The organism is Leucobacter chromiisoli (assembly GCF_016522505.1).
Lineage (GTDB): Bacteria > Actinomycetota > Actinomycetes > Actinomycetales > Microbacteriaceae > Leucobacter > Leucobacter chromiisoli.
This window is the reverse complement of sequence record NZ_JAEHOH010000011.1, coordinates 1-170,833: the sequence shown is the minus strand read 5'-3', so window position 1 is coordinate 170,833 and position 170,833 is coordinate 1. Positions and strand designations below refer to the sequence as shown.

Annotated in this window: 153 protein-coding genes, 3 tRNA genes, 2 rRNA genes, 1 other RNA gene and 1 pseudogene; 130 read left to right on the top strand and 30 right to left on the bottom strand. The window is 70.8% G+C overall.

Going from position 1 to position 170,833, the window contains the following annotated elements:
- The 8 genes from JD276_RS09360 to mnhG all read left to right on the top strand — a co-directional run.
- Positions 1–93 (top strand): 23S ribosomal RNA (locus tag JD276_RS09360); the annotation flags it as partial.
- A 151-nt stretch (positions 94–244) separates the two neighbouring features.
- A 5S ribosomal RNA gene (rrf, locus tag JD276_RS09355) occupies positions 245–361 on the top strand.
- A gap of 247 nt (positions 362–608) precedes the next feature.
- Entirely contained in the window at positions 609–3,503 is a 2,895-nt protein-coding gene (locus JD276_RS09350; protein ID WP_307866517.1) for a Na+/H+ antiporter subunit A, read from the top strand.
- Positions 3,500–3,997 carry a Na(+)/H(+) antiporter subunit C gene (locus JD276_RS09345; protein WP_200115369.1) on the top strand — a complete coding sequence of 166 codons (498 nt, stop codon included), beginning with the start codon at positions 3,500–3,502 and terminating at the stop codon, positions 3,995–3,997. The genes JD276_RS09350 and JD276_RS09345 overlap by 4 nt, the downstream gene beginning before the upstream one ends.
- Positions 3,994–5,682: a Na+/H+ antiporter subunit D gene (locus JD276_RS09340; protein ID WP_200115368.1), complete on the top strand. Its 1,689-nt coding sequence runs from the start codon at positions 3,994–3,996 to the stop codon at positions 5,680–5,682. The genes JD276_RS09345 and JD276_RS09340 overlap by 4 nt, the downstream gene beginning before the upstream one ends.
- Entirely contained in the window at positions 5,679–6,263 is a 585-nt protein-coding gene (locus JD276_RS09335; RefSeq protein WP_200115367.1) for a Na+/H+ antiporter subunit E, read from the top strand. The genes JD276_RS09340 and JD276_RS09335 overlap by 4 nt, the downstream gene beginning before the upstream one ends.
- On the top strand, positions 6,260–6,583 hold the full coding sequence (locus JD276_RS09330; RefSeq protein ID WP_200115366.1) for an MrpF/PhaF family protein: 324 nt from the start codon (positions 6,260–6,262) through the stop codon (positions 6,581–6,583). The genes JD276_RS09335 and JD276_RS09330 overlap by 4 nt, the downstream gene beginning before the upstream one ends.
- Positions 6,576–6,974: a monovalent cation/H(+) antiporter subunit G gene (mnhG, locus tag JD276_RS09325; protein WP_200115365.1), complete on the top strand. Its 399-nt coding sequence runs from the start codon at positions 6,576–6,578 to the stop codon at positions 6,972–6,974. The genes JD276_RS09330 and mnhG overlap by 8 nt, the downstream gene beginning before the upstream one ends.
- Before the next feature lie 13 nt (positions 6,975–6,987).
- Here the strand turns inward: mnhG and aceB are convergent, their stop codons facing one another.
- Positions 6,988–8,619, bottom strand: a complete 1,632-nt coding sequence (aceB, locus tag JD276_RS09320) for a malate synthase A (protein ID WP_200115364.1) — start codon at positions 8,617–8,619, stop codon at positions 6,988–6,990.
- Positions 8,619–9,917 (bottom strand): isocitrate lyase, encoded by a 1,299-nt coding sequence (gene aceA / locus JD276_RS09315; protein WP_200115363.1) that lies wholly within the window; start codon positions 9,915–9,917, stop codon positions 8,619–8,621. Before aceA ends, aceB begins: the two co-directional genes overlap by 1 nt.
- 150 nt (positions 9,918–10,067) lie before the next feature.
- Here aceA and JD276_RS09310 point away from each other — a divergent pair, with 150 nt between their 5' ends.
- The 4 genes from JD276_RS09310 (at position 10,068) to JD276_RS09295 (ending at position 13,585) form a co-directional block, all read left to right on the top strand.
- Positions 10,068–11,564, top strand: coding sequence for an XRE family transcriptional regulator (locus JD276_RS09310; RefSeq protein WP_200115362.1), 1,497 nt, complete (start codon positions 10,068–10,070; stop codon positions 11,562–11,564).
- Positions 11,565–11,660: 96 nt separating this feature from the next.
- Positions 11,661–12,125, top strand: a complete 465-nt coding sequence (locus JD276_RS09305; RefSeq protein WP_307866516.1) for an FHA domain-containing protein — start codon at positions 11,661–11,663, stop codon at positions 12,123–12,125.
- 1 nt (position 12,126) lies between these two features.
- Positions 12,127–12,804, top strand: a complete 678-nt coding sequence (gene ftsR / locus JD276_RS09300; RefSeq protein ID WP_200115360.1) for a transcriptional regulator FtsR — start codon at positions 12,127–12,129, stop codon at positions 12,802–12,804.
- A 181-nt stretch (positions 12,805–12,985) separates the two neighbouring features.
- Positions 12,986–13,585: a MerR family transcriptional regulator gene (locus JD276_RS09295; RefSeq protein WP_200115359.1), complete on the top strand. Its 600-nt coding sequence runs from the start codon at positions 12,986–12,988 to the stop codon at positions 13,583–13,585.
- Between the two features lie 131 nt (positions 13,586–13,716).
- On the opposite strand, the gene JD276_RS09290 is transcribed toward JD276_RS09295, so the two are convergent.
- Complete coding sequence (locus JD276_RS09290) at positions 13,717–14,619, bottom strand: ParA family protein (RefSeq protein WP_200115358.1); 903 nt, start codon at positions 14,617–14,619, stop codon at positions 13,717–13,719.
- 193 nt (positions 14,620–14,812) lie between these two features.
- Between JD276_RS09290 and JD276_RS09285 the strand changes: the two genes are divergently transcribed.
- Both JD276_RS09285 and def read left to right on the top strand, forming a co-directional pair.
- Positions 14,813–18,211, top strand: coding sequence for a pyruvate carboxylase (locus JD276_RS09285; protein ID WP_200115357.1), 3,399 nt, complete (start codon positions 14,813–14,815; stop codon positions 18,209–18,211).
- Positions 18,212–18,221: 10 nt separating this feature from the next.
- On the top strand, positions 18,222–18,713 hold the full coding sequence (gene def / locus JD276_RS09280) for a peptide deformylase (RefSeq protein WP_200115356.1): 492 nt from the start codon (positions 18,222–18,224) through the stop codon (positions 18,711–18,713).
- Between the two features lie 66 nt (positions 18,714–18,779).
- On the opposite strand, the gene JD276_RS09275 is transcribed toward def, so the two are convergent.
- Positions 18,780–20,609, bottom strand: coding sequence for an AMP-dependent synthetase/ligase (locus JD276_RS09275; protein WP_200115355.1), 1,830 nt, complete (start codon positions 20,607–20,609; stop codon positions 18,780–18,782).
- Between the two features lie 142 nt (positions 20,610–20,751).
- On the opposite strand from JD276_RS09275, the gene JD276_RS09270 reads away from it, so the two are divergent.
- Together JD276_RS09270 and JD276_RS09265 are read left to right on the top strand one after the other, a co-directional pair.
- Entirely contained in the window at positions 20,752–21,423 is a 672-nt protein-coding gene (locus JD276_RS09270) for a lysophospholipid acyltransferase family protein (protein WP_200115354.1), read from the top strand.
- Positions 21,424–21,603: 180 nt separating this feature from the next.
- The gene (locus JD276_RS09265; RefSeq protein WP_200115353.1) at positions 21,604–22,974 is read left to right on the top strand and encodes a class II 3-deoxy-7-phosphoheptulonate synthase; all 1,371 of its coding nucleotides are present in this window, start codon (positions 21,604–21,606) and stop codon (positions 22,972–22,974) included.
- A gap of 67 nt (positions 22,975–23,041) precedes the next feature.
- Here the strand turns inward: JD276_RS09265 and pknB are convergent, their stop codons facing one another.
- Positions 23,042–24,949 carry a Stk1 family PASTA domain-containing Ser/Thr kinase gene (gene pknB, locus JD276_RS09260; protein WP_200115387.1) on the bottom strand — a complete coding sequence of 636 codons (1,908 nt, stop codon included), beginning with the start codon at positions 24,947–24,949 and terminating at the stop codon, positions 23,042–23,044.
- A 114-nt stretch (positions 24,950–25,063) separates the two neighbouring features.
- Here pknB and JD276_RS09255 point away from each other — a divergent pair, with 114 nt between their 5' ends.
- The gene (locus JD276_RS09255; protein ID WP_307866514.1) at positions 25,064–25,411 is read left to right on the top strand and encodes an Rv2175c family DNA-binding protein; all 348 of its coding nucleotides are present in this window, start codon (positions 25,064–25,066) and stop codon (positions 25,409–25,411) included.
- A 24-nt stretch (positions 25,412–25,435) separates the two neighbouring features.
- On the opposite strand, the gene JD276_RS09250 is transcribed toward JD276_RS09255, so the two are convergent.
- Positions 25,436–26,539 (bottom strand): polyprenyl synthetase family protein, encoded by a 1,104-nt coding sequence (locus JD276_RS09250; RefSeq protein ID WP_200115352.1) that lies wholly within the window; start codon positions 26,537–26,539, stop codon positions 25,436–25,438.
- A 72-nt stretch (positions 26,540–26,611) separates the two neighbouring features.
- On the opposite strand from JD276_RS09250, the gene JD276_RS09245 reads away from it, so the two are divergent.
- The 25 genes from JD276_RS09245 to msrA all read left to right on the top strand — a co-directional run bounded on the left by JD276_RS09245 (position 26,612) and on the right by msrA (position 55,114).
- Positions 26,612–27,001 carry an SCO2097 family morphological protein gene (locus tag JD276_RS09245; protein ID WP_200115351.1) on the top strand — a complete coding sequence of 130 codons (390 nt, stop codon included), beginning with the start codon at positions 26,612–26,614 and terminating at the stop codon, positions 26,999–27,001.
- A 707-nt stretch (positions 27,002–27,708) separates the two neighbouring features.
- Positions 27,709–28,140, top strand: coding sequence for a division/cell wall cluster transcriptional repressor MraZ (gene mraZ, locus JD276_RS09240; protein ID WP_200115350.1), 432 nt, complete (start codon positions 27,709–27,711; stop codon positions 28,138–28,140).
- Between the two features lie 16 nt (positions 28,141–28,156).
- Positions 28,157–29,125 (top strand): 16S rRNA (cytosine(1402)-N(4))-methyltransferase RsmH, encoded by a 969-nt coding sequence (rsmH, locus tag JD276_RS09235; RefSeq protein WP_200115349.1) that lies wholly within the window; start codon positions 28,157–28,159, stop codon positions 29,123–29,125.
- Complete coding sequence (gene ftsL / locus JD276_RS09230) at positions 29,122–29,730, top strand: cell division protein FtsL (RefSeq protein WP_200115348.1); 609 nt, start codon at positions 29,122–29,124, stop codon at positions 29,728–29,730. Before rsmH ends, ftsL begins: the two co-directional genes overlap by 4 nt.
- 48 nt (positions 29,731–29,778) lie before the next feature.
- The gene (locus JD276_RS09225) at positions 29,779–31,572 is read left to right on the top strand and encodes a peptidoglycan D,D-transpeptidase FtsI family protein (RefSeq protein ID WP_200115347.1); all 1,794 of its coding nucleotides are present in this window, start codon (positions 29,779–29,781) and stop codon (positions 31,570–31,572) included.
- 37 nt (positions 31,573–31,609) lie between these two features.
- Positions 31,610–33,187 (top strand): Mur ligase family protein, encoded by a 1,578-nt coding sequence (locus tag JD276_RS09220; protein WP_307866513.1) that lies wholly within the window; start codon positions 31,610–31,612, stop codon positions 33,185–33,187.
- On the top strand, positions 33,184–34,650 hold the full coding sequence (locus JD276_RS09215; protein ID WP_200115345.1) for a UDP-N-acetylmuramoyl-tripeptide--D-alanyl-D-alanine ligase: 1,467 nt from the start codon (positions 33,184–33,186) through the stop codon (positions 34,648–34,650). Before JD276_RS09220 ends, JD276_RS09215 begins: the two co-directional genes overlap by 4 nt.
- Positions 34,647–35,729 (top strand): phospho-N-acetylmuramoyl-pentapeptide-transferase, encoded by a 1,083-nt coding sequence (gene mraY / locus JD276_RS09210; protein ID WP_200115344.1) that lies wholly within the window; start codon positions 34,647–34,649, stop codon positions 35,727–35,729. Before JD276_RS09215 ends, mraY begins: the two co-directional genes overlap by 4 nt.
- The gene (gene murD / locus JD276_RS09205; RefSeq protein ID WP_200115343.1) at positions 35,726–37,288 is read left to right on the top strand and encodes a UDP-N-acetylmuramoyl-L-alanine--D-glutamate ligase; all 1,563 of its coding nucleotides are present in this window, start codon (positions 35,726–35,728) and stop codon (positions 37,286–37,288) included. The genes mraY and murD overlap by 4 nt, the downstream gene beginning before the upstream one ends.
- Positions 37,257–38,480 carry an FtsW/RodA/SpoVE family cell cycle protein gene (locus tag JD276_RS09200; RefSeq protein WP_200115342.1) on the top strand — a complete coding sequence of 408 codons (1,224 nt, stop codon included), beginning with the start codon at positions 37,257–37,259 and terminating at the stop codon, positions 38,478–38,480. Before murD ends, JD276_RS09200 begins: the two co-directional genes overlap by 32 nt.
- Positions 38,477–39,550, top strand: coding sequence for a UDP-N-acetylglucosamine--N-acetylmuramyl-(pentapeptide) pyrophosphoryl-undecaprenol N-acetylglucosamine transferase (locus JD276_RS09195; RefSeq protein WP_200115341.1), 1,074 nt, complete (start codon positions 38,477–38,479; stop codon positions 39,548–39,550). Before JD276_RS09200 ends, JD276_RS09195 begins: the two co-directional genes overlap by 4 nt.
- A 217-nt stretch (positions 39,551–39,767) precedes the next feature.
- Positions 39,768–41,204 carry a UDP-N-acetylmuramate--L-alanine ligase gene (murC, locus tag JD276_RS09190; RefSeq protein WP_200115340.1) on the top strand — a complete coding sequence of 479 codons (1,437 nt, stop codon included), beginning with the start codon at positions 39,768–39,770 and terminating at the stop codon, positions 41,202–41,204.
- Positions 41,201–42,460: a cell division protein FtsQ/DivIB gene (locus JD276_RS16325; RefSeq protein ID WP_200115339.1), complete on the top strand. Its 1,260-nt coding sequence runs from the start codon at positions 41,201–41,203 to the stop codon at positions 42,458–42,460. Before murC ends, JD276_RS16325 begins: the two co-directional genes overlap by 4 nt.
- A gap of 167 nt (positions 42,461–42,627) precedes the next feature.
- A complete protein-coding gene (ftsZ, locus tag JD276_RS09180; protein ID WP_200115338.1) occupies positions 42,628–43,833 on the top strand; it encodes a cell division protein FtsZ in 1,206 nt (401 codons plus the stop codon).
- Positions 43,834–43,838: 5 nt separating this feature from the next.
- Positions 43,839–44,552, top strand: coding sequence for a YggS family pyridoxal phosphate-dependent enzyme (locus tag JD276_RS09175; protein ID WP_307866512.1), 714 nt, complete (start codon positions 43,839–43,841; stop codon positions 44,550–44,552).
- Positions 44,553–44,584: 32 nt separating this feature from the next.
- A complete protein-coding gene (locus JD276_RS09170; RefSeq protein ID WP_200115337.1) occupies positions 44,585–45,085 on the top strand; it encodes a cell division protein SepF in 501 nt (166 codons plus the stop codon).
- Between the two features lie 3 nt (positions 45,086–45,088).
- Positions 45,089–45,388 (top strand): YggT family protein, encoded by a 300-nt coding sequence (locus tag JD276_RS09165; protein WP_200115336.1) that lies wholly within the window; start codon positions 45,089–45,091, stop codon positions 45,386–45,388.
- Positions 45,389–45,486: 98 nt separating this feature from the next.
- Positions 45,487–46,128 carry a DivIVA domain-containing protein gene (locus JD276_RS09160; protein WP_200115335.1) on the top strand — a complete coding sequence of 214 codons (642 nt, stop codon included), beginning with the start codon at positions 45,487–45,489 and terminating at the stop codon, positions 46,126–46,128.
- A 9-nt stretch (positions 46,129–46,137) separates the two neighbouring features.
- Positions 46,138–46,869 carry a signal peptidase II gene (gene lspA / locus JD276_RS09155; RefSeq protein WP_307866511.1) on the top strand — a complete coding sequence of 244 codons (732 nt, stop codon included), beginning with the start codon at positions 46,138–46,140 and terminating at the stop codon, positions 46,867–46,869.
- On the top strand, positions 46,869–47,786 hold the full coding sequence (locus JD276_RS09150; protein ID WP_200115334.1) for an RluA family pseudouridine synthase: 918 nt from the start codon (positions 46,869–46,871) through the stop codon (positions 47,784–47,786). The genes lspA and JD276_RS09150 overlap by 1 nt, the downstream gene beginning before the upstream one ends.
- 100 nt (positions 47,787–47,886) lie before the next feature.
- On the top strand, positions 47,887–48,243 hold the full coding sequence (locus JD276_RS09145; RefSeq protein WP_200115333.1) for a TraR/DksA family transcriptional regulator: 357 nt from the start codon (positions 47,887–47,889) through the stop codon (positions 48,241–48,243).
- A 132-nt stretch (positions 48,244–48,375) separates the two neighbouring features.
- The gene (gene dnaE, locus JD276_RS09140) at positions 48,376–51,912 is read left to right on the top strand and encodes a DNA polymerase III subunit alpha (RefSeq protein ID WP_200115332.1); all 3,537 of its coding nucleotides are present in this window, start codon (positions 48,376–48,378) and stop codon (positions 51,910–51,912) included.
- Between the two features lie 48 nt (positions 51,913–51,960).
- Complete coding sequence (gene pgi, locus JD276_RS09135; RefSeq protein WP_200115331.1) at positions 51,961–53,643, top strand: glucose-6-phosphate isomerase; 1,683 nt, start codon at positions 51,961–51,963, stop codon at positions 53,641–53,643.
- Positions 53,644–53,696: 53 nt separating this feature from the next.
- The gene (gene nadE, locus JD276_RS09130; RefSeq protein WP_200115330.1) at positions 53,697–54,572 is read left to right on the top strand and encodes an NAD(+) synthase; all 876 of its coding nucleotides are present in this window, start codon (positions 53,697–53,699) and stop codon (positions 54,570–54,572) included.
- Between the two features lie 2 nt (positions 54,573–54,574).
- Positions 54,575–55,114, top strand: a complete 540-nt coding sequence (gene msrA / locus JD276_RS09125) for a peptide-methionine (S)-S-oxide reductase MsrA (protein WP_200115329.1) — start codon at positions 54,575–54,577, stop codon at positions 55,112–55,114.
- A 70-nt stretch (positions 55,115–55,184) separates the two neighbouring features.
- Here the strand turns inward: msrA and JD276_RS09120 are convergent, their stop codons facing one another.
- On the bottom strand, positions 55,185–55,838 hold the full coding sequence (locus tag JD276_RS09120; protein ID WP_200115328.1) for a single-stranded DNA-binding protein: 654 nt from the start codon (positions 55,836–55,838) through the stop codon (positions 55,185–55,187).
- A gap of 373 nt (positions 55,839–56,211) precedes the next feature.
- Here JD276_RS09120 and JD276_RS09115 point away from each other — a divergent pair, with 373 nt between their 5' ends.
- The 3 genes from JD276_RS09115 to JD276_RS09105 all read left to right on the top strand — a co-directional run bounded on the left by JD276_RS09115 (position 56,212) and on the right by JD276_RS09105 (position 59,226).
- On the top strand, positions 56,212–56,736 hold the full coding sequence (locus JD276_RS09115; RefSeq protein WP_200115327.1) for a DUF6993 domain-containing protein: 525 nt from the start codon (positions 56,212–56,214) through the stop codon (positions 56,734–56,736).
- 197 nt (positions 56,737–56,933) lie between these two features.
- Positions 56,934–58,616, top strand: coding sequence for an energy-dependent translational throttle protein EttA (ettA, locus tag JD276_RS09110; protein ID WP_200115326.1), 1,683 nt, complete (start codon positions 56,934–56,936; stop codon positions 58,614–58,616).
- A 142-nt stretch (positions 58,617–58,758) separates the two neighbouring features.
- Positions 58,759–59,226 (top strand): acyl-CoA thioesterase, encoded by a 468-nt coding sequence (locus JD276_RS09105; RefSeq protein ID WP_200115325.1) that lies wholly within the window; start codon positions 58,759–58,761, stop codon positions 59,224–59,226.
- A gap of 68 nt (positions 59,227–59,294) precedes the next feature.
- On the opposite strand, the gene JD276_RS09100 is transcribed toward JD276_RS09105, so the two are convergent.
- Complete coding sequence (locus tag JD276_RS09100) at positions 59,295–60,164, bottom strand: acyl-CoA thioesterase (protein ID WP_200115324.1); 870 nt, start codon at positions 60,162–60,164, stop codon at positions 59,295–59,297.
- A 65-nt stretch (positions 60,165–60,229) separates the two neighbouring features.
- On the opposite strand from JD276_RS09100, the gene JD276_RS09095 reads away from it, so the two are divergent.
- From JD276_RS09095 to JD276_RS09065, 7 genes are all read left to right on the top strand, one after another.
- Positions 60,230–60,874, top strand: coding sequence for a DUF8185 domain-containing protein (locus JD276_RS09095; protein WP_200115323.1), 645 nt, complete (start codon positions 60,230–60,232; stop codon positions 60,872–60,874).
- 78 nt (positions 60,875–60,952) lie between these two features.
- Positions 60,953–61,207 (top strand): DNA-directed RNA polymerase subunit omega, encoded by a 255-nt coding sequence (gene rpoZ, locus JD276_RS09090; RefSeq protein ID WP_200115322.1) that lies wholly within the window; start codon positions 60,953–60,955, stop codon positions 61,205–61,207.
- 197 nt (positions 61,208–61,404) lie between these two features.
- The gene (gene metK / locus JD276_RS09085) at positions 61,405–62,595 is read left to right on the top strand and encodes a methionine adenosyltransferase (RefSeq protein WP_200115321.1); all 1,191 of its coding nucleotides are present in this window, start codon (positions 61,405–61,407) and stop codon (positions 62,593–62,595) included.
- 23 nt (positions 62,596–62,618) lie between these two features.
- Positions 62,619–64,616 (top strand): primosomal protein N' family DNA-binding protein, encoded by a 1,998-nt coding sequence (locus tag JD276_RS09080; RefSeq protein WP_200115320.1) that lies wholly within the window; start codon positions 62,619–62,621, stop codon positions 64,614–64,616.
- Positions 64,617–64,700: 84 nt separating this feature from the next.
- Positions 64,701–65,645: a methionyl-tRNA formyltransferase gene (locus tag JD276_RS09075; RefSeq protein WP_200115319.1), complete on the top strand. Its 945-nt coding sequence runs from the start codon at positions 64,701–64,703 to the stop codon at positions 65,643–65,645.
- A complete protein-coding gene (locus JD276_RS09070) occupies positions 65,642–67,087 on the top strand; it encodes an RsmB/NOP family class I SAM-dependent RNA methyltransferase (RefSeq protein WP_200115318.1) in 1,446 nt (481 codons plus the stop codon). Before JD276_RS09075 ends, JD276_RS09070 begins: the two co-directional genes overlap by 4 nt.
- A gap of 54 nt (positions 67,088–67,141) precedes the next feature.
- Positions 67,142–68,536: an MFS transporter gene (locus JD276_RS09065; RefSeq protein WP_200115317.1), complete on the top strand. Its 1,395-nt coding sequence runs from the start codon at positions 67,142–67,144 to the stop codon at positions 68,534–68,536.
- Here JD276_RS09065 and JD276_RS09060 read toward each other — a convergent pair.
- Complete coding sequence (locus tag JD276_RS09060) at positions 68,502–69,986, bottom strand: hypothetical protein (RefSeq protein ID WP_200115316.1); 1,485 nt, start codon at positions 69,984–69,986, stop codon at positions 68,502–68,504. The two genes, JD276_RS09065 and JD276_RS09060, sit on opposite strands and share 35 nt — an antisense overlap.
- A 50-nt stretch (positions 69,987–70,036) precedes the next feature.
- Here JD276_RS09060 and rpe point away from each other — a divergent pair, with 50 nt between their 5' ends.
- From rpe to JD276_RS08985, 15 genes are all read left to right on the top strand, one after another.
- The gene (gene rpe, locus JD276_RS09055) at positions 70,037–70,699 is read left to right on the top strand and encodes a ribulose-phosphate 3-epimerase (protein WP_200115315.1); all 663 of its coding nucleotides are present in this window, start codon (positions 70,037–70,039) and stop codon (positions 70,697–70,699) included.
- A 76-nt stretch (positions 70,700–70,775) separates the two neighbouring features.
- Positions 70,776–71,039 (top strand): phosphoribosyl-ATP diphosphatase, encoded by a 264-nt coding sequence (locus JD276_RS09050; RefSeq protein WP_200115314.1) that lies wholly within the window; start codon positions 70,776–70,778, stop codon positions 71,037–71,039.
- Positions 71,040–71,172: 133 nt separating this feature from the next.
- Positions 71,173–72,012, top strand: coding sequence for an ATP phosphoribosyltransferase (hisG, locus tag JD276_RS09045; protein ID WP_200115313.1), 840 nt, complete (start codon positions 71,173–71,175; stop codon positions 72,010–72,012).
- Between the two features lie 11 nt (positions 72,013–72,023).
- A complete protein-coding gene (hisF, locus tag JD276_RS09040; RefSeq protein ID WP_200115312.1) occupies positions 72,024–72,809 on the top strand; it encodes an imidazole glycerol phosphate synthase subunit HisF in 786 nt (261 codons plus the stop codon).
- A complete protein-coding gene (gene hisI / locus JD276_RS09035; protein WP_200115311.1) occupies positions 72,806–73,189 on the top strand; it encodes a phosphoribosyl-AMP cyclohydrolase in 384 nt (127 codons plus the stop codon). The genes hisF and hisI overlap by 4 nt, the downstream gene beginning before the upstream one ends.
- A gap of 38 nt (positions 73,190–73,227) precedes the next feature.
- A complete protein-coding gene (locus tag JD276_RS09030) occupies positions 73,228–74,856 on the top strand; it encodes an anthranilate synthase component I (protein WP_200115310.1) in 1,629 nt (542 codons plus the stop codon).
- Entirely contained in the window at positions 74,846–75,556 is a 711-nt protein-coding gene (locus tag JD276_RS09025; protein WP_200115309.1) for a Trp biosynthesis-associated membrane protein, read from the top strand. The genes JD276_RS09030 and JD276_RS09025 overlap by 11 nt, the downstream gene beginning before the upstream one ends.
- A gap of 77 nt (positions 75,557–75,633) precedes the next feature.
- Complete coding sequence (locus JD276_RS09020) at positions 75,634–75,867, top strand: HGxxPAAW family protein (protein WP_200115308.1); 234 nt, start codon at positions 75,634–75,636, stop codon at positions 75,865–75,867.
- 1 nt (position 75,868) lies between these two features.
- On the top strand, positions 75,869–76,639 hold the full coding sequence (gene trpC, locus JD276_RS09015) for an indole-3-glycerol phosphate synthase TrpC (protein ID WP_200115307.1): 771 nt from the start codon (positions 75,869–75,871) through the stop codon (positions 76,637–76,639).
- Between the two features lie 117 nt (positions 76,640–76,756).
- Complete coding sequence (gene trpB, locus JD276_RS09010) at positions 76,757–77,998, top strand: tryptophan synthase subunit beta (protein WP_200115306.1); 1,242 nt, start codon at positions 76,757–76,759, stop codon at positions 77,996–77,998.
- Positions 77,995–78,789, top strand: a complete 795-nt coding sequence (gene trpA, locus JD276_RS09005) for a tryptophan synthase subunit alpha (RefSeq protein WP_200115305.1) — start codon at positions 77,995–77,997, stop codon at positions 78,787–78,789. The genes trpB and trpA overlap by 4 nt, the downstream gene beginning before the upstream one ends.
- A 176-nt stretch (positions 78,790–78,965) precedes the next feature.
- Entirely contained in the window at positions 78,966–79,979 is a 1,014-nt protein-coding gene (gene lgt, locus JD276_RS09000) for a prolipoprotein diacylglyceryl transferase (protein WP_200115383.1), read from the top strand.
- 99 nt (positions 79,980–80,078) lie between these two features.
- Positions 80,079–81,539, top strand: a complete 1,461-nt coding sequence (pyk, locus tag JD276_RS08995) for a pyruvate kinase (RefSeq protein WP_200115304.1) — start codon at positions 80,079–80,081, stop codon at positions 81,537–81,539.
- 714 nt (positions 81,540–82,253) lie between these two features.
- Positions 82,254–84,431 (top strand): heavy metal translocating P-type ATPase, encoded by a 2,178-nt coding sequence (locus JD276_RS08990; RefSeq protein WP_200115303.1) that lies wholly within the window; start codon positions 82,254–82,256, stop codon positions 84,429–84,431.
- A gap of 142 nt (positions 84,432–84,573) precedes the next feature.
- Positions 84,574–84,747 (top strand): hypothetical protein, encoded by a 174-nt coding sequence (locus JD276_RS08985; RefSeq protein ID WP_200115302.1) that lies wholly within the window; start codon positions 84,574–84,576, stop codon positions 84,745–84,747.
- A 128-nt stretch (positions 84,748–84,875) separates the two neighbouring features.
- Here the strand turns inward: JD276_RS08985 and JD276_RS08980 are convergent, their stop codons facing one another.
- A complete protein-coding gene (locus tag JD276_RS08980) occupies positions 84,876–85,253 on the bottom strand; it encodes a hypothetical protein (protein WP_233615507.1) in 378 nt (125 codons plus the stop codon).
- A 199-nt stretch (positions 85,254–85,452) separates the two neighbouring features.
- Between JD276_RS08980 and JD276_RS08975 the strand changes: the two genes are divergently transcribed.
- Complete coding sequence (locus tag JD276_RS08975) at positions 85,453–85,653, top strand: hypothetical protein (protein ID WP_200115301.1); 201 nt, start codon at positions 85,453–85,455, stop codon at positions 85,651–85,653.
- A 71-nt stretch (positions 85,654–85,724) separates the two neighbouring features.
- Here JD276_RS08975 and JD276_RS08970 read toward each other — a convergent pair whose 3' ends face one another.
- Positions 85,725–85,910, bottom strand: a complete 186-nt coding sequence (locus tag JD276_RS08970) for a CsbD family protein (RefSeq protein WP_200115300.1) — start codon at positions 85,908–85,910, stop codon at positions 85,725–85,727.
- A 338-nt stretch (positions 85,911–86,248) separates the two neighbouring features.
- On the opposite strand from JD276_RS08970, the gene JD276_RS08965 reads away from it, so the two are divergent.
- Together JD276_RS08965 and JD276_RS08960 are read left to right on the top strand one after the other, a co-directional pair.
- Complete coding sequence (locus tag JD276_RS08965) at positions 86,249–86,449, top strand: glycine zipper domain-containing protein (RefSeq protein ID WP_200115299.1); 201 nt, start codon at positions 86,249–86,251, stop codon at positions 86,447–86,449.
- 100 nt (positions 86,450–86,549) lie between these two features.
- Positions 86,550–86,807: a hypothetical protein gene (locus tag JD276_RS08960; RefSeq protein WP_200115389.1), complete on the top strand. Its 258-nt coding sequence runs from the start codon at positions 86,550–86,552 to the stop codon at positions 86,805–86,807.
- Positions 86,808–87,049: 242 nt separating this feature from the next.
- Here JD276_RS08960 and JD276_RS08950 read toward each other — a convergent pair.
- A tRNA-Leu gene (locus JD276_RS08950) sits at positions 87,050–87,131 on the bottom strand.
- Positions 87,132–87,177: 46 nt separating this feature from the next.
- On the opposite strand from JD276_RS08950, the gene JD276_RS08945 reads away from it, so the two are divergent.
- On the top strand, positions 87,178–87,786 hold the full coding sequence (locus JD276_RS08945) for an ANTAR domain-containing response regulator (RefSeq protein WP_200115297.1): 609 nt from the start codon (positions 87,178–87,180) through the stop codon (positions 87,784–87,786).
- A 118-nt stretch (positions 87,787–87,904) separates the two neighbouring features.
- Here the strand turns inward: JD276_RS08945 and JD276_RS08940 are convergent, their stop codons facing one another.
- Positions 87,905–88,255 (bottom strand): hotdog fold thioesterase, encoded by a 351-nt coding sequence (locus tag JD276_RS08940; RefSeq protein ID WP_200115381.1) that lies wholly within the window; start codon positions 88,253–88,255, stop codon positions 87,905–87,907.
- A gap of 213 nt (positions 88,256–88,468) precedes the next feature.
- On the opposite strand from JD276_RS08940, the gene polA reads away from it, so the two are divergent.
- Both polA and rpsA read left to right on the top strand, forming a co-directional pair.
- On the top strand, positions 88,469–91,087 hold the full coding sequence (gene polA / locus JD276_RS08935; RefSeq protein WP_200115380.1) for a DNA polymerase I: 2,619 nt from the start codon (positions 88,469–88,471) through the stop codon (positions 91,085–91,087).
- 232 nt (positions 91,088–91,319) lie between these two features.
- Entirely contained in the window at positions 91,320–92,774 is a 1,455-nt protein-coding gene (rpsA, locus tag JD276_RS08930; protein WP_200115296.1) for a 30S ribosomal protein S1, read from the top strand.
- Between the two features lie 105 nt (positions 92,775–92,879).
- Here the strand turns inward: rpsA and JD276_RS08925 are convergent, their stop codons facing one another.
- Positions 92,880–93,494, bottom strand: coding sequence for a DUF4126 domain-containing protein (locus tag JD276_RS08925; protein WP_200115295.1), 615 nt, complete (start codon positions 93,492–93,494; stop codon positions 92,880–92,882).
- A gap of 97 nt (positions 93,495–93,591) precedes the next feature.
- On the opposite strand from JD276_RS08925, the gene coaE reads away from it, so the two are divergent.
- Positions 93,592–94,191 (top strand): dephospho-CoA kinase, encoded by a 600-nt coding sequence (gene coaE / locus JD276_RS08920; protein WP_200115294.1) that lies wholly within the window; start codon positions 93,592–93,594, stop codon positions 94,189–94,191.
- 60 nt (positions 94,192–94,251) lie between these two features.
- On the opposite strand, the gene JD276_RS08915 is transcribed toward coaE, so the two are convergent.
- Complete coding sequence (locus JD276_RS08915) at positions 94,252–94,863, bottom strand: vitamin K epoxide reductase family protein (RefSeq protein ID WP_200115293.1); 612 nt, start codon at positions 94,861–94,863, stop codon at positions 94,252–94,254.
- A gap of 249 nt (positions 94,864–95,112) precedes the next feature.
- On the opposite strand from JD276_RS08915, the gene JD276_RS08910 reads away from it, so the two are divergent.
- The 12 genes from JD276_RS08910 to JD276_RS08855 all read left to right on the top strand — a co-directional run bounded on the left by JD276_RS08910 (position 95,113) and on the right by JD276_RS08855 (position 106,173).
- Complete coding sequence (locus tag JD276_RS08910) at positions 95,113–97,476, top strand: Rne/Rng family ribonuclease (RefSeq protein ID WP_200115292.1); 2,364 nt, start codon at positions 95,113–95,115, stop codon at positions 97,474–97,476.
- Between the two features lie 176 nt (positions 97,477–97,652).
- Positions 97,653–97,961, top strand: coding sequence for a 50S ribosomal protein L21 (gene rplU, locus JD276_RS08905; RefSeq protein ID WP_200115291.1), 309 nt, complete (start codon positions 97,653–97,655; stop codon positions 97,959–97,961).
- 30 nt (positions 97,962–97,991) lie between these two features.
- A complete protein-coding gene (gene rpmA, locus JD276_RS08900) occupies positions 97,992–98,246 on the top strand; it encodes a 50S ribosomal protein L27 (protein WP_166323445.1) in 255 nt (84 codons plus the stop codon).
- Between the two features lie 127 nt (positions 98,247–98,373).
- Complete coding sequence (obgE, locus tag JD276_RS08895) at positions 98,374–99,882, top strand: GTPase ObgE (protein WP_200115290.1); 1,509 nt, start codon at positions 98,374–98,376, stop codon at positions 99,880–99,882.
- Complete coding sequence (proB, locus tag JD276_RS08890) at positions 99,879–100,652, top strand: glutamate 5-kinase (protein WP_200115289.1); 774 nt, start codon at positions 99,879–99,881, stop codon at positions 100,650–100,652. Before obgE ends, proB begins: the two co-directional genes overlap by 4 nt.
- Before the next feature lie 51 nt (positions 100,653–100,703).
- Positions 100,704–101,957 (top strand): glutamate-5-semialdehyde dehydrogenase, encoded by a 1,254-nt coding sequence (locus JD276_RS08885; RefSeq protein WP_200115288.1) that lies wholly within the window; start codon positions 100,704–100,706, stop codon positions 101,955–101,957.
- 57 nt (positions 101,958–102,014) lie between these two features.
- The gene (locus JD276_RS08880) at positions 102,015–102,227 is read left to right on the top strand and encodes a hypothetical protein (protein ID WP_200115287.1); all 213 of its coding nucleotides are present in this window, start codon (positions 102,015–102,017) and stop codon (positions 102,225–102,227) included.
- A gap of 5 nt (positions 102,228–102,232) precedes the next feature.
- Positions 102,233–102,838 (top strand): nicotinate-nucleotide adenylyltransferase, encoded by a 606-nt coding sequence (nadD, locus tag JD276_RS08875; protein WP_372432836.1) that lies wholly within the window; start codon positions 102,233–102,235, stop codon positions 102,836–102,838.
- Positions 102,839–102,887: 49 nt separating this feature from the next.
- Positions 102,888–104,330 (top strand): hypothetical protein, encoded by a 1,443-nt coding sequence (locus JD276_RS08870; protein WP_200115286.1) that lies wholly within the window; start codon positions 102,888–102,890, stop codon positions 104,328–104,330.
- 38 nt (positions 104,331–104,368) lie between these two features.
- Complete coding sequence (gene rsfS, locus JD276_RS08865) at positions 104,369–104,761, top strand: ribosome silencing factor (protein ID WP_307866509.1); 393 nt, start codon at positions 104,369–104,371, stop codon at positions 104,759–104,761.
- Between the two features lie 59 nt (positions 104,762–104,820).
- A tRNA-Ala gene (locus JD276_RS08860) sits at positions 104,821–104,896 on the top strand.
- Positions 104,897–105,189: 293 nt separating this feature from the next.
- Positions 105,190–106,173: a hypothetical protein gene (locus JD276_RS08855; protein WP_200115285.1), complete on the top strand. Its 984-nt coding sequence runs from the start codon at positions 105,190–105,192 to the stop codon at positions 106,171–106,173.
- 44 nt (positions 106,174–106,217) lie between these two features.
- Here the strand turns inward: JD276_RS08855 and JD276_RS08850 are convergent, their stop codons facing one another.
- Both JD276_RS08850 and JD276_RS08845 read right to left on the bottom strand, forming a co-directional pair.
- Positions 106,218–106,535 (bottom strand): hypothetical protein, encoded by a 318-nt coding sequence (locus JD276_RS08850; RefSeq protein WP_200115284.1) that lies wholly within the window; start codon positions 106,533–106,535, stop codon positions 106,218–106,220.
- 179 nt (positions 106,536–106,714) lie between these two features.
- Entirely contained in the window at positions 106,715–107,122 is a 408-nt protein-coding gene (locus JD276_RS08845) for a hypothetical protein (protein WP_200115283.1), read from the bottom strand.
- 175 nt (positions 107,123–107,297) lie between these two features.
- Here JD276_RS08845 and JD276_RS08840 point away from each other — a divergent pair, with 175 nt between their 5' ends.
- Positions 107,298–108,107 carry a GIY-YIG nuclease family protein gene (locus JD276_RS08840; RefSeq protein ID WP_200115282.1) on the top strand — a complete coding sequence of 270 codons (810 nt, stop codon included), beginning with the start codon at positions 107,298–107,300 and terminating at the stop codon, positions 108,105–108,107.
- A 74-nt stretch (positions 108,108–108,181) separates the two neighbouring features.
- Complete coding sequence (locus JD276_RS08835) at positions 108,182–109,195, top strand: hypothetical protein (RefSeq protein WP_200115281.1); 1,014 nt, start codon at positions 108,182–108,184, stop codon at positions 109,193–109,195.
- Between the two features lie 62 nt (positions 109,196–109,257).
- Here the strand turns inward: JD276_RS08835 and JD276_RS08830 are convergent, their stop codons facing one another.
- Positions 109,258–109,506 carry a helix-turn-helix domain-containing protein gene (locus tag JD276_RS08830; protein ID WP_200115388.1) on the bottom strand — a complete coding sequence of 83 codons (249 nt, stop codon included), beginning with the start codon at positions 109,504–109,506 and terminating at the stop codon, positions 109,258–109,260.
- Positions 109,507–109,974: 468 nt separating this feature from the next.
- Complete coding sequence (locus tag JD276_RS08825; RefSeq protein WP_200115280.1) at positions 109,975–110,547, bottom strand: hypothetical protein; 573 nt, start codon at positions 110,545–110,547, stop codon at positions 109,975–109,977.
- Positions 110,548–110,557: 10 nt separating this feature from the next.
- On the opposite strand from JD276_RS08825, the gene JD276_RS08820 reads away from it, so the two are divergent.
- The 3 genes from JD276_RS08820 to JD276_RS08810 all read left to right on the top strand — a co-directional run bounded on the left by JD276_RS08820 (position 110,558) and on the right by JD276_RS08810 (position 113,675).
- On the top strand, positions 110,558–111,145 hold the full coding sequence (locus JD276_RS08820) for a hypothetical protein (RefSeq protein ID WP_200115279.1): 588 nt from the start codon (positions 110,558–110,560) through the stop codon (positions 111,143–111,145).
- 47 nt (positions 111,146–111,192) lie between these two features.
- Positions 111,193–113,046 (top strand): helicase HerA-like domain-containing protein, encoded by a 1,854-nt coding sequence (locus JD276_RS08815; protein WP_200115278.1) that lies wholly within the window; start codon positions 111,193–111,195, stop codon positions 113,044–113,046.
- A gap of 140 nt (positions 113,047–113,186) precedes the next feature.
- Complete coding sequence (locus JD276_RS08810) at positions 113,187–113,675, top strand: Dps family protein (RefSeq protein WP_200115277.1); 489 nt, start codon at positions 113,187–113,189, stop codon at positions 113,673–113,675.
- A gap of 51 nt (positions 113,676–113,726) precedes the next feature.
- Here JD276_RS08810 and JD276_RS08805 read toward each other — a convergent pair whose 3' ends face one another.
- Complete coding sequence (locus tag JD276_RS08805; RefSeq protein WP_200115276.1) at positions 113,727–114,596, bottom strand: siderophore-interacting protein; 870 nt, start codon at positions 114,594–114,596, stop codon at positions 113,727–113,729.
- A 140-nt stretch (positions 114,597–114,736) separates the two neighbouring features.
- Here JD276_RS08805 and JD276_RS08800 point away from each other — a divergent pair, with 140 nt between their 5' ends.
- The 3 genes from JD276_RS08800 to JD276_RS08790 all read left to right on the top strand — a co-directional run bounded on the left by JD276_RS08800 (position 114,737) and on the right by JD276_RS08790 (position 117,035).
- Positions 114,737–115,753, top strand: coding sequence for a DNA topoisomerase IB (locus tag JD276_RS08800; RefSeq protein WP_200115275.1), 1,017 nt, complete (start codon positions 114,737–114,739; stop codon positions 115,751–115,753).
- Positions 115,754–115,831: 78 nt separating this feature from the next.
- A complete protein-coding gene (locus tag JD276_RS08795) occupies positions 115,832–116,515 on the top strand; it encodes a flavodoxin family protein (protein WP_200115274.1) in 684 nt (227 codons plus the stop codon).
- Between the two features lie 7 nt (positions 116,516–116,522).
- On the top strand, positions 116,523–117,035 hold the full coding sequence (locus tag JD276_RS08790) for a CinA family protein (protein ID WP_200115273.1): 513 nt from the start codon (positions 116,523–116,525) through the stop codon (positions 117,033–117,035).
- A 16-nt stretch (positions 117,036–117,051) separates the two neighbouring features.
- Here JD276_RS08790 and pdxY read toward each other — a convergent pair whose 3' ends face one another.
- Positions 117,052–117,903, bottom strand: coding sequence for a pyridoxal kinase PdxY (pdxY, locus tag JD276_RS08785; protein ID WP_200115272.1), 852 nt, complete (start codon positions 117,901–117,903; stop codon positions 117,052–117,054).
- Positions 117,904–118,016: 113 nt separating this feature from the next.
- On the opposite strand from pdxY, the gene gluQRS reads away from it, so the two are divergent.
- Positions 118,017–118,991 carry a tRNA glutamyl-Q(34) synthetase GluQRS gene (gluQRS, locus tag JD276_RS08780; RefSeq protein ID WP_200115271.1) on the top strand — a complete coding sequence of 325 codons (975 nt, stop codon included), beginning with the start codon at positions 118,017–118,019 and terminating at the stop codon, positions 118,989–118,991.
- On the opposite strand, the gene JD276_RS08775 is transcribed toward gluQRS, so the two are convergent.
- The 3 genes from JD276_RS08775 to JD276_RS08765 are packed head-to-tail and all read right to left on the bottom strand — an operon-like array spanning position 118,992 to position 121,426.
- A complete protein-coding gene (locus JD276_RS08775; RefSeq protein ID WP_200115270.1) occupies positions 118,992–119,333 on the bottom strand; it encodes a spore germination protein GerW family protein in 342 nt (113 codons plus the stop codon).
- A gap of 36 nt (positions 119,334–119,369) precedes the next feature.
- Positions 119,370–120,593 carry an MFS transporter gene (locus JD276_RS08770; RefSeq protein WP_307866508.1) on the bottom strand — a complete coding sequence of 408 codons (1,224 nt, stop codon included), beginning with the start codon at positions 120,591–120,593 and terminating at the stop codon, positions 119,370–119,372.
- Positions 120,590–121,426, bottom strand: a complete 837-nt coding sequence (locus JD276_RS08765; RefSeq protein ID WP_200115269.1) for an SGNH/GDSL hydrolase family protein — start codon at positions 121,424–121,426, stop codon at positions 120,590–120,592. The genes JD276_RS08770 and JD276_RS08765 overlap by 4 nt, the downstream gene beginning before the upstream one ends.
- A gap of 69 nt (positions 121,427–121,495) precedes the next feature.
- On the opposite strand from JD276_RS08765, the gene JD276_RS08760 reads away from it, so the two are divergent.
- Together JD276_RS08760 and JD276_RS08755 are read left to right on the top strand one after the other, a co-directional pair.
- Complete coding sequence (locus JD276_RS08760; protein ID WP_200115268.1) at positions 121,496–123,316, top strand: DEAD/DEAH box helicase; 1,821 nt, start codon at positions 121,496–121,498, stop codon at positions 123,314–123,316.
- Between the two features lie 162 nt (positions 123,317–123,478).
- Positions 123,479–123,564: transfer RNA gene (locus JD276_RS08755), tRNA-Leu, on the top strand.
- Between the two features lie 68 nt (positions 123,565–123,632).
- On the opposite strand, the gene JD276_RS08750 is transcribed toward JD276_RS08755, so the two are convergent.
- Positions 123,633–124,931: an MFS transporter gene (locus JD276_RS08750; protein WP_200115267.1), complete on the bottom strand. Its 1,299-nt coding sequence runs from the start codon at positions 124,929–124,931 to the stop codon at positions 123,633–123,635.
- Positions 124,928–125,410 (bottom strand): SDR family NAD(P)-dependent oxidoreductase, encoded by a 483-nt coding sequence (locus JD276_RS08745; RefSeq protein WP_200115266.1) that lies wholly within the window; start codon positions 125,408–125,410, stop codon positions 124,928–124,930. The genes JD276_RS08750 and JD276_RS08745 overlap by 4 nt, the downstream gene beginning before the upstream one ends.
- 490 nt (positions 125,411–125,900) lie before the next feature.
- On the opposite strand from JD276_RS08745, the gene JD276_RS08740 reads away from it, so the two are divergent.
- From JD276_RS08740 to JD276_RS08705, 8 genes are all read left to right on the top strand, one after another.
- Positions 125,901–128,567, top strand: coding sequence for a choice-of-anchor M domain-containing protein (locus JD276_RS08740; RefSeq protein WP_200115265.1), 2,667 nt, complete (start codon positions 125,901–125,903; stop codon positions 128,565–128,567).
- Positions 128,568–128,740: 173 nt separating this feature from the next.
- Positions 128,741–130,372: an anchored repeat ABC transporter, substrate-binding protein gene (locus JD276_RS08735; protein ID WP_200115264.1), complete on the top strand. Its 1,632-nt coding sequence runs from the start codon at positions 128,741–128,743 to the stop codon at positions 130,370–130,372.
- Positions 130,369–131,364, top strand: coding sequence for a choice-of-anchor M domain-containing protein (locus JD276_RS08730; RefSeq protein ID WP_200115263.1), 996 nt, complete (start codon positions 130,369–130,371; stop codon positions 131,362–131,364). Before JD276_RS08735 ends, JD276_RS08730 begins: the two co-directional genes overlap by 4 nt.
- Positions 131,361–132,182: an anchored repeat-type ABC transporter ATP-binding subunit gene (locus JD276_RS08725; RefSeq protein WP_200115262.1), complete on the top strand. Its 822-nt coding sequence runs from the start codon at positions 131,361–131,363 to the stop codon at positions 132,180–132,182. Before JD276_RS08730 ends, JD276_RS08725 begins: the two co-directional genes overlap by 4 nt.
- Positions 132,182–133,153 carry an anchored repeat-type ABC transporter permease subunit gene (locus tag JD276_RS08720; RefSeq protein WP_233615506.1) on the top strand — a complete coding sequence of 324 codons (972 nt, stop codon included), beginning with the start codon at positions 132,182–132,184 and terminating at the stop codon, positions 133,151–133,153. The genes JD276_RS08725 and JD276_RS08720 overlap by 1 nt, the downstream gene beginning before the upstream one ends.
- The gene (locus tag JD276_RS08715) at positions 133,150–135,648 is read left to right on the top strand and encodes a choice-of-anchor M domain-containing protein (protein ID WP_200115261.1); all 2,499 of its coding nucleotides are present in this window, start codon (positions 133,150–133,152) and stop codon (positions 135,646–135,648) included. Before JD276_RS08720 ends, JD276_RS08715 begins: the two co-directional genes overlap by 4 nt.
- Positions 135,645–136,523 (top strand): lytic transglycosylase domain-containing protein, encoded by an 879-nt coding sequence (locus JD276_RS15935; protein WP_233615505.1) that lies wholly within the window; start codon positions 135,645–135,647, stop codon positions 136,521–136,523. The genes JD276_RS08715 and JD276_RS15935 overlap by 4 nt, the downstream gene beginning before the upstream one ends.
- Positions 136,524–136,717: 194 nt before the next feature.
- Positions 136,718–137,587: a PPK2 family polyphosphate kinase gene (locus JD276_RS08705; RefSeq protein ID WP_200115260.1), complete on the top strand. Its 870-nt coding sequence runs from the start codon at positions 136,718–136,720 to the stop codon at positions 137,585–137,587.
- On the opposite strand, the gene ffs is transcribed toward JD276_RS08705, so the two are convergent.
- Positions 137,585–137,681: signal recognition particle sRNA small type (ffs, locus tag JD276_RS08700), an RNA gene on the bottom strand. The two genes, JD276_RS08705 and ffs, sit on opposite strands and share 3 nt — an antisense overlap.
- A 108-nt stretch (positions 137,682–137,789) precedes the next feature.
- On the opposite strand from ffs, the gene JD276_RS08695 reads away from it, so the two are divergent.
- The 3 genes from JD276_RS08695 to mshC are packed head-to-tail and all read left to right on the top strand — an operon-like array spanning position 137,790 to position 141,346.
- A complete protein-coding gene (locus tag JD276_RS08695; RefSeq protein ID WP_200115259.1) occupies positions 137,790–139,160 on the top strand; it encodes a M20/M25/M40 family metallo-hydrolase in 1,371 nt (456 codons plus the stop codon).
- 57 nt (positions 139,161–139,217) lie between these two features.
- Positions 139,218–140,081: an undecaprenyl-diphosphate phosphatase gene (locus JD276_RS08690; protein ID WP_200115258.1), complete on the top strand. Its 864-nt coding sequence runs from the start codon at positions 139,218–139,220 to the stop codon at positions 140,079–140,081.
- Positions 140,078–141,346, top strand: a complete 1,269-nt coding sequence (gene mshC / locus JD276_RS08685) for a cysteine--1-D-myo-inosityl 2-amino-2-deoxy-alpha-D-glucopyranoside ligase (protein ID WP_200115257.1) — start codon at positions 140,078–140,080, stop codon at positions 141,344–141,346. The genes JD276_RS08690 and mshC overlap by 4 nt, the downstream gene beginning before the upstream one ends.
- A gap of 17 nt (positions 141,347–141,363) precedes the next feature.
- Here the strand turns inward: mshC and JD276_RS08680 are convergent, their stop codons facing one another.
- Positions 141,364–142,320 (bottom strand): proteasome assembly chaperone family protein, encoded by a 957-nt coding sequence (locus tag JD276_RS08680; protein ID WP_307866507.1) that lies wholly within the window; start codon positions 142,318–142,320, stop codon positions 141,364–141,366.
- A 93-nt stretch (positions 142,321–142,413) separates the two neighbouring features.
- Here JD276_RS08680 and JD276_RS15930 point away from each other — a divergent pair.
- From JD276_RS15930 to lnt, 8 genes and pseudogenes are all read left to right on the top strand, one after another.
- Positions 142,414–142,962 (top strand): annotated as a pseudogene (locus JD276_RS15930) (HAD family hydrolase); the annotation flags it as partial.
- A gap of 126 nt (positions 142,963–143,088) precedes the next feature.
- Positions 143,089–144,177, top strand: coding sequence for a tRNA (adenine-N1)-methyltransferase (locus tag JD276_RS15925; protein ID WP_233615518.1), 1,089 nt, complete (start codon positions 143,089–143,091; stop codon positions 144,175–144,177).
- 87 nt (positions 144,178–144,264) lie between these two features.
- Positions 144,265–145,212 (top strand): peptidylprolyl isomerase, encoded by a 948-nt coding sequence (locus JD276_RS08670; protein ID WP_200115255.1) that lies wholly within the window; start codon positions 144,265–144,267, stop codon positions 145,210–145,212.
- A 40-nt stretch (positions 145,213–145,252) separates the two neighbouring features.
- Positions 145,253–146,323 (top strand): helix-turn-helix transcriptional regulator, encoded by a 1,071-nt coding sequence (locus tag JD276_RS08665; protein WP_200115254.1) that lies wholly within the window; start codon positions 145,253–145,255, stop codon positions 146,321–146,323.
- Positions 146,316–147,284: a helix-turn-helix transcriptional regulator gene (locus tag JD276_RS08660; RefSeq protein ID WP_200115253.1), complete on the top strand. Its 969-nt coding sequence runs from the start codon at positions 146,316–146,318 to the stop codon at positions 147,282–147,284. The genes JD276_RS08665 and JD276_RS08660 overlap by 8 nt, the downstream gene beginning before the upstream one ends.
- 77 nt (positions 147,285–147,361) lie before the next feature.
- On the top strand, positions 147,362–148,156 hold the full coding sequence (gene tatC / locus JD276_RS08655; protein ID WP_200115374.1) for a twin-arginine translocase subunit TatC: 795 nt from the start codon (positions 147,362–147,364) through the stop codon (positions 148,154–148,156).
- Positions 148,153–150,447 (top strand): DEAD/DEAH box helicase, encoded by a 2,295-nt coding sequence (locus tag JD276_RS08650; RefSeq protein ID WP_200115252.1) that lies wholly within the window; start codon positions 148,153–148,155, stop codon positions 150,445–150,447. Before tatC ends, JD276_RS08650 begins: the two co-directional genes overlap by 4 nt.
- Positions 150,444–152,138, top strand: coding sequence for an apolipoprotein N-acyltransferase (lnt, locus tag JD276_RS08645; protein ID WP_307866506.1), 1,695 nt, complete (start codon positions 150,444–150,446; stop codon positions 152,136–152,138). Before JD276_RS08650 ends, lnt begins: the two co-directional genes overlap by 4 nt.
- Before the next feature lie 12 nt (positions 152,139–152,150).
- On the opposite strand, the gene JD276_RS08640 is transcribed toward lnt, so the two are convergent.
- Positions 152,151–152,510, bottom strand: coding sequence for an RNA polymerase-binding protein RbpA (locus JD276_RS08640; protein ID WP_200115251.1), 360 nt, complete (start codon positions 152,508–152,510; stop codon positions 152,151–152,153).
- Positions 152,511–152,712: 202 nt separating this feature from the next.
- On the opposite strand from JD276_RS08640, the gene JD276_RS08635 reads away from it, so the two are divergent.
- The 8 genes from JD276_RS08635 (at position 152,713) to JD276_RS08600 (ending at position 165,126) form a co-directional block, all read left to right on the top strand.
- Positions 152,713–153,474, top strand: coding sequence for an SDR family oxidoreductase (locus tag JD276_RS08635; protein WP_200115250.1), 762 nt, complete (start codon positions 152,713–152,715; stop codon positions 153,472–153,474).
- A 401-nt stretch (positions 153,475–153,875) separates the two neighbouring features.
- Positions 153,876–158,480: a glutamate synthase large subunit gene (gltB, locus tag JD276_RS08630; RefSeq protein WP_200115249.1), complete on the top strand. Its 4,605-nt coding sequence runs from the start codon at positions 153,876–153,878 to the stop codon at positions 158,478–158,480.
- On the top strand, positions 158,473–159,921 hold the full coding sequence (locus tag JD276_RS08625; RefSeq protein ID WP_200115248.1) for a glutamate synthase subunit beta: 1,449 nt from the start codon (positions 158,473–158,475) through the stop codon (positions 159,919–159,921). The genes gltB and JD276_RS08625 overlap by 8 nt, the downstream gene beginning before the upstream one ends.
- Before the next feature lie 83 nt (positions 159,922–160,004).
- A complete protein-coding gene (locus JD276_RS08620; protein ID WP_200115247.1) occupies positions 160,005–160,649 on the top strand; it encodes an NAD(P)-dependent oxidoreductase in 645 nt (214 codons plus the stop codon).
- Between the two features lie 9 nt (positions 160,650–160,658).
- Positions 160,659–162,224 carry a DUF7059 domain-containing protein gene (locus JD276_RS08615; RefSeq protein ID WP_200115246.1) on the top strand — a complete coding sequence of 522 codons (1,566 nt, stop codon included), beginning with the start codon at positions 160,659–160,661 and terminating at the stop codon, positions 162,222–162,224.
- Positions 162,225–162,236: 12 nt separating this feature from the next.
- On the top strand, positions 162,237–163,565 hold the full coding sequence (hisD, locus tag JD276_RS08610; protein WP_200115372.1) for a histidinol dehydrogenase: 1,329 nt from the start codon (positions 162,237–162,239) through the stop codon (positions 163,563–163,565).
- A gap of 2 nt (positions 163,566–163,567) precedes the next feature.
- The gene (gene nrdR, locus JD276_RS08605; protein ID WP_200115245.1) at positions 163,568–164,071 is read left to right on the top strand and encodes a transcriptional regulator NrdR; all 504 of its coding nucleotides are present in this window, start codon (positions 163,568–163,570) and stop codon (positions 164,069–164,071) included.
- Between the two features lie 8 nt (positions 164,072–164,079).
- Entirely contained in the window at positions 164,080–165,126 is a 1,047-nt protein-coding gene (locus JD276_RS08600) for a quinone-dependent dihydroorotate dehydrogenase (RefSeq protein WP_200115244.1), read from the top strand.
- Positions 165,127–165,236: 110 nt separating this feature from the next.
- Here the strand turns inward: JD276_RS08600 and JD276_RS08595 are convergent, their stop codons facing one another.
- Positions 165,237–165,818: a DUF3043 domain-containing protein gene (locus JD276_RS08595; RefSeq protein ID WP_307866505.1), complete on the bottom strand. Its 582-nt coding sequence runs from the start codon at positions 165,816–165,818 to the stop codon at positions 165,237–165,239.
- Positions 165,819–165,991: 173 nt separating this feature from the next.
- Between JD276_RS08595 and erpA the strand changes: the two genes are divergently transcribed.
- The 6 genes from erpA to JD276_RS08565 all read left to right on the top strand — a co-directional run bounded on the left by erpA (position 165,992) and on the right by JD276_RS08565 (position 170,367).
- Complete coding sequence (gene erpA, locus JD276_RS08590) at positions 165,992–166,375, top strand: iron-sulfur cluster insertion protein ErpA (protein ID WP_200115243.1); 384 nt, start codon at positions 165,992–165,994, stop codon at positions 166,373–166,375.
- A 155-nt stretch (positions 166,376–166,530) separates the two neighbouring features.
- The gene (gene ctaC, locus JD276_RS08585) at positions 166,531–167,388 is read left to right on the top strand and encodes an aa3-type cytochrome oxidase subunit II (RefSeq protein WP_200115242.1); all 858 of its coding nucleotides are present in this window, start codon (positions 166,531–166,533) and stop codon (positions 167,386–167,388) included.
- A gap of 18 nt (positions 167,389–167,406) precedes the next feature.
- Positions 167,407–169,053, top strand: a complete 1,647-nt coding sequence (gene ctaD / locus JD276_RS08580; protein WP_200115241.1) for an aa3-type cytochrome oxidase subunit I — start codon at positions 167,407–167,409, stop codon at positions 169,051–169,053.
- 18 nt (positions 169,054–169,071) lie between these two features.
- Entirely contained in the window at positions 169,072–169,494 is a 423-nt protein-coding gene (ctaF, locus tag JD276_RS08575; RefSeq protein ID WP_200115240.1) for an aa3-type cytochrome oxidase subunit IV, read from the top strand.
- A 12-nt stretch (positions 169,495–169,506) separates the two neighbouring features.
- The gene (locus tag JD276_RS08570; RefSeq protein ID WP_200115239.1) at positions 169,507–169,950 is read left to right on the top strand and encodes a GNAT family N-acetyltransferase; all 444 of its coding nucleotides are present in this window, start codon (positions 169,507–169,509) and stop codon (positions 169,948–169,950) included.
- A 3-nt stretch (positions 169,951–169,953) separates the two neighbouring features.
- Positions 169,954–170,367, top strand: coding sequence for a TetR/AcrR family transcriptional regulator (locus tag JD276_RS08565; protein WP_200115238.1), 414 nt, complete (start codon positions 169,954–169,956; stop codon positions 170,365–170,367).
- Positions 170,368–170,833 lie beyond the last annotated feature (466 nt).

Genomic DNA, 170,833 nt, shown 5'->3' with positions numbered 1-170,833 from the left:
GGCTCCCAGGAGATGACTGGGTTGATAGGCCAGATGTGGAAGCGCTGTAAGGTGTGGAGCTGACTGGTACTAATAAGCCGATGACTTGACTTCATCCCGCATATTGGTGTGGGGCATGGGTGTCAGTGTGTGTGTGTTCGCGTCCGCTTTGTGGTTCTTGACGTATGGTCCAAGAACCCTACCCATAACCCCCCCTTTTTGTGTTGGGGTGGGGGTGGTGGGGTGTTTGGTAGGTCAATAGTGTTACGGTGGTTATAGCGTCAGGGAAACGCCCGGTGACATTCCGAACCCGGAAGCTAAGGCTGACAGCGCCGATGGTACTGCACTCGGGAGGGTGTGGGAGAGTAGGACACCGCCGGACTCCTCTGTGATGAGTAGGGTCGTTCAGGGACGGTACGCCAGAGTTGGCGTGCTGTTCCCGGACGGCCCTATTCGTGTTATATCGACGGTTTTCGTATCGCGTGTGGCAGCCTGGGAGGCGGCAGCATGCCCCGCGGCCCGTCGAGAGACGAAGGTTCCACGCCCTCGCGCACAGGGTTTCGAAACCTGGCGTCCGCTAGACTCGAAGTGGCGAGAGATCGAGGAAGCGGGGGCTGCGGATGGCGTTGATGACGAGTGGTCTGCTCGCCATCTCCATCCTTTCGATCCTCGCGTATCCGCTGATCCGGCGTCTCGGGCGCAAGGCCTTCTACCTGCTGGCTCTCGCGCTGGCCGCGGCGTGCGTGCTCTTCGCCGTCCAGGCGCCCGCGATCCTCTCGGGCGCCGTCCTCGTCGAGCGGTTCGAGTGGGTGCCGCAGCTCGATCTCGCCCTGACCTTCAGGCTCGACATCGTCTCGCTGATGTTCGCGCTGCTCGTCACCGGCGCCGGGGCGCTCGTGCTGCTCTACTGCACCCGATACTTCGACAGCGGCGAGGCCGGCCTGCCCCGCTTCGGCTCGGTGTTCCTCGGCTTCGCCGCCTCCATGCTCGGGCTCGTGCTCGCCGATGACGTCTACCTGCTCTTCATCTTCTGGGAGGGCACCACGGTGTTCTCCTTCCTGCTGATCGGCCACTCCTCGAAGCTGCGCACCAGCCGCGCGGCCGCGCTGCAAGCGCTCATGGTGACCACCTTCGGCGGGCTCGCCATGCTGGTCGGGCTCGTGCTGCTCGCCTCGGCGGCGGGCACTTCGGAACTCTCGGGCATCGTCGCCGACCCGCCCGGGGGAGCGCTCGGCGCGACGGCGGCGTTCCTCCTGCTCGCCGGGGCCCTGTCGAAGTCGGCGATCTTCCCCTTCCACTTCTGGCTCCCCGGCGCGATGGCCGCCCCGACGCCCGTGAGCGCCTATCTGCACGCCGCGGCGATGGTGAAGGCCGGCATCTATCTGATCGCCCGCATGGGTCCGGCCTTCGGCGACGTCCCGGGCTACCGCGAGACGCTCGTCGTGCTCGGCGCGATCACCATGATCAACGGCGGCATCCGGGCCCTCCGCCAGTTCGACATCAAGCTGATCGTCGCCCATGGAACGGTGAGCCAGCTGGGCCTGCTGGTGATGGTCTTCGGCGCGGCCGACCCGCGCAGCGACTTCGCCGGCCTCGCGCTGCTCTTCGCGCACGCCGTCGCCAAGGCGCCGCTGTTCCTGACGGTCGGCATCATCGACCACGGCACGGGCACCCGCGACCTCCGGAAGCTGAGCGGGCTCGGCAGACGCGTGCCCGCCCTCGCCGTCATCGCCGCGCTCGCGTCGTTGTCGATGGCGGGAGTGCCCCCGTTCTTCGGCTTCGTCGCGAAGGAGTCCGCCCTCACCGAGCTGCTCGCGATCGGCCAGGAACGCCCCATCGCCTACCTCGCCTTCGCCTTCACCGCGATCGGCAGCGTGCTCACCGTCGCCTACATGGGGCGCTTCCTCTGGGGCGCCTTCGGCTCGAAGCCGGGTGTCGAGCCGACGCCCCTCGCGCACCGGCAGGAGGCGGGAATCCTCGTGGCTCCGGCGGTGTTCGCGGCGTTCACCGTGCTCGGCGGCCTCGGAGCCACGCTGCTCGACCCCTGGCTGCAGGCCGCCGTCGCCGGGTCGTCTGACGAGACGCTGGCGCCCGAGCACTTCGCGCTCTGGCACGGCTTCACACCGGTGCTCGCCGTCTCCGCGTCGATCCTGATCCTCGGCGGGCTGCTGCTGCTCGTGGTGCGTCGCACGAGCCCGCTGCTGCCGCCGTCGCCCGAGCGCTTCTCGGCCTCCCACGCCTACTGGGTGCTCACGCACTGGATCGATGAACTCGCCGTGCGACTGACCGCGATCACTCAGCGCGGCTCGCTGCCCTTCTACCTCGCGGTGATCCTCGGCGTCTTCGTGCTCGCCATCGGCGGCACCCTCATCACGACGGGCGTGCTGCCCGAGAGGCTCGAGTTCGCGAGCTCTCCCGTGCAGATCCCGATCGCCATCATCATGATCCTCGCCGCCGTCTTCTCGCTCCGCGCGCGCACCAGGTTCCAGGCCGTGGTGCTGGTCGGAGTAACCGGCTACGGCATGGCGGCGATCTTCGCGCTGCACGGGGCGCCCGACCTCGCGCTCACGCAGGCGCTCGTGGAGACGGTGACCCTCATCGCGTTCATCCTCGTCATCCGCCGGCTGCCGCAGCGCATCGGCTCGGTCCCGGCGCCGAGGGTGCGGTGGATGCGCGCGGTCATCGGTGCCGCCGTGGGCCTCGTGCTCGGCGGCGTCGCCCTCGTGTCGCTCGGAGCGCGGGTGGCCGAGCCGATCTCCCTGCAGCTCCCCGAGCTCGCCTACACGGGCGGGCACGGCAAGAACGTCGTGAACGTGATGCTCGTCGACATCCGCGGCTGGGACACGATGGGGGAGCTCTCCGTGATCCTCGCCGCCGCGACGGGCGTCGCCTCCCTCGTGTTCCTGAGGACGCGCGTCGACAACCGCCCGAAGCTGAGCCGCAAGGCCGCGCGCAGCCAGGTGCGGGAGCACCTGCTCAAGGTGGCCGACCCCAACGACGCGACCCAGCGGGTCAGCTGGCTGCTCGCCGGCCGCCACCTCGACCCCGCGCGGCGCTCGATCCTGCTCGAGGTCGTCGTGCGGCTGATCTTCCACGCCCTCATGCTGCTCTCGCTGTACCTGCTGCTGACCGGTCACAACACGCCGGGAGGCGGGTTCGCCGGCGGCCTCGTGGCGGGCCTCGCGCTCGTCGCGAGGTACCTGGCGGGCGGGCGCTACGAGCTCGGGGCGACCGTCCCGCTCGACGCCGGCCGGATCCTCGGCACCGGCCTCGCCGTGGCGGTGACGATGGCGTTCCTCCCGCTCCTGTTCGGCCAGTCGGCGCTGGCGTCGGCCTGGTTCGATCTCGACCTCGGCCCCTTCGGCGAGCTCTCCTTCGTCACCTCCACGCTCTTCGACATCGGCGTCTACCTGGTGGTCTTCGGCCTGATCCTCGACGTGCTGCGCAGCCTGGGAGCGGAGATCGACGAGCACGAGGAGGAGGACGCCGAGACGGCGCTCGAGGAGGAGGTGTCCCCGCGATGACCATGCCTCTCGTGCTCGTCGCCGTCATGGTGGTGCTCTACGCCTGCGGGGTGTACCTGCTGCTCGATCGAGCGCTGACGCGGCTGCTGCTCGGCTTCCTGCTCGTCGGGAACGCGACGAACCTGCTGATCTTCCTCATGTCCGGTTCGTTCGGCGCCGCCCCCATCTCGGGCGAGGCCGCTCCCGAGGAGATGAGCGACCCGCTGCCGCAGGCCTTCATCCTCACCGCTATCGTGATCACCTTCGGCGTGAGCGCCTTCCTGCTCGCACTGATCTACCGCAGCTGGCGCCTCGCGCACCACGACGAGGACCGCGTGCAGGACGACGAGGACGATCTGGAGCTCGCGACCACGGAGGCCCTCACCACGGTGGAGGTCACCGACGTGGATCTCGCCGAGACGCGGGAGTTCTCCGACAACGCGGCCGACGACGCTGCGGAGAGCGCCTTCGACGGCGCCGTGGACGGCGCGGGCGCGGGGGAGGATCCGCGATGACCCCTCTCGTCCCTCTCGTCGTGCTCGTGCCGCTCGTCGGCGCGGCCCTGGCGCTGGTCTTCCCCGGGCAGCGGCGCGTGCAGCAGACCATCACCGTGACCGCGCTCACCGTCGTGGTCGCGCTCGGCGGCGTGCTCATGTGGGCCGTCGACGCCGGCGGCACGCTCGTCATGGAGGTCGGCGGCTGGGCCGCGCCGTTCGGGATCGCGCTCGTCGTCGACCGGCTCTCGGCCCTCATGCTCACGGTCTCGGCCGTCGTGCTGCTCGGGGTCTTCCTGTTCTCGCTGGGCCAGGGCCTCGCCGACGGCGACGACGAGACGCCCGTGTCGATCTACTACCCGACCTACCTCGTGCTGGGCGCGGGCGTGTGCAACGCGTTCATCGCGGGCGACCTCTTCAACCTCTACGTCGGCTTCGAGATCCTGCTGGTCGCGAGCTACGTGCTCATCACCCTCGGCGGCACGGTGCAGCGCATCAGGGCCGGAGTCACCTACGTCGTCGTCTCGCTGGTCTCCTCCGTGCTCTTCCTCGCCGCGATCGGCCTCATCTACGGCGCGACCGGCACGGTCAACATGGCGCAGCTCACCCTGCGCATCGCGGAGCTGCCGAGCGAGATCCAGCTGCTGCTCAACCTGGCGCTGCTGATCGCGTTCGGGATCAAGGCCGCCGTGTTCCCGCTCGCGTTCTGGCTGCCCGACTCCTACCCGACGGCTCCCGCGCCCGTCACCGCGGTCTTCGCGGGCCTGCTCACCAAGGTGGGCGTGTACGCCATCATCCGCAGCCAGACCCTCCTGTTCCCGGACTCGAGCGTCGACGATCTGCTGCTCGTGGTGGCGGGGCTCACGCTCGTGGTCGGGATCCTGGGCGCGGTCTCCCAGCTCGACATCAAGCGCCTGCTCTCCTTCACCCTGATCAGCCACATCGGCTACATGATCTTCGGCATCGGCATGGCGAACTCGGCCGGATTCGCCGCGACCATCTACTACATCGCGCACCACATCATCGTGCAGACGACGCTCTTCCTCGCGGTGGGCCTGATCGAGCGGCACGGCGGGACGACCTCGCTCGCCGGTCTCGGCGGCATGCTCCGCAGCGCCCCCGTGATCGCGGTGCTGTTCTTCGTCCCCATGCTGAACCTCGGCGGGATCCCCCCGTTCTCGGGCTTCATCGGCAAGCTGGGCCTCTTCACCGCCGCCGCGGAACTCGCGACCCCCGGCGCCTACTGGCTGATGGGGGTGGGCGCCCTCGTGTCGCTGCTCACCCTCTACGCGCTGGCCCGCGCCTGGACCCTCGCCTTCTGGCGCCCCCGCGTCACGGCGGACGGCAAGGCGCCGAAGCCGACGAGCACCGAGGCGCTGCTGCTGCGCAAGCGGGAGGCGCAGATGCTCGAGGCGCTGCACGACGCCCCCGACGCCCAGCCCCTGCAGGAGCAGAAGGAGACGCCGCGCCTGATGATCGGAGCGACGGCCGGCATGGTCGCGGTGAGCATCGCGCTCACCGTGTTCGCCGGGCCGCTCTACGCCTACTCGACGAGGGCGGGCGAAACGGTCGCCGAGCCCGGGCAGCTCGTCGAGCGCGTGCTCGGGGAGCACCGCGGCGAACTGGGCGGCGGCAGCGGGGACACGCGACTCGAGCGGGACCACCACGGGCACCCCCTGGACACCGGTGAGGAGGACGGCGAATGAGCGGAGGCGGCGAGGCCGGCGCCCGGCGGACCCCGCGTCCGCGGCGGGCGAGCCGCATCGAGCGCGTGCTGCGGCTGCACGAGCTGCCGCTGCTCATCGGGCTCGTCCTCACCTGGATGGCGCTCTGGCACGAGGTGTCGTGGATGTCGTTCGTCAGCGGCATCGTGGTCGCCGTCGTCGTGACCCGCCTCTTCTACCTGCCGCCCGTGAAGCTCGCCGGCCGCTTCAACCCGTGGTACGCCCTGCGCTACCTGGTCTACTTCTTCTGGCACCTCTCGCGAGCCTCCTGGCAGGTGGCGTGGCTCGCCGTGCGGCCCGGCCCCCCGCCGCCCACCTCGATCATCGCGGTGGAGCTGCGCACCCGCTCCGACTTCATCCTCACGATGGTGGGCCTCACGAACTCGCTCATCCCCGGCTCGCTCGTCGCCGAGGTGGACCGGTTCTCGTCGACGCTGTACCTGCACGTGCTGAACACGCCCGCGCAGCAGGACATCGACCGCATGCGCCGCGACGTGTACCACATCGAGAACCTGCTCATCCGGGCCGTCGGGTCCCGGGAGGAACTGGAGGCGATCCGATGACGCTCTTCACGATCTGCATGGTGGTCGGCGCGGCGCTCGGCATCGCGGCGACGGCGCTGTGCGCGCTCGTCCGCATCATCCAGGGGCCGACGATCCTCGACCGGATGATCGCCTCGGACGTGCTGCTCACCACGCTGATGCTCGCCGTGGGCGCCGAGATGGTGGTGCGGGGGCACACGGAGACGATCCCGCTGATGATCGCCATCGCCGCCACGTCCGTCTTCGCGACGATCACCGTGGCGCGATACGTGAAGCGGCGGGGAGCCTCGCCCTCGGGTTCGTCGCCCGAGCGGGGCGGGGAGGGTACGAGCCATGTCTGATCTGGTGTTCGACGTGCTCGCCCTCGTGTGCCTCCTGCTCGCCGCGGTGCTCTCGGTGGCCGCCGGCGTCGGCCTGCTGCGCTTCCCCGACGCCCTCAGCCGCCTGCACGCGGCGACGAAGCCGCAGATCTTCGGCCTGCTGCTGATCATCCTCGCCATCGCGCTGGAGGAGCGCTCCTTCTCGACGCTGCTGGCGCTGATCCCCGTGTTCGTGTTCCAGTCGCTCACCGCCCCGATCTCGGCCCACATGGTCGGTCGAGCCGCCTACCGCACCGGGCAGCTGAACACGGACAGCCTCTTCGTCGACGAGCTCGGACCCGCGATCGAGCGGAGCGAGGCGCAGCGGGCCGGAGAGACGAAGGGGCGGGATCCCGAGGAATCCCGCCCCTGAGCCGCCCGCCGGGCTACGCGTCGACGAGGTACCGGCTGTACGCCGGCACCGTGAGGAAGGCGGGGAAGTCGCTGCCGAGCGCGACGTCTCTGAACAGCTCGGCCGCGTCCTCGTAGCGGTCGCCCTCGAACCGCTCGAACCCCGCGACGGTCTCGTCGACGAGCCCCTCGACCCAGTCGCGCGTGATGGCCGTGCCCTCCGCGGTGGTCTGATCCTGGTGGATCCACTGCCAGATCTGGGAGCGGCTGATCTCCGCGGTCGCGGCGTCCTCCATGAGGTTGTCGATGGCCGCCGCCCCGATGCCGCGCAGCCACGACTCGATGTAGCGGATGCCGATGGAGACGTTCTCGCGCACGCCCGCCTCCGTGATGTCGCGCCCGATGTGCACGTCGAGCAGCTGCGCCGCCGTGACCTCGACGTCGTCGCGCTGTCGGTCGACCTGGTGGGGCCGGTCGCCGAGCACGGCGTCGAACTCCTGCTGCGCGACCGGGATGAGGTCGGGGTGGGCCACCCAGGTGCCGTCGAAGCCGTCGTTCGCCTCGCGGTGCTTGTCGGCGCTGACCTTCTCCTCCGCGCGGCGCGTGACCTCGGGGTCGCGGCGATTCGGGATGAAGGCGCTCATGCCGCCGATCGCGTGCGCACCGCGTCGGTGGCAGGTCTTCACCAGCAGCTCGGTGTACGCGCGCATGAACGGCACCGTCATCGTCACCTCGCTGCGGTCGGGGAGCACGAAGCGGGCGCCCCGACCGCGGTAGTTCTTGATGATCGAGAAGATGTAGTCCCACCGGCCGGCGTTGAGGCCCGCGCAGTGGTCGCGCAGCACGTAGAGGATCTCCTCCATCTCGAACGCGGCGGGCAGCGTCTCGATGAGCACGGTCGCCCGGATGGTGCCGTGGGGGAGGCCGAGGGCCCGCTCGGTGAAGGTGAAGACGTCGTCCCAGAGCTTCGCCTCCTCGCTCGACTCGAGCTTGGCGATGTAGAAGTAGGGGCCCCGTCCCCGCTCGACCAGCTCCCGCGCGTTGTGGAAGGCGTAGAGCCCGAAGTCGACGAGGCTGCCGGAGGCCGCCCCCGCCCGCCCCTTCGCGTCGACGAAGCGGATGTGCTTCTCGACGAGGTGCCAGCCGCGCGGGCGCATCACGATCGTGGGCGTGCGCTCCGCGGTGACCCGGTACTCCTTGCCCTGCGGGCTCGTGTACTCGAGGCGCTCCCGGATCGCGTCGTACAGCGACAGCTGGCCTCCGATCACGTTCCGCCAGGTCGGGCTGGTCGCGTCCTCCTGGTCGGCGAGCCACACGCGGGCGCCGGAGTTCATCGCGTTGATCGTCATCTTCGGGTCGGTCGGGCCGGTGATCTCGACCCGCCGATCCTCGAGACCGGGTCCCGCCCCCGCGACGCGCCACTCGGCGTCCTCGCGGATGTGCCTGGTGTCGTCGCGGAAGCGCGGGTCGCGTCCGTTGCCGATCTCGTAGCGGCGGCGCTGGCGGTCGGCGAGCCGGTCGTGTCGGGCGCCCGCGAAACGGTGGTGCAGCTCGGCGAGGAACTGCAGCGCCTCGGGCGTGAGGATCTCGTCGCTGCGCTCGAAGGCGCGGCCGGTCACCTCGATCCGCGGCCCGGTGGCGGTGGTCGGAAGCGTGGCGGTGCTCATCAGAACTGTCCTTCCTCGGTCGAGCCCACGAGCGCCAGCGTCGAGGCGGTGGGGTTGAGAGCGGTCGAGATCGCGTCGAAGTAGCCGGTGCCGACCTCGCGCTGGTGCTTGGTCGCCGTGTAGCCGCGCGCCTCGTCGGCGAACTCGCGCTCCTGCAGCTCGACATAGGCCGACATGCCGCTCCTGGCGTAGCCGTGCGCGAGGTCGAACATCGAGGAGTTGAGCGAGTGGAACCCGGCGAGGGTGATGAACTGGAAGGTGAAGCCCATCGCTCCGAGCTCGCGCTGGAACTTGGCGATGGTCGCGTCGTCGAGGTGCTTCTTCCAGTTGAACGACGGCGAGCAGTTGTAGGCGAGCATCTGGTCGGGGAACTCCGACCGGACCCCCTCGGCGAACCTCCGGGCGAGGTCGAGATCGGGGGTGCCGGTCTCCATCCAGATGAGGTCGGAGTAGGGGGCGTACGCCTTGGCGCGGGCGATGCAGGGCTCGAGGCCGTTCCGCACCTTGTAGAAACCCTCGGGGGTGCGCTCGCCGGTGATGAAGCGCTGATCGCGCTCGTCGACGTCGGAGGTGATGAGCGTGGCGGCCTCGGCGTCGGTGCGGGCGACGATGACGCTGGGCACTCCGGCGACGTCGGCGGCGAGGCGCGCGGCGTTCAGCGTGCGGATGTGCTGCTGGGTCGGGATGAGCACCTTGCCGCCGAGGTGGCCGCACTTCTTCTCGCTGGCGAGCTGATCCTCCCAGTGCACGCCCGAGGCGCCCGCCGCGATCATCGACTTCATGAGCTCGTAGGCGTTGAGCGGGCCGCCGAAGCCGGCCTCTGCGTCGGCGACGATCGGCACCAGCCAGTCCTCGACGCTCTGGATGCCCTCGGCGTGCTCGATCTGGTCGGCGCGGAGCAGGGCGTTGTTGATGCGGCGGACCACCTGCGGCACCGAGTTCGCCGGGTAGAGCGACTGGTCGGGGTAGGTCTGGCCCGAGAGGTTGGCGTCGGCGGCGACCTGCCAGCCCGAGAGGTAGACGGCGCGGAGACCGGCCTTCACCTGCTGCACGGCCTGGTTGCCGGTGAGCGCCCCCAGCGCGTGGGTGTAGCGGCCCTCGGCGGCCTCCTCGGTGAGCTGGGCCCAGAGCTTCTCCGCGCCGCGGCGCGCGAGGGTGTGCTCCTCCTGAACCCTGCCCCGCAGCCGGACGACGTCCTCCGCGCTGTAGTCGCGCTCGATGCCCTCCCAGCGCGGGTCGTTCTCCCAGTCCCAGGCCAGCTGCTCGGCGGTCGGGTGCGGTGATGCTTCGTTGGTCACGGTGACTCCTGTCGACGGGCCCGTCCTCGGGCGTTGGTCTGCGTGTTTCCATCTTGCGGGCGGTTTCGCGGCCCGATCCGAGGTACGCGGGGGTGAAGAACATCGATATTTCTGCTTGTCGGAAGAATCCGGATCTGAGAGGATGCCCCTATGACTCCCTACGACGCCCCAGCGCAGTCCTCGTCGGGCCGGGTGCTCTCCGCCGTGGCCCCCGACCCGGAGGGTGCTGCGGACGCTCTCACCCTCGGCCGGCGCATCCGCGAGCGCCGCGCGCAGCTCGGGCTGACGCTCGAGCAGCTCGCCGCGGCGATCGACCGCGCGCCCTCCCAGCTCTCGGCGATCGAGAACGGCAAGCGCGAGCCCCGGCTTCCGGTGCTCCGCGCGCTCGCGGCCGCGCTCGGATCCACGGTGGACGAGCTCCTCTCCGAGGAGGCGCCGAGCGAGCGCGCGGCCCTTGAGATCGCGGTGGAGCGCGCGCAGCGCGGAGCGGTCTTCCGATCGCTCGGCATCCAGCCGATCCGCGTGTCGAAGGCGACGAGCGATGAGACGCTTCGGGCGATCCTCGGGCTCCACCAGGAGGTCGAGCGGCTGAACCGCGAGCGGGCGGCGACTCCCGAGGAGGCGCGCAGGGCCAACACGGAGCTGCGCTCCGAGATGCGCGTGCGGGGCAACTACTTCGCGGAGCTCGAGCGGCAGGCGGGCGAGCTGCTCGGTTCGGTGGGCTACGGCGGAGGCCCGGTCTCGCAGCGCACGATCGCCGACATCGCGAGGAAGCTCGGCTTCACCCTGCACTACGTCTCCGACCTCCCGCACTCCACGCGCTCCGTGATCGATCGGCGGAACGGTCGCATCTACCTCGGCAGCAACCTCCCCTCCCGCGACGCCCGCGCGCCCGTCCTGCGGGCCCTCGCGAGCCTCGTCTGCGGGCACGAGGAGCCCCGGAGCTACGGCGACTTCCTGCGCCAGCGCGTCGAGGCGAACTACCTCGCGGGCGCGGTGCTGCTGCCCGAGGAGGCCGCGGTCGGCATGCTGGCGGAGGCGAAGCGGCAGCGGCAGATCTCCATGGAGGATCTGCGCGACGCCTTCGCCGTGTCGTACGAGATGGCCGCTCACCGCTTCACGAACCTCGCGACGGAGCGGCTGGGCCTCGAGGTGCACTTCATGAAGGCGCACGAGTCGGGCACCCTGATCAAGGCGTACGAGAACGACGGGGTGCGCTTCCCGTCCGACGGCCTCGGCAACCTCGAGGGGGCGTCGGTGTGCCGCAACTGGACGGCGCGCACGGTCTTCGCCCAGCCCGATCGCTTCAACCCCTGGTACCAGTACACCGACATGGCGTCGGGGGGAACGTACTGGTGCACCTCTCGGGTGGAGAAGGCCAAGGAGGGCCTCTACTCGGTGAGCGTGGGGGTGCAGTTCGACGCGGTCAAGTGGTTCCGCGGTCGCGAGACTCCGCACCGCAATCGGTCGCGCTGCCCGGACGAGAGCTGCTGCCGACTCGCCTCCGACGACCTCACCCGAAAGTGGGAGGCGGCCGCGTGGCCGGAGGCGGCGACGCCGACGAGCCTGCTCGCCGCGCTGCCGACGGGAACGTTCCCCGGCGTCGACTCGCACGAGGTGTACGCATTCCTCGAATCGCATGAGTAGCCGCTCCGACGGGATGCGAGCGGGGCAGGGCTTGCGGTAGCGTAGAAGGGCCGGAACCCCGGCAGCGAAAGCCCCCGATCAGGGATGGGTGAAGACGTGAACGCCGAGAATCAGGCTCGTCGCGCCGACGATACCGAAGTCCGCTCCACGCAGCAGTTCCGCGAGGACCTGGGTGCGATGATCCGCGCCCGCGTGATCGACCTGACGATCGACGAGCAGGAGGCCGTGGGCGCGCTGCCCACGGGCGCCGCCCTGCTCGTCGTGCGCCGCGGGCCCGACCAGGGCGCCCGCTTCCTGCTGGACCAGGACGTCACGGTGGCCGGCCGCCGACCCGGCGTCGGCATCTTCCTCGACGACGTCACGGTTTCGCGCAAGCACGCCGAGTTCCGCCGCTCGGGCACCCGATTCTCGGTGGTCGACCTCGGGTCGCTCAACGGCACCTTCTGCGACGGGTCGCGCATCGACTCCGAGACGGTGCTCGAAGACGGCGTGGAAGTGCAGGTCGGCAAGTTCAAGTTCACCTTCTTCGCCTCGCGATTCGATCTCGCGGACGAGAGCTGACGTGGCGGCCCAGAACGCCCAGCTCGCGACGGCCGGACTGCTCAGCATCGGGCAGGTGCTCGCGCGCCTGCAGGACGACTTCGCGGATCTCTCCCCGTCGAAGCTGCGCTTCCTCGAGGAGCAGGGGCTCATCACCCCCGAGCGCACGAAATCGGGCTACCGGAAGTTCTCGCAGGCGCACATCGAGCGGCTGCGCCTCATCCTGACGCTCCAGCGCGATCACTACCTGCCGCTCAAGGTCATCGCCGAGGTGCTGGAGGAGGTCGACCAGGGTCGGGATCCCGTGATCCCGGGCGCGGCGCCCCGGAGCGCGTCGAGCATCCTCTCCCCGCGGAAGCTGCTCGGCAGCGATGAGCTGAAGCGCCTCACCGGGGCGAGCTCCCGGCTGCTCGGCGAGGCCATCGCGGCGGGTCTGCTGCCGGCAGCGGAGGTCTTCCCCCACGAGGCGGTGGCGCAGCTCACCGCCCTCGTGAAGCTGTCGGAGCGGGGGATCACCCCCCGCCACCTCCGGTCCCTGCGGGTGGCGGCGGAGCGCGACGCCGAGCTCATCTCGCAGGCCGTCGCGACCCGCGGCGTCAAGACGGGGAGCCCGCACTCCGACGAGGACTCGCTCGAGCTCGCGGGGTACCTCGACACGCTGCGCTCGGGCGTGCTCCGCAACCGCCTGCTCGCGGGCTGACGGGCTCGGTTCGAGACGAGAACCCGGCCCTTCCGGGCGTTCTCGGCGACCGCCGAAAACCTTAAACCTCTACCTGAACGCGACACGCGGAATCCAAAGTGCTCCGGTCGTTGCATGCGGGCACCCCCGGCGGTAGCGTTGATGAGGCTCGGTGCGATGGGCGCCGCTGGAAAGGACCACCATGGAGAACACTCAGCTGCCGTCGGGTGACGCGGACGCCTCTGTGACCGGTCCGGAAGGGCCCCAGCGGCGCGACACCCTGGGGGCTGAGCTGCTCTTCGACGACGGGCTCCCGAAGCCCGACGAGAGCGGGGGGTTCAAAGGGGCGGTGGCCGCTCGCGCCGCGGGCATCAGCTATCGTCAGCTCGACTACTGGGCCCGGACGGGGCTCGTCGAGCCGACCGTGCGGAGCGCCAAGGGCTCCGGTTCGCAGCGCCTCTACGGCTTCCGCGACATCCTCGTGCTGAAGCTCGTCAAGCGCCTGCTCGACACGGGCATCTCCCTCCAGCAGATCCGCACCGCGGTCGCCCAGCTGCACGAGGCCGGCGTGCACGACCTCTCCCAGACCACGCTCATGAGCGACGGCGCCAGCGTGTACCTCTGCACCTCGAGCGACGAGGTCATCGACCTCGTGAGCCGCGGCCAGGGCGTCTTCGGCATCGCCGTCGGCAAGGTCCTCCGCGAGGTCGAGACCTCGCTCGTCGACATGGACGATCACCGGGCGGCGGCCGAGGTCGACGAGCTCGCCCGCCGTCGCGAGACCCGCAAGAAGATCTCCTAGCGAACCCCGCCCGGTTCGGCCCGAGGCGGAGCCCCCTCCGCCTCGGGGAACCGCCGCGGGGGAGCCGGCCCCTGGGACGACGGAGGGGCGGGCCGCCGCAGCCGCCCACCCCTCCGTATCGCCGCCGCGCCCTACTCGGGGGCGCGGTCGGTGACGACGGAGGCCGTGTCAGACACCTCGTCGGGAAGCGGATCCTCCGTCACGGAGGTGGTGCTGCGGCCCGGCGATACGGCAGCCGGGGGAGCGTTGATGCCGGCCGATCGCAGCACGCGATCGAGCACCTGGTCGAAGTACCCGGCCATCTCCTGCGCCGCCTCGCCGGGCCACATGTGGACGGGCTTCGCCGCGCCCTGCGCCTGCTGCAGCGAGGTGCGCTCGGGCAATTGGGGATTGAGCACGAGCGGGCCGAACATCTCGCGGAGCTCGCGCGTGCGGAACTGGTGCTCCATCGACTGCGGCCGAGCCCGGTTGATCAGGATGCCGAGCGGCTGGAGACGCGGGCTGACGCCGCGGCGGATCTCCTCGATGGCGCGCAGGGCGCGATCGGCGGCCGCGACGGCGAAGAGCCCCGGCTCGGTGACGACGAGGACGCGATCGCTCGCCGCCCAGGCCGTGCGCGTGAGGGCGTTCAGCGAGGGCGCGCAGTCGATGAGCACGAGGTCGTAGTCGGCCTCGACCACGGCCAGCGCCTCCTCCAGCTTCCAGATCTCGCGCACGGAGGGGTGCGGCCCGTCGAAGTTGATCGCGGAGGGGCTGCCCACGAGCAGGTCGATGGTGCCCGTCTCGTGGTGCCTGGCCCAGCCGCTGTGAGCGATGGCGCCGCGCACCACGCTCTCCTTCGGGCTCTCGAGCACGTCGGCGATGTTGCCGTGGCCGTCGGGGTTCACGTCCATCCCCGTCGACACGTCCGACTGCGGGTCGAGGTCGACCACCAGTGTTCGCAGGCCGCGGGAGAAGGCCGCCGAGGCCAGGCCGAGGGTGACGGTCGTCTTGCCGACTCCGCCCTTGAGGGAGCTCACGCTGAGAACATGCACACGTCGAGTTTAGTGGATTCCGACTGAGGGCTCACCTGGAAGTCCGAGGGGACGATGCTCGCGGGCGGGGCCGCCTGCGATAGATTTAAGGGCGGTCCTCCTCATGTTGTCAGACAATGTGGAGCGACCTTGCCAGTAGGCTATGTACGTTCACAAGACAGCCTGGGCAGAGACACAAGGGAGAGCCTCTGTAATGTTCAAGAAGATCCTGGTCGCGAACCGCGGCGAGATCGCCATCCGTGCTTTTCGCGCCGCCCATGAGCTCGGCGCCAGGACGGTTGCGGTGTTCCCGTACGAGGACCGCAACTCCCTGCACCGCCTGAAGGCCGACGAGGCGTACCTCATCGGCGACGAGGGGCACCCGGTCCGCGCCTATCTGGACGTCGCCGAGATCGTTCGCGTCGCCAGCGAGTCGGGCGCCGACGCGATCTACCCGGGCTATGGCTTCCTGTCCGAGAACCCCGATCTCGCGGCCGCCGCGGAGGCTGCGGGCATCCGCTTCATCGGCCCGGGCCGGAAGGCGCTCGAGATGGCGGGCAACAAGGTCGCCGCGAAGGAGCACGCGATCGCGGCCGGCGTGCCCGTGCTGCAGTCGACCCCGCCCTCCACCGATATCGAGGCGCTCATCGCGGGCGCGAAGGAGATCGGCTTCCCGGTCTTCGCGAAGGCCGTGGCGGGCGGCGGCGGGCGCGGCATGCGCCGCGTGGAGCGCGAGGAGGATCTCCGCGACGCTCTCGAATCGGCGATGCGCGAGGCCGAATCGGCCTTCGGCGATCCGACGATGTTCATCGAGCAGGCCGTGCTGCGGCCGCGCCACATCGAGGTCCAGGTGCTCGCCGACAAGACCGGCCACGCCGTCCACCTCTTCGAGCGCGATTGCTCGGTGCAGCGCCGCCATCAGAAGGTCGTCGAGATCGCGCCGGCCCCGAACCTCGACCAGGAGACCCGCGATGCGCTGACCCGCGACGCGATCGCGTTCGCGAAGTCGATCGGCTACGAGAACGCCGGCACCGTCGAGTTCCTCCTCGACACCGAGGGGGAGCGCGCCGGCCAGCACGTCTTCATCGAGATGAACCCCCGCATCCAGGTCGAGCACACCGTGACGGAGGAGGTCACCGACGTCGACCTCGTCCGGGCCCAGATGCGCATCGCCGCGGGCGAGACGCTGGAGGAGCTCGAGCTGCGCCAGGAGGACATCCAGCTGCGCGGCGCCGCGCTGCAGTGCCGGATTACGACGGAGGATCCCGCGAACGGGTTCCGCCCCGATCTGGGTCGCATCACGGCCTACCGCTCGCCGGGCGGCGGCGGCGTCCGCCTCGACGGCGGCACGATCAACGCCGGTGCGCAGATCAGCCCGCACTTCGACTCGATGCTCGCGAAGCTCACCTGCCGGGGCCGCTCGTTCAGGGACGCCGTGACCCGTGCGCAGCGCGCGCTGGCGGAGTTCAGGATCCGCGGCGTCTCCACGAACATCCCGTTCCTGCAGGCGGTGCTCGCGGATCCCGCCTTCCAGGAAGGCGACATCGCGACCTCGTTCATCGAGGAGCGGCCCGAGCTGCTCGACATGAACAAGCCGAAGGACCGCGCGACGCGTCTGCTGCAGCACGTGGCGAACGTGACGGTGAACCAGCCCAACGGGGCGCGCGTCTCCCACGCCGATCTCGGGTCGAAGCTGCCCGCCGCCGATCTGACGCGTCCCGCGCCGGCCGGGCACCGGGAGCAGCTCCTCGAGCTCGGTCCCGAGGGCTTCGCGCGGGCGCTGCGCGAGCAGACGGCGCTCGCGGTCACCGAGACCACCTTCCGCGACGCTCATCAGTCGCTGCTGGCGACCCGCGTGCGCACGAAGGATCTGCTGCGCGTCGCCCCGTACGTGGCGCGCCTGACCCCCCAGCTGCTCTCGGTCGAGGCCTGGGGCGGGGCAACCTACGACGTCGCGCTGCGCTTCCTCGGCGAGGATCCGTGGGAGCGCCTCGCCGCGCTCCGCGAGGCGCTGCCGAACGTGCCGATCCAGATGCTGCTCCGCGGCCAGAACACGGTGGGATACACGCCGTACCCGGCGAAGGTCGCGCAGTCGTTCGTGCGCGAGGCGGCGGAGACCGGGATCGACATCTTCCGCATCTTCGACGCCCTCAACGACGTCAACCAGATGCGGGTCGCGGTCGAGGCCGTCCGCGAGACGGGGACCGCGGTCGCCGAGGTCGCGATGGCGTACACCGGCAACCTGCTCGACCCGGCCGAGGACAAGTACACCCTCGACTACTACCTGCAGCTCGCGGATCAGATCGTCGAGGCCGGTGCGCACGTGCTCGCGATCAAGGACATGGCGGGCCTGCTGCGGCCCGCGGCGGCGGCGAAGCTCGTCACCGCACTGCGCGAGCGCTTCGACCTTCCGGTGCACCTGCACACGCACGACACCCCGGGCGGCCAGCTCGCGACTCTGCTCGCGGCGTCGCAGGCGGGCGTCGACGCCGTCGACGTCGCCTCGGCGCCGATGTCGGGCACCACGAGCCAGCCCTCGCTCTCCGCCCTCGTCGCGGCGCTCGCGGACACCGACCGCGACACCGGGCTCTCGCAGGAGGCCGTCTACTCCCTCGAGCCGTACTGGGACGCGGTGCGCGCCCTCTACAAGCCGTTCGAGTCGGGTCTGCCCTCTCCCACGGGTCGGGTGTACACGCACGAGATCCCGGGCGGTCAGCTGTCGAACCTGCGCCAGCAGGCGATCGCGCTGGGCCTTGCGGACAACTTCGAGAAGATCGAGGACATGTACGCGGCCTCAGACCGCATCCTGGGGCGGATCCCGAAGGTGACGCCCTCCTCGAAGGTGGTCGGCGATCTCGCCCTGCACCTCGCGGCGGTCGACGCCGATCCCGCCGACTTCGAGGCGAACCCCGGCAAGTACGACATCCCCGACTCGGTCGTCGGCTTCCTTGCGGGCGAGCTCGGCGAGATCCCGGGCGGCTGGCCCGAGCCGTTCCGCTCGAAGGTGCTCGCGGGTCGCACCGTCGACATCGAGGTCGCCCCCATCGGCGATGAGGACGCGGCGCTGCTCGACGGCACCAGCCTGGAGCGGCGCGGGGCGCTGAACCGGCTGCTGTTCCCGCAGCCGACCCGCCAGTTCGAGGCGATGCGCGAGCAGTTCGGCGACCTCTCCGTGCTCGAGACCGCCGACTACCTCTACGGTCTCGAACCGGGGCAGGAGCACGTGCTCGACCTCGCGAAGGGCGTGCGCCTGTACATTGGGCTCGAGGCGATCGGCGAGGCCGACGACAAGGGCGTGCGCACCGTGATGCTCAAGGTCAACGGGCAGCTGCGCCAGGTGTTCGTGAAGGACGAGCGCGTCGCGGTGTCCGCTCCCGTGGCGGAGAAGGCCGACCGCACGGTGCCGGGCCAGGTCGCGGCGCCGTTCTCGGGAACCGTCACGCTGAAGGCGGCCGTGGGCGACGCGGTCGAGGCCGGGCAGCCCATCGCCACGATCGAGGCCATGAAGATGGAGGCGGCGATCACCGCCACCGTCACTGGTACGATCGAGCGTCTGGTGTTCAGCGGGACCCGGTCCGTCGAGGCCGGCGACCTGCTGGTCGTGATCGCGTAAGGAGCAGCAGGTGGCGGTTCGCGAGATTCGTCTCTTCGGGGATCCCGTGCTGCGGACGGTGTGCGACCCCGTCGTCGAGATCGACGACGGGGTCCGCTCCCTGGTGCAGGATCTCTGCGACACCGTGGCCTTCGACGGCCGGGCCGGCCTCGCTTCGACGCAGATCGGGCACACGCTGCGGGCCTTCAGCCTCCACATCGACGGCGAGGTGAGCTACGTGCTCAACCCGGAGATCGTCGCGCTCGAGGGGGAGCCCGTGCCGACCGGCGAGGGGTGCCTGTCGGTGCCGGAGCTCTGGTTCGAGGTCCTGCGCTACCCGCGCGCCACCGTGCGCGGCACCGACCTCGAGGGCCGCGAGGTCGTGATCTCGGGGGAGGGACTGCTGGCGCAGGCGCTGCAGCACGAGTGCGATCACCTCGACGGCAAGCTCTACATCAGCCGGCTCGACCGCGAGTCGCGCGGCGAGGCGATGCGGCAGATCCGCACCTCCAGCTGGTTCTAGGGCAGCGAACGACGCGCGAGGCGCCGGGCGGCCGAGCCGCCGCCCGGCGCCTCGCGCGCCTCCGCTCTACCGCATCGTCGAGACGACCTGGGTCTGCGGATTGTCCCCGTAGATCCCGGCGATCTCGCTCGCGTAGTCGCGCAGGATGTTGTCGCGCTTGATGCTCATCTTCGGGGTGAGGTGACCGCTCGCCTCGGTGAACTCGGTCGGGAGGATCACGAACTTCCGCACGGACTCGGCCCGCGAGACGAACTCGTTGCCGTGGTCGATGGCGCGCTGCACCTCGGCGCGGACCTTCGGGTGCACGGCCGCCTCCGCGAGCGAGAGCTCGGGGCTCTCCCCGTTGTTCTTGAGCCAGGCCGGCAGCATCTCGGGGTCGAGCGTGACGAGGGCCGCGATGAAGGGCTTCTGGTCTCCGACGACGACGACCTGGCCGACGATCGTGTTCGAGCGGATGGGATCCTCGAGCTGCGCGGGGGCGACGTTCTTGCCGCCGGCCGTGACGATGATCTCCTTCTTGCGCCCCGTGATCGAGAGGTAGCCGTCCTCGTCGAGCGAGCCCAGGTCGCCCGTCTTGAAGAACCCGTCCTCGGTGAACGCGCTCTCGGTCGCCTCGGGGTTGTTCCAGTACTCCTTAAAGACGTCGATGCCCTTGATCTGGATCTCGCCGTCCTCGGCGATCCGGATGGTGTGGCCCGGGAGCGCCGGGCCGACCGTGCCGATCTTGAACTTGTCGGGGAGATTCACCGTTGCGGGGGCCGTGGTCTCGGTCAGACCGTAGCCCTCGAGGATCTTCACGCCGAGGCTGCGGTAGAAGTGGCCGAGGTAGTGGCTGAGCGGCGCCGAGCCCGAGACGGCGTACCGCACCTTGCCGCCGAGGCGGTCGCGGAGCTTCGCGTACACGAGCTTGTCGAAGAGCTTGAACTTGAGGCCGAGCACGAACGGCACCCTGCCGGCGTCCAGGGCTTCGGAGTGCTCCACGGCGACCTTCGCGGCGGCGCGGAAGATCTTGCCCTTGCCCTCGGCCTCGGTCTTCTGCTCGGCCGAGTTGTAGACCTTCTCGAAGACGCGGGGCACCGCGAGCAGGAAGGTCGGCTGGAAGGAGCCGAGGGCGGGCAGCAGCTGCGTGGTGTCGGCCTGATGGCCGACGCGCACCCCGGCGTGGATGGCGAGCACCGAGATGAACCGGGCGAAGACGTGCGCGAGCGTGACGAACAGCAGCGTCGCCGCCCCGGGCTGCTGCACGACCTCCGAGAGCGCCGCGGCGGCGTTCCTCGAGAGGTCGACGAAGTTGGCGTGCGTGAGCACGCAGCCCTTCGGGCGTCCCGTCGAACCCGAGGTGTAGATGAGCGTGGCGATGTCGTCGCCCTCGGCCAGCGCGCGCCTCCGCTCGACCTCCTCGTCGGGGATCTCCGCGCCCTCCGCCCGCAGCGTCGCCAGCGCGTCCTCGTCGAGCCGCCACGCGAGGGTGAGGCCCGGCAGTTCGCTGCGGATCTCGGCGAGCCGATCCGCGTGGTCCGCGGACTCCGTGACGATTCCGCGGGCGCCGGAGTCCTCGGCGATCCAGTGGATCTGCAGCGGCGATGAGGTCTCGTAGATCGGCACCATGACGGCGCCGGCATAGAACAGCGCGAAGTCCACGAGCGACCACTCGTACTTCGTCTTGCACATGAAGGCGATCTTGTCGCCCGGCTGCACCCCCGCGGCGATGAAGCCCTTCGCCACGGCGACGACCTCCGCACGGAACTCCGCCGCCGAAATGTCGCGCCACCCGTCGCCCGCGGGGACGGCGAAGATCGCGCGATCCGGAGTCGCGGCGACGCGCTGCTCGAGCAGGTCGGTGACGTTGTCCTGCGGCGCGCTGGGGACAATGATCGGTGTCTCGGACAGGTTCACGGCAGCTCCTTCGATACCTGGTCTCTTGTCTCCCGGAGCCGGATCCGAGGAACCGCCCCGCTCTGCCACCAACCCTATTGCATGCTCCCGGCCGGTCGCGGGCTCGGCTATCCTGTTTCGAGTCGAAGGGACGCGAGCCACTGTGTTGTATTGGATTTTCAAGCATCTGCTGATCGGACCGTTCCTGAAGACCGTCTACCGGCCCTGGGTCGAGGGAGCCGAGAACATCCCGAGCTCGGGCCCCGTGATCATCGTGGGCAATCACGTCTCGGTGATCGACTCGTTTTTCATGCCGCTCATGATCGACCGGCCGGTGTACTTCCTCGCGAAGAGCGAGTACTTCACGGGCAAGGGGCTCAAGGGCTGGCTGGTGAAGAACTTCATGCTCGCCGTCGGCCAGATGCCGATCGACCGCTCGGGCGGCAAAGCCTCCGAGGCGTCGCTGAACACCGGGCTCTCGGTGCTGCAGCGCGGCGACGTGCTCGGCATCTACCCCGAGGGCACCCGGAGCCCCGACGCGCGGCTCTACCGCGGGCGCACGGGGGTGGCGCGCCTGATCGTCGAGTCCGGCGCCCTGGTGGTGCCCGCCATCATGATCGACACCGAGAAGGCGATGCCCATCGGTGCGAAGTTCCCCAAGATCCGCCGCATCGGCACGGTGATCGGCAAGCCCCTCGACTTCAGCCGCTTCGCCGGCATGAGCGCCGATCGCTTCGTGCTGCGCAGCATCACCGACGAGATCATGCTCGAGATCCAGCGCATCAGCGGTCAGGAGTACGTCGACGTCTACGCGTCGAGCGTGCGGAACCGCTGACGGCGCCAGCGCCGGCGCCCTGGGGGCGCTCCGGACGCCGCCGAGAACCCGCACCGGCGGCGGCCGAGCGCTCGCGCGGCCTGCGCCGCCGGTCCCCGCGAGTCGAGTAGTCTAGAAAGGATGCGGCAGCAACGCGGCATCAGGGCAGACAATCCAGATACGAAGGGCCACGGTTAATCGATGGTGAGCCAGACAGACGGAACCGAAGCGACGCAGGTGCTTGCGGATCTCGACGCGTACCGCACTCGGGAAGCGAAGCAGCAGCCCACGTGGCCGGATCCCGATGCCGTGCGCGTGGCCTCCGCGGAGCTCGCCGCGCAGCCCCCCCTCGTCTTCGCGGGCGAGGCCGACCTGCTGCGCGAGCGCCTCGCCGCCGCCGCGAGGGGCGAGGCGTTCCTGCTCCAGGGCGGCGACTGCGCCGAGACCTTCGCGGCGGCGACCGCCGACAAGATCCGCGACCGCGTCAAGACCCTGCTGCAGATGGCCGTGGTGCTGACCTACGGCGCCTCGATGCCCGTGATCAAGGTGGGCCGCATGGCGGGCCAGTTCGCGAAGCCGCGCTCGAGCGACACCGAGACCCGCGACGGCGTGACGCTGCCGGCCTTCCGGGGCGACCTCGTCAACGGCTACGACTTCACCCCCGAGTCGCGCGCCGCCGATCCCTCCCGCCTCGTGCAGGGGTACCACGTCTCCGCGTCGACGTTGAATCTCATCCGCGCCTTCACGCAGGGGGGCTTCGCCGATCTGCGCCAGGTGCACGAGTGGAACAAGGGCTTCGTCTCGAACCCCGCCAACCAGCGCTACGAGTCGCTCGCGGCGGAGATCGACCGCGCCCTGCGCTTCATGGACGCCTGCGGCGTCGACCACTCGGCGCTGACCCGCACCGAGTTCTTCGTGAGCCACGAGGCGCTGCTGCTCGACTACGAGCGCCCGCTGACCCGCATCGACTCGCGCACCGGGAAGGCCTACGACACCTCCGGACACTTCCTGTGGATCGGCGAGCGCACCCGCGATCTCGACGGCGCGCACGTCGAGTTCCTCTCGAAGGTCGAGAACCCGATCGGCGTGAAGCTCGGTCCCACGGCCTCCGTGGACGACGCGCTGCGGCTCATCGACAGGCTCGATCCCGAGCGCACGCCCGGTCGCCTGACCTTCATCACCCGCATGGGGGCCGGGAGGATCCGCGACGTGCTGCCCGGCCTGCTCGAGGGCGTCCGCGACGCCGGCGCGCAGCCGCTGTGGGTCACCGATCCGATGCACGGCAACGGGATCACCACGGCGACCGGGTACAAGACGCGGCGCTTCGACGACGTCATGGACGAGTTGCTCGGCTTCTTCGAGGCGCATCGCGCGGTCGGCACCTTCCCCGGCGGCATCCACGTGGAGCTCACGGGCGACGACGTCACCGAGTGCCTCGGCGGGTCGGAGAACATCGACGAGGCGACGCTCGCGACGCGGTACGAGTCGCTGTGCGATCCGCGCCTGAACCACATGCAGTCCCTCGAGCTCGCCTTCCAGGTGGCCGAGGAGCTGAAGCGGACAGTGCGCTAGCCGGAACGGTCGCGGCTCGCGTCCGCCGAACGGGCGGTCTCCCTCGGGGAGGCCGCCCGTTCGCGTCTCAGAGCTCGAAGTTGAGGTCGACGTTCGCGCCGCGGGGCAGCCGCTCGCCGGCGGCGGGGGAGGTGCCCTCCACCCGCACGGCGTTCCACAGCAGCTCGGGCACCCCCGTCACGGGGGTGAAGCCCGCGTCGCGCAGGATCTGGACCGCCTCGCGCATCTTCTTGCCCGAGACGTCCGGCACCTCGAAGAGCTCGGGGCCGAGCGAGATCTGCAGACCGACCGAGTCGCCGGGGGTCACCGGGTCCGTCGCGAAGACCGCGCCGATCACCTGGCCCTCGGGGACGGTGTCGCTGTGGGCCTCGGTGTTGAGCGCTGGATCGACGGTGAGACGGCTCTCGGAGAGCGCGGCCGTCGCCGCCTCGACCGTGCTCCCCGAGACGTCCGGGATCGAACCGGCCGAGAGGATGAGATCGACGACCGCGCGCTCGGGATAGAGCTCGGCGAGGGCCTCTCCGTCCTGCCCGAGGGCCGCGATGACGGTGCCGGCGGCGCCGCCGTCGAACCGCTCCTCGGCGATCTCGCCCATCGTGAAGCCGGCGTCCTCGATCGCGCGCTGCGCGTCCTGCTCCGGCAGTCCGACGAGCAGCGGGACGGGCAGCATCTCGGGCCCGGTCGACTGGCACAGCCGCACGACGGTGCCGCGATCCACCCGGGTGCCCGCGTCGGGCTCCGTGCGCACGGCCGAGCCGGCTGGCACGTCGACGCTCGAGCACTCGAACACCTCGGGGACGAGCGAGAGCTCGGTGAGGGTGTCCTGGGCGGAGGCCATCTCGGCGCCCGCGACGCTAGGAACGAGCACGCGGGAGCCGGGGCCCTGGCCGAACCACCAGCCCGCCCCGCCCGCCAGCGCGGTCAGCAGCAGCACGCACAGCGCCGCGATCCTGCCGCGTCTCCGGCGCCTGCGGGCGACGGACGACGCGCGATCGATCGGGGTCGGGGGCGTCTCGGGAGGCTCGGGGTCGCTCTTCGCGGGGGCCGGCGCTGCCGGGCCGCCCGCGAGCGCCGCCTGCTGCGCACCGTCGAGGACGGCCGTCGACGGCGTCGCGAGCACCGATGTCGCCGGGAGCACCTGCGTGGCGCCGGGTGCGGACCCGCCCCGGCGGATCGCGCGGAGGTGATCCAGGACGATGCCGGCGTCGCGCGGGCGGGCGTCGGGCTCGCGCTGGGTGGTCCAGCGCACGAGCTCGTCGAGCTCGGGCGTCGACTCCGCGCTCAGCGACGACGGAGGGGGCACCTCGGAGTGCGCGTGCTGGTAGGCGATCTGCATGGGCTGCTCGCCCGTGAACGGCTGGGAGCCGGTCAGCATCTCGAACATCATGATGCCGAAGGCGTAGATGTCGCTGCGCGCGTCGGCGACGCCGCGGGTGACGAGCTCGGGGGAGAGATAGGCGATGGTGCCGAGCAGCGCCTGCCCCGTCGTGGTGTTCGCGCTCACCGCGCGCGCGAGGCCGAAGTCGCCGATCTTGATGCGACCGTCGTCGGCGAGCAGCACGTTCTCGGGCTTGAGATCCCGATGGACGATCTTCGCGTGGTGGGCCGCGGCGAGGCCCGCGAGGACGGCCTCGCCGACCTCGAGCGCCTGCTCCTCGGTCAGTCGCGTCTGCTGCTTCAGCAGCTCGCGCAGCGTGATGCCCGGCAGGTACTCCATCACCAGGTAGGGGCGGCCAGCGTCGTGCCCCTGGTCGAAGACGTTGACCACGTTCGGGTGCCCGAGTCTCGCGGCGCTCCGCGCCTCCTGGTCGAAGCGCCGGGTGAAGTTCTCGTCGTCGGCGAGGTGCTCGTGCATGACCTTCACCGCGACGCGCCGCTCGAGGCGCAGATCGTTCGCGAGATAGACCATCGCCATGCCGCCCCGGGCGATGCGCGAACGGATCACGTATCGACCGTCGAGCGTCTGCCCGATCATCGGGTCTGCTGGGGCGGAGGTCACATCGAGATTCTACGGAAGAGGTGCTGGGGAAACCGGGATGGTGGGCGGCGCGTGCAGAACTCCCGGGCGATTTCGTGGCAGAGTGGAGACGTGGCTGAGTTCTCCGCAACCGAAACAGATTTCCTGACGATCCCAGAGCTGGTCGAGCGCTTCGGCATGACCCCGAGCAAGGTGCGCCGCCTCATCGAGGACCACCAGCTCGCGGCGGTGCGGATCGACGGCGTGCTCCGCGTGCCCGCCGGGTTCGTGCAGGGCGACCGTCCGCTGCCGTCGCTGCGCGGCACGCTGCTCGTGCTGCTCGACGCGGGTCTCGACGAGGAGGGCGCCGTCGCCTGGCTCCTCTCCGAGAACGACGAGCTCGGCGAGCGCCCTATCGACGCGCTGAACGCCGGCCGGAAGAGCGCCGTCCGGCGTGCGACGCAGGCGCTCGCCTTCTAGCTCGCTTCCGGGCGGCGCCCGCCGCTAGTGACTGCGCTGAGTGGTGCGCTCGGCGAGCAGGGTCAGTCTCGCCGCGGCGTCCTCGGCGATCGGGGCCTCGCGGAGCGAGCGCGTGGCGCGCTCCACGTTCCGCGCGATCATCTCCTCGACGCGCTCGACCGCTCCGCTGTCCCGGATCGTGCGCTGCAGCATCACGATCTGCTCGTCGTCGAGGTCGCCCGTGCCGAGCAGGTCGTCGAAGATCAGCCGCTGGGTCGTGGGCAGGTCGCGGCGCGCGAGCGTGACCAGCACGGTCCGCTTGCCCTCGGTGAGGTCGCCGCCGCTGGGCTTGCCGGTGACCTCCTCGTCCCCGAAGACGCCGAGCAGGTCGTCGCGCAGCTGGAAGGCCACGCCGACCGGGAGACCGAACGCCGCGAGCGCCCGCTCCTGCTCCTCGGTGGCGCCGGCCAGCGCCCCGCCGATGAGCAGCGGCGCCTCGACGCTGTACTTCGCCGACTTGTAGACGAGCACGCGGGTCGAGCGCTCGAGCTGCTCGCGGTCGTCGGCGAAGGCCGGCTGCTGCTCTTCGAGCACATCGAGGTACTGGCCGACGGCGACCTCGCTGCGCATGCGGTTGAAGTGCTCGCGCGCGGCTCGGGAGCCCCGCCGGTCGTCGCCCGCCTCGGTCGCGCTCTGCATGAGCTCGTCCGCCCACGACTGCAGCAGATCGCCGAGCAGGATCGCGCCGGCCAGGCCGAAGTGGTCGGCCGCGCCGCGCCAGCCGCTCTGCCCGTGCAGGGAGGCGAAGGCACGGTGCACGGCCGGCCGGCCGCGCCGGGTGTCGGAGCGGTCGATGACGTCGTCGTGGATGAGTGCGGCGGCGTGGAAGAACTCGAGCGCGCAGGCCGCGTCGAGCACTCGTCCGAGCTCGGCGTCGATCTCCCCGTCGAGGTCGAGCGGCCGTACCGCGCGGTAGCCGAGGACGGCGAACTGGGCGCGGAACCGCTTGCCGCCGGAGAGGAAGTCGAATGCCTCGTCGAGCAGGGGGGCGGCATCCGGGCCGAGCGGTTCCAGCAGCTGACGATGCTCGGCGAGCCGATCGGTGATCCGCTCCTGAATAAGCCCTGCGAGTCGGGTGGTTTCGTGCACGCAGCTAGCCTAGCGCCGCCGCCGAGTCGTAGACTGGAGTGACAAGGATTTCACCGACTTCGGGAGGCCGTCATGGCGCTGTCAGAGCATGAGCAGCAGATGCTCGATGAGATGGAGCGCCGGCTGTACCAGAGCGAGGCCGATGTCATGCACACGGCGTCCGGCTCGCGCCGGCGGGTGAGCTACCGGGCTCTGGTGCTCGGGATCGTCGTGGCCCTCGTCGGCGTCGGCGTGCTGATCGGAGGCGTGGCCGCGCAGCAGCTGTGGCTCGGCCTGATCGGCTTCGCCGTGATGCTCGGCGGCGCGGTGTTGGTGTTCTCGCCGAGGGGCGAGGAGCCCGTCGGCGACGCCCGCGTCGAGCAGGGGCCGGGCGGCGCCGGCGACGGTGGTGCGGCCGCGCGGGAGACGCTGAGCGAGCGCATGGAGCGCCGCTGGAACGAGCGCATGGAGGGCGAGCGCTAGCTCCCGATGCGAAGCGTTGGGAGTCGGCGCTCGGTGCCGCCCACGGAGGCAGCCCACGGAGCGAAGCGAGGGGTGGAGCGCTAGCTCCCGATGCGAAGCGTTGGGAGTCGGCGCTCGGTGCCGCCCGCGGCGCGGCTTCTGCCGCGGGGTGAGCGGATAGCGGCTGTAAGAACTGAAGAACGTCGAGGGATCGTGGCTGAGCCACGGTCCCTTTTTTGTGCCCCCGGATGCTGGTCGGCTCGCCGGGTGGCCCGGCCCGGTCCGCTCTCTCCTCCACTCCGCTCCCCGAAGCCCTCCACCTGGCGCTCCACTTCGCTCCACCTGATCTCCGCCCCGCGCGGAGCCGGCGGAGGGGAGAGCTGGGCTCGAGAGGCGAGTTTTCGCCGTAGAACGCGCGCATCGCAGTGAAATAGCCGCCGTTCGCCGGGTCCTGGGGGGAAGCCTCCGCGTGCGCGAGGAGCGGACGCGAAGGCCGTGGACCTCACGACCCGAGTGCAGGAAGCCTCCGCGTGCGCGAGCAGCGGACGGGCGCACCGGTGAGCTGAACGCGATCGCGAGCCTGCCTCCGCAGAGGGGATCTCGCACTCCCGCGGAATCTCGCGCCTCCCCGGTGCTCGCACCGAAAAGTTGGAGTCGAAGGTGAGGAAAGTGGAGGAAAGTGGAGTAAGGTGGCGGTACTGGGTCGAGACGTCGAGAGGGGGTGGCCGGTGTTTCTCGGAACGTTCACGCCGAAGCTCGACGAGAAAGGCCGCCTCATCCTCCCCGCGAAGTTCCGCACGGAGCTCTCCGACGGCCTCGTGATGACCCGAGGCCAGGAGCGCTGCCTCTACGTGTTCAGCGAGCAGGAGTTCGCCAGCATGCACGAGCGGATCCGTCAGGCGCCCATCACCTCGAAGCAGGGGCGGGACTACCTGCGCGTCTTCCTCTCCGGAGCCCACGCCGAGACCCCGGACAAGCAGAGCCGGGTCACGATCCCCGCGGCGCTGCGCGAGTACGCCGGGCTCGACCGCGATCTCGCGGTGATCGGAGCGGGCACCCGCGCCGAGATCTGGGACGCCGAGGCCTGGCAGCGCTACCTCACCGAACAGGAATCCGCATTCGCCGAGATCGAGGAGGAGGTGATCCCGGGCATGTTCTAGCCCCGGGCTACCTCACATGAACGAAGAAACACGTGACCCGAGCGCGCTGCACACCCCCGTGCTGCTGCAGCGCTGCCTCGAGCTGCTCGCGCCCGCGGCCTCCCGGCCGGGGGCGGTCGTCGTCGACGCGACCCTCGGCATGGGCGGGCACAGCGAGGCCCTGCTCGCCGCCCACCCCGGCCTCACCGTGATCGGGCTCGACCGCGACCCCGAGGCGCTCGCCCTCGCGGGTCGCCGCCTCGCGCGCTTCGGCGACCGGGCGGTGCCGACCCACGCCGTCTACGACGAGATCGCCGACGCCGTGCGAGGCGCCGGCCACCGCAGGATCGACGGCGTGCTCTTCGACCTCGGCGTCTCCTCCCTGCAGCTCGACGACGCCGAGCGCGGCTTCGCGTACGCGCAGGACGCGCCCCTCGACATGCGCATGGATCAGGAGCGCGGCGAGACCGCGGCGCAGGTGCTCGCCGAGGCACCGGAGGGCCGTCTCCGCGCGATCTTCGAGCGCTACGGCGAGGAACCGCTCGCGGCCCGCTACGCGAGGGCCATCGTCGCAGCGCGGGCCGAGGCGCCGATCGAGCGCAGCGGGCAGCTCGTCGAGATCCTGCAGCGGGCCACTCCGGCGGCGGTGCGGGATCAGCGCCACCCGGCGAAGCGGGTCTTCCAGGCGCTCCGCGTCGAGGTGAACGGCGAGCTCGCGGCCCTCGAGCGCGCGATCCCCGCGGCCCTCGACCTGCTCGGCCTCGGCGGGCGCATCGTGGTGATGGCCTACCAGTCGCTCGAGGATCGCCTCGTGAAGCGGGAGCTCGCGAGGCGCAGCCGCTCGACGGCACCCGCCGGGCTTCCCGTCGAGCTGCCCGAGCACCGACCCGAGTTCAGACTGCTGACCCGCGGCGCCGAGCTCGCCGGCGAGGACGAACGAGCGATCAACCCCAGAGCGATCCCGGTGCGACTGCGCGCCGCCGAGCGGACGAGGGAGGCGTCATGAGCAACACCGTGCCCATCGCCCGCGACCTGCTGAGCGCGCGGCGCGACGGCCGGCAGGCGACCGGGCTCCCCGAGTCGCACCCCGACGCGCAGGAGCGCCACCTCCGCCTCGCCCGGCCCTCGGTCCGGCAGGCACGCAAGCGCGGACCGCTGCTCGGAGCCCTGGTCTCCGTCGGCCTCGTGCTCGTGATCCTCGCCACCCAGCTCGGGTTGAGCATCGCCATCTCCGAGGGCGCCTACGAGACCCGCGCCCTGGAACTCGAGCAGCGCGACCTGCTGCGGGTCGAGCGGGTGCTGCAGCAGAACGTGGACAAGCTCGCCTCGCCGCAGAACCTCGCGGAGAACGCCGCGCAGCTCGGCATGGTGCAGAACTCGCATCCCGCGGCGCTGCGGCTGAGCGACGGCGCCGTGCTCGGAGATCTCACCTCGCCGACGGAGGCGGTGAAGGGCAACCTCGTGCCGAACGCGACCCTCGAGTCGATGCCGGTCGTGGACGCCGAGGGCCTGCTCGTCACCCGCGACAGCGCCCGCACCGCCTCTGCGGAAACTCAGAACCAGCCGCCGGTACGGTGGGAGGGCAAACTGCCGGCGCCCAAGACGCACTAGCGTGTCCGCGGCCCGTGGACACCGGCTCAGCAGAGGGGAAGTGGAGAGATGCGGACTCAGCGTCGCCTGCGGGGTCGCCGCGCCCTCGCGCTGCTGCTGGTGGCCGTCGGCGCGCTCGTGTTCGCCGTGCGTCTCGTCGACCTCCAGGTGGTCTCGGCGAGCGCGCTGAACGAGGACGCGCGCGACAAGCGCGCCGTGCCCGTCACGATCCCGAGCCTGCGGGGCGACATCGTCGACCGCAACGGCGAGGTGCTCGCCACCACCGACGAGCGCTACGACGTGCAGCTCTCGCCGAAGAACACGCAGATCAACGACGGCATCTTCCACCGGCCGGCCGCGGACGGCGGCATCGGCACGGAGGAGGTGACCGCCGAGCAGGCCTTCGCCGAGATCGGCGAGGTCACGGGGCAGAGCGCCGAGGAGATCCAGCAGATCGTCGACGACGCGCTCGAGATCGACGAGAAGTCGGACTTCGCCTACGTGAAGCGCCAGGTCGACCTGTCGACGCTGAACCGCCTGAAAGAGCTCGGGATCCCGTGGCTCACCTTCGAGAGCCATCACACGCGCACCTATCCGAACGGCGGCGTGGCGGGCAACATCGTGGGCTTCTCGGGGTTCGAGGACGTGCCGCAGTCGGGGGTCGAGGTGTCGCAGGACGCGTGCCTCACGGGGCAGGACGGCTCCGAGGTCTACGAGCGCGGCGCCGACGGCGTGGCGCTCCCCGGCAGCGTCGTGGTCACGGAGGAGACCGTCGACGGCGGCACCGTGCAGCTGACGATCGACCGGGATCTCCAGTGGGAGGCCCAGCAGACGATCAACGAGCAGGTGCAGGACGTCGCGGCCGAGTGGGGCTACCTCGTGGTGATGGACATCAAGACGGGCGAACTGCTCGCGGTCGCCGAGGACGGGTCCGTGGATCCGAACGACGTCGACGCCTCCGATCCGGCGAAGCGGGAGGCCCGCTCCTTCGTCAGCCCCTACGAGCCGGGCTCGACGTTCAAGGCCATCACCGCGGCCGCGCTCATCGATCAGGGGGCGGCGACGCCGTTCACCCCCCAGCTCACCCCGGCGAACTGGTCGCCCGAGCCGGGGGTGCAGTTCAGGGACTCCTTCTCGCACGGCGAGGAGCCGTGGACCCTGACGGGCATCATGGTGAACTCCTCCAATGTGGGCATCTCGATGCTCGGCAGCCGGCTCAGCGAGGAGACCCGCTACGACTACCTGCAGCGGTTCGGGGTGGGCGAGGCGACGCAGGCCGGCATGCCGGTCGAGGACTCAGGCCTGCTCTACCCCGTGGACGAGTGGGATCGGCAGACCTCGTACAACACGATGTTCGGGCAGGGGCTCTCCTCGACCATCGTGCAGACCGCCGGGGTCTACCAGACGATCGCCAACGACGGCGTGCGCATGCCCCCGAGCGTGGTGCGCGGCTGCGTCGACGCGGAGGGGGAGCTCGCCGAGTCCGACCACGGCGAGCCCGTCGAGGTGCTGAAACCCGAGACGGCCGAGACCATGATGCACATCCTGGAGGCCGACGTGCAGGAGGGCTGGATCAAGGACAACGTGAGCGTGCCCGGCTACCGCGTCGCGGGGAAGACCGGAACCGCCGAGCAGCCCGACGGCCAGGGCGGCTACCGCCCCGACTTCGTGAGCAGCTTCGCCGGGGTCTTCCCGGCCGACGACCCCCAGTATGTCGCGGTAGCATCTATTGCGTTCCCGAAGGCGGGCAACGGCGGCGTCGCGGCCCAGCGGGCCTTCCGCAGCGCGGCCGAGGCGACCATCCGAACCTTCCATGTCCCACCGTCGACCGGGGCGTACGAGCCCCTGCCGGTCACCTACTAGAACTACGAGCCGGCAGCGGCTCAGGAGGCAGAATCCCGTGAGTACCGATGAGGCGCTGAGCATCAGGCCGCAGCACCCCGAACGCGTGCACCTTCCGGATCTGGCGGCGCGCTTCGACCTCGCGAGCGACGGCGACCTCTCCGGACGCTTCGCGACGGGTGTGTCGCTGAACTCGCGCGACGTCCGCCCGGGCGACCTCTACATCGGCATGCCCGGGGCCCGGCGGCACGGCGCCGAGTTCGCCGCTCAGGCCGCCGAGCGGGGGGCGGTCGCGATGCTGACCGACGGGCCCGGCGCCCGGCTCGCAGTCGGCGCGGGCTTGCCGGCGCTCGTCTCGCCGGTGCATCCTCGCGAGGTCATGGGCGACGTCTCCGCGGCGGTCTACGGCACGGAGGATCTGGACGCGAAGGTCTTCGGCGTCACCGGCACGAACGGGAAGACGAGCGTCGTCTACATTCTCGCCGCGCTGCTCGGCGCCGCCGGCATCACCCCGGGGCTCAGCTCGACCGCCGAGCGCCGGGTGGGGGACACCGTGATCCCGAGCGATCTCACCAGCCCGGAGGCCTCTGAGCTGCACGGGCTGCTCGCGCGCATGCGCGAGGAGCGCGTGGGCGGCATCGCGATCGAGGTGTCGGCCCAGGCCGTGGTGCGGCACCGGCTCGACGGCGTCCGCTTCGACGTCGTCGCCTTCAACAACTTCTCCCAGGATCACCTCGACGAGTTCGGCGATCTGGAGACCTACTTCGCGGCGAAGTCGCGGCTCTTCGGCCCCGAGCACGCCGAGCGGGGCGTCGTCGTCGTCGACACGCCCTACGGGCAGCGGATCGCACGCGAGTCGCGGATCCCGGTGACCCGTCTCGCGACCGAGTACGGGGCCGACGCCGACTGGCACCTCGCCGTGACGCGGCAGAGCCTGGACGGCGTCTCGTTCGTGCTGCAGGGGCCGCACGGCGCCCACTTCCGCGGCAGCGTGCCGCTGTTCGGCCGGTTCATGGCCGAGAACGCGGCCCTCGCGCTCATCATGCTGCACGAGGCGGGGATCCCGCTCGAGCGCGTGGCCGCGGGCCTCACCCGCGGCCGGATCCCGGTGTACATCCCCGGGCGGCTCGAGGAGATCACGGCGGCTGGCGAGAGCGCCGAGGCCGGCGAGGGCGGCTCCGGTCGGATCCGCTTCTACGTCGACTACGGGCATACGCCGGGGAGCTTCCGGGCCTGCCTCGACGCCCTGGGGGAGGTCGCGCCCGGCCGGGTCATCTTCATGTTCGGCGCCGACGGCGACCGCGACACCACCAAGCGTGAGGAGATGGGCAGGATCGCGGCCGAGGGATCCGACGTGCTCATCATCTGCGACTACCACCCCCGCAGCGAGGACCCCGCGGCGATCCGCGCGCAGCTGCTCGCGGGCGCGCGCGCCGCGGGGCGCGCGGAGGTGATCGAGGAGGCGGATCCGCGCGTCGCCGTGCGCCGCGCCGTTTCGCTCGCGCAACCCGGAGACGTTATCCTGTATGCCGGTCCCGGGCACGAGGACTATCAAGAGGTCGCGGGCCGGCACATCCCCTACTCGGCCCGTGACGAGGTACGCGGAGCGCTCCGCGAGGCAGGACTGCTCCCGTGATCGAACTCACACTCGACGACATCGCCCGCGCGACGAGCGGCAGGCTCGTCCCGGGCCGCGACGGCTCCACCGCCTCGACCGTGGTGGAGGGGGAGTCCCAGACCGACTCGCGCGAGGTGCGGCCCGGCCAGATCTTCTTCGCGAGGCGGGGCGAGGAGACCGACGGCCACCGCTTCGCCGGCCAGGCGGTCGACAGCGGAGCCGCGCTGCTCGTCGTCGAGCGCGAGGTCGACGACCGCGTCGCGCAGATCGTGGTCGAGGACGCGACGGACGCGCTCGGCGCGCTGGCGACGGAGGTCGTCCGGCGCGCTCTCGCGGCCGCGGCGGACGCCCACGCCGCGGATCCGGATCGCCCCGAGCTCACGATCGTCGGCATCACCGGCTCCAACGGCAAGACGACCACCAAGAACCTCGTGCAGGCGATGGCGGAGCGCCTCGGCCCCACCGTCGCCTCCGCCAAGTCGTTCAACAACGAGGTGGGCGGCCCGCTCACGATGCTGCGCGTGAGCGCCGAGACCCGCACGCTCGTGGCCGAGATGGGCGCGAGCGCGGAGGGCGAGATCGCCCGGCTCACGGCGATGGCCCCGCCCCGCATCGGCGTGGTCCTGTCGGTCGGGCTCGCGCACGCGGGCGAGTTCGGCGGCATCGAGAGCACCTTCCGCGCCAAGAGCGAGATGGTGAGGGATCTGCCCGGCACCGCTGTCGCCGTGCTGAACCGCGACGACCCCAGGGTCGCGCGGATGGCGGAGCTGACCCGCGCCCGGGTGGTCTGGTTCGGCCTCGGGTCCGACGCCGACGTGCGCGCGGAGAACGTGGTCTCGGACGCCGCCGGCACCCGCTTCACCCTGCACGCCGGGGGGGAGGCGGCTCCCGTGAACTTCCGCGTGCTCGGCGAGCACCACGTCATGAACGCCCTCGCCGCGGCGGCCGTGGGCCTCGAACTGGGCCTGCCGCTCGCCGAGGTCGTCGCCTCGCTCGAGGCCGCGACGGTCGCGGCTCGCTGGCGCATGGAGGTCATGGGCGGCCGCGACGGCGTCACGATCGTCAACGACGCCTACAACGCGAGCCCCGACTCGATGAGCGCCGCGCTCCGCACCCTCGCGCAGATCACCGCGCCCGGGGCGCGTTCGATCGCCGTGCTCGGCGAGATGAGCGAGCTCGGCGAGTTCTCCATCGAGGAGCACCGGCGCATCGGCCTGCAGGCGGTCCGCCTCGGCATCACCGAGCTCGTCGTGGTCGGCCCGGAGGCCAGGCACCTGCACATCAGCGCGGTCAACGAGGGATCGTGGGACGGCGAGAGCGTCTTCTTCGAGGATCAGGACGCGGCGTTCGAGCATCTCCGCCGGACCCTCGAGCCCGGCGACACGGTGCTCGTGAAGTCGTCGAACGCCGCCGGGCTGAGGCGGCTCGGCGACCGCCTCGGCGAGACCTACGCCGTCGACGCCGAGGGGGCCGAATCGTGATCGCGCTGCTCATCGCCGGCGGCGTCTCGCTGCTCTACTCGCTGCTCCTCACACCGCTCTTCGTGCGGGTGTTCAACCGCCTGCGCTGGGGCCAGCCGATCCGGGTCGACGGCCCGAAGGAGCACGAGGTGAAGCGCGGCACGCCCACCATGGGCGGCCTGATCTTCCTCTCCGGCTCCGTCATCGCCTACTTCGTCGGCAAGCTGATCATGGGCGAGACGCCCACTCCCTCAGCGCTCCTCGTCATCCTGATGGCCGTGGGCGCGGGGGCCGTCGGCTTCATCGACGACTTCATGAAGGCCCGCATGCAGCACTCGGCCGGTCTCGGGGGCTGGGCGAAGATCGTCGGCCAGGTCGCGGTCGCGGTCGCCTTCGCGCTGCTCGGCCTGCAGTTCGCGAACGAGGCCGGCGTCACCCCGGTCTCGACGAGCGTCTCGCTGTTCCGCGACCTCCCGTTCGACTTCATGGCCCTCGGCGCCGTCGTCGGCATCGGCCTCGTCGTGCTCTGGGTGGTGCTCATCGTCACCTCGACCACGAACGCGGTGAACGTCACGGACGGGCTCGACGGCCTCGCGGCCGGCGCGGCGATCTTCGCCTTCGGCGCGTACCTGATCATCGGATTCTGGCAGTCGGCGCAGAGCTGCTCCGTGGCCCTCGAACCGGGCTGCTACGAGGTGCGCGACCCCATGGACCTCGCGGTGATCTCCGCGGCGTTCCTCGGCGGTCTCGCGGGCTTCCTGTGGTGGAACACGAATCCCGCGCAGGTCTTCATGGGCGACACCGGCTCGATGGGTATCGGCGGCGCGATCGCGGCGCTCGCGATCCTCAGCCGCACCGAGCTGCTGCTCGTCCTCATCGGCGGGCTCTTCATCATCGAGACCGGGTCGGTCATCGTGCAGCGCCTCTACTTCAAGGTCACGAAGGGGCGGCGCATCTTCCTCATGAGCCCGATCCACCATCACTTCGAGCTCAAGGGCTGGGCCGAGGTGACCGTCGTGGTCAGGTTCTGGATCGTCGCCGGGCTCTTCGTGGTCGTGGGCGTCGGAGCGTTCTATGCGGAGTGGGTGCTGAGCCAGTGAACGAGGAGATCGAACCAGGAGCCGTCGCGGAGCGGGTGCGGGCGCTCTCGAGCTGGCACGACGACTGGTCCGGGCTGCGCGTCGCGGTGCTGGGCCTCGGGGTGACCGGCTTCTCGGTCGCCGACACCCTCGTCGAGCTCGGATCCCGCGTGCGCGTGATCCACGGCGCCCCGGACCCCGACCGGGAGCGGCTGCTCGACGTCATCGGCTCGGAGCGCTTCGCCGCCCCCGGCGACGAGGAGCAGCTCGCAGACCTCGCGGCCTTCGATCCCGACCTGGTGATCGTCTCTCCCGGGTACCGGCCCGACCACCCGCTCACGACATGGGCCGAGGACCGCGGGGTCGCGGTCTGGGGCGACATCGAGCTCGGCTGGCGGCTGCGGGACAAGACCGGCCGCGTCGCCGACTGGATCTGCGTGACGGGCACGAACGGCAAGACGACCACGTCGCAGCTGACCGCGCACATGCTCGTCGCCGGGGGGGTGCGTGCCGTCCCGGCGGGAAACATCGGCACGCCCATCCTCGACGCGCTGCGCGACCCCGAGGGGTACGACGCGATCGTGGTGGAGCTGTCGAGCTTCCAGCTCCACCGCCTCGGGGAGATCTCTCCGTACGCGAGCACCTGCCTGAACTACGCGGCCGATCACCTCGACTGGCACGGCGGCGCCGAGGCGTACCGGGCTGCGAAGGCGAGGGTGTACGAGAACACCCAGGTCGCCTGCGTCTACAACCGCGCGGATGCGGCGACCGAGCGCATGGTCGAGGAGGCCGACGTGGTGGAGGGGGCGCGGGCGATCAGCTTCGGCCTCGACGTGCCGCCGCCGAGCGGCTTCGGCGTGGTCGAGGGGATCCTCGTGGACCGCGGCTTCCACGCCGAGCGGCGGGACTCCGCGTTCGAGCTGGTCTCCGTCGCCGAGCTCGCCGAGCGCGGGCTCGCTGCCCCGCACATGGTCCAGAACGTGCTCGCCGCGGCGGCGCTCGCACGGTCCCGCGGCGTCGAGCCCGCGGAGATCGCGCAGGCCGTGCTGACCTTCACCCCCGATCCGCACCGCGCGCAGCGGCTCGGCGAGCGGGACGGCGTCGTCTGGATCGACGACTCGAAGGCCACGAACGCGCACGCCGCCGACGCCTCGCTGCGGGCCCTCGACGGTGTGGTCTGGATCGTCGGGGGCCTGCTCAAGGGCGTCGACATCGGCGAGCTCGTCGCGGCGCACGCGCACCGGCTGCGCGGCGCGGTCGTAATCGGGGCCGAGCGCGCGGAGGTGCTCGCCGCGCTCGCCGAGCACGCGCCCGCCGTGCCGCTCGTCGAGATTGTCCCCGGCGAGACCGGCGTCGATCCGGAGGGAGCCGAAGCCGGTCTCGCCGGGGAGATCATGACGGCTGCGGTGCGCGCGGCGGCCTCGCTCGCGACGGCGGGGGACACCGTGCTGCTCGCGCCGGCGGCGGCGTCGATGGACCAGTTCAAGGACTACCCGGACCGGGGCCGCAAGTTCCAGGCGGCCGTGAGCTCGCTCGGAGGTGAGGCGGATGGCGACCCCGCCGGAGCCGACGCGAGCTGACGGGCCGGGCCGGGCGCGGATCCGCCTCGGCGGAGCGATGCACTTCGGCTCCGACCCGACCGTCGTGCTCCTGTACGCGATCACGTTCCTGCTCGTCGGGATCGGTCTGATCATGGTGCTGTCCTCCTCGTCGATCACCTCGTACGTCGCCGAGCAGGGCTTCTTCGGGGGGTTCTGGCGCCAGGCGACCTACGCGATCATCGGCCTGCCGCTCATGCTGATCGCCGCGGCGATGCCCGTGACGTTCTGGAAGAAGTGGGCCTGGGCCTTCCTCGGCCTCGGCATCGCGCTGCAGCTGCTCGTGTTCACGCCGCTCGGCGTCGAGGTCTACGGCAACCGCAACTGGATCCAGATCGGCAGCTTCGGCGGGCAGCCCTCCGAGGCGCTGAAACTCGCCCTCGTCGTCTGGATCGGCGCGGTCCTGCTCGCGAAGGAGCCCCTGCTCGGCCAGATGCGGCACGAGCTGATCCCGGTGATCCTGCCGGGCGCCGTGATCGTGCTGGGGCTCGTGCTGCTCGGCCGCGACCTGGGCACGACGCTGATCATGGGCGCCACCGTGTTCGGGGCCATGTACTTCGCGGGCATCAGCTGGCGCTCGCTCGGCGTGATCGCGGGCGGCGCGATCCTCGCCACCTTCTTCTTCGTCGTCACGAGCCAGAACCGCCTGGATCGGCTCTTCGGCCACGCGAGCGGCAACGAGGACTACAGCGGACTCGGCTGGCAGCCGCTGCACGGTCTCTGGGCGCTCGCGGGCGGCGGCGTCTTCGGCGTCGGCCTCGGCGGGTCGAAGGCGAAGTGGTCGTGGCTGCCCGCGGCCGACAACGACTACATCTTCGCGATCATCGGCGAGGAGCTCGGCCTCATCGGCGCCATGCTCGTGATCGTCATCTTCGTGGTGCTCGCGGCGGTCATGCTGCGGGTCATCGCGGGCGCCCGCGACCGTTTCGGCAAGGCGGTGGTCGGCGGCATCCTCGTCTGGATCGTCGGCCAGGCCTTCGTCAACATCGGCGTGGTGATCGGCGTGCTGCCGGTGCTCGGGGTGCCGCTGCCGCTCATCAGCGCCGGCGGCACCGCGCTGATCGCCTGCCTGCTGGCGATGGGCGTGGTGATCTCCATCGCGCGCGACGGCGCCGCCCACCGCGCGGAACTCGCCGCGGCCCACGACAGGGCCGGGGCTGAAAGGACACGATGACCACCTACCTGCTCGCCGGCGGAGGCACCGCCGGTCACGTGAACCCCCTGCTCGCGCTCGCCGACCTCATCCGCTCGGAGGAGCCCGGCGCCGACATCGTGGTGCTCGGCACGAAGGAGGGGCTGGAGGCGAGGCTCGTGCCCGAGCGGGGCTACGAGCTGCAGACCATCGAGCGCCTGCCGTTCCCGCGTCGCCCGAATCTCGCCGCGCTGCGCTTCCCCGCGCGGTTCCCCCGCGCGGTGCGGCGGGTGCGCGCGCTGATCCGCGATCGCGGAGTCGATGTCGTCGTCGGTTTCGGCGGCTACGCCTCCGCTCCCGCCTACCGGGCGGGGGCGAAGGAGGGCGTGCCCGTGGTGATCCACGAGGCGAACGCGAAGCCGGGGCTCGCGAACAGGCTCGGGGCGAGGTCGACCCCCTACGTCGGCGTCACGTTCCCCGGCACCCCGATCCCGAACGCGCGCGTCACCGGCATGCCGCTGCGGCCGGAGATCGCCTCGCTCGACCGGCGGGGGCTCCGGGCCGAGGCGCGCGAGCACTTCGGGCTCGATCCCGAGAGGCGCACGCTGCTCGTCACGGGAGGCTCGCTCGGCGCGCGCGCCATCAACCGCGGGGTGTCGGGATGCGCCGCGGAGATCGTGGCCTCGGGAGCGCAGGTGCTCCACGTCTGGGGCGGCCTCACCGAGCTCGAGGACCCCGGCGTGGCGGGCTACACCGTGATCCCGTACTGCGATCGCATGGATCTCGCGTTCGCCGCCTGCGATCTCGCGGTCTCGCGGGCCGGATCCACGACCGTCAGCGAACTCGCGGGGCTCGGGGTCCCCGCGGTCCTCGTGCCCTACGGGCACGGCAACGGCGAGCAGCGCTTCAACGCGGCGGGCGTCGTCGAGGCGGGCGGGGCCCTGCTGGTCGAGGACGCGCAGCTGACGGGGGAGTGGGTGCGCGGTACGCTGATCCCGCTGCTCGGCGACGAGGAGCGGCTCGCCGCCATGTCGGAACGGGCCCGCGGCGCGGGCGCCCTCGACGGCACGGAGCGGCTGCTCGGCCTGGTGCGGGAGGCCCTCGCGGGCTGACCGATCCGGAAGAACCGGAGTGAGCGCCGAGGTGCTGCCGGTCGAGTGCGCGCTGATGCGCCGCCTCGTGCTGCCTGCCGTCGGTCTGCACGACGAGCCTGTCGCCGATGAGGGATTTCTCCGACGGAAGCGGAGCGCCGGGAGCAGAGGCCGTGCCGGACGCCGCTCAGCTGCGCGCGGTACGCTGGGGTGTCTGTTTGCGCGGCTAGGAGGCCAGATGATCTACCCCGATCTCGAGATGGAGATTCCCGAACGACTCGGCCGGGTGCACTTCGTCGGCATCGGCGGTTCCGGGATGAGCGGCATCGCCCGCATGATGCACCAGGCGGGCGTGCCGGTCACGGGGTCGGATCGCAGCGCCAACTACAGCACCGCCGCGCTCCAAGAGATCGGGATCCCCGTCGCCATCGGCCACGACGCCGCCAACGTGGGCGATGCCGACACCCTCGTGGTCACCGGCGCACTGTGGCAGGACAACCCCGAATACCGCTCGGCGCTCGCCAAGGGCCTGCCGGTGCTGCACCGCTCCCAGGCGCTCGCCTGGCTCGCCCGCGGCAAGCAGGTCGTCTCGGTGGCGGGCGCCCACGGCAAGACCACCTCGACGGGCATGGTCGTCACGGGCCTGCTCGGCCTCGGCGCCGACCCCTCCTTCGTGAACGGCGGCATCATCGAGTCGCTCGGCGTGAGCTCGGGCGCGGGTGCCGACGACCTCTTCGTCATCGAGGCCGACGAGAGCGACAAGTCGTTCCTGCTCTACGACACGGCGGTCGCGCTCATCACCAACGTCGACCCCGAGCACCTCGACTTCTACGGCTCCCGCGAGGCCTTCATGTCGGCCTTCGTCGACTTCGCCCGCGCGGCGCGCGAGCTCGTCGTGATCTCCGCCGACGACCCGGGCGCCGTCGAGGTGCTCGAGGCGCTCCGCGACGCCAGAGGGCGGGCGCCGATCCGCACCTTCGGCGAGCACCCCGACGCCGACGTGCGCATCGTGGCCATCGACGACTCCGGCCCGGTGCGCTTCGCGGTCGAGCTCGCGGGGGCCGATGGCGAACCGCAGCGGCACGAGACGCGGCTCGCCGTCTACGGGCGCCACAACGCCGTCAACGCCGCGGGGGCGCTCGCCGTGCTCACCGGCCTCGGGTTCGACGCCGGTGCCGCCCTCGCTGCGATCGCCGCGTTCGGGGGCACCAAGCGGCGGTTCGAGTTCCACGCCGAGGTGAACGGCGTGCGCGTCTACGACGACTACGCGCACCACCCGACCGAGGTCGCGGCCCTGCTCGACTCGGCGCGCGCCGTCGTGGGGGACGGGCGCCTCATCGCGATCCACCAGCCCCACCTCTTCAGCCGCACGAGTCTCTTCCACCGGGAGTTCGCCGAGGTGCTGGAGGCGGGCGCCGACCACACGGTCGTGCTCTCGGTCGACGGCGCACGCGAGGATCCCGTACCGGGCGTCACGGGGGCCCTGGTCTCGGACGACTTCGCCGATCGGTCGCGCGTCGCCTACATCGACGACTGGCAGCGCGCTGCGGACTACCTCGCGGAGTACGCGAGGCCGGGCGACGTCATGGTCACCATGAGCTGCGGCACCGTGTACCAGATCATCCCGCAGGTCGTGGCCGCCCTGCGCGAGCGCTTCGAGCCAGCTCAGCTGTGAAGCGGCCGGGCGGATTCGACGGCGCGCCGGAGCCCCGGCGCGGCGCGGACTCGCAGGGCTCGGGATCGGCGCGCGGCGGGCGCGAGCCCGGCCGCGGCGGTTCGGGATCGGAGTCCGACGCGCTCGACCGGAGCCGCGGCGACGGGCGGGGAGCCGGGGCTGCGCAGGCCGGACTCGACCGTCTGCTCCGCCGCTTCGGAGGCTCGGAGCCTCGCGCGCCGCGGGAGGAGGCGGAGGCCGAGGTCGCCCCGACGATCGACCTGAGCGAGGTGCGACGCGCCCGCGAGTGGGGGTCGGACGACGACGTACCGGAGGCCGGCTCCGGTGAGGACGGCCCTGGCGGGGGCGGCTCCGAGGAGGGACCTGGCGCGGACGCCGACGTGCCGGGCGTCCCGCCGGCCGGCGGCGCGACCTCCGGGGCGCTCGAGGCGCGCCCGCGCGGCCTCGGGGCACTCGCCCCGCGCCGTCGCGCGAGTGCGGAGGATCCGGTGCGGGCCGCGGAGCGGGAGGTCCGCGACGCGACGCGACGGCGCCGCGCACGGGAGCGGCGCGAGCAGCGCCGCTTCTCCGCGCAGGCGCGGCGGAGGCGCCGCAACTGGCTCATCGCGGCGGGGGTCGTCGGGGGGCTCGTGGTCTTCGTCGCCGTGGGCGTCCTGACCCCCCTGATGGCGGTGCGCGAGGTGCGCGTCGAGGGCGCCGCCCTGGTGAACGCCGAGGAGGTGGCCGGCACGCTGCAGCGGTTCGACGGCGTGCCGCTCGCGCTGGTCGACGATCGCGAGGTGCACGAGGCGCTCGAGCCGTTCCCGCTGATCCAGCGCTACGCGATCGAGCGCATCCCGCCGCACACCCTCCTGGTGAGGATCGAGGAGCGCGTTCCCGTGGTCTCGCTCGAGCGCGGCGGGGCGTTCGAGCTCTACGATCCCGCAGGAGTCCTGCTCGGCCGCTCGGACGCGCCTCCCGAGGGCGTGCCCCAGGGCGGCGACGGCCTCGCCGATGTGTCCTCGGAGTCGTTCCGGGCCGCGGCGGAGGTGCTGCGCGACATGCCGGCCGAGCTGCGGGCGCAGGTGTCGACGGCGTCCGCGACGAGCCCGCAGAACGTCCGGTTCGTGCTGACGAGCGGCGTCGAAGTGCTCTGGGGGGATGCGGCGAAGTCGCAGGAGAAGGCGGTGGTGCTCGCCACCATGCTCCGGGCCCTCGCGGATCGGCCGGTGACCGTCATCGACGTCTCCTCCTCGGAGGCGCCGGTCTTCCGGTGAGCCCCGAGGCCTCGCGACGCACCCGGATCGAAGAAATTCCTGGGGCGCCTCGGTGTGTCTGAACGCGTCGTCCAGCCGGGGCGCATAGCTTTGAACACGAGAAATGTATACCCGAATACTAACTTTCACCTTCACGTAGAGGTTGAAGGATGAGGGGGAGGACCCACGTGTCAACGAACCAGAACTACCTCGCGGTCATCAAGGTCGTCGGTGTCGGAGGCGGCGGGGTCAATGCCGTCAACCGCATGATCGAGCTCGGCCTCCGCGGCGTCGAGTTCATCGCGGTGAACACCGACGCGCAGGCGCTGCTGCTGAGCGACGCCGACGTGAAGCTCGACGTCGGCCGCGAGCTCACCCGCGGGCTCGGCGCCGGCGCCGACCCCGAGGTCGGCCGCCGCGCCGCCGAGGATCACGCCGAGGAGATCGAGGAGGCGCTCACCGGTGCCGACATGGTCTTCGTGACCGCCGGCGAGGGCGGCGGCACGGGCACGGGCGCGGCCCCCGTGGTGGCGCGCATCGCGAAGTCGATCGGCGCGCTCACCATCGGCGTCGTGACGCGCCCCTTCAGCTTCGAGGGCAAGCGCCGCGCCGCGCAGGCCGACGTCGGCGTGCACACGCTGCGGGAGGCGGTCGACACCCTCATCGTGGTGCCCAACGACCGGCTCCTCGAGATCAGCGAGCCCGGCATCAGCATGATCGAGGCCTTCGCCGCCGCCGACCAGGTGCTGCTCGCCGGCGTGCAGGGCATCACCGACCTCATCACCACGCCCGGCCTCATCAACCTGGACTTCGCCGACGTCAAGTCGGTCATGCAGGGCGCGGGGGCGGCGCTCATGGGCATCGGATCCGCACGGGGCGCCGATCGCGCGATCAAGGCCGCCGAGCTGGCCGTCGCCTCCCCGCTGCTCGAGGCCTCCGTGGAGGGCGCCCACGGCGTGCTGCTCTCGATCCAGGGCTCCTCGAACCTCGCGCTCAGCGAGATCTACGAGGCCTCCTCGCTGGTGCAGGACGTCGTGCATCCCGAGGCGAACATCATCTTCGGAACCGTCATCGACGACACGCTCGGCGACGAGGTGCGCGTCACCGTCATCGCCGCCGGCTTCGACGCCGAGCCGGGGGCGGCGGCAGCCTCGACCCCGTCGAACGAGCGCGGGCGCCGCGGCAGCCACGTCGAGACTCTCGAGGAGGCCGCGACCACCAGCCAGGGCCGTACAGCGGCAGCGGCGGGCGCCGGCGCCGGCGCCGCCGCATCGGGCGAGGGCGCCGGCGAGTTCGGCGAGGCCATCTCCAACCCCCCGGTGGAGGCGCAGCTCCCGGATCCCGCGTTCGACGGCGACGACCTCGATCTCGACATCCCCGAGTTCCTGAGGTAGACGCCGTGGGTGCTCCGGAGACGCCGCAGTTCCCGGGGCTGGCCGATCGGCTGGCCGAGGTGCGCGGCGGAATCGGCGACGCCTGCCGGGTCGCGGGCCGGGATCCCGAGGATCTCACGCTCATCGTCGTCACGAAGTTCCACCCGGCGAGCCTCGTCGCGGCGCTCGCGGAACTCGGCGTGCGGGACGTGGGCGAGAACCGGCATCAGGAGGCGCAGGCGAAGGCCCGCGAGCTCGCGTCGCTCGACCTGAGGTGGCACTTCGTCGGTCAGCTGCAGAGCAAGAAGGCCAGGCAGGTCGCCGGCTACGCGCACGCGATCCACTCCATCGACCGCGACGCCGTGATCGCTCCGCTCGACCGGCTCGCCGCGGAGGAGGGCTCCCGGCCGCCGATCGACGCCTTCATGCAGATCAACCTCACGGACGATCCCGCGCGCGGAGGCGTCGCGCCCGACGGCATCGAGCCGCTCGCCGAGCGGATGCTCGCGTCCCCCGCGCTGCGTCTCAGAGGCGTCATGGCGGTCGCGCCGCTCGAGGAGGAGCCGGCGAGCGCGTTCGCGCGGCTCGCCGGCTACTCGGAGCGCGTCCGGGCGATCGCCCCCGACGCGGACGCGATCTCGGCGGGGATGACCCACGACTACGCGGAGGCGATCGCCGCCGGCGCGACACACCTGCGCATCGGCAGTGCAATCACGGGCAAACGTCCGGACCCCCGTTAGTCTCGAAGAGCACGCAATCGTTGGGAGAGAACATGAGCAACCCGCTGAAGAAGACGATGGTGTTTCTCGGCCTCGCCGAGGAGGATCTCGAGAACCAGAGTTCCGCGAACGCCGCTCCCGCGACGTCCGCCTCCGAGCCGGCCGCAGCGCCCGTGAGGCCGGCCGAGAGCAGCCGCCCCGCCCAGCAGAAGGCCCCCGTGACCCCGCTGCGCAAGGTGACCCCCACCCGACACACCCCGGCCCAGGCTATGAACGAGATCCTCACAGTGCACCCCCGCGAGTACCGCGACGCCACCCTCATCGCGGAGAGCTTCCGCGACGGCGTCCCGGTCATCCTGAACCTCTCCCAGATGAACGAGGCCGACGCCAAGCGGCTGATCGACTTCGCGAGCGGCCTCTCCATGGGCCTGCGCGGCCGCATCGAGCGCGTCACCAGCAAGGTCTTCCTGCTCTCGCCCGAGAACATCGCGGTGAGCGGCGAGGAGCAGCAGAAGAACGAGAGCGGCTCCTTCTTCGTGAGTCCCTCCGCGTAGCCGGTGGGGTTCCTCGCACTCGTCGCGATCATCCTGCGACTCCTCCTCCAGATCTACATCTTCATCCTGTGGGGGCGGTTCGTCCTCGACTGGATCCGTGTCCTGAACCGCAGGTTCAGACCGACCGGTCCGCTGCTCGTGCTGGTCGAGGCTGTGTACACCGTCACCGACCCGCCCATCCGCATGTTCCGGAGGATCCTGCCTCCGATCCGGATCGGCCAGATCGCCCTCGACCTGGGGTGGCCGCTCACCCTGATCAGCTGCATCATCGTCTCCGGGCTGCTCGGCGTCCTGATCCGCTAGCGGCGGACAGCTGGACATCCGGGAGGCGCGTTCCCCGCAATGTTTGCTAGCGTTGACCATGACCACGTCAGTGGTCCCGAAGCGAAAGAGACTCACGAATGGCCCTGACACCTGAAGACGTCGTGAATCAGAAGTTCACGATCACCAAATTCCGCGACGGCTACGACCTGGATCAGGTCGACGACTTCCTGGACACGATCGTCGAGGAGTTGCGCCAGCACGAGCAGGAGAAGGAAGAGCTGCGCTCGCAGATCGAGGAGCTCACCGCCAAGCTCGAGGCGGCCGAGGCGAAGGCGGCTTCGGGTGCGGGCGCCGCGGTCCCCGCCGAGTCGGAGAGCGCCGCCGAGCGCACCATCGTCGTGGACGCGCCGAAGCCGGCCGCCCCCGTCGCCGAGACCACGATGTCGCAGAATCAGGGCGACGCGATCAAGTCCAGCGCCATGCTGCAGCTCGCCCTCGAACTGCACGACAAGCACGTGCAGGAGGGCGAGGCGAAGCGCGATCGGCTCATCCAGGATGCCGAGGGCACCGCGAAGCAGCTGGTCGAGGAGGCGCAGAAGCAGCGCGCGGAGGAGCTCCGGATCCTCGGCGAGGAGCGCATCGACCTGCGCAGCAAGATCCGCGAGCTGCGCGAGTTCGAGGGCGAGTACCGTTCGACCCTGCGCTCCTACATCGAGTCCCAGCTGCGAGGCCTGGACGGATCGCCCGAGCCCAACGGTGCGCCCGAGGGCCTGCAGTAACCCGGGAGCGTGAACGACGCACCCGTCGTGGCGCGGGGCGCCACACCCTCGACGTCGCGACGCCTCCTGGTGCCTGTGCTCCTGGTCGGCGTCGCGATCGTCGTGTACGCAGCCGACCAGCTGTCGAAGAACTGGGTCGTCGAGAACCTCCCCGAGGGACGCTCGGTGCCGGTGCTCGGCGAGGTCCTGCAGTGGCACTTCGTCAGGAACCCCGGCGCCGCCTTCTCCATGGCGAGCGGCTCGACCTGGATCTTCACGATCCTCGCCACCGTCGTCGTCGGGGTGATCCTGTGGCAGATCCGCAGGCTGCGCTCGGTGCCGTGGGCCGTCTTCCTCGGGCTGCTGCTCGGCGGTGTGCTCGGCAACCTCACCGATCGGCTGACGCGCGCGCCGGGCTTCCCCGAGGGGCACGTCATCGACTTCATCCTGACGCCGTGGATGTGGCTCGGATTCACCCCCGCCATCTACAACATCGCCGACATCGGCATCGTCGGCGGCATGTGCCTCTTCGTGCTGATCACGCTGCTCGGCGTGCCGTCCGACGGGTCGCCGCGCCTCACCCGGGCCGAGCGGCGCGCGATGGAGGAGGCGATAGAGGAGGAGACCGGCGAGGAACCGGGCGCCGATCCCGAACCGCGCGCCGATCGTGAGGGCCGTGCGGGCGATGACGGGCTCGGTTCCGGATCCGATCCCGAACCGGACGCCGATCCCGAACCGCGCGCATCGACGGGGGATCGCTGATGGAGCACCGCAGCCTGCCCGTGCCCGACGGCCTGGTCGGTGAGCGGGTGGACGCCGCGCTCGCGAAGATGCTCGGCTTCTCGCGCAGTTTCGCGGCCGAGATCGCGCAGGGGGGCGGCGTGTCGCTCGACGGGCGCGCGCTCGGCAAGTCGGACCGGCTGAGCGCCGGCGGCTGGCTCGAGGTGAGCTGGGAGGAGAAGACGGGGCCCGAGGTGGTTCCGGTCGATCTGCCCGAGCTCGGGATCGTCCACGACGACGACGACCTCGTCGTGGTCGACAAGCCCGCCGGCGTCGCCGCGCACCCGTCGCTCGGCTGGCAGGGGCCGACCGTGCTCGGCGCTCTCGCGGGGGCCGGGTACCGGATCGCGACCTCCGGTCCCGCCGAGCGGCAGGGCGTGGTGCACCGCCTCGACGCGGGCACGAGCGGCCTCATGGTGGTCGCGAAGAGCGAGCACGCGTACCGCGAGCTGAAGCGGGCCTTCAAGGAGCGCGAGGTCGACAAGATCTACCACACGGTGGTGCAGGGGCATCCGGATCCCTTCTCGGGAACCATCGAGGGGCCGATCGGTCGGCACCCCGGCCACGAGTGGAAGTTCGCGGTCACGCGCGACGGCAAGCCCTCGGTGACCCACTACGACACGCTCGAGGCGTTCCCCTACGCGACGCTGCTCGAGGTGCGGCTCGAGACCGGCCGCACCCACCAGATCCGCGTGCACATGGCCGCCCAGCGCCACCCGTGCGTGGGCGACGGGATGTACGGCGCCGACCCGACGCTGTCGGAGCGTCTCGGGCTGACGCGCCAGTGGCTGCACGCGATGCGGCTCGGCTTCCGGCATCCCGCGACGGGGGAGCCGGTCGAGTTCGAGAGCGTCTACCCGGCCGACCTGCAGCACGCCCTCGACGTGCTCGAGGGGTAGCCGGCGCTCCGTTCGGCGATGCCGCTCCCTCCTCGCGGCGCCCCCGTCGGTGGCCGGGCGAGCGCCCCCGTCCGGAGCGCCGCCTCGGTAGGGTGAGGGCATGCCCTCGGACGAACCCCTGCGCACGCTGCTGCTGGAGCTGCGCGAGCGCGCCGCGGAGCGGCTCGAGACCGTTGCCGAAGCCCTCGATGCGCTGACCAGGGCTCGCCGGAGCGAGAACGACGACGACGAGCACGACCCCGAGGGCGTGACCCTCTCGTCCGAGTGGTCGCGGCTCGCCGGCCTGGTCGGCCGCGCTCGCGCGGAACTGCAGCGAGCGGAGGGCGCGCTGCACCGATGGGAGGCGGGGGAGTACGGCCGCTGCGCCGCCTGCGGACGGCCGATCCCGGAGGCCCGCCTCGAGGCGCGGCCCTTCGCCGAGCACTGCGTGCCCTGCGCGGAGCGGCTGGGTCGGTAGACGGGCCGGGAACGGTGGGCGGATCGGTGGACGCGCCCGGGAAGCGGGATCCCGGTCCCCGATCCCGACCCGATGTCAGCGGGGCGCGGTACCCTGGTCGGGGCCTCGGATCACCGCGAGCAGGGAGCATGCATGGGCGGCACGGACAGCTTCGTACATCTGCACACGCACAGCGAGTACTCGATGCTCGACGGCGCGGCCCGCGTGGGCGGGCTGATGGACGCGGTGGTCGAGCAGGGCATGCCAGCGATCGCCGTCACCGACCACGGCAACACGTTCGGCGCGTTCGACTTCTGGAAGCAGGCTCGGGATCGCGGGTTGAACCCGATCATCGGGATCGAGGCGTACCTGACCCCGGGCACGCATCGCTCGGACCGCACCCGCGTGAAGTGGGGCGACGGTGCCGGCGACGACGTCTCGGGCGCCGGCGCGTACACCCACATGACGATGCTCTCCGAGACGACGGAGGGCATGCACAACCTCTTCCGGCTGTCGAGCTACTCGTCCATGGAGGGGTACTACTTCAAGCCGCGCATGGACCGCGAGCTCCTGCAGACCTACGGCAAGGGCATCATCGCGACGACGGGCTGCCCGTCGGGCGAGATCCAGACGCGTCTGCGCCTCGGCCAGTACGACGAGGCGGTCAAGGCCGCGGCCGAGTTCCAGGACATCTTCGGCAAGGAGAACTTCTTCTGCGAGCTCATGGATCACGGCCTCGACATCGAGCGCCGGGTGCAGGGCGACCTCCTGAGGATCGCGAAGGAGCTCTCGATCCCGCTCGTCGCGACGAACGACCTGCACTACGTCCACGAGGCCGACGCCGAGGCGCACTCGGCGCTGCTCTGCGTGCAGTCGGGATCCCGGCTCGACGATCCGAACCGCTTCCAGTTCAACGGATCCGGCTACTACCTGAAGACCGCCGCCGAGATGCGGCACCTCTTCCGCGACCACCCCGACGCCTGCGACAACACCCTGCTCATCGCGGAGCGCTGCAGCGTCGAGTTCAACACCTCCGCCAACTATATGCCCCGCTACCCGGTCCCCGAGGGCGAGACCGAGGACAGCTGGTTCGTGAAGGAGGTCGAGCGGGGCCTGCACTACCGCTACCCGAACGGCATTCCCGACGACGTGCGCAAGCAGGCCGAGTACGAGATCGGCGTCATCACCCAGATGGGGTTCCCGGGCTACTTCCTCGTCGTCGCCGATTTCATCAACTGGTCGAAGGACAACGGGATCCGCGTGGGCCCCGGCCGGGGCTCGGGCGCGGGCTCGATGGTCGCCTACGCGATGAGGATCACCGACCTGGACCCGCTGCAGCACGGGCTCATCTTCGAGCGCTTCCTGAACCCCGACCGCGTCTCGATGCCCGACTTCGACGTCGACTTCGATGATCGCCGCCGCGGCGAGGTCATCAAGTACGTGACCGAGAAGTACGGGGACGAGCGCGTGGCGCAGATCGTCACCTACGGCACGATCAAGTCGAAGCAGGCGCTCAAGGACGCCTCGCGCGTGCTGGGCTTCCCGTTCGGCATGGGCGAGAAGCTGACGAAGGCGATGCCGCCGGCGGTCATGGCGAAGGACATCCCGCTGTCCGGGATCACCGACCCGCAGCACCCGCGGTACAAGGAGGCGGCCGAGTTCCGCGCCGTGCTGCAGGAGGATCCCGACGCGAAGCGCGTCTACGACACGGCGCTGGGCCTCGAGGGGCTGAAACGCCAGTGGGGCGTGCACGCGGCGGGCGTGATCATGTCGAGCGATCCCCTCATCGACATCATCCCGCTGCAGAAGCGCGAGCAGGACGGCCAGATCGTCACGCAGTTCGACTACCCGACCTGCGAGGGCCTGGGGCTGATCAAGATGGACTTCCTCGGCCTCCGCAACCTCACGATCATCTCCGACGCGCTGGAGAACATCAAGCTGAACCGCGGCGAGGAGCTGGATCTCGAGACGCTCGCCCTCGACGACGCCGCATCGTACGAGCTGCTGGCGAGAGGAGACACGCTCGGCGTGTTCCAGCTCGACGGCGGCCCCATGCGCGGCCTGCTGCGCCTCATGAAGCCCGACAACTTCGAGGACATCTCGGCCGTGCTGGCGCTCTACCGGCCGGGGCCCATGGGCGCCGACTCGCACACCAACTACGCGCTGCGCAAGAACGGCCTGCAGCAGATCACCCCGATCCATCCCGAGCTCGAGGAACCGCTGCGCGACATCCTCGACACGACCTACGGCCTCATCATCTACCAGGAGCAGGTGATGTCGATCGCGCAGAAGGTGGCCGGGTTCTCGCTCGGACAGGCCGACATCCTGCGCCGGGCCATGGGCAAGAAGAAGAAGTCGGAGCTCGACAAGCAGTACGAGGGCTTCTCCGGAGGCATGAAGGAGCGCGGCTACTCGGAGGCCGCGATCAAGGCCCTGTGGGACATCCTGCTGCCGTTCTCCGACTACGCGTTCAACAAGGCGCACTCCGCGGCCTACGGCGTCGTCAGCTTCTGGACGGCCTACCTCAAGGCCCACTATCCCGCCGAGTACATGGCCGCGCTGCTCACGAGCGTCGGCGACTCGAAGGACAAGCTCGCGCTCTACCTCAACGAGTGCCGCCGCATGGGCATCAGGGTACTGCCGCCCGACGTCAACGAGTCGTTCGTCAACTTCGCCGCGACCGGCGAGGACATCCGCTTCGGCCTCGGCGCCGTGCGCAACGTCGGCGCGCACGTCGTCGAGGGGATCCGCCAGGCGCGCGAGCGCGAGGGCGACTTCGAGACCTTCCACGAGTTCCTGAAGCACGTGCCCATGCAGGTGCTCAACAAGCGCACCATCGAGTCGCTCATCAAGGCCGGCGCGTTCGACACGATGGGATCGACCCGCCGGGCGCTCGTCGAGATCCACGAGTCGGCGGTCGAGAGCGCGGTGAAGGACAAGCGCGACGCCGAGAACGGCAACGTCGGATTCGACTTCGACTCGCTCTTCGCCGCCGCGGCCGAGGACACGGGGGCATCCTCCGACGCGGTCTCGCGCGTGCCCGAGCGCCCCGAGTGGACGAAGAAGGACAAGCTCGCCTTCGAGCGCGAGATGCTGGGCCTCTACGTCTCCGACCACCCGCTGCGCGGACTGGAGACGGCGCTCGCGAAGGAGGCCTCGGTCACGGTCGAGCAGGTGACGAACCCCGATGCGAACTACGACGGCGAGATCGTCACCATCGCGGGGCTGCTCACGAGCGTGCAGCACCGCACCGCGAAGTCGGGCAACCTCTACGGCATGGTCTCGATCGAGGACTTCACGGGCGAGATCCAGGCGCTCTTCATGGGCAAGACGTACCAGGAGTTCGGCAGCATGCTCCAGCCCGACACGATCGTGGCGCTGCGGGGCAAGATGAACGCCCGAGACGACGGCATGTCGATGCACGCCTACGGGGTGAAGCCGATCGACGCCGCGGTGCAGGACGACGCGGCGACGCTGACGATCTCGCTCGCGGACCACCGGGCGACGGAACCCCTGATGGAGGACCTCAAGGAGACTCTGCGACGCCACCGCGGCGAGAGCGAGGTGCGACTGCACCTGATCACCCAGCTGGGGGTTCGCGTGTTCGAGCTGCCCTTCCCGGTGCGCGTGACCGCCGACCTCTACGGTGAGCTCAAGGGACTGCTCGGCCCCCGCTGCCTCACCGGCTGAGGCGCGGCGCCGGTGTGCGGACGACGCGCTCGGTCTACTCTGGGAGGCATGACCGCTTCGATCGATCCCACAGCTACCTCGGCCTGGGCCGAGCTCTCCGCGCTCCGAGAGACGTTCGCGCCAGATCTGCGCTCCTGGTTCGCCGAGGATCCGGATCGGGCCGAGCGATTCGCGCTCCCGCTCGCCGATCTGCACGTCGACCTGTCGAAGAACCTGGTCACCGACGAGATCGCGTCGGCTCTCGTGCGTCTGGCCGAGCAGACGGGGGTCGCCGAGCGCTACGCGGCGATGCTCGCGGGCGAGCACATCAACACGACCGAGGATCGCGCCGTGCTGCACACGGCGCTGCGGCGACCCGCCGGGGCTTCGCCGGCCCTGGTCGTCGACGGCCAGCAGGTCGACGCCGACGTGCAGTCGGTGCTCGAGTCGCTCTCCGCCTTCGCGGAGCGCGTCCGCTCCGGCGAGTGGCTCGGCGTCACCGGCAAGCGCGTCACGCACGTCGTGAACATCGGCATCGGCGGCTCCGACCTCGGCCCGGTCATGGTCTCCGAGGCGCTCGCACCCTACGCGGACGCCGGCATCGAAGCCCGCTTCGTCTCGAACATCGATCCGACCGATCTCGCCCAGAAGACCGCGGACCTCGATCCCGCGACCACGCTGTTCATCGTGGCCTCCAAGACCTTCACCACTCTCGAGACGCTCACCAACGCCCGCCTCGCCCGGGCCTGGCTCTGGGAGGGGCTCGCAGCGGCCGGTGCGATCGGCCAGGACGACGCGAGCCGCACGGGTGCCGTCGCCCACCACTTCGTCGCCGTCTCGACGGCCCTCGACCGGGTCGCGGAGTTCGGGATCGACCCCGACAACGCCTTCGGGTTCTGGGATTGGGTGGGCGGACGCTACTCGGTCGACTCGGCCATCGGGCTGCCGCTCGCGATCACCCTCGGCCCCGAGCGGTTCCGCGAGATGCTCGCCGGCTTCCACGCCGTCGACGAGCACGTGCGCACCGAGCCGCTCGAGCGCAACGTGCCGGTGATGATGGGTCTCCTCAACGTCTGGTACGTGAACTTCCTCGGTGCGCAGTCGCACGCCGTGCTGCCGTACGCGCAGCAGCTGCACCGTTTCCCGGCCTATCTGCAGCAGCTGACCATGGAGTCCAACGGGAAATCGGTGCGGTGGGACGGGGCGCCGGTCAGCACGGACACCGGCGAGGTCTTCTGGGGCGAGCCCGGCACGAACGGCCAGCACGCGTTCTACCAGCTGATCCACCAGGGCACCCGGCTGATCCCCGCCGACTTCATCGCATTCGCGAACCCCGCCTACCCCCTGCGGGACGGCGATCGCGACGTGCACGGGCTGTTCCTCGCGAATTTCCTCGCCCAGACCAAGGCGCTGGCCTTCGGCAAGACCGCCGCCGAGGTGGAGGCGGAGGGCACCACCGGACCGCTCGTCGCCGCGCGCACCTTCGCGGGGAACCGGCCGACCACCTCGATCTTCGCGCCGTCGTTGACGCCCGCGGTGCTCGGACAGCTGATCGCCCTCTACGAGCACATCACCTTCACGCAGGGCGCCGTGTGGGGCGTCAACTCCTTCGACCAGTGGGGCGTCGAGCTCGGGAAGCAGCTGGCGCTGCAGATCGCCCCCGCCGTCGAGGGCGACGAGGCGGCAGCCGAGGCCCAGGACCCCTCCACCCGGGCGCTGCTCGCCTATTACCACGCCCACCGCGCGGTGTGAACCCCGCCCCTCGAAGTAGTCTCCCCGTAACACGAGCGGAGTAGGCTGGGCCCATGAGCGACATGCAACGACGGATCATTCGCGACCTGGGAGCCAGACCCGAGGTCGACGCGGCCGCGGAGGTCGAGCGTCGAGTCGGGTTCCTCGTCGACTACGTGCGCGCCTCGCCCGGCGTCCGCGGCTTCGTTCTCGGCATCTCGGGCGGCCAGGACTCCACGCTGGCCGGCAGACTCGCCCAGCTGGCCGCAGAGCGGCTGCGCGCCGAGGGGCGGGAGGCCGAGTTCGTGGCGGTGCGACTGCCCTACGCCGTGCAGCACGACGAGGACGACGCTCAACTCGCCCTGTCCTTCATCCGCCCCGACGCCCAGGTCTCCGTGAACATCGCCTCGGGCGTGGACGCGATCACCGCGGAGGTGGGCGAGGCCCTGGGTACGCCCGTCACCGATTTCACCAAGGGCAACGTGAAGGCCCGCATGCGGATGATCGCCCAGTACACGATCGCGGGGGATCGCGGCCTGCTCGTCATCGGAACGGATCACGCCGCCGAGGCCATCACCGGCTTCTTCACGAAGTTCGGGGACGGCGCTGCCGACGTGCTGCCGCTCGCCGGCCTCACGAAGGGGCAGGGGGCCGCGATGCTGCGCCACCTCGGCGCCGAGGAGCGCCTCTGGAAGAAGGTGCCGACCGCCGACCTGCTCGACAGCGACCCCGGGCAGACCGACGAAGCGAGTCTGGGGGTGAGCTACGCCGAGATCGACGCGTATCTGCGCGGCGAGGAGGTCGCTGCGGCGGCCGCGGCGAACCTCGAGCGACGCTACCTCACCTCGGCGCACAAGCGTCATCTGCCCGCGACGCCCGAGGACACGTGGTGGACGGGCGCGGAACGGAGCGAGGACGATCCCGGGGACCGCCGGAAGGAAGAGGGATAACGATGTCGACGACCTTCGTGCTCGCGGGCGGCTGCTTCTGGTGCCTCGACGCCGCGTACCGGGCCCTGCGGGGGGTGGAGAGCGTCGTGTCGTGCTACACGGGGGGTGCGACGCCGAACCCCAGCTACGAGCAGGTCTGCACCGGGGCGACCGGCCACGCGGAGGCGGTGGCGGTCACCTTCGACGAGACCGTGCTGCCGCCGGAGATCGTGCTCGACGCCTTCTTCACGATGCACGACCCGACGCAGCTCAACCGCCAGGGCGCCGACGTCGGCACGCAGTACCGCTCGGCGATGTTCTACGTCGATGAGGATCAGCGCCAGCTCTTCGAGGCCGCCAAGCTCCGCGCCGCCGCCTGGTGGACGAGCGAGGACCGCCCCGAGGAGATCGTCACGCAGATCGAGCCGCTCGGTGAGGTCTTCCCGGCGGAGGAGTACCACCAGGACTTCTTTGCCAAGAACCCGACCCAGGGCTACTGCCTCGCCGTCGCGGTGCCGAAGGTGAACAAGGTGCGCGCCTCCTTCGCCGAGTACCTGTCGTAGCCGCGAAGTCGCGGAGACGCGAAGCCTCGGAGTCGTAGAGCTGCGGAGTCGTAGAGCCGCGGAACCCTGCTCAGACCGCCGCCGGGAGGAAGCCGTCGCTGCGCTGCTCCGGGCCGGCACCGCGCCGCGCTGGCCCCTCGTCGCGCGGTTCGGTGCTGCCGCCGTGCAGCTCGGCCCCGCGCAGCTCGGCCCCGCGCAGCTCGGCCCCGCGCAGCTCAGCGCCGTGCACCTCGCCGCCGCCCGTGCCGTCGCTCATCTGGGCGCCGCTCGGTCGATCATCCGCCCCCGTGTCGGCACCTCCGCCGCGATGCTCCGTGCCGGAGCCTCCTTCGGGGCCGCCACGACCGGGACCGTCGTCCTCAACGGAGCCGTGCCGCTTGGTGAATCGCGAGACGCCCCAGCGGAGGTCGTGGCCGAGCGCATCGGCGTCGATCTCCACGGAGATCCCCGACTTCTCGTTCGCCTCCCAGCGGCGCACGCGCAGCCTGCCGCTGACGATCACCCGGTCGCCCTTGGCGAAGGACTGGTGGGCGTGGGCGGCGAGCGTGCGGAAGGCGCTCACGGTGAACCAGTTGGTCTCCCCGGGCACCCACTCCTGACGCTCGCGGTCGTAGCGCCGGTCGCTGCTCGCCACCCGGAAGGAGCACAGCGGGATGCTGCTCCCGGTCTGCACGAGCCGTGGATCCGTGGCGACGATGCCGACGATGCTCACTGGGGTATTCATGACTTCCTCCGTCTCTCGGGGCGACCGGGCGGCCGCCGCTGGCGAGGGCGCCCGACGCGCCGTGCCTCGATGCGCCGGGCCCCTCGGCATCCAGCATGGGCGGATCGGCGCGAGCGGGCAGGCGGAAGCGGACAACTGTGGAGAGAAGGCCCCCGAACGGGCGGCGACGCCGTCTGTGGGCGACTCGGCGGCTGGGCGAGGCGACGCACGGCGCGGGACGTGGCGGCTGGGCGACGTGACGACGTGACGACGTGCCGGCTGGAGGGACGTGACGGCTGGAAGACGCGGCGGCTGAGCAACGAACGGCTGGGCGACCGAATGGCAGGGAGAAGCCTTGAGCGCGACCACAGGTGGAGGCCCGTAAGCTGGGCTCGTGAAGTCTCCCAGCCCCTCCGCCCCGACGCTCCGCCGCGCGCCGGCACGGACTCGGGGAGGCCGTGCGGCGCTCGCCGCCGCTGCGCTCCTCGCCGCCGCGCCGCTGCTCGCCGGGTGCTTCCTGCTCGAGGGGCCCACTCCCGAGACGCCGCCGCGCGAGACGCCGGCCGAACCCGAGGTCGCACCCGAGCTCGTGCCGGGAGGGTCGGCCGAGGAGAACCTGCCCTTCTTCACGGAGACGCTCCGCGCGTACGCCGCCGGCGAGGGGGCCATCCAGGGACAGCCCGTCGTCGACGCCGTCGCCGCCGCCGGATTCGACCGGACGACGATGCAGGTCAGCTTCGATCAGTCGAGGACGGGGCTGCCGGCCGACAGCATCTTCGTGGCGGTGAGGATCGAGAGCGACTGCCTCATCGGTCAGCTGGTTCCCGAGGACCGGAGCTTCACCGCGGAGGCGATGCCCGCCGTGGGCCCGGAGCAGAACGTCTGCCTGATCGGCGAGACCAGGCCCATCGACTGGTGAGGGGCCGCGGCCCGGTGAGGGGCCCGTGATGCTCGTTCGGGGCGCGGCCCGGATTCGGCGCCGAGCTCGCACTGGATCGCCGATCCTGAGCGGACCCTCGCCCGGAGCCGGCGCCCCGCGGGTAGGGTAGAGGGCGGTTACCGTTCATCCTCTGACAGCAGGGAGTTCCCGGCGCCGGGCGCCGAAGTGAAGAGATTATGGCTGAGTACATTTATCAGATGGTTCGCGCGCGCAAGGCGCACGGCGACAAGGTGATCCTCGACGACGTGACGATGGCGTTCCTGCCCGGCGCGAAGATCGGCGTCGTCGGCCCCAACGGCGCCGGCAAGTCCACGATCCTGAAGATCATGGCCGGCCTCGACACCCCGTCGAACGGCGAGGCGATCCTCACGCCCGGCTACTCGGTGGGCATCCTCATGCAGGAGCCCGAGCTCGACGAAGACGCCACCGTGCTCGAGAACGTGCAGCAGGGTGTCGCCGAGATCAAGGGCAAGCTCGACCGCTTCAACGAGATCTCCGCCGAGATGGCCGACCCCGACGCCGACTACGACAAGCTGCTGCCCGAGATGGGGGAGCTGCAGGAGGCCATCGACGCGGTCGACGGCTGGGATCTCGACAACCAGCTCGAGCAGGCCATGGACGCACTGCGCTGCCCGCCGGCCGACGCGGTCGTGAAGAACCTCTCGGGCGGCGAGAAGCGCCGCGTCGCACTCTGCAAGCTGCTGCTCGAGAAGCCCGACCTGCTGCTGCTCGACGAGCCCACCAACCACCTCGACGCCGAGAGCGTGCTGTGGCTCGAGCAGCACCTCGCGAAGTACCCGGGCGCCGTCATGGCCGTCACCCACGACCGCTACTTCCTCGACCACGTCGCCACCTGGATCTGCGAGGTCGACCGCGGCCGCCTCTACCCCTACGAGGGCAACTACTCCACCTACCTGGAGCAGAAGGCCGCGCGCCTCGAGGTGCAGGGCAAGAAGGACGCGAAGCTGCAGAAGCGCCTCAAGGAGGAGCTCGAGTGGGTGCGCTCCAACTCGAAGGGGCGCCAGGCGAAGTCCAAGGCCCGCCTCGCGCGCTACGAGGAGATGGCCGCGGAGGCCGAGCGCACGCGGAAGCTCGACTTCGAGGAGATCCAGATCCCGGCCGGCCCCCGTCTCGGCAACCTCGTGCTGGAGGCCAAGGACCTGCAGAAGGGCTTCGACGGCCGCACCCTCATCGACGGCCTGTCGTTCTCGCTGCCCCGCAACGGCATCGTCGGCATCATCGGCCCGAACGGCGTCGGCAAGACGACGCTGTTCAAGACCATCGTCGGCATCGAGCCCCTCGACGGCGGCGAGCTGAAGATCGGCGAGACCGTCGAGTTGAGCTACGTCGATCAGACCCGCGGTGGCATCGACCCGAAGAAGACCGTCTGGGAGGTCGTCTCCGACGGGCTCGACTACATCCAGGTCGGCAAGACCGAGATCCCTTCGCGCGCCTACGTGTCGACCTTCGGCTTCAAGGGCCCGGATCAGCAGAAGCCCGCCGGCGTGCTCTCCGGAGGCGAGCGCAACCGCCTGAACCTCGCGCTCACGCTCAAGCAGGGCGGCAACCTGCTGCTGCTCGACGAGCCGACCAACGACCTCGACGTCGAGACCCTGACGAGCCTCGAGAACGCGCTGCTCGAGTTCCCCGGCTGCGCCGTGGTCATCACGCACGACCGGTGGTTCCTCGACCGCATCGCCACGCACATCCTCGCCTACGAGGGCACCGAGGAGAACCCGGCGAGCTGGTACTGGTTCGAGGGCAACTTCGAGGCGTACGAGCAGAACAAGATCGAGCGTCTCGGCCCCGACGCCGCGAAGCCCTCTCGCGTCACCTATCGCAAGCTGACCCGCGGGTGACGGTACGCCGAGAGGCGGGTTCTCGCTCCGGATCACGGGATCCAGGGCGAGAACCCGCCTCTCGGCGGTGGTGAGGATGCGGGACGGGGCGGGGTGACGCTGCCGCGGCGAACCCGCTCAGGATCGACCGGGAGGGAAGCGAATGGCACGAGCGCGCGTCGACATGGAACTGCGCTGGGGCGACCAGGACGCGTATGGCCACATCAACAACGTGGCCTACGCGCGGTATCTGGAGGAGACGCGCGTGCGAGTCTTCCAGACGGGCGCCGCCAGAGAGCGCACCGGCATGGAGGGGTACTTCCGCGGAGAGGGCCCGGAGGGGCTCAAGATGCTGGTCGCGAGCCAGCGGATCGAGTTCCTCGGGGTGCTCGAGTACAGTGAGCGGCCGATCACGATCGAGATGTGGGTCGGCAAGCTCGGCGGCTCGAGCCTCGAGCTGCACTACGAGGTGGTCGACGGGGCGGCGGGTGACCGTCGCGTCGTCGCCCGAGCGATCACGACCATCGTGACGGTGGACGGGCTCACCCTGCGCCCCACGAAGCTCACCCCCGGCGCGCGTGCCTCGATCGAGCCCTGGACCGACGAGCCGGTGCCGATGCGCCGCGGCTGATCCCCGTGGCATCTCGCGACCGCGTCTCCCGCTCGCGTCTCGCGACCGCGGGCGGCCGCGACCGCCAGCTACTCGCGGCCGGGGATCCGGATCATGCTCTCCTGGGCGACGCTCGCGACGAGCGCCCCGCCGCGGTCGTAGAAGCGCCCGGTGGCGAGCCCGCGGCCGCCCTGAGCCGTTGGCGACTCGAGCTCGTAGAGCAGCCACTCGTCGACGCGGAACGGGCGGTGGAACCACATCGCGTGGTCGAGGCTCGCGCCGCGCATGCCGGGCGTGGCCCACGGGATGCCGTGCCGGCGCAGCACCGGTTCGAGCAGCAGGTAGTCGCTCGCGAACGCGAGCGCGGCGCAGTGCAGCGTGCGCCCGTCGGGCATGGAGTCGCGGGTGCGCATCCACACCCGCTGCCGGTCGCTGCGCTCGGCCACGTCGAGGATGATGTCCGACTCGACGTGCCGGAAGTCGAACGGGCGGTTGAGCACCCAGGAGGCCCGTCCGCTCCCCGCCAGGTGCCCGTACGTCTCCCAGACGCTCGGCAGGTTCTCGGGCGACGGCACCGCCGAGAGGTCGATGTCGACCTGGTGGTCGAGGCCCTCGTCAGGGTCCTGGAACGAGGCGATCATCGACATCAGCACCTCACCGCCCTGATAGGCCTGGGTGCGGCGGGTCGAGAAGGAGCGGCCGTCGTGCAGCCGCGCCACCTCGAAGGTCATGCGCTTCTCGCCGTCGCCGGGGCGGAGGAAGTAGCCGTGCATGGAGTGGATCTCGCGGCCCGGCGGAAGCGTGGTGCCGGCGGCCGCGATCGACTGGCCGAGCACCTGCCCGCCGAACGCGCGCCCCGTGGGGGAGGCGAGGCCGCGGCCGGTGAGGATGTCGTCGCTCGTGCGGGCGCCGGCGTCGACGACGGAGAGCATGTCGACGAGATCCGGTGTGGCGGTCATGTGTCCTCCCTCATGCGGGCCCGGCTGCGGAGCGGGCTGGTCCCAGCCTAGCTAGGCTGGAGGGGATGAACGAAACGCTGTCTCTCGCCGATCCGGCGTCCCGCGACGATCTGCGCACGTTCCTCGAACGGCTCCAGCGGGTCGGTCAGCCCGAGGTGCGCATGGTCACGCGGGGCCGCACGCTCGCGGTGTACGGGTGCACGCAGGCCCCGAGGGGCATCACGGACGCCGTGCCGGTGGTGCTGGCGATGCGGGCCTACTCTCTGTCCGAGGAGCCCTCCGCCCCGGCCGACGCGACCGTGACGGGACGGGCGCTGCTCGACCGCATCGCGCGGCTCGGGATCGCGGGAACCGAGCTCGACGTGCCCGACATGCCGGCGATGGCGGCGTGGGCCGGGGTGCTGCCGCCGGTCTCGGGGTGGCGGGCCGAGGGATCCCTCGACGCGGCTTCGCTGAGACGGGTGGCCGAGGAGGGGATCGCCCGGGTCTCGGACCTGCTGCCTGCCGATCCCGGCGAGGCCGTGGTGCACCGGGTCCGCTCCTCGGTCTGGGGGAGCGAGATCGCGCCCGGCGTGCCGGCCGCGGCGGCCTTCGCCGCCGAGGCGCTCGGCTTCCTCGACTCGGCCCCGGTGCGGCTCGCCCGATCGCTCACCTGGACCCGGCTCTCGAGCGACCGCGGCCACGTCGTCGTGCGCGCCCTGCTCGGGTAGCGGCGCGCGGTCCGGCCCCTCTCAGCGAGGATCCTGAACCTGGGCTAGGATGGGACGGTCAACCGGAGGAGTGTTTTCATGGCCAATGTCAACGGCATCATCGACCCGCCCATCGACGACCTGCTCGAGAAGGTGGATTCGAAGTACGCTCTCGTGACCTTCGCCGCGCAGCGGGCTCGTCAGATCAACGACTACTACACGGATCTGCACGACGGCAACCTGTTCGACAACGTCGGCCCGCTGGTCGACTCGTCGGTCGACGACAAGCCGCTGTCGATCGCGCTGCACGAGATCGTCGAGGGCAAGCTCACGATGAAGCGGCGCGCCGAGTAGCGCGCCGCCCGGAGGCGCGCCGCACGCGGCGCGCGCTTCACGTCATCTTCCGCAGCCCTCGCGGCTGTGTCGGCGGCGTCGGATAGCCTGCGCGCATGTCCGGCGCCGTCTTCGTCTGCAGCCGGCGGCCACGGCCCCGACGGACGCCCCGCGCCCCCATCACCGACCCCATCCGAGCAATCCCGAGGAGCAGCACCGTGTCTCTGCGTCAGTTCACCTCCGAGTCCGTGACCGAGGGGCACCCCGACAAGATCTGCGATCGCATCTCCGACTCGATCCTCGACGCGATGCTCGAGCAGGATCCGGGCGCGCGCGTTGCGGTCGAGACGCTCGTGACGACGGGCCTCGTCCACGTCGCCGGAGAGGTCTCGACGTCGGGCTACGTCGAGATCCCGCAGCTCGTGCGCCAGACGATCCGCGAGATCGGCTACACGAGCTCGGAGATGGGATTCGATGCCTCCTCGTGCGGCGTGTCGGTGTCGATCGGGCAGCAGTCGCCCGACATCGCGAGCGGCGTCGACGTCTCGCTCGAGCAGCGCAGCGGCGATCTCGACGACAGCCTCAGCCGCCAGGGCGCGGGCGATCAGGGCATCATGTTCGGCTTCGCCACCGACGAGACCCCCGAGCTGCACCCGCTGCCGAGCTGGATCGCGCATCGGCTCGCCGAGCGCCTCACCGAGGTGCGCAAGTCGGGCCTGCTGCCCGAGCTGCGCCCCGACGGCAAGACGCAGGTGACCATCGGCTACGACGGCGAGCGGGCCGCCACGATCGAGGCGGTCGTCGTCTCGACGCAGCACAGCGCCGACATCTCGCAGCCGGCGCTGCGCGAGGCCGTGGAGCGCGAGGTGGTGCGCCCCGTCCTCGACCGGGTGGCGCTGTCGAGCGAGGGCGCCGAGCTCTTCATCAACCCGGCCGGACCGTTCGTCATCGGGGGGCCGATGGGCGACGCGGGGCTGACCGGCCGCAAGATCATCATCGACACCTACGGGGGCGCATCGCGGCACGGAGGCGGCGCGTTCAGCGGCAAGGACCCCTCGAAGGTGGACCGCTCGGCCGCCTACGCCATGCGCTGGGTCGCCAAGCACGTCGTGCGCGCGGGCCTCGCGACGCGCGCCGAGCTCCAGGTGGCCTACGCGATCGGTCGCGCCCACCCGGTGGGCCTCTACGTCGAGACCTTCGGCACCGAGACGGTGCCGCGCGAGCGCATCGAGGCCGCGGTGCGCGAGGTCTTCGACCTGCGGCCGCTCGCGATCATCCGCGACCTGCAGCTCCTCCGCCCGATCTACGGGAAGACGAGCGCCTACGGTCACTTCGGCCGCGAGCTCCCGGAGTTCACCTGGGAGGCGACGCCGCGCGTCGCCGAGCTGCGCGCCGCCGCGGGCGCCTAGCGCCCCGGCTTTCGGGAACGACGATGGGCGAGGCGGAGGCGGCGAACGGGCGCCCGGTCGCCCGGGTGCTGCTCGACTCCGCGCTGCCGCAGCTCGACCACCTCTTCGACTACGCCGTGCCCGGCGAGCTCGCCGGCGAGCTGCGCGTCGGGCAGCGCGTGCGCGTACCGTTCCGCTCGCGCGACCGGAAGAGCTTCGGCTACGTCATCGGGTTCGCCGAGCACAGCGATTTCGGGGGAGAGCTCGCCCCCGTCGCCGACATCGTGACACCGGTGCCCCAGCTCACGCCGGAGGTCTGGCGGCTCGCGCGGGCCGTCGCCGACCGTGCGGGGGGCTCCGCGGGCGACATCCTCCGACTCGCGATCCCCACCCGGCAGGTCAGAATCGAGAAGCAGCACGCGGCGGGCACCGCCGACGACCCCGGGGCCCACGACCGTCCCTACGCGCCTGCGCAGGAGGAGGCCCGGCTCGCCGAGCTGCTGGCCGAGGGGGAGCGTCTCGCCCTCACCGCCTCCCACGGCCCGATCCGCCTCGAGACGGGGGAGTGGGTCGGCTCCTGGGCCGAGCAGCTCGCGCGGGCCGCACTCGCCGTGCACGCGGGCGGGCGCAGCGCCATCGTCGTGGTTCCCGACTACCGCGACCTCGATCAGGTGCGCGACGCCCTCGCCGCCCGCGGCCACGCGGGCATCGTCCGTGTCGACTCGCGCCAGTCGAACGCCGAGCGCTACGCGGGCTTCCTCCGCGCGCTCGACCCGGTGCCGCGCATCGTGCTCGGCAACCGCTCGGCCGTCTACGCGCCGGCGCACCGGCTCGGCGCGATCCTGATGTGGGACGACGGTGACCCCGTGCTGGCCGAACCGCTCACGCCCTACGTCCACGCGCGGGATGCGGCGCTCGTGCGCGCCGAGCAGTCGGGCGCCGGGCTCCTCTTCTCCGCGCACTCCCGGAGCGCCGAGGTCGAGCGCCTCGTGATGCTCGGCTACGTCAAGGCGCAGGTCAATCCGCCCCGGCGCACGCGAGTGCTGCACGCCGACGCGTCGGTCGTGCCCGACGCATTCGCGGGTCGAGTGCCCGAGTTCGCCGCCCGCGCGATCCGCGAGGGCCTGCGGCACGGACCGGTGCTGGTGCAGGTCGCGACGCCCGGCTACGCCCCCGTGGCCGTCTGCGGCGAGTGCGGCGACCTCGCGCGGTGCGGCGCCTGCGCGGGCCCGATCGGGTTCCGCACCGCTGCGCGCGGGGCCTGCCGGTGGTGCGGCGAGTTCGCGACCGATTGGCGGTGCCCCACCTGCGGCGGCCGTCATCTGGAGCAGCGGGGCACGGGATCGGAGCGCACGGCCGAGCAGTTCGAGCGCCAGTTCGCCGGGACGCGGGTGCTGCTCAGCGACGGCGAGCACCCTCGTGAGCGCGTCGACGCCCGCCCCGCCCTCGTGGTCGCGACCCGGGGCGCCGAGCCGCTCGCGGCCGGCGGGTACCGGACGGTCGTGCTGCTCGACGTCGAGCGGCTGCTCGGGATCGAGACGCTGCGCGCCGGCGAGGACTGCCTGCGCTGGTGGGAGAACGCCGCGGCCCTCGCGGCTCCCGACGGCGTCTGCGTGATCGCCTCCGGGGGCGGGCCGGTGGTGCGGGCGTTCGCGACGGGCCGCGCCGACGAGTGGCTGCGGAGCGAGCTGCGGGATCGCCACGCGCTGCGGTATCCGCCGTCCGTGCGCGTGGCGAGCGTCACCGGCGGGCCCGTCGAGGTGGAGCGGGCGCTCGCGACCCTCGACGGCCTCCCCGGCGTCGATCACCTCGGTCCGGCGCCGCTGCCGCCCGGCGGACGCGCGGGCACGCCCCCCGGTCTCGTGCGGGCCATCGTGCGCTTCGATTACGGCCACGGAGCCGAGGTCGCACGACGCCTCCGAGGCGCCCTCGTCGCCGACGCCGCGGGATCCTCGTCGCGCACCCGCGGCAAGCAGCCCGGCCGCGCGAGGCCGGAGGCGCTGCGGCTGCGCTTCGACGACCGCGGGGTGTTCGACTCGTAGTCGACGGCGCCGACCGCGCGCCGATCTCCGTCGCGCCGTCCCGGTCCGGCGCCGGCCGCGGCCCGGAGCTGAGAGAATGGGGGGATGCGGATAGTTTTTGCCGGCACCCCCGAGTTCGCCGTGCCCAGCCTGCGGTCCCTCGTCGACGCGGGTCACGACGTGGCCGGCGTGATCACGCGGGAGGACGCCCCGCTCGGGCGCAAGCGCGTGCTCACGCCGTCTCCCGTGGCCCGGCTCGCGGCGGATCTCGGGATCCCGACGCTCAAGGCCAACCGGTTGGGCGACGACGCCGCTGCATGGGCGTCGGAGCTCGGGGCGGAGCTCGGCGTGATCGTCGCCTACGGCGGTCTCGTGCGGGAGCCGCTGCTGAGCCTGCCCGAGCACGGCTGGATCAACCTGCACTTCTCCGAGCTGCCCCGCTGGCGGGGTGCCGCGCCCGTGCAGCGGGCGCTCATGGCGGGGGAGCGGCGCCTCGGCGTGACCGTGTTCCGCCTGGTCGAGGCGCTCGACGCCGGCGATGTGCTCACCCGCGACGAGCGCGAGTTCGGCCCCGGCACCAGCGCCGGTGAGGCCCTCGCCGAGCTCGCGGACTTCGGCACCGGCGCGCTGCTCGCGGCGGTCGCTGCGATCGCCGCAGATCCCGATTCGGGCGACCCGCAGGCGGGGGAGGCGAGTTACGCGCACAAGCTGACGCGCGAGGACGGCCGCATCGACCTGTCCGCTCCGGCGGACCGGGTGCTCGCGCACTGGGCCGGCGTCACGCCCGAGCCGGGGGCGTTCGCGATGCACGAGGGCGCCCCCCTCAAGCTGCACGAGCTGCGGGTGACGACCGTCGGCGCCGGAGCCGGCGTCGACCAGCCGGCTGCCGCGGAGCCGGAGCGGGGAACTGTGACCCTCGAGGGCGGCAGCGCGATCCTGCACCTCGCCGACGGCGCCCTCGAACTGGCGCGTGTGCAGCCGGCCGGCAAGCCCGCGATGGACGGCGCAGCCTGGCTGCGCGGCCGCGGCGGCGCGGCGGTGCTCTCGTGAGCGCGAACGGGGGCGGCCGGCGGCGGCCCCGCGTCTCGCCCGCGAGGGTCGTCGCCTACGATGTGCTGCGCGACGTCGCCGATCGCGACGCCTACGCCAACCTCGCGCTGCCCGCGCGGATCCGCGAGGCGGGTCTCGACGGTCGCGACGCCGCCCTGGCGACGGAGCTCGTCTCGGGGTCGCTGCGCGGTCGGGGTCGCTACGACCGCATCATCGCGCTCGCGGCGAAGCGCCCCGCCTCCGCCATCGACGCCCGCACGCTCAACGTGCTCCGCCTCGGCGCCCACCAACTGCTCGCGATGCGGACGGCCTCCCACGCGGCGGTCAACGAGAGCGTCGAGCTGCAGCGCCTCGTGGCGAACCCTGCGGGCGCCGGCTTCGTGAACGGCGTGCTGCGCACCGTCGGCCGGACGACGGACGAGCAGTGGGACGAGCGGATCGACGCCGCGGCGCCCACGGCGGACGCGTCGCTTGCGGAGCGCACGTCGCATCCGACCTGGGTGCTCCGCGCCCTGCGCGATGCTCTGCGCGCGGAGGGGCGCGCCGACGAGCTCGAGCGCCTGCTCGCCGCGGACAACGAGCCGCCCCGGGTCAGCCTCGCGCTCCTTCCCGGCAGCGGCATCGACCTCGACACCGCGGAGGCCCTCGGCGGTGAGGCCGGCCTCGTCGCGACGGGCCCGTCGCCGATCGGCCTGGAGCTCGATGGCGGCGATCCCGCCCGCGCCGTGCGGTCGCTCGACGTCCCCGACGGGTACGCGCGGGTGCAGGATCAGGGGTCCCAGCTCGCGGCGCTCGCGCTGGCGCGCCTCCGCCCCGTGCGCGCGGGAGAGCGCTGGCTCGATCTCTGCGCGGGCCCCGGCGGCAAGACCGCGGTGCTGGGGGCCGAGGCGCGCCTCGGGGGCGCGAGCGTCCGCGCCAACGAGGTCTCGGAGCACCGAGCGGAACTGGTGCGGCGTTCGACCGCGGCGGTGGCGGACGCCGTCGAGGTCGTCTCGCACGACGGGCGGGATCCCGAGGCCTACGGCGACGGGCGAGGGCCGGAGCTCTTCGACCGGATCCTGGTGGATGCGCCGTGCTCGGGGCTCGGCGCGCTGCGCCGTCGGCCCGAGGCCAGGTGGCGGAAGGCCCCGGCGGACCTGCCCGGACTGACGGCGCTGCAGGGGCAGCTGCTGGACGCCGCGATGGATCACCTGGCCCCGGGCGGCGTGCTCGCCTACGTGACGTGCTCGCCCCACCTCGCCGAGACGCGCGTGGTGCTCGAGGGTGCGCTGCGGCGGCATCCGCATCTCCGCGAGCTGGACGCGCGCGCGGTCGTGGGCGGGATCGCGCGGGGCGTCGCCGGCGGACTCGACCTCGCGGGCGACGCGCCGAGCGCCCAGCTGTGGCCCCACCGGCACGGCACCGACGCGATGTTCATCGCGCTGGTCGAGCGGCCCGCCTGAGATGCGGCGTCGCGGGGCTGCCGCGATGCCGGTGCCCGGGTCTACCCTGAACCCATGCGCACCTTCCTGCACCTGCTCGCGAACACGGCGATCGCGAACCTGACCACGAACTTCCTGTGGTTCGCGCTGGTGTTCTGGGTCTACCTCGAGACCAGGAGCATCCTCGCCACCGGCATCCTGGGCGGCGCCTACATGCTCATCATCGCGCTGTGCTCGATGTACTTCGGCAGTCTGGTCGACCGATTCCGCAAGCTGAGCGTCATGCGGCTGTCGGCCTGGATCTCGCTCATCGCCTTCGCGATCGCGTGCGCCATGTACTTCCTGCTGACGCCCGACACGCTGCTGCAGATCTCGGGTCCGTGGTTCTGGGCGTTCGCCGTGATACTGCTCGTGGGCTGCGTCGTCGAGCTGCTGCGCAACCTGGCGCTCTCCACGACGGTCACGCTGCTCGTCGAGCCCGAGCGGCACGCCAACGCCAACGGCCTCGTCGGAACCGTGCAGGGCCTCGCGTTCATCGCGACGAGCGTGTTCAGCGGGCTCTCGGTCGGTCAGCTCGGCATGGGGCCGACGATCGTGATCGCCACGGTGTGCACGGCGCTGCCGCTGGTCCACCTCCACGCGATCCGCGTCTCCGAGCCCGAGGCGGTGAGCGATCCCGAACGACGGGCGGTCGACTTCCGCGGCGGCTTCCTCGCGGTCCTCGCGGTGCCCGGGCTGCTCGCGCTCATCGTCTTCACGACGTTCAACAATCTCACGGGCGGGGTGTTCATGGCGCTGCTCGACCCCTACGGCCTGACCCTGTTCCCCGTCGAGATCTGGGGCATCGTGTTCGGCGTGGCCTCGACGGGCTTCGTCATCGGCGGCGCGGTCGTCGCCAAGTGGGGCCTCGGCCGCAATCCCATCCGGACCATGCTCTTCCTCGTCGCGGCGACCGGGGTCATCGGAGCGCTGTTCACCGTGCGCGAGTGGGGCTGGATCTTCGTGGTCGGCATCTGGCTGTTCATGATCCTGATGCCCGCGATCGAGGCCGCGGAGCAGACGGTGATCCAGCGCGTCGTCCCCTTCGAGAAGCAGGGGCGGGTCTTCGGATTCGCGATGACCTTCGAGGCGGCGACGGCGCCCATCACCTCGTTCCTCATCGCGCCGGTCGCGGAGTTCTGGGTGGTGCCCTACATGGACTCGTCCGCCGGCGAGCAGCGCTGGGGCTGGCTGCTCGGGCAGGGCGAGGCGCGCGGCATCGCGCTGATCTTCCTGTGGGCCGGCGTCGTGTCGATCCTGCTCGCGGTGGGCGCCTCCCTGACCCGCTCCTACCGGGTGATGTCGCGCAGCTACGCGACGAGCGCCCCCTCGAGACCGGCGCGGGAGAGCGAGGACGGCGGCGCCGGCGAGGGCGGTGGAGGCGCCGCCGGGTCCGCTACTCCCAGGTCACCCGGGGATCGCTCGCCGTGAAGTCCACGACGGGAGTCAGCACGCCCTCCGGAGCCATGAGGGTGCCGGTGCGTCGCTCGCCGTCGCGTTCGACCTCCAGCCGGATCTCGATGTCGAGGTAGTCGTAGGCGGTGACGGAGCCCGGCTCCCCGGAGTCCGCGACGGGCGCCAGGGCGTCGAGCGCCGCTTCGCCGGTCTCGGTGAGGCTGCGCTGCACCGCTCCGTCGATCACGCGATATCCGTCGTCCACGGTCTCGTCGACGTTCATGCCGCACTCCGTCGTGATGGAGGTCTCGGCGAGGCACGACTCGAGCGACTCGCGCACCATCTCCCGGAAGCGCTCCTCCCCTTCGGGAGTGAGGACGGGGGAGATCCACTGCGCGTCCGGCACCTCGAGGATGTCGCCCGCGACGATGAGGCCCTCGCCCTCGGGAACGGCGAATTCCTCGACGCCCAGGGCGAGCTCGTACCCGCCCGGGAAGAGGAGCGCGGTGTCGCCGCCCACCGGGATCCCGTTGAGGGAGGGCGCGTACGGGGCGAGCGCGTCGAGGGGCACCTCGACGAGGCCGTCCACCACGCGCCAGCCCTCCTCGTGCTCCCGCACCGTGAAGTCGCGGAACACCCGCCGGTCGCCGAGGGCGAAGCTCGCGGAGACGGTGCGCGTGGGGCCGTCGCCGTCCGCGCCCTCCCGAACCTCGACGGATTCGAGGGGCGCCAGTCTCGCGGACTCCGCCAGCGCCTCGTCGGTGAGCAGCGGACCGCGGGCCTCCGCCTCGATGCCCGCGAGCGCGGCGCCCGCGTCGCCCTCGGAGAGCGCCGTCAGATACGCCTCGACGGTCTCCTCGGGGCCGGCGGCCCCGCCGCCACCGCCGCCGAACAGCGAGCCGACCGCTCCTGACAGGGCCAGGATCCCGAGGACGACGAACCCGCCCGCCACCGCCAGCCCCCTGATCAGGGACCGTCGCCCCGCCTCGCCGGCCGCCCGACCGACCCCGGCACCGACGCCGGCACGGCGGACCCGTGCCGGCGTCGGTGCTGCGGTCGGTGCTGCGCTGACGGCCCCGCTCGGGGATCCCGCCGCGGCAGGCGCCGGGGTCTCGGGCAGCGGGAGCGCCTCGGGCAGTGCCGGCGTCTCGGGCAGTGCGGGCATCTCCGGCAGCGCCGGTGCCGCGGGAGGCTTCGGTGCGGCCCCGGCCTCCCGGCCGAACCCGCCTGCGGGGAAGCCGAGGTCCGCCGGCTTCGGGAGCCCCGGCGAGGGCTGCAGCCCCGGCGAGGGGCTCAGCCCCCGCGGAGGTGCGCTGCTCGGAAGCCCGAGGGAGAACCCGTCCCGATCCGGCGACGCGGGTACCGCCGGCGACGCCGGACCCGCCGCTACCGCACCGGCCGCATCGGCTGCACCGTCCGTGCCAGGCGCGCCGTCGGCATCGTCCGCACCGTCTGCCGGATCGACGGTGCCGGGCATGCTCTCCATGTGCAACAGACTAGCGCCGCTCACCGCTGACGCCCCGCTATGCTGATGCCGTGACCGAGCAGCGCATCAATCCGAGCATCCTGTCCGCCGACTTCGTCAATCTGCAGGCCGAACTGGAACGCATCGCCACCGCCGATCTCGTGCACGTCGACGTCATGGACAACCACTTCGTGCCGAACCTCACCATGGGTCCGCCGGTCGTCGAGCGCATCCAGGCGGTGTCACCGATCCCGCTCGACGTGCACCTCATGATCTCCGACGCGGACCGCTGGGCTCCCGGCTACGCCGAGCTCGGGGCCTCCTCCGTCACCTTCCACGCGGAGGCGACCGAGGACCCGGTGGCGCTCGCCCGCCGTCTGCGCGAGATCGGCGCCCGTGCGGGCATCGCGCTCAAGCCCGGCACGGAACCGGAGCCCTACCTCGAGCTGCTGCCGGAGTTCGATCAGGTGCTCGTCATGACGGTCGAGCCGGGGTTCGGCGGCCAGTCGTTCATGCACGACATGATGCCGAAGCTGCGCCGCTTCGCCGAGGCGAAGGCTGCGGACGGCCTCGACGTGTGGCTGCAGGTGGACGGCGGCATCTCGGTCGACACGATCGGGATCGCGGCGGAGGCGGGGGCCGACACGTTCGTCGCCGGGTCGGCGGTGTACGGCGGCGTGCCCGAGGACCGGATCGCCGAGCTGCGAGCGGCGGCCGCCCGGCACCGGCACTGACCCGAACCCGGGAACCGGTCCGCCGTGCGGCGACGACCGTGCACGCCCCTCGGACGAGACAGGATACGCTAGACGGGTGAAATCGTTCGAAGCGCTGTTCGCCGAGCTCAGCGAGAAGGCCGCATCCCGCCCCGAGGGCAGCGACACCGTCGCGCGCCTGGACGCCGGCGTCCACTCGATCGGCAAGAAGGTCGTCGAGGAGGCCGCCGAGGTGTGGATGGCCGCCGAGTACGAGTCGGACGCGGCCTGCGCCGAGGAGATCAGCCAGCTGCTCTACCACCTGCAGGTGCTGATGCTCGCCAAGGGCCTGACACTGGAGGACGTCTACTCCCATCTGTAGCGCCGGGCCGGCCGACGCCCCGTCGCCGCGCCGCCCGGTGCGACCGCTGCACACGGCGACGTGCCTCACGGCGCCGGATCCCCTCATCTCGGCCGACATCGCGTCGGCGCCACACGGAAGGACTCCACCCACCATGCTTCGCATCGCGGTGCCCAACAAGGGCTCGCTCTCAGAGGTCGCGGCGCAGATGCTCGCCGAGGCCGGCTACTCCGGTCGGCGCGACGGTCGCCAGCTCGTGCACACGGACGCCCGCAACGGCGTCGAGTTCTTCTACCTCCGCCCGCGCGACATCGCGACCTATGTCGGCTCGGGCGCCCTCGACGTCGGCATCACGGGCCGCGACCTGCTGCTCGACTCCGGCTCGCGCGCACGCGAGATCGCGGAGCTCGACTTCGGCGACTCCACGTTCCGCTTCGCCGCTCCGGCCGACACGATCACGGACATCTCGCAGCTCGCCGGCAAGCGCGTCGCGACGAGCTACCCGAAGCTCGTCGACGACTTCCTGCGCGCGCGCGGCGTCGAGGCCGAGCTCGTGAAGCTCGACGGCGCGGTCGAGTCGGCGGTGCGCCTGGGGGTCGCCGACGCCGTGGCCGACGTCGTCTCGACGGGCGCCACCCTGAGAGCCGCCGGCCTCGACATCTTCGGGCCGGTCATCCTCGAGTCGACGGCCGTGCTCATCGGGGGCCCGAGCGAGCACGCCGACATCGAGCGGCTGCTGCGCCGCCTGCGCGGGGTGCTCGTCGCCCGCAAGTACGTGATCATGGACTACGATCTGCCGGTCGCGCAGCTGGAGGCCGCGACGGCGGTCGCGGGCGGGATCGAGTCCCCGACGGTGTCTCCCCTGAAGGACGAGACCTGGGTGGCCGTGCGGGTCATGGTGCCCGCGAACGAGGCGAACGACATCATGGACCGGCTGTACGAGCTGGGCGCCCGGGCGATCCTCGTCACGGCGATCCACGCCGCGCGGCTGTAGGGAGGGGCGCCGTGTCCATCAGCGTGCGGGTGATCCCGTGCCTCGACGTCGCCGCCGGCCGCGTCGTGAAGGGCGTCAACTTCCTGAACCTGCGAGACGCGGGGGATCCCGTCGAGCTCGCCGCCCGCTACGCCGAGCAGGGGGCCGACGAGTTGACCTTCCTCGACGTCACGGCGACGGTCGACGACCGCTCGACGACCTACGACGTCGTGCAGCGGACGGCGGAGCAGGTCTTCATCCCCCTGACCGTCGGCGGGGGAGTCCGGGGCGCCGAGGACGTGGCGAGGCTTCTCGGCGTCGGCGCCGACAAGGTGGGCATCAACAGCGGCGCCATCGCGCGGCCCGGGGTGATCGGCGAGATCGCCGACCGCTTCGGCTCCCAGGTGCTCGTGCTGTCGCTCGACGTGAAGCGCAGCGACCGCATGCCGAGCGGCTTCGTCGTGACCACGCACGGGGGCAAGCGCGAGACCGATCTCGACGCGCTCGAGTGGTGCCGCGAAGCCGTGGACCGGGGCGCCGGCGAGCTGCTCGTCAACTCCATGGACGCGGACGGCACGCTCGCGGGCTTCGACCTCGAGCTCACCCGCGAGGTGCGGGCGCTCTCGCAGGTCCCGGTGATCGCCTCGGGCGGGGCGGGGGCGCTGGAGCACTTCGCGCCGGCCGTCGAGGCCGGAGCCGACGCGGTGCTCGCGGCGTCGGTGTTCCACGACGGCACCTTCACGGTCGGCCAGGTCAAGCGGGCGCTCGCGGACGCGGGTCATCCGGTCCGGTTCGCCGGCGGGGCGGGAGCGGAATGAACGACGCCACGGGCGCGAGCGGCTCCGACGCCGTTCTCGACGCACTCGTCTTCGCCCACGAGGGCCTGCTGCCGGCGATCGTCCAGGACGACGAGTCGGGCGAGGTGCTGATGCTCGCCTGGATGGACCGCGAGGCGGTGCGGCGCACCCTGACCACCGGGCGGGTCACCTTCTGGTCGCGGTCCCGGCAGGAGTACTGGCGCAAGGGCGACACCTCGGGACACCGCCAGTACGTGCGCGGGGTCGCGATGGACTGCGACGGCGACACGCTGCTCGTCCGCGTCGTCCAGATCGGCGCCGCCTGCCACACGGGCACGCGCACCTGCTTCACGGGTCGCGAGCTGCCGGCCGCCGTCGGGGATCCCGAGCAGGACGCCTGACGGGATCCGCCTCCCACCCGGCGCTGTAGGCTGAGACGGTGACACTGACGACGACCCGCGCCGCGTTCGACGCCGCGCGCGCCTCCCACGCCGTGATCCCCGTCTGCAGGGAGGTGTTCGCCGATGCGGATACGCCGGTGAGCATCTACCGCAAGGTGGCGGCCTCGCGCCCCGGGACCTTCCTGCTGGAGTCGGCGGAGCAGGGCGGCGTCTGGACGAGGTTCAGCTTCGTCGGCGCCGGCAGCTTCGGCGTGCTCGGAGAACGCGACGGCCGCGCGCTGTGGACTCCCGCGGGAGGCGCGTCGGGCACGGGCCCCGGGACGGAGGCAGCAGCGGGTCCCGGCGTCTCCGAGGAGCGGCTGCTGCCCGGAGGCGTCTCCGGCCTCGCTCCGGTGGAGGCGCTGCGCGCGGTCTACGAGCGCTGGAAGTCGGCGCAGGCGCCGGGCCTGCCGCCGCTCGCGAGCGGCTTCGTCGGCTATCTCGGTTGGGAGACGGTGCGCCAGTTCGAGCGGCTGGAGCACGGCCCGGTCGACGGGCCGGGCCTGCCCTCCCAGGGGCTGAGCTTCGTCTCCGAGCTCGTGGTGATCGATCACCGGGAGGGCAGCGTCGTGCTGCTCGCCAACGTCCTGAACGACGGCGCCCTCGAGGATCCCGGGTCGGACGGCGCGGCCGGCGCCGAGCAGGCCGCCGCCGCGCAGTGGGCCGACGCGCAGCGCAGGCTCGACGCGCTGCAGGCGGCGCTCGCGGCCCCGATCGCGTCGCCGCTCGGCGAGCTCGACCGCGAGGCCGTCGCGGAGCCCCGCCGCCTCACCCCGCAGGAGGTGTACCTCGCGTCGGTCGAGCGGGCGAAGCGGTACATCGTGGACGGCGACATCTTCCAGGTGGTGCCCTCGCAGCGGTTCGACCAGGAGTGCACGGCCGACCCGCTCGACGTCTACCGCGTGCTGCGCCACCTGAACCCGAGCCCCTATCTCTACCTCCTGAGCCTCGAGGACGCCGACGGGAGGCCCTTCGCCGTCGTCGGCTCGAGTCCCGAGGCCCTCGTCACCGTGCAGGACACGGGGCACGTCATGACGCACCCGATCGCGGGATCCCGCCCCCGCGGCGAGACGGTCGACGAGGACCAGCAGAACGAGCGCGAGCTGCTCGCCGACGAGAAGGAGCGCGCCGAGCACCTCATGCTCGTCGATCTCGCCCGCAACGATCTGCTGAAGGTCTGCGAGGCGGGGTCGGTGGAGGTGACCGAGTTCATGCGGATCGAGCGCTTCAGCCACATCATGCACATCGTCTCGACGGTCGAGGGGCAGGTGCGCGACGCCGGCAACCCGATCGACGTGCTGCGCGCGACCTTCCCCGCGGGCACCCTCTCGGGCGCCCCGAAGCCCCGGGCCCTCCAGATCATCGACGAGCTCGAGCCCGTGCAGCGCGGCGTCTACGGCGGCGTCGTGGGCTACTTCGGCCTCGGCGGGGCCGCGGACCTCGCGATCGCGATCCGCACCGCGACCATCCGGGACGGCGTCGCGATGGTGCAGGCGGGCGGGGGCGTGGTGGCCGACTCGGTGCCGCTCTCGGAGGACCGGGAGTGCCGCAGCAAGGCCGCGGCGCCGCTGCGCGCCGTCGCGATCGCGAACACCCTGCGCGGGGTCGGGAGCCCGGATGCGCGCTAAGCCGCTGCTGCTGCTCGGGATCGCCCTCTCGGGGGCGCTGTCCCTGCTCGCGGCGACCCAGACCTGGCTCTCCTTCTCGCTCGACAGCTCGGCAGCGGCGCAGACCGAGGTCGCCGTCGGGGGCCAGGAGCTGAACCCGGCCCTCGTGCCGGTCGCCCTCGCACTGGTCGCCTGCGCCGTGGCCCTCACGATCGCGGGACCCGTCTTCCGCCGCGTGCTCGGGGGGCTCGTCGCGCTGCTGGGCGCGGGCATCGTGGCGCTCACCGCCGGCGTGCTGGCCTCGCCGCTCGACGCCGCGTCCGGGCGCATCACCGAGCTCACCGGCCTGTCCGGGGGCGCGCAGGCCGGCCTCGTCGTCTCCAGCCAGCTGAGCCCCTGGGCGGCCGCGAACGCGGCGCTCGGCGTGCTGGCCGCGCTGCTCGGCGTGCTCGTGCTCGTGCTCGGCGGGCGCTGGGCCGCCGCGGGCCGCAAGTACGAAGCGGGATCGGCCCGCGCGCCTCGTGCGGCGGGCCCCGACCGCATCTCCGACTGGGACGCCCTGAGCGAGGGCGGCGACCCGACCTCGGCGGGCGAGGGCGCGGACGACGATGCCGACGGTGCGCGCGCCGACGGTGCGCGCGCCGACGATGCGCGCGACATCCGCGATGCCGAGGGAGACGGTCGCGAACGGGACGAAACCGGGGGCGATCCGGGCCGCTGACGTACCGGCGGGGATCCTCCGTCACTTCGCGAAATCCGCTAGGCTGAAGGTATCCGCGTTCGTTCAAGAGGAGATTCATGAGTACCCAGCACGGAGACCCCGGCCACGGCGATTCGCCCGCTGCATGGACGGCGGTGGTCGTGATGCTGATCGGCATCGCGGCGGGCACCGTCTTCTTCTTCCTGCACATGCCGACGATGGTCTGGGTCTGCGCCGGCGTCGTCGTCGTGGGCTGGCTGCTGGGCTGGATCCTCTCGAAGGCCGGCTTCGGCGTGAACGGCCCGAAGTTCGCCCCCAAGGTCCACGACTGACGTGCTGCAGGAACTGCTCGCCGGCTCGCTGGAGGACGCGCGGGCCCGCCGAGAACTGAAGCCGTACGCCCGGCTCGAGGCGGAGGCGCTGGCGCGACCGGCCGCCCTCGACGCGCTCGAGGCGCTGGCGCCCGCCGACCACATCAAGGTGATCGCCGAGGTGAAGCGCGCGAGCCCGTCGCGGGGCGACCTCGCCGACATCCCCGAGCCGCAGGCCCTCGCCGCCCAGTACGAGTCGGGCGGGGCGAGCGTGGTGAGCGTGCTCACCGAGGAGCGGAAGTTCAAGGGGTCGCTGGCGGATCTCGAGGCGGTGCGCAAGGCCGTGAGCATCCCGATCCTGCGCAAGGACTTCATCGGCGACGAGTACCAGGTGCTCGAGGCCAGGGCCTCGGGCGCGGACCTCGTGCTGCTCATCGTCGCGGCCCTGCCGCAGGAGACGCTGCAGCGGCTGCACACCCTGATCCGCGAGCTCGGCATGACCCCGCTCGTGGAGGCGCACTCCGCCGACGAGGTCGCCCGCTCGGTGGATCTCGGAGCCCAGCTCATCGGGGTCAACGCGCGCGACCTGTCCACCTTCGAGCTCGACCGCGACCTCTTCGGCCGCGTCGCCGACCAGATCCCCGCCGGGGTCATCCGCGTGGCGGAGTCGGCCGTCCTCGACGTCAGCGACGTCGAGCGCTACCGCGCGGCCGGCGCCGACGCCGTGCTCGTGGGCGAGGCGCTCGTCACCAACGACCCCATCGCGACGCTCTCCTCGTACCTGAGCGTCTGATGCCCATGCGACGCCGAACGAGTGCGGCGTCCGAGTCCATGCAGCGCCGGCCTCGGCCGTCGTTCGATCCCGATCCGGGGCGAGGCTTCCGGATCCCGAACCCGTAGGGGCGCACCCATGACCGACCACGACACCCCGGCCCCGCCGCTCCGCGCGGAGAGCGGGCCGTTCTTCGGCGACTTCGGCGGGCGCTACATGCCCGAGTCGCTCATCGCGGCACTCGACGAGGTGCAGCGCGCCTATGAGGAGTCCCAGGCCGATCCGAGCTTCGCCGAGGAGCTCGCCGAACTGCACCGCAGCTACACGGGGCGGCCCTCGATCATCACCGAGGTGCCGCGCTTCGCCGAGCACGGCGGGGGCGCCCGCATCATCCTCAAGCGCGAGGATCTGAACCACACGGGTTCGCACAAGATCAACAACGTCCTCGGCCAGGCCCTGCTGGTCAAGCGCCTCGGCAAGACCCGACTCATCGCCGAGACCGGCGCCGGCCAGCACGGCGTGGCGACCGCGACCGCGGCGGCGCTGTTCGGCATGGAGTGCACGATCTACATGGGCGAGGTCGACACGGAGCGGCAGGCGCTGAACGTGGCGCGCATGCGGCTGCTCGGCGCCGAGGTCGTACCGGTGAAGACGGGTTCGCGCACCCTGAAGGACGCCATCAACGAGGCGTTCCGCGACTGGGTCGCGAACGTCGAGACGACCCACTACCTGCTCGGCACGGTGAACGGACCGCACCCGTTCCCGGTGATGGTGCGCGACTTCCACAAGGTCATCGGCGAGGAGGCGCGGGCGCAGGTGCTCGAGCTCACCGGCCGCCTGCCCGACGCCGTCGCGGCCTGCGTCGGCGGAGGATCCAACGCGATCGGCATCTTCCACGCCTTCCTCGACGACCCGGAGGTCGCGCTCTACGGCTTCGAGCCCGGCGGACACGGCATCGACTCGGGCGAGCACGGGGCGACGATCGGCGAGGGCCGCCCCGGCGTGCTGCACGGCACGCGCACGTACGTGCTGCAGAACGAGGACGGGCAGACCGTCGAGTCGTACTCGATCTCCGCCGGCCTCGACTACCCGGGCGTCGGGCCCGAGCACGCGTGGCTCGCCGACATCGGACGCGCCGCCTACGAGTCGGTGACCGACGACGAGGCGATGCAGGCGCTCCGGCTGCTCAGCCGCACCGAGGGGATCATCCCCGCCATCGAGTCGGCCCACGCCCTCGCGGGAGCGCTGCGCCTGGGCAGGAAGCTGGGCGAGGACGCGGTGATCCTGGTGAGCCTCTCGGGTCGCGGCGACAAGGACATGGCGACGGCGGGCCGCTACTTCGGCCTGCTCGACGACGAGCACTCGGGGATCGAGGGATGAGCGTGCGGGAATCGCAGGTGGAGGCCGCCGTCCGCGCGGCGAAGCGCGAGCGCAGAGGCGCCCTGGTCGGGTACCTGCCCGTCGGGTTCCCCGACCTCGACACGAGTGTCGAGGCGGCGATCGCGATGGCGCGGAGCGGCGCCGACGTGCTCGAGCTCGGCCTGCCGTACTCCGACCCCGTGATGGACGGCGTCGTGATCCAGGAGGCGACCCAGCAGGCCCTCAGAGCCGGATTCCGGGTCGCGCAGGTCTTCGAGGCCGTGCGCCGGGTGCGCGAGGCCGTCGACGTGCCCGTCCTCGTCATGACCTACTGGAACCCGGTGCTGCAGTACGGCGTCGAGCGCTTCGCGGAGCAGCTCGCGGCCGCCGGCGGTGCGGGGCTCATCACCCCCGACATCACTCCCGACTCCGCCGCCGAGTGGATCGAGGTGAGCGACCGCTTCGGCCTCGACCGCGTGTTCCTCGCGGCGCCCACCTCCAGCGAGGAGCGGCTCGAACTCGTGGCCCGCAGCACCACGGGCTTCGTCTACACGGTCTCCACCATGGGCATCACGGGCGAGCGTGCAGAACTCGACGCCGCGGCGAGGGGGCTCACCGAGCGGCTGCGCGCCCACGGCGCCGAGACGGCGTGCGTCGGCATCGGCATCTCCACAGCCGAGCAGGTCGCCTCCGCGCTCGACTACGCCGACGGCGCGATCGTCGGCACGGCCTTCGTGCGCGCCCTGCGCGACGGGGGAGTGCCGAGGCTCGCCGAGACCGTGCGCGAGATCGCCGAGGGCACGAAGCGCTGAGCGGCCGTGCAGCGGCGCCCCCGCACGGGCTCCCGATGCGCGGCGCCGCGGCGGGTGGCCGCGGCACGCGGCGCAGGCGTCACCGCGGCGCGCTAGGATTGATGCGTTCGCCGTACAGGCGCCGAGACCTGCGGTGCACGCCGTAGCCGAGCAGACAGCCCATGAAAGAGGAGTGGATGATCCTGCCATTCAGTATTCCGAGCCCCGAGATGCAGTTCCTCCAGATCGGGCCGCTCCGGATCTATTTCTACGCGCTGTGCATCATCGCCGGTGTGATCGCCGCCTGGATCTGGACCTCGCGCCGCATCGGCAAGCGGGGCGGCGAGCGCGGGGCGGTGTTCGACTTCGTGATGTGGGCGCTGGTGCTCGGCATCGTCGGCGCGCGCCTGTACCACGTGCTCACCCACTGGGGCGACTACTTCGGGCCCGGAACCAATCCGCTCGACATCTTCGCCATCTGGAAGGGCGGCATCGCGATCTTCGGCGCGCTCATCGGCGGTGCGATCGGCGTGCTGATCGCGTCGCGCATCACCGGGATCCGGTTCTGGTCCTTCGCCGACGCGCTCGTGCCCGGCATGCTGCTGGCCCAGGCGTTCGGCCGCGTGGGCAACTGGTTCAACCACGAGCTGTTCGGCGGACCGACCACGCTGCCGTGGGGCCTCGAGATCGAGTCGGGCAACGCCGCGTTCCCGATCGGCCTGCCGGCGGGCACGCTGTTCCACCCGACCTTCCTCTACGAGATCCTCTGGAACCTGCTGGGCATCCTCGTGCTGCTCGCGATCGAGCGCCGGGTGAAGCCGCGATGGGGCGAGTTCTTCGGCATGTACCTCATCTGGTACGGCATCGGCCGCGCCATGATCGAGTCGCTCCGCGTCGACCCGAGCCTGCTCTTCCTGGGCATGCGCACGAACGTGCTGACCGCGCTGCTCGCGATCCTGCTGGGCATCGTCATCATCCTCGTGCAGCGCCGCAGGCACGTCGGCATCGAGAACACCGTCTACCTGCCCGGGCGCCGGAACCCCGAGGACGCGGTGCTCGAGGAGACCGCCGATCCCGAGGAGTACTTCCACGTGCTCGACCACGGGGAGCGGGGCGCCACGAGTGCGGCCGGCGACACGGAGGCCGCCGACACGGCGGAGGCTCCGGTCGAGGAGGCCGGGAGCCCCGAGTCCGCGGACGCCCGACGCTGAGCCCATCCCGGCCGGGTCGCGCTCCGGCGGCCCGCGGCCGAACGATCACAACCGAACACCACACGGGCCGGGGTGCCGGCCATCGATGAAGGAGTAGGCATGCGCCACGCAAAGATCGTCGCCACCTGGGGGCCGGCGGTGTCGAGCTACGACCACACGCTCAGCCTCATCCAGGCGGGCGTCAACGTCGCTCGGCTCAACATGTCGCACGGCACCTACAACGTGCACGAGGGCGTGTACCGCAACATCCGCCGGGCGGAGGCCGAGGTCGGACGTCCCATCGCCGTGCTCGCCGACCTGCAGGGTCCGAAGATCCGCCTGGCGACGTTCGCCGACGGGCCGCACGAGCTGGCGGAGGGCGACGAGTTCGCGATCACCACCCGCGACGTGCCGGGGGACCGCACCATCTGCGGCACCACGCACAAGGGGCTGCCCGGCGACGTGAAGCCGGGCGACCCGCTGCTGATCGACGACGGCAAGGTCGGCCTCCGAGCGGTGCGCGTGACCGAGGATACGGTGCACACCGTCGTCGAGATCCCGGGCACGGTCTCGAACAACAAGGGCATCAACCTGCCCGGCGTCGCGGTCAACGTGCCGGCGCTCTCCGAGAAGGACGAGGACGACCTGCGCTGGGCGCTGAAGCTCGGCGTCGACTACATCGCGCTGTCGTTCGTGCGAGACGCCGCCGACATCACCCGCGTGCACGAGATCATGGCCGAGGAGGGCGTGAAGCTCCCCGTCATCGCCAAGATCGAGAAGCCCCAGGCGGTCGAGAACCTCGAGGGCATCGTCGCCGCCTTCGACGGGATCATGGTCGCCCGCGGCGACCTCGGCGTCGAGCTGCCGCTCGAGCGCGTGCCGCTCGTGCAGACGGAGGCGGTCGCCCTCGCCCGCCGCAACGCCAAGCCCGTGATCGTCGCGACCCAGGTGCTCGAGTCGATGATCGAGAACCCCCGCCCCACCCGTGCGGAGGCCTCGGACTGCGCCAACGCGATCCTCGACGGCGCGGACGCCGTCATGCTCTCCGGTGAGACGAGCGTCGGCGCGTATCCCAAGGAGGCCGTGCAGACGATGGCCCGGATCATCGAGGCGACGGAGGACCACGCCCTCGACCGCATCGAGCCCCTGGGGACGAAGCCGCACACGCAGGGCGGCGCTCTGACGCTCGCGGCGTCCGAGGTCGCCGACTTCATCGGGGTGCGCTACATCTGCGTCTTCACCGAGTCCGGCGACACGGTGCGCCGCATGTCGCGCCTGCGTCGGCCGATCCCGATCCTCGGGTTCACGCCCAGTCACGCGACCCGGCGCCGCATGGAGCTCACCTGGGGGGCGAAGAGCTATGAGGTCGCCCGCGTCGAGAGCACTGACGAGATGTTCGCGCAGGTGGACGAAGTGCTGCTGCGCAAGGGCCGCGCCGAGATCGGCGACAAGGTGCTGATCATCGCCGGGTCGCCCCCCGGGGTCGTGGGCACCACGAACACCCTGCGGGTGCACCGCATGGGCGAGGCGACGGGCCAGCTGCCCGAGGCGGGGCCCCGGAAGCACCTCGTCGAGGAGTGACGCGGCGCGGCCGGAGTTCCGTCGGCGGGTTCGCCGCGGGGGGTCGCTCGGCGCGGTGCGGCTCGGTCTGGCCGGGTCGGTGCGGTGGGGCTCGGTCTGGCCGGCGCGGTGCGGCTCGGTCTGGCCGGGTCGGTGCGGGTCTGTCTGGCCGGGTCGGTGCGGTGCGCACTGGTCGGCGCGTCGCGCTCGGGGTCATCGCCGGCCCGGCTCGGGATCGCCGGCATCGGGACGGGGCCCGACGCCGGGTGCGCTATACGCCGCGTGCGCTGTGGGACGGCTATGGTTTCGGCCGGGTCGCCCCGCAGTCGTTATCGCGTTGTTGCATTCGGGGGTCGTAACCGGCGCGGGTCGGGGGTAGCGTGGACCACGTGGTCCCGGTGACAACGGCGTCGGCGGAGACCGCCCATCTCTCGACGTCCCCTTGAGGTTCGGTGCTCGTTCCGGCTTCGTTTCGCCGTCTTCCGCTTTCCCCCGGGCGCGCCGACTGCCGGACTCTTCGCGAGCGGATGGTTCTTTCGCGAGTGGATGGTTCTTTCGCGAATGGATGCCCGGTTCGACGCGAACCGGGCATCCACTCGCGGGAACGCCGTCCGGTCGCGGCTGTGCGCACCTTCGGACGCGCCCTGTGCAAATACCCTAGAGGGGTATATGGTGGAAGTGGTGGCCGGCGCTTCCGGCGGCCGACGCACCGGGAGACCGAGGGGAGACACCGCGATGCACGAGGCTCACGAAGCTTCTCAGGCCGAACGCCAGGAGCGTGATCGCCGCAGCCGTGAAGACCGCCTCAGCGAAGACCATTCGGGTCCCGCCGGTCATTCGGATCATTCGGGTCACGCCGGCCATTCAGGCCATTCGGACCATTCCGACCATTCGGGCCGCGGCGGCCACGGCGCTGGAGGCCACACCGACCACAGCGGCGGAGACCATTCCGGGCACGCGGGTCACGTGGCCCGCTTCCGCACGCTCTTCTGGGTGATGCTCGTCGTCGCGATCCCGGTCGTCGGCTTCTCGCCGATGTTCGGAATGATCCTCGGATACGAGGTGCCCTCGGCCGTCGCCTGGGTGGCTCCCGTGCTCGGCACCGTCATGTACGTCTGGGGCGGGCAGCCGTTCCTCTCCGGCTCGGTAGCGGAGATCCGGTCGGGAAAGCCCGGCATGATGCTCCTCATCGGGCTCGCGATCACCGTCGCGTTCCTCGCCTCCTGGGGTGCGAGCCTCGGGATCCTCGACCACCAGCTCGAGTTCTGGTGGGAGCTCGCCCTGCTCGTCGTCATCATGCTGCTCGGCCACTGGATCGAGATGCGATCCCTCGCGCAGACCACTTCGGCGCTCGACTCCCTCGCCGCGCTTCTGCCCGACGAGGCGGAGCGCGTCGCCGGGGAGGAGACGGTGAAGGTCGCCCCGGCGGATCTGCGGGTGGGCGACGTGGTCGTCGTGCGACCGGGCGCGAGGGTTCCCGCCGACGGGACGGTGGCGGAGGGGTCCGCGAGCGTCGACGAGTCGATGATCACGGGCGAGTCGCGAACGGTCAGGCGCGGCGAGGGCGACCGCGTGGTCGCCGGGACGGTCGCGACGGACTCGGGATTGCGGATCCGCGTGGACGCGGTGGGCGCCGACACGGCGCTCGCCGGCATCCAGCGGCTCGTCTCGGAGGCGCAGGGGTCCTCGTCGCGCGCGCAGCGGATCGCCGATGCGGCGGCCGGGTGGCTCTTCTGGTTCGCCCTCGGCTCCGCGGCGCTCACGGCGCTGGTGTGGTGGCTCGTGGGCGCGCCCGACGAGGCCGTCGTTCGCACCATCACCGTGCTCGTCATCGCGTGCCCGCACGCGCTCGGCCTCGCGATCCCGCTCGTCGTCTCCATCGCCACGGAGCGGGCCGCCCGCGGAGGCGTGCTCGTGAAGGATCGCCTCTCGCTCGAGAGCATGCGGACGGTCGACGCGGTGCTCTTCGACAAGACCGGCACGCTCACGCGAGGAGCCCCGACCGTCGGGGCGGTCGAGCCCGCTGGAGACCGTTCGGCCGAGGAGGTGCTCGGCCTCGCCGCCGCGGCGGAGGCGGATTCGGAGCATCCGCTGGCGAGGGCCATCAGGGACGAGGCTCGGAACCGCGACCTCCCGGTGCCGGCCTCGGAAGGGTTCATCTCGTCGCCTGCCGTCGGCGTGCGCGCCACCGTCGAGGGGCGCATCGTGCAGGTGGGCGGCCCGTACCTGCTCGAGCAGGAGGGCGCGCGGGAGCTCCCGATCGCCGCCGAGTGGAGGAGGCAGGGCGCGACGATCCTGCATGTTCTGGTCGACGGGCGGGTCGTCGGAGCTCTGCGGCTGTCGGATGAGATCAGGCCCGAGTCCTACGACGCCGTGCGAGCGCTCCACGAGCGCGGTGCGCAGGTCGTCATGATCACGGGCGACGCCGAGGCGGTCGCGCAGTCGGTCGCCGCGGAGCTCGCCATCGATCGCGTCTTCGCCGGGGTGCGCCCCGAGGACAAGGCGTCGAAGGTCGAGGAACTGCAGCGCGAGGGGCGCACCGTCGCGATGGTGGGGGACGGGGTCAACGACGCGCCGGCGCTCGCGCAGGCCGACGTCGGGATCGCGATCGGGGCGGGGACGGACGTCGCGATCGCCTCGGCCGGCGTGATCCTGGCGAGCGACGACCCGCGCTCGGTGCTGTCGGTGATCGACCTCTCGAAGGCCGCGTACCGCAAGATGAAGCAGAACCTGTGGTGGGCTGCGGGATACAACCTCCTGTCGGTGCCGCTCGCCGCCGGCGTGCTCGCTCCCGTGGGGTTCGTGCTGCCGATGTCGGTGGGGGCCGTGCTGATGTCGCTCTCGACGGTCGTCGTGGCGCTCAACGCCCAGCTGCTCAGGCGCCTGGATCTGCGACCCGACCCGGGCGTGTGAGCCGGGCCGGCACTCCGCGCCGGGGTGGCGCGGGGCAGCGGATCGGCGTCCATCATCCGCCCCGTCGAGCGCGGGAGCACCAGCCTGTCGGCGGTGGAGGTTATCCTCCGAAGCGAACCATCCCGGCCACTCGGAGGAGCACATGAGAATACGCGAGATCACCGTTCTCCAGGCGTGGGCCCCGGCCCCCGAGCAGGAGGCCGCCCAGGCGTCCGTGCTCGACGCCATCGACGAACTCGACGCGCAGTACGCCGCGGGCGAGATCGAGCGAGCGGCCTACTTCATCAAGAAGCGAGCCTTCGTGAGGATGCTCTGATCCCATGGCCGTTCCGGCTCCTGCGCGATTCCGATCGAGGCGCGACGCAGGCCGCCGCGCGATGCTCTCGCGCGGCGGCCTGCGAGCGGCGTCGGTCTCCGCGGAGCCCCGGCCGCGTCGATCTCGCCTCAGCTCTCCTCGTCGGGGGTCGGCGTCTCCTCGCCGGTCTCGGGGTGCCGGATGAGCTCCGGGTTCTCCATCCCCCGGCGGGGATTCTCCACGTGGCGCTCCGCCTCGTCCTCCGTCGATCCATCGAGGATCGGGCGGTCCTGCGTCTCACCGGGCGGCGGACCCGACACCGTCCCCGCGCCGTTGCTGGCCTGGAACCTCGTCGCCTCGTGCGGCACGCCGATATCCGTGAGGTACCCGTCGGCGGGATGCTCCTCCACGAAGCGGTCCGGCCGCTCCTCGGTGCCCGCCGAATCCCGATCCTGCTCGGCGCCGGCCCGATCCTGCTCCGCGCGGATCTCATCCTGATCGGCGCGAGGCTTCTGCTGATCCTGCATGTTCCTCTCCCTCCTCGAGGCCTGATGCCGTCGAGACTACTCCGAGTCCGTGCGCCGGGACAGGGGGGTGGTGCCCGGGATCGCGGGCTGGTATCGGGGCCCGCGCTCCGTTCTCCGCGTCTGCTCCCCGGCGGCACCTCCCGGAGGCGGCGATTGCGGACGGGCCGTTCTGGCGGAGAACGGGATCTAGGCTGGAGGCATGCCCGAGAAGAATCGCCCTGCGAGGCGCCCCGCGCTCTGGATCTGCATCGGCGTCGCCCTCGGCGCGCTCCTCGGCGGAGCGATCGGCGCTCCGCTCGGCACCATCGGGGCGGGAGCCGGCATCGGTCTGAGCATCGGCGCGATCGTCGGGTTCATCCTCGCGGTGCCCCGTGAGGGTTCGGACCGGGGCGACCGCTAGCGCGAGGGCGCCCCGCACGCAGAGAGCCCCCGCCGCATATGCGGCGGGGGCTCGGTCTCTTCCGGGGAGGATCAGTCGTCGAGCGCGTCCTTGACGCCGTCCTTCGCCTGCTCCTTGGCGTCCTTGAGCTCGCCCTTGACCTGATCGGCCTTGCCCTCGGCGACCAGCCTCTCGTTGTCGGTGACCTTTCCGGCGGCCTCCTTGGCGTTGCCCTTCAGCTTGTCCATGCCGGCCGAAACCTTGTCCGATGCGCTCATGAGTGCCTCCTTCGCTGTCGGTTACACGTACACCCTGTACACGTACACCCTCGCAGTTCGGACGGCTCCTGCTCAGGGGGTTGCGCAGATCGACCGGTTTCCTCTAAGAGCGAGGCGTCCAGGCAGCGCCGCCGACGCCCGCCGTCTCGACGGCGGCCGTCGGCCTCCTCAGCTCGGTGCGGCTCGGGGCGTCCGGAACCGCGCCCTGAGCGAGAGCCGTCCGCGTCGTCCCTTCGCCCCGGGACGAGGTGGCGACCCCGGTGAAGGCGGGGGCAAAACCTCGCAGCACCGGAAGCACGGCGAACATCACCACGCGCCGCGCGGGTAGCGTTGAGGCCATGAGCGAAGAACCCGAGGACGAGAAGGAGTCCGATGACCGTCTCGCGATGTCGATCGCGATGAGCATCCCCTTCGGAATTATGGCCGGCGTCGTCATCGGGATGATCACCGACAACCTGGGGTTGTGGATCGCACTCGGGTCCTCGATGGGCATCCTCGGAGGCGTGGTGTATGAGACGGCGCGGAAGTCCGGGAAGTAAGGTTCGGTCCCGCCGCCCCCGAACGTCGGAAGAGTGGACGCCCACCGAGACCAGCCGTAGCGTGGAGCGCGTCGACCGCATCCAACGAGAGGAACCTCAGATGTCGATTCGTAGGAAACTCGCCGCCACTGGCGCCACCGCCGCACTCGTACTCGGCGGGGTGTTCGCAGCTACCCCGGCATACGCCGCCAGTCACAGCTGGAGCCCGATCTGGGGTGCCAAGGCGACCTGCCAGATCCAGACCGCGAAGAAGGTGGCGTCGATCAAGCGGCAGAAGCCGATCTCGATCAAGGTGCGGTACACCTGCAAGGAGGTCGATGGATACTACGGCACCTCGATCGACTGGCGCACACGGTAGAACCGTCTGCGGCTCGCGTCTCTCTTGGCCTTCGGGCGGGGGAGGCGGTTTCCTGTGGCCGTCGCGTGGTGTTCACCGACTGCCGCTGGGAGAGCATGATCACCGGGCAGTTCGGCTCCCTCGCGAGGGTCTTGAGCTGGCGGGCGATCTCGCCGACCATCTCGTGCACTGGCAGTGTCAAGGAACGAAGCAGGCCCCGACTGCCCGGTGTTTTCCAGGGGTGTCGGGGCCTCGCACAGGCGTGCCGGATGCGGGACTCGAACCCGCACGTCTTTCGACAAAGCATTTTGAGTGCTCCGCGTCTGCCAATTCCGCCAATCCGGCTCGTCGGGTTCAGCTGGCTCGACTCAGAATACCGTAGGCTGGAGGGGTGAATGACCAAACCAGTACTTCAAGCGCCGCCCGCCGCGTAGTGGTCGCGGAGGACGAGTCCCTGATCCGCCTCGACATCGTCGAGACCCTGCGCGACAACGGCTTCGACGTGGTCGGCGAAGCCGGAGACGGCGAGGAGGCAGTGCGCCTCGTAGAGGAACTGCGCCCCGATCTCGTCGTCATGGACGTCAAGATGCCGAAGCTCGACGGCATCTCGGCGGCCGAGCAGATCAACAAGGATCACATCGCGCCGGTCGTGCTGCTCACCGCCTTCAGTCAGCGCGAGCTGGTGGAGCGCGCGAGCGAGGCGGGCGCCCTGGCCTACGTGGTCAAGCCCTTCACCCCGGCCGACCTGCTGCCCGCGATCGAGATCGCGCTCTCCCGCTTCCAGCAGATCGTCGCGCTGGAGAGCGAGGTCGCGGATCTCGCCGAGCGCTTCGAGACGCGCAAGCTCGTCGACCGCGCGAAGGGCATTCTGAACGACAAGATGGGGCTCACCGAGCCCGAGGCGTTCCGCTGGATCCAGAAGGCCTCGATGGATCGCCGTCTGACGATGCAGGACGTCGCGAAGACCATCATCGACCAGCTCGGGGCGAAGAAGGACTGACGCCGACCGACGCCGCGAAGCCCGCGCGGGATCTTCCGATCCCGCGCGGGCTTCGCGTATCGCGCGGGCTCCACCGCGCCTTGCGCGTCCGCCTCGCACCTCCGCCCCGGTGCGGCCCTCAGCGCTGCCAGGGTCGGTAGTAGTTCGTGATCCTGACCGTCGAGCAGCGGCGCCCCTGCTCGTCGGAGACGACGATCTCGTGCACGGTCATCGAGCGCCCCAGATGCACGGGGGTGCAGACCCCGACGACGCTCCCGGAGGTCGCGGAGCTCGTGTGGGTGGCGTTGATGTCGACGCCGACGGCGACGAAGCCCTCGGGTGCGACGTAGTTGGCGTGCATCGAGCCGAGCGTCTCCCCGAGCACCACGTACGCCCCGCCGTGCAGCAGCATGATCGGCTGCGTGTTGCCCTCGACCGGCATCGTCGCGACCGCTCGCTCCCGGGTGAACTCGATCATCTCGATGCCCATGCGCTCGGCGAGCGCCCCGAGGGTGCGCTGCTCGATGTAGGAGGCGCCGTCCTCGCCCGAGGATGCCTGCAGCGGGGAAGCGTCGGTCACGGTGTCCTCTCTTCAGCGCCTCGCGACCGCACGGTCCGAGATCCGGCGAGGCGCGCAGCCGCCCGAATGTCGGTGGCGGCTTGTAGGCTGTCTGACGTGTCGAATACGCCTCAGCCTACCCTCATGATCATCGACGGCCATTCGCTGGCCTTCCGCGCGTTCTACGCGCTGCCCGTCGATAGTTTCCAGACGCAGACCGGGCAGCACACGAACGCGATCCACGGCTTCATCGCGATGCTCATCAACCTGCTCGGCAACGAGCAGCCCGACGCGCTGGCGGTCGCCTTCGACATCTCGAGGCACTCGTTCCGCACCGAGGAGTACCCCGAGTACAAGGGCACGCGCGGCGAGACCCCGCCCGAGTTCAAGGGGCAGGTGCCGCTGCTGCAGGAGGCGCTCCACGCGATGGGCATCCGCACCCTCGAGAAGGAGAACTACGAGGCCGACGACATCCTCGCCACGCTGGCGACCCGCGGCGCCGAGGCCGGCTATCGCGTGCTCGTCGTGAGCGGCGATCGCGACACGATCCAGCTGGTGGACGACCGGATCACGCTGCTCTACCCCTCGAAGCAGGGCGTGAGCGAGCTGACCCGCTACGACGCCGAGAAGGTGATGGATCGCTACGGCATCCGGCCCGAGCAGTACCCCGAGATCGCCGCGCTCGTGGGAGAGACGAGCGACAACCTGCCGGGCATTCCCCGGGTGGGCGAGAAGACCGCCGTGAAGTGGATCACCCAGTTCGGTTCGCTCGAGGAGATCCTGCGACGCCAGGACGAGATCGGCGGCAAGGTGGGCGAGAGCCTGCGCGAGAACGCGCACCTCGCGGAGCGCAATCGCCGGCTGAACCGGCTCGTGCGCGACGTCGACCTCGACGTGGCGCTCGACGATCTGGCGCGCGGCGACATCGACATGACGGCGGTGCAGCAGGTCTTCGCGAAGCTCGAGTTCCGCACGCTGCTGCAGCGCGTCGGCAAGCTCGCGGGGGCGGAGGTGCCGGTCGCCGGCGCGGCCGCCGTGCAGCTCGCGCCCGAGAAGCCGGAGCCGAAGAACCTCATCGACGAGGAACTCGGCGACTGGCTCGACAAAGCCGATTCCCCGGCGGTCCTGATCTCCCGGGCGGGCGACGGCTACGACGTGGGCCTCGCCACCCCGGACTCCTCGGTCACGCTGCACTGGCGGCCGGGCGGCCGCGACTACGCGCTCTTCGAGCGCTGGCTCGCATCCGACGCGCCCAAGATCCTCTTCGACGCGAAGGCGCAGCTCACGCTCGTCGCCGAGGCGGGCGTCGAACTCGGCGGCATCGCCGGCGACGCGCTGCTCGCGGCCTGGCTCGTGCGCCCCACGGCGCCCGAGAAGACGATCGCCGAGGCGGTGTTCCGCTACCTGGGCGAGCAGGTGCCCGAGGGCGACCCGAACCAGCTCGTCCCCGAAGAGGGCAGCATCGCGGATCAGGCGGAGCTCGCGTGGTACGTCGTGCGCGTGCACGCCGCGATCCTCGAGCGCTTCCAGGCCCGCACGGGCGAGATCTACGCCGACATCGAGCTGCCGCTCGTGCCGGTGCTCGCGGCGCTCGAGCACCGCGGCGTCGAGATCGACCTGCCGCTGCTGCAGGCCCACGAGGGGGAGCTGAAGGCGCGCGTGGCCGCCCTGGAGCAGCGGGCGTTCGACGCGATCGGCCGCGAGGTGAACCTCTCGTCGCCGAAGCAGCTGCAGCAGGTGCTCTTCGAGGAGCTCGACATGCCGAAGACCCGGAAGACGAAGAGCGGCTACACGACCGACGCCGCAGCGCTGGCCGACCTGCAGGCGAAGCACCCCCACCCGTTCCTCGACGCGCTCCTCGCGCATCGCGACGCCAACAAGCTGCGGCAGATCATCGAGACCCTCGTCAAGGCGGTGCGATCCGACGGCCGCATCCACACCACTCTCGTGCAGATCGGCGCGAGCACCGGCCGTCTCGCCTCCACCGACCCGAACCTCCAGAACATCCCGGTGCGCTCGGAGGAGGGGCGCCGCATTCGCGAGGGCTTCATCCACTCCTCCGAGTACGAGACGCTCATGACGGCCGACTACTCGCAGATCGAGATGCGCATCATGGCGCACCTCTCGGGCGACGAGGGGCTGATCGAGGCGTTCCGGCAGGGGGAGGACCTGCACCGCTTCGTGGGCGCCCGCATCTTCGGCGTCGCGCCCGAGGAGGTCACGAACGAGATGCGCTCCAAGGTGAAGGCCATGTCCTACGGCCTCGCCTACGGGCTCTCCGCCTTCGGGCTGTCGAAGCAGCTGGGTATCAGCGCCGCCGAGGCGAAGCAGCTGATGACCGACTACTTCGAGCGCTTCGGCGGCGTGCGCGACTACCTCCGCTCGGTCGTCGAGCAGGCCAAGAAGGACACCTACACCGAGACGATCTTCGGCCGGCGCCGCCCGTTCCCCGATCTTGCAAGCCCCAACCGGATCCTGCGCGAGAACGCGGAGCGCGCCGCGCTGAACGCGCCGATCCAGGGATCGGCCGCCGACATCATCAAGCGCGCCATGATCCAGGTGGAGCGCCGCATGCGCGAGGCCGGACTGACTTCGCGCATGCTCCTGCAGATCCACGACGAACTCATGTTCGAGGTCTCGGAGGGGGAGTGGGACCGTCTCGAGACGATCGTGCGCGAGGAGATGGCAGGTGCGGCCTCCCTCTCCGTGCCGCTCGAGGTGCAGGTCGGGCACGGCCCGAACTGGAACGCGGCCGCGCACTAGACCGGGGTCGCGCAGGTCGTCGCCCTGTTGTGCGGCCATTCGCGACCACCGAATGCCGGGATGGGGGCCGGGCGTGTCGCCTCGACATGCGCTTGATTCCAGGGGTGGTTCCGGGGTAGGCTGAGGTGTCACATTTGTGGCGGCTCAACCCTGTCCATATGCGGGCGCGGAACTGGGGCAACCGCCCGGGCCGCATCCGCCTGACTCCCTGTCCATTCTGGAGACCAATTACATGACGAACGCAACGACCGAAAAAGCAAGCAAGCAGGTCGCGATCAACGACATCGGCTCGGCCGACGACTTCCTTGCAGCGGTCGAGAAGACTCTGAAGTTCTTCAACGACGGCGACCTCATCGAGGGCACCGTGGTGAAGATCGACCGCGACGAGGTGCTCCTCGACGTGGGCTACAAGACAGAGGGTGTGATCCCCTCCCGCGAGCTGTCCATCAAGCACGACGTGAACCCCGACGAGGTCGTTCAGGTCGGCGATCCCGTCGAGGCGCTCGTGCTCCAGAAGGAGGACAAGGAAGGCCGTCTGATCCTGTCGAAGAAGCGTGCGCAGTACGAGCGCGCGTGGGGCGACGTGGAGAAGATCAAGGAGAACGAGGGCGTCGTCACCGGCACCGTCATCGAGGTCGTCAAGGGCGGCCTCATCGTCGACATCGGCCTCCGCGGCTTCCTCCCGGCCTCGCTCATCGAGCTGCGCCGCGTGCGCGATCTCACCCCGTACCTGGGCCAGGAGCTCGAGGCGAAGATCCTGGAGCTCGACAAGAACCGCAACAACGTGGTCCTTTCGCGCCGTGCGCTGCTCGAGGAGACCCAGTCGGCGACCCGCTCGTCGTTCCTCGCGGAGCTCAAGCCCGGCCAGGTGCGCAAGGGCGTCATCTCCTCGATCGTCAACTTCGGCGCGTTCGTGGACCTCGGCGGCGTCGACGGTCTCGTGCACGTCTCCGAGCTCAGCTGGAAGCACATCGAGCACGCCTCCGACGTGGTCGAGGTCGGCCAGGAGGTCACCGTCGAGGTGCTCTCGGTCGAGCTGGATCGCGAGCGCGTGTCGCTCTCGCTGAAGGCGACCCAGGAGGATCCCTGGCAGGTCTTCGCCCGCACGCACGCGATCGGCCAGATCGCCCCGGGCGTCGTCACCAAGCTCGTCCCCTTCGGCGCGTTCGTCCGCGTGGCCGATGGCATCGAGGGCCTCGTGCACATCTCCGAGCTGTCGGGCCAGCACGTCGAGCTCGCCGAGCAGGTCGTGCAGGCGGGCCAGGAGGTCTTCGTCAAGATCATCGACATCGATCTCGACCGCCGTCGCATCTCGCTCAGCCTCAAGCAGGCCAACGAGGGCGTGGATCCCGAGGGCACCGAGTTCGACCCGGCTCTGTACGGCATGACCACGGAGTACGACGAGAACGGCGAGTACAAGTACCCCGAGGGCTTCGATCCCGAGACCCAGGAGTGGAAGGAAGGCTTCGAGTCTCAGCGCGAGAAGTGGGAGCAGGAGTACGCTGCAGCCCAGGATCGCTGGGAGGCCCACAAGAAGCAGGTCGCCGCTTCGCTCGCCGAGGCCTCGACGGCTCCCGCCGCTGCGGCTCCCGCGTCGTCGAACTTCTCGAGCGACTCGGCCTCGGCCGGTGCGCTGGCCGACGACGCCGCACTCGCGGCGCTGAAGGCGCAGCTCGAGGGCAACTAGCCTCCGACTCGACGCACCGAGGGCCCGGTCTCCGCATGGAGGCCGGGCCCTCGGCCGTTGCGTCGGGCATCGCCCGTCGCCCGGTCGGCGGAGGCCGCAGGCCGATCAGCTCCTCGCGGCTACCGGCTGCCGCCGCGCCTCGCGGCGGGCGGCCAGCGCGCGGCGCAGGCGCCGCGCCAGCAGGACGACGATGACCACCATGAGGACCAGCGCCAGGATGGGGGCGAGGACCGCGAGCAGGGTGAGCGCGGCTGCGCCGACATCCTCGAAGAAGCTCATCACGGCCGCGCCCGCTCCGGCGGTGAGCAGATTGAGGAAGGGGCGCGCGAGCGCCTTCAACAGGTGCGGGACGAGCGCGATGGCGATGCCTGCGAGGAACGGCCACACCTGCTCGGACGCGACGAAGGCGGCCGGATCCGTGACGGCCACGGTCTCGCTCGAGGAGCCGGCCGAGAAGACGAGGCCGCCCGACGCGGGCCGGACCACGGTCTGCAGGACGTCGTTCACGGTGTCGAGCACGGGGAACTTGTCGACGACGATCTCGACGAGCAGCAGCACGCCGAGGATCCCGAGGACCCATCCGTTCTCGAGCCACGCCCAGCCGCTCGGCAGGTGCACGAGCTCGGTGTAGCGCGAGAGCAGGCCGACGCCGAGCAGCGGGATGTACGCGTTGAGCCCGGCGGCCGACGCGAGGACGCCGCCGGTGATCATCTCGAGCATGCGACCACGTCCTCTCGCGTCCATCGGAGACGGTCGCCTCCGGCCTCCGCGCCCCCAGTCTACGTCGGGCGAGTCTTCCGTGCCCTAGACTGCGGACGTGGCACTCATCGGACTGACGGGCGGCATCGCCTCGGGGAAATCCACCATCGGCCGTCGGCTCGAGGCCCTCGGCTCGGTGCGGATCGACGCCGATCGACTGGCGCGGGAGGCGGTCGAGCCGGGCAGTCGCGGGCTGCGCCTCGTCGTGGAGCGCTTCGGCGAGGAGATCATCCGCGACGACGGCAGCCTCGACCGCGCCGCGCTCGGCGAGAGGGTCTTCGGCGATCCGGAGGCCCTGGCCGACCTCAACGCGATCGTGCACCCGGAGGTGCGGCGGCTCGCAGAACGACGCGTAGCCGAGGCGCGGGCCGCGGATCCCGACGCGATCATCGTCTACGAGGTGCCGCTGCTCGTCGAATCGGGCGCCGATATGGACTGGGATCTCGTGGTGGTGGCCGACGCGCCGGCTGAGACGCGCGTGCGCCGCCAGGTCGAGCTCCGGGGTCTCGACGAGGGGGATGCCCGACGCCGCGTGGCCAGCCAGGCGAGCGACGAGGAGCGCCGGGCGGCGGCCGATGTGGTCATCGACACGAGCGGCGACGAGGCTCGCACCATCGAGCAGGTGGACGCCCTCTGGAAGCGCCTCACGGCGCGCTGAACGCGCGCCGGGCTCCTCGAGACGCCGTCGAGAGCCGAGCCGGTGAAACGAAGCGCGAGGCTAGGCGCGGGAGAACTCGGCGAACCAGTCGAGCTGGAACTGGGCGATCGCCGCGATGACGAGGTAGCTGACGAGGATGAAGACCCAGCTCCACGAATGCAGCGTCTGGAAGAGGCGACGGGCGGCTGCGCCCAGGGGGACGTCCCCGTTCGCGTAGGGCCGGAAAGCGGTCGTCCACCACAGCGGGATCATCACCGTCCAGACGACCATGCACCAGGGGCAGAGCGTGCCGAGCACGAAGATGCTCTGCGCGGCGAGCCAGCAGATGAACACGAAGCCCCCGAGGAGGCCGAACTGGTACAGCGCCCAGAACCAGGCCCTGAAGCGAGCGCCGGCGAGCAGCGACACGCCCACCGCGATCGGCGCGATGAAGGCGCTCACACCGACGATCGTGTTGCTGAACCCGAAGAGGGAGCCCTGCCACGAACCCATGTTCGGTCCGCAGGTCACGAGCACGCTGATCGCGCAGTTCGGAACGTAGTCGCCGTCGTTCAGCGTCTTGATGTACTCGGTGAGCAGCTCGAAGGAGGCGAACCATCCGCCGGCGCCCAGCACCATGGTGGCCACGGCGAAACCGATGGTGCGGGGCGAGACCCGTGATCCGGAGTGCATAGGGCAGATACTAGTGCGCCTTGCTGCGCGTCCGATGGGCCGTCGTGCCATAATAGGGGCACTGCATCGCGTCGAAGAGACGCAGCGCACGTACAGTCTTCTGGCTGCCGAGAGGCGGCCGCAGGTCGAAGAACGACCGAGCGCGGAGCAGTCACTCCGCGGAAATTGGGAGTTGCGGCGCGGACGTCGCCGCACGAATAGTTTTCCGGTGAGGGCCAGTATCTCCCGGGTATGAGGAGCACACCAGGAATGGTGAATCGAGAGAATCACGACGAGACCACCGAATCGAACCCGGAGGGGGAGCTGCAGCCCGGAGCCGCATCCGCTCCGCAGGAATCGCGGCCCGATGCGCCGCAGGTCGAGGCGGAGCAGCAGGCGGCGAGCGATGAGCTCCCGTCGACCGCGGAAGCGGCGGAGACCGGCATCGGTGAGTCGTCGGAGGGTGCGGAGGCCGCTGCGAAGGACGAGACTTCCGAGCCGCCCCTCGTGCTCCCGCTCTCCGAGATGAGCCCCGAAGAGCGGTTCCGCGCGACGACCCGCCTGATCTTCCTCGCCCCCGACGTGCCCCCCGTCCAGCCGCGACCGCGCCGGGGCGAGCTGCGGCAGCTCGACGACCTGCTCGATCAGCAGTTCTCCCGCGACGAGAGCGAAGACCGGGAATCGGGTTCCAGCCGCCGTCGGAGCCGGCGGCGCTCGGGCGGCGAGCAGCCCGAGGAGGAGCCGGCGCGCCGCCAGCGCACCGCCCCCGTGATCACCGAGCCGCAGAAGGTCAAGGGCTCGACGCGGCTCGAGGCGAAGAAGCAGCGCCGTCGGGACGGCCGGGACGCCGGTCGCCGCCGCATGGTCATCACCGAGTCGGAGTTCCTGGCGCGCCGCGAGTCCGTCGACCGCGAGATGGTCGTGCGCACCACGGCCGACCGGATCCAGATCGGCGTGCTCGAGGACAAGGTGCTCGTGGAGCACTACGTCGCCCGCTCCAGCGAGACCTCGCTGATCGGCAACGTCTACCTCGGGCGCGTCCAGAACGTGCTGCCGAGCATGGAGGCGGCGTTCGTCGACATCGGCCGCGGCCGCAACGCCGTGCTCTACTCGGGCGAGGTCGACTGGTCGGAGTTCGAGGGCGGCAACACCGCGCGCAAGATCGAGAACGCCCTGAAGCCGGGGGATCCCGTGCTCGTGCAGGTCACGAAGGATCCCGTGGGCCATAAGGGCGCCCGTCTCACGAGCCAGATCTCCCTGCCGGGGCGCTTCCTCGTCTACGTGCCGGGCGGCGCCATGAACGGCATCTCCCGCAAGCTGCCCGACACCGAGCGGGCGCGCCTGAAGAAGATCCTCAAGGAGGTGCTGCCGACCGGCGCCGGCGTCATCGTGCGCACCGCGGCGGAGGGGGCCACCGAGGAGCAGCTGACGCACGACGTGCAGCGCCTCACGCGCCAGTGGGAGTCGATCCAGAAGCGCACCCAGAAGGGCGGCGGTCCGGTGCTGCTGCACTCCGAGCCCGACATGCTGATCAAGATCATCCGCGACGTCTTCAACGAGGACTTCCACAAGCTCGTGATCTCGGGCTCCGAGACCTACCGCGTGATCGAGGACTACCTCTCGCAGGTGGCCCCCGACCTGCTGCAGCGCGTCGAGCGCTACGAGAACGACCGCGACGTCTTCGACGAGTACCGGGTCACCGAGCAGATCGCGAAGGCGCTCGACCGCAAGGTCTGGCTGCCGTCCGGCGGATCGCTCGTGATCGACCGCACGGAGGCGATGACCGTCATCGACGTGAACACGGGCAAGTTCGTGGGCTCGGGCGGCAATCTCGAGGAGACGGTGACCAAGAACAACCTCGAGGCCGCGGAGGAGATCGTGCGCCAGCTGCGGCTGCGCGACATCGGCGGCATCATCGTGGTCGACTTCATCGACATGGTCCTCGAGTCGAACCGCGATCTCGTGCTGCGCCGTCTGGTCGAGTGCCTGAGTCGGGACCGCACCAAGCACCAGGTGGCCGAGGTGACCTCGCTGGGTCTCGTGCAGATGACCCGGAAGAAGCTGGGCCTCGGCCTCCTCGAATCCTTCAGCGAGCCCTGCGACGTCTGCGCCGGCCGCGGTCTCATCGTGCACCACGAGCCGGTCTCGAAGCACCGCAGCGAGGGCGGCGGATCCCGCGGCAAGCGGGGCGGCAAGGGCGGTTCGCAGCAGCAGGCCGCCCCGCAGCACGCGCCCAGCCAGACCCACGCCATCTCGGACGGGGCCAAGAACATGCTCGCCCAGGTGGCGGCCTCGACGATCGGCGGAGCGAAGCCCGCCGAGGCCGAGGCCGACCACCAGCGACCGGAGGCGACCTCGGAGCGGGCCCAGACGCCGGCCCACGCTCCGGCCCAGACGCCGGAGGCGCCCTCGAGCGCGCCTGCGAGCCGCGCCGACGACCTGCTCGGGTCGGTGCTGGACGCGTTGCCGGACGCTCCGCCCGCGGGCAGGGGGCGTGCGAAGAGCCGACGGGTGACCACCCCGCCCGTGCGGGGAGGCTCGGGGGCCGTGGCCGACGACGCCCAGGCGGCCCGGCTGGCCCTCGCCCAGGCGCTCGACGCGACGGCGACGGCGAAGCGCGCCGAGGAGCAGTGACACGCGGCGCGCGCTATTTGACCGAAGGCGCCCCTTCGCGATAATATTGAGCGTTGGTGCCACCCCCACGGGTGGCGTTCCGGCGGAGAGACGTCACGTCGCCCGCCCACAGACATCGGACGCGGCGCGTGTCGCCGTTCGACACACAAGACGATCCTCTAAGAAAAGGGTGACAAGTGGTTTACGCAGTAGTGCGCGCCGGCGGCCGGCAGGAGAAGGTTGAGGTCGGTTCGATCATCACGGTCAACCGGGTGTCGGGTGACGCCGAGGGCAAGCTCGAGCTTCCCGCGGTCCTGCTCGTTGACGGCGACAAGGTGACCACCGACGCCGCGGCACTCGCGAAGGTCACGGTCTCGGCCGAGGTGCTCAACGACCTCCGCGGCCCGAAGATCGTGATCCAGCGCTACAAGAACAAGACCGGTTACAAGTCCCGCCAGGGCCACCGCCAGGATCTGACCCGTCTCAAGGTCACCGGCATCAAGTAATCCGCGGAACAACCAGAGGAGTAGAGACCCATGGCACATAAGAAGGGCGCTAGCTCGACCCGCAACGGCCGCGACTCGAACGCGCAGCGCCTCGGCGTGAAGCGCTTCGGCGGCCAGCAGGTGAACGCCGGCGAGATCATCGTCCGTCAGCGCGGAACCCACTTCCACCCCGGCGTCAACGTCGGCCGTGGCGGCGACGACACCCTGTTCGCTCTCGCGGCGGGCGCGGTCGAGTTCGGCGCGAAGGGCGGCCGCAAGGTCGTCAACATCGTAGCTGCCGCATAGGGCCAGCAGCACACGGCGAGGCGGGCTTCGGCTCGCCTTTTGCCGTATATAGAGGTATCGGCGCTGCCCGCCCGGCGGGGGCTCGGCCGCGACGGCCCGACAGACTCGACAGAAGGAGACCAGCCGCATGGTGACGTTCGTGGACCGGGTGCAGGTGCACCTGCAGGCTGGCCGAGGCGGAAACGGCTGCGTGTCGATCAGGCGCGAGAAGTTCAAGCCGCTCGCCGGCCCGGACGGCGGCAACGGCGGACACGGCGGCGACGTCGTGCTGCTCGCCGACCCCCAGGCGACCACGCTGCTCGACTACCATCGCCGCCCGCATCGCAGCGCCGAGAACGGCGGGTACGGCGCCGGAGACAACCGGGACGGCACCAACGGGGCCGAGCTGGTCCTCTCGGTGCCCGTCGGCACCGTCGTGAAGGATGCCGCGGGGGAGACGCTCGTGGACCTGACCGAGCCGGGCACCCGCTTCGTCGCGGCGAAGGGCGGGATCGGCGGCCTCGGGAACGCGGCGCTCGCGAGCACCAAGCGCAAGGCGCCGGGCTTCGCGCTGCTCGGCACCGAAGGGTGGAGCGGCAGTCTCACCCTCGAGCTGAAGACGATCGCCGACGTCGCCCTCGTCGGCTTCCCGTCGGCGGGCAAGTCGAGCCTCATCGCCGCGATGAGCGCCGCCAGGCCGAAGATCGCCGACTACCCGTTCACCACGCTGCACCCGAACCTCGGCGTGGTCCAGGTGGCGGATCACCGGTTCACCGTGGCGGATGTCCCCGGCCTGATCGAGGGGGCGAGCGAGGGCAAGGGCCTCGGCCTCGACTTCCTGCGGCACGTCGAGCGCTGCAGCGCGCTGCTGCACGTGCTCGACTGCGCGACGCTCGAACCGGGCCGCGATCCGCTCTCCGACCTCGAGATCATCAAGCGCGAGCTCTCGGCCTACCCGGTCCCCGAGGGGCAGGTCCCGCTGCTGGATCGCCCGCAGCTCGTCGCGCTCAACAAGATCGACGTGCCCGAGGCCAGGGAACTCGCCGACTTCGTGCGCCCCGAACTCGAGGCGCTCGGCTACCGCGTCTTCGAGATCTCCACCGTCGCGCACGAGGGGCTGCGGGAGCTGAGCTTCGCCCTCGCCGAGCTCGTCGAGGAGGCTCGGAAGCGGGAGCTCGCCGAGGCGGCGGAGCAGCCGCGCATCGTCCTGCAGCCGAAGGCGGTGAACGACGGCGGCTATCGTGTGGTGACGGAGGGCGGGACCTACGGGACCGTCTACCGGATCCTCGGCGCCAAGCCCGAGCGCTGGGTGGCCCAGACCGACTTCACGAACGACGAGGCGGTCGGGTACCTGGCGGACCGCCTGCAGAAGCTCGGCGTCGAGGACGCGCTGGTCAAGGCCGGCGCCACCGCCGGCTCGACGGTGGTGATCGGCCCGGGATCCGGCGTGGTGTTCGACTGGGAGCCGACGGTGACGAGCGCCGCCGAGGTGCAGATGGGTGCGCGAGGCACCGATCTGCGGGTGGAGCAGAACGAGCGCCGCACCAACAAGGAGCGCCGCTCCGAGTACCACGAGCGGATGGACGCCAAGGCGGAGGCCCGGGCCGAGCTCGAGCGCGAGCGGAAGGCCGGTCTCTGGGAAGAGGACGGATCGTGAGCGCGGGAGAGGAACTGCTGGCGGCCCGCCGCATCGTCGTCAAGGTCGGATCCTCATCGGTGAGCGGGGAGAACGCGGGCCAGATCGCCACGCTGGTCGGTTCGCTCGCGAGGCTCTACACGGCGGGGGCGGAGGTCATCCTCGTCTCCAGCGGCGCGATCGCGACCGGCGTGCCGTTCCTGAGGCTCGAGGAGCGGCCCGACGACCTCGCGACCCAGCAGGCCGCGGCGGCGGTCGGTCAGAACATCCTGGTGAACCGGTATCAGCGGGCGCTCAGCAGCCACGACATCATCGCCGGCCAGGTGCTGCTGACCGCTCACGACATGGAGAACCCGACTCACCGTGACAACGCGCGTCGGGCGCTCGAGCGACTGCTGCAGCTCGGCACGCTGCCGATCATCAACGAGAACGACACGGTCGCCACGCACGAGATCCGCTTCGGCGACAACGATCGGCTCGCGGCGCTCGTGGCGCGGCTCATCGGCGCCGACCAGCTCGTGCTGCTCTCCGACGTCGACGCGCTCTACACCGCGCCGCCCACCACCGTCGGGGCGAGGCGCATCGAGCGGGTGCCCTACGGCGATGAGCTGCAGGGGATCCAGATCGGCGAGGCGCAGTCGGGGTGGGGCACCGGCGGGGCGCGGACCAAGGTCGAGGCGGCGAGGCTCGCCACCGACGCCGGCACGGCCGTGCTGCTCACCGAGACGCGACTGCTGCCCGCGGTGCTCGACGGGGCCGACCACGGCACCCGCTTCGCCGCCGCCGGGTAGCCGGCGGTCGTCGACGGCGGCCGGCCGGCGGCCGCCGATACACTGGGGAGCATGCACGCTCAGGATCCCTTCCTCGCCAAGCTCGGCGATGCCCGCCTCGCCGCCAAGAAGCTCGCCAACGCCACGACCACGCAGAAGGACGCCGCTCTCGAGGCGATCGCGGCGGCGATCGAGCAGGGCGTCGACGAGATCGTCGCGGCGAACGCGCAGGATCTCGAGCGCGGGCGCGAGTCGGGCCTCGGCGAGGGACTGCTGGATCGCCTCAAGCTCGACGAGGCGCGGCTCCGCGGCCTCGCCGGGGCGGTGCGCGAGGTCGTCGCGCTGCCGGATCCCGTCGGCCAGGTCGTGCGCGGCAGCACCCTCGCGAACGGGATCGCGATCAGCCAGGTGCGCGTCCCCTTCGGCGTGATCGGGGCGATCTACGAGGCGCGGCCCAACGTCACGGTCGATATCGCCGCCCTCGCCCTGAAGAGCGGCAACGGCGCGGTGCTGCGGGGCGGCACCGCCGCGGAGCGCACCAACGCCGTCCTCGTGGCGCTCATCCAGCGCGCCGTCGGCAGCGCCGGCCTCGACGGCGAGGCGATCCAGACCGTCGACGAGTTCGGCCGGGAAGGAGCCTCGCGCCTGATGCGGGCGCGCGGCTACGTCGACGTGCTGATCCCGCGGGGGAGCGCCGGCCTCATCTCGACGGTCGTGCAGGAGTCGACGGTGCCCGTCATCGAGACCGGGTCGGGGATCGTGCACGTCTTCGTCGACGCGAGCGCCGACGAGGAGACCGCCGTCGAGATCGTGAAGAACTCGAAGACCCACCGGCCGAGCGTGTGCAACGCGGCCGAAACGCTGCTCGTGCACCGCGACGCCGCGGATCGTCTGCTGCCGCGACTCGCGAGCGAGCTCGTCGGCGAGGGCGTGCTGCTCAGCGGCGACGAGGCGGCACGCGCCCTCGCGGGGGAGATCTCGGCCGCGGGCGAGGAGACCTGGTCCACCGAGCACCTCGCCCTCGAGATGGGCGTGCGGGTCGTCGACTCCCTCGACGAGGCGCTCGAGCACATCGAGCGGTACTCGACGCGGCACACCGAGGCAATCGTGACCCGCGACTACGCGAACGCCGAGCGCTTCCTGGCCGAGGTGGACTCCGCCGCGGTGATGGTGAACGCCTCGACCCGATTCACCGACGGCGGAGAGTTCGGCTTCGGCGCGGAGGTCGGCATCTCGACGCAGAAGCTGCACGCGCGGGGCCCGATGGGTCTGCAGGAGCTCACGAGCACGAAGTGGCTCGTGCGCGGCTCCGGGCAGATTCGCTAGCCGATACCGCTAGACTGGGTGACGTTTCATCGACCGTTAGGAATGCTGGGGATCACAATGTCTCTTCTCGCCACGATCACCGCCGCCGCAGAGGGCGGCCACCACATCGTCAACGAGCTGCCGTTCCCGGCGCCCCTCTTCGGTGCCATCGCCCTCACCGTGTTCGTCGCTCTGGCGGCGGTCACGTTCAGCTTCCGCGACGTGGCCAATCGCCACGCCGAGAAGGCCGAGGCCTACGCCCGCGAGCACGGTGACGCACAGCACCACTGATCGCCGTGTCTGCTAAGCGCCGCATCGGGGTGATGGGCGGCACCTTCGATCCGATCCATCATGGGCACCTGGTGGCGGCCAGCGAGGTCGCGCAGAGCTTCGACCTCGACGAGGTGATCTTCGTCCCCACGGGGCAGCCCTGGCAGAAGAGCAACGTCACCGAGAGCGAGCACCGCTATCTGATGACGGTGATCGCGACGGCCTCGAACCCGCGATTCACCGTGAGCCGCGTCGACGTCGACCGCGAGGGCTTCACCTATACCGTCGACACGCTGCGCGAGCTCAAGGCCGCGCTGCCCGACGCGGACCTCTTCTTCATCTCCGGGGCCGACGCCGTCGAGCAGATCCTGAGTTGGAAGGACGTCGATCGACTCTGGGAGCTGGCTCATTTCATCGCGGTTTCACGGCCCGGGCACGAGCTGTCGCTTTCTGGATTGTCAGGCGAGCACGTAAGCTTATTGGAAGTGCCTGCGCTGGCGATTTCATCGACAGATTGCCGCAGCCGCGTCGCTCGTGGGTTCCCCGTGTGGTATCTCGTTCCGGACGGTGTGGTGCAGTACATCGCAAAGCACAAGTTGTATACCGACGGAAGCGACGGATCAGATGAGTGAGCATGAGGAGCCCCGCCCGCTGAGCAGGCGTGAGCGACGCTTGCGGGAGATGGCCGAGGCATCGTCTTCGCCCGAATCCGAGGCGCCGGCGCCGCAGTCGCCTGCTGCAGACGACACCGGGGCGATAGATCTCAGCGATCTCGAGGGTGTCGACGAGATCGAGATCTCGCCGGTCGATGAGAACGGCAACCCGCGCAGCCGTCGTGAGATGCGCGAGCTGCGTGCGCAGGCGATCGAGGCGCTCCGCGCCGAGGCTGCGCGCGAGCGGGAGGCCGAGGCCCAGCGGGCCGAAGAGGCAGCGGTGCGGGAGGCCGAGGAAGCCGCTGCCCGGGAGGCCGATGCTGAGGCAGCTCGCCTGGCCGAGGCTGCGCGCGAGCAGGAGGCCGCCCGACTGGCGGAGGAGCGGTGTCTCGCTGCGGAGCGCGCCGAGACGGAGCGCGCTGAGGCGGAGCGCGCCGAGGCGGAGCGCGCCGAGGCCGAGCGGGCGGCCCGGCAGGCGGAAGCCGCGGGCGAGGATGCCGGGGGGCTGGCGTTCGATGATGTGCTCGCGCCGACCCAGCCGTTCACCGTGGCCGATCTGCAGGAGGCGGAGCGCCCCTCGGACTCGGCGCAGGCGGTGGACGCGGAGGATGTCGCAGAGGCGCACGAGCCGGACGAAGCCGCGGCCTCGGATGAGGCGGTGCCGGCTGCGGGCGAGCAGAAGCCGCGGAGGCGGATGCCCTGGCGCCGGAACTCCGAACCGCAGCCCGCCGCGGAGGCCGCGCTCGAGGACGCCGTTGAGCAGCAGCCGGACCCCGCGCCCCAGGATGCGCCGGGCACCGAGGCCGAGGCGGCGACCGAGGCCGAGGTGCTCCCTGAGGACCGGGAGGAGGCCGCGGAGCCTGGAGCGGACGCCGTGCCCGGCGCGAAGAGCGCCTCCTCGCAGTCGAAGGGGTACTCCTTCCCCGACATCGTCCCTCCCGAGGAGTGGCGGTCGGTGTTCGACGATCCCGAGACGCGGGTCACGCCGTCGCCGATGCCCGAGCAGCAGGCGAACGGCCAGGGCGGCGACTTCGACGACCTGATCTCGCGCGCCGTCGCGCAGGAGGGCGGCACCGGCTCGTCGACCTCCGCGCTGATCCTTCCCTCGATGCCCAACGACGGGCGTCTCTCCGGGCCGATCGGCGAGACGGGCGAGCTCTTCGTCACCGGCTCGATCGATCTGCCGAGGTCGCTGGGGGAGACGGGCGGCCATGCGGCTCTGCACGAGTCCGTGGAGGTCGACTCGGAGGATACGGCGTTCGACCACCAGGCGGCGAGGGAGCAGGGATCCGGGCCCGTGGCCGCTCGACGCGCGGTCAGCGCGATGGTGCCCTCCAGCGTTCCCGTGGTGAGCGAGACCAAGAAGGAGCGCAGCAAGCTCCCGCTCGTGCTCTCGCTGACCGGCGGGGCTCTCCTGCTCGGCGTGGGCGCCCTGGTGGTCTGGGGCGCCAGCAACGGGATGTTCGGCTGAGCCGACTCCGAGAACGATGATGCGTGTGAAAGGTAACCGTGACTGAATCCCGTGACGTGCTGAGAGACCTGGGGCTCGCGGTGCGCGCCGCCGACGACAAGGGGGCTACGGCGCCGGTCGCGCTCGACGTGGCCGAGCAGTTCGGCCTCGCCGACGCCTTCCTGATCGTGAGCGGCAGCGTCGAGCGCAACGTCCAGTCGATCTCGGACGCGATCGAGGACGCGCTGAACGACGCAGGCGTGCGCACGGTGCGCCGCGAGGGTCGTGAGAGCGGCCGCTGGATCCTGCTCGATTTCGGCGATCTCATCGTCCACGTCTTCCATCAGGAGGAGCGCGACTTCTATCAGCTCGAGCGGCTGTGGAAGGACTGCCCGGCGATCAATCTCGCATCGGTGCTTGACACGCCAGGGGGTGCGGCCGATTTGCAATAGCCTCCCTCGGGTGGTTTAGAATAGAAGAGTTGTCGGGGGAGAATTCGTCCGACTTCCACGGGTCTGTGGCGCAGCTGGTAGCGCACCTGCATGGCATGCAGGGGGTCAGGGGTTCGAGTCCCCTCAGATCCACCATAAGAGGCTTACTGCAATCGGTGTCTTCGTAAACGCCGTTTGGTAAGGCTAGCCATAGGTTTTGTAGTGGGCTTCGCTGTCCTTCTCTATCACGGCGGTCGTGGCTGGATGAGCACTATCTCGTGCTCTCCGGCTCGACCGCCGCTTTCCTTTCGCAACACGTTTACGACAGAGTGCCAGTACACCCGTTCTTAGCGTTCTCGGAGTGGTGCTACATGAGAACTGCAGTCCGTCTTCCCTCACCACCCTGGGGCACATTAGAAAATGAATGCGCCTCCTGAAAGGATGGAAGCATGGCTGAACCACGGGCGCGCCGGAGCTTAGCGCAGAGCGCCATCGCTATGGGTGCCACGCGTGAGATCACCACACTGTCGGCATTTGCAGGGATCGACCTGGCGAAGTTGGCCGCGCAAGTCACCAATCATGATGCGCTTACCTCGGCAGCGGCTGCCCTTGCGCGCTCCTCCTACGGGGAGATCGCACAACAAGCGATAGCACGCCTTCAGACGTTCGACAGCAGCAAGCTCATTGCGGACGCCGTCCGGGTGACGCGCATGACCGAGCAGATGAGTAAGACGTACGCGTCAGCAGCCCAGAACATCAGATGGCAGGAGCTTGCCCGCGCTACTAACGCGATGCTTCCTGATGCGCGGCTGCTCGCGGTGGCAGCGAATGCAACCTCGGTGACGCAGAACATACTCGCGCAGGCAGTTGCTTCAATAGAGGCTTTGAACGTAGACAGGCTCATCAGGCAAGTAGCGTCGGTTTCCCTTCCAGTCGAATCACCTGCTGCTGTCTCGGATGAGCTCATCCTCGAGGTTGTGGACCACCTTGGCCACAACCTCGCAGAGGAGGACATCGCCTCAATTGAAGGTGAGCTGCTCGAAGGGGCTGACCCTGTCTTGGAGTCGGTTTGGGTGCGCGCTGCTCAGGTTGCTGTCCGCGTGCAAGAGAAGTTTCCTGAGTGGTCAGATCGAGTAGCTCGCCGCCTGGTGGTCGTTGCATATAGCGCCTTGCTCGTGTGGGCTGGGCTCATCGCAGAAGACGTGGAAGAGTACCGCCCCGATGATTTCGGAGTCTTCGTATTTCTGCTTGTGATCGCCTCGAGCTTGAGCCCGGAGGCGCTTCTTGCCTCGAGTGCCAAGCCGAGTGAAGGCCCACTCAGCAGACCCTGCTCGACCTGCAGCGCTAGTTCGGGGCAGATGTGTGTCACCGTCCGGGGTGCAAATCCAGGCAGTACAGCTGGGCGCTTCCATGCCGCTCGTCAACACTTCTGAGGGCGAGGCTTCTGCGGATAACAGAACAAGAAGGGTCTCGTCTTCTACTTGCGACGATTTAACTGTCGTGCGTCTAACCGTATCTCGACGCCTGCTCGACGGAGATATTTCGCGATCGTTTCCGGTTTCTGACCCATGATCTTTGCCACTTCATTCATGGACCGTTTCTCCACTTCGTAGAGGTGGCGTATCTTCGCGATGTTCTTGTCGTAGCTCGGAGCACGCGAACGGATCGGAATGCCTGCTTTCTTGAATTTCCAGTAAATCGTGCTTCCTGTCGTGCCGAAGCGTTCCCCGATCGCCTCAAGCGAGAGCTTGTCTTGTAGGTACATGCGTCGAGCAACCTCGAGATCCAGGTTCACGCGTGGAATGCCTGGCTCTCGAAGTTGGCCGCCTACTTCTCCGAGGTATTTCGCGGTGGTATCATGTGAGAGATCGACTCGTTTCCCTACTTCCGCAATGGTGAGCTTCTCATCTTCGTAGAGGCGTCGTATCTTGCGGCGCAGGGGATCAAGGGCTACGCGAGAGCGAATATCGTGTTCTAGTACCGGAAACGGGTTCTTGTAGCGGCCAACGGGTCGCGCTGCGAACAGGAACTGGGGGCGTTGTCCCAGACGAATGCCGACATATCGTCGAAGAGTCCCTCCGCCACAAACACTCGATGCTTCAGCTGATCCTCCACGGCTAGTTCCAGGATCCCGCCGACGTCCTTGAGTAGCGTGACTTCCAACCACGCCGCATCATCGAAGACCTCTGGCAGCTTCTCCATGACTTGCTGAAACGCTGCCCGCGGGAGAACCGCTTTGATCTTCTGAGGGGCCGGCGAATAGAACTCGGCCATGCCGTCGGCGCCGTTGAGCATTTCTAATCGCAGGACCGTGACGCCAGAAGGGAACGACCTGTTCTGGTCGAGAGGTGTTGTAGAGGGGTGAGAATTGCGTTCCGTCATACTTCAGCGTCTGACTATGCGCCAAGAGGCAAAAGAAGTCAAGGGTGACAGTCATCACTCCGTTTTCCTCGACGTGGATCCATTCCCGTACCGCCTTGGCAAGCCTGTCTGCGTCTCGTGGCAAGCTGGTACATGACACCTCTGGTGCGCCTCGGACAGGAAGAAACTCTCATCTATGGCATTGACGTTTGGCCCGATTCTGAGCGACGCGGGTATCGACCTAGCCGACGCGCTTGTCATTCGGCATGCGTACGTGAAACAGCACGAAAATGGCTTCTCCGGCATCCACGCAGACTCGACCGACCAGGAGATCCTCGAGTACACCTGGAATCAGGCAGCGGACCCCCAACGGTTCCCTTCGGTGCCACCGCGCTTCTGGGTCGTCTTCGTCAAGGAGGGCGGTGACCAGGCGCGGCTCTGGTCGGTGCTTGAGAACCGAGGAGAGGTCACTAACGATGGCGAGCGACGAGTCTTCGATCTTGTTGCATCGGAGCACATGGAGGATCTCCAGCATCGCTTGGTGATCGAGTGGCGCTCGCCGCGCAGTTGGTGGATGCGGGCCGCGACAGCGGCGAGTTACGCCGTCATGGGCATCGCCGACGCGGAACCAGTACCCTTCCCGGGGTTCGATCACCTCATCCTTGACTATGCGCTGCTCCAAGCGGTGATGCGCGAACACCGCTACGCCTCATGGCGCACCGCATTGTCTTCGGTCATGGGCGTATATCTCATCACGGATACGCGCGATGGCCGCCAATACGTCGGTAAGGCCGACGGGGCGGAGAGCATTCGGCAACGATGGAACGTCTACGCCGCAAATGGGCACGGCGGGAACGTGGAACTACGAAGCCTCAACCCGGCAAGCTTCCGCTTCTCGCTGCTACGAGTGTTTGACCCGGCGACACCGGCTTCGGTTATTGATGCTGCCGAGAGCCACTTCAAGACCGCGCTCGATACTCGCAGGCACGGGCTGAACAGGAACTAGATACACCGCAGCAGCAGGCCTCGAAGTGTCACAGGAGTCCGAAGTGGTAGCCATCGAGAGGGCATGATGGAGTCATGCAAAATCAGTTTGCCCTAGCACTCGACGCTCTGCATGCATCTCTCTTGCTAGGCCTTGGCGACTGGCTTCGCAGCCTGACCGCTACGGATATCGGAAACTTGATAAATCTGTTGACAGGACTGGGAACGCTCGCGCTCGCCTTCTTCGCATTCCGTCAGGCTCGAGACAACAGACGACTCATCAAGTTGGGCGAACGCCAAGCCGCTACCGCAGAAGCGCAGGCTAAGAACTCTGCTGATTCCGTCAAGGTAGCGCTCGAGGTGCAGCAGGAAGCTATCCGCGCACGAGCTGATCAAGACGCCCCGAGAGTCACCGTTGACTTCTCACCCGCGATAGGCCCGCTTGTCGATGGACACAGGGACGGAATGCCGAATGCGGGCCAGCTTCGCCTATTGGATCCGCAATCGATCGAGCGCTCCCAGCCGCTCGGGGACCGCATGCTCGCATGGCCTCGGAATAGAGATACCTTCATTTGGTATCGAGGGTTTGCCGTCCTGACCAATGAAGGACGTACGAGCGCGCGCGTAAGGCTGCCGAGCGAGGCAGTGTTTGTCGAGGAAGACGACCAGGGAAGCCCACGACTACCGCTTCCGAAGACCGTCACATTCTCAGCGATGCAGGAAGCCGTTCTGCCACCGGGCGCTCAGGCACGTTTTATGTGGGGTGCCGGAAAGCCCCTCCATGAATGGATCGACGGACATCAGCGCTTTCAGGAGCGGCCTCCGGGAAGCGCGATCTGGCAGTGGATCGTCGCCTTTGACCCGCGCGACAATGGCGTCATCGACACGATCCTCGCGCTACTTGAACCCGAGCCCGTGCAGAAGGTGGTGGGAGAAGATGGCGCGTGGGAGGCACGACGTGACGCCTCACACGTTACCGTCCATGTCTTGCCGATCAAACGCGGATATCGTTTTGAGGGAGCGGCCACGGAAGATCTCTCTGCAATGTACGATCACCACGGTGTCGATAAGTACGGTAACCGCTTAGTTTCAGGAACTGATTCTGATTGAAGCTCTGAACCCTTGCCGTGAGCCTGGACACTCTCGAACGCGTGGATCACAGCAGATACTAGCTACCGTGCCCGGCCGTGGGGATCGCGCATGGAGACACCCTGTTTAAGGAGGGCCGCCCGAATCGTCGTGGCGTTGAAGCCGAGTTGCTTACCCACTGTCGCTAACGAGAGCCCGGACTCGTAAAGTTCAACAGCTCTGGCTTTCTGATGATCGTTGAGGCCTTTCGGGCGCTTAGAGGTGCCGTTGCGACCGAGCACGATGCTCACTGTCACACGGTGGATCCCGTATTTCTCGGCGATCTGATTCATAGCCAGCCCTGATTCATAGTCTGAGATGATCGATGATTCAGTCTCCCGCGGCAGGTGCTTCCCCGCCCTGGCCGCGCGCGGAGGGAGCGGTGCTCTTACGGGGGCGATGGGCTGAAGTTGCGCTTGTGCTTTGATGATTAGGTCATCAATTTGACGGGTCGTAAATTCAAGATTGCAGTAGTGGCGTAGGAGCCCCACTCTTAAATCGCCTCATGAGCAGGCATTTCCCGGATACTGTGACAGGGTTTCATCCTGTGCCAACATCTTCGCCAATATCGGCAGGAGATGTGCTCATGGTTTCCGTTCGTTCCCGCACCAACAGGGACGGGTCTGTCCTGGCGGGTGAGGTTCCGCATCGGCGGCCGGCGACGCTCCGAGAGCGGGTTCGGTGCTTTCTCGACCCCGAGAACGGCCTGCTCGGCGGCATCGCCACGGACACTCGCGAGAAGTACCGGCGGGGGTGAAGAATCAGCGGGAGGGCTGTTCTTCGCGCGGGATCAGCAACCTCGGGATCAGCCCGTACCAGAGCGTCACGACGAACACCAGCATCCAGGTCCCGAGCGAGGCCTGTTCTACCGATTCCGCGTAGAAGGTGGCTCCCGCGGGCACCACCCAGGCAGCGGCGACGAACGCGGTGATCGTGCCGAGAATCGTCACGGCCTTCCGAGTGTCCCCGTCATCGTGGCTCGGCAACAGTAGCGTCAGGAGGCCGATGGCGAAGAGCAGTGCTGTTCCGATCAGGCTCATCAGGTACAGCGGCTCGGTGAGACGGAACTCTCCTGATCGAATCGGCCGACCGCATCGCCACTGCGAAGCCCGCATGGGCGTGGGCAACCCCGTGTCGACGCGGTCGCCGGGGACGCCCCCGCTGGCCGCACGGCTGCCGGCCCCTGCAGAAAATGAGTGCGGGGCGGCGTGCGCGCCAGCACTTCTACCAAGCGGGGTCCGCGGCGACGGCACGATCGAAGTCCGCGTCGGCGAGCGGCGCGTGTTCCCGCCGGCGCGGTGATCCGAGCCCAGGGGCGACAGCGTGAGATACAATCGTTACATTGTGCCTGTCGTTCTCCCGGTCTCCCGCTCCGCCTCGTCCCCGTGGTCCCGCGCCCGCGGCGTCGGGGCGGCCGCCGCGGCCCTCGTGTTCTTCGGAAGCGTCGTCACCGCGCCGTTCTCGATGTCGACGGCGTTCGCCGACGAGGGTCGAGCGGCGGTGCACGACAGCCGGAACGCCCAGGGGCTGACCTCCGCGGATGCGTCGGAGCCCGGGTTCGACGTCGACGTCTCCGCGGTGGAAGAGGTGCCGAGGGCGGGTGCCGGCGACTCGGGATCGGCCGGCGCGGCGTCGGAGGACGAGCCGCCGTCCGACGCTCTCTACACGCTGGAGCAGTTCATGTTCAGCGGAGTCGTCAACTGGGGCGGGTACAAGTTCACCTATTACAGTCAGCAGGTGCTCCCGGGGCAGGGGCTGCAGATCCCGGGTCGCCACGTCAACGCGGCGGGGTACGTCAGCGACGGCGACGGCTACATCGTGCTCGCGGGCTCGGCTCCGAAGGGCACCGTCGTGGACACGCCCTTCGGCTCCCGAGGCAAGATCTACGACCGGGGCACCTTCGGCAACCATCTCGACGTCTACATCCGCTGAGCTCGGCGGCGGTCGCACGGCCTCCGACTCGCGGTAGCATCGCAGGCATGAGCGACGACGTCGAGACCCTGCGCATCCGGTTGGCCGAGGCGGAGGCCCGGGCGAAGGAGGCGGAGGCGGAGGCCGCTCGCGCGAAAGCCGAGGCCGCCCGCGCCGCGCTCGCGCAGGCGGAGGGAAACGACGCAGGGCAGGCAGGAGGCGCGCCGCACGTCGAGGCGGCGGAGGCGCAGGCGGCGCCGGAAGCGCCGCAGGAGACCGGCCCCGTCGCGCCCTCCGTCGCGGGGGAGACCTCGTCCTTCGCCCGGGGCGTCGCCGAGGGGTACGCCTTCGATGATCCCTCGATCACGATCGGCACGCTGCTCGACGGGGGAGTGCCCGTCCCCGACGTCACCGTGAGCATGCCGCTCGCCGTCTTCAACCGGCACCTGCTGGTCGCCGGCGCGACCGGCACAGGTAAGACCCGCACGCTGCAGCTGCTCGCCGAGGGGCTCTCCGCCGCCGGCAGCTCGGTGCTGCTGTGCGATGTGAAGGGCGACCTCACGGGCCTCGCGGAACCGGGCGCGAGTTCCGAGAAGCTGCAGCAGCGCACCGGCCAGAACGGCCAGGCGTGGCAGCCGAACGCCTTCCCGGTCGAGCTGCTCGGGCTCAGCGGCGTGGAGTCCGAGGCCCCCGGTGCCGTGGTGCGCGTGCCGATCTCGGACTTCGGCCCGATCCTGCTGGCGCGCGCCCTCGACCTGAACACCACGCAGGAGCAGGCGCTGCAGCTGATCTTCGCCTGGGCCGACGCGCAGGGCCTCGAGCTCGTCGACCTCTCGGACATGCGCGCGGTGATCGCGCACCTCACGTCCGAGGACGGCAAGGAGGTGCTCGCCTCCCTCGGCGGGGTCTCCAAGGCCACCGCCGGCGTGATCCTGCGGGCCCTCACGGCCCTGGAGGCCCAGGGCGGCGGCGAGTTCTTCGGGCAGCCGGGCTTCGACACGGCCGATCTCATGCGCCTGGTCGACGGTCGGGGCGTGATCTCGCTGCTCGGCGTGGGCGACATGTCGCGCAGGCCCGCGCTCGTCACGACGGTCATCATGTGGCTGCTGGCCGATCTGTTCTCCGAACTGCCGGAGGTGGGCGACCCCGAACGGCCGAAGCTGGTGTTCTTCTTCGACGAGGCGCACCTGCTCTTCGCGGATGCGACCAAGGAGTTCCTCCGCCAGGTCGTGCAGACCGTGCGACTGATCCGCTCCAAGGGGGTGGGGGTCGTGTTCGTGACCCAGACGCCGAAGGACATCCCCGCCGACGTGCTCGCCCAGCTCGGTTCCCGCGTGCAGCACGCGCTGCGCGCCTCGACGCCCGACGACGAGAAGAAGCTCCGGCAGACCGTCAACACCTTTCCGAGCACGGAGTTGGATCTCGCCGAGGTGCTCACGACGCTCGGCACGGGCGAGGCCGTCGTCACGGTGCTCGGGCCGGATGGACGGCCCACACCGGTGGCGGCGGCGAGCATCTGGGCGCCGGCCTCCGTCATGGGCTCGGCGCAGGAGGCGACCGTCCGCGCGCTGGCCGCGGCCTCCCCGCTGACGGAGAAGTACGCGAAGGCCGTGGATCCGGTGTCGGCCGCCGAGAAGCTGGCCGAGCGGGCCGCCGCGGCCGAGCTGCAGCGGCAGCGCGACACGCAGGCGGCCGAGGCGGCGGCCGCCGCCGAGAAGCGGGCCAGGGAGGAGGCCGCCGCCGCGGCGAAGGCGCAGAAGCGGGCCGAGGCCGAAGCGGAGCGGGCCCGTCGGTCGGCCGAGCGGGCGGCGCAGCGGCGCAGGGGGACCATCGAGCAGGCGATCGGCTCGGCGCTGCGCTCGGCCGGGACCCAGATCGGCCGGGAGATCACCCGGACGATCTTCGGCACCCGGCGCCGGTGACAGCTTAGCCTTACCTTTCCTGCCCTTGATCTGGGGTTTAGCCTAGCCTCACCTTGCTTGCGCGGTGCGGAAATCGGCGTATCTTTGAGAGTGTCAGATCACACGGATCGTCATCATCGATCACAGAAGGGACCAGCGACATGGCCACCAAGCAGATTCAGGTTCCCGCAGCCCAGGGCGATTACAGCCGCCCCACCGGCGTCGAGCACTACCTCAGCCCGGTAGTCCACGATCTCGTCGCCCTCGCGGTCAACGGCAAGCAGGCGCACTGGCATGTGCGGGGCGAGAACTTCATCGGCGTGCACGAGTTCCTCGACGTCGTAGTGGAGCATGCCCAGGACGGAGCGGACACGGTCGCCGAGCGGATCGTCGCTCTCGGCCTGCCGGTCGACGCCCGACTGGGAACGGTCGCCGAGCGCGCCTCGACCCCCGCGCTGAGCGCCGGGTTCCAGCAGTCCAAGGTGACCGTTCGCGAGGTCGTCGCGCAGATCGACGCGACGCTCGAGACCGTCTACGCCGCCGTTCGGGGGCTCGAGGAGGTCGACCCGGTGAGCCAGGACATCGCGATCGCGATCGCTCAGCAACTCGACAAGGACCGTTGGTTCCTGTTCTCCCACTTCGCGGAGTAGGCGCAGGGGCTCGGGCGCGTCGGCGTCCCGCTCCCGCACCGGAGGCCGGCCTCACTCATCGGGATCGCTCGGATCGAGCGGTGCGTGATGATCGAGGTCGGCCTTTCCGCGCTTCCAGTAGCCGTCGGCGGAGACCTGCTGCTTCGGCAGACGCAGTTCTCTCCGGAGGTAGCGCCGCAGGGGGATGAGGGCCCGCGCCTCTCCCGCCAGGAAGACGAAACCGCCCTCCGGTACGGCGAGAGCGCGCAACGCCGCCTCCCGCTCGACGTCCCGGCCGGGGCCGGAGAACCAACGGACGATTCGTCCCGCCGGTCCGGAGCCCGGGACGGTGTTCGCGGTCTCCTCGAGGTAGGCCGCCGTCGATGGATCCTCGACCGAGACGAGGCAGGTCACGGGTGTCTCCGGTCCGAACGCCGCGAGCCAGCGCGCGGTGGCGGGGAGCGAGGTCTCGTCGGCGACCAGGATCGCCTCGGTCACCCCCGTGGGAGTCAGCTGCGAGCCGCGCGGGCCGGCCACGCCGATCCGGTCGCCCGGACGCGCTCGCGCCGCCCAGGCCGATGCTGGCCCGCCGTCGCCGTGCAGCACGAAGTCGATGTCGAGCTCGGGGCCGTGATCGCCCGCCTCGCGGAAGGCCAGCGGCGTGTAGTCCCGCGAGAGCGGCTTGCCGGCCTTCGGCTTCTTGATGCCCTCCTCGGTGACGAGCGGCATGATCAGCTCGCCCCCGTCGGGGCGCGGGAAGAACACCTTGACGTGGTCTGCGGGCCCGGGAGCGGTGAAGCCCCGCAGGTCCTCTCCGCGGAGGGTGATCCGCGCGATCGCGGGAACCACGCGGCGCACGGCTGCCACCTCGAGGGTGCGCACCGCCAGCGGGTGCCGGGTGCGTTCGCGGACGACGGTGGTGGGACGCTCGGGAGTCTTCATATTCTCAGCACCAGCCTTCTCCGTTCCGCAAGGGCCGGGCGTGTCCGGCCCCGAGCGTGCATACTCGATACATCGCATATCCGACGCACGTCTGATGATGAACTCATGCTAGCCCACGGGCTGCGGGGAGGGGAGAGCCGTTGGCTCGGGGGACTCGATCGCGACGCGCCCGCCTGTCGATCTCGCGGGAGGCCGTCGATGAGGGCTTCGCGTACCGCCTGCGCGGCAGGCTCATCACCTCGAAACGCGAGATCGCGAGGATCGAGAAGCTCGCGATCCCGCCGGCGTGGACCGACGTCGAGATCTCCCGCTCGCCGTCCGCCAAGATCCTCGCACGGGGAACCGATGCGGCGGGCCGCACTCAGGCGATCTACCATCCGGCCTTCCGCAGAAAGCAGGAGCGGGCCAAGTTCGACCGCCTCCAGCGCTTCGCCGAGCGGCTCCCCGAGCTGCGCAGCCAGGTCGAGCGCGATCTGCGCCGCAGGAGGCCGGGGCGCGACAAGGTGGTGGCGTGCGTCGTGACGCTGCTGGACCGCCACCTGCTGCGCGTCGGCAACCACGTGTACGCCGAGCGGCACCGCAGCTACGGGGCGACGACGCTGCGGAGGAAGCATGTGCGGACCACCTCGACGAAGGCGTCCTTCGACTTCATCGGCAAGAGCGGCAAGCGGCACCGCATCGAGGTGCGGGATCCGCGGATGGCGCGCATTCTCGGGGAGCTGCGGGATGCGCCCGGCTACGAGGTCTTCCGCTTCATCGACGACGAGGGGAGCTGGCACGACGTCAACAGCCGTCACGTGAACGCCTACGTGAAGCGGTACGCGGGAGAGGAGTTCTCGGCCAAGGACTTCCGCACGTGGGGAGGCACGGTGCTGGCGGCCGCGGCGCTCCTCGAGGAGACGGACGACGGGCGCGACGGGGGAGCCGACCGCGCAGACGCCGCGCGGCGGGTCGTGAAGCAGGTCGCCGAGCGCCTCGGCAACACGCCCGAGGTGACGCGCTCCTCGTACATCGACCCGAGAATCCTCGCCGCCTACGAGCGGGGGGACGCGTTCGACCGCGTGCGCGCCGCCCGGAAGCGGATGCGCCCCCGCCGCTACCTCAGCGTGGACGAGCAGTGCACGCTGAGGCTGCTCCGGACCGACATCGACGGGTGACTGCCGCGCCCGTAGACCACGGCCGACCTTCTCGTCAAGCCGCTTGCCCGGTCGGCTCGCACGGGCAGACTCGGAGACATGAGTACCTCGAACCCGAACCCCGAACCGACGAGCACGGGAGCCGCGGGCGGTTCCTCCGCAGGATCCCCGCACGGCCTCAACGCCGTCGCGCTCACCTGCACGCTCAAACCGTCGCCCGCTCCGTCCAGCAGTTCGCGCATCGCCCAGCAGATCCTCTCCGAGCTCGGTGAGCTGGGCATTCCGGGGGCCGAGATCCGGGTGGTCGACCACGACGTCGCGCCGGGCGTCGAGACCGATATGGGCGAGGGCGATCAGTGGCCGACGATCCGCGAACGGGTGATGGCCGCGGACATCCTGGTCATCAGCACTCCGACGTGGGCCGGCCGGCCCTCCAGCGTCGCCCAGCGGGTGGTGGAGCGGCTCGACGCAGAGCTCTCGGAGACGCAGGCCGACGGGCGGCCGAGCCTCTTCGACAAGGTCGCGCTCGTGGCGGTGGTCGGCAACGAGGACGGAGCGCACGCCTGCGTCGCGCAGCTCTTCCAGGCGCTCGACGACTTCGGCTGCACCATCCCCGCCCAGGGCTGCACCTACTGGAACGGAGAGGCCATGCAGAAGACGGACTACCTCGACCTGGAGGAGACCCCCCAGGCGACGGCGTCGGCCACGCGCACGGCGGCGGCGAACGCGGCGCACCTCGCGCGGCTGCTGTCTGATCGCGGCTACCCCGCTCCCGGCGAGTGAGCCGCGCATGAGTCAGCAGTCGACCGACCTGGCCTCGCCCCTGCCCGAGGCGCTCTCGGTGCTGGCCGCGATCTCGGAGGTCTCGAGGAACCGGGAGCTCGCGGTCGCCAGCGCCGAATCGCTCACGGGAGGCCTGCTCTCCTCGCACCTGGCGGCGGCGGAGGGCGCATCCGAGTGGTTCCGGGGCGGTCTCGTCGCCTACGCCCGCAGCGTGAAGCACGAGGTGCTGGGCGTTCCGGAGGGTCCCGTGGTCTCGGCGCGAGCCGCGGCCCGGATGGCGGTGGGGGTGCGGCAGCTGCTGCGCGCCGACTACGCCGTCGCGGTGACGGGGGCCGGCGGACCCGATTCCCAGGACGGGCGGCCGCCGGGCACGGTCTACATCGGCACGGTGGGCAGGAGCGGCCGGCAGAACATCGAACTCGTGGAGCTCGACGCGGATCCGCAGGAGGTGCTCCGCCAGACCGTGCTGCGCGCGCTCGAAGCCCTCCTCACGTGCATGGAGGCGGGCGAGCTGCGCTGAAGCCGCCCGCGCGAGACTAGCGCAGTCGGCGCGGCTCGAAGCGCATGCTCGGGCGGGCGTACGCCTCCTGGGATTCGACGAGCCGCAGCTCTCGGCTCTCCGCGGCGAGGGTGTTCTCCAGCAGCTCGAACACGCTGGACGCGGTGCGGGCGAGCGCATCGGCGGCGTCGCCGGTGCGCGCGAAGTGCGCCGAGAACAGGGCCGCGGTCACGTCGCCCGAGCCGTTCACCGTGAAGGGCAGGTGCGGGGTCTGGACGATCCAGGCCTCCTCGCCCGCCGCGGCGAGCATCTCGATGGTGCCGTCGGGGCGATCCGGGCGCTCGACGCTCGTCACGAGCACCGTACTCGGCCCCAGCTCGCGCGCGCGGTCGACGGCCTCGAGCGTCGAGTCGAGCGTGTCCGGGCTCGTACCCGTGATGAATCCGAGCTCGAACTGGTTCGGGGTGATGAGGTCGGCGCGCGGCACGACCCGATCCCGGATCAGGTCCTGCACCTCCGGCGCCACATGGCAGCCCGACTTCGCGTTGCCGAGCACCGGGTCGCAGGCGTAGATCGCATCGGGGCTGCGGCGCTTCACACGGGCGACGGCGTCGAGGATGGCGTCGCCGATGTCGTCGCCGCCCTGGTAGCCGGAGAGCACGACGTCCACGCCGTCGAGCCCGCCGCGCTCCTCGATGCCGGTGACGATCTCCCGCACGTCGTCCCCGGTCAGCATGGGCCCGCGCCAGGAGCCGTAGCCGGTGTGGTTCGAGAAGCAGACCGTGAAGACGGGCATGACCTCGATGCCGAGGCGCTGCAGGGGGAACACGGCCGCCGAGTTGCCGACGTGCCCGTAGGAGACCGAAGACTGGATGGAGAGAACGCGCATGGCACCGATCCTTCCACCGGTCCGGGCGATGGACCAATGCGGGGCTTCCGCGATGGACCAACACAGGCGGCGATCCTCTGCGGACGGGGCGGCCGACGTGGGAGAATCGCGGGATGCGGGAATCGGAGCGATCTACTCTCGGGGGCGGCAGCACCGGCGACGGCGTCGGAGCCGGCCGCTACGCGCCGAGCCCCTCCGGCGACCTCCACCTGGGCAACCTGCGCACGGCGCTCGTGGCGTGGCTCTTCGCCCGCTCGAGCGGGCGCCGCTTCCTCATGCGGATCGAGGATCTCGACCGGGCCCGCGACGCCGGCGCCGCGGCCTCCCAGCTCCGCGACCTCGCCGCGATCGGGATCGACTGGGACGGCGACCCCGTGATCCAGACCGATCGAGCCGTCGACCACGAGGCGGCCATCGCCTCCCTCGACGCGCGCGGCCTCGTCTACGAGTGCACCTGCACCCGCCGGGACATCCTCGCGGCGCCCACGGCACCCCATGCGCCGCCGGGCGCCTACCCCGGCACCTGCAGGAACCGCGGGGACGCCGAGCGCGCCGCCGCTCGGGAGGCCATCGCGCCGCGACGCCCGGCGCTCAGGCTGCGCGCGCCGGAGGGCCTCTCGGAGCTGGGCTTCGACGACGCCCTGCTCGGGCCGATGTCGGGGGCCGTCGACGATCTCGTGCTGCGGCGCGGCGACGGCACCGTCGCCTACAACCTCGCGGTCGTCGTGGACGACGCCGCGATGGGCGTCGACCAGGTGGTGCGCGGCGACGACCTCGCTCCGTCCACGCCCCGACAGATCCTGCTGCAGCGGCTGCTGGGACTGGACACCCCCGAGTACGCCCACGTACCGCTCGTGCTGGGGCCGAACGGTGCTCGCCTCGCGAAGCGCGACGGAGCGGTGACGCTCGCGGAGCTCCGCGAGTGCGGCACCGACGCCGGCGCCGCACGCGGCATGCTCGCCGAGTCGCTCGGGCTCGCCTCCCGGGGGGAGCGCCCGAGCGCCCGGCTCCTCATCGACCGCTTCGACCCGGAGCTGCTGCCCCGGCGGCCGTGGGTCTGGACGCCGGGGAGCGACGGGGTCGGGTGATCAGCGCTTGAGCGCGCGCACGATCCGCGCGATGACGCGTCCCGCGACCCACACGAACGGCACGCCGACGACGAGGAGGGCGATGGTGTTCGGCTCGAAGCGGGTGTAGCCGTCGCGGGTGACGTAGGCGCCGACCGGGAGCGACGCGCCGCCGCCACCGCCGCCCGATCCCTCGCCCTCGGCCGCCGAGCCGCCGGCGCCGCCCTCGCCGGCCCCGAAGCCGTACCAGGTCGCCGCGACGGGGATGATGGTCGTGCCCTCCACCTCGACGGCGTCGCCGTAGGCGGCGTGCACGCCGACCGAGGTCACGGTGTCTGCAAGTTCCTTCGTGAGATTCGCCATAGCCCCAGGGTACGCGCCCGGGGCTCCGAGCGACAGCTATCCCCTCGCCTGCGCGCGGCGCTCGAGCCCGCGGCTCAGCACGACGAGCAGGAACCCGCCCGCGCTCAGCGCCACGGCGACCCAGACGGGGGAGACGAGACCCCACCCCGCGGCGATCACGGCCCCGCCGAGCGCCGCCCCGAGGCTGTTGCCGATGTTGAGGGCGGAGTGGTTGATGGCGGCGGCGAGCGTCTGCGCCGATCCCGCGACGTCCATCAGGCGCACCTGCACCGACGGCGTCATGACGCAGCAGAGCATGCCGACGAGGAACAGCCCCGCGACGAGCGCAGCGGGGAACCGGGCGGTGAGGGCCAGGCCCGCGAGCGCGAGCCCGAGCAGCGGGAGGATCCTCGCGAGCGACGCCAACGGGTCCCGATCCGCGAGCCTGCCGCCGAACAGGTTGCCGAGGGTCATGCCGAGTCCGATCGTGGCGAGGATCCAGGGCACCGACGCCGTCGGCAGGCCGGTGTAGCCGGTGGCGAGCGGCGAGACGTAGCTGTAGACCGCGAAGAAGCCGCCGAAACCGATCGCGCCGATCCCCATGCCGAGCCACACCTGGCCGTTGCCGAGCGCCGAGAGCTCGGAGCGGATCGTCGCCCCCGCGGAGCCCGGCATGCGGGGCAGGGAGACGGCGATCGCAGCGGCGGCGAGGGCGAACAGCCCGGCGACCGCGAGGAACGCGACCCGCCAGCCGGAGGACTGGCCCAGCGAGGTGACCGCCGGCACGCCGACCACGTTCGACACCGTCAGCCCGAAGAGCACCGCCGCGACGCCGCGCCCGCGCCGACCCGGCCCCATGAGGTCCGCAGCGGCGAGGGAGGCGATCCCGAAGTACGCTCCGTGCGGGATCCCCGCGAGCAGCCGGGCGACGGCGGCCGTCTCGAAGGTGGGCGCGATCGCGGAGAGCGCGGTGAAGATCGCGAAGGCCGCCGTCAGCCAGACGAGCACGCGCCGTCTGGGGTACTTCGCGACCCACGCGGCGATCGTCGGCGCGCCGACCACCACGCCCAGCGCGTAGGCGGAGATCAGGATCCCCGTGCGGCCGTAGGCCTCCTCGGGCGCACGCGCGCTGAGCGCCGGCAGCAGGTCGTGGGCGATCTCGGGCAGCAGGCCCATCGCGGCGAACTCGTTGGCGCCGATCCCGAAGCCGCCGAGCGCGAGGGCGAGCAGCGCGGCCGTCGCGCCGCGCGATCCTGAAACGGTCCGTTCGCGGGCGGTCACTCCGCGGCGCCGCCGTGGCGGGGCGCGCGCATCGTCACGGCCTCCGGGCGCTTCGGCTGCACGTGGTCGCCCGACGACTGATGCTTGATGCGGCGGATCACCCACGGCACGAGGTGCTCGCGGGCCCACACGACATCCTCCTTGCGGGCCTGCCGCCAGCTCCGCACGGGCAGGGGAGGCGGGTCGAGCGGCCGGAGCTCGTGAGGCACGTTGAGCGCGTCGAGCGCCGCCCGGGCGATCGTGTGGTGGCCGAGCGCGTTCAGGTGCAGCCGATCGGTGGCCCAGTAGCGGCTGTCCTGCAGCTCCTCGATCGCCCACTGGTCGACGACGACGCAGTCGTGCTTCTGCGCGATCTTGCGCACGTTCTCGTTGAAGATCGCGACCTTGCCCCGGATCGACCGGAAGACCGGCTGGAACGCGACGTCGACGCCCGTGAACATCAGCACCGTCGCGCCTCCCTCGCGCAGGCGCTCCACCACCCGCTCGAGCAGAGCCGTCACCTCGTCGGGGTCGGACCCCGGCCGGATCACGTCGTTGCCGCCGGCGCACACCGAGATGAGGTCGGGGCGCAGATCGAGGGCCTGGTTCACCTGCTCCTCGGCGACCTGCTTGATGAGCTTGCCGCGCACCGCGAGGTTCGCATAGGCGAACTCGTCGTCGTAGCGATCCAGCACCTCGGCGAACCGGTCGGCCCACCCGCGCAGCCCGCCCGGGCTCTCGGCCTCGGGATCGCCGACGCCCTCGGTGAACGAGTCGCCGATCGCGACGAAACGCGACCACGGCAGCTCGATGCCCTGCTCCTCGGGCGTGGTCGTCGAGTGCTCCTCGGGCAACTGGTCCCTCCCTCTCTCGAGCGCGGTCGTGATGGGACCTGTCGCTTCTACCGGCTAGTCTAGAACGTTGTGACAGATTCGGACCACGGCCTCCACCTCCCCGGGACGAGTGCCGCCGAACACCTCCCTCCGGCGTATCCGGAGCGCGCCGCGCACGGAACGGCGGGCACGCTCCGGGCGTGGCAGGAGGAGGCGATCCGGCGCTATCTCGAGACCGAGCCGCGCGACTTCCTCGCGTCCGCCACGCCCGGCGCGGGCAAGACGACGTTCGCGCTCAGGCTCGCGTCGATCCTGCGCGCCAACCGCACCGTCGACCAGGTGATCGTGGTCGCGCCGACCGAGCATCTGAAGACGCAGTGGGCCGACGCCGCGGCACGGGCCGGGATCAGGCTGAACCCGCACTATGCGAACGGGGACGGCCTCGGCTACGGCGGCCACTTCCACGGCGTCGCCGTCACCTACGCGCAGGTCGCGATGAAGCCCGTGCAGCACCGCCTGCTCACGGAGGCCACCGACACGCTCGTGATCCTCGACGAGGTGCACCACGGCGGCGACGCCCTCAGCTGGGGCGACGCGATCCGCGAGGCCTACGGCACCGCGAAGCGCCGGCTCTCCCTGACGGGAACGCCGTTCCGCTCGGACGACGCGCCGATCCCGTTCGTGCAGTACGCCCCGCAGGGCGACGGCTCGAAGATCTCGATGACCGACTACGACTACGGATACGGGCGCGCGCTGGCCGACGGCATCGTGCGCCCCGTGATCTTCATGGTCTACGCGGGCAAGATGCGGTGGCAGACCTCGGCGGGCGAGGAGATGGAGGCCGCGCTGGGGGAGGGGAACACCAAGGATGTGACCTCCCAGGCCTGGCGCACCGCGCTCGACCCGTCCGGCGAGTGGATCGCGAAGGTGCTGCAGGCGGCGGACCGCCGCCTCACCGAGGTGCGGCATCAGATCCACGACGCCGGAGGCCTCGTCATCGCGACCGACCACGCCTCCGCGAAGGCCTACGCGCAGCAGCTGCACCGGCTCACCGGCGAGGAGGTCGCGCTGATCCTCTCCGACGACGCGGGGGCCTCCGACCGCATCGACGCCTTCTCCAAGGGCGACTCCCGATGGATGGTCGCCGTGCGCATGGTGTCGGAGGGGGTCGACGTGCCGCGCCTCGCGGTCGGCGTCTACGCGACCAGCTCGTCGACCCCGCTGTTCTTCGCCCAGGCGATCGGCCGCTTCGTGCGGTCGCGGCGGCGCGGCGAGGTCGCCTCGGTGTTCATCCCGAACGTGCCGGCCCTCATGCAGCTCGCCGCCGAGCTCGAGAAGGAGCGCGGCCACGTGCTCGAGGGGCCGAAATCGGCCGAGGAGATGTGGGACGCTGAGGCCGCGCTCATGGCCGAGGCGGAGCGCGAGGATCGCGCCTCGTCCGAGCTCGCGGAGGGCGAGGAATTCAGATACCAGGCGCTCGGATCCGACGCGCACTTCGACCGCGCCGTGTTCGACGGCGCCGAGTTCGGCGGCTACGCCGAGGTCGAGAGCGAGGAGGAGCTCGACTTCCTCGGCTTCCCCGGGCTGCTCGAGCCGCAGGAGGTGCGGGCGCTGCTGCAGCAGCGGCAGGCGAGGCAGGCGAAGCGCAGCGCCACCAAGCAGGGCCTGCTGGAGCACCCGCCCGAGCGCGCTCAGGCGCCCGAGGCGCTGCACCGCACCCTCGGCGAGCAGCGCAAGCTGCTGAACAGCCTGGTCGGCATGTGGTCGAAGGTCTCCGGCGAGCCTCACGGCGCGGTCCACACCGAGCTGCGCCGCGTATGCGGCGGCCCAGCGGTGGCCCAGGCCAGCGTGACCCAGCTGCAGAAGCGGATCGAACTGCTGCGCCGGCGCCTGCGCATGAGCGACGGCTGACCAGGCTGGGCCGCGGGCCGGGATCCCGTGGGCGGGATCAGCCCGATCGGGGGCGACGCGCCCGGCGGGCCCGACCCGATTCGTGAGGTGCGGGTGATCCGTGCTAAGTTATTATCTGTTCGGCCGGTGAGCGAGAGCGGATCGGCCGAAGCAGCAACATTCGCGCGGGTGGCGGAATTGGCAGACGCGCTAGCTTGAGGTGCTAGTGCCCGTATTAGGGCGTGGGGGTTCAAGTCCCCCCTCGCGCACGCGAATGAGAACGGCCCCAGGCCCGGGAGTGATTCCCGCGGTCGGGGCCGTTTCGCATGCGCGGCGGTCAGACCCGGGGTCTGACGAGCCGCGGGGCGAGCGTCGCCGACAGGAGGAGCGGCGCCGCGATGAACACCCAGGGGAGCGCGGCCGCCGCCGACGGCGCCGGAGTCGCGGACGCGAACGCGAAGAGCCCGCCCGCGGCGAGGTTGCCGACGAGCACCGCGACGCCTCCGCAGCTCGCGAGGAGTCCGAAGTAGGAGCCGGTGGGGCCGCCGCGCGCGAAGCCGGGCACGAGCCCCAGTGCCGTCGGGTTCACCGTCAGGTGCCCGAGCGTGAGGCACGAGACGGCGAGCACCACCGCCAGGAGGTGCGCCTGCGGGGAGATGCGGGCGGCGGAGCCCGTGGCGAGGACGAGGAAGCCGGCGGCACCCGTGAGGTACCCGGTGCGCAGCGCCGTCGCCGATCCGACCCTCGCGCACCAGCGGGCGATCGGCAGCTGCAGGACGATCGTGAGGATCGAGACCCAGGCGAACATGAGGCCGACGAGCTGCGGGGCGGAGTCGATGCTGCGCAGCTCGAGCGGCAGGGTGAGGTAGAGCTGATTGTAGGCGAGCAGATCCGCCGCGTGCAGCGCGGCGAACGCCGCGAAGCGGCGATCCCTGAGCGAGGCCCAGCCCGGTCGCGGCGACCCCGGTGCGCGTCGCGTCGCGTCGCGATTCCGATGGCGCCGCCGACCATTCGGGTCCCGCCTCGCGGACTGCCGCCGATCCGGCTCCCGCGGCAGCGCGCACCACAGGAACGCGCTGATCGCGGCGAAGAAACCGGCGCCCGAGCCCGCGACGGCGGCGAACCCCCAGTCGAGCAGCGCCGCGCCGATCAGCGGCCCGACGACGGCGCCGACCTCGCCGGTCACGCTCAGCCAGGCGAAGAGCGCGGCTCGCCGTCCCGGAGCGGGATCCGCGCGGGACCGCGCCAGCTCGGCCTCGGCGACGAGCGTGTTGAGACCGGGCGAGAAGAGCGCCCCGCCGAGCCCCGTGAGCACCGTCCCGCCGATGAACAGGCCGAGACGCGGCTCCTCCGTCCAGAGCGAGGCCGCCAGCGCGAGGAAGCCCGCGATGCGCACCGCGCAGCCCCAGAGGATCGTCGTCCGGGCGCCGATCCGGTCGGTGAGCGCGCCGCCGACGAGGAACATGCCCTGCTGCGCGAAGGTGCGCACGCCGAGGACGAGTCCGACGGCCGCTCCGCCCACTCCGAAGTCCTCGGTGAGCACCACCGCGATGAACGGGACGACGGCGTAGAAGCCGACGTTGAAGAGCAGCTGGGCGCCGAGGAGCGCGGGGGGGCGGCCGGGGCTCGCCCTCACGCCGTGAAGTTGGCGCTGTCGCCTCCGGTCGCGGCGAAGCTCGTGCCGCTGACCATGCGCGCCTCCTCGGAGGCGAGGAACACCACCAGCGGGGCGACGTCCTCGGGCTCGATCCACGGGACACCCAGGGGGAGCTTCTTCCGCTGCGCATCCGCCGCGGTCCGCTCGTCCTGCTCGACGTCGCCGGTCGGCTCGCCGCCGCCGAACCGCTCCACGATCTGCGCGAACCCCTCGCTCACCGCCGCACGATCCCGCTGATCGAGGATGACCGGCAGCCACTCGCCACCGGCATCCTCCACGAGCCTCCCGGTCTGCACGAGATCCTCGGGGGTGGCGGGGCCGTAGTCCATCGCGGAGCTGGCGGGAGCCGCGATATCGACGCCCGCGACGCGATACCCCGCACGCGCGAACGCGATCGCCGTCGCGCGACCGATGCCCCGCGCCGCTCCTGTGACGACCGCTACTCGTTCCGTGCTCATGCCGTCCCCCTTCTCGTCTGCGAGTCGTCCCAGCCTATCGCCGGTGGGTGCGTGCGCCGTGACGCGCAAGAACCCCCCCATATTGACGTTCACTGGGGATCTGATTAGGCTGAGGTCTAATTATAAATGAGAATCAATATCATCTATGGTTGGTAAATGAGCCGGCCAGGGAGGTGGCTGCGAACCATGGCGATGAGAGACCGTGCGGGGTCTCCCGGTCGTTCCGCTTCCGGCCACTCCCACCGGCTCGACCATCTTGCCGCAGGGGGAGCGCCGCGCTGCGGCTGCGGGCCCGAAGGGCTCGAGTCGCTCCGACATCGTGAGGAGGTTGACAACCAGCAGTAGACCGCATGCCCCGCTCAGGGCCGGCGCCGCCGGGGTGAAGCTCCGCCGGATGATTCGATCCTGGCCGCTTCCTGAGTGTGTATCGATAATGATTCTTGTTATTAACTATTCGGAACCCGCTGTTCCGGATGAGAAAGGCACATCAATGACCGTCTCTTCCCGCTTGCGAGGTGGCGCCGCAGTCGGCGCCCTCGCGCTTCTCGCCGGGTTGGCAGCTCCGACCCCGGCGTTCGCGGCGGAGGTGCTCGACGATCCGGTCACCCTCGACCGCGGCCACGTCGACACCTTCTTCCTCAACCTCGATGAGGACAACAATCCGCAGCTCATGCTGAAGGAGGACGTCACCGGAAACGGCGTGCTCCGCAGTCCCGAGAACGTGAACCTGCAGGTCAAGAGCGATGCCTACGCCATCAATCTGACCTCCGCAGATGCCCCCGCCGACGCGCCGCAGGATCTGTACTACCTGCCGCTGACCCCGCTCGACGACCCCGATCTCCTGTGGCCCGGTTGGGACAGCATGAACCTGCAGTCCCACTTCGGCTCCAACGCGACCGTGGACATCAACGTGGACGTGCAGGCGGCGCCGGACGGGGGAGAGGCCTACCTGTGGACCACCGGACGCGGGGGCACGCCTGTCCAGCGACTGAATGAGGGCTGGAAGCTCCCGGGCACCATCCACCAGTCCTCGCTCAACCACGAGCACATCAACTGGGGCTTCACCCAGCCCGGCACCTACACGCTGTCGGCCCAGGCCGACGTGGCGAGCGCCGACGGCAGCAAGACCGGCACCACCAACTCGGCCACCTACACCTTCACCGTGGTCCCCGCACCGCAGAGTCTGTCGATCTCCGGCGCCGACGGCGAGTTCGAGAGCGGCGAGCAGGTCACCCTGTCCGCTGTCCAGGCACCCGAGGGTGCGAACTTCGGCAGCTTCGCCTGGGAGACCCGCGCCTCGGACGATGCCGAGTGGCAGTTGCTCGACGGAGAGACCGCGGCGGCACTCACCGTCGCAGCAGCTGATGGCGCGCAGTACCGTGCGACCGTCTCGGGCGGCCGCGACTTCGGCGTCGACGGATTCGACCTGCCGCCGATCCAGGTCGTATCGGAGCCCGTGACGATCCAGGCGAGCGGCGACGAGACCCCCGCGACGACGATCTCGATCGAGGGCCTGGCCGATGCATACGAGGTGGGCGACACCGCTTCGCTGAATGCGGTGCAGGATCCTGAGACCGGTGAGGATCACTGGCACTGGTTCATCCAGCGCGCGGGCGATGAGGAGTTCTCCGTGATCTCGGGGGCGTCGACTGACGCGCTCGAGTACGAGGTCGCCGAGGGCGACCACGATGCGAAGATCAAGGCCGTGCTCTACGACCACGATCACGCCGTGGTCGCCGAGTCCGACCCGGTGGCGCTGAACGTTCCCAGCGAGGCTCCGGCGCCGGAGTACGACCTGACGATCTCGGGCCTCGCGCATCACTACCACCAGGGCAACCCCATCACCCTGACCGCCAACGCCGAGCCCGCCGTCGAAGGCGGCAGCTTCCGCTGGTACGTGCAGCGCGTGGACCAGGACGAGCCCGTCCGCGTCGACGGCGCTGCCGGAGCCCAGCTCCAGATGATCGCCGAGCAGGCGCTGAACAACGCCGAGGTCACCGCGGAACTGCTGGACGCCGACGGCAACGTGCTCGCAGCCGACGCGGTCACCGTGGAGGTGGACGACCACGGCGCCCCGGCGCACCAGCAGGTGACGGTCGGCGGCCTCTCCGACCACTACCACTCCGGCGACACCGCGACCCTCACGGCGAGCGTCGACCCGGAGTCGGTCCTCACCCGCTTCGAGTGGCTCGTGCAGCTGCCGGGTGAAGACGAGTGGACCACCGTGGAAGGCGAGAACTCGGCCGAGTACGCGTTCGAGGTCTCCGACGAGTTCGACGGCGCCCGGGTGATGGCCCGCCTCACCTACGACAACGGTGAGGAGTACGTCTCCTCCGAGCCGGTGACCATCCACGTCGAGAATCACGGCGAAGAGCCCGAGCCGCAGACCTCGATCACGATCGAGGGTCTGGCCGACGAGTATCAGATCGGCGACGTCGCGTCGCTGAACGCGGTGCAGGACCCTGAGACCGGTGAGGATCACTGGCACTGGTTCATCCAGCGCGCGGGCGATGAGGAGTTCTCCGTGATCTCGGGGGCGTCGACCGACGCGCTCGAGTACGAGGTCGCCGAGGGCGACCACGATGCGAAGATCAAGGCCGTGCTCTACGACCACGATCACGCGGTGGTCGCCGAGTCCGACCCGGTCTCGCTCAACGTGGCCGAGGATTCCGAGCCGGCCCCGCAGACCTCGATCACGATCGAGGGCCTGGCCGACGAGTATCAGATCGGTGACGTCGCCTCGCTGAACGCGGTGCAGGATCCCGAGACCGGTGAGGATCACTGGCACTGGTTCATCCAGCGCTCAGGCGATGACGAGTTCTCCGTTCTGAACGGCGCCCTCAGCGACGCCCTCGAGTACGAGATCGTCGACGGCGATGACGGCGCGCAGATCAAGGCCGTGCTCTACGACCACGATCACGCCGTGGTCGCGGAGTCCGACGCCGTCACCCTCAACGTCGGCGACGACCCGGGCCAGGGCCCGGGCGACGAGGGCGAGAACGGGAACGGCAACGGTGCCGGGGGCGGTGCAGGCGGCCTCGCCAGCACCGGCGGCGAGCTGACCGGCTACGTGCTCGGGGGAGCCCTGCTCCTCGTCGCAGGCGCCGGAACCGTGCTCGCGGCCCGCAAGCGCTCGCTGCGGGGCACCGCCGAGTAATCGGCGCCCTCGCGCGAGCATCGTCCGGTGTGGCCGGTGCCATCCCCCGGCATCGGCCACACCGACATCCATTCGGAACAGAACCGAACAGAACCGATCAGAGAGCCCGCCCGCGGCGGAACGACCGTCGATCGCCTCGAGTAGAGACAGAGAGCCACCAGATCCCCGTGCGAATGCGACCCCTCACCCTCGGCACGGCCGCAGTGCTCGCGACAGCGCTGCTCGCCGGCTGTGCGTCGTCTCCAATCGCGGGAGGCGATGACGACGGGCGCGTCAACGTCGTCACGACGACCGGAATCCTCGCCGATCTGACCCGGAACGTCGCCGGCGATCGCGCGAACGTCACCGCGCTCGTCCCCGAGGGCGGCGACCCGCACAGCTACGAGCCCACGCTCCGCGACATCCGCGACATCGTGTACGCCGACGTCGCCCTCTCCAACTACCTCATGCTCGAGGAGCAGAACCTCATCACAGCCCTCGACACCAACCTCCCCGACGACGTTCCGAACGTGGCGCTCGCGGAGGACGCGGTGAAATACGCCGCGGAGATCATCCCGCTCGTCGAGGACGTGTCGCTCGACACCATCTGGCTCGGGTTGCGCGTCAAAGGCGACGGCGCCGACCTGGGGGCGACCCGCGCTTCCGACGTCTACCTCTCGGCTACGAACGTGCGGGGCCAGGGGGAGCTCACCGCATACCTGACCGGCAGCTTCGGCGACATCGATGTCTACTTCGACTCCAGCGACGGCTTCGACGCCTCGGGCGGCTACCGCGACGACTCGGTGATCCTGCCGCCTGCCGCGCACACGCACCTCAGCTGGGCCTTCACCGAGCCGGGCATCTACACGCTCGACCTGCAGGCGAAGCTGCAGGTCTCCGCCGACCAGAAACCCGTCCCCATCGCGACCGGACGGGTCGTGTTCGCCGTGGGTGTGGATCCGTACTCGGTGCCCGGGAAGGAGGACGCGTACGTGCTGAACGCCGGTCACTCCGATCTCACCGTCGACCTCGACGCCCGGGAGTTCGAGGTGCTCCTCGACCACGAGCACGGGTCCGGCGACGTGCACCAGGAGTTCTTCCCCGTCGACGACGTCGTCGTGGAGGTGCCCAACACGGCAAGGCACGAGATTCCCGGAGACCCCGCCTACCGCTTCCTCGGGCGCGCCGGCGATCCGGTCTACCAGCTCCCGCAAGCGGTGCTCGGCAAGCACGTGCACGGCGAGATCGACCCGCACCTGTGGCAGAACGTCGGCAACGCCATGTCGTACGTCGAGATCATCCGCGACACCCTCATCGAAGTCGATCCGGACGGCGGGGCCGAGTACCGTAGGAACTCGGACGCCTACCTGAAGGAACTCGAGGCGCTCGACGCGGAAGTGCGGGACACGATCGCCGATGTGCCCGAGGGCAGACGCACGCTCGTCACCACGCACGACGCGTTCGGATACCTCGCCCAGGCTTACGACGTGCAGATCTCCGGATTCGTCACCCCCAATCCGGCGGTCGAACCGTCGCTGGCGGAACGCAAGCGCCTCACCGAGACGATCCGCAACCTCCATGTACCCGCCGTGTTCCTCGAGCCGAACCTCGCCTCCCGGTCGTCGACCCTCGTCGAGGTCGCCAAGGAGCAGGGGATCGAGGTGTGCCCCATCTACGGGGACGCGTTCGATCAGAACGTCACCACCTACATCGAGATGATGCGATTCAACGCGAACTCGCTCCGCGACTGCCTCGGCACAGGCGGCGGTAGCGGCCACACCGATACCGCCGACACCGGCACTGCAGAGGAGACCCCGGAACCATGACGCGCACACCAGTGACCCAGCGACGCGACCGGCTCAGGCGCGCGGCACGAGGCCTCGCCGGTGCGATCGCCGCCGCTGCGCTGCTGCCGGTGGCGCTCATGGGAGGAGCCGCTCACGCGCAGGAGGACGACGGGCTCGCCCAGGTCCTCGATCCCGACCAGGCTCAGGGCACCGGCCAGGTGGTGCGCGACGCCGGGCACGTCGACTTCGGCCCGACCCTCAACACGGGCGAGTGGCGCATCCAGATCCACGACGACACCGACGTGCCCCGCCTGTGGCGCAACCTCGAAGACGTCGTGCTGCAGGTGAACGATGCCTCGATCAGCCAGGTGCCGGACTCCGAGGAGTTCGCCTTCCTCGGCCTCGACCCGGGAAGCGACGTCTGGATCGTCCCGCAGGTCCAGGAACCCGACGTCATCTGGGCCGGATGGAACACCCAGGAGCCGACCGTGCTCGAGAACCTCGATCTCGGGGTGACGCTCAGCATGCTCGGCGTCGAGGGGCCCGGGGAGCTCACCGTCTTCCTGCAGAGCGGCAACTTCGGAGACACCGAACCCCTGTGGTCGACGCTCGACGCCTTCCCCCAGGACACCTGGATCGAGGTGAACACCCACACCCACGCGAACTGGGTGTTCAGCGAACCGGGCATCTACCTCGTGGAGGTGCAGATCGACGGCGAGCTCGCCTCCGGAGAGATGGTCTCGGCACGCGACACCCTCCGCTTCTCGGTGGGCGACGCCACCGACCCGCAGGAAGCGTTCGGAGCGGAGATCGACGAGGCCCTCGTCGCGGATGCCGCGCCCGAGGACACCCTCCCTGATGGACCGGCGACGGAGTCCGAGGGCGACGGCGGTTTGAGCCTGCTCATCTGGATCGTGGTCGGTGCCGTCGGGGTCGGCCTCGTGATCGCGATCCTCGTCGTCATCGTCAGCACACGCAGAGCCAAGTCCCGTGCCCGAGCCGCCCGAGCCGCGCAGGAGACCGAACGATGACCGCCGTAGACCTGCGAAGCTCCGAATCGGAGCGCCCGACGACGGTCTCCGCCGGGAGGCGTGCAACGGAGCCCAGCGCACTGCAGGTCAGCGGGCTGGGTGTGCGCCTCGGCGGACGCGAGGTGCTCGACGACGTGAACTTCACCCTCGACCGGGGAGAGTTCATGGGGCTCATCGGCCCCAACGGGGCGGGGAAGACCACCACGATCCGGGCCGTTCTCGGCCTGATCCGGTCCCGCACCGGTGAGATCCGGGTCGACGGCAGCACCGGCCACGCGGCCAGATCCCGCATCGGATACGTGCCGCAGCGGCACGAGTTCGCCTGGGACTTGCCGATCACCGTCGAAGAGACGGTCATGACGGGCCGCATTCGTCGCATCGGCTGGTTCCGGCGGCCGAAAGCCGTCGACTTCGAGGCGGCCGCCGAGGCACTCGACCGCGTCCACATGAGCCACCTGGCCGAGCGACCGGTCGGCGAGCTCTCCGGCGGGCAGCGTCAGCGTGTGCTCGTCGCGCGGGCGCTCGCGCTGTATCCGGCGCTCCTGCTGCTCGACGAACCCTTCACCGGGCTCGACATGCCGACCCAAGAACTCCTGCTCGAGCTCTTCCAGCAGCTCTCGCAGGAGGACAAGGCGGTGCTGATGACCACACACGACCTCGTCGGCGCGATCCACGAGTGCTCGCGCCTGTGCCTCATCAACCGCACCATCATCGCCGATGCCCCGCCTTCGGCTCTGCGGGAACCCGAAGCGTGGATGCGCACGTTCGAGATCAGGGCGTCGAACCCCGTGCTGAGGACACTGGGGGTGGCCGGCTGATGCTCTCGCCCGTCGACTTCATCCAGGATCTGCTCAATCCCGACCTGCGGTTCCTGCCGAAGGCGCTCGTCATCGCCGTCATGTCGAGCGTCGTGTGCGGGGTGATCGGCTGCTACGTCGTGCTGCGCGGTATGGCGTTCATCGGCGACGCCGTCGCCCACGCCGTCTTCCCCGGGCTCGCGGTCGCGTTCGTGATCCAGGGCAACCTCGTGCTCGGCGGCGCCGTCGCGGGCGTGCTCACCGCGATCCTCGTCGCCGTGTTCTCGCAGAACCGCCGGATCAAGGAGGACTCCATCATCGGCGTCTTCTTCGTCGCCGCGTTCGCCCTGGGCATCGTGATCATCTCGATGTCACCCGGCTACTCCGGCTCTCTGCAGCAGTTCCTGTTCGGCTCGATCACCGGCATCCCGGACGAGGACCTCTACACCGTCGCGATCACCGGCGTCGTACTCCTGCTGGTCCTGTTCCTGTTCCACAAGGAGTTCGTCGCCGTCACTCTCGACCGCGAGATGGCGCGGGCGACGGGAATCCCGGTGTTCGTGCTCGACCTGCTGCTGTACGTCATGGTCGCGATCGCGATCGTGATCTCCATCCAGACCATCGGCAACATCCTCGTGCTCGCGCTGCTGATCACCCCCGCGGCTGCGGCCCGGCTGCTCACCGACCGGCTGGCGGTCATGATGCTGCTCGCCCCGATCATCGGCGGGCTGTCGGCACTCGTGGGCATGTACGTGTCGTGGAGCTTCGACCTGCCCGTCGGCGGCATGATCGTGCTCGTCGCGACGGTCGTGTTCCTGCTGGCGTGGTTCTTCGCGCCGCGCCACGGCCTGCTCGCGAGGCGCTTGCGCAGCCGGACGTCCGAGGAGCGCACGCCGATGCCGAGCACACTGGCGTCGGGCGAGCACGTCCCGGAGACGCCGGTGATCCTTCCGTCGCCTCCTCGAGCATCGGAGCAGGAGAAGACCACATGAGTGCGACGTCGTCGCTCCGCAACGCGCGGATGCGCGTCGTGCCCACGATCCTCCTCGCCTTCCTGTTCGTGATCGTCGGACTCGGCGGCGCTCCCACCGCCGCCACCGCGATCGACACGGACGACGGGACCGGGGCCGGTTCGCTCCTGAACGCGGTCGACCCCTCGGCCGAGATCCCCGTCCCGGCCGGCCAGTCGGATCAGCCGGCTCCCGCGAGCAGAGAGAAGCGCGTGCTCGAGGACGTGCACACCGACGCGGTGTCGGCGTTCCTCGACAGCGGCACACTGGTCGCGGGGAGCCAGGCCGATGTGGACGGGGAGGTCGCCAAGCGTCTGGAGACCGAAGAGCTCCTGTTCCACCTCAGCGACGCGGGGAAGGACACCATCCGGAACGCGCAGGACCGCTGGGCGTTCATCGGCGAGGTCGGCGACGAGTACTGGATGGCGCCGGAAGTGCGTGAGAGCGGCATCATCTGGCCGGGATTCAGCACCGAAGACCCGAAACTCGCCGCAGGCGGCGTGACGCACGTCGACGTGCGCCTGGCGAACCTCGAAGGGCCGGGTCGCGTCGAGCTCGCCGCAGGCGCACCTCGCGGCGGAATCGACCGCCTCTTCAGCTCCGAGGAGGATCTCGGCGCCTGGCGGCTCAACGTCCCTCGCCACGTGCACGCCTTCTGGGTGTTCACGCAGCCCGGCACCTACACGCTCACCTTCGAGCTCACCGCGAACGGCCAGAAAGCACAGAACGACTACACCTTCGTCGTCGGCGACCTCGCCGAGCACACGCAGCCGACCTCGGTGTCGCTCGAGGCGGGCAGCCGGAGCATCGAGCAGGGGGAACCGGTGCTGCTCACCGCGAACGTCGATCCGGCGAACGCCGCGGGCGCCGTGCAGTTCCGCGACAACTCCACGGGTACCGTGCTCGGGCACACCCCGGTCGTCGACGGGCAGGCGCAGTTCAGAGCCGACGCGCTGAACCCCGGCAACCACCAGATCGTCGCCGAGTTCGTCCCCACCTGGAGCACCGACTTCGATCCGTCGAGCTCGGGCTCGGTGAACCTGCGAGTCGATGGGGAGGCGCAGCAGCGACCATCGCACGACGACACCACCCCGGTGCCGCCGGGGGAGATCGGCAAGCAGCAGCCCGGCGCGAACGTCACTGTCACCAGCCCCGAAGTGGTCACCGGATACGACGTCAGTGCCCAACTCGAGAACTCCGCGCTCGCGGGACACTGGGTGTCCGTCTGGCTGACGGGCCAGGATCCGGCCTGGCGCGGCTGGGTGCAGGCCGATCAGCGAGGTGCGTTCACCGTGAACCTGCAGGGTGCGAAAGCGCAGAAGGACCAGCAGTTCGTCGTGAAAGACGCCGAGGGAAACTTCGTCGGCTGGGACACGTTCGATATCGTCGATCCTTCCGGCGGCGGCGGCAACAACCCTGGTGGCGGCGATAACCCGGGTGGGGGCGGGAACAACCCCGGCGGAGGCGGCAACACCCCAGGCGGTGGCGGTGGCGGATCCGCCGGCAACCGCGCCCCGGCCCAGGACTGCCGCCCCGATGTGACCCTGGACCACGGCCACATCGACGCGTTCTACGTGTCGTCCGCGAACGGGACCGCGGTCATGCAGCTGATGGAGGACGTCACCGGGCACCGTGTGATGCGCGCGCCCGAGACCACGCTGATGAAGGTGAAGGAATCTGCGCTCGGCACCGTCGGCGGCGCCCCGTCCGGCGTCCCGGGCCGCGGATACTGGCTGCCGCTCAGTCAGGACATGAACCTGATCTGGCCGGGATGGGATACCAACACCACACGGCCCAGCGGCCACACCGATGTCTCGATCAACATCACCGGAGTCGACGGCCCCGGCACGGTGAGCCTGTACACCGACGACAAATGGGGCGGGAAGAAGCCGCTGCTGAACGGCGGCCGGTACAACCTCCCTGGCACCATCCGAGTTCCGGAGCCCGCGCACACGCACGCGCACTGGGTGTTCAGCGACAGGGGCATCTACAAGCTGACCGCCAACGCGGTGGTCACCAACCCCGGCACCGGCCAATCGCTGCAGACCGCGACGCACACGTACGTCTTCCAGGTCGGCGACGCTCCGCTCGGCGACGCCTTCTGCGGGCTGAACGCGCACAATGCCGGCGAGGCCGCAGCGGTGAACGCGGCCGTCCACGACTACGCCGAGGAAGCCCTGGCGGCCGCGCAGGCGGACGCGGAGGCCGAATCGGAAGAGGACCGGAAGCGGAACGCTCGGGGCTCGCGCGCGGGCGGCCGAGGGGGGAGCGACGCCGCCGGCGGCTTCCTCGACGACCTCTTCGGGGGTGACGGGCCGAGCCCGGCTCTGCTCGCCGGTCTCCTGGGACTCGGCGGCGGTCTCGCCCTCGCCGGGATCACCGGTGGCACCGTCTGGTATGTGGTCAGACTGAGAAGGACGATCCCGGGCGACGGGTCGCCGGGTGCGGTGCCGGACGGCGCGGTGTCGGCGGTATGACGCACGGCGACTTCGACCGCGTCATCGCGGAAGCCGCGCGTGAGGAGGAGACCAGGCGACCGTCTGCGTTCCGCTCGCGGGAACCGAGACGGAGAGGGAACGCCTGGGGGCTCGTGACGGCCGCCGGCGTCGCCGTGCTCGGGGTCGGCCTGGTCGCCGGCGCGGGGATCGCCCTCCACGAGGTCGGGCGTACCGAAGCCGCCCCCGCCCCTGCTGAGGTCACCGAGGAATCCGACGATGCCGCAGCACCGACGTCGGTGATCCCGCCCGATCAGGGAGTCGACCGGGAGACGCCGGAAGAGCAGGGCAGCATCACGGCCCTCGTGAACACGTCGTGGTCGGATCCGCTCGCCGAGCAGGCGGGGATCTCGTATCGGGCCATGCGCGCGTACGCGGGAGCCGCTGTCCACATGTCCACCGAACAACCCGGATGTGGCATCGGATGGAACACGCTCGCCGGCATCGGGTGGGTCGAATCCGAGCACGGCACGATCGACGGCGGCAGCATCGCCGGGAACGGACGGGCCTCCCCGCCGATCGTCGGCATCCCGCTCGACGGCACGAGCACCGACCGCATCCACGACACCGACGAGGGAGCGCTCGACGGCGACCCGGTGTGGGATCGCGCCGTGGGTCCGATGCAGTTCATCCCCTCCACCTGGGCGACCTGGGGCGCCGACGGCAACGGCGATGGGATCGAGGACCCGCAGCACATCGACGACAGCGCGCTCGCCGCAGCCCGGTATCTGTGCGAGGTCGGGGGCGACCTGCGGCAGCCGGAGAACTGGATCGCGGCCGTCGCCGCGTACAACGACACCGTCGAGTACAACAACCGGGTCGCCGACGCCGCGGATCACTACGCGTCGGTCGGGTGAACCGAGCCTCATCGGTACGACGCCCTCGTTCCAGGGGGCCGCCTCTGACGAGCGCTGAGCGCCTTCCTCTCGACGACTACCCTCGCGGCGAGCGCGTCGGAGAGTTCTGCGTCGCCTGCATCGGGTCGGCCGAGGCGAGTGTTCTTGCCGAGCGCGCGCCGCGCTACAGTGAGGGGGACGAACTGGGAGGCCGCATGTCCGCATCGTTCTGGAGTGCCGAGGTCGCGGAGCTGTTGCGCGTTGGCCCGGGTGTCCGGCTGCGCGAGATCGATCCCGACTCGACGCCGGGCACGGGTGCCGATCGCAAACAGGGGGAAGCGGAGCTGGCCCGCGCCGCACAGGAGCTGCGCGAACTGCAGGAGAAGCTCTTCGCGCAGAGCCGGTCCGGGGCGCGGGATCGCCTGCTCGTCGTGCTGCAGGCCATGGACGCCGCGGGCAAGGGCGGCATCGTGAACCACGTCTTCGCGCAGCTCGAGCCGTACGGGCTCGAGCTCACGGCGTTCAAGGCCCCGACCGCGCAGGAGCGCGAGCACGACTTCCTCTGGCGCGTGGAGTCGCGAGTCCCGGGGCCGGGCGTCATCGGACTGTTCGACCGCTCGCATTACGAGGACGTCCTCGTGCAGCGGGTGCGGGGCCTCGCCCCGCCGCAGGAGATCGAGCGGCGGTACGGGGCGATCGCCGAATTCGAGCGGCGCATCGCTGAGGACGGCGTGCGGATCCTGAAGATCATGCTGCACATCTCGCCCGAGGAGCAGGGGGAGCGCCTGCTCGCGAGGCTCGACGACCCCGAGAAGCACTGGAAGTACAACGCCGGCGACGTCGACGAGCGGGCCTTCTGGGCGGAGTACATGGAGGCGTTCCAGATCGCGATCGAGCGGACGGACGCGCCCCACGCGCCCTGGTTCGTGGTGCCCGCGAACGCCAAGTGGTACGCGCGCGCCGCGGTGCAGCGGCTCGTGGTGACGGAGCTGCGGAGGATGAGCCCCGACTGGCCCGAGGCCGACTTCGACGTGGCCGAGCAGCGGGCGCGGGTGGAGCGCACCCTCGACCTGACCTGGCCGTGACAAGACCCCCTGCGCACCTGGCAGAGCCCCGGTGCCCTTGCTGCATTTCTGCCCTGGGGGAGTTCCCGGAGATGCCACCGCGCAGGGGGCCGCACCAGTCTAGCGGACGGCGTTCGGGATCGCGGCCGGAACGGGGGCGGGGCGCGACGTCGCGGGGCGTCATCTCAGCCCGGGCCGCGCCCGGGCTCGGTACGCTGGAGGCATGAGCAGCGAGACCGAGCGCCAGGAGCACGACGAGCAGGCCGATCGGCGCGAGCGGGCGCATCGCCCCGACCTCTCCGAGACGGCGCGCATCGCGCGCGATCTCATCCGCTTCGACACGTCGAACCGCGGCGGAGGCGACGCGAACCCCGAGCGGCCGGCGGCCGACTACGTCGCCGCCTTCCTGCGCGAGCTCGGGCTCGAGCCGACGATCGTCGAGTCCGCCCCCGGCCGCGCGAGCGTGGTGGCCAGGGTCCCGGGCGCCGACCCCGAGCTGCCGGCGATGGTGCTGCACGGCCACCTCGACGTGGTGCCGGCGGACCCGGCGAACTGGAGCGTCGACCCGTTCGCCGGTGAGATCCGCGACGGCATGCTGTGGGGCCGTGGCGCCGTGGACATGAAGGACATGGACGCGATGATGCTCACGGCGGTCGCCGAGCTGCTGCGCGCCGGCGAGCGTCCGCGGCGCGACGTCATCCTCGCATTCTTCGCCGACGAGGAGAACGGCGGCGTCTTCGGGTCGCACCACCTCGTGGAGCACCACCCCGAGCTCTTCGCGGGCGCGGCGACCGCGATCAGCGAGGTGGGCGGCTACTCCATCGACCTCGAGGGCACCCGCGCCTACCTCATCCAGACGGGCGAGAAAGCCCTCGACTGGATCCGCCTGCGGGCCCGCGGCACCGCCGCCCACGGCTCCCGCGTGTGGCACGACAACGCGGTCACCCGGCTCGCGGAGGCCGTCGCGGCCCTCGGCCGGCACGAGTGGCCCGTCGCCCTCTGCGACACCACCCGCGAGCTGGTCACCGAGATCGCCCGCATCCTGGGCGAGAACCCGGCCGAGATCGACGCGCAGACCGACGCCGAGCAGCTGGTGCTGCGGGCGGGCAAGGGCGCCGGCTTCATCCACGCGAGCCTGCGCAACACGACGAATCCCACCGTGCTCGCCGCAGGCTACAAGCACAACGTGATCCCCGACACGGCCGAGGCGCTCGTCGACGTCCGCTCCCTCCCCGAGGACCAGGCCGATGTGCTGGCGCGCGTGCAGAGCATCGTCGGCGACGACATCGAGATCGAGGCGGTGCACTCCGACATCGGGCTCGAGGTCCCGTTCGCCGGGGAGCTCGTCGAGGCGATGACCGCCAGCCTGCGTCGGCACGACCCCGAGGCCCGCGTCCTCCCATACCTGCTCTCGGGCGGGACCGACAACAAGGCGCTCTCCCTCCTCGGGATCACCGGCTACGGATTCGTGCCGCTCCGCCTGCCCGCCGATCTCGACTTCCCCGGCATGTTCCACGGCGTCGACGAGCGGGTACCGCTCGACGCGCTCGACTTCGGGCACCGCGTGCTCGTCGACCTGCTTCGCAGCTACTGACGCTGTAGGGTGGACGGCGGCCTGCGCTGAGACGGGCGCGCCACTGGAAGGGAAAGCATGGGTATCTTCGAGGCGATCATCCTCGGCATCATCCAGGGGCTCACCGAGTTCCTGCCGATCTCGTCGAGCGCGCACCTGCGCATCTCGAGCGAGCTGCTGGGGATCGGCGACGCCGGGGCCGCCTTCACCGCGATCACGCAGATCGGCACCGAGGCGGCGGTCATCGTCTTCTTCTGGCGCGACATCGTGCGCATCATCGGGCGCTGGTTCCGCTCGCTCGCGGGCTCCGTGCCGCGGCGCGACCCCGACGCGCTCATGGGCTGGTGGATCATCCTCGGCAGCCTGCCGATCGTGGTCGGCGGCCTCCTCTTCGAGGACGCCATCGACACGACCCTCCGGTCGCTGTGGTTCGTCGCCTTCACGCTCATCTTCTTCGGCCTGCTGCTCGGCCTCGCCGACCGCGTCGGCCGCAAGACCCGCCCCCTCGAGAAGCTGACGTGGAAGCACGGCCTCATCTACGGCTTCGCGCAGGCGATGGCCCTGATCCCCGGCGTCTCGCGCTCGGGCGGCACCATCACGGCCGGCCTGCTCATGGGCTACACCCGCGAGGCCGCGGCGCGCTACTCCTTCCTGCTCGCGATCCCGGCGGTGCTCGGGTCGGGCGGCTACAAGCTGGTCAAGTCGGTGGGCGATCCCGCCGCGACGCCGATGCTCGAGACGCTCGTGGCGACCGTGGTCGCCTTCCTCGTGGCGCTCGTGGTGATCGGGTTCTTCATGCGGTACATCTCCAAGCGCAGCTTCATGCCCTTCGTCGTGTACCGGGTGCTGCTCGGGATCGCGATCATCGTGCTGCTCAGCACGGGCGTGCTGTCGCCGGAGAGCGGCGCGTCGGTCGCCGAGGCCGCCGGAGGTGCGCAGTGAGAACCTGGACCCCGCCCGCAGTGCCCGAGCTCCCCGGCGAGGGCGTCGCCCCACGCCTCTTCAACACCGCCACGGGAAGGCTCGAGCACCCGGCCATCCCGGAGGGCCGCGCGACGCTGTACGTCTGCGGCATCACCCCCTACGACGCGACCCATCTCGGGCACGCCTTCACCTACCTCGCCTTCGACGTGCTCCAGCGCGCCTGGCGGGACGCCGGGCTCGACGTGGTCTACGCCCAGAACATCACCGACATCGACGACCCGCTGCTCGAGCGCGCGAACGACACCGGCGTCGACTGGCGGCAGCTCGCCGACGAGCAGATCGGTCTCTACCGCTCCGACATGCACCGCATGGGGATGATCCCGCCGCAGCACTTCGTCGCCGTCACCGAGCAGATCGACGAGATCGCGGCAGGGGTGGACCGGCTGCGCGAGATCGGGCTCGCCTATCCGGTGCCCACTGAGGGCGCGGCCGGGGACGACCTCTACTTCGACACCGCCGGGGCCGAGCGCGCCACGCAGTGGCGCCTCGGGGACGTCGCGCCCTACGACCGCGAGACCATGGAGCGCTTCAGCGCCGAGCGCGGCGGGGATCCGGATCGACCGGGCAAGCGGGACCCCCTCGACCCGCTGCTGTGGCGCGCCGCCCGCGAGGGCGAGCCCAGCTGGGAGACCGTGCTGGGCGAGGGCCGTCCCGGGTGGCACATCGAGTGCTCCGTCATCGCGACGGACGCCCTCGGCAGCGCCTTCACGGTGCAGGGCGGCGGCGCAGACCTGGTCTTCCCGCACCACGAGTACACCGCGGCGCACGCCACCGCTCTCTCCGGCACCCCGCTGGCGCACGCCTACTGCCACGCCGGCCTGGTGGGCTACCACGGCCACAAGATGTCGAAGTCGCGGGGCAATCTGGTGTTCGTCTCGAAGCTGCTGAACGGTGGAGCAGATCCGTCGGCGATCCGGCTCGGCCTGCTCGCGCACCACTACCGCTCCGAGTGGGAGTGGCGCGACGGCGACCTCGGCGTCGCGGCGCGGAGGCTGGACGCCTGGAAGGCCGGGCTCGAGCGCGCGAGCGCTGATCCGGCGAACGCGACCGCCGTGCTGGCGCAGCTGCGCGCCGCCCTCGCCAACGACCTCGACACACCGGTGATGCTCGCGATCCTCGACGCCGCCCTCGACCGCGGGGTCGACCGGCCGGAGCTGATCGCCGACGCCGTCGAAGCGCTGCTCGGAGTCCGGCTGGTCGAGCGGGAGCCCGTCGCGCCCTGAGCGCGAGGGCCGCGGAGCTACTCCTCCTCGCCCGGCTCGCCCCGCTGCTCCGGGTCCTCGGGATCCTCGAGCCGCGCGGAGTGCTGGTCGGGCTGCTCGAGGAACTTCTCGAACTCGAGGGCGAGCGCGTCCCCGGTCGTCTCCGCGGCGAGCGCCTCGTCGCGCGACTCCTCGAGCCGCCGGATGTACTGGGTCATCTCCTCGTCGGTCGCGGCGATGCGGTCGATGTTCGCCTCCCACTCGGTCGCCTCGTCGAGCAGGGCCCCGCGCGGGATCACGACGTCGAGCAGCTCCTCGAGCTTGTCGAGCAGCGCGAGCGTCGCCTTCGGGGAGGGGGCGCTGTGCACGTAGTGGGGCACCTGGGCCCAGAGGGAGACGGCCGAGATGCCGGCTTCGGCGAGCGCGAGGTCCACGACGGTGGCGATGCCGACCGGGCCCTCGTAGCTGCTGCGCTTCGCCCCGGTCTCGGCGCGGCGCTTCGCGCTCTCGGTCGAGATCGAGGTGACGATGGGGCGGGAGTGCGGCGCGTCCGAGTACATCGCGCCGAGCAGGATGACCGTGTCAATGCCCCAGATGTCGATGACCTCGACGACCTGCTCGGCGAACGACTGCCAGTCCCGCGCGGGCTCGACGCCCGCGAGCAGGAACAGGTCGGTGACGCGGGTGCCGTCGAGGCGCCGCACCGTCTCCGCCGCCGGGTCCTCGGGCTCGGCCGGGCGCTGCACCGAGCCGTAGAGCCTCGTGTCGGGCCAGTCGAGCACGCGGTTGCCGTCCTCGTCGAAGGCGATCTTCGGGCGGTGCACCTGGAAGTCGACGTACCCCTCCGAACCGATCGTGTGCAGCACCTCGGCGTCGATGAGCTCGCCGAGGTGCTGCAGCACGGTGGTCGTGGCGGCTCCGGCGTCGCTCCACCCCTCGAACGCGGCGATGAGCACGCGCGGCGGAGCGGCGGGGATCTCGGAGGGCGTGGTCACGTCTGGCGGGGCTCCTTGACTCGGGCGGGTTCTCAGCGGCGCGACGGGGCGCTGCTCTCAGGATAGTCCTCACGAGTCGGTAGACTCGTGAGAATGACTGCCACGCAACTCTCCGCCGTGCTCTGGGACATGGACGGCACGTTGATCGACACCGAGCCGCTGTGGCTGGAGGCCGAGCTCTCGATGCTCGCCCGCTACGGGATCGAGCTGAGCGACGCGCTCCGCGAGGAGCTGATCGGCTCGGGGCTGTGGTCGGCCGCCGAGCGCTTCCGCGAGGCCGGCGTGCCGTTGGAGGCCGACGAGATCGTCGCCGAGTGGGTCGACGGCGTGATCGCCGGACTGGACCGCCAGGGCCCCGAGTGGCGCCCCGGCGCGGTCGAGCTGCTCGCCTCCCTCGGCGAGGCCGGGATCCCGTGCGCGCTGGTCACCATGTCGGTCCGGTCCCTCGCCGAGCACGTGATCTCGCTGCTGCCGGCCGGGGGCTTCGACCTGCTGATCCCGGGCGACGAGGTCGAGCACGAGAAGCCGCACCCGGATCCCTACCTGCGCGGCGCTGAGGGCCTGGGCGTGCCCATCGAGCAGTGCATCGCCCTCGAGGACTCCCGCACCGGCCTGCGCGCCGCCGCGGCGTCAGGAGCCGTCGCCATCGGGATCCCGAACCTCGTGAGCCTCGACGAGGCGCCCGCGCACGCGCGCTGGACCTCTCTCGACGGCGTCGACGCGGAGGCGCTGCGTCATCGGTTCGCCGAGCTGCGCGAGCGGCAGCCGCTGCCGGCGGACGCTCCGGCCCTGAGCGGCCCGTTCCGGTACGGGGATCGCGTGCAGCTGACCGGTCCGAAGGGCCGCCTGAACACGATCACGCTGGTGCGCGAGGGCGAGTTCCACAGCCACCGCGGCGTCGTCCGGCACGAGTCCATCGTCGGCCTCCCCGACGCCTCCGTGGTGGAGAACAGCAGCGGCGAGGAGTACCTGGTCCTGCGGCCGCTGCTGTCCGACTTCGTGATGTCGATGCCGCGGGGCGCGGCGATCGTGTACCCGAAGGACGCCGCGCAGATCCTCTCGCTGGCCGACGTCTTCCCGGGGGCGCGGGTCGTCGAGGCCGGCGTCGGCTCCGGCGCGCTCTCGCTGCACCTGCTGCGGGCGATCGGACCCGAGGGGGAACTGTTCTCGTTCGAGCGGCGCGAGGAGTTCGCGGAGATCGCGAAGGCCAACGCCGAGGCGTTCGCGGGCGGCGCCCCGCGCAACTGGACGGTCTCCGTCGGCGATCTGCAGGAGGCGCTGCCCGAGCGGTGCGCCGAGGGATCGGTCGACCGGGTCGTGCTCGACATGCTCGCCCCGTGGGAGTGCGTCGCCCCGGCCGCGGACGCGCTCAAGCCGGGGGGCGTGCTGATCTGCTACGTCGCCACGGTCACCCAGCTCTCCCGCACGGTGGAGGAGCTGCGGCGCTCGGGCCGCTTCACCCACCCCCAGTCCTCGGAGACGATGGTGCGCGGCTGGCACGTCGAGGGGCTCGCGGTGCGCCCCGACCACCGCATGGTCGCGCACACCGGCTTCCTCGTCACCGCGCGCCGGCTCGCCCCGGGGACCGTGCTGCCCGATCTCAAGCGACGCGCGTCCAAGAGCGACTTCGACGACGCCGATCTCGCCTCGTGGACGCCGGACCTGGTGGACGGCGACGGCAGCATCTGGACCCCGGACGTCGTGGGGGAGCGCGGGAAGAGCGACAGGGTGCTGCGGAAGAAGGTGCGCGAGGCGCGGCGTCTCGCCGAGCAGGGCCGGGACGGGGAGCCGGGCGCCGGAGCGGAGGCGGGCCCCGGAGCGGACGCGGGCGCCGGCCCCGCCGCCGCGGGCGAGTGACGCCGCGGCGCGTGCGCCCGAGCTTTGCCGTGGGCGCCCGCGCGCGGATAGGATAGCCGGGTTCTTACACTCACGCGAGAGGTTCACATGCGACGTCGAATCGTGCCCGCCACCGCTGCGATTGCACTGCTGCTGGGCGGGGCCACCGCTTGCAGCTCAGCCACCCCGGCCGAGAGCTGCGCGCCGACGCTGGAGCCCGGCGCGCTGAGCGACAACGTGACCGTGCTCGGCGAGGTCGGCGCGACGCCCGAGGTGACGATCCCCGACGACATGGTGATCACGAACTGGCAGCGCACCGTCGTCTCCGAGGGCGAGGATCGCAGCGCCGTCGCGACCGAGGGCTCCCTCGCCACCATCAACCTCGCGTTCTTCGACTCGAAGAGCGGGGAGCTGCTCGACGAGGCGATCGGCCGCGACGCCGAGCGCGGCGCGAGCTTCGTGCTGGTGGATCGCGACGTGCCGAACCCGATCGGCGAGGCCGTGCGCTGCGCGGCGCCCGGCGACCGCGTCGTCGTCGCGATGTCACCCGAGGACAGCGCCCAGATGGGCGCGCAGTTCGGCCTCAGCGAGGGCGCGTCCCTCGTCTCGGTCGTCGACGTCGTGGCGCTGAGCGAGCCGGAGATCGACGGGCGGGCGAAGGGCCTGCCGTCGGGCTTCCCCGCGGTGGTGACCGACGACAGCGGGCAGCCCGGCGTGGTGCTGCCGCCGCGCGATCTGCCCGCGGGCAAGCACTCCGCGACGCGCATCGCGGGCGACGGACCCGAGGTCCGCGCCGACGACTCGGTCATCGCCGACGTGCTCGTGGTGGACGCCGAGACCGGCGCCGTCGCCACCGACCCCGCGACGGGCCAGCCCTTCAACTCCTGGGAGAGCGGTACGCCTCGCCCCCTCTACACCGAGGACCAGATGGGGCAGTCGGGCGTGACCTTCCGCGACGAGATCACGGGCAAGAAGGTCGGCTCGCAGGTCGTGGTCGTCGAGAACGACGAGCAGGGATCGCGGGTCAGCGTCGTCAACATCCTCGGCATCGGCTGACGGACCAGAGGGCCCACCTCTGCAGAACTGAAGGAGATCGGTGGCGGCAGCCGCGACACGGAGCACGGTTCCGGGCGAGCAACGGGTCTTCAGCCTCGTGCTCGCACTGGTGGCGAGCCCGGAGGGCGTCACGAAGCGCGGCCTGCTCTCGAGCGTCTACGGGTACTCCGACCGGTTCAGGCACGGAGAGAAGATGGTCGCGCTCGAGCGGCAGTTCGAGCGCGACAAGGATCAGCTGCGCAGCCTCGGGATCCCGATCGACACGCTGGACTCCCCGCTGGAGCCCGGGAACACCCAGCTGACGAGGTACCGCATCTCGAAGGAGCGGCTGCAGATCCCGAGCGGCCTCCGCTTCACCGAGCGCGAGCTCACGCTGCTGCGCCTCGCTGCGCTCGCGTGGCGGGAGGGGAGCCTGACCGCCGAGGCGCGGCGGGCGACCATGAAGCTCGAGGCGCTCGGCGCCGGACTCGACGTGCAGCACCTCGGGGTCGCACCGCGCATCGAGATCACCGATCCAGCGGCGCCCGCGCTCCGGCGGGCGATCGACGAGGGCCGGGTGACCCGCTTCGACTACCTGATGCCCGGTCGGGACGTCCCGCTCGCGCGCACGGTCGCGCCCCTGCGCCTGCACCGCGCCGACGGGCGCTGGCACCTGATCGCGCACGATCTCGACCGCGACGCCGATCGGGTGTTCCTGCTCTCCAGGATCGTCGGCGAGGTGAGACCGACCTCGCGGCGCTACGATCCCGGGCTGCTGCGCGGCGCCGACGAGGTGGTCGCCGAGCTCCTCCGCCGGGAGCGGGAGCAGCTCGCCGTCGTGCGGGTGCTGCCCGGGACCGTCGCCGAGGCCCGGCTCGTGCCCCGAGCCGTCGAGGTCTCCGAGGGCGGACGGATCGTCCTCGGCACGCTCGACTACTACGAGCACGCGCTGGCCGACGAGCTGGCGGGCTACGGCGGCGACGTGACGGTGCTCGATCCCGAGCCGCTGCGCGCCGCGGTGATCGACCGGCTGCGCTCCATCGCCGAGCGGCACCGGCGGGAGGCCGAGGAGGCGGGCGGCACGGGCGGATCGGCGCGGACGAGCGCCCCGGGGGAGGAGCATCGTGCGTGACGACCTCACCACGGCGGACCGGGTCGTGCTGCTGCTCGCCCTGGTGCCGTACCTCGACGAGCACGGCCCCACGCCCCTCGCCGAGCTCGCGGAGGCGTTCGACGTCGACGCGGAGCAGCTGCGCGGGCTCGTGCGCTTCCTCGGCACCGCGGGGGTTCCCGGCGAGACGCTGAGCTATCAGCACGAGGACCTCTTCGACATCGACTGGTCGGCGCTCGAGGATCACGACGTCGTGAGCCTCACCCGCATCGTCGCGGTCGACGACGCGCCGAGGTTCGCGCCGGCCGAGACGGCGGCGCTGATCGCCGGGCTGCAGTCGCTCACGGCCATGCTGCCCGAGGCCGACGCGGAGATCGCCAGGCGCACCGCTGCGAAGCTCGGCGCCGCCCTCGACGCCCCCGACCGGCCGACCGCGATCTCGGTGACGGCCGATCCGCAGGACGCGCGGGTCCCGGTGCTCGTGGCGGCGATGGACGCCGGGCGGCAGGTGGCCTTCGGGTACCGCGACGCCCTCGGCGCGGAGACCCGCAGGACCGTCGACCCGCTGCGCCTCTCCCAGGGCGCGGGCGTGTGGTACCTGCGGGCCTTCTGCCGCGATCGCGACGGCGAGCGGACCTTCCGGGTCGACCGGATGACCGACCCGCGGGTGCTGGCCGAGGCCGCCGAGCATCACCCGGCCGCCGCCCCCGACCCGACGCCGTCGCCCCGCTCGGAGGGCCGGGCGGGCGTCCTCGCCCGGGTGCGCGAGACCGCGCTCGCGCGCATCGCCGGCTTCGGCCCGCAGGTCGTGCGGGCCGCGGATCCCGGGTGGGTGAGCGTGCGGGTCGAGCTCGGGCACCCGCGCACGGCGGTGGCGCTCGTGCAGCACGCTCCGGGAGAGGTGATCGTCGAGGAGCCGGCCGAGGCGCGCGAGGCGGTGCGCACGTGGGCGGAGCGTGCGCTCGCGCAGTACGACGCGTAGCGGCGTCTCCCGCCCGGCTGGTCTAGACTGAGCGGGTGGCTGTGAAAACCAGGCGTACGCGCAACCCCGACGGGCGGATGAGCCTGGGCGAGCACCTCGTCGAACTGCGGAAGCGCCTGATGATCGCGGCGATCGCGATCCTCGTGGGCCTCGTCGCCGGCTGGTTCCTGGCCGACTGGGTGTGGGACATGCTGCGCCAGCCGGTGATCGACATCCAGGAGCAGCAGGGGCGCGACGCCACCATCAACTACCAGGACATCACGAGCGCGTTCGACACCAAGCTGCAGATCGCGCTGTTCATCGCGATCATCATCGCCTGCCCGGTCTGGCTCTATCAGATCTGGGCATTCCTGGCTCCCGGTCTCACGGGCAAGGAGAAGCGGTACGCGATCGCCTTCATCGGCAGCGCCGTGCCGCTCTTCCTCGGCGGCGCCTTCGCCGGCTGGCTCGTGATCCCGAACATCGTGCGGCTGCTCACGAGCTTCGCCCCCGAGGAGGATGCGGCCTTCATCAACGCGCGGCAGTACCTCGACTTCTCGGTGAAGCTGCTGCTCGCCGTCGGCGTCGCGTTCGTCATGCCGGTGCTCCTCGTGCTGCTGAACTTCCTCGGCGTGCTGCGCGGCATGACGCTGCTCAAGAGCTGGCGGGTCGCGATCCTGTGCATCGTGCTGTTCGCCGCGATGGCGACCCCTGCGGCCGACCTGCTGAGCATGTTCCTGCTGGCGCTGCCGATCGTGCTGCTCTACTTCGGCGCGGTGGCGATCGCGATCCTGCACGACAGACGGGCGGACAAGCGACGAGCGACCGAGCTCGCCGACTACGACCTCGAACCCGGGCCCGGAGGGGCGACCCCGAGGGGCGACGCGACGTGACGGGCGAGGCCTCCTCGCATCCGGCGCTCGATCACTTCGCCGCGGGCCGCGGCTACCCGCTCGACGCCTTCCAGCGCACGGCGTGCGAGCGGCTCGAGGAGGGGCGGAGCGTGCTCGTCGCGGCGCCGACGGGCTCCGGCAAGACGACCGTCGCGGAGTTCGCCGTGGTGCTGGCCCGGCGCGAGCGAGACGCGCGCATCTTCTACACGGCCCCGATCAAGGCGCTGTCGAACCAGAAGTTCCACGAGCTCTGCGCGGAGTACGGCGAGGACGAGGTGGGCCTGCTCACCGGCGACGTGAACGTGCGCGGCGACGCCCCGATCGTGGTGATGACCACCGAGGTGCTGCGCAACATGATCTACGCGGACTCGACGGCGCTCTCGGACCTGGCGTTCGTCGTGCTCGACGAGGTCCACTACCTCGGCGACCGCTTCCGGGGCGCGGTGTGGGAGGAGATCATCCTCCACCTGCCGCGCACCGCGAGGATCGTCGCGCTCTCGGCCACCGTGTCGAACGCCGAGGAGTTCGGCGACTGGATGCACACGGTGCGCGGCGACACCGACGTGATCCTCTCCGAGCACCGGCCCGTGCCCCTCTACCAGCACGTGCTCACGTCGAAGGCGCTGCTGCCGCTCATCGTGGACGGCGATGGCGAGCTCGCGTCGCGCGGGCGCGTGAACCCCGAGCTGCGCATGCTCGAGGGCGGGCCGGTGCGGGGCGGGCGCTCCGCCCTCGACGGCCGCCCCGGCCGGGACCGGCGGCGGGAGCGGAGCCGCGGGCGGCCTCCGCAGCGGCGCGGTCGGCGCATCTCGCACGCCGATGTCGCCCGCGCGCTCGACGAGACCGGGCTGATGCCGGCGATCGTCTTCGTCTTCAGCCGCAACGGCTGCGACCAAGCGGTGAACCAGTGCCTCTTCGAGGGCATCCGCCTCACGACCCGCGACGAGCGCGACGAGATCCGGGCGGTCGCGCGCGCGGCGCTCGAGGGGATGAACGAGGACGATCTGAGGGTGCTCGGGGTGCGGGAGTGGATCGCCGGCCTCGAGCGGGGGATCGCCGCCCACCACGCCGGCCTGCTCCCGGTGTTCAAGACGGTGGTCGAGCGGCTGTTCCAGCGCCGCCTCGTGAAGCTCGTGTTCGCCACCGAGACGCTCGCGCTCGGCATCAACATGCCCGCCCGCGCCGTCGTCATCGAGAGCCTCGAGAAGTTCAACGGGGTCGAGCGCGTGCCGCTCACCTCGGGCGAGTACACCCAGCTGACGGGCCGCGCCGGCCGGCGCGGCATCGACACCGAGGGGCACGCGGTCGTCGTCTGGAGCGACGGCGTCGACGTCGAGGAGCTCGCGCAGCTCGCCGGGGCGCGCGCCTTCCCCGTGCGGTCGAGCTTCAGGCCGACGCCGAACATGGCCGTCAACCTGCTGCAGCGCCTCAGCGCGACGCGGGCGCGGGAGACGCTCGAGCTCTCCTTCGCGCAGTTCCAGGCCGATCGCGCCGTGGTGGACCAGGCGCGGGAGCTGCGCGCCGAGCAGGAGTCGCTCGCCGGCTACGAGGCGGCCGTCGCGCGGGCCCAGGGCTCCGACCGGAAGCGCTGGGAGGACCGCGCACGGAAGCTGCGCCGCCGGATCGAGCGCGGGCGTCGACAGATCGCCTCGCGCACGGGCACGATCACCCGCACGTTCGACCGTGTCGTGGAGATGCTGATCGAGCTCGACTACCTCTCGCCGGCCGGGTCGGACGCCATCGACGTGACGCCGTGGGGCGGCCTGCTGCGCCGCATCTACGGCGAGCGCGATCTGCTCGTCGCCGAGTGCCTGCGGCGCGACGTCTGGGCCGGCCTCGACGCGGCTGGGTTCGCGGCGCTGTGCTGCGCGCTCAGCTACGAGCCGAGGCGAGACGACGAGGGCGAGCCCCGGCTCCCCGGGGGCGCCTTCGCGCGCGTGTACGAGTCGACCCTCGACGTGTGGGTGGAGCTCGACGACCTCGCCGACCGCCACCGGCTGCCGCGCACCGAGATGCCGCACGCCGGGCTCGCCGCCGCCATGCACGCGTGGGCGTCGGGGCGCAGCCTCGAGCGCGTGCTCGAGGTCGCGGGCTGCGGTCCGGGCGACTTCGTGCGCTGGGCGAAGCAGACCATCGACCTGCTCGATCAGCTGTCGCAGCTCGGGGCGGGGGCGCATGAGGCGGGGATCGACGCGGCCGACGCCGAACGGCTGGAGAGCCTCTCGCGGCTCGCGAGGGATGCGAAGCGGGCGGTGCGCCGCGGCATCGTCGAGGCGTCGAGCACATCGTGAGCGCCGACCGCGAGACCGCCGCCGACGAAGTCGCCGCCGCTGACACCGTGACGGGGGAGACGGCGGCCCGCCGCGCGGCGCCGGCGCGGCTGCGCTGGTGGCTCGCCCTGCTGGCCGCGGCCGCCGGCGGCCTCCTGCTCGACCTCTCGGGCCCGGGCGTGGCCTGGTGGCCCGCGGCATTCCCGGGCGCGGCGCTCGTGCTCGCCGCCGTCTGGCAGCAGCGCCCCGGCGCCGGGGCCGCGGCCGGCGCCGTCGCGGGAGCGGCCTTCTGGCTGCCGCACATCTCGTGGCTGACGCTCTACCTGGGCCCGATCCCGTGGCTGGCGCTCAGCTGCATGATGGTCGTCTGGTTCACCCTGTTCGGTCTGCTCGCGGCGATCGCGACGCGCGGCCTCTCGGCCCTGGCCCGCCGCGGGGGCGACCGCGCGGTCGCCGCCGGGGTCGCGGCGCAGAGCCTGGCGGCGGCGGGACTGTGGGTCGTGCGCGAGCAGCTGCAGTCGACGTGGCCGTACGGCGGCTTCGCCTGGGGCCGCCTCGCGCACACGCAGGCCGACGGACCGCTCGCCCAGCTCGTCTCCTGGACCGGCTTCGCCGGGCTCTCTGGGATGCTGGCGCTCGCCTGCGCCGTGCCCGTGGCGGTGTGGTTCTCCGCTCGCGGGCGGTCGGACGCGCGGGTCCGGAGCGCCGCGCCCGCCGTCGCAGGCGCCCTCGTCGTGCTGACCCTGCTCGCGCTCGTGCCCGCCGCGCCGCTCGAGCGCACCGGCACGCTGCGGGTCGCCGCCGTGCAGGGCAATGCCAAGGCCGGCATCTTCGACGATCGCGAGTCGGGCGACGTGATCCGCACCCACATCGACGCCACGCGAGAGTTGCTCGACCGGCTGGAGGAGTCGGGCGACCGGGTCGACGTGATCGTGTGGCCGGAGAACAGCGGCGAGTTCGATCTGCCCGGAACCGTGCTCAACGATTTCCGCGTCGCACGGCTCGCGAAGCGGGCGGACGCGCCGATCGTCGTGGGGTCGATTCTGCGCGACCCCGACGGCAGCTACACGAACAGCTCCCTCGTGTGGGGGCCGCGAGGCGACGAGGGGGAGCGGTACGACAAGCGGAGGCCCGTGCCCTTCGCCGAGTACATGCCGCACCGCGACTTCTACCACGCCATCGTCCCCGACCTCATCGACCTCGTGCAGCTCGAGTACGCCGCAGGCACGCGCCCGGCCGCGTTCGACGTGCCGCTGACGACCGGAGGCGCCGAGCCGGGAACCCCGGCGAGCGTGCGCGCGGGCATCGCCATCTGCTTCGACATCATCTTCGACGATCACGCGGTGGCGATGCAGCGGGACGGCGCGGAGGTCGTCTTCGCCCAGACGAACAATGCCGACTTCGGACGCACGGACGAGAGCGCGCAGCAGCTGCACATCGCCCGGCTGCGCGCGATCGAGATGGGCCGGTCGGTCGTGAACGTCTCGACCGTCGGCACGAGCGCCATCGTCTCCCCGGACGGCTCCGATCTCGATCGCCTCGAGCCCTACACCGCCGATGCCATGGTGGCCGATGTGCCGTTGGCGGCGGGGGAGACGCCCGCTCTGCGATTCGGCGCGGCCGTCGCCGGCGGGTGGATCGTCCTGGGCCTCGCCGGTGCCGGCGCCGGCGCACTGCTCGTCGCCCGACGGGCGGGCCGCGCGGCCGCGTGAGCGCGTGCGGGCCTACTTCTTCCCGCCGCGACGCTCCCTGAGCAGCCGGAGCCGCTCCTCGAGCAGCTCCTCGAGCTCCTCACGGCTGCGCCGCTCGATGAGCATGTCCCAGTGGGTGCGCTGCGTCGACTCCTTCTCCTCGAATTCGGCGCGGGCCGTGCGGCCGGCCTCGTCGTCGAGGAAGCCGAGCTCGCCGGTGCGCTGGTCCGTCCACTCGGGCGGCGGCTCGGCGTCGCCGTCGAACATGACGGTGAATCGCCGGCCCTTCTCGGTGAGGTACTCGACGCGCTGCCGGGGCGAGAGCTCGATGCCCTCGTCGCCCTGCAGGCTGGTCGAGCCGATGCGTGCGCCTCGGAGCGTGCGTTCGGCCATAGGATCCTCCTCGCCTCGCAAGTGTCGAGCCGGCCCCGGAGATCCGAGCCGACCCCTCCTCAGTTGGCAGCGTACTCCCTCCCCAGCCGCGGCGATACCCCCGCGCCCGAGGGCACAGCCCGCTTCCAGTACGCTGGGAAACGTCGGCCGCCGGGCTTCCGCGCCGCGGTCGGCGTCCCGCAACAGACATGAAGGAGCACCCGTGTCCCAGCCCCTCGAACCCAACAGCCTGGCAGGCCGCCGCGCCCTGGTGACCGGCTCGTCCCGCGGCATCGGCGCCGACACCGTGCGCTACCTCGCCGAGGCGGGAGCCGACGTCGTCATCAACTTCCGTAACAAGGCGCCCCGGGCCGAGAAGCTCGCCGGGCAGCTGCGCGAACTCGGCGTTCGGGCGCTCGTGCAGGGCGCCGATCTCACCGACCCGGCCTCGGTGGGGGCGATGATGGACGCGGTGCGCTCCGAGTTCGGCGGGCTCGACATCCTCGTGCTCAACGCCTCCGGCGGCATGGAGAGCGGGATGGAGGAGGACTACGCCCTGAAGCTGAACCGCGATGCGCAGCTCACCGTGCTCGACGCCGCCCTCCCGCTCATGGGCGAGGGATCGCGCGTCGTCTTCGTGACGAGCCACCAGGCGCACTTCATCCGCACCACGCCGACCATGCCCGAGTACGAGCCCGTCGCGCTCTCGAAGCGGGCGGGCGAGGACGCGCTGCGCGAGCGCATCCCCGAGCTCGCCGAGCGGGGCGTCGAGTTCGTCGTCGTCTCGGGCGACATGATCGAGGGCACCGTGACGGCGACGCTGCTCAATCGGATGAACCCCGGCGCCATCGAGGAACGCCGGGAGCAGGCGGGGCGGCTCTACAACGTCTCGGAGTTCGCGGCCGAGGTCGCCCTCGCCGCGACCGAGCCGGTTCCCGAGGACCACACCCGTCTGACGGGGGACACCTCGAGCTTCGCGGGGTAGGCGGCGCATCAGGCCGGCCCCCCACGACGGCCCCGCTCCCGCCCCCGGGAGCGGGGCCGTCGTGCTCCTGCGCGACCGGCGAGGCGGGCGCCCGCAGCGCGGCCGGCACGCGTCGGTGCGCTGTGTTTCGGGAGTGTTTCGCGCCCATTTCCGGTACGTTTTTCCGAATCACAGTGTGCGGCGAAGCGCAAGGGTTGCCGAATATTATTCGTCGAAACTCCGATATATCTCGAACTCAACGTATAAGGTGCGTCAGATGATTCGTTCGACCGAATAAACGAGTGTATTCTGGGATCTCCCGGTCTCGACGTCCGGCCGGAGCAACGGCGCTTCGACCGCATCGGCGTTCCAGGCCTTGCCACCCTCGGGCCGCCGACGTCCCGCCGAGAGAGAGGACGTCGATGAGCGTCAGACCAGCGAGCCCGCAGCGCACCGCCCCCGGCCGGATCGGCCTCTACGACCCGGCCGACGAGCGAGACGCGTGCGGCCTCGCCTCGGTCGTGGCGCTCACCGGCACCCCGAGCCACGACATCGTGAGCCTCGCGCTCGAGGCGCTCGAGAACCTGGAGCACCGCGGGGCCGTGGGCTCCGACGCCGGCACGGGCGACGGCGCCGGCATCCTCTGCGACATGCCAGACGACTTCATCCGCGCGGTGCTGGCCGAGCGGGATCCCGCGCTCGAGCTGCCCGAGGCCGGCCGGTACGCGGCGGGCCTCGCGTTCCTGCCGCAGGAGACATCCGCGCGCCGCGCCGCGCGCTACCGGATCGCCGCGATCGCCGCCGAGGAGGGCCTGCGGCTGCTCGCCTGGCGCCCGGTCGCGGTGCGACCCGAGGTGCTGGGGGAGCGCGCCCGTCAGGCGAGCCCCGTCATCGAGCAGCCGATCCTCGTCGCACGGGAGGCGGGGGCCGTCGACACGCTGAAGCTCGAGCGGCGCGCCTTCCGCACCCGTAAGCGCATCGAGCGCGAGACCGGCGTCTACCTCCCGTCGCTCTCGGCGCGCACCCTGGTGTACAAGGGCATGGTCACGACGCTGCAGTTGTCCGGGTTCTACCCGGAGCTGTCGGACGTGCGCTTCGCGTCGCGCTTCGCCATCGTCCACTCGCGCTACTCGACCAACACCTTCCCCTCGTGGCACCTGGCGCAGCCGCTGCGGATGGTCGCGCACAACGGCGAGATCAACACGGTGCGCGGCAACCGCAACTGGATGCGCGCCCGCGAATCGCAGCTCGAATCGAGCGCACTCGGCGACCTGCGCCGGCTGCAGCCGATCTGCTCGGACGGGGGCAGCGACTCCGCCAGCTTCGACGAGGTGCTCGAGCTGCTCGTGATGGCCGGCCGCTCCCTGCCCCACGCGCTCGCCATGATGGTCCCCGAGGCCTGGGAGTCGGAGAGCGCGCTCAGCCCCGAGCTGCGCGACTTCCTCGAGTACCACTCGCTCGTGATGGAGCCCTGGGACGGTCCGGCGGCCATGATCGCCTCGGACGGCGGCGAGCTCGTCGCCCTGCTCGACCGCAACGGGCTGCGCCCCGGCCGCTACCAGGTGACCGCCGACGGCCTGCTCGTGATCGCGAGCGAGACCGGCGTGCTCGACTTCGCCCCCGAGCGGGTGGTGCGCCGCGGCCGCCTGCAGCCCGGCCGCATGCTCGCCGTGAACCTCGAGACGGGCGCGATCCGCGAGGATTCCGAGGTGAAGGAGGAGCTCGCCGCGCTCGCCCCCTGGGGGGAGTGGCTCGAGGAGGGGCGGATCCGGCTCTCCGACCTGCCCGAGCGCGAGCACCTCGTGCACCCGCCGGCATCCATCACGCGGCGCCAGCGCACCTTCGGCTACACCGAGGAGGAGCTGCGGCTGCTGCTCGCGCCCATGGCCCGCGAGGGCGCCGAACCGCTGGCGGCGATGGGCACCGACACGCCGATCGCCGTGCTCTCCGAGCGCCCCAGGCTGCTGTTCGACTACTTCGTGCAGCAGTTCGCCCAGGTCACGAACCCGCCCCTCGACGCCCTGCGCGAGGAGCTCGTGACGAGCCTCGCCACCAGCATCGGCCCGCAGGCGAACCTGCTCGCCCAGTCGGCGGAGCACGCGCGCCAGGTCATCGTCGACTTCCCCGTCATCGACAACGACGCCCTCGCCAGGATCCAGCACTTCGGGGACGATCCGGAGCGGGAGCGGGCCGTGACGATCCGCGGCCTCTATCCGGTCGACTACGACGCCAGGGGCCTCGCCGATCGGCTCGAGGCGATGTGCTGGGAGGCGAGCGCCGCGATCGACGCCGGGGCGGAGTTCATCATCCTGTCCGATCGCGACAGCAACAAGGATCTCGCCCCGGTGCCGTCCCTTCTCGCCGTCTCGGCCGTGCACCACCACCTCATCAGGCAGGGCACCCGCATGCGGGTCGCCCTCATCGCCGAGGCGGGCGACGTGCGCGAGGTGCACCACGTCGCGGCGCTCATCGGCTACGGCGCCGCCGCCGTGAACCCGTACCTCGCCATGGAGACGGTCGGCCTCCTCGTGCGCGACGGGTCGATCGAGGGCGTGACCGAGGCCGAGGCCGTCGCGCGCCTCATCAAGGCCCTCGGCAAGGGGCTGCTCAAGGTGATGAGCAAGATGGGCATATCGACCGTCGCGTCCTACTGCGGCGCGCAGACCTTCGAGGCGATCGGCCTCGCGCAGGACGTCGTCGACCGCTTCTTCACCGGGACGAGCACCCGCCTCGGCGGCGTCGGGCTCGACGTGATCGCCCGCGAGGTCGCGGCGCGGCACCGCAGCGCCTATCCCGACGACCCGGCGGCCCTGACGCACCAGCGGCTCGAGACCGGCGGCGAGTACCGCTGGCGCCGCGGCGAGGAGCCCCACCTCTTCGACCCCGAGACGATCTACAAGCTGCAGCACGCCACCCGGACGGGGCGCAGCGAGATATTCTCCGAGTACACCCGTCGCGTCAACGAGCAGCAGGAGCGGCTCATGACCCTGCGGGGCCTGATCCGCCTCTCGCCCTATCGCGAGCCCGTGCCGCTCGCCGACGTGGAGCCCGTGAGCTCCATCGTGAAGCGCTTCGCGACCGGCGCGATGAGCTACGGCTCGATCTCGCCCGAGGCGCACGAGACGCTCGCGATCGCGATGAACAGGCTCGGCGGCCGCTCCAACACCGGCGAGGGCGGCGAGCGCGAGGACCGTCTGCTCGATCCCGAGCGCCGCAGCGCCATCAAGCAGGTCGCGTCGGGCCGCTTCGGCGTGACGAGCATGTACCTCACGCACGCCGACGAGATCCAGATCAAGCTGGCCCAGGGCGCGAAGCCGGGCGAGGGCGGGCAGCTGCCTCCGGGCAAGATGTACCCCTGGATCGCGGCGACCCGCCACGCCACCCCGGGCGTCGGGCTCATCTCCCCGCCCCCGCACCACGACATCTACTCGATCGAGGATCTCAAGCAGCTCATCTTCGACCTGAAACGGGCGAACCCGGGAGCCAGGATCAGCACCAAGCTCGTCTCGCAGTCGGGGATCGGGCCGGTCGCGGCGGGCGTCGCCAAGGCGCTCTCCGACGTCGTCCTCGTCTCGGGGCACGACGGCGGCACCGGGGCGAGCCCCATGAACTCGCTGAAGCACGCCGGCGCGCCCTGGGAGCTCGGCCTCGCGGAGGCGCAGCAGACGCTGATGCTCAACGGGCTGCGCGACCGCGTCGTCGTGCAGGTCGACGGCCAGCTGAAGACCGGGCGCGACGTGGTCGTGGCCGCGCTGCTCGGCGCCGAGGAGTTCGGCTTCGCCACGGCCCCCCTCGTCGTCTCCGGCTGCATCATGATGCGCGTCTGCCACCTCGACACCTGCCCCGTCGGCGTCGCGACCCAGAACCCCGAGCTGCGCGAGCGCTTCACGGGGCGGGCCGAGCACGTCGTCAACTTCTTCCGCTTCATCGCGGAGGAGGTGCGGGAGCTGCTCGCCTCGCTCGGCTACCGCAGCCTCGACGAGGCGGTCGGCGACACCCGCGCGCTCGACGTCGACGAGGCGATCCGGCACTGGAAGGCCGAGGGGCTCGACCTCACTCCGATCCTGCGCGGGCCGTCGTTCCCCGACACGGCGCCCCGCCGCTGGGGCCGCGAGCAGGATCACGAGCTCGGCGAGCACTTCGACCGGGCGCTCATCGAGATGTCCGGCGACGCGCTCGAGCGCCGCGAGCCCGTGGTGATCGACCTGCCGATCCGCAACATCGACCGCGCCGTGGGCACCATGCTCGGGCACGAGGTCACGCGCAGGTTCGGCGCGGAGGGACTCGCGCCCGAGACGATCGACATCACGCTCACGGGGTCGGCCGGCCAGTCGCTCGGCGCATTCATGCCGGCCGGCATGACGCTGCGGCTCATCGGCGACGCGAACGACTACGTCGCGAAGGGGCTCTCGGGCGGCGAGATCGTCATCCGGCCGCACGCCGACGCCGGCCACGAGGCCGCCGGCAACGTGATCGCCGGCAACGTGATCGGCTACGGCGCGACGAGCGGCTCGATCTGGATCGCGGGCGTCGTGGGCGAGCGCTTCCTCGTGCGGGGCTCGGGCGCGACGGCCGTGGTCGAGGGGGTGGGGGACCACGCGCTCGAGTACTTCACGGGCGGCTTCGCCCTCGTGCTCGGGCCGACGGGGCGCAACATTGGCGCCGGCATGTCCGGCGGCGAGGCGGTGCTGCTCGACCTCGATCCCGACAACGTCAACTCGGCCGAGCTCGCCTCGGGCGCGCTGGCGCTGCGGCCCCTCGGGGCCGGGACGGCGGAGGAGCTGGCGCTGCGCGAGCGCGTGCGCGCCCTGCTCCGGCGGCACGTCGAGCAGACCGGATCGGCGGTCGCCGAGGATCTGCTCGCCGAGATCGAGACCGACCCGGATCGGGTGTTCGCCCGCTTCACGAGGCTCGTCCCGCAGGGTTACTCGCGCGTGCTCGAGATCCGCGAGCGTGCGACGCGGAACGGCATCGACCCCGACGGCGACCAGGTGTGGACCGAGATTCTGGAGGCGACCCGTGGCTGATCCCCGTGGTTTTCTGAAGGTGCGCGAGCGCGAGCTCGCTCCGAAGCGTCCCGTGCCGATCCGGCTGCAGGACTGGCGCGAGGTCGTCGACCCCGCCGACCCGACCGTCGTCGCGCGGCAGGCCTCGCGGTGCATGGACTGCGGTGTGGCGTTCTGCCACCAGGGCTGCCCGCTCGGCAACCTGATCCCGGAGTGGAACGACCTCGTGTGGCGGGGCCGCGAGCGGGAGGCTCTCGACCGTCTGCACCAGACGAACAACTTCCCGGAGTTCACCGGACGCGCCTGCCCGGCGCCCTGCGAGTCGGCCTGCGTGCTCGGCATCAATCAGCCGGCCGTCACCATCAAGCAGGTCGAGAACAGCATCATCGACCAGGGGTTCGCGAACGGCTGGGTCGAGCCGCGACCGCCCGAGCGCCTCACCGGCAAGACGGTCGCCGTGGTGGGCTCGGGCCCCGCGGGTCTCGCCGCGGCGCAGCAGCTCACACGGGCGGGGCACACCGTCGCGGTGTACGAGCGCGACGAGGAGCCCGGCGGCCTGCTGCGGTTCGGCATCCCGGACTTCAAGCTCGAGAAGGCGCTCGTCGAGCGTCGGGTCGCGCAGCTCAAGGCCGAGGGGACCCGCTTCCGCACGGGCATCGAGATCGGTCGCGACATGAGCTGGACGGAGCTGCGCCGCCGCTTCGACGCCGTCATCGTGGCGACGGGCGCGACCGTCCCCCGGGAGCTGAGCCTCCCCGGCCGCGACCTCGACGGCATCATGTACGCGATGCCCTACCTCAGCGCCGCCAACCGCGTGAGCTCCGGATCCCTCGAGGCGACCCCGTTCGACGCGGCGGGCAGGCACGTCGTCGTCATCGGCGGCGGCGACACCGGCGCCGACTGCATCGGCACCGCGCACCGCCAGGGCGCGGCGTCGGTGACGAACCTCGCGATCGGGCGTCGACCCGGCGAGACGCGCGGCGACGCGGAGCCGTGGCCCGTGCACCCGAAGCTGTTCGAGGTCACGAGCTCGCACGAGGAGGGCGGCGAGCGGCGCTACCTCGCCTCGACCGTCGAGTTCGTCGGGGACGGGGGATCGGTGCGGGCGCTGCGGGTGGCCGAGACGGGCTTCACGGAGCGCGGACGCGAGCCGATCCCGGGAACGGAGCATCTGATCGACGCCGATCTCGTGCTGATCGCGATGGGCTTCTCGGGGCCGGAGCCGATCGAGGATCCGGGGCTGGCGCTGCCCCACGGGCGACGCGGCGCGTTCGAGCGGCGGAGGGACTACTCGACCTCCCTCCCGGGCGTCTTCGTCGCCGGGGATGCCGGGCGCGGGCAGTCGCTCATCGTCTGGGCCATCGCGGAGGGGCGGGCCGCAGCCGCCTCCGCCGACGCCTATCTCACGGGCGAGACGGTGCTGCCGGCCCCCGTGACCGCGCACGATCGCGCGTTCGCGTAGCGCGGTGCCGGGCGGGTCGCCGGAATACGGGGCGAGCGCCCGGAGTTGCACCGGGGGAGAGGCACTGAGAGGACGGGACGGGCATGGCGGACATCACGGTGATCGGCGGAAGCGGCTATGCGGGATCGCACATCGTCGAGGCGGCGGCGGTGCGCGGCCACTCGGTGACGAGCATGACCAGACGGGAGGCCGCCGAGCAGATGGCGGGCGTGCGCTATCTGGAGGGGGCGATCGGGCGTGCCGAGGACCGCGCCCGGGCCCTCGACGGCGCCGAGGTGGTGATCGTGGCGGTGTCCCCGCGCGGCGAGATGGCGGGAGCGCTGCGCCCGGCCATCGCGGAGCTCGCCGCCGAGGCCGGGGCCGCCGGCGTGCGTCTCGGCGTGGTGGGCGGCGCGGGATCGCTGCTGCAGAGCGCGGGCGGCCCGCTGGTGATGGACGGCCCCGACTTCCCGGATGAGATCAAGCCCGAGGCCGCGGAGATGGCCGGCGTGCTCGACGACCTGCGCGCGACCCCCGACTCCCTCGACTGGTTCTACGTCAGCCCGGCGGGAGGATTCGGCCCGTGGGCCGCCGGCACATTCCGCGACGAGTACCGGGTGGGCGGCGACGTGATCCTCACCGACGAGAACGGCGCGTCGGAGATCTCCGGCGCCGACTTCGGCATCGCCGTCGTCGACGAGATCGAGGAGCCGCGGCACCGCCGCGCCCGCTTCACCGTCGCGTACTAGCCTGGTGCGGTGGACTCCCGACTCATCGACCTCCTCCGAGCCGACCTGGCCGAAGCCGGGTACCGCGGCCCGGCCGTGACCGCCCTGCTCGGCGCCCCCGCCGACTCGGCGCGGCAGCGGGGCGTGTTCGCCCCCGCGCGACGCGTGCTGCGCGAGCGCGGTCCGAGCCCGATCGCGTCGCTCGTCCGCCTGTTCCTGCTCGGCGAGGGGCTGCCCGCCGGGGAGCTCGACGCCGCGCTTCCCCGCCTGGGGAGCGCGGGCGCGGCGACGCTCGGCCTCGTCGCCGCCGCGGGTGCGGGCGGCGCGGGGCAGCGTGCGCTGCGCGCGGCCCTCTCCCTGAACCCGGTATCCGTGGAGCGCGGCCGTGAGGGCGCCGACGAACGCGCCGACGAGTGGTGGATCCTGTCGGATCTCGACGACCAGCTGCGCCGGGGCCCGGCTCGCCCCGACCACGTGATGGGCGTCGGGGGCGCGACGCGCTCCCTGCTCGCGCAAGCCCCGACCCGGCCGGTCGCGAGCGCGCTCGATCTCGGCACCGGCTGCGGCGTCGTCGCCCTCCACCTGGCCGGCCTGACGAGCGGTCGGGTCGTGGCCACCGACATCTCCGAGCGCGCCCTCGCCCTCGCCCGGGCGAACGCGAGACTGAACGGGCTGGAGGAGCGCATCGAGTTCAGGCGCGGCGACCTCTTCGGGCCCGTCGCCGGCGAGCGGTTCGACCTGATCCTGTCGAACCCTCCGTTCGTGATCACGCCCCGCGGCGACGCCGACGCCCCGGTCTACGAGTACCGCGACGGCGGCCGCACCGGCGACGAACTCGCGGCAGCCGTCGTGCGGAGCGCGCCCGAGCACCTGGCCGAGGGCGGCGTGCTGCTGTGCCTCGCGAACTGGGAGTCCCCGTGGGGCAGCGACGGGTTCGAGCGCGTGCGCGGCTGGATCGCGGACGCCGACGCCGTCGCGGGGCCGCTCGCCGCCTGGGTCGTCGAACGCGACCGGGTCGATCCCGCCCGGTACGCCGAGACCTGGGCCCGCGATGGAGGGGCCCGACCTGGTGAGGCGGAGTTCGAGCGCCTCGTCGAGGCCTGGATCGACGACTTCTCCGCGCGGCGGGTCTCCGCGGTCGGTCTCGGCTCGATCCGCGTCGAACGGCTCGAGCCCGGCAGCGAGGCCCCGCCGATCCGGCTGGAGCGCGCCGGCGGCGCCTTCGACGTCGCGCCGGGCCGCGCGCTGCAGCGGGCATTCGACGTCGCCATCGCGTGGGCGGGTCGGAGCGACGGCGAGCTGCTCGCGACGCGGTGGCTGCTGGATCCCGCGGTCGAGGAGGAGCGCCGGCACCGGCCGGGCGAGGAGGCTCCGAGCGACATCGCCCTGACGAGCGCCCGGGGGATCGCGCGACGGGTCGCGGCGGACCCGCTGCTCGCGGCGGCTGTCGGCGCCTGCGACGGCGAGCTGACTCTGGGGCAGATCGCCGACGCGCTCGCGACCCTGCTCGAGGTGGACGGCGAGGCCGCCGCCGAGGCGCTCTGCGACGGCGTCCGCGAGCTCGTGTGGCTCGGGATGCTCGCCCCCGCCGCGTAGAATGGTCGGGTGATGCGAACTATCGACCTCCGAGGGCGCGACCTCTCCCGATCCGAGCTGCTCGGGCTCGTTCCGCGCGCCGCCGTCGACGCGGAGACGGCGGTGGAGCGGGTGCGCCCGCTCGTCGCCGACGTGGCCGCGCGGGGCGAGGCTGCGCTGCGCGAGCAGGCCCGCGACTTCGACGGCGCGGAGGGGCACGCGCTCCGCGTGCCCGAGGAGACGATCGCCGCCTCGCTCGCGGACTGCCCGCCCGAGGTCAGAGGAGCGCTCGAGGAGCTCGTCGCCCGGCTGCGCCGCGGATCCGCCGCCCAGGTGCCGGCCGAGCAGGTCACCCGCTTCGCCGACGGGGCCGTGATCCGGCAGCGCTGGCAGCCGGTCTCGCGGGTCGGCCTGTACGCGCCCGGCGGCAAGGCCGCCTATCCGTCGTCGGTCATCATGAACGCCGTCGCGGCGCAGACCGCCGGCGTGCCGAGCCTCGCGCTCGCGTCGCCGGCCCAGCGGGAGCACGGCGGCTCCGTGCACCCCGCCGTCCTGTGGGCGGCGGCGCTCGCGGGCGTCACCGAGGTCTACGCGATCGGCGGGGCGGGCGCCATCGCCGCGTTCGCGCACGGCGTGCCGAGCATCGGACTCGACCCCGTCGACGTGGTGACGGGCCCCGGCAACGTCTTCGTCGCGGCGGCCAAGCGCGTCGTCAACGGTCTCGTCGGCATCGACTCGGAGGCCGGCACGACCGAGATCCTGATCATCGCGGACGACGGCGCCGACCCCGAGTTCGTCGCCGCCGACCTCATCAGCCAGGCCGAGCACGACGAGGCCGCGGCGTCGGTGCTCGTCACCGACTCCGAGCCCTTCGCGGCCGAGGTGCTCGCCGCGGTCGCCCGGCGCGCCCCGCGCACGCGCCACTCAGAGCGCGTGCGCACGGCCCTCGGCGGTCCCCAGTCCGCAGTGATCCTGGTCGACGACCTCGCGACGGCGGCGCGCCTGAGCAACGCGTACGGGCCCGAGCACCTGGAGATCCAGACCCGCGACGACGAGTCGGTGCTCGCGGGCATCACGGACGCGGGCGCCATCTTCGTGGGCGGCTACACGCCGGTGAGCCTGGGCGACTACCTCGCGGGGTCGAACCACGTGCTGCCCACCGGCGGGACCGCCCGCTTCGCCGCCGGCCTCGGGGCCCACACCTTCCTGCGCCCGCAGCAGATCATCGGCTACGACCGCGCCGCCCTGGCGGAGGTGCACGCGCCTCTGCTCGCGCTCGCGGCGGCGGAGGGGCTGCCCGCCCACGGCGAGGCCGTCAGCGCTCGCTTCCCCTCGCCGGGCCCGGTAGCCGGAGAGGAGTAACGATGCACTGCCCCTTCTGCCGTCACGCCGACTCGCGCGTCATCGACTCGCGCACCTCGGACGACGGGCTCTCGATCCGACGCCGACGCCAGTGTCCCGAGTGCGGCCGCCGCTTCAGCACCACCGAGACGGCCAGTCTCACGGTGATCAAGCGCTCCGGCGTGGTCGAGCCGTTCAGCCGGGAGAAGGTGATGGCGGGCGTGCGCAAGGCCTGCCAGGGGCGTCCCGTCACCGACGCCGATCTCGCGCTGCTCGCGCAGCAGGTCGAGGAGTCGGTGCGCGCCACGGGCGTCGCCCAGCTCGAGGCCAACGACATCGGCCTCGCGGTGCTGCCCCACCTGCGCGAGCTCGACGAGGTCGCCTACCTGCGCTTCGCGAGCGTCTACCAGGCCTTCGACAGCCTCGCCGACTTCGACTCCGCGATCGCCGAGCTGCGGGATCATCCGAGGGCCGGGCGCCTCCCGGGCGATCCCGCCGAAGCCGCCCCTTCCATCTCCAAGGAGTAACCGCACCCATGCGCCTCTATCCGACGCTCTTCACCACGGTGCTCCGGCACATGGATCCCGAGACCGCGCACCATCTGGCGTTCAGCGCGATCCGGATCGCCCCGGCCCTCGAGCGCGCGCTGCGGGGTCTGTGCGCCCCGGATCCCGGGCTGAGGGTGCGCGCCCTGGGGCTCGACTTCCCGAGCCCCTTCGGCCTCGCGGCGGGATTCGACAAGAACGCCGAGGGCATCGCCGGCCTCGGCGCCCTCGGATTCGGGCACGTCGAGGTGGGCACGCTCACGCGGCACGCGCAGCCCGGCAATCCGAAGCCCCGCCTGTTCCGCCTCGTCGCCGACCGGGGGCTCATCAACCGGATGGGGTTCAACAACGGGGGCTCCGCGGCCGCCGTGCCCCGGATCGAGCGCGCCAGGATGCGGCGTCACCGGCCGATCATCGGCGTGAACATCGGTAAGAGCCGCGCCACCGAGGTCGAGGACGCCGTCGAGGACTACGTCTGGAGCGCGCAGCGGCTCGCCCCGATCGCCGATTACCTCGCCGTGAACGTCAGCTCCCCGAACACGCCCGGCCTGCGCGGCCTGCAGGAGCTCGAGATGCTCGAGCCGCTGCTCACCGCCGTTCGCGACGCCGCGGGGAAGACCCCGCTGCTCGTGAAGATCGCCCCCGACATGGGCGACGAGCAGGTCGACGGGATCGTCCGGCTCGCCGCGAGGCTCGGCCTCGACGGCGTCATCGCGACCAACACCACGATCTCCCGCGAGGGGCTCGCGACGCCCGCGACCGAGGTCGAGGCCATGGGCGCCGGCGGGCTCTCCGGAGCTCCGCTGCGCGACCGCGCGATCGAGGTGCTGCGCCGGGCGCGCGCCGCGGCCCCCGAGGGGTTCTGCGTGATCTCCGTCGGCGGGGTGACGACCGCCGCCGACGTGCTCGCGCGGCTGGAGGCGGGAGCGGATCTCGTGCAGGGGTACACGGCCTTCATCTACGAGGGGCCCGCCTGGGCGGGCGAGATCAACCGCGGGCTCGTGCGCGCCGGATGGCGGGGCAACGCCGCCTCCTGACCCGCGCCCTCCCGCGGAGCCGGGTCGGAGCTCCGGGCGGGCGACCGGCGACGGAAGAGGGCCCGGCAGATCCGAGTGGAACTGCCGGGCCCTCCGCGATCCCGAACCGATCAGCTCGGGTACTGCCCGCGCTTCACCTGCGGCTTCGGGATGCGGAGCATGCGGAACTGCAGCGCCCGCATGGCGGCGTACCAGCGGAACCCGGGCTGCACCTTGTCGGCCCCGAACTTCGCGCCGAGCTTGCGCTTGAGCACCGTGCCGAGCAGCACCGCGTCGACGATCGCGATCGCCACGAAGGCCCAGATGACGAACAGGCTCACGACCTGCACGGGGCCGGGGATGAAGGTCATGACGAGCACGACGAGCATCATGGGGATCAGCATCTCACCGACGTTCCAGCGCGCGTCGACGTAGTCGCGCACGTACCGGCGCTGCGGCCCCTTGTCGCGGTAGGTGAGGAAGCGCTCGTCGCCCTGCATCATGCCGACGCGGGCGCGCTCCCGGCGCTCCTGCTCCTGGCGGCGCTGGGCCTTCAGCGCCGCCTTGTCGCGGGAACCCACGAGCGGCTGAGCCCTGGCCGCCTGCGCCTGCTTGCGGGAGGGCGTGGGACGGCCCTTGCCGACGGGGCCCTGGGAGCCGTCCTCGGGCTGCTCGCCCTCGCTCGACGTCTCCGCAGTGCTCTTCTTCGCCACGCCTGACCCTCTCGTTCGATGCGCGACCCGCGCGCCCGTCAACTCCGGCGATGCGCCGGACCCACACCAGAATACCGTGCCGAGCACTCGGGTCATGAGCAGCCGCACGGCGTAGACTGAGGGCGACACTCGAGACGCGAGACCATGCCAGTGCGTGAGCAAGGAGGGTGCACATGAGCGCCGACACCATCAGTACCGAGACCCAGGGGAACGTGGCCGCCGAGGAGCGCGCCCACGGAGTCGCTCTCACGGAGACCGCGCAGGAGAAGGTGCGCAGCCTGCTCGCGCAGGAGGGGCGCGACGACCTGCGGCTCCGCATCGCCGTGCAGCCGGGCGGCTGCTCGGGCCTCATCTACCAGCTCTTCTTCGACGAGCGCACGCTCGACAACGACGCGGTCGTCGACTTCGGGGGAGTGGAGGTCGTGGTCGACATGATGAGCATCCCGTATCTCAATGGTGCAACGATCGACTTCGAGGACACGATCCAGAAGCAGGGCTTCACGATCGACAATCCCAACGCCCAGGGGAGCTGCGCCTGCGGCGACAGCTTCAGCTGATCCGCAAAAGCCCGAGCCGGATTCCGCGACCCCCCGGCGTGTGTTCGAACGGCGCTCAGGATCACGCTAAGCTGTCAGGTAGTCATCAGCTTCGCCTGCCTAGAACGGCGGCGAGACAACGTTTCGAAAGGTATGCGGTGCGTTCCAATCGTCGAATGAAATGGGTCGCGGCGCCCGTCGCGCTGACAGTGGCGCTGGTGCTCGCGGGCTGCACTGCGGAGCAGCAGCGCGGCTTCCTCCCCGCTGGGTCCGAGGGTGCCACGAACCACACGGACGGGATCACCGGCCTCTGGGTGACCTCCTGGATCGTGCTGCTCGCCGTGGGCGTCATCACCTGGGGGCTCATCATCTGGGCGACGATCGCCTACCGCCGCCGCAAGGGGCAGACCGGCATCCCGGTGCAGATGCGCTACAACATGCCCATCGAGACGTTCTTCACGGTGGTCCCCGTCATCCTCGTGCTCGGCTTCTTCGCCTTCACGGCTCAGGAGCAGTCCAAGATCGAGGCCCGCGACGCGAACCCCGAGAACGTGGTCGAGGTCATCGGCAAGCGCTGGGCGTGGGACTTCAACTACCTGAACGACGACGTGCACTTCTCGGGCGTGCAGGTGCAGACCGACGAGAACGGCTCGGCCAAGCCCGAGACCATGCCGACACTCTACCTGCCGGTGGACAAGACGACCGAGATCCGTCTCGAGACCCGCGACGTCATCCACTCCTTCTGGGTGGTCGAGTTCCTCTACAAGAAGGACATGATCCCCGGTCAGACGAACTACATGACCTTCACGCCGACCAAGACCGGCACGTTCATGGGCAAGTGCGCCGAGCTCTGCGGCGAGTACCACTCCATGATGCTGTTCGAGGTGAAGGTCGTCGAGCAGGGCGAATACGACGCGTACATCGAGTCGCTGAAGGCTACCGGCGAGAACGACGGGTTCCAGGGGCTCGAGTTCAACCCGAACCAGGACTACGTCGCACCCGACAACGACCAGTCTCTGGCCCAGAACGAGTAACGAGGGATGAGCGAAATCATGAAGAAAGGCAACGTCGTTGTCTCGTGGCTGACGTCCACGGATCACAAGGTCATCGGGTACATGTACCTGATCTCCTCCTTCGTGTGGTTCCTGATCGGCGGGCTCATGGCCCTGATCATCCGCGCGCAGCTCTTCGCTCCGGGCCTCGAGGTCATCGCGACGAAGGAGCAGTACAACCAGCTGTTCACCATGCACGGCACGATCATGCTGCTCATGTTCGCGACGCCCCTGTTCGCGGGCTTCGCCAACGTGATCATGCCCCTGCAGATCGGCGCTCCCGACGTGGCGTTCCCGCGTCTGAACGCCTTCGCGTTCTGGCTCTACACCTTCGGCTCGCTCATCGCGGTCGGCGGCTTCCTCACCCCGCAGGGTGCGGCGTCCTTCGGCTGGTTCGCCTACGCGCCGCTCTCCGAGATGACCTTCTCGCCCGGCGTCGGCGGCAACCTCTGGGTGCTCGGCCTCGGCGTCAGCGGTTTCGGCACGATCATGGGCGGCGTGAACTTCATCACGACCATCATCACGATGCGCGCCCCCGGCATGACCATGTGGCGCATGTCGATCTTCTCCTGGAACACCCTCATCACATCGATCCTGGTGCTGCTGGTCTTCCCGGTGCTCGCGGCCGCGATGTTCGGTCTCGCGGCCGACCGCATCTTCGGCGCCCACATCTACAACGGCGAGGGCGGCGCCATCCTCTGGCAGCACCTCTTCTGGTTCTTCGGCCACCCCGAGGTGTACATCATCGCGCTGCCGTTCTTCGGCATCGTCTCCGAGATTTTCCCGGTCTTCAGCCGCAAGCCGATCTTCGGCTACAAGACGCTCGTCTACGCGACGATCGCCATCGCGGCGCTCTCCATGACCGTGTGGGCCCACCACATGTACGTCACCGGCTCGGTGCTGCTGCCATTCTTCGCGCTCATGACGATGCTCATCGCCGTCCCCACGGGCGTGAAGATCTTCAACTGGCTCGGCACGATGTGGCGCGGCTCGATCACCTTCGAGACCCCGATGCTCTGGTCGCTCGGCTTCCTCGTGACCTTCGTCTTCGGCGGCCTGACCGGCGTGATCCTCGCGTCGCCCGCTCTCGACTTCCACCTCTCCGACACCTACTTCGTCGTGGCGCACTTCCACTACGTCGTCTTCGGAACGGTGGTGTTCGCGATGTTCGCCGGCTTCTACTTCTGGTGGCCGAAGTGGACCGGCAAGATGCTCAACGAGCGTCTCGGCAAGATCCACTTCTGGGTGCTCTTCATCGGCTTCCACATGACCTTCCTCGTGCAGCACTGGCTCGGTGTCATGGCGGCTCCCCGTCGCTACTACACCTACCTGCCCGAGGACGGCATCACCTGGATGAACCAGCTCTCGACCGTCGGGGCGATGATCCTCGGCGCATCGATGATCCCGTTCCTGCTGAACGTGTACGTCACCGCGCGCCGCGCGCCGGCGATCACCGTGAACGACCCGTGGGGCTACGGCCGCTCGCTCGAGTGGGCCACCTCCTGCCCGCCGCCCCGCCACAACTTCACCTCGATCCCGCGCATCCGCACGGAGTCGCCCGCCTTCGATCTCAACCACCCCGAGATCAGCGGCATCAAGCAGGTCGGCCAGGAGGGCGACTCGCGCGAGCTCGCCGGCACGAAGTAGTCCGAGGAGATTCAGACAGTGAAATCCAACATCGTCATCTTTTGGATCCTTGCGGCTTACTTCTTCCTGCTCGCAGCGGTCTACACGGGATGGAACCTCATCGAGCACCAGTACCTCGAGTGGGTGGGTTCCACCGCGATCCTGCTGTCGGGAGCGCTGGCGGCGTTCATCGCCTTCTATCTCGGACTCGTGCGGAAGAAGGCGGGCGGCGTCTTCGTCGAGGACCGCGAGGATGCCGACATCGACGACGGGGATCCCGAGCTCGGTGAGTTCAGCCCCTGGAGCTGGTGGCCCATCTTCCTGGCCTTCGCCGCCTCGGTCGTGGTGCTCGGTCTCTGCATCGGCTTCAACTTCTGGCTCTCGTTCATCTCGGTTCCCCTCGTGCTCGTCGGCGTGGTCGGCTGGGTCTACGAGTACTACCGCGGCAACTTCGCGCGGTAAGGCGGGCGTCACGTGAGCATCACGATTCGAAGGGGGCAAATCGAGGACGCGGCCGTGCTCTTCGATCTGGCCCGCCAGTACCAGACGGGTCGCGAGCCGATCGGCCGCGATGAGTTCTCGGTCGCCCTCGACAACGTGCTGCGCCATCGCGACCAGGAGACCAACGTGCTCTTCGTCGCGGAGTCGGACGGCAAGGTCGTCGGCTACTCGCTGATGACGGTCTCCCGCCTGCTGCACGCTCCCGGGCTGACCGCTCACCTGCAGGAGATCGTCATCGACGAGGCCGCGCGCGGGCACGGTATCGGCGATCGGCTCATGCAGGCCAACGAGCACTACTGCATGGGGCGCGGTGTCCGTCAGCTGTCGGCGTCGACGTCTCGTATCGGCTCCTTCTACAACCACCGCGGGTTCGCCCCGATGGGCGAGCACTACCGCAAGATCCTCGACCTGGGATAGCGCGTGCCCGAGCGTCGACCACGGCGTAGGCCCGGCGAGAACCGGGAGCGTCTCCTGGAGGCCGGACTCATCGAGTTCGGCCTCTTCGGCTATCACGGGGCGAGTACCGCGTCCATCGCGGCCAGGGCCGACGTTCCGCAGCCGCACGTCTACGCGAGCTTCCGTGCGAAGCGGGATCTCTTCGTCGCCTGCTTCCAGGCCTCCCGCGAGGCCGCCCTCGAACGCCACGGCGTCGACCTCTCCCTCCACCAGCGGCGGGTCATCTACCAGGCTGTCGCCGCCCTCGGGGATCCTGCACTGCACGATGCGCTCGCAGAGGATCTGCACGAGCTGAGAGCCGTCGCGGGGCCTCGCTTCGATGCGCTGCTCCTGGAGGCCGCCGAGTCGCTCATGGCGCCCGCGGCAGACCCCGCGTAGAGGCGTGCATAGTCCTTGACACCGGGGGAGAGGTGTGCGGGGCCCACCACACCACTCCGGGCGTCCGCGGGTACTCCCGGGGAGGCCCGTCGTCCTGAGCGGGAGCCGGCGGGCCCGCGGGTTGACGAGCTGGCGGGCCGGCGGGCTGGCGGGCTGGCGGGCCGGCGGGCCGGCGGGCCGGCGGGCCGGCGGGCTGGTGGGCCGGCGGGCCCGCGAGCCCTTCTCGGCGCTCTCAAGAGTCCGGGTGTGCTCGAGATCGCTCTGCTCGGCCTGAGACTGCCCTCGAGAGGTCGAGCGAGAGACCGCTCCTCCGCTCGTCAGTAGGTGCTCATTTCGCCCGGTGGTTTCAGGGGGCTAACGCAACACCTCTTTTACCCGGAGGTGCTGTCATGAAGTTCTGGCCTTGGTCTACTATCGAGTCACTCTTGCACCTCTTGGTGCAGGGCTATTCCACGCTCGAGATCAG

Excerpts from the sequence above, each read along its gene's own strand:
- hisD (WP_200115372.1), top strand. The coding sequence starts at position 162,237 with ATGCGAACTATCGACCTCCGAGGGCGCGACCTCTCCCGATCCGAGCTG.
- JD276_RS08715 (WP_200115261.1), top strand. The coding sequence starts at position 133,150 with ATGAGTGCGACGTCGTCGCTCCGCAACGCGCGGATGCGCGTCGTGCCC.
- pyk (WP_200115304.1), top strand. The coding sequence starts at position 80,079 with ATGCGCCACGCAAAGATCGTCGCCACCTGGGGGCCGGCGGTGTCGAGC.
- JD276_RS08845 (WP_200115283.1), bottom strand. The coding sequence starts at position 107,122 with ATGACGGAACGCAATTCTCACCCCTCTACAACACCTCTCGACCAGAAC.
- JD276_RS09340 (WP_200115368.1), top strand. The coding sequence starts at position 3,994 with ATGACCCCTCTCGTCCCTCTCGTCGTGCTCGTGCCGCTCGTCGGCGCG.
- nadE (WP_200115330.1), top strand. The coding sequence starts at position 53,697 with ATGAGCGACATGCAACGACGGATCATTCGCGACCTGGGAGCCAGACCC.
- JD276_RS08740 (WP_200115265.1), top strand. The coding sequence starts at position 125,901 with ATGACCGTCTCTTCCCGCTTGCGAGGTGGCGCCGCAGTCGGCGCCCTC.
- obgE (WP_200115290.1), top strand. The coding sequence starts at position 98,374 with ATGGTGACGTTCGTGGACCGGGTGCAGGTGCACCTGCAGGCTGGCCGA.
- JD276_RS08840 (WP_200115282.1), top strand. The coding sequence starts at position 107,298 with ATGGCATTGACGTTTGGCCCGATTCTGAGCGACGCGGGTATCGACCTA.
- polA (WP_200115380.1), top strand. The coding sequence starts at position 88,469 with ATGATCATCGACGGCCATTCGCTGGCCTTCCGCGCGTTCTACGCGCTG.
- nrdR (WP_200115245.1), top strand. The coding sequence starts at position 163,568 with ATGCACTGCCCCTTCTGCCGTCACGCCGACTCGCGCGTCATCGACTCG.
- pdxY (WP_200115272.1), bottom strand. The coding sequence starts at position 117,903 with ATGCGCGTTCTCTCCATCCAGTCTTCGGTCTCCTACGGGCACGTCGGC.
- mnhG (WP_200115365.1), top strand. The coding sequence starts at position 6,576 with ATGTCTGATCTGGTGTTCGACGTGCTCGCCCTCGTGTGCCTCCTGCTC.
- JD276_RS08880 (WP_200115287.1), top strand. The coding sequence starts at position 102,015 with ATGTCTCTTCTCGCCACGATCACCGCCGCCGCAGAGGGCGGCCACCAC.
- JD276_RS09265 (WP_200115353.1), top strand. The coding sequence starts at position 21,604 with ATGGTGAGCCAGACAGACGGAACCGAAGCGACGCAGGTGCTTGCGGAT.
- ftsL (WP_200115348.1), top strand. The coding sequence starts at position 29,122 with ATGAGCAACACCGTGCCCATCGCCCGCGACCTGCTGAGCGCGCGGCGC.
- rpmA (WP_166323445.1), top strand. The coding sequence starts at position 97,992 with ATGGCACATAAGAAGGGCGCTAGCTCGACCCGCAACGGCCGCGACTCG.
- aceB (WP_200115364.1), bottom strand. The coding sequence starts at position 8,619 with ATGAGCACCGCCACGCTTCCGACCACCGCCACCGGGCCGCGGATCGAG.
- JD276_RS15935 (WP_233615505.1), top strand. The coding sequence starts at position 135,645 with ATGACGCACGGCGACTTCGACCGCGTCATCGCGGAAGCCGCGCGTGAG.
- JD276_RS09060 (WP_200115316.1), bottom strand. The coding sequence starts at position 69,986 with ATGGAGAGCATGCCCGGCACCGTCGATCCGGCAGACGGTGCGGACGAT.
- JD276_RS09100 (WP_200115324.1), bottom strand. The coding sequence starts at position 60,164 with ATGACCGCCACACCGGATCTCGTCGACATGCTCTCCGTCGTCGACGCC.
- JD276_RS09170 (WP_200115337.1), top strand. The coding sequence starts at position 44,585 with ATGAGCAACCCGCTGAAGAAGACGATGGTGTTTCTCGGCCTCGCCGAG.
- pknB (WP_200115387.1), bottom strand. The coding sequence starts at position 24,949 with ATGATCGGGCAGACGCTCGACGGTCGATACGTGATCCGTTCGCGCATC.
- JD276_RS08790 (WP_200115273.1), top strand. The coding sequence starts at position 116,523 with ATGAGTCAGCAGTCGACCGACCTGGCCTCGCCCCTGCCCGAGGCGCTC.
- rpsA (WP_200115296.1), top strand. The coding sequence starts at position 91,320 with ATGACGAACGCAACGACCGAAAAAGCAAGCAAGCAGGTCGCGATCAAC.
- JD276_RS09160 (WP_200115335.1), top strand. The coding sequence starts at position 45,487 with ATGGCCCTGACACCTGAAGACGTCGTGAATCAGAAGTTCACGATCACC.
- murC (WP_200115340.1), top strand. The coding sequence starts at position 39,768 with ATGATCTACCCCGATCTCGAGATGGAGATTCCCGAACGACTCGGCCGG.
- JD276_RS08600 (WP_200115244.1), top strand. The coding sequence starts at position 164,080 with ATGCGCCTCTATCCGACGCTCTTCACCACGGTGCTCCGGCACATGGAT.
- JD276_RS09095 (WP_200115323.1), top strand. The coding sequence starts at position 60,230 with ATGAACGAAACGCTGTCTCTCGCCGATCCGGCGTCCCGCGACGATCTG.
- JD276_RS08695 (WP_200115259.1), top strand. The coding sequence starts at position 137,790 with ATGAGCAGCGAGACCGAGCGCCAGGAGCACGACGAGCAGGCCGATCGG.
- JD276_RS08870 (WP_200115286.1), top strand. The coding sequence starts at position 102,888 with ATGGCCGAGGCATCGTCTTCGCCCGAATCCGAGGCGCCGGCGCCGCAG.
- ettA (WP_200115326.1), top strand. The coding sequence starts at position 56,934 with ATGGCTGAGTACATTTATCAGATGGTTCGCGCGCGCAAGGCGCACGGC.
- JD276_RS08835 (WP_200115281.1), top strand. The coding sequence starts at position 108,182 with ATGCAAAATCAGTTTGCCCTAGCACTCGACGCTCTGCATGCATCTCTC.
- JD276_RS09345 (WP_200115369.1), top strand. The coding sequence starts at position 3,500 with ATGACCATGCCTCTCGTGCTCGTCGCCGTCATGGTGGTGCTCTACGCC.
- JD276_RS08795 (WP_200115274.1), top strand. The coding sequence starts at position 115,832 with ATGAGTACCTCGAACCCGAACCCCGAACCGACGAGCACGGGAGCCGCG.
- JD276_RS08980 (WP_233615507.1), bottom strand. The coding sequence starts at position 85,253 with ATGCAGGATCAGCAGAAGCCTCGCGCCGATCAGGATGAGATCCGCGCG.
- JD276_RS08735 (WP_200115264.1), top strand. The coding sequence starts at position 128,741 with ATGCGACCCCTCACCCTCGGCACGGCCGCAGTGCTCGCGACAGCGCTG.
- JD276_RS09245 (WP_200115351.1), top strand. The coding sequence starts at position 26,612 with ATGGCGCTGTCAGAGCATGAGCAGCAGATGCTCGATGAGATGGAGCGC.
- gltB (WP_200115249.1), top strand. The coding sequence starts at position 153,876 with ATGAGCGTCAGACCAGCGAGCCCGCAGCGCACCGCCCCCGGCCGGATC.
- JD276_RS09080 (WP_200115320.1), top strand. The coding sequence starts at position 62,619 with ATGGGCGAGGCGGAGGCGGCGAACGGGCGCCCGGTCGCCCGGGTGCTG.
- hisG (WP_200115313.1), top strand. The coding sequence starts at position 71,173 with ATGCTTCGCATCGCGGTGCCCAACAAGGGCTCGCTCTCAGAGGTCGCG.
- JD276_RS09075 (WP_200115319.1), top strand. The coding sequence starts at position 64,701 with ATGCGGATAGTTTTTGCCGGCACCCCCGAGTTCGCCGTGCCCAGCCTG.
- JD276_RS08620 (WP_200115247.1), top strand. The coding sequence starts at position 160,005 with ATGGCGGACATCACGGTGATCGGCGGAAGCGGCTATGCGGGATCGCAC.
- JD276_RS08775 (WP_200115270.1), bottom strand. The coding sequence starts at position 119,333 with ATGGCGAATCTCACGAAGGAACTTGCAGACACCGTGACCTCGGTCGGC.
- lgt (WP_200115383.1), top strand. The coding sequence starts at position 78,966 with ATGATCCTGCCATTCAGTATTCCGAGCCCCGAGATGCAGTTCCTCCAG.
- JD276_RS08925 (WP_200115295.1), bottom strand. The coding sequence starts at position 93,494 with ATGCTCGAGATGATCACCGGCGGCGTCCTCGCGTCGGCCGCCGGGCTC.
- JD276_RS09145 (WP_200115333.1), top strand. The coding sequence starts at position 47,887 with ATGCCCTCGGACGAACCCCTGCGCACGCTGCTGCTGGAGCTGCGCGAG.
- JD276_RS09025 (WP_200115309.1), top strand. The coding sequence starts at position 74,846 with ATGCGCGCTAAGCCGCTGCTGCTGCTCGGGATCGCCCTCTCGGGGGCG.
- JD276_RS09335 (WP_200115367.1), top strand. The coding sequence starts at position 5,679 with ATGAGCGGAGGCGGCGAGGCCGGCGCCCGGCGGACCCCGCGTCCGCGG.
- JD276_RS09120 (WP_200115328.1), bottom strand. The coding sequence starts at position 55,838 with ATGAATACCCCAGTGAGCATCGTCGGCATCGTCGCCACGGATCCACGG.
- rpoZ (WP_200115322.1), top strand. The coding sequence starts at position 60,953 with ATGGCCAATGTCAACGGCATCATCGACCCGCCCATCGACGACCTGCTC.
- JD276_RS08885 (WP_200115288.1), top strand. The coding sequence starts at position 100,704 with ATGCACGCTCAGGATCCCTTCCTCGCCAAGCTCGGCGATGCCCGCCTC.
- hisI (WP_200115311.1), top strand. The coding sequence starts at position 72,806 with ATGAACGACGCCACGGGCGCGAGCGGCTCCGACGCCGTTCTCGACGCA.
- JD276_RS09105 (WP_200115325.1), top strand. The coding sequence starts at position 58,759 with ATGGCACGAGCGCGCGTCGACATGGAACTGCGCTGGGGCGACCAGGAC.
- ctaC (WP_200115242.1), top strand. The coding sequence starts at position 166,531 with ATGAAATGGGTCGCGGCGCCCGTCGCGCTGACAGTGGCGCTGGTGCTC.
- JD276_RS08730 (WP_200115263.1), top strand. The coding sequence starts at position 130,369 with ATGACGCGCACACCAGTGACCCAGCGACGCGACCGGCTCAGGCGCGCG.
- JD276_RS08940 (WP_200115381.1), bottom strand. The coding sequence starts at position 88,255 with ATGGGCATCGAGATGATCGAGTTCACCCGGGAGCGAGCGGTCGCGACG.
- JD276_RS08690 (WP_200115258.1), top strand. The coding sequence starts at position 139,218 with ATGGGTATCTTCGAGGCGATCATCCTCGGCATCATCCAGGGGCTCACC.
- pgi (WP_200115331.1), top strand. The coding sequence starts at position 51,961 with ATGACCGCTTCGATCGATCCCACAGCTACCTCGGCCTGGGCCGAGCTC.
- JD276_RS08720 (WP_233615506.1), top strand. The coding sequence starts at position 132,182 with ATGCTCTCGCCCGTCGACTTCATCCAGGATCTGCTCAATCCCGACCTG.
- JD276_RS09295 (WP_200115359.1), top strand. The coding sequence starts at position 12,986 with ATGGAGAACACTCAGCTGCCGTCGGGTGACGCGGACGCCTCTGTGACC.
- JD276_RS08990 (WP_200115303.1), top strand. The coding sequence starts at position 82,254 with ATGCACGAGGCTCACGAAGCTTCTCAGGCCGAACGCCAGGAGCGTGAT.
- JD276_RS08805 (WP_200115276.1), bottom strand. The coding sequence starts at position 114,596 with ATGAAGACTCCCGAGCGTCCCACCACCGTCGTCCGCGAACGCACCCGG.
- JD276_RS08910 (WP_200115292.1), top strand. The coding sequence starts at position 95,113 with ATGGTGAATCGAGAGAATCACGACGAGACCACCGAATCGAACCCGGAG.
- JD276_RS08640 (WP_200115251.1), bottom strand. The coding sequence starts at position 152,510 with ATGGCCGAACGCACGCTCCGAGGCGCACGCATCGGCTCGACCAGCCTG.
- msrA (WP_200115329.1), top strand. The coding sequence starts at position 54,575 with ATGTCGACGACCTTCGTGCTCGCGGGCGGCTGCTTCTGGTGCCTCGAC.
- dnaE (WP_200115332.1), top strand. The coding sequence starts at position 48,376 with ATGGGCGGCACGGACAGCTTCGTACATCTGCACACGCACAGCGAGTAC.
- JD276_RS08745 (WP_200115266.1), bottom strand. The coding sequence starts at position 125,410 with ATGAGCACGGAACGAGTAGCGGTCGTCACAGGAGCGGCGCGGGGCATC.
- JD276_RS08705 (WP_200115260.1), top strand. The coding sequence starts at position 136,718 with ATGTCCGCATCGTTCTGGAGTGCCGAGGTCGCGGAGCTGTTGCGCGTT.
- JD276_RS08960 (WP_200115389.1), top strand. The coding sequence starts at position 86,550 with ATGTCGATTCGTAGGAAACTCGCCGCCACTGGCGCCACCGCCGCACTC.
- JD276_RS08725 (WP_200115262.1), top strand. The coding sequence starts at position 131,361 with ATGACCGCCGTAGACCTGCGAAGCTCCGAATCGGAGCGCCCGACGACG.
- JD276_RS08855 (WP_200115285.1), top strand. The coding sequence starts at position 105,190 with ATGGCTGAACCACGGGCGCGCCGGAGCTTAGCGCAGAGCGCCATCGCT.
- JD276_RS08975 (WP_200115301.1), top strand. The coding sequence starts at position 85,453 with ATGCCCGAGAAGAATCGCCCTGCGAGGCGCCCCGCGCTCTGGATCTGC.
- JD276_RS09150 (WP_200115334.1), top strand. The coding sequence starts at position 46,869 with ATGGAGCACCGCAGCCTGCCCGTGCCCGACGGCCTGGTCGGTGAGCGG.
- JD276_RS08815 (WP_200115278.1), top strand. The coding sequence starts at position 111,193 with ATGAGCGACGACGTCGAGACCCTGCGCATCCGGTTGGCCGAGGCGGAG.
- tatC (WP_200115374.1), top strand. The coding sequence starts at position 147,362 with ATGAGCCTGGGCGAGCACCTCGTCGAACTGCGGAAGCGCCTGATGATC.
- JD276_RS09330 (WP_200115366.1), top strand. The coding sequence starts at position 6,260 with ATGACGCTCTTCACGATCTGCATGGTGGTCGGCGCGGCGCTCGGCATC.
- JD276_RS09195 (WP_200115341.1), top strand. The coding sequence starts at position 38,477 with ATGACCACCTACCTGCTCGCCGGCGGAGGCACCGCCGGTCACGTGAAC.
- JD276_RS08970 (WP_200115300.1), bottom strand. The coding sequence starts at position 85,910 with ATGAGCGCATCGGACAAGGTTTCGGCCGGCATGGACAAGCTGAAGGGC.
- trpB (WP_200115306.1), top strand. The coding sequence starts at position 76,757 with ATGACCGACCACGACACCCCGGCCCCGCCGCTCCGCGCGGAGAGCGGG.
- trpA (WP_200115305.1), top strand. The coding sequence starts at position 77,995 with ATGAGCGTGCGGGAATCGCAGGTGGAGGCCGCCGTCCGCGCGGCGAAG.
- JD276_RS09285 (WP_200115357.1), top strand. The coding sequence starts at position 14,813 with ATGTTCAAGAAGATCCTGGTCGCGAACCGCGGCGAGATCGCCATCCGT.
- JD276_RS09065 (WP_200115317.1), top strand. The coding sequence starts at position 67,142 with ATGCGCACCTTCCTGCACCTGCTCGCGAACACGGCGATCGCGAACCTG.
- JD276_RS08915 (WP_200115293.1), bottom strand. The coding sequence starts at position 94,863 with ATGCACTCCGGATCACGGGTCTCGCCCCGCACCATCGGTTTCGCCGTG.
- ctaD (WP_200115241.1), top strand. The coding sequence starts at position 167,407 with ATGAAGAAAGGCAACGTCGTTGTCTCGTGGCTGACGTCCACGGATCAC.
- rsmH (WP_200115349.1), top strand. The coding sequence starts at position 28,157 with ATGAACGAAGAAACACGTGACCCGAGCGCGCTGCACACCCCCGTGCTG.
- JD276_RS08670 (WP_200115255.1), top strand. The coding sequence starts at position 144,265 with ATGCGACGTCGAATCGTGCCCGCCACCGCTGCGATTGCACTGCTGCTG.
- JD276_RS08830 (WP_200115388.1), bottom strand. The coding sequence starts at position 109,506 with ATGAATCAGATCGCCGAGAAATACGGGATCCACCGTGTGACAGTGAGC.
- JD276_RS09310 (WP_200115362.1), top strand. The coding sequence starts at position 10,068 with ATGACTCCCTACGACGCCCCAGCGCAGTCCTCGTCGGGCCGGGTGCTC.
- JD276_RS08965 (WP_200115299.1), top strand. The coding sequence starts at position 86,249 with ATGAGCGAAGAACCCGAGGACGAGAAGGAGTCCGATGACCGTCTCGCG.
- JD276_RS09200 (WP_200115342.1), top strand. The coding sequence starts at position 37,257 with ATGGCGACCCCGCCGGAGCCGACGCGAGCTGACGGGCCGGGCCGGGCG.
- erpA (WP_200115243.1), top strand. The coding sequence starts at position 165,992 with ATGAGCGCCGACACCATCAGTACCGAGACCCAGGGGAACGTGGCCGCC.
- JD276_RS09020 (WP_200115308.1), top strand. The coding sequence starts at position 75,634 with ATGAGTACCCAGCACGGAGACCCCGGCCACGGCGATTCGCCCGCTGCA.
- JD276_RS08810 (WP_200115277.1), top strand. The coding sequence starts at position 113,187 with ATGGCCACCAAGCAGATTCAGGTTCCCGCAGCCCAGGGCGATTACAGC.
- JD276_RS09225 (WP_200115347.1), top strand. The coding sequence starts at position 29,779 with ATGCGGACTCAGCGTCGCCTGCGGGGTCGCCGCGCCCTCGCGCTGCTG.
- JD276_RS09350 (WP_307866517.1), top strand. The coding sequence starts at position 609 with ATGACGAGTGGTCTGCTCGCCATCTCCATCCTTTCGATCCTCGCGTAT.
- gluQRS (WP_200115271.1), top strand. The coding sequence starts at position 118,017 with ATGCGGGAATCGGAGCGATCTACTCTCGGGGGCGGCAGCACCGGCGAC.
- JD276_RS08985 (WP_200115302.1), top strand. The coding sequence starts at position 84,574 with ATGAGAATACGCGAGATCACCGTTCTCCAGGCGTGGGCCCCGGCCCCC.